Source organism: Cupriavidus sp. IK-TO18, assembly GCF_015549295.1.
Lineage (GTDB): Bacteria > Pseudomonadota > Gammaproteobacteria > Burkholderiales > Burkholderiaceae > Cupriavidus > Cupriavidus oxalaticus_A.
In genome coordinates, this window is sequence record NZ_JADGMP010000009.1 from 1 (window position 1) to 230,686 (window position 230,686).

Sequence of the window (230,686 nt, forward strand, 5' to 3'; positions counted from 1 at the left end):
ATGTGGCCGGGCATGCGGCCCGCCACCGGGTGGATCGCGTACTTCACGGTCACGCCCTTCTCGGTGAGCAGTTCGGTCAGTTCCTTCAGCGCATGCTGCGCGCGCGCCACGGCCAGGCCGTAGCCGGGGACGATGATCACGGTCTCGGCGTTGCCCATCAGGAAGGCGGCATCGTCGGCCGAGCCGGACTTCACGTTGCGCTGCGCCTGCGCGCCGGCGGACGCGCCAGCCGACGCATCGCCGCCGAAGCCGCCCAGGATCACGTTGAAGAACGAGCGGTTCATCGCCTTGCACATGATGTACGAGAGGATGGCACCGGACGATCCCACCAGCGAGCCGGCGATGATCAGCATCGGGTTGTTCAGCGAGAAGCCGATGCCCGCCGCCGCCCAGCCCGAGTACGAGTTCAGCCACTTCGCTGGCGCGCAAGCCGGCGCCATAGGCGACCGCGAGCGCGGTCTGGTGCTTCAGGTTCCCAGCGGCCGCCAGCAGTCGGCCGACTTCGTCGGGACTGACTACCACGGGCAGGGTGCGTGGAATTCGTACCGGTCGCATCTTGGCCATGCGTTGCGCGTCGCCGAGCGTCACTTCAAAGAAGAACTTCAATCCGGTGATCGCGGCATTGAGCGAAACCGGGGAGATGCCGTGATCGACCAGATGGAGTTGATAGCGCCGTAGGTCCTCAGTGCTAGCCGTGTCGGGAGAGCGGCCGAGAAAGACCGCGAACCGGCGCACGGCACGGATGTATTGGGTCTGGGTCTTATCTCCAAGCTTGCGCATCCGCATGTCTTCGATCATGCGCTGGCGTAGCGGGCTGATGGTAGGCGTCGCGACTGACATGGCTGTGCTCCTGTCGAGGCTCGAGGCGAATTGCCTCGGTCCTCAACATAGGAAACAGCGCTGGCGGTTGAGTCACTTCGCGCTTGACCGGAGGGTTACCGTGTGAGCGGTTTAGTCCGTCGGCCAAAAACGGGCGCTGGCATAGCCCGCGGGCAATGACGTTTGCGTCAAGTATCGGTCATCTCGCTCCGGCGCCGGCGCCGACGCGGCACAGGCGTTGCCGTTGCAGACAAGCACAGTACGACCTACTATGGGGGGGGGCAGCCCGTCGCGGATTCGCCTCGGGCAGGGCCAGTTCACGGCAGGTCGTCCCCGCCAGTCGGGTTCTACGCTTGAGTGAAGTTGATCCTCACGGGAGAAAGAAATGAGAGCGATTATTATCGCGGTAATTGCGGCCTTCGGAGCATCACTAGCACTGCCCGGCTACGCGCAAAAGGCAGTGGATCCGTATACGCAAGGGGCCAAGGGGAAAGCGGATCCATTTACGGACGGTGCGAAATCCGCAAAATTCGACCCATATACGGATGGGGCTAAGGAGTCGACCCGCACCGACTTGGCGCCGACCAAGAAGCCCGACCCGTATACCGACGGCGCGAGGGCTGGCAAAGCTGATCCTTATACCGACGGCGCGAAGGCAGGGAAGGCCGATCCGTTTACTGACGGCGCCAATAGCGGCAGCAAGCAATAGCGGAACGCGTCAACTGCGTGGCCTTCCCGGTCCGCCCGGGAAGATCAGGGAAAGCGGTGGCCCCTCGCACACAGCGGGGGGCTATTTTCGCTTCAGGCGTCACCCCATCCGTTCCGGGCCTTCCGTCGCGTCACGCTACTGAATCGCAGCAGCCGCATCTGGATCGCCGCGTCTGAATCACCACTTCCAAGACGGTCTTGCCACCAACCATCGCGATTACCGCTACGATGCCTTCGGTAAGCCCTTGTCTCGCCATCGAGGGGCGACTCGCTGGGGCGATTGGGCTACGCCGCGTACAAGGCAATGATTCCGCGAAATGCTGGTAATCAGTTCCGCATCCGACACGAGAACAGTCATCTCTCACCGCGCATATAGCGCACGCCTATCAACAGGACAACAGCCGACGCGATCCCTGCTCTTGGCAATAGCTCGAGCGCCACCGTCAGCCCTAACCGATCTGCCAGTGCTCCGGTGACGATGGAACCCGGCGCCAGGCCGAGGACGTTGTAGGCCAGGGCGAGCGTCGCCATGGCGGTGCTGTGAATCGCCTTGGGCGTCAGCCTCGCGACCACAGCAGGCGCAAGCTATATGAAGTCGCCGAACTGCTTGGATTCTCCACCGCTGGCGACTTTTCCCGCTGGTTCCACCGGGAGTTCGGCAAGACCCCATCGGATTGGGTGGCTAACTACAGGCAGAGCATGGCCACAGCCAGGCCCCGGGTGGACCGTGGATGATCGTTTGGGAGGTCCCTGACGCAGGTGTGGCTGCTTCATCGGCCCACGGCTTTCTGCCCGGTTCTCGTACCGACTAGCATCGAACGGCAAGCAAGAGCGCCAACCGCCCATTGCATGGGCGACTTGAAGGCAATTGACGGCGTGTCCCAACATGCTAAGAATTTGGCCCATAGGGCGAATCATGGAGGGGCGACAAAACCTACCATAGCTGCATCCAAGTGGATTTGATCAAGCGCCGTCGATGCGCTGGCGTGCCGAACCACCAAGGCCTGCCAACGACTCGCGCACCGCGGCCCAGACTGAGATTGGAGACAGCTATGACAGCAGCAACTACGGCGCAGAACTGGGCTACACAAGCCTCCCCTACAGCACCAGCCATCATCCGGACATCGGTGCGTCAACATTCGATCAAGGTGGAGCTTTGCACGCCGGCCATCGGCGCTGAACTCAGCAACATCAGCCTGGCCGACGCCGCCCAGGATCCTGACCTCATTGCTGAGATTCGGGCGCTGTGGCTGAAGCACAAGGTGCTGTTCTTCCGCGACCAGGACATTACCCCGCTGGAGCAGCAGGCGTTTGCCGCGCAATTCGCCGAACTCGAAGCGCACCCGCTTGCGCCGAGCCATCCGGAGGCCGACAAGCTTCTGATGCTCTATCGGAATCTGGATCCGAACAAACAGAATTTTGTCGAGAAGGCCAGCCGGGAGAATGTCTGGCATTCGGACGTGACCTACAAGAACGCCCCTCCGCGCGGCGCAGTCTTGCGCCGCGAAATGGGACCGGAAAACGGCGGCGATACGATCTGGTCCAACATGGTAATGGCCTATGAACGCCTTCCCGACGCCATCAAGCAGCGAATTGACGGCCTGTACGCCAAGCACAGCGCCGAACATGTCTTCCTGGCTCAGTATCCGAAGGACGAACGCCACGCCGCCGCAGCAAAGAACCCCGGCAGTGAACATCCGGTCGTCCTGATCCACCCGGAGACCCAGGAAAAGGTTCTGTTTGTCAATTCGGCATTCACGACCCATTTCGTGAACTATTTCAACTTCACGGACATTAGCTACGGCCAGGACTTCATGCCCGAGTCGCACCACCTGCTGTGCTACCTGTGCTCGCAGGCCGCGATTCCGGAGTATCAGGTGCGCCTGAAATGGCGCGACAACACCGTGGCAATGTGGGACAACCTGCTGTGCCAACACTATGCCGTGGCGGACTATGGCAATGCGCCACGCAAGATGCTTCGCGCGACGCTGACAGGCACATCCCTTTCCTGATCCGGACAGTCCGCCGGAAAAACCCCTGAGAAGTCCGCCAGCCAACCCATGGCGGCGGCAAACAGCGCCTCATCCGGAACGATGTCGAGGAAGGATGAGGCTCCTCACCGCACGCGTGTTGCATCACGCGGTGTGTTGAAATGCCGTCTTATTCCAAATCACTGGAGACAGTCAGGCTTTACCAACAAATCGATACTGCAGTCATCGATGGCGAATCGCTGCCGTGGGTTCCGTTCACCCCCTATTCGGACGACGTCCTGCTGAAGTACTTCAAGCTTGACCCGATTCGGGGCGAAATCATCGTGCTGATGAAGGCGCCCAAGAGCATGCAGCTTCCCAAGCACCATTCCGGCACCGTCGTCGTCTACACGCTGGAAGGCCAGTGGAAATACAAGGAGCACGACTGGGTTGCGGGTCCTGGCAGCGTGGTATTCGAGACCGCCGCGTCCTGCCACACGCCCGAAGTCGTCAGCACCGACGATGAAGGCGGCTACGTGGTGACGCTGGTCTCCGTGATGGGTGACCTTGTTTTTGTCGATGAGAACGACAACAAGCGCTGCATATGGAATCCCACGGAAGCTCTTCACAGTATCCCCGATGCCAGAGACCTTCCCACCTTCGGTCGTCGCAACCGTTATTCAGCGGTGATTCTTCCGTCCTTAATCACCTTCGCCCAGGTAGCGAGTTCTTGGGTCACAAACTTATCCAGAGTCGGAGGGTCCATGTAGGCAGCAAAGCCGCCCTGCTCCTCAATCTTTTTCTTGTACTCCGGGCTCTCCACGATTTTCTGAATCGATGTGGAGAGTTTCTTGACGATGTCCGGCGGCGTGCCTGCCGGCGCGAATACCGCAAACCAAGACTCCACGATGTAGCTTGGCAGACCAGCTTCAGCAGAAGTCGGGACGTCAGGCATCGAAGGGTGGCGTTTAGCCCCCGTGTAAGCCAGTGCCTTGATTTTTCCGGCCTTAACCTGTCCGATTACTGACGGCGGTGTCGTCACGAACATATCGACCTGGCCGCCGATGAGGTCGCTGACCACAGGACCAGCCCCCTTGTATGGGACATGGGTTACCGGGACCTGCGCTTGATTGCCGAACATGACGCCCGCAATATGCTGGATGGAGCCATTGCCTGATGACGCAAAGAACAAGCCTTGGTTGTCCTTCTTGCCAAACGCAATCAGGTCTCGCAGGTTCTGAGCGGGAATCTTTCCGTTGACGGCGACGACATGCGGGGCGCGCATCACCAGCGCTACAGACGCGAAGTCCTTAGGCTTCCAGCGCGCCTGGGGAAACAGCGTGGGATTGCCCACGTGATAGCCGGAGTACTGCATGAGGAGCGTGTAACCATCCGGCTTGGCTCTCGCGACAGCTTCTGTGCCAATGTTGCCGCTGGCGCCAGGCCGGTTCTCAATCACGATAGGCTGGCCGAGGTCCTTGGCGAGTTGCTCGCCAATTAGCCGCGCGACGATGTCGGTCGACCCAGCAGGTGCGCTCGGGACAATCATCGTGACCGGCTTGCTAGGGTAGGCGTCAGCTGCAAGCACCGGCCCTGCGGCCGCCAGCACGAGCGCTGTCGCGGAGATCTTCACACTCCATTTCATTCTGCGTCTCCTATTGATATATGTAAGTCGGGAAGGTCCGTCCCATCCCGGCTTCGTTCCGGTGGCCTGTCAGCTCTGGAACAGAGCTTCCATCTCTTTACGAACGCGGTAGGCTGGTTGCTCTGCATCGATGACCACGTCCTCCCACGTGAGGGACTGGTCCTTGGGCACATCCCGCCGCAGTTTCATGTGATGGGCCAGACCCAAGGGCAGACTGCCAACATGGAGCGATTCCTTTGCAGGGAACAGCTTGCCGAAGACCGTGTAACCGCCTTCGCCATCGAGCATCTCCCCTGCCTTCAGGTCCCGCTTTGCCGTGGCAACGACGTCCGCGTTAAAGTGCTGACCCACACCGGTTGACTCCCGACGCAGCCCGACGCTCGCCACAGAGATGCCGAGCTCCAGGCCAATGAGATGCCATTTCTTGTACTGGACCATGCACTGGCCGTTGGGGTCGGTGAAAACCTGGTATTCCTTGAAGCAGCGACGAATGTATTCCGTTGGTGCCTCGACGCAGACCCACACACCCTTACGGATGTCGTACCCTACGGAAGTACCGTCGGTGTTCAGCGACGACACCACATCGACCACACCCTTTTGCGACAGCACGCCGCCATCCGACTTGAGCCGCATGACGGTCGGAATCTGCTCGACGGACGCTGGTGCAAAGGTGATACCCTCGGCCTGCACATGAAGGCCGGTGGCATTTGCAATGGCAGTGCTTTCGATAGCTGGCTTGGAGCCATCGAGGAAGGCATTGAACATTTTCGAATTCATGCCGCCGATGCGTGCCTGGTCGGCCGTAACGCCCCAGTGGTCCCAGACCGTATCGGGCGTCGATTCCCGGAACTTGGGCAGCCACTTGTGCCCGCGCCCCGCGGCGATGATGGGGAACCCGCAAGTGCGAGCCCAATCGACGAGTTCGCAAGCCAAGCCTGGTTGGTCACCATAGGCCAAGGAGTAGACCACTCCAGCCTGACGGGAACGGTGGGCTAGCAGCGGACCGCAGAATGCATCGGCTTCGACCGTGACGTTGATGACATGCTTGCCATGCTTGAACGCGGCGAGGCAGTGGTCGACAGCGGCAATCGGGTTACCCGTGCATTCGATTATGATGTCAACACCCGGATGCGCCACAAGCGCTTCCCAGTCATCGCCGACGTGCGTGGCGCCCGAGGCGACCGCGTCATCCAGGGTCGCTGCTTGCGCACGGCCACGTTCCCAGCCCACGCGTTCGAGGCTGGCATGGGCGTTTGCCGGATTCAGGTCGGCAATACCAACCATGTGCACGCCTGGCGTGCGCGGCACCTGCGCCAGGTACATCGAGCCGAATTTCCCTGCACCAATAAGGCCGACGCGCACGGGGTTTCCCTGCTCGGCGCGCGCGAGCAGCTGAGGATAAAAGTTCATGGTCAATCGAGTAAGGTTGGTGACGAACGGTGTCAGCTGCGAGGCTGGGCGAGGAAGTCGAGGTCACAGCCTTCAGGGGCTTGCGTGACTGTGCGCTGATAGAGTTGCTGATAACCGCCGCGCTTCTGAGGCAGCGGCCTGCGCTCCGTAAGACGGCGTGCAATTTCGTCAGGCTCGACCAGCAAGTCGATTCTCTTTTTAGACACCGACAGGCGAATCCGATCGCCGTTGCGGACCGCTTCCAAGGGGCCGCCGGCCGCCGCCTCCGGAGAGACGTGCAGCACGATGGTGCCGTATGCGGTACCGCTCATGCGGGCATCCGAGATGCGAACCATGTCTTTCACGCCGGCCTTGGCGAGCTTCGACGGAATAGGCAGATAGCCGGCTTCTGGCATACCGGCTGCCAGCGGGCCGGCGTTCTTCAGCACTAGGATGTCATCCGCATTGACGTCCAGGTCGGGCGAATCGACACGGTTGGCCAAGTCTTCCAGGCCTTCGAAGACCACCGCGCGGCCTTCGGTTTCGAACAACGAAGGCGTGGCGGCAGCACGCTTGAAGATTGCGCCGTCCGGTGCCAGGCTGCCGTGCAGGGCAATCAGCCCGCCGACCTCGCTAACCGGCTTGTCAAACGCCCGGACGACTTTGCGGTCCACCCAGCCAACCGGTTCGTCCAGGCGCTCGCGCAGCGTCCTGCCATCCACGGTCAGGCAGTCCAGGTTCAGCAGCGGGCGCAGTTCGCGCAGCACCGCGCCCATGCCGCCTGCGGAATGGAAGTCCTCCATGTACCCATCGCCCACCGGCTTGAGGTCGACCAGCACCGGGGTTTCGTCCGAAATCTCGTTCAGGCGTTGCGGGCTGATACGGATGCCGAGGCGGCCGGCAACGGCCGTGAGGTGGATGATGGCATTGGTGGAACCGCCCAGCGCCATCAGGACGCGGAAGGCGTTTTCGACCGACTGCTCGGTCATGATTTGCGAAGGCAGGATTGGCGAACGCGCCAGTCGCACTGCAGCCCGTCCACTCTCTTCAGCGGCCACCAAACGCTGCGAGTCGACTGCAGGAATCGCCGCGGTGCCTGGCAATGACATGCCGAGCGCTTCCGCAATGCACGCCATCGTACTGGCGGTACCCATGACGGCACAGGTGCCGGCAGTGGTGGCCAGACGTGTTTCGACCATCTGGATTTCTTGCTGGTCAATCTCTGCGGCTCGGAACTTGCCCCAGAAGCGACGGCAATCCGTGCATGCGCCGAGCCGCTCGCCCTTGTGGCGACCCGTTGACATCGGGCCAGTCACCAGTTGGATGGCGGGGCGATTGGCAGAAGCAGCGCCCATCAGCTGAGCCGGCACGGTCTTGTCGCAGCCACCAATCAGGACGACGGCGTCCATCGGTTGGGCGCGCACCATTTCCTCGACGTCCATCGACATCAGGTTGCGGTACACCATGCTGGTCGGGTTGAGGAACACTTCGCCCAGGGACACCGTGGGGAACATGCGCGGCAAGCCACCTGCCGCGAGCACACCGCGCGATACCGCTTCTACGAGTTGTGGCATGTAGCGGTGACAGTTGTTGAAATCGCTGGGCGATGCCGCGATGCCGACAACCGGTTTCGAAAGCAACTCTCCCGAGATACCCATCGAATGCGCCATCGAGCGGCGCAGGTAACGCGCGAAATCCCGGTCGCCGTAGTTTGTCAGGCCATTGTCTAGGCCAAGCGGTTCAGCCATGTTCTTTCTCCATCTGGGGTGCTGCGGCGCTGAACTGCACGGCAAGCATGTCTTCAAAGAAACGCGTCATTGCGCCCTTGTCGCTGGTGCCGTGGCCGGCCAACAGACTCATCTGATATGTGGCGGTAGCGGCGGCAAGCACAGGCATCGGGATGCAATGGCGAGCGCCTAACTCGGCCGCGCTGACCAGGTCCTTGTAGGCCGCCTTGAGCGGATAGCCGTCGCTGAAGTGGCGTGCCAGGATGCGGGGCAGGAAGAATTCCGATGCGTAGCTACGCCCCGTGCCGCTGTTGATGACTGACGCAATCTTCTCGGGGTCCAGCCCCATCTTCCGGGACATGGGAAGAATCTCTGCGAGAGCGGCGCAGTTGATATCGAATAACAACTGGTTCACGAGCTTCGTCAGCTGTCCGCTACCTGCGTCACCCATGTACAGGACGTTGTTGCCCATGCGCTCGAGCCACGGCTTCACCGTTTCAAAGGTCTGTTCCGCCCCGCCGCACATGACAGTCAATGTGCCGGCTTCAGCCCGCGATTGCATTCCCGACACCGGCGCATCGAGGAACACGATGCCGGCAGCAGTAAGACGTGCATGAATATCCATCGTCGCACCGTGCTCCATCGTGCTGGTATCGACAACGATGGAACCCGGACGAAGCAGCGTTGCCAATCCACCGTCGCCAAATAGCACATCCAGCACGGCAGCGGTGCCTGGCAGACTCAGGAACACAATTTTGGCGTCGGCCAGGCCGGCCAGATTGTCGGCTGTCGTAGCGCCAGCTTCCTGCAGCTCCCGATACGGGTCCTGCACTTTTGACGTGACGCGCAGGTCCGTGTCGGCATGAATCAGGTTAAGAGCCATTGGCTTGCCCATCTGGCCGAGGCCAACGAAGCCAACAATGGTGCGCTCGGAATTTGCGGCACTCATGCGTCGGCCCTCTCGGAGATTTCAATCAGATTCAGGTCGGGGTCGCGCAGGTAAATCGAACGCAGGCGGTAGTTCGCGCCGGTACGGGCGACCGGCCCTTCGATAATGCGAGCGCCCCGCGCATTCAGTTTCGCGATGACTTCATCGAGCGGAATCGCCGCGATAAAGCAGAGGTCCAGGGCGCCAGGCACGGGAAGATGGGCCTTCGGCTCGAATTCCTTGCCCTTCACATGCAGATTGATTTTCTGCTCGCCGAACTTGAAGGCTTTGCGGCCTTCTGCGAAGGTCTCGAGGGTCATCCCCAACAGACCGACGTAGAAATCGACACATGCTTCCTCGTTGCTGGTCGTCAAGACCAGATGGTCCAAGTGATGAATCACCAGCGTCTCCTTCTTGCGATTTTGCGATGACCTCGAATGTATGCGCACGAATAGGAGAGGAGGAATTCCTAATTTCGCATGGAGCCTTCGCATTTTGCGAAGCCGGTCGCTTGCCAGACTGATAAAGTGCCTACATGCCACAGAACCTCATCAATCCCGCTCGCGTCGATTTCGTCACTCTGCGTTTGTTCTGTGCCGTGGCACAGACCGGCAGCATCACCAAGGGTGCCGAGCGGTGTAACTTGGCGCTATCGGCCGCAAGCAGGCGGATTTCGGACTTCGAAACCGCCTCTAACGCAGTCCTGATGGAGCGGAATGCCCACGGCATTCGGCTGACGCCCGCTGGTCACGTTGCGCTTCAGCACGCGATGCGTCTTTTTCAGGGATTCGAGCTTTTCAGTAATGAGCTCAGCGAGTACTCAAGCGGTTCTCGGGGACACGTTCGGCTTTGGGCGAACATGTCCGCCCTGGTCGAATTTCTTCCATCTGCACTAGAAAGCTTTTTGCACCTTTACCCCGACACCCGTGTCGAGGTCGAAGAGCAACTCAGCGGTGACATCGTCCGTGCAATCGTGGAAGGACTGGCAGACGTAGGCATCTTCGTCGAGGGTCCACCAACGCACGGTCTGAACGTCATCCCCTATCAAACTGACCGGCTCGTTGTACTTTGCTCGAAGACGCACCCGTTGGCGGGGGTGGACGAAATCGACTTCCGAAGCTGTCTTTCCTATGACTTCGTGGGCCTGAATCGAGGCAGTTCGCTGCTTAACACCATCTCTAGCGCGGCACATGACATTGGCTTTCCGTTGCGGCTGCGCATCCAGGTTCGAAGCTTTGACGCCATGTCCGAAATGATTGCTTCTAATCTGGGGATAGGTGTACTTCCGCTCGGCGCATGCTTTCGAAAGCTCGAGCCGTGGGGTCTGAAAGCCGTTCGGCTTGTAGATGACTGGGCAGAGCGGAGGCTGCTTATCGCCACGAGCGCCTCCCGCGCTCTGTCCGGTTCAGCTGCCCTTCTTGTCGAGCATCTGAGTAAGACGCCTGACTGAATTGCTGCCGTCCGATAGGCCACTCTGCAAGATCAACGGCTTACATGCTCGGAATCTGCACGTGTTAGAGCGCATCATCCGTATTAGGGCGCGTTGCACATCAACCCATAACAGGCTAGGCCTCCCAAACAGCACCAGCCTCAACCGAAGGATGGAACGATGACGAAATACCTTATCTCCTTTCCTGGAAGGGCGATGCAAGTCCCCGCCGAGGACTTTGCCGCCGTGGGCGAAGCTGCGCACGAGGTCATACGCGAGGCGAAGGCTGCAGGCGTGTACGTGTTCGGTGGTGGTATCAACGAGGATGTCGCACCACTCATGGTCGCCTCAGACGGCACGGTCACAAACGAAACCTATCCCCAGACGAAGGAGTTCGACGGTGGCTTCTGTGTCCTGCAGCTCCCGTCGCGCGAAGCCGCCATCCTGTGGGCTGCAAAGATCGCCAAAGCCTGCCGCTGCTCGCAGGAACTCCGCGAGTTTGGGTATGACCCCGAGAGCTGACGGGCAGGGCCCGTACCCACTGCGAGCGAAGACACTCTCCCGCATCTACTTTCCTCATCGCCATGAACTTCAGTCAGGCAATAGCCGAGTCCGGTTGCAGAGCTGCCGCCGGAAGCCGCTTTCCGTTGAACCCAAAGGAAGCTTGCGAATCGTCTGATCGTCATCCCCAACTGAAAAGGGAAAACTAAGGCCATCACCGAGACAACGGTGATCGGGCGTCGAAACCCGCTTTCACCAACGGATGGTCGCTCAGGCGACCATCCTCAAACGCACGCGCGCGTCGCTTCACAATGGCGGGCCGGGCGGGGCAGCCAATCAGGCTGGCCGGTGTTCGTTGGTGAGCCGGTATTTCGACCCCCGCTGTCAGGCCCGCCACCCCTCAAGCAATTGCATCAGGCGGGTCTCCTAACCTTCTTCAGGAGAACGCAATGCAAGAGAAAGCCCGTCAACAGCGCGAAGCCATTATCGTCGGCATTCCGGCAGAAACACTTGAATCGCTCGACCGGATCAAGGCCGGCCTGGGTAGCGTCCTGTCGCTGCTGGAAGTGGAAAGCGAGCGCTTGCAGGCATGCCACGGCGTACACTGCCTGCTGGCAATGATCAAAACGCAACTTGATCTGATGGCAGAGGAGTTGTGTCCCGTGGCGTGAGTCGTCATCACCCTCGGCCATCCGCCTCTGGCTGCGCCGCAGACCCGTCTTCGCGCAGCCAGACGATGAACTCGGCACCCTGCCCCACCGTGCTTTCCACCGTAATGCGGCCACCATAGCGCTCTACCAGCGCATAGCTGATGGACAGGCCGAGGCCGGTCCCCATCTGCTTCTTGGTGGTGAAAAACGGATTGAACAGGTTGGGCAGGTCTTCCTCGCGGATGCCGCGGCCCGTGTCGCGCACATGCAGCGTCACGCCGTGCCCTTCCCAGTCGCGCGTGGCCAGCGTAAGGATGCCGCCCTCCGGCATGGCGTGGATGGCATTGGTCACCAGGTTGACGATGACCTGCTGCAGTTCGCTGCGGCTGATGCGCACGCGGCGTGTGGCCTGGCAGGCCAGTTCGACCCGGATGGCCGCGTCCTTCAGCATATGCCGGACCAGGTCCACGCAGCCGGCCGCGACCTCGCCCACATCCAGGCGCTCGGTATTGCCGGCGTAGGCCTCCGGCCGGACAAACTGCAGCAGCCGGTTGGTCAGCAGGTAGATGCGTCGCACCTGCTCGTCGATCAGCCGCAATTCATGCCGGACCGGCTCCGCGGCCGGGCCGAGAATATCGCGGGCCACGTCCAGGTTGCCCTGGATCACCGCAATCGGATTGTTGATCTCATGGGCCACGCCCGCGGTAAGCTGCCCCGCGAGCGCAAGCTTTTCCGAGGTAATCAGCTGCTGCCGGGTCGCGCGCAGCACCGCGTTCGCATCCTCGAGCTCGCGGGTCCGCTCGGCGACCTTGCGGTCTAGCGAGTCCGCCCAGTCCCTGAGCTCGGCATTGCGCTGCTGCACGTCCGACAGCAACCGGTCGAACTGGCCGGCGAGCTGGCCCAGTTCATCCTCGCTGCGCACCGGGCCGACGCGCGCGTTGTCGTTGCCGGCCTCGAGCGCGCGCATGGTGCCGACCATCTGCGTCATCGGCGTGAACACGCGCCTGGCCCACAGCAGCGAGAATAACGCTCCCGCCACGGCCAGCAGCAGGAACAGGCCCACCAGCACGCCCAGCGCGAGGTCCTTGGCCTGGCTGATCGGCCTGGCCAGGTAGCCCACGTAGAGCATGCCGATGCGCTGGCCGCGGCTGTCCACGATAGGCTCATAGGCGCTCATGTACCGGTCGTTGACCACGAAGGCCAGGTCCAGCCATTTTTCGCCACGCGTGAGCACCTTGTCCCGCACCTCGCGGGAGACGCGCGTGCCCAGGGCCCGCTCGCCATGGAACAGCCGCACATTGGTGGCAATGCGCGTGTCGTCCAGGAACAGGGTCGCCGTGCCCTGGCTGCCACGGGGCAGGGATTCCGGCTGGTAGACCAGTGCGTTGATCGCGTCGATAAAGCCGAGGTTGTGGTTCAGCAGCGTACCGCCGTGCAGGATCGCCACCAGCTTGCCCGCCGCATCGAACACCGGCGCCGCCGCGTGCACCACCATGCCACGGGATTCCATGGTCCTGTCGGTCGGCGCCGCATTGGCGGTGGCGCGCAGCGTTACCTGGGCGCGCCTGGCAAGGTCGCCGGAGACGGCAGCCAGCTGCGCGGCGGACCAGGCGTCGGTGGCGGCATCCGGGCGGCCGGCCGCGGCGCTTTCCACCACGCGCCAGCCGGCGTAGTCCATACCCGCCGCACCCGCCGGCGCAGCGGCAAGCAGCCGCCCTTTGGGATCGAGCAGTTGCAGGAAGTCGAGGCCGTGCGTACGCCGCGCGTCGGCCAGGATGGCGGGCATGGCGCTGCCGCGGCCAAGACCGTCCACCAGGGCATAGGATCTGGCCTCCTGCAGGACGCGGTCTTTCATGCCGCCGACCATGTGCTCGAAGTACTCGTGGGCGACCAGCAGGTCGCTGTTGACCTTGTAGGCCAGCAAGGCCTGGAACGTGCGATTGCCCCACAGCGCCATCAGCAGCAGCAGCGCCACCAGCGCCACCAGCAGGGGCGCGACCACGATGGACACCAGCTTGGCGCGCAGCGAGGCGCGATAGCGGCGCAGCAGCATTGAGGGCGCTGAGGGCGTTGAGGGCTTCAAGCGCGCAGGCCCCACTGCAGGCATTTGCGGTCCAGCGTGCGGCGCGAGATGCCGAGCCGGCGCGCGGCTTCCACGCGATTGCCGCCCTCCGCCGCCAGCACCTGCAGGATGTGCCGGCGCTCGACGGCTTCGAGCAGGGTGGCGTCGTCGGCGGCTGCGTCATGCGTCGGCGGCGTATCCGCGTCACGCGGCTCGGCGGCATGGGCCAGCAGTTCGACCGGGTACTCGCCCAGGATCAGCGCCCGCTCCACCAGGTTGCGCAGCTCGCGCGCATTGCCTGGCCAGTCATAGGCCTTGAGCAGGCACACCAGCGACGGCGACAGCGGCACCGGCGGCAGCCCCAGCTGCGCCGACAGCTGCTCGGAGAAATGCTCGGCCAGCGGCACCACGTCTTCCGGCCGCGTGCGCAGCGGCGGGATGGTCACGGCGACCACGTCGAGCCGGTAGAACAGGTCCTGGCGGAAGCGCCCCGCGGCGACTTCGTTGGCCAGGTTGCGGTTGCAGGCGGCAACGATGCGCACGTCCACCGCGATCTCGCGCTCGGTGCCGAGCGGGCGGATGCGCCGGTCCTCGATGACGCGCAGCAGCTTGGCCTGCATCGCCAGCGGCAGTTCCGAGATCTCGTCCAGGAACAGCGTGCCGCCATCGGCATAGAGGAACAGCCCGTGGCGCGCGCCGGCCGCGCCGGTGAAAGCGCCCTTGGCGTGGCCGAACAGCTCGCTTTCGATGATCTCGGGCGCCATCGCGCCGCAGTTCAGCGGCACGAACTGGCCCTGGCGGCCGCTGAGCCGGTGCAGCTCGCGCGCCACCACTTCCTTGCCGGTGCCGGACTCGCCCGTCACCAGCACCGTGGACGGCATCGGTGCGACCCGCGCGACCAGCGCCATCAGCTTCTTCATGGCTTCGGACTCGCCGATGAAGTCCTTGTGGATGGTGTACTTGTCCAGCTCGCGGCGCAGCAGGTAGTTCTCGCGCGCGAGCCGGGCCTGGTTGAAGCAGCGCCGGATGGCGTTGAGCACCTGGTCGACGCGGAACGGCTTGACGATGAAGTCCGCCGCGCCGGAGCGCAGCGCGGCAATGGCCGTGTCCATGTCGGCGAAGGCCGTCATCAGGATGACGTCGGCGGGATTGCCGGCTGCGCGCAATGCCTGGAGCCACTCCATGCCGCTGGCGCCGGGCAGCGCCACGTCCAGCAGGATCAGGTCCACATGGCGCTGCTCCAGCAGCGCGGCGCCCGCTTCGGCGCTGTCGGCCGTAAGCACGCTGCCCACCTTGCCTTCCAGCGCCCGCGACAGGAACGAACGCATGCCGGCCTCGTCGTCCACCACCAGGATCGTGCGGCGCTGCCAGTTATCGGCTTCGGCGGCGTTGCTTTGTCGTTCGCTCATCACTTTGGTTGTTGCGGTGCAGGCGGAGAGTCTAGCGACTGTGCCCGATCCGCCTGTATTGGGGTTAAACCGACCCGACCGTGCGCGGCGGCGGCCGTGGATGGACATTTTGACCCGCACGCCGGGCCCGTGCCCGGACATTTTGTCCAATGGCCCGCCCTTCCGGAAGGCCGCTTGCCGCAACCCATTGATGGCAAACGGTATCGGCCACCGGCACAGCTCTTGCTGAACGACGCGCCTCAGCCCGGCGCACCCGCGCAACAAGAGGCTGCCACTTCCAGGTAGGAGACAACTTCATGTCCTATTCCGCGCAAGCGCAAACACCCGCCAAGCAGGAGCAACACCGTTCCGGGCCATCGCAAGGACCATCGCCATCGCGGCCAGCATCGCGGCCATCGCCCTTCTCCAAGGAAGCGATCATCGCCCGGCCGGGCTTCAACCGCTGGATGGTGCCGCCCGCCGCGCTGGCGGTGCACCTGTGCATCGGCCAGGCCTACGCGTTCTCGGTCTTCAACGAACCGCTGACACGGATCATCGGCGTCACGAGCGCGGCGCCGGGCGACTGGCAGTTGACCACGCTGGGCTGGGTGTTCTCGCTGGCGATCTTCTTCCTTGGCATCTCGGCCGCGTTCGCGGGCAAGTGGCTGGAGAAGGTCGGGCCGCGCCGCACCATGTTCACGGCCGCATGCTGCTTCGGCGGCGGCTTCCTGGTGTCGGCGGCGGGAATCTGGCTGCACCAGATCTGGATGCTGTACCTGGGCTACGGCGTGCTGGGCGGGATCGGGCTCGGGCTTGGCTACGTGTCGCCGGTGTCCACGCTGATCCGCTGGTTCCCCGACCGCCGCGGCATGGCCACCGGGATGGCGATCATGGGCTTCGGCGGCGGCGCGATGATCGGCGCGCCGCTGTCGGTCGCGCTGATGAACCACTTCAAAAGCGCCACCAGCGCGGGCGTGGCCGAGACCTTCCTGGTCATGGGCGTGATCTATTTCATCTCGATGTCGCTTGGCGCGCTGGCGATCCGCATCCCGGCCCCGGGCTGGGCGCCTGCCGGCTTTGTGCCCAAGGCCAAGGCGAGCAAGATGGTCACGCACGCCAACGTGCATATCGACCAGGCGCTGAAGACGCCGCAGTTCTACCTGCTATGGCTGATCCTGTTCCTGAACATCACGGCAGGCATCGGCGTGCTGGGCCAGGCAGCGGTGATGATCCAGGAAACCTTCAAGGGCACCATCACCGCCGCGGCCGCGGCCGGCTTCGTCGGCCTGCTCAGCATCGGCAACATGACGGGACGCTTCCTGTGGAGCTCCGCCAGCGACTACTTCGGCCGCAAGCTGACCTACGCCATCTTCTTCGCCTTCGGGGCCGCGCTCTACCTGGCCGTGCCGGCGATCGGCGCGGCCGGCAACGTGGCGCTGTTCGTGGCCTGCTATTTCCTGATCCTGACCATGTACGGCGGCGGCTTCAGCACCATTCCGGCGTACCTGGCCGACATGTTCGGTACCGCGTACGTGGGCGGCATCCATGGCCGCCTGCTGACCGCATGGGCCGCCGCCGGCATTGCCGGACCGGCGCTGGTGAACTACATCCGCGAGTACAAGCTGGCGCTGGGCGTGCCCAGGTCAGAGGTCTACGTCGACACCCTGCACATCATGGCGGGACTGCTGGTGGTGGGCTTCGCCTGCAACCTGCTGATCCGGCCGGTGCATGCGCGGCACCACCTGCGCGAAGCGGCCAGCGCGGCCTGACTGGGCCTGCCATCAAGAACACAGGAGACAAACCATGGAAAACGGCCGCACTTTCGGCAAGACACTGCTGCTGCTCGCGTTCTGGACCTATGTGCTGATCCCGCTGGGCGCGGGCATCTGGTCGACCCTCGGCAAGGCCATGACGCTGTTCAGCTGAGCAACCGCGCAGGCTGTCCGCTGCAGCACGCTCCGTGCTTGCGGCGGCGCCCGATGCGATTGCCCCTGGCTCCGGGCCCGTCGATGCCGCGGGATCCATCCCGGCCTGTGATCCCGCGCAACGGCGCTATCTGTACTGGTGGCGCCCACGCGCCTGGCCAGCGTCGCCCCGGCCCGAACAACTGAGCTTGAACGGTTCCCCCAGAACTGTATCCCTGGCGGGCAGGCTGTCACCCGTACCCTTGTCCGTAATGTCGCGGTACGGCCCATCTGCCGGCGGCGCCCCCCACGGAGAGCACCTCAATGCACGGACTCACAGCCCTGGACCTTGCCCGAATCCAGTTCGGGTTCACGGTTTCCTTCCACATCTTATTTCCCGCCATCACTATCGGGCTGGCCTGCTTCCTGGCATTCCTGGAAGCGCGCTGGCTGCAGACCCGGGACACCGTCTACCGGACCCTGTACCAGTTCTGGATCAAGATCTTCTCGCTGAACTTCGGCATGGGGGTCGTCTCCGGCCTGGTCATGGCCTATGAGTTCGGCACCAACTGGTCGGGCTTCTCGCAGTTTGCCGGGGGCGTCACCGGCCCGCTGCTGACCTACGAGGTGCTGACCGCCTTCTTCCTGGAGGCGGGCTTCCTTGGCGTGATGCTGTTCGGCTGGAACCGCGTCGGGCCGGGGCTCCATTTCTTCTCGACGGTGATGGTAGCGCTCGGCACCATGATTTCCTCCACCTGGATCCTGGCGTCCAACAGCTGGATGCACACGCCCGCCGGCTACGTCATCGTTGCCGGCAAGGTGGTGCCGACCGACTGGCTGGAGGTGATCTTCAACCCGTCGTTCCCCTACCGCCTCGCCCATATGGTCATCGCCGCGCTGCTGTCCACGGCGCTGTTCGTGGCGGCGTCGTCGGCCTGGCAGCTGCTGCACGGGCGCGCCGTGCCCGCCGCGCGCAAGATGCTGTCGCTGGCGATGTGGATGGTGCTGGTCACCGCGCCGATCCAGGCGATGGTGGGCGACGCCCACGGCCTGAACACGCTGGAGCACCAGCCCGCCAAGATCGCGGCGCTGGAGGGGCACTGGAACACGGCCGCGAAGGATGACAAGAACGGCTTCCCGCTGATCGTGTTCGGCATCCCCGACATGGAGCGCGAGGAAACCCGCTACGCCATCGAGATTCCGCGCCTGGGCAGCCTGATCCTGACGCACACCCTTGACGGGCAGATTCGCGGCCTGAAGGACTTCCCCACGGAAGACCGCCCCAACGCCACCGTGCTGTTCTTTACCTTCCGCACCATGGTGGGCCTTGGCGTGGCGATGATCGGCTTCGGCCTGCTGGGATGGATACTGCGCCGCAACGGCGCGCTGTACCGGTCCAGGGCGTTCCTGCGCCTGGCCGTGGCGATGGGCCCCACCGGCCTGATCGCGCTGCTGGCCGGCTGGATGACCACGGAGATCGGGCGCCAGCCGTGGGCGGTGTACGGGTTGCTGCGTACCCGGGACGCCGTGTCGGCGCATGCGGCCGGCCCGGTGGCGCTGTCGCTGGCGCTGTTCGTGGTGGTCTATTTCGTCTGCTTCGGCGTCGGCATCCGCTACATGCTCAAGCTGGCCAGCGCCGGCCCCGCCCCTGACGCACATCCGCATGAGGCACCGTCCTACGGCCCCGGCAGCGTCGTTCCCGCCGCCATCGCCGCGGCTTCCGAACCCCACGCGATGGCCCGCCACGGCCGCCGCGATTCCTGAACCCTGAACAGGTGATCGACATGGGTATCAACCTTCCCGTTATCTGGGCCGCCCTGATCTTCTTCGGCGTGATGATGTACGTCGTCATGGACGGCTTCGATCTTGGCATCGGCATCCTCTTCCCCTTCGTCGGCGACCGCCATGACCGCGACGTGATGATGAACACCGTGGCGCCGGTCTGGGACGGCAACGAGACCTGGCTGGTGCTGGGCGGCGCGGCGCTGCTGTGCGCCTTCCCGCTGGCCTACTCGGTGCTGCTGACCGCGTTCTACCTGCCGCTGATGTTCATGCTGCTGGGACTGATCTTCCGTGGCGTGGCCTTCGAATTCCGCTTCAAGGCCAGCGACCGCAGCCGCCCGTACTGGGATGCCGCCTTCACGTGGGGCTCGGTGGTGGCCGCGTTCTTCCAGGGCGTGACGCTGGGCGCCTATATCGATGGCATTGCCATGGATGTCACCACCTATGCCGGCGGCGCGCTGGACTGGCTGGCGCCGTTCCCGATCTTCGCGGGCGTGGGCGTGGTGATCACGTACGCCTTCCTGGGCGTTACCTGGCTGATCATGAAGACCGAGGGCCGGCTGCAATGGACCATGCTGCGCGTGACCAACGTGCTGACGGGCGTGATGGTGGCCATGATCGCGGCGGTGAGCGTGTGGACGCCGCTGACGCATCCGGGCATTGCCGAGCGCTGGTTCGCGCTGCCCAACCTGTTCTTCTTCCTGCCGGTGCCGCTGCTGGTGCTGGTCGCGGCCGCCGGCATCTACCGCTCGCTGCACCAGCGGCCGAACGTGGCGCCGTTCCTGTACGCGCTGCTGATGATCTTCATGGGCTATACCGGGCTGGCCATCAGCATCTGGCCCAATATCATCCCGCCGTCGATCTCGATCTTCGATGCGTCGTCGGCCCCGCAAAGCCAGGGCTTTGCGCTGGTCGGCACGCTGTTCATCGTGCCGATCATCCTGGCCTACACGTCCTGGTCCTACTATGTGTTCCGCGGCAAAGTCAAGCGCGGGGAGGGATACCACTGATGGCCAGGCTCATGCGTTCGGGGCTCGCGTCGCGGCTGGGCTGGCTGCTGGCCCTGTGGCTGGCGGGCGTCGGCACGGTCTTCGTGTGCGCCAGCCTGATGCGGCTGCTGATGCGGGCGGTCGGGTTGTCGAGTTGAAGCATGGCCTCGTCCAACCCGCTTCCCCGGGCCACCCTGCCCGGCCACGATGCCCCAGATGCCACCAGGACGCACGGCTGGCTCCGTGCGCTCGCGGCAGCATACCCGGATTACGCGCCATGGCTGCATTCGCTGAAGGTGTTCGGCGCGGCCATGCTGGCGCTCGGCGTGGCGCTGGCGCTCGGCCTGCCGCGGCCGTACTGGGCCATGGCCACGGTGTACCTGGTATCCAGCCCGCTGGCCGGCGCCACCCACGCCAAGGGCACCTACCGCATCCTCGGCACGCTGCTGGGCGCGGTGTCCGCAGTGGTGCTGGTGCCGCTGCTGGTCGACGAGCCCGTGCTGCTGATGGCCGCGATCGCGTGCTGGACCGGCGCCCTGCTCTACCTGTCCCTGCTGGAGCCGGCGCCGCGCAACTACATCTGCCTGCTGGCCGCCTACACGCTGCCGATCGTGGCGCTGCCCACGGTCACGCATCCGGCGGCCGTGTTCGGCATGGGCCTTGCCCGTATCGAGGAGATCGTGATCGGCATCGCCTGCGCCAGCGTGGTCAGCGCGGTGGTCTTTCCCGTGCGCACCACCCCGGCGCTGGCTGCGCGCGCGTCCGCCTGGCTGGACCATGCCTCGCGCTGGATCCGCGACATCATGGCCACCGGCGCCACCGGTGCCAGCGCGGGCCAGCGCCACGACAGCTTCAGCCTGCTGGCCGCCGATATCCTGGCCATGGAGACGCAGCTCGCCCAGCTCAGATATGAGACCGACGGTGCGCCGGCACTGCGGCACGCGCGCGCCCTGCACCAGCGCATGACGGCCCTGCTGCCGCTGGTGCTGGCGCTTGCCGATGCCGCCGGCGCCTTGCGGCGCCACCCGGCGGGCATGCCTGACGCGGTGGCGCAACGGCTGCGCGCCACCCTGGCATGGATCGCCGGCGAGCGGGGCGCGAGCCTCCCGGTGCCTTCCTGGCTACCCTCGGGCACTGCACCGGCACCATCCGCGGACTGGCATGCGCGCCTGGTCGCGGCCACCAGTACCTACCTCGATGAGCTGGCCGACCTGTGGCAAGACTGCCGCCTGCTGCAGGCAAGCCTGCGCCAGCATGGCAGCGACCCGGCGACGCTGCGCTATCGGGTCGAGCCCGCCGGACGGGCGCGCCACCACGATCACGCGCAACTGCTGTTCCGCGCCGCCACCGCCGGCTCGGCCACCTTAATGGCGGGCTTGCTGTGGATGGCCTCGGGCTGGGTCGACGGCGCCGTCCCGGTCGGGCTGGCCGCGCTTGCCAGCTGCTTTATTGCGAGCACCGCGGAGCCGCGCCTGGTGGCCGGCCGCGTGATCGCGTGGAGCATCGCCTGCGCGCTGCTGTCCTGGTACTACCAGTTCGTGGTGCTGGTGCTGGCGCATGACTTCGGCTCGCTGGTGGCGCTGCTGTTCGTTCCGTACCTGTTCATCGGCGCGATGACGACGCAGCCGCGCAATGCGCTGTTCGGGGTGCTGCTGGCGGTCACCGCGGCGTCGTTCCCCGGGCCGCAGCACCTCGGTGCAGCCAGCTTCGCCGGCATCTTCAACAGCAGCCTGGCAAGCCTGGCGGCGCTGGTGTTCGCCGCGTTGTGGGCCGTGCTGATGCAGCCCTTCGGCCAGCAGCTGGTGGCCTACCGGCTGGCCAGGGCCAACTGGAACGAGATCGCGCTGGCCGCGCATCCGCGCGCGGCGGTCAACAGCGCGCGGCTGCGCGGCCGCATGCTGGACCGGCTGCTGCGCCAGTGGCCGCCGCTGACGCGCCGCAACAACGCCAGCACCAGGCCGGCCGGCCTTGCCGCAGCCGACTTCCTGGTGGAAGCCGCCGTGCTGGCGCTGCGGCGCGCCTGTGCCGATGGCCCGGCCGAGCGCCGCCGCGCCGTGGAACACGTGCTGGCAGGGGTGGCGCGGCATTACCGGCAGTGCGCGCGCATCGGCCATGCCGGCACGCCTGCTGTGGCACTGGCCGCGCGGATCGACGCGGCCGCCGCGGCGCTGGCCACGAATTTCCACGCCAGCCCCCGCGCCGCGCTGGCGGCGCTGGCCACCCTGCGGCTGGCGCTGTATACGGACCGCACGGACCGCGCGGACCACGGACGCCATCATGCACGCCACTGAGTTCGACCTGTACGGCGTCTTCGTGCCGGCCACCGTGGTGTGGATGCTGGCGGCGTTCGCCATCACCGCCGGCGTGCGCGCCGTGCTCGGCCGGATCGGCTTCTACCGCATCGTGTGGCACCGGTCCCTGTTCAACTTCTCGCTTTATATCCTCGTGCTGGGCGCGATCGTCGCGCTCGCCTGGCAGGCTCCATCATGAATCGCAAGCTTTCGCTGCTCGGCCCCTACGCGGTGACCCTGGCGGCCGTGGTCGCGGCGGCACTGACCGCCTGGCATCTGTGGCAGTACTACACCGAAGCACCGTGGACGCGCGACGGCCATGTGCGCGCGGACGTGATCCAGGTCGCGCCCGATGTCTCCGGCCTGGTCACGGCCGTGATGGTCGATGGCAATGCCTGGGTGCGGCGCGGCCAGGTGCTGTTCGTGGTGGACGAGGCGCGCTTCAGCCTGGCGTTGCGAGTGGCGCAGGCCGAGGCCGCCTCGGCACGCGCGGCGCTGGCCCTGGCGCGCCGCGATCCCGCCGCGGCGGACAGCGCGCAGGGGCGCGTCGCCACGGCCGATGCCGCGGTGGACGTGGCCAGCCTGAACCTTGCCCGCTGCCGCGTAACCAGCCCCGTGGACGGCTATGTCAGCGACCGCCTGCCGCGCGCTGGGGATTTTGCCAGCCGCGGCCGCCCGGCGCTGTCGGTGGTGGCGAGCGGCACCCAGTTCGTCGAAGGGTATTTCGAGGAAACCAAGCTGCCCGCGATCCGGGTCGGCAGTGCCGCGGAGGTACATATCATGGGCCTGCCCACGCCGCTGCGCGGCCGGGTGCAGAGCATTGCCCCCGGCATCGAAGACCAGGACCGCAGCAGCGGGCCGAACATGCTCCCCAGCGTCAACCCGACCTTCAACTGGGTGCGGCTGGCACAGCGCATCCCGGTGCGCATCGCGCTGGACAAGGTGCCGCCTGGAGTACGCCTGATCGCCGGCCAGACCGCCACGGTGCGCATCCGCGACGCGCACGAATAAGCGCCAACTGTTCTGCTGCGGGCCGGCCCGAAGTGTGCGTCTGCCGGGCCGCGAGCCGTCCTTACCATGGACGGCATGCCCCACCCCATTGCCCCCGGGAGAGCCGCCATGCAAGCCGCGCCTGTGCAGACCCAGCACGCTACCCAAGCCAACCCCGCCACCCTGGCCACCATCGCGCCGGACCAGGCCTGCCGCGACCTGCTTGGCCGGCCCTTGCGCGACTTGCGGCTCTCCGTGATCGACCAGTGCAACTTTCGCTGCACGTATTGCATGCCGAAGGAGCGCTTCGGGCCCGACTATCCGTTCCTGACGGCGCAGCAACGGTTGAGCGATGCCGAGCTGCTGCGCATCGTCCGCGCCTTCGTCGGGCTCGGTGTCGAGAAGGTGCGGCTGACCGGCGGCGAGCCGCTGCTGCGCAAGGGGATCGAAGCGCTGGTGGAAGCGATTGCGTCGTTGCGCACCCCCGGCGGCAAGCCGGTCGAGGTGGCCATGACCACCAACGGCAGCCTGCTGGCGCGCAAGGCCCGCGCGCTGCGCGACGCCGGCCTGGGCCGCGTCACGGTCAGCCTGGACAGCCTGGACGACGGCGTGTTCCGCGCCATGAACGACGTCGGTTTCCCGGTGGCACGGGTGCTGGAAGGCATCGATGCCGCGTGCGCCGCCGGGCTGGCTCCGGTCAAGGTCAACTGCGTGGTCGAGCGCGGCACCAACGACGCGCAGGTGTTGCCCCTGGTCGAGCACTTCCGTGGCAGCGGCGTCACGCTGCGCTTTATCGAATATATGGACGTGGAGGGCCCGCGCGGCTGGTCGCAGTCGCGCGTGATGCCTTCCGCCGAGATCCGCGCCATGGTCGAGCGCACGCATGCGCTGCTGCCGGTCGCGCGGCGGGATGCGGAAACGGCCAGCAACTACATGCTGGCCGATGGCAGCCTGAAACTGGGCTTTATCTCCAGCGTATCGCACCCGTTCTGCGGCGATTGCACCCGCGCACGCGTTTCGGTCGATGGCCGCCTGCACCTGTGCCTGTTCGCCACCAGTTCCGTCGACCTGCGTCCGCACCTGTCGGCCACTCGCCCGGGTGCAGCACTCGCCGATGCCATCAGCCAGGCATGGCAGGCGCGCGGCGACCGCTACTCCGAACTGCGCGGCGAATTGCGCGCGGAACGGCTTGCCAGCGGCAAGCATCAATACCCCACCGTACGCATGTCGCTGGTGGGCGGCTGAGCCGTTCAGTCATTCTGCGGGAACGCCTGCGCGGCAAGCTCCGCCCCGGCCTGCGTCAGGCTGGCGTGGCCGTGGCCCGCCTCGTCGATCGCAAAATCGGCCAGCCCCGCGGACTGCAGCTGCGTCAGCACGCGCCGCAGCACGCTCATCGGCAGTTGCGCCCGCTTGGCGATCTTCGCGAGCGACCAGGGCGCCGTGGCAGCGTCGCGCGGGGCCTGGTTCAGCACCTGCAACGCGGCGAGGATGGCGGGATCGATGTCATGGTCCGGCATGGCCCGGCTTCTCCTGTTCGTGCTGCCGGCTGCGCGCCAGCAGGTGCTGCGCGATCTTGCCCAGCGTCTGCACCGCGGACTCGATGCCGGGCGACCATTCGGCGCTGTAGTTCAGCCGGATGCAGTTGGCGTAGGTGGCCCCTGGCGCGAACATATGGCCCGGCGCGACCGTGATGCGGTGTTCCAGCGCCGCGTGGTACATCTCCATGGCGTCGATGCCTTCCGGCAGCTGCACCCACAGCACGTAGCCGCCCGCGGGCCGCGACGTGGTCGTCCCTTCGGGAAAGAAGCGGCGCACCGCCGCCGCCATGATGCTGGCCTGCTGCGCATAGGCCTTGCGCACGCGCCGCAGGTGGAAGTCGTAGCCGTCGTTCTTCAGGAACTCGGCGATCGCCAGCTGCGGGATCGCCGGCGTGGTCAGCGTATTGAGGAACTTGAGCCGCTCCACCGCTTCGCGGTAGCGGCCCGGCAGCGCCCAGCCGATGCGGTAGGCATTGGTCAGCGTCTTGGAGAACGAGGCGCAATGCAGCACAATGCCGGCCTTGTCGTGGGCCTTGAGCGAGCTGGGATGGGCTTCGCCGTAATAGAGCTCGCCGTAGACGTCGTTCTCGATCACGGGGATGTCCTTCTCGGTCAGCATCGCCACCAGGCTGCGCTTCCTGTCGTCGGGCATGTGGAAGCCGAGCGGGTTCTGGAAGTTCGGCATCACCATGCACGCCTTCACGCCTTTCTCGTCGATCAGCCGGGCCAGTGCCTCCTGGTCGATGCCTTCCACGGGATCGGTCGCGACCTCTATGGCGCGCATGCCCAGGCGCTCGATCGCGTGCAGCATGGCATAGTAGGTCGGTGACTCGACCGCGATGGTGTCGCCCGGCTTTGCCACCGCCTGCAGGCACAGGTTGATGGCTTCGGTGGCGCCGATGGTGACGATCACTTCATTGGGGTCGATGGCCTGGCCGTTCTCCAGGTAGCGGCGCGAGATCTGCCGGATCAGCTCGGGGCTGCCCGGAGGCAAGTCGTCGAGCAGCGTCCACTTGGCATAGCGGCGCGCGATGTTGTTGGCGTACTGGTTGATGCGCTGCCACGGGAACAGCGACGGATCCGGATAAGGCGAGCCCAGCGGCACGGCCTCGTCCGAGCGGATCGAGCGCAGCGTGGAAAGCACCAGCGCGCTGACGTCGACCGCCGAAGGCTTGGCGCTGGGCCGGGACGTACGCAGCTCGATCGCCGGCTCGCCCGGGCGTGCGCGGACGAAGTAGCCGGACTGCGGCCGGCTTTCGATCACGCCGCGGCTCTCCAGCAGCACATAGGCGCGGATCACCGTAGTGATGCTCATGCGGTGGTGCTGGCTGGCCTGCCGCACCGACGGAATGCGCTCGCCCGGCAGCAGCACGCCCTGCTGCACCAGCGCCTCGATATCCGCAGCCAGTTTTTCATATAGTGTCACGCTGCGCTCCCCGCCTGCCGTGTTGCCGATCTTGTTAGCTGAGCCAACGATGGAGATCATAGTACGGCAGCGGCACATGATGGAGCGATCCGGCGCTGTGCGGCCCGACGCGCACAAAGCCGCTGGCGTGGCCGAGCGCGGACACGGACGCCGCGCCCTGCTGCGCGGTGACCTGCACGAGGCTGTCCCGGCCGGCCGGGCTGCCGGGCTCGCCGACACGCCAGAAGGCATCACCGCGCTGCGCCCGCGCACCCGGCAGCGCCGCGCGCACGCGCCCTACCGGCGGGAACAGCACCGCGCGGCCCTGCAGCCGGCGCAGCAGCGGCGTCACCAGCAGCGCGAAGGTGGCATACGCCGCGGCCGGATTGCCGGGCAGGCAAACCACTGGCTTGCCGCGCAGGCGCCCCACCGTGACCGGCTTGCCGGGCTTCATGTCGACGCCGCGGCAAAGCAGTTCCCCGCCGGCCGAGGCCAGCGCCGCGGCCACCAGGTCGCGCTGCCCGACCGAGGCGCCGCCCGCCACCAGCACCAGGTCCGCATCGGCGGCCAGTTCGCGCAGGATGTCGTGCAGCGCCCGCTCGTCGTCCCGCACATGGCGATGGCAGCAGACTACCGCGCCCATGGACTGCACCAGCGATTCGAGCATGGGGCCATTGACGTCATGCACCTGGTAGACGTCGCGCGGCTCGTCGTTGGCGGCGACCTCGTCGCCCGAGGTCACGACCGCCACTTCCACCAGGCGGCAGACCGGCACTTCGGCCAGGCCCTGCGACGCCAGCGCGGCGATATGGCCAGCCTGCAGCAGCGTGCCGGCGGGCAGCAGCAGGTCGCCGCGGCGGGCGTCCTCGCCCTTGCGGCGGATATGCTGGCCCGCACCGGGGGCGCGCGCGCACACCACGCCGCGGTAGCTTTCCTCGGCATCCTCCAGTGCGACGACCGCGTCGGCGCCGGGCGGGATCACGCCGCCGGTGTAGATGCGGATGGCATGGCCCGGCAACAGCGGCTCGGGCCGCGTGCCGGCGTAGACCACCTGCTGCAGCGGCAGGCAGGGCTCGCGGCAGTCTTCGCTGCGCACGGCGTAGCCGTCCATCGCGCTGCGGTCGGCTGCCGGCGTGTCGATCACGGCGCAAAGGTCGCGTGCCAGCACGCGCCCCGTCGCCAGTCCCAGCCATACGGTCTCCGTTTCGCGGACCGGCTCCGCGCTCATGGCGAACACGGCCTGTGCCTCGTCGAAGCTCAGCACGCTGCCCCTCCCACTTCTCCAGTCATGCCCGGCGCGGCGGCGGTGTAATCGACATAGCCGTCGGCGCGGCAGAAGCTGAGCAGGCGCAGGCCGGCCTGCTCGGCTATGCGGATCGCCAGCGAGGTCGGCGCCGAGATCGTCGCCAGCATCTGGATGTTCATGCGCGCGGCCTTGCGCACCAGTTCATAGCTGGCACGGCTGGACAGCAGCACGAAGCCGTCGTCCAGCGCCACGCGCTGCATGGCCAGGTGGCCGATCAGCTTGTCCAGGCCGTTGTGCCGGCCGACATCTTCGAACGCATGCAGGATCTCGCCGCTGGCGTTGCACCACGCCGCCGCATGCACGCCACCGGTGGCGCGCATCAGCCGCTGGTGCGAAGGCAGCGCCGACACGGCGCGCTCGAGCAACCCGCGCGAAGGCACCAGCCGCCGTGCCGGCTCGCGGATGCGCGCAGGCTGCAGGTCCAGCAGTTCCAGGCTCTCGATGCCGCACACGCCGCAGCCGGTGCGGCCCGCCAGCGCACGGCGCTGCGCCCTCATCGCGGCAAAGGCCTGTTCGCTGATCTGCAGCTGGATTTCGGCGCTGTGCCGGTGCACGCGGACTTCGACGTCGTGGATCTGCGCGTTGTGGGCAACGATGCCCTCCGTCAGCGAGAAGCCCACGGCGAACGCTTCCAGGTCCAGCGGCGAGGCCATCATCACGGCGTGCGAGATGCCGTTGTAGACCAGGGCCACCGGCACTTCCTCCGCCACGTTGTCGAGCGCCGGCCGCGCCGCGATGTCCTTGTGGCGGACGATGGGGCGGGATTCATAGCCTGTGTGCTGGATCTGGTCGATCTGTCCGGCCTGTTCGATGCAATGCATGGGGACCTCATGAACCTGTGAAATGCTGCCGGCTTGCTCCCTCTCCCACTGCGCGGGAGAGGGGAGCGTTTGCGTGGGGCGACGGCAAGCGCCGGCCACGCTCACGCCGCCACTGCCGGCTGGCTGCGCGACGGCGTCAGCAGCACCGGCACCGACTTCGAAGTCGGCGTGCCGCAGCCGTCGCCGGTGCTTTCCAGCGGCACCAGCGGATTGGTCTCGGGATAGTAGGCGCCCAGGCAGCCCTGCGGGATGTCGTAGTCGACCAGCACGAAGTCCTCGACCTGCCGCTGCACGCCGTCGTCCCAGACGCTGGTGATATCGACGTGCTGCCCCGCCTCCAGGCCAAGCCTTGCACGGTCGGCCGGATTGATGAAGACCACCCGGCGCAGGCCAAACACGCCGCGATAGCGGTCATCCAGGCCGTAGATCGTGGTGTTGTACTGGTCGTGCGAGCGGGTGGTCATCATCACCATCAGCTTGTCGCCGTACTGGTCCCGCGCGCGGTGGATCGGGGTGTCCTTGTCGATGCCGTGGACCAGGAACTGCGCCTTGCCCGACGGCGTCTGCCAGATCCGGTTGCGTGCCGGCGGCGTCAGGTGGAAGCCGCCCGGCACGGCGACGCGCTCGTTGTAGTCGTCGAAGCCTTCGATCACCTGCTCGATGGCATCGCGGATACGCGCATAGTCCTGCGCGTACCAGAGCCAGTCGATCTTTCCGGTACCCAGCGTGGCGGCGGCCATGCGCGCCACGATCGCCGTCTCCGACAGCAGGTGCGGCGACGCCGGCGCGTTCATGCCGAAGGAGATATGCACCATGCAGACCGAATCCTCCACCGTCACGCCCTGCGGCACGCCGTCCTGCATATCGATTTCGGTGCGGCCCAGCGTCGGCAGGATCAGCGACTCCTTGCCATGCACCAGGTGGCTGCGGTTGAGCTTGGTAGCGATATTCACCGTCAGCGCACACTGGCGCAGCGCCTCGTGCGTGCGCGGCGTGTCCGGCGTGGCGGTCGAGAAATTGCCGCCCAGTCCGACAAAGACCTTGACCTTGCCCTCCAGCATCGCGGCAATGGTCTCGACCACGTCATAGCCGTGCTCGCGCGGCGGCTCGAAGCCGAAGGCGGCGCCCAGGCGGTCCAGGAACGCCGCTTCTGGCTTTTCCTCGATGCCCACGGTGCGGTCGCCCTGCACGTTCGAATGCCCGCGCACCGGCAGCAGCCCGGCTCCCTCACGGCCGATATTGCCGCGCATCATCATCAGGTTGGACAGCAGCTGCACCGTCGGCACCGAATGCTTGTGTTGCGTCAGGCCCATGCCCCAGCAGGCGATCACGCGCTTGCCGCGGGCATAGACCTGCGTCAGCGCATCGATGTCTTCCAGCGAAACGCCCGACTCCGAGACGATGTCGGCCCAGCTTTCCGCACGCAGGTCTTCGACGAAGGCGCCGAAGCCGATGGTGTGCTCGCGCACGAAGTCGACATCGACCAGCCGCTCGCGGCCATGCCGGATCGCCTCGTCGTCGAGCTCGACCAGGCGCTTGGCCATGCCCTTGATGAGCGCGAAGTCGCCGCCCAGCTTTGGCTGCACGAACATCGACGCAATCCTGGTGCTGGAGCCGGTCAGCATCTCCACCGGGTGCTGCGGGCTGGTAAAGCGCTCCACGCCGCGCTCGCGCAGCGGATTGATCGACACGATGGTCGCGCCGCGCCGGGCGCATTCGCGCAGATCGCCCAGCATGCGCGGATGGTTGGTGGCCGCGTTGTGGCCGAACAGCAGGATGGTGTCGGCATGCTCGAAGTCATCGAGCACCACGGTGGCCTTGCCCACGCCCACCGTCAGCGGCAGGCCGCGGCTGGTGGCTTCGTGGCACATGTTCGAGCAGTCGGGGAAGTTGTTGGTGCCGTAGGCGCGCACGAACAGCTGGTACAGGAACGCGGCCTCGTTGCTGGCGCGGCCCGACGTGTAGAACGCGGCCTGGTTCGGGTCCGGCAGCGCATTCAGGTGGCGGCCGATCATGGCAAAGGCCTCGTCCCAGGCGATCGCGCGGTACTTGTCGGTCTGCGCGTCATAGACCATGGGATGCGTGAGGCGCCCGTGCTGCTCCAGCTCGTAATCGGTCTGCGCCATCAGCGACGTCACGGTGTGCTGCGCGAAGAACTCCGGCGTGACGCGCAGGCTGGTGGCTTCCGCGGCCACGGCCTTGACGCCGTTCTCGCAGAACTCGAAGGTCGAGGCGTGCTGGCGGTCCGGCCAGGCGCAGCCGGGACAGTCAAAGCCGTCGGCCTGGTTCTGCTTGAACAGCATCTTGTACTTGCCGCCGGCCACCTTCTCCTTGATCAGGTTGATGGCAACGTACTTCAGCGCACCCCAGCCGGCGGCGGGATGGGTGTAGGGGGCGATGTGGCCTTTCTCGGGGGTCGGGGTGCTCATTGGCGTGGTGTCCTGTAACGACGGGGGCATCCGGGGGGCTGGACCAGGGGTCGCGTCCGGATCGTTGCGGTGACACCAGAGTAGGCCGGCGGGGTGGCGCCGGAGACGTACAAAGCGCGGGATGGCCGGGGAGTACAGTCTTGCCGGGCGGCCGGGCCGCCGCCCATGCGAGGTTGCGTCAGGCCGGCTGGCTGCCGGCCTGGCCGTGCCTATGCAGCACAAGCGACGTGCGCGGCAGGTTGCACCTGGAACAGCGCGCGCCCACGGACCGCAGGTTGCGGTGTGACAGCGGCACGCCCTTGGGAACGCCGGTCGAGCCCGAAGTGAACAGGACCCGCCCCGTCTCTTCGTCATCGATTGCGGCATGGGCGGCGCGCACCGCCGCGCTGCGCTGCGCCGTGACTTCGGCACCTGCCAGTGAGGCCCAGGGCAATTGCCCGGTCACGGCCTTGTCGAATTGCGTACTGGCCCCGATCTTGTTATATGCTGCGCCCTGCACCTCCGTTTCCCGGAGTTACTGGACCGCTTACATAAGAACAAGGCATCGGGCAGACCTGCATGTTCCAAGTCATCCGTCGAATCCGCCAGCGGCTGCGCTACCTGGACCTGACCCTGAACGCCAGCCGCAGCGTGCGCATCCGGGTGGTCGAGCGGCCCGGGCTGTGGATGGACAGCGCCCGGCTCGACGCCATGCTGGCCCAGATGCGCGGCGTGGTGCGGCGGGGCATCGGCAAGGATCTCGACTACGGGGTGCTGTCCGGCGATCCCGAGCGGCTGCGCCGCGCCGTGGTCACGCTGCTCTACGACCGGGACAGCGGCCATCCCATCGCCTTCAACGCGCTGTCGATCATGCCGATCGAGGTCAGGGGACGGCCGGTAGAGGCCATCCACCTCGGGCTGGTGATGGTCGATCCCGGCTATCGCACGCAGGGACTTTCCTGGGTGCTGTACGGCCTGACCTGCATCCTGCTGTTCTTCCGCCGCGGCTTGCGCCCGATCTGGATCAGCAACGTGACCCAGGTGCCGGCGATCATCGGCAAGGTGGCCGAAGTCTTCGTCACGGCGTATCCCAATCCGTTCGCGCAGTCGCGGCGCAGCTTCGAACACCTGAGCGTGGCGCGCGAGATCATGAAATCGCACCGCCATGTCTTCGGCGTCGACGCGGATGCCGGCTTCGACGAGGCCCGCTTTGTCATCACCGACGCGTATCGCGGCGGCTCGGACAACCTCAAGAAGACCTTCGACGCGGCGCCCAAGCACCGCGACGAGCGCGTCAATGCGCTGTGCCAGCGCGAGCTCGACTACCAGCGCGGCGACGACTTCCTGCAGGTTGCGCGGCTGGACCTGGCCAGCGCGCGCAAGTACCTGCTGCGCGAAGTCCCGCGCGACTCGCTGCCGGCGATCTTGTCGCAGGTGGCGTTCCTCGCGCTCGGCCGGATCGTCCTGCCGCTGGTGCATTGGCTGAACCCGCGCGAGCCGATGGGAGACTTGCGCGCAAGGAACCACGCATGACCGCATCGCCTGCCTTTTCTTACGAAGAATTCACCACCCGCAATATCGGCTTCGTGACCGAGGCCGAGCAGCAGCGGCTGCGCGACGCGCGCATCCTGGTCTGCGGCGTCGGCGGCATGGGCGGCGCCTGCCTGCAGGCCCTGGCGCGCATGGGCGTCGGCGGCTTTGCGCTGGCCGACTTCGACGTGTTCGAAGTGTCCAACATGAACCGGCAGGTGTTTGCCAGCCTGGCCACCGTCGGCGTCGGCAAGGTCGAGGCCACCGTCGCGCAGCTGCGCCAGGTCAACCCCGCGCTTCAGATCGAGATGCTGGGCGAGGACTGGCCGGGGCGGCTCGATGACCTGCTGGCGCGCTACCCGATCGTGGTCAACGGCATGGACGACATGGCCGCGGGCATCGCGCTCTACCGCAAGGCGCGCGAGCATGGCGCCACCGTCATCGATGCCTATACCGCGCCGCTGCCCTCGGTCACCGTGGTGCGGCCGCACGACCCGCGGCCGGAGACGCGCCTGGGCTATCCGACCGCCGGCATGGACTGGCAGGCGCTGACGCCGGAGATCCGGCAGGCTTGCCTGGGCAAGGAGCTGGAGTACGTCATGGTCCATTCCAGCTCGGTCCGCCATGTCGATCTTTCGATTGCGAAGGACCTGCTTTCGGGCAAGCGCAAGCGCATGTCGTTCGCGCCGATGGTAATCACCACCGGCAACCTGATGGCCTTCGAGGCAGCCAAGCTGGTGCTGGAGCGGCCGAGGCTGGCGGATGCGCGCGGCTATTTCTTCAACCCGTGGACCATGCGCGTCGAAACTCCGCGCAATGCGCTGGCGGCGTGGCTGGTGCGCGCCGCGGTGCGCCGCTTCATGGCGAGGCTGTTCCGTGATTAACGCGCTTGCCAGCGATGTCACCGTGACCTGGCTGGGCGCACTGGGCTGCGGCCTCTACCTGCATTTCCTGTGGACACGCCGCGAAGCTGGCACCGGCACCGGGTTGTTCCTGTTCGGCGTGCTGACCGCATTGCTGGCGGTCCGGGGCTTTGCCTGGCTGCTCGGCGGACCGCATTTCGGCCCACTTCTCGGCCCACTTCTCAGCCGACTACTCGGCCGGCTGGTGTTCGCCGCGGCCACGCTGCTGCCGATCGCGACCACGCTGTTCGCCGAACAGCTGCTGCGGCGCCATCATCCGCTGTGGCTGAAACTGCTGGCGCTCGGTGTGTCGGTGGTGTTCTTCGTCATCAACCTCGTTGCCGACCTGTCCGCCAACGTGCCGCTGCTGCTGGCCTTCCTGGCCTGCTATGCGATGGTGACGGCGAGCAACGGCTGGTTCCTGCTCTGGCTGCGCGATGCCGACCTGTCCAGCAATGAAGAGCGGCTGGCGCGCGCGGTGGTCGTGGTGGTGGCGCTGGCCGTGCCGCTAATGGCGACGGATTTCCGCGAGGAACTTGGGCATGTGCCGGTCCGGCTGGGCGCGCTCGGGGCGCTGGCCTTTGTCTACGTGCTGCTGAATCTGTCCGATTCGCAGCGCGTCGTGCGCGGGCTGCTCGCGCATATTGCCACCGCGCTGGTCTTTGCCGTGGTCCTGGCCGGTGCCATGGCGCTGGCGTCGCACGGGCCGGGCCAGGGATTCTGGCAGGCCGGCGTGCGCGGCATGCCGGTGGCACTGGCCTGGGTGTTGCTGACCGCCATCTTTGTCCGCATCCGCGCTGTGTCGCTCGCTGGCGACGGCAACGCCTTCCTGCGCTGGCTGCTCCATGCCCGGCTCGATACGCCGGACGGCTTCCTCCATTCGCTGCGGCGCCTGCCGCAGACGGCCGACCATGTGGTGCTGGGCGACGCCGAGCTGGCTGGCTATGCACTGGGCGAGTTGTTCGCGCTGGCCGGCAAGCGGCGCGAGCCGGTGTCGATCGGTGATGCCAGGGGGTGGGCCCGGCAGCCCCAGGCAAGCGGCGTCGGCAACGGCATCGAAGCCGCGGAGCAACTGGTCGACCTGATGGAGCGCCACGAGATGACCCACGCCCTGCTGATCGCACGGCAACCGGCCATGGTGGTGCTGCTGAACCTGCCGCAGGGCGCCAACGCCGCCATCGGCGAGCTGCGCGCCGCCGTGATCCTGCGGCTGGCGCGGCACCTGCGCCGAGAGGAGGCCGCATGACCGTGGAATTGCGCGAAGGCGATTTCGATGCGTTCTTCACCGCGCCGTTCGCCTGCTATGGCGACCAGACCCATTTCGTCTCGCCGATGAAGGGCGACCTCGCGCGCGCGCTGGATGCAGCGAAAAACCCCTTGTTCCGGCAGTTTGCGCGCCGCACCTGGTACACCGCGCACCGCGACGGGCAGATCGTGGGACGCATCCTGGCCCATGTGCACGATGCCTCTAACCGGCGGTACGGGCAGAAGCGCGGATATTTCGGCCTGTTCGACTGCATCGACGACATCGCCGTCGCGCGTGCGCTGCTCGATGCGGCTGCCGGATGGGCCAGCCGGCAAGGCTGCGACGAGCTGGCGGGCAGCTTCAACCTGACCATTACGCAGATGATCGGCATCGTCACCGATGGCTTCGGGCACGCGCCGTACACCTACCAGGAATACACGCCGCCGCACATTGCCCGGCTGCTGGAAGCCTGCGGCTTCGAGCGCTTCTTTCCGATGCGCACCTTCGAGATGGACGTGCGCGGCTACGACCCCGAACAGTTGCTAGGCGACCGGCAGCGTGCGCTGGCCAGCGATCCGGACTGGCGTTTCGCGCCGATCCGCCGCCGCGGCTTTGAAGGGCGCCTGCGCGAAGCGTGCGCCGTGCTGAACGACGGCTTTGCCGGCAACCCGATGTTCGTGCCGCTGACGGAAGCGGAATTCCTCTACCCCTGCGCCGGCATGATGTGGATCATCGACGAGCGCCTGTCGTACACCGCGTATTACCGCGGCGAGCCGGCCGGCGTGCTGCTGTGCGTGCCGGACCTCAACCCGTTCCTGCGTGCCACCGGATTCCGGCTGACATGGTCGACGCTGTGGCACTTGCTGCGGTTCCGCGCCAGCCGCAAGCGCGCGGCGGTGATCTTTTTCTCGGTACGCCAGGCGTTCCACGGCCAGGGCGTCAACGGCGTGCTGCTGCATCGCCTGCTGACGGCGATGCGCGATGCCGGCTATTCGCACCTGGGCATCAGCTGGGTGTCCGATACCAATGGCGCAAGCCTGCGGCAGATGGAAAAGCTGGGCGCCACCGAACTGCACCGCCTGCACCTGTTCCGCCGGGCGCTGGCGCCGGAGAATGGCAACCTACGATGCTGACACCAGACCAGCAACTGGCCCTGGTCGCGCAGGCCGCGCGCGCCCCGAGTGCCCACAATATCCAGCCGGCCCGCTGGCACTTTGCCGGCGACCGCATCCTGCTGCTGGAGGATCCCGCGCGCTGGCTGTCCGTAGGCGACCCGACCGGCCGGGATAACCGGGTCGCGCTGGGCATGGCGTGGGAAGGCATGGCGCTGGCGTTGTCGGCCATCGGCTTTGCGCTTTCGCCGCCGGAGGTCGCGGCACTGCCCTACCCGCCCGCGGCTGCCGGCCCGCGCGTCGCGGCCACAGGCGAGCTCCGGCCGGGCGCCTGCGCCGATCCGCTGGCTGCCGCCTGTGAGCAACGCCGCACCTGGCGCGGCACGTTCGCGCCTGCCGACGCCGCGCAGCTCGCGGCCATGGACCAGTGCATCGCCACTCATGCCCCGGTTGCCATGGCGGCGGAGCCCGCCAGCACGGCGCAGATCGCCAGCTGGCATGAGGCTGCCGCCGCGGCCGCCTTCCACGACCCGGCCTTTGTGCGCGAGCTTTACCACTGGATGCGCCTGTCCCCGCGCGCCGCTGGCTGGACCCGCGACGGACTGTCGGCCGAGTGCATGGCGCTGTCGCGCTGGGAAGCGATGGCAGCGTCGGTGGCCCTGCGTCCGGCCGTAGTGCGCGCGCTGTCGGCGCTGTCGCTGACCGGCCTGCTGGCCGCGGACGCCGCCAAGGTCAACAGCGCCGCCCGGATCGTGCTGATCCACGCCGCGCACGACGTGACAGACTTCGAGGCCGGGCGCCGCTGGTACCGCTTCTGGCTGGGCATGGCCGCCCTCGGCTTTGCCGGCGTGCCGATGTCGGCCCTGTCCGATTCGCCCCGCTACGCGGCATTGCTGACGGACCACCAGGCGCTGCCAGCGGGCCACCGGCTGGTCAACGTGATGCGTTTCGGCCCGGCGCCTGGCGCGGCGATTCCGCGCAGCGCCAGGCTGCCGGCGGCGGAATTGCTGCAGGCGGACGGCCCGCGCTAGAGCAGCTTCAGGAATTCCAGCAGCGCATCCTTGTCGCTTTCCGGCAAGGCGCTGAACTCCCGCTCATGGCCCCGGTTGTCCCGCCCCGTGGTCGCGGCGTCATAGAGCACCGGGCTTGACCACGGCCGGTAGTCCGGAGGATAGGCCCACGCGCCCTGCGCATCGGGCCGCCCGGCAATGCCCACTTTGGCGTAGTCCAGCGCATGCCCACCCACCCAGAACCGGCGCGGCCGCGCCTCCGGATGCATCAGGTGCCACAGCGTGGGCACCGAGCCGTTGTGCAGGTAAGGCGCCGTCGCCCACAGGCCCGACAAGACGGGCGCCACATAGCCGCCGGTGTTGGCCGCATCGATATGCTTGCCCAGCGCGGAGCGCCCGATGGCCTGCAGCAGGCTCGCATCGATCGCCTGCCAGCGCGTGGGATCGGTGCCGAGTTCCGCCTGCGCCACCAGCCGGTTGGGATAGCTGACCAGCCGGGGACGCGCCGCGTCCTGGCTGTAGCTGCCATGGCACTGCGCGCACTGCGCCGCGTAAACGCCGGCGCCGCGTGCCGCGCGGCCCCGGTCGACCGGTCCGGGAAACGGCGGCGGCGTGTAGCCCGCCATAAACCGCATCACGTCCTCCACCTGCGGGATGGCGCGGCTGGCGCGATCCGGCGGCATGCCCATGGTCGGCACGGTAAAGAAGGCCACGATATGCGCGAGACGCCCGGGATCCATGGCCGCATCCGCGGCAACCGGCGCAAAGCGCGCCGCGCCCTTGTTGGCATAGACCCCGTCATAGAGCAGCGACGAGCGCAGGCGCCGGTCGCCCAGTTCCGGGATCGAGGTCGAGCCGCTCGCGCCCGTCCCGGCGGCGAGCAGATGGAACTGGAACTTCAGCGCCGCCACGCCATTGGTGCTGCCGGCCGCGCCATTGCTGAACGGCAGCGGCGCATCGCCGCTGGCCGCGAGTTCGTCGATGCGCCTGACCAGCCGCGGCCAGACGAACTTGCGGATGGTCGCCAGTTCGTCCGCCGAGGTATCGGGATACAGCTTCGGAATGGCGACCAGCAGCTTGTCGGGGTCGGACTTGACCCGCTTGACCGCGAGGTAGACCGCGTTGACGAAGCCATCGAGATTGAGCGAGGTATTCGGCAAACCCAGCCACACCTTGCCGCTGGGCTGGCCGTCCTTGCCGTAGGTCACGCCCGCATGGCACGCCGCGCACCCCAGGTTAGAGACTTCCAGCCGGATCCTGGGCAGGTCGCGGCCGACGGTGCCGCTGACGATGCCGAGCGGCTTGTCGAAGCGCGGCTGCTGCGCAAGCGGCCAGTTCAGGATGCCGTCGGGATAGACAAACCCGAACTCCCGCAGCGCGCGCCGCAATGTCTGCGGCGCAGGCACCGCATCCGGGGCGTTGGCAAGCACCAGCGCGGTCGTGGCCAGCTTCCATGGCAGCGCGTTGGATTCCAGCGTATCGGTGCTCAGGCCGCCGAAGTCGTCGAACACAAAGCGCGCCGCGCCGATCTGCGCCGGCGTGCCACTGCCGGCAAACTCCCGCATGGCCGAGGATTGGCCATCGGCATAGCCGCGCAGGAAATCGCAGCCTGCGAGCGTGGACAGCAGCAGCCCTATGGTGATTGCGCGTGCGAGAGGCATCGAGATCGCCGGTGGATCGAGCTTCGCATTCTAATCGGTGACGCCCAAAAAAAAAGGGCTTCCGAAGAAGCCCGCCCAGCCAACTACAGTGGATCCGTCTATCTGAAGCGCGGCGCGTGGACTAGGCCGCCACCTGCGCGCCGGCTGCGGCAGATTCCTTCGCGAACTGCTGCCTGGAGGTCGCAACGTGCGAGGCCAGCACCGGCCGCAGCACCATGATGGCAAGGAACGCAGCGGTCAGGTCCATTGCCGCCACCGTGTAGAGCACCGTCGACCAGGTGCCGGTGGCTTCCATCAGCAGGTTGCCGATCGGCACGAACAGTGCGCCGATGCCCTTGGCGGTGTACAGCACGCCGTAGATCTTGCCGATGTGCTTGGTGCCGAAGGCATCGCCCGCCAGTGCCGAGAACAGCGAGTAGACTTCGCCCCAGGCCAGGAACACCACGCCGGACAGGATCAGGAAGGCGTACGGGTCGCTGCCGAAGTAACCCAGCGCGATGATGCCCAGCCCTTCCAGCGTGAAGGCGATCACCATCGTCTTCTCGCGGCCGATGTTGTCCGAGATCCAGCCGAACAGCGGACGCGAGATGCCGTTCATGATGCGGTCGAGCATCAGGGCGAGCGGCAATGCGGCCATCACGAAGAAGTGCAGGTCAACCTTGAATTCCTTCACGCCAAGGTCCTTGGCGATGACGCCGAGCTGGGCCACGGCCATCATGCCGCCGGTGACGACCAGCACGAACATCACCAGCATCAGCCAGAACAGCTTGGTGCACAGCGCTTCCTTGAGGGTGTAGTCGCGCGTGGCCTGGGCCAGCTTCTTCGAACCACGCACCTCGCCGGTCTTGGGCGAACGCAGGAACCATGCCGCGACGAAGGCGAGCGATCCTTGCAGCAGGCCGAAGAACAGGAAGGTGTGCTGGAAGCCCTGCGACTCGATCATCGCCGCGATCGGCAGGATGGTCGCCGCCGAGCCCGCGCCATAGCCGCCGGCGGTCAGGCCGACCGCGAGGCCGCGGCGGTCCGGGAACCACTTCAGCGCGTTGTTGATGCAGGTCGCATAGATGGAGCCCACGCCCAGGCCGCCGACCGCGGCGCCGACGTAGAAGCCCATCAGCGTGGTCGCCTGCGAGTTGATGACCCACGCCGTGCCGATAAAGAGCGCGCCGAAGGCCACCATCATGCGCGGCCCGAACTTGTCGATGAAGTAGCCCTCGATCGGCGCCAGCCAGGTCTGCACCAGCACGAACACGGTGAAGGCGATCTGGATGCTGGCGCGTGACCAGCCGTAGGTTTCCTGGATTTCAGGCACGAACAGCGTCCAGGCGTACTGGATGTTCGCGGTTGCGATCATGCAGACCACGCCGACGACCAGCTGGATCCAGCGCGTGGACTCCGGAGCGTGATTGGGGTGCAGGGCCCCTGCGTTTGCGTTACTCATAGCGCACTCCTTGAACCGTGTGTTTCGGGAAATCCGTGGGGATGGACGAAGGTGGGGACGCCATGCGCGTCAACTTGCAGGTGGCTCCTGGCATTTTCTGTCTCCTGTGTCGTTGGCATTTACTGCCTTTTATTGCGACGCCATATCGACGTCTCCCGCACTCACCTGTTTTCAAAACTACGAGATGCGATGGGATACACAGTATGTGATATATCAAGCGAGTTCAAGACGAACCGGCGCAGGGTTTTCACTAGCCCGCTGATTAATGAGGAATATGGCTATAACACCGGATTCAGGTCATTTCCGCATCAGTGCGAAAGGCGTATGAATAAACGCGTCACATTCCTGGAACCCAATAGCCGCGCGCCTTTCAGGGAAGTATTGACGGCCATGGCAAAAGCATGTCAAATGCTGGCCAGCCGAGAAACATTGCGATTTTGTAATGTTTCGGGAAAAATCAGGGTTTTCACCAGCCCGAATCAGAAACGGGCAAAATAAGATTCCTGATTAATATCGATCAGGAATAATCGAGGATAAAAAAAGGCCCGCAGGCGTCCCGGCGGGCGGAGTCATGATGCGTGACATCAGCCGCAGCATGTCACGTATTTATAAGCGATTATCCGGAGTAAATAAACAAGGTCGCGACTAATGGATTACCCGTTGTCCGGGTCGACGCTTTTCCTCCGGAAAGCGCCCACACAAGGGGAGCCGCTCGCATGGAAGACGCGCACGCCGGCGATGCCGCCGTCGTGGTCGTGGTCGACGACCGCCACCTTGGCCTGCTGCAGCGCCTCGACGCGCTGTTCCGGCAGGCCGAAGCTGGCCGCCAGCTCGTCGCCGCCCAGCGGCGGCAGCGGCTTGCGGCGGTCCATGCCGGCGAAGCGGATCTGGTTGTACAGGGCCCACACCAACAGCACCACGCCATTGAACACGCCCACCAGCACGTACACCGACAGCGTGCCCATGGTGGGCATCATCGCGGACCAGAACGGCACGTCGAGGCCGGACGACGCTCCCGCCAGGATGTCGCGGATGCCGCTGGCGAAGAGGTAGAAGAACCCGGTCCACGCCAGCGCGGTCAGCACCGCGTCGAACGCCCAGCGCAGCGGTGCGCGCCGGGTACGGATGATCATGTTGTCGGGATTCATGACGATTTCATCGATTGGATGCCGCGATCGGGACTGTCCCAGCGCGCACGCTTGCGCCGGGTCTTGAGCATGACCTTGGGAAAGGCCAGCAGCGTGGTGAACATGCCGACCAGCCAGTACGCCAGCGGGTACCAGATGATCCAGTACAGCGTGCGCCCCAGGCGCGGCTCGTAGCGGCGGTCGATCGCCACGCTGATCATGAACTGCAATATGCAGACCGCCGCCAGCACCATGCCGGTAAAGCCCGGCGGCATCAGCTTCTGGATGCGGATATGCTCCGGCAGCTCGACGAAGTGCCCCAGCGCCCACAGTACGATCGACATGGCAAAGGCAAAGGCCCAGCCCGCGGACAGGCAGTACTCCGCCATCAGCGGCCACAGCCGGCGGTGGCGCCAGATCCAGATCGAGCGCACGTTCTTCATGAACACTTCGGCGCCGCCCTGGGCCCAGCGCAGCCGCTGCTTGAACAGGCCGCGCACGGTCTCGGGCATCAGGATCCAGCACAGTGCGCGCGGCTCGTAGAAGATCGACCAGTGGTCGCGCTGCAGCTTCCAGCTGATGTCGATGTCCTCGGTGATCATGTCCAGGCTCCAGTAGCCGACGCGGTCCAGCGCGCGGCGGCGGAACGCGGCGACCACGCCGGACACGGTAAAGACCTGCCCATAGACGCGCTGGGTGCGCTTGATCAGCCCGATGATCGACGAGAACTCGCCGACCTGGATGCGGCCCACCAGCGTGGAGCGCGTGCGGATGCGCGGGTTGCCGGTGACCGCGCCCACGCGCGGGTTGGCCACCATCGGCGCGACCAGGTAGGCGGCAGCGTCGGGATCCAGCGCCGCGTCGCCGTCGATGCAGACCAGGTATTCGCCGCGCGCGGCCAGCGCGCCCATGCGCAGCGCCATGGCCTTGCCCTGGTTCTGCGCCAGGTGGACTACGCGCAGCCGTTCATGGCGCTGCGCCAGCGCTTCCAGCACGGCGCCGGTGCCGTCGCGCGAACCGTCATTGATAGCGATCACCTCGAACTCGGGATAGCGCTGTCCCAGCGCGGCCAGCAGCGTCTCTTCGCCGTTCTGCTCTTCGTTGTAGCAGGGCACCAGGATCGAGATGAACGGTGTGCCGGACACCTGCGGCGCCTCGCGCTGCTCGCCCCCCCGCCACTTGCGCTCCCAATGCAGCCAGAAGTACACGCCGCCGGCCATCCACAAGCCGGACATGAACAGCGGATAGAAGAACACGAAGGCCAGCAGCAGGTCGCCGGTGGCAAGCGCGGCCAGCGCGAACGGCAGCGCCAGCGCGAGGCACAGGATAACCAGGGCAAACAGTCTTTCGATCATGGTGCGGGGTACCAGGCGTTAGACAGCGCCGGGCGGATCAAGTCGAGCCGGGGCTGGTTGTTCAGGAAGTCGTCGGGGTAGTAGCCGAAGCTGCGCGCGCCGCGCCGCTGAAGGCGCTGCATCCAGCCGGCCAGCACCTTGCTGTCGACTGCGCCTGCAACCCCACCTTCTGGCTTGCGCCAGTCGCGCGCCTGCAGCTCGAACACCGTGCGCCGCAGCGCGCCGGGGCGCTGCGCCACCGCGTCGACGATGCGGTCGAGCCATTGGTGCTCCTGGCCGCGCGGCACCTGCTCCATGTACGGCATCGCCATCGGCGCGGTCCAGTCGTATGCGGCCAGGAAGTCGTCGAGGTTCTGCGCGAACCAGGCTTCGCTGTCCGGCTGCAGGATGGGCATGGCGAAGATATTGCGCGCGGTCTTGATCGCCGGGCCGCGGATGGCGCGCACACGCTGTGTCAGTTCCTGCGTGAAATCGACCAGCGCACGGCTCTTCATGCGCGTCCAGCGCTGCATCGTTTCCGGGTCGGCGCGCAGCGCGGCAATGTTGTCCGGCAGCCCGGCCTTGCGGTACGCCGCCAGTGCCGGCGCGCTGGCGTCCTCGAAATCGCTGAGTATGGCGTCGTCGTGGAACAGCAGGCCCTGGAAGAAGGCGTGCCGGGCCAGGTCTTCATAGACCTCGGCGATGCGCTGGCGCGCCACCGGGTCGAACGGCGACAGGCGGCGGTATTGCTTCGCGTCGACCCCGGCGCGATTGGTGGCCGGGTCCCAGCGGGTCACGCGCGGCAGCGACGGGTCCATGTCGAAGCTCAGCACCGGCATCCAGGCGTAGACCTTGACTTTGGCGCGGTTGCCGAGTTGCCATGCCACGCGGTTGAACAAGTCCGCGCGCATCGGCAGCCAGCGGTTCGGGAAGTACACCGACCGGACCAGGCCGCTGCCATCTTCGTCGGAGAAGGCCTGCAGGAAAACCGTGTTGATCTTGAGGTCGTAGATGCGCTGCACCAGCCGGTCGAGGTTGCGATCGAGCTGGGCCGGGTCCGGATCATAGACGTAGTCCAGGTCGACGTGCGCGACGCGCATGGCGCTCGGCTCTTCCATCGTCGCCACCGACTGCGCGAAGCCGGGCACGCCGGGATCGCCGGTGACTAGCATGCGCGGGCCGGACATCAGCTTGTCGACGCTGGCCAGGCCGTCTTCCAGCGTCAGCGCCATCTCGTAGCCGTTCTCGCCGATGATGCGCAGCGCGGTGCCTCCTTCGGCGCCGTACGGCCATACCCAGACGCGCACCGGCTTGCCGGTGACGGCATGGACTTTCTTCGTGATGCGCTGCATGTCGGTACGCACGCGCGCCGCGTAGGTTGCGTCGGTCTCGTAGTGGCCGGTGCCGGCATCGAAGGCGCGCACCGCCGCGGCCGGCTCGGTATTGCCTTGCGGGTTGGCGTTGATGCCGTAGTGCAAGGCGTCGGTGTGCGCGCCGATCTCTACCAGCCCGGAGGCGGAAATCTCGCGCAGTTGCTGCCACGTCAGCAGGCGGTCGCGCGCGGTCGGCGTGCCGCCGAAATCGACCGGCTGGCCCGCTGGCGTGTCGAGCCACGCGCCGACCGGCGCCAGCACCGCGGGCCAGCGGTAGGCCTTCAGGATCGGCAGCACGCGCGTATGGAAGCTGCGATAGCCGTCATCGAAGGTCAGCAGCACCGCGCGCGCCGGCAACGGCTTGCCGCCACGGCGCGCGGCCAGCACCTGGTCGACCGAGACCGCCTGGTAGCCGTTCTCGCGCAGCCAGGCCAGCTGGCCGATCAGGTGGTCGGTACGCACGCTCAGGTAGGCCTGGTCGGGATCCCTGTCTTCGACGTCGTGGTAGGCCAGCACCACCAGGTGGTTGTTCGGCCAGGGCTGTTCGGCGGCGGCGAGCGGGCGCTGCGCCGGCGGCGTGAACACCGGGATGTCCTTGGCGCAGCCGGCGAGCAGGCATGCGGCCAGCAGCAGCCAGAGCAGGCGGCGCCAGGCGCGCTGCGGAAATCGTGTCATGGCGGGGGTCCGGGTCAGAATCGATAGGTCAGGTCGAACACGATGCGCAGTTCGCGCTCGCGCTGGCCGTCATAGGGCCGGCTGCTGGCGGTGACGGTGGCGCCCACGTCGAACACGTCGTTGGTGCGGTAGCGCTGGCCGTAGCCGAGCAGCAGGATCGCGCCGGTGCCGAAGCCTTGCTGGCTGTAGGTACCGGCGCCGCCCAGGAACTGCTGCTCCCAGGCGGTCTCGTAGCGGCGGTACAGCGTGTGCGTGAGCCGGGCCGACGGCAACACCGTCAGGTCCGCGCGCGGGCTGTAGTACGGCACGTCGGTGCGGCTGTTGCGCGAGCTCCACAGGTCCACCAGCAGGTCGGCCTTCAGGTGCGGCGCGGCGTAGATCCGCTGCACGCCGGAGATGCCGCCTTCGAGCCGGTCATTGCCGTCGCTGAAGTGCGACGGCGCCACCGTCAGCATCCACTCGCAGGCCTCGCTGGCGCGCCAGCGGCCGTAGACCTGCACGTTATTGGCGTAAATGCCGTTGAGCAGCGCCCGCAGCGGCGTGGCGGTCGAGCGCATCGCGGCCGAGGCGCCGATGCGCCAGCGGTCATCCAGGTCATAGTCCACCGCCACCCGGCCGCCCTGGCGCGCGCCGTAGCCATATCCGTGCGTGGACAGCTCGGCCTCGACGGTCAGGTCGCGCACGCGCCGCTGCACGCCGGCGCGGGCCCAGCGGTAGTCGACACGCCCTTCGTCGAAGCGGCCGGTGGCATAGCCCACGCCGCCAAAGGCGCGCCAGTCATAGTTGATCGGCGGCGTGTACAGCACCGACTCGATGCCGAAATTGCCGTCGCCCACCACCGGGCTGTCGTTGGCCAGGCCGCGATAGCCTTCGATGCGCAGCTCGGCCTTGTTGTGCACGGCCCATTCGCGCGCCAGGCGGCGGGCGGCCAGGTCATCAGGGAAGCGCGCCAGGGTATCGTCGCGCAGCATTTCCGCCTGGCGCCATTCCTGCAGGTCGAGCGCGGCGTGGCCCTGCTGCACTTCCACCGCGAGCGCGCGCGGCGCCAGCGTTTCGGCGGCCTTCAGTTCCTGCTCGGCGGCGCGCGGCCAGCCGCGCGCCAGGTAGACATTGGCCAGGCCCACGCGCAGGCCGGAATGGCCGGGCGCGTTGCGCACCAGGTCTTCCGTGCGCTGCTGGGCCTGCTGGGTGTCGCCGGCCTGCAGGGGCGCGAGCGTGGCGGTCTGCTCGGCGGACAGCCACAGTTCGTTGGGCTGGCGCGCCGGCTGGCCGCGCACCCGGCGCCATTGCGGCTGCTCGGCGCGGGCCTCGCTCACCGCCTCGCCCGCCGGGTCGAAGGCTTCGGCTTCGGCGTTGGCGTAGTACAGGCCGGTCTGGGCCTTCAGGCGCGTTTCGGGGTCGAGTCCGAGCGGATAGGCTTCGCGCACCTGGCGGAACAGTTCGGCGGCCTGCTCGGGGTGGCGCAGGTAGAGGTAGGCCGAGGCCACGTCGCCCAGCGCGTAGACGGGCACGGCGACACCCTCGGCGCGCAGCGCCTCGTAGCTGTCGACCACGTCCTGCATGCGCAAGCGCGCATGCAGCGCGCCGAGGCGGTCGATGCGGGCGCGGCGGTACAGGGCCTCGCTTTGTCCTTCCTTGTTGCCCTGCCCCTGCAGTGCGGGCAGCAGCGCGTCATAGCGCGCCAGCGCGCGGTCGGCGATGGCAAAGCGCTCGGCTTCCATCCGTGTGGGCATGTCGGCCAGCCGCACCAGTTCGGCGGCGGCGTCCAGTTCCAGCGTCTGCCGGGCCGCGGTGTCGAACAGTGTCGGCTGCTCGCCGGCGACGCGCAGCGCGGCATCGGGCAGCCCGGCGCGCTGCAGCGCGCCCACATAGGCGCGCACGGCGTCGGCGCGTTTGGGTGCGCGGGTATAGGCCTGGTCGGCCTCGAACAAGGCCTCGTACGGTTCGCCGGCGCGGGCCTGCGCATAGGCCAGCGCGAGGCGGCTGTCGACATCATCCGGCTGCTTGCGCACCAGGGCCTGGCCAGCGCTGACGGCTTCCGCGGCCTGGCCGCCGTCGGCCAGCACGCCGACCTCGCCCAGCGCGAACACCGGCTCGGCGGGGTAGCGCTGGCGTCCTTCGCGGTAGCGTGCCAGCGCCTCGTCCCAGCGCTTCTGGTCGCGCAGCGCGCCCGCCGCCGCGGCCAGCACCTGCGGCGGCGCGGTGCGCGCGGCGCCCGCCTGCTCCAGTTCGCCGTAGGCGGCCAGCACCTCGTCGGAACGGCCGGCCCAGCCGGCGATGATGATCCGGTCAAACGCCGCGCGCCGGTCCGAGGGAGCGCTGGCCACGCGCTCGCGCAGCATTGCCAGCGCACTGCCGTAGTCGCCGGCGCGGGCGCGCTGGATCAGGGCTTCGTATTCGGCGTCAGCCTGCGCGGGGGCCGGCATGCAGCAAAGTGCCGCCGCCAGCCCGGCCGCGAGCCCGGCCGGCATGCGCCGGCGCAAGGCCTTGCGCCGGGCGGGACCGGTGCCGGCGCACGAAGGTTGCGTCATCAGTGAATCCATGGGATCCGCAGCCTGTCTCATCTATGCCCGAGCGCCGGCTCGCCTGCTGGAAGCGGGCGCGCGCCTGGGGTCCGTTATCGGCAGATGACATGCGGCACGGAGACACGGAACCCGATCGGGCCTGGCCGCAGGAGAGAGGCGGCAGGACAGGCCTACGGGATCCGGCGGGTACCGAGGAACCACGCCGGATGGCCAGCCCGCGATGGGCATGGCGTCGTGCAGACGCTACCTCCGCCGGTGGCGGGGTGCGTTGCCGCAAATCGGGGGAAAGTGTAAGCGCGTGGCGAAAATCAAATCGTGAACATTCGCAAACACATTTACAGCTTGCATCAAATTCCCGGGGCGAATTCTTGCCGCATTCCGCGGCTCGGGACAATACCCGTTCGGGGGAAACATTACTCGGTTCTGGCCAGGCGCCTTGCCTGGCCTGGTGTCGCGAGAGCCGCGGTAAAGCGGGGGGGGTAAAGCGGGAGTTTCCGGGGCGGATTTGGCGGGGTATCAGGTAATGTCCGACATAACTCCTCGCGCACGAATATCTTGATTATTCGCTGGCTGGCAGGTGTCCGGAATTCGATAAATCAGCCCAATGGCGGATTTATGGTGGTAGAAATGCCGCCCTTTGGCGGCATTTCACCGGCCCCAGCGGGCCACCTGGCCGTCGATGCCCATTTCCAGGCCGCTGACGCGCTCAGTGGCTGCGGCCAACCCGCCACTTTGTATCGCACTGTATCTGGCGCGGCGCCGGACATGAAATCTTGCATTCCGGCCGCTGCCCGGAAACAAGCGGGATACGCGCGCGCGCTCCAATGCGGTCATCGACCCGACCGGAGCCCGACGATGACCGCCTGCCTTGCCCTGCCTGCCCCTGCCGCGCGGTGTGCCGCGCCGCGCCCTCGCCGGAGCCGCCAATGATCGACGCACTGCTTGCCTTCCTCGCCGGCGTGCTGACGATCGCCTCGCCGTGCGTGCTGCCGGTGCTGCCGATGCTGCTCGGCGCTTCCCTGGGCCAGTCGGACCGCCTGCGCCCGCTGGCCATCGCGCTGGGCTTCGTCACGGCGTTCTCGGCCTTCGGCATTGCCTTCGGCGCGCTGTCCAGCGCCTTTGCCGACGCCCACGGGGTGGTGCGCAACGCCGCCATCCTGTTCCTGCTGGCGACCGGACTGGCGCGGCTGTGGCCGGCCGGCTTCGCGCGGCTGACGGGGCCGTTCGGCGGTATCGCCGAGCGCCTGGCGGACCGGCTCGGCAGCGTGGGCGGCAGCGGCATGGCCGGCGGCTTTGTGCTGGGCATGTCGCTGGGCGTGGTCTGGACCCCGTGCGCGGGGCCGGTGCTGGCGTCGATCCTGGCGCTGGTGGCCAAGGCCCAGGACCTGCAACGCGCCGCCGCGCTGCTGGGGATGTATGCCGCCGGCGCGGCTATTCCGATGCTGTTGATCGCCTATGGCGGCCAGTTCGCCACCACCCATGTGCGCCGGCTGGCGCGCCATACCCAGCGGCTGCAGCAAGGCTTCGGCGCGCTGGTGGTGGCCACGGCCGTCGCCATGTACTTCCAGTACGACACCCTCGCCGTCGCTTGGCTGACGTCGCTGGCCCCGCTGACCTGAATCCACCAGCGGAATCTGTTCGCTGAACCCTTCCCCCACTGTCTGACACGGAGACTGCACCATGCACCGCATCCTGCGTACCCTGCTTGCCGCCACCACCATCTTCGCCGCCACCCACGGCGCTCCCGCTGCCGCCGCGCCGGCGGATTTCGGCAAGGCGCCGGAATTCACCGGCATCGAGAAATGGCTCAACTCCGAACCGCTGACCCTTGCCGGACTGCGCGGCAAGGTCGTGCTGGTAGATTTCTGGACCTACGACTGCATCAACTGCATCCGCACCCTGCCCCATGTGCGCCAGTGGTACGACAAATACCGCGACAAGGGGCTGGTGGTGGTCGGCGTGCATACGCCCGAGTTCGGCTACGAAAAGTCCACCGCCAATGTCCAGGCGGCGATCAAGCGCTTCGACATCCGCTACCCGGTGGCGCAGGACAACAAGTACGCCACCTGGAACGCCTGGCACAACCAGTACTGGCCGGCGCTGTATCTTGTCGACGCCAGCGGCAACGTCGTCTACAAGCACTTCGGCGAAGGCAACTACGCCCAGACCGACGCTGCCATCCAGAAGGCCCTGGCCGACGCCAGGCCCTGACTCCTCCGGCGCGCTCCTGCGCGCGGCGCAGCCCCCGGCTAGCGCCGCGGCGCGCCGGCTGTCGGGGGCCGCTTCAGCAGCGGATACGGGTTGATCGCACCCCCGGCAGCATAGATGCCGTAGTGCAGGTGCGGCGGCGTGCCGCGGGCGTTGCCGGTGGTGCCGACATAGCCGAGCACCGTGCCCGGTGCAACGATATCGCCGGCGCGTATTGCCGCGTAGTCGTCGAGGTGCGCGTAGTAATGCATCTGCCGGCCCGGTCCCATCACCCAGACCACCTTGCCGCCGAGCGAATTGGTGCCGACGCGCGAGACGATGCCTTCCGTGGCCGACTGCACCGGCCGGCCGCGCGGCGCGAAGATGTCGATGCCTTCATGCTTGCGCCCGCCGGAGCGCGCGCCATGCCATGTGTCGCGCAGCGCGCGCGGGGCGACGCCTTGCACCGGAACCGGCAGCGCGCTCGGCGCCGGGCGGGCCGCCAGCCGCACCGCGTAGATGGCGCGTTCGAGCTGGGGCTGCAGCCATGGCCAGGCGGCCCACAAGATCGCCGCCACCATCGCCGGCGCTGCCAGGCGCCCGATCAGCGGCCGGCGGCGCGGCGCATCGCCATACGGCGCCGATGCTGGCGAAGCGGACGGTTCAGGAGCCGGTCCGCGATGGGGATCGAATTGAGGCATTCCGGTTCGACGGCGGCGCGGCCGACAAATTCCGCACGCCGCCACGTGGCGTGCGCGTCTCTGCGCAGGCGACAGCCGCACACTGGCGAACCATTGCCGGGCGGGCCGGTCATACCTCGACTTATCGACAGCAACGAGGAGAAGGCATGGATTGTCCGGTGTGCCCGCAAACGCAACTGGTGATGTCCGAAAGGCAGGGCATCGAAATCGACTATTGCCCGAAATGCCGCGGCGTATGGCTGGACCGCGGCGAACTCGACAAGATCCTGGAGCGTTCGGTCGCCGCGGCGCCAGCGACGCAGGCCGTGGCGCCCGCTGCGCCGCCCCAGCAAAGCTACGGCGACCGGGACCGCGGCCATGAGTGGGGCCGCGCTCGTCATCATGACGGGGACCGCTATTACGACGAACGCCACCAGAAGCAATATCGGAAGAAGAGCATCTGGCACGAGCTGTTCGACTGAACGCTGGCTGCGCGCGATGCCGCGCAATGAATACGCCGGCGATCCCGCTATCCCCCGCTATCCCCCGCTATCCCCCGCTATCCCCCGCTATCCCTTGCGCCGCCGGCGCGCCACCTCCGCCGCCGCGTCGCGCAGTTCCGGCGGCAGCGCGCGGATCTCCGCCGCAAAGAACGCCCGCTCGGTCGCGCGCAACGCCGGCAACTGCGCTGCCAGCCGCTCCACCGCCGCGCAGGCTTTGGCGGTTGCGCCTTGCTCGTGTGTCAGGTACCAGGCCGACTCAAGCAACAGGTTGGCCAGCTGCAACGGCCCCAGGCTGACATGGCCCGCGTCGTGGTCTTCCAGCGCAAAGGCGGCCACGGCCGACCAGCGCACGAATCCCTTGGCCGGAGCAAACGGCGCGTGGAAGGGCCGCAGCGCATCAATGGCATCGGCTACGGACAGCGGGCGCTGGCGGCGAAAGGCGGCCACGCTCTGCACGCCCTTGCCCTCGCCAGCATCGCCGGGCGCATCCGGCCCGCAGCTGCCGCGCGCGATGCGCAACAGGAAGATCGCGTTCCACGCGGTGCCGCCGCCCACCCCGAAGCGGTCGCAGATCCATTCCGACAACCCCAGCCAGCGCATCGCCTGCCGCTGCACCGCGCCGGCATCGAGCGCGCGGCCGGGGTCGGCCAGCCCATGGCGCCAGAACAGCCACAGGCACAGGCCGATATTGGCCGCGGCATGCTGCACGGCGTCGACCGAATCGGCTTCGTAACCGGCTTGCAGCGCTGCCGCGAAGGCATCGAGGGCACGCTGCGCCGACAGCGCCGGCGCCACGCTGCCGGCTGCGGCCTTGCCCATCGCACCGGCCTTGTACAGCAGCCCTTCCAGGTTCAGCACCTCGAAGCGCAGGCGCGGGTTGTAGCGCACCGCCGGGGATAGCTCCGGATCCGCACGCAGCGCGGCCAGCCCGGCGCCGGCGCCGTCGTGGTCGCCGCGCGTATAGCGGGCCCAGGCGCGCACCACGTGCGCCATCGCCGCGAAGGTGGGCATGGCGGCGCCGGGGCTGCCTGCCCGGGACAGCCGGTCAAAGCGCGCCAGCGCGGCGCGGCTCTGCTCGAGGCTGCCGCAGCGGCGCCAGGCCAGGCTTTCCTTCAGCAGCGACAACGCCTGCTGGAACGGATCGCCGGCGCTGCGCTGTGCCACGCGGAACGCTTCGGCCACGGCGGTGCCGTGCGCGCCGGCATAGCCGTCCTGCGCGCTGCGCATGGCCTGCGTCAGTTCGCTCCAGAAGGCCATATCGCGCATCACGTAGGCCGCGCCGTCCGCCATGCCGGACTCTGGCGCCCCTGCCTCGGCAAAGCCCAGCTGCCGCGCCAGCGCCGCCGGGCCCAGCGTGCGGCCGTGCGCGACGAAGCGCAGTTGCCGGGCCTGCGCCGCCGTCATCCAGAACGGCCCGCGGCTGCGCTGCGCGGGGTTGGCCGTTGCCGGATCGCGTTGCCGGTCCGCGCCCCAGCCCAGCGTCACGCCCCACCGGGCAAAGTCCGCGAAGGCGCGCGATACCAGCATGCGCAGGTTGGCGGCGGCCGGGAAGGCGCTGCGCACGGCCGCCGCTGTCACATCACCGCCGCTGCGCTGCGCATGCCAGGCGCGCGCCAGCAGCCAGACCGACTGGAAGCGGGCGGGCTCGCCATTGACGCGATAGGGGGCGCGGACGTCGATGCAAAGCAAGGCAGCGGACATGGGCTGGAGCAGTAGCAGGCTGGAGGCCGGAGAGGATGCGACGCCGTCATGTTACGCAGGTTACAGCGTGCGCGGTTGGCGTGCGTGGAGCGCTCTCCTATGCTGCGCACCACGGTCCGGGCCCGGATTGCCACCAGAGGATTCCTATCCAACCCAACACGCTACTGCCATGCCTATCCGAATCGCCCGTTTGCTGTCCCCGCTGGCCGTGGGACTCGCCCTGCTCTCTTGCGCCCTGCCCGCCACCGCCGCACCGCAAGCTGCACCGCTCGATGCGGAAGCGCTGTTCCGCCAGGCCGGTACCAGCGGCACCATCGTCGTCCACGACCTGCGCCGCGATCGCGTGCTGACCTACAACGCTGCGCGCGCGGCCAGGCCGTATTCGCCTGCGTCGACCTTCAAGATCATGAATTCGCTGATCGGCCTGGACAGCGGCGCCGTGGCCGACATCGACCACGACAAGCTGCCGTGGGACGGCAAGGTCTGGCTGGTCGGCGGCAAGGCTGTCCTGCCCGAAGCCTGCAATGCCGACGTGCCGCTGCGCGTGGCCTTCCCCAACTCATGCGTGCCCGCCTACCAGGCGCTGGCGCGACGGGTCGGCAGCCCGGCCTACCAGCGCTACCTGACCGCCTCGCATTACGGCAATGCCGACAGCTCGGGACCGGTCGACCGCTTCTGGCTCAATGGCCGGCTGCAGATCTCAGCCAACCAGCAGATCGATTTCCTCAAGGGGCTGGTGCAGCGCACGCTGCCGTTCTCGCCGGCCGCGTTCGATGGCGTGGACCGGCTGACGGTGATCGAACGCACCGCAGGCTATACGCTGCACGCCAAGACCGGCTGGGCCGATTCGGCGCAGCCGGCGGTGGGATGGCTGGTGGGATGGGTGGAGCGCGGCGGAGACAACTACCTGTTCGCGCTCAATCTCGATCTCCTCAAACCCGAGCACGCCAAGGCACGGATGGAGATTGCACGCGCGGCGCTGCGGCAGGCCGGGGCGCTGCCGGATTGAGTTGCAGCCGACGCCTACGGCACCGTCCCGCCGAGCTGCCGCAATAGCTTCTTCACGATGTCATCGTGCAATGCCAGCGCGGCAGCGAGCGTGGGCGCGCCGTAGCTTTCGTTGTCCTGCTCCCCCATGCCAGTCACGCGGGTCACGAACAGCGGCGCTTCCCCTGATGCCTGCGCCAGTCCGCGAAAGCGCGTGGTGACCACGCCGCCGCTGTCCTGCAGCAGCGTGCGGCGGAACACCGGATCGTTCTCAGCCATCCAGCGCTCCCATTCCTCACGTGCCGCCACCTCCACCGGCCGGTTTTTCAGGTCCAGCACGTAGTAGCGGCTCCACTGGCCAGTCTCGGCGCGGGCCTTCATCTCTTGCTCCGGGTTGCTAGTTTCGGTCTGTCTTTACGCTAGCCAGCCAGGCGCCGCCGCGCAAGCGCAGTGTTCCAAAAGCCACTCCAGCCCGCCTGCGCGCTTTCACCCACGGGTTTTCCCGCAGTTGAGTTCTGCCGTCGAGTATTCTTTAATTCAACCTGAATTAATTAATACAAAGCCGACGCGCCCACCAGCGTCGGCCAAAGGACGGAGACAACATGACCGCATCCAAGGCAGGCCGTGGCGTGAATTCCGCCAGCTTGCGCCTGTACAACGAACGCGCGCTGCTGCTGGCGTTGCGCCGCGCCGGCGAGGCGTCGAAGGCCGATCTGGCGCGGATGGCGCAGCTGACCAACACCGCGGTCGGCAGCATCGTGCAGACCCTGGCCGACGAAGGCCTGGTGGAGCAGGCCGGCCGCCGCACCGAGGGCCAGCGCGGGCAACCCGCCAGCCTGATCCGGCTCAAGGCCAAAGGCGCCTTCGGCATTGGCGTGAGGCTCGACCGCGGCAGCATCGAGACCGTGATGGTGGACTTTGCCGGCGAGCTGCTCGCCAGCCATGCGCACCAGCTGGTCCTGCCTCATCCCGAGCAGGCGCTGGAACTGGTGCGGCGCGATATCGACGCGATGCGCGCCCGGCTCAGCCCGGGCGAGCAGAAGCGGCTGCTGGGAATCGGCGTGGCGCAGCCCTATAACCTTGGGGCGTGGCTGCGCGAGCTCGACGTGCAGGGCGAGGACTTCCAGGCAAGCTTCCGCGCCTGGGACGAAGCCGACTTCGCCGCGATGCTCAACGCCGTCACTGGCCTGCCGGTGTTCAGCGAGAACGACGGCACCGCGGCCGCGGTAGCCGAGCTGTTCTACGGGCGCCACCACGCGCAGCATTTCCTCTATGTGTTCCTCGGCCCCGCCATCGGCGGCGGCGTGGTGATCAACGGCGACTGCGTGCGCGGCGTTTCCGGCAATGCCGGCGACATCGCCATGATGCCGGTGCCGCCCAGCACCCTGCCGTCAGCGCCGGCGCCTGCCGGCAAGCGCCGCGACCTGCTGCTGTCGCGCGCCTCGCTCAATGCGCTGACGCGCCACCTGCGCTATCACGGCGTGGCGGTCGACGGCCATGCCGACCTGCAGCGCCAGGCCGAGCTGGGCCACCCGGCGGTGGCGCAATGGATCGACGACTGCGTCGACGCGCTGGCGCCGGCGCTGCAATCGGCGCTGGCGGTGCTGGACGTGCCGCTGGTGATCTTCGACGCCGACATCGACGGCGGGCTGGTGCCGGCGCTGATCGACCGGCTGCAGCAGGCCCTGAACGACAGCGCCCCGGAAGCGCGCACGCCCGCCACCGTGGTGCGCGGCTGCTTCGGCGCCAACGCCGGCGCGGTCGGCGCGGCGTCGCTGCCGATGTTCATGAATTTCTCGCCGCGTGCCGAGCTGCTCAAGGGCGCCTCGGCCATTGTCCCGGAGGCCCGCCATGCCATGGTCTGAAGCATCACGCACCCTGCCCCAGCCCCAGCAGCAGCGCCCCCATGGCGCCGCCGCTGCCGGGCCGCTGCTGGCGCTGCGCAATATCTCCAAGACCTTTCCCGGCGTGAAGGCGCTCAGCAATGTGCAGCTGACCGTCTACGCGGGCGAAGTCCATGCGCTGATGGGCGAGAACGGCGCCGGCAAGTCGACACTGATGAAAATCCTCTCCGGCGCCTACACCGCCGATCCCGGCGCCGAATGCCGCATCGCCGGCGAGCCGGTCGCTTTCGGCGGCCCGGCCGCGGCACGCGAGCATGGCATCGCGGTGATCTACCAGGAGCTGAGCCTGGCGCCGAACCTGAGCGTGGCCGAGAACATCTACCTCGGCCGGCATCTGCACCGCCATGGCATGGTCGACCGCGCCGCGATGGCCAGCGCGTGCGAAGCCACGCTGGCGCGGCTCGGGGCGGACTTCACGCCAGCCACGCCGGTGCATACGCTGTCGATCGCGCAGCGCCAGCTGGTCGAGATTGCGCGCGCGGTGCATTTCGAGACGCGCATCCTGGTGATGGACGAGCCCACCACGCCGCTGTCGACCCGCGAGACCGACCGGCTGTTCGCGCTGATCCGCCAGCTGCGTGCCGAAGGCATGGCGATCATCTACATCAGCCATCGCATGGCCGAGATCGACGAGCTGGCCGACCGCGTCACGGTGCTGCGCGACGGCTGCTTCGTCGGCACGCTGGAGCGCGACAACCTGACCCGCGCCGCGCTGGTCAAGATGATGGTGGGCCGCGACCTGTCCGGCTTCTACACCAAGACCCATGGCGAGACACGCCAGGGCGAGATCATGCTGTCGGTGCGCAATATGTCCGATGGCCGGCGCGTGCTGCCGTGCAGTTTCGACCTGCGCGCCGGCGAAGTGCTGGGGCTGGCCGGCCTGGTCGGCGCCGGCCGTACCGAACTGGCGCGGCTGATCTTCGGCGCCGATGCGCGCAGCGCTGGCGCGGTGTTCGTCGCCGGCACGCCGCTGGCCATTTCGAGCCCGCGCCAGGCGATCGACGCCGGCATCGCCTACCTGACCGAAGACCGCAAGCTGCAGGGGCTGTTCCTGGATCAGAGCGTGCACGAGAACATCAACCTGATCGTGGCGGCCCGCGACGCGCTGCGCGGCGGCCGGCTCAACCGCGCCAGCGCCCGCCAGCGCACCACGCAGGCAATCCGCTCGCTCGGCATCCGCGTGGCGCACCCGCAGGTCAACGTGGGCGCGCTGTCAGGCGGCAACCAGCAGAAGGTGATGCTGTCGCGGCTGCTGGAAACGCGGCCGCGCGTGCTGATCCTGGATGAGCCGACGCGCGGCGTGGATATCGGCGCCAAGGCGGAGATCTACCGGCTGGTAGACGAGCTGGCCCGCTCGGGCGTGGCCGTGCTGCTGATTTCCAGCGAGCTGCCGGAGGTGGTCGGCCTGTGCGACCGCGTGCTGGTGATGCGCGAAGGCGAGCTGGTCGGCGAAGTGGCTGGTTGTGCCGATGCGGCTGGCATGCAGGAACGGATTATTGCGCTGGCGACCGGGGCGGGTGGGGACATTCAACCCACCACACTGCATTGACGGTCCCCGCGGTTTGCTTCCCTCTCCCGCAAGCGGGAGGGGAGCAAACAATCGGTTCATCAGTCGCCAATCGCAAAACATAAATGCACCTAAGCACGTCGGCCCACGCAGGCACGACGTTCCGACAAGGAGACAACATGCGCAACCCCTTCCACCCCGCCGCCCACGCCGCTGCCGCGGCCGCACCTTCCACCGGCCCCGCCCTGCCCGGCGCCGCCGGCCGCGCCACCACGCAGGAACGCCTGCGCGCGCTCGGCATGCTGCCGGTGCTGGTGCTGCTCTGCTTCGGCTTCACGCTGCTGACCGACAACTTTGCCAGCCTGCAGAACCTGTCGATTATCGCGCAGCAGGCGTCGATCAACCTGGTACTGGCGGCGGGCATGACCTTTGTCATCCTGACCGGCGGCATCGACCTGTCGGTGGGCTCGATCCTGTCGGTGTCCGCGGTGGTGGCGATGCTGGTTTCGCTGATGCCGCAGCTGGCGGCGCTGAGCGTGCCGGCGGCGCTGCTGTGCGGGTTGCTGTTCGGCCTGTTCAACGGCGCGCTGATCGCCTTCATGAAACTGCCGCCGTTCATCGTCACGCTGGGCAGCCTGACCGCAGTGCGCGGACTGGCCCGGCTGGTTGGGAATGACAGCACCGTCTACAACCCCGACATCTCCTTTGCCTTCATCGGCAACGGCGACCTGCTGGGCGTGCCCTGGCTGGTGGTGATCGCGGCGGCCGTGGTGGCGGTGTCGTGGCTGGTGCTGCGACGCACGGTGCTGGGCCTGCAGATCTACGCCGTCGGCGGCAATGCCGAAGCGGCGCGGCTGTCGGGCATCAAGGTCTGGGTGGTGCTGCTGTTCGTCTATGCCGTGTCCGGGCTGCTGTCGGGGCTGGGCGGCGTCATGTCGGCGTCGCGGCTGTACGCGGCCAATGGCCTGCAGCTGGGCCAGTCCTACGAGCTCGATGCCATCGCCGCGGTGATCCTGGGCGGCACCAGCTTCGTCGGCGGGGTCGGCTCGATCGCCGGCACGCTGGTGGGCGCGCTGATCATCGCGGTGCTGTCCAACGGACTGATCCTGCTGGGCGTGTCGGACATCTGGCAGTACATCATCAAAGGGCTGGTGATCATCGGCGCGGTGGCGCTGGACCGCTACCGTCAGAAGGGTTCGGCGCGGACCTGAGCAACGCACTGACAGGAGACAGATCGATGATCAAGCCCGTTCCCTTCCTCCGCGCACTGGCAGCGGTCGCAATGGCCGCGCTCTGCGCGCTGCCGGCCGCCGCGCAGACGCCGTCGCAGTCCGCCGCACAAGCCCCGCAGCGCCAGCTCAAGAAGGTCGGCGTAACGCTGGGCTCGCTCGGCAACCCGTACTTCGTCGCGCTGGCGCGCGGCGCCGAGGCCGCGGCCCGGCAGGCCAATCCCGACGTCAAGGTCACCGTGCTGTCGGCGGACTATGACCTGAACAAGCAGTTCACCCATATCGACAGCTTTATCGTCGCCAGGGTCGACCTGATCCTGATCAACGCGGCGGATGCGCGCGCGATCGAGCCTGCGGTGCGCAAGGCGCGCAAGGCCGGCATCGTGGTGGTCGCGGTCGACGTGGCCGCCGCCGGCGCCGATGCCACGGTGCAGACCGACAACACCCAGGCCGGCGAACTGGCCTGCGGCTTCATCGCCGAGCGTCTCAAGGGGCGCGGCAACGTGATCATCCAGAACGGGCCGCCGGTGTCGGCCGTGCTCGATCGCGTCAAGGGCTGCAAGGCCGTGCTGGCGCGGCACCCTGACATCCGCATCCTGTCGGACGACCAGGACGCCAAGGGCTCGCGCGAGGGTGGCCTGAACGTGATGCAGCTGTACCTGACGCGCTTTCCCAAGGTCGACGCTGTCTTCACCATCAACGACCCGCAGGCGGTGGGCGCCGACCTGGCCGCGCGCCAGCTCAACCGCCGCGGCATCCTGATCGCTTCGGTGGACGGCGCGCCCGACATCGAAGCCGCGCTGAAGGCCGATACGCTGGTGCAGGCCTCGGCCAGCCAGGACCCGTGGGCGATCGCCCGCACCGCGGTGCAGCTGGGCGTCGGCATGATGAACGGGCAGCGTCCCGCCACCCCGACCGTGCTGCTGCCGTCGACGCTGGTGACGCGCGCCAACGTCAGCCAGTACAAGGGCTGGGCCACGCCGCGCTGAGCGGCAGGCCCGCCATCTTTCCAATCTCTCTTGCCGAACGCACCGTTTCTACCCCACATGCCTGACAGTCTTTCCGCCGCGATCCACGCCCCCGAATTTGACTTCGTATTGTTCGGCGCCACCGGCGACCTGGCGCGGCGCAAGCTGCTGCCGGCGCTGTTCGATGCGCACGCCGCCGGCGCGCTGCACCCGCGCGGGCGCATCCTGGCGCTGGGCAGCCAGCCGCTGTCGCACGACGCCTACGTGGCCATGCTCAACGACGAGGTGCTGCCGGCGCTGGCCGGCAACGCCGCGGCATGGCAAGGCTTCCTGGAGCGCATCGTGTACCTGCAGGTCGATGCCAACGCCGATGCCGGCTTCGACGCGCTGGCCGAACTGGTCAACGCCCGCGCCGCGCCGGTGGTGGTGTGCTACCTGGCGACCGCGCCGCACCTGTTTGCCACCATCTGCGCGCAGCTGGCGCGCGTGGGGCTGGCCGGCGAGCGCAGCCGGGTGGTGCTGGAAAAGCCGCTCGGCCATGACCTGGCATCGTCCGAGGACATCAATGCCGAAGTGGCGCGGCATTTCGCCGAGGACCGCATCTACCGCATCGACCACTACCTCGGCAAGGAGTCGGTGCAGAACCTGATGGCGATGCGCTTCGGCAACGTGTTGTTCGAGCCGCTGTGGCGGCGCGAATGGGTACGGCAGGTACAGATCACCATTGCCGAGGAGCTGGGCGTGGAGCGCCGCGGCGGCTTCTACGACGGCATCGGCGCGCTGCGCGACATGGTGCAGAACCACTTGCTGCAGCTGCTGTGCATGGTGGCGATGGAGCCGCCCACCAGCCTGTCCGAAGACGCCATCCGCGACGAGAAGCTCAAGATCCTGAAGGCGCTGCGTCCGATCCGCACCGAGGACGTGGCCGAGAAAGTGGTACGCGGCCAGTATTGCCGTGGCGCCGCGGGGGGCAACCCGGTGCCAGGCTACGCCAGCGAGCCGGGCATCGCCCCGGACAGCCGCACCGAAACCTTCGTCGCCATCCGCGCCGAAATCGCCAACTGGCGCTGGGCCGGCGTGCCGTTCTACCTGCGTACCGGCAAGCGCATGCAGTCGCGCGTGGCGGAGATCGTGATCCATTTCCACGACGTGCCGTACCCGCTGTTCCCGCATCCGCTGGGCACCATGGCCGGCAACCGGCTGGTGATCACGCTGCAGCCGGAGGAAAGCATCCGCCTCTATTTCCTGACCAAGCAGCCGGGCGACACGCAGGCGCTGCAGCCCGCTTCGCTCGACCTGCAGCTGAACAGCGCGGCGCCGCGCGTGCGGCGCGTGGGCGCCTATGAGCGGCTGCTGCTCGACGTGATCCGCGGCCGGCTGGGCCTGTTCGTGCGCCGCGACGAGCAGGTGCAGGCCTGGCGCTGGGTCGCGCCGATCCTGCAGGCGTGGGAGAACACCACCGCGCCGCCCAAGCCATATACCGCCGGCACCTGGGGGCCGGCGGCCTCCAGCGCCCTGCTGTCGCGCGACGGCCAGGCCTGGCACGAAGAAATGTAGGAGCCATCGACATGACCACCACCCTCCCCGCCTGGCAAGCGCTGCGCGCGCATGCCGAGACCATGCGCCACACCCATATGCGCGACTGGTTCGACGGCCCGCATGGCGTGGCGCGCGCCGAGCGCTTCACCGCCGAGGCCTGCGGCCTGACGCTCGACTACGCCAAGAACCGGGTCACCGACGAGACGCTGCAACTGCTGCTCGAGCTGGCGGCACAGGCGCGCGTCAGCGAGCGGCGTGATGCCATGTTCGCCGGCGAGCCGGTCAATACCACCGAGCGCCGCGCCGCGCTGCATGTCGCGCTGCGCGCTTACCCCGAGGACGGCTACCGCGCGCTTGGCGTGCCGGTTGGCGCGGACGTCGCCACGGTGCTGGGCCAGATGGAACGATTTGCCGATGCCGTGCGTGGCGGTGCCTGGACCGGCTTTGACGGCCGCGCGATCACCGATGTGGTCAATATCGGCATCGGCGGCTCTGACCTGGGGCCGCGCATGGTATGCCGTGCGCTGGCGGGCGCCGAGAGTGCGAACAGTGCCGACAGCGCCGGGCCACGCATGCATTTCGTCGCCAACGTCGACGGCAGCGACCTGGCGCGCACGCTGGCACCGCTGGACGCCGCCACCACGCTGGTGATCGTCTGCTCCAAGACCTTCACCACGCTGGAAACCATGGCCAACGCAGGCACCGCGCGCGACTGGTTCATGCAGCAGGGTGCGTCGCGCGCGGACCTGGCGCGCCATTTCGTGGCGGTCTCGACCAACCGCGACGCGGTGGCCGCGTTCGGCATCGACCCGGCCAACATGTTCCCGTTCTGGGACTGGGTGGGAGGACGCTTTTCGCTGTGGTCGGCGGTGGGCCTGTCGATCGCCGTGGCAGTGGGCTTCGGGCGCTTCCGCGAACTGCTCGACGGCGCGCGCGCGATGGACCTGCATTTCGCCAGCGCGCCTGCAGCGCGGAACCTGCCGATGCTGCTGGGGCTGCTCGATGTCTGGTATCGCAGCTTCCTCGGCGCCGGCAGCCGCTGCGTGGCCCCCTACTGCGAACCGCTGGAACTGCTGCCCGCCTTCCTGCAGCAGCTGGAGATGGAAAGCAATGGCAAGTCGGTGCGCCTCGACGGCGGCAGCATCCAGGCAGGCTCGGCCCCGGTGGTGTGGGGTACGACCGGCACCAACGGCCAGCACGCCTATTTCCAGATGATGCACCAGGGCTCGCAGCTGGTTCCGGTAGACTTCATCGCCACGCTGGAGCCGGTCAGCGACCTGCCCGGGCACCATGCCAAGCTGCTGGCCAACTGCTTCGCGCAGGGAGAGGCGCTGCTGCGCGGCCGCACCGCGCAAGAAGTGCGGTCCGAAGGCGTCAGCGATGAAGCCCTGGTGCCCCACATGGTGTTCGAAGGCAACCGGCCCAGCAATACGCTGCTGCTGCGGCGGCTGGATCCGTGGCACCTTGGTGCGCTGCTCGCATTGGCCGAGCACCGGACCTTCGTGCAGGGCGCGCTGTGGCAGATCAATTCCTTCGACCAGTGGGGCGTGGAACTGGGCAAGAAGCTGGCCGCACCGATCCAGCGCGAGCTGGAAGGCACGGCGGCCGCGGCCCCGCACGATGCCTCTACCGCCGCGCTGATCCGCCGCGCGCAGGCCGCTCTCGCCCCGCAAGACGCCGCGGCCTGAGCTTTCCGCCGGAGATACCCTTATGTCCACGCCAACCTCCCTGCCCCGCTATGTCGTCTTTGGCGAAGCCCTGACTGACATGGTGCGCCAGCCCGACGGCAGCTGGCTGGGCCTGCCTGGCGGCTCGTGCTGGAACGTGGCGCGCGCCGGCGCGCGGCTGGGCCTTGCCACCGCATTCGCCGGCGCCGTCAGCCAGGACCTGTTCGGCGACGACCTCGCCCGCGCCAGCGCCGCGGCCGGGCTCGATACGCGCTTCCTGCAGCGCGTGCCGCACTCGCCCTTCCTTGCCTTCGTCGCCTCGCGCCATCCGCCGCAGTATTTCTTTGTCGGCGACGACAGCGCCGACCTGCACTTCGATGCCGCCGCGCTGCCCGCCGGCTGGCGCCAGGCGGCAGAAGTCGTGCATTTCGGCTCGATCAGCCTGGTGCGCCAGCCGCTGGCCGCACGGCTGTGCGAAGAGGCCACCCAGGCTGCGCAGGCCGGCAAGCGCATCGCCTTCGATCCCAACTTCCGCGACCTGATGCGCACGCCTGGCTACGCCGCGGTGCTGGCGCATATGCTGCGCCTGGCCAGCTACGTCAAGATCTCCGACGAAGACCTGGCGGGGCTGTTCCCCGGCCTCGACACCTGTGCCGCACTCGCACAGGTGCGCGCCATGGCGCCGGATGCCACCGTGATGCTGACGCGCGGCGCGCAGGGCATGACGCTGTGCAAGGGCGATGTCAGGGTCGAACAGCAGGCCTTGCGCGTTGAAGTCGCCGATACGGTCGGCTGCGGCGATGCTGCCATGGGCGGATGGATGGCCGGCGTGCTGTCGGGCGCCGCGCACGATCTGGCGGCGCAGGCGCGACTTGCTGCGGCAGCCGCGGCGGTAGCAGCGACGCGGGCCGGGGCGTATCCGCCGTCGCGCGAAGAAGTCGAGGGCCTGATGAACGCTACGGCAAGAACGCCGGCGACAACAACAACCGCAACCCGATCGTAAAAAACCGCTCGCCGGTCCCGCCGCCGAACACATTGCCATAGGTGGTATCGACCTGTACCCGGTCCCGCACGACCCAGAAGCGCAGGCCCGCCCGGAACGATGGGGTTGTCGCCAATGGAAGCCACTGCAGGCAGCGATGCCGCGCCTGCAGCCGCAAGACTGCAGTTGCTCAGCGCGCCATGGCGGCCCGGGACGATCCCCTTCCGCGGGAATGACTGGAACAACTGTCCACGGATAGCTCCGTTTATCAGAACGGGGCGCAGTGTAATGTCTGCGTCGGAAGCGGATCAACCCATCTGCGGCATGGATTTCGTGCTGGTCAGGAACCGGCCTTGTAGTTGGTTTCCTTGACGATGCGGGCCCAGCGGGCCGTGTCTTCGGCGATGGTGGTGGCGAACTGCTCCGGCGTGCTGCCGACCGCCTCATAGTCGATCGCCGCCAGCTTCTCCTTCATCTCCGGCAGCGCAACGATGCGCGTCACCTCCTGGTTCAGCCGGTTGACGATCTCCTTCGGCGTCCCCGCCGGCGCCAGCAAGCCGGCCCACGAGTTGAACGCCATGCCGTCGAAGCCAGCCTCCTGCATGGTCGGCACCTGCGGCAGCGCCGGCGATCGCCTGGAGGCAAACACCGCCAGCGGACGCAGCTTGCCCGCCTTGATCATCGCCATCGAGTTGAACGGATCGATGGTCATGTCTACCTCGCCCGACACCACCGCCTGCATCTGCGGGCCGGTGCCCTTGTACGAAGCGCTGACGACATCGGGAATGCCCGCGCTTGCCTTGAAGCTCGCGCCGATCAGCTCGATCATGCTGCTGCCTGCCGACAGGCTCAGCGGCCGGGTCTTGGACTTGGCCAGCGCCACGAACTCCTGCACCGTCCTGGCCGGCACCGACGGATGCACCACCATCACGAAGCCGATATTGCTGATCAGCGAGATCGGCGCAAAGCTCTTCAGCGGCTCGTAGCCTGCCTTGTACAACAGCGGGCTGAGCGTCTGCGCGCCGGCGGTGTTGAGCAGCAGCGTGTAGCCGTCCGGCGCCGCGCGCGCAACGATATCGGTGCCGATGATGCCGTTGGCGCCGGGACGGTTCTCCACCACCACCGACTGCTTCAGCGCCTCGCCCAGCTTCTGCGAGATCAGCCGCGCCACCACATCCGTGGCGCCGCCAGGAGAGAACGGCACCACCATGCGGATCGGCTTGCTGGGATAGGTATCGCTCCAGGCCAGCGTGGGCAGGGTGCCCAGCACGGCGGCACACAGCAGCGCGCGGCGGCGCAGGTTGACGGTCATGGGGCTGTCTCCGGTTTGCGGGCTATGCCAGTTCAGGGCCAGCCCTACTGTTATTCATGATAATAAATCATATTTTATGTTCATGAATTTCACCGTCAACTGAGGGTATGTGCGGACGACGTTGACCACCTCGCGAAACCGCCCAAGCAAAAACCTTGCCAATCATCCCTGCTCCAAGCTGGGTGTCTCTTTCCACTCCCAGTTTGAATCCCTACGCGCTGATCGCGACAACGGTCGCGCAGCGACAACCAACTCCCTGCCTCGCCTTTTGCGACAACGCTTTCCGGCACATGACCGTGCCACGCGAGCGAGCTGGCGAAAGCCCATGACGGGGTTACAGGGCTATGTGCGGTACCGCACATAGCCGATCCATTGGTCATCCTGCGGCCCCTACAAATTAATAGCGAAAGGGCCCGTCGGGCCCTCTTGCAAGGCTGCATGCCAACTCCTGAGGGACAGGCAGCAATGCTGGCGGGAGGCGGCCTGTTGACGCATGGAATACGACAACGCCGCTCGAATTCATGGGGTGCAATTGCCTACGGTGAGGGGAGATATGATCAACAACATCAGTAGTGGCCGAGCCACGCCAATGCTCACGGCTGCCATCCTGGCTGCCGCACTAGGCCTAACGTCGCGCACGCCGCAGGCCCAGGTGACAGACCCACTGGCGGGTCTGCGTTCGCTCAAGACGGTTACGGTTCCCGGTCCGCCTGCCGAAGTCCTGGACGAGTTCGTCAAGGACAAGGCGGCCGCCATCCAGCTCGGAAAGGCGCTGTTCTGGGACATGAAGGTCGGCAGCGACAACAATACCTCTTGCGCAAGCTGCCACTTCCATGCCGGCGTCGATAACCGCATCACGAACCAGCTTTCTCCAGGTTCAGGTGCGCCCGGCACCGATAGAACCTTCCAGCTGGGGCGGCCCAACTACACCTTCAAGCCGGAAGACTTTGGGTTCACCAAGCATGTGGACGTGAACCAGCCGCAGCCGCAACTCTCGAACGTCAACGAGGTTTCCGGCTCGCAGGGGGTGTTCACGGCCAACTTCATCGACTTTGGCACAGGCAGCACGGGCGATGCCTGCGCCAATGTTTCCGATGACATCTTCCACGGCGGCTCGGGATTCAACATCAACGGCATCAACACGCGGCAGGTGACCGGACGCAATACTCCTTCCGTCATCAACGCGGTATTCAATTTCCGCAATTTCTGGGATGGGCGCGCCAACAACATGTTCAACGGCGGCGACCCGTTTGGCATGCGCAATCCATATGACCTTGTGTGGAAAAGTGAAGGTGGCGTCCTCAGGCAAGTCAAGCTGGCAATCCCTGGCGCGTCCCTGGCGTCGCAAGGTAGCGGCCCTCCCCTGAGCTCGGTCGAGATGAGTTGCAATGGACGGTCATTCATGAAACTCGGCAAGAAGCTGCTCGGCCAGCGTCCTTTGTCAGGCCAGGCGATCGCGGCGGATGACAGCGTACTTGGCCCCCTGGTGATATTACGCAACAAGGATCAGGTACCGACCTACTCCGAGATGATCAAGAAGGCATTCCGCTCCCAGTATTGGAATTCGCCGACGCTCTTGAAGATGTCGGCTACGGATGAGGCGAAATTCGCCTCGATGGATTTGTCGCCCCGCCACGTCAAGCGGAGTACCGGGAAGTTCGAGGTAAGCCAGATGGAAGCCAACTTCGCGCTCTTCTTCGGCCTCGCCGTTCAGCTTTACGAGTCCACCTTGATTGCCAACGATACGCCGGTCGACCGCTACCTCGATGGCCAGACCGGGGCCCTGAATGAGCAGCAGTTGCGTGGCGCCAGGATCTTCACCGGCACAGGTCGCTGCAGCCGCTGTCACTCGGGCGCTGAGCTGACCGCCGCCTCATTCTCCAGCGTGACCGCGCAGCGGCTCAGGCGGATGCCGATGGGTGACGGGCTCGAAGCGGTCTATGACAATGGCTTCTACAACATCGGCGTGCAACCGACCGCAGAAGATCTCGGCGTAGGCGGGCTGGACCAGTTCGGCAATCCGTTGTCCGAAACGCGGATGGCGCAGCAGGGCAAAACCCATTTGCTGGGGAACGGCTTCGATGCCACCAAGGAAACCACAGTCGGAACTGAACAGCGGGTGGCGGTTGACGGTGCCTTCAAGACACCAAGCCTGCGCAACCTGGAGTTTACCGGCCCCTATTTCCATAACGGCGGCAAATCTACCCTGATGCAGGTGGTCGACTTCTATAACCGTGGCGGCGATTTCGGGGACGTCAACAGGGCTAACCTGGACCGGGGCATTACGCCGCTCGGCCTGAGCGAGACGGACAAGCAAGACCTGGTGGCTTTCCTGCTAGCCCTGAGTGATGACCGCGTTCGCTATCGCAAGGCGCCGTTCGACCACCCCTCGCTGTGCGTCCCCCAAGGGCATAAGGTCGGCGATTCCGGGGCCCTGCTGCAGGACGGAAGCACCGGGAACGGCGTAGACAACACGGAGTGCATTGGCGCGGTGGGCGCGGGCGGCGCGAGCAGCGGCCTCAAGCCGTTCCTCAACCTCGATCCGTTCCAGCGCTAGTGGATGAGCCAGCGGCGATTCGTGCAGCGCGGGTCCCGCTGACTCCCTGATCCCCCGTGCGGCGGCGTACCGCCGCCGCATGATTGTCGGCACAAACTGTCGTGGCGTGACCGCCATTCCAGTGCACGACAATCCAGCAAGACAATGACCAGCGCTGCGACGAAGCGGTGCTGACATTGTCACTGGAGATATATGTCGGTGCCGATTATCGTCTTTACAAGACGGACTGCAGGAATTGCCTGTCGTATTTACTCACGACTCGCATCGCCCCTCAACAAGGGCCAGCTTCCGTTATTATCGGCCGACAAAATATTTCCCGACGAAGCCTACATACACCACCTCGCGCCCCAATAGCATCACGGCTTCCTGATAATCACATGGATTGATTTTTCATTTACTTTCCGGATAGCATGCCGGGCGCGCCGCGTAGCCGCCTCGATGCTTCGCTGCACGCGCATTGCCCCTCCCGGCGGCATATGCCGACCGGCCCGGAAAATGAAAAAGGTGGAAACATCCACCCGCATAAAAAGGAGACGTGAATGGCACCTTTGCTGTTCAAGGTGGAAGACCGTCCGCCGCGCATTACTACCGTGCTGCTGGCGCTTCAGCATTTGCTCGCCGCCCTCGGCGGCATTATCGCGGTGCCGCTGGTGATCGGCGGAGCATTAAAGCTGCCGACCGCGGAAATCATTGCGCTGGTGAATGCCGCGCTGATCGGCTCGGGCGTGGTAACCATTATTCAATGCAAGGGCGTGGGGCCGGTCGGCATCCGCCTGCCGTGCGTGATGGGCACCAGCTTTTCCTTCGTCGGCGCTGCCATCAGCGTTGGCGCCGAGCACGGCGTGGCCGGCATCCTGGGCTCGGCCCTGGCCGGCTCGCTGCTGATGATCGTCGGCAGCCATTTCATGCCGACCATCCGCAAGCTGTTTCCCCATACCGTCACCAGTGTGGTCGTCACCATGATCGGCCTTTCGCTGATCCCGGTTGCGGTGGACTGGGCCGCCGGTGGCCGCGGCAGCCCGCAGTATGGCGCGGTCGGCAACCTGGCGATTGCGGCCTTCGTGCTGGCGCTGGTGATCGCGATGGTGCAGTGGGGCAAGGGCATGATCTCGGCCTCTGCCATCGTGATCGGCATCCTGGGCGGCTACCTGCTGTGCCTGGCGCTGGGGCTGGTCGATTTCACGCAGATGCGAAATGCGCCGGTGCTGGCGCTGCCGCAGCCGCTGCACTTCGGGTTGACGTTCCCGGTGTCGGGCATCGTTGCAATGGCGATTGCCTACCTGGTGACGACGGTGGAATCCACCGGCACCTTCATGGCGCTCGGCTCGGCCACACAGACGCCGATCACGGGCAACAAGCTGTCGCGCGGCATCCTGTGCGACGGCTTCGGTTCCGCCTTTGCCGCACTGATTTCGAGCCCGCCGCTGTCCACGTTCGCGCAGAACGTCGGCGTGGTGTCGCTGACCGGCGTTGCCAGCCGCCACGTGGTGGCGCTGACCGGCGTGATGCTGCTGCTGGCCGGGCTGTTTCCGGTGCTGGGCGCACTGGTGGTGACGATTCCGCAGCCGGTGCTCGGCGGCGCCGGCCTGATGATGTTCGCGATGATCGTCTCGGGCGGCATCAACATGCTGAGCCGGATCGAGTTCACGCAGCGCAATACGCTGATCGTGGCCGTGTCGATCGGCTGCGGCCTGGCGGTGACCTTCCGCCCGGAGCTGCTGTCCAGGCTGCCGCTGTTTGTGCAGGAAGTATTCGGCTCGGGGATCTCGGTTGGATCGCTGGTGGCGGTGACGCTGAACCTGATGCTGCCGGGCGGCAAGGCTGAACATGCTGAGGAGGCGCAGCACGACGAAGGGGCGCAACCTTCCGGCGAACTGGCCTGAACGCAACCGCTGCGCAGACGCGGTCGGGCCGGATTCGTGTATGGCACGGATCCGGCCACCCGTGTGACCAGGGGCGGCTTACTGCCCGCCAACGGTCGCATCGACCCGATACACCGCACCACTGGCCGCCGAAGTTCCTGTGTCCGACAGCACATACAGCGCCTGCCCGGCATCCACGCCAAAGGAATAGACGCTACCGGGGATGGTGACATTCCAGTCGACCTGCTCGGCTGCACCACCGTCGCGGTACACAAAGCTCAACAGCTTGCCCGTGCACAGGTCCGAATAGAAATAGCGGCCTTGCAGCGCAGCCAGCGCATTGCCCCGGTACACATAGCCGCCGACGATGGCGCAGGCGCCGGCTTCATGGCCGTACTCGAACACCGGCAGCGTCAGTCCGGCCGTATCGCAGGTGGCGGCGCCCACGCACGCGGTGCCCTCCATGCGGTTCCAGCCGTAGTTCAGCCCGGCGCTGGTGGCCGCCGCGACGTCGACTTCCTCGCGCTGGCCCTGGCCGACATCGGCGATATACAGCAGACCGGCATCGAACGAGAACCGCCACGGATTGCGCAGTCCGTATGCCCAGATCTCGCCACGCCTGCCGCTCTGGCCGGCAAACGGGTTGCCGGAGGGAACGCCATAAGGCTGCCCCGATGCGCCGCTGACATCGATGCGCAGCAATTTGCCGAGCAGCACGCCGAGGTTCTGCGCATTGCCTGACGGATCTCCGCCACCACCGCCATCGCCGGTGCCGACATAGAGCATGCCGTCCGTGCCGAACGCCAGCTGGCCGCCGTTGTGGTTCTGGAAGTTGCTGTGCGGGATCGACAGCAATATCGTGCCTGCGGTGTCCGCAACGTCTGGATTGCCCGCCGACACCTGGTAGCGCGCAATGGTGATGGCGCCGTTGTTATCGGTGTAGTAGACGTAGAAGCGGCCGTTGCTGGCATAGCCGGGATCGAATGCCATTGACAGCAGGCCGCGCTCGCCGTCGGTGGTGGTCAGCGCATCGATATTAAGGAAGGGCGTGCCCAGCAGCGTGCCGTTGCGCACGACGCGGATGCGCCCGGCGCGCTCCACGATGAACAAACGCGCGTCGCCCGCGGGCGCGGTGAGATAGATCGGCTCGGCCAGGCCGCCGGCCACTTGCGTCAGCGACAGGCGCACCGGCTGTGGCGAGCCATAGACGACGTTAGCCGTGGCGCCCGCGCCAGCGCCGACGGTCACCGACTGGGCCGGTGGCTGCGGCTGATACTGGCTGGTGCCGGCGAGCACGTCGGCGGCGCTGACGGTGTAGGTGCCGGTGGCAAGATTGGACAAGGTAGTCGACTGGGCGACGGCCTGGCGGTATTGCCCCGGGCCAGTCACCGTAACCAAAGCCGGAGTGCCGGACGGCAGGCCGGTTACCGTCAACGACAGCGTCCCCGGGCCGCCCGGCCCGCTGCCACCGCTACCGCCGGCGTTGCCGGAACTGCCCCCGTCGCCGCCACCGCATGCCACCAGACCCAGGCAGCATGCAAGGAACCATTGGCACAGCGAAGATCGTATTGAGACTGTCATGATGCGCTCCTGCCACCCCGGCGCCAGATACAACGCAAGAACCGCTCCATGGCGGGCAACGTAGCCAGCCCTACCCCTTACCCCCTATCACCCCCTATCACCCCCTGTCGCTCCGCCACACCTGCAGCGGATCCCATGCCGGCGCCGCGTCTTCCGGCTGCGGCAAGGCCTGCGCCTCTGCCATCATCGCTTCGGCCCGCGCCTGCAGCTTGTCCAGGCAGCGCGACAGCACGCGCGCTTCCTCGGCGCTCAGGCATGCTGCCAGCTCGCGATTGAAGGCGCGCGCCTGGGCAAAGGCGCGGCGGTAGACCGCTTCGCCCTCTTCCGTCAGGGTGAACGCGGCTGCGCGCCGGTCCTGCGCACGCGCCTCGCGCCGCACCAGGCCGCGCTCGGCCAGCGCGTGCACGGCCCGGCTGGCAAGCACCTTGTCCAGGCCGGCACTTTGCGCCAGTTCGGTCAGCCGGGTACCCGGCTGCTCGCCCAGGAAGGCGATCATGCGCCATTCGCGCCGCGTCACGCCGGCCGTGGCGCGCAGATGAAGCCCCGCCGCCCCCAGCGCCACGCGGTTCAGGTGATAGACCCGGTAGTTGATGAAATCGCCCAGCCGCCTGGGCCGCTGCAGCCGGCCGCCGCCGTCGTCGTGTGCCATGCCACACCCGCGAATTAGTTGACTTTGTCAATTATATCGACGGGTGTTAGCGTGCCACCCATACCAAACGACAATCCGGACCGAGGAGACACCGTGAGCCCCCGCAATTGCCTTCCCCGCCTTGCCGCCTGCCTGGCGGCCATTGCCGCCGCCTGGGCGCTGCCCGCCGGCGCGCAGTCGGAGCGCCCGCTGCGCATCCTGGTCGGCTACCCCGCCGGCGGCACCGCCGACCTGGCCGCGCGCCTGGTCGGCGACAAGCTGCGCGAGACCCTGAACCAGAACGTGGTGGTGGAGAACAAGCCGGGCGCAGGCGGCCGGCTGGTGATGGACTATGCCCGCACGCAGCCTGCCGACGGCCATACGCTGGTGGTGGCCAATTCGGCCGTGATGACGATCGCGCCGCTGGTCTACCGCAAGCTCAACTACGACATCCAGCGCGACTTTGTCCCGGTGGCGCAGGCCGCCAACTTCCAGCTGGCACTGGCCACCGGCCCGGGTAGCCCGGCGCGCTCGCTCAAGGACTACGTAGCATGGCTCAAGGCGGGCCCGCAGAACAACTCCTACGCCTCGCCGGCGCTGGGCAGCATCCCGCATTTCTTCGGGCTGATGATCGGCAAGCAGGTCGGCGTGGAGATGCTGCACGTGCCGTTCAACGGATCGGCGCCGCTGATGAGCGCGCTGGTGGGCGGGCAGGTGCCGGCCTCGGTCGATACGCTGGCCGACCTGACCGAGATGCACCGCGCCGGCAAGGTGCACGTGCTCGCCACTTCCGGCATGCAGCGCTCGGTGGCGCTGCCTGATGTGCCGACCTTCACCGAACTGGGCTACAAGGGCATCGAGGGCGAAGGCCGCTACGGCGTGCTGGCGCCCGCCGGCACGCCGCGGCCGGTGCTGGACAAGCTCAACGCCGCCATCGTCAAGGCGGTGCAGTCGCCCGACTTGCGCGACAAGTTCCTGAAGCTGGGGCTCGAACCGGCCACCGGCACGGCCGACGCGTTTGCCGGCGTGCTGAAGGCAGACGCCGCCAGGTGGGCGCCGGTGGTGAAGGCCTCCGGCTATACCGGCGACTGACAAGCCGCAGCGAGCCACCATGCCGATCCGCAATACCCTGTTCATCATGTGCGACCAGTTGCGCCGCGACCACCTGGGCTGCTACGGGCACCCCACGCTGCGCACGCGCAATATCGACGCGCTGGCCGCGCGCGGCGTGCGTTTCGACAGCGCCTTCGTCACCTCCGGCGTCTGCGGCCCCAGCCGCATGAGCTTCTACACCGGCCGCTATGTCAGCAGCCACGGCGCCACCTGGAACCGCGTACCGCTGCCGGTGGGCGAAATCACGCTGGGCGAGTACCTGAAGGACAGCGGCCTCGCGCTGGCGCTGGCGGGCAAGACCCACGTCATGCCCGACAACGCCAACCTCAGGCGCCTGCACCTGGACGGCGGTACCGAGCTGGAGACGCTGCTGCGCAGCGGCTATTTCACCGAGGTCGACCGCCACGACGGCCATCATGCCGAGCCGCGCGGCGCCTATGCCGACTGGCTGCGGCGGCAAGGCTACGACAGCGCCGACCCGTGGACCGACTACGTCATCAGCGCCGAGAACGCGCAAGGCGAGATCGTTTCCGGCTGGCACATGCGCAACGCGGGCCTGCCCGCGCGCGTGGCCGAGCCGCATTCCGAGACGGCGTACACCGTCGACCAGGCCATGCAGTACATCGGCGCGCGCGGCGACGAGCCGTGGGTGCTGCACCTGTCGCTGGTCAAGCCGCACTGGCCCTACCTCGCGCCCGCGCCCTATCACGCCGCCTACAAGCTCGACGACTGCCTGCGGCTGCGCCGCCACGCCGCAGAGCTGGAAGACCCGCATCCGGTGCTGTCGGCGTACCGCACGCAGGAGGAATGCGCCAACTTCATGCGCCAGGAAGTGTCGGATACGGTGCGTCCCGCCTACCAGGGCCTGATCCAGCAGATCGACGACCGCCTCGGCCTGCTGTGGGACCAGCTGGAACGCCTTGGCCGCTGGCAGGACACGCTCATTGTCTTTACCGCCGACCATGGCGACTTCCTCGGCGACCACTGGCTGGGCGAGAAGGAGCAGTTCTACGACACCGTGCAGAACGTGCCGCTGATCGTCTACGACCCCTCGCCCGAGGCCGATGCCACCCGCGGCAGCGCGCCGCAGGACATGGTGTCGGCGGTCGACGTGGTGCCGACGGTGCTCGACGCGCTGGGACTGCCTCCGGCCGGCCATCGCATCGAAGGCCGCTCGCTGCTGGACCTGACCCGCTCGCGCGATGCGGGGCCATGGCGTGATTTCGTCGTTTCCGAACTCGACTACGCCTACCGCGGCGCACGGGTCGCGCTCGGCCGCCACCCGGGCGAATGCCGCGCCTGGATGGTGCGCGACGCGCGCTGGAAATACGTCCACTGGCAGGGCTTCCGGCCACAGCTGTTCGACCTGGAAAGCGATCCGGACGAGTACTTCGACCTGGGCGCCGACCCCGGCCATGAAGCCGTGCGCAACGCCATGCGGCTGCGGCTGCTGGACTGGTTCTGCACGCTCAAGCCGCGCGTGACCGTGACCAACGAGGAAGTCGCGGCCAAAACCAACGTGTACAAGCAGGCCGGCGTATTCTTCGGCGTGTGGTGAACGCGGCGGGTACGGAACCTGCAAACCCAGGGGCGTCCGCACTCACCGCACCCGCCATGAAACCTGTCACGCTGATTGGCGCCCCCACCGACGTCGGGGCCGGCACGCGCGGCTGCTCGATGGGCCCCGAGGCGCTGCGCGTCGCCGGCCTGGCGCAGGCGCTGGCACGCAACAACCTGCTGGTCGAGGACGCCGGCAACCTGGGCGGCCCCGCCAATCCGTGGCAGCCGCCGCAGGATGGCATGCGCCACCTCGACGAAGTCGTGGCGTGGAACCGCGCCGTCTATGACGCCTGCCTCGGCACGCTGCAGGCAGGCCGGCTGCCGCTGCTGATGGGCGGCGACCATTGCCTGGCGATCGGCTCGATCAGCGCCGCGGCGCGCCATTGCCGCGACACCGGCAAGACCCTGATGGTGCTGTGGCTCGATGCGCACGCCGACGCCAATATCGGCACCACCACGCCCACCGGCAACATGCACGGCATGCCGGTGGCCTGCCTGTGCGGGCACGGCCCCGCGCCGCTGACCACGCTGGCCGGGCCGGCGCCGGCGGTGGAGCGCAGCGCGATCCGCCAGATCGGCATCCGCAGCGTCGATGCAGAGGAGAAGCATCGCCTGCACGAACTGCAGCTGGCGGTGTACGACATGCGCTACATCGACGAGAACGGCATGCGCTACACCATGCAACAGGCGCTGGCCGGCATCGACGCGCAGACCCACCTGCACGTCAGCTTCGACGTCGATTTTCTCGACTGCGTGATTGCGCCTGGCGTGGGCACCACCGTGCCGGGCGGACCGACCTACCGCGAGACCCAGCTCTGCATGGAAATGATCGCCGATACCGGCCGCCTGGCATCGCTCGACGTGATGGAGCTGAACCCGGCCTGCGACGTGCGCAACCAGACCGGCCAACTGGCCGTGGACCTGGTGGAAAGCCTGTTCGGGAAATCGACGCTGTGGCGTCCGCCGCCCGCCTGAAAAAGTTGCACGGCGTGCCTGTCGATACTGCAATGCCATGCCGCATGCGGCACCCGGACGCCCGCGAGGCGCGCGAACCGGCGCAGCCGCGCGCCGCCGGCGGGTGGCGTACCCCTTGCAACACCGGTAATCAGGCCCACCGTTCGGGCCGGCAACCGGAGCGATCATGAAGAACATCTGGATCCTGGTGGCGGACGAATCCGTCGCCCGCGTCTTTGCCTCGCATGCAGACGCCGCCCCGCTGGCGGTGGTCGAAGAAATTACCGATGCCGCCGCGCACGCCGACCGCGCCGACCTGCGCCGCGATGCCTACGGCCGGCGTGGCCACGCCGCCTCGCAGGGCGATGCCGGTCATCCCGGCGCACACCAGGTCGGCCCGTCCACGGTTACGTCGTCCGCGGGCGAGGACGAACTGCACCAGGAAGCGCAGCTGTTTGCGCATCGGGTCGCGGATTTCCTGGCGGACGCGCGCAACAAGCAGCGCTATGAAGAACTCGTGCTGATCGCGGCGCCGCGCTTCCTGGGGCTGCTGCGCAAGACCCTGCCTGCTGCCGTCGCCGACGTGGTGACGCGCGAAATCGACAAGGACTTTATCCACGTGCCCAACAACGACCTGCAGCAGCGGCTGGCCGACGAGGGCGTGGTGCCCGCGCGCCGTGACGAGCGCGTGAATACAGGAAGGGATCGCTGACGACGGCAGGCTCGAAAGAAAGGCGGCCGCCCATATGCTTGCGGGCGGCCGCGAGAGATGTGCGGGCGTGTCAGCGCGCCGTGCCCGAGCCGCTGGTCGCGCCGCTGGAGCCGCTGGAGGTGCCGGCAGGGCTGGTGGTGCTGGTTGCGCCGGACGTGCCGGTGGAAGTGCTGGAACTCGGCGAGCCATAGCCGCTGCGGCTGCGTTGCTGCTCAGACACCGAGCCGGAACCCGACAACGATCCTGATCCGCTGGTGCTGCCGGTGGCAGTGCATCCAGCCAGGATACCGAGCGAGGCGAGTAATGCAGTGCCAATGCGTAGCGTCGTTTTCATGTGGTCCTCCGTCTTGCAGGTTGCGACCGGGCCTTGCATCGATGCAGGACCGGCCGGCGAGCGCGCAGAAATCGCCGCTCCGCTGCGTCATCACGCAACTGACGTACCAGTAGTCCGCAGCGATGCCGGCAATGCGCTGCCGTTGCCGGACCAACGGCGGGAAAGGACAACACTGCGGGCTTGCTGCAGTAAGAAGTGCGCGGCGCGCGTAAAACTTACCGCGCGCCCCCGGTGGTTTAGTTCAGCGTTTACAGAAAAACGAACCTAGCGCCTGAGCGTCCATTTGTACGCGTAGCGGTCCGGCCGGAACACCAGTTCGGCGCAGAGCAGCGGCGTGCCGTTGATGTCGTACGGCGTGCAACGCAGCCGCAACAGCGGCTCGCCCTCGGCGACGCCCAGCCGCCTGGCCACTTCGGCCGGCGCGGCTACCGCGCTCGCCTCCATCGTCGACTCCTTGAAGCGGTAGCCGAGCCGGCTCTCAAGCACCGACATGGCGTCATTGGTCTCCAGGTCTTCCTGCACCAGCCGCCGCATCAGCGGCTCGCGCCCAAGCAGCGTGAAATACGCCACCGGCGCATCGTCCCAGAAGCGCACGGTCGACACGCTCAACACTTTCTCCGCGGGTTCCAGGTCGAGCACGCTGGTCACGAACGCCGGCGCGCGGACCAGCTTGACCGAGGCGAGCTTGCCATACGCCAGCTGGCCGCGCGCACGGGCGGTCTCGTAGAAACCGGTCAGCGCACCGAGGCTTGGTGTGTCGGCCGGGCGCGTGACGAAGCTGCCCTTGCCGTTGACCTTTTCGATCAGCCCGGCATTGTGCAGGCCAGACAACGCCTGGCGCACGGTGATCCGGCTTACGGCAAATTCCGTCATCAGCTCGGCCTCCGACGGCAGCTTTGCGCCCGGACCCAGCTGGTTGCGGACGATCCGCTCCCGGATCTCGTTCTCGATTTCCTTGAATCTTGGCAGCGCCACGTTGTGTTCCGCCTGGCGGCGGCTCCGATGCGGGGATCAGGGATTATACCTATCATGACAGGTCAGGCCGTAAACTCGTTGACCTGTTATAACAGGTAATGGCAGTATCGCATCGCCAGCGCATGCCAGCGCCCCCGACATTCCCCAACCCACCTTGCATGCCGGCGACTCAGGAGACACGCAATTGCATACCCACGCAACACCAGGCGCCGCGCGCGCGACGGCGGACTTTGACTACATCGTGATCGGCGCGGGTTCGGCGGGCTGCGCCGTGGCCGCAAGGCTGGCCGAAGACCGTGGCGCAACCGTGGCGCTGCTCGAGGCAGGGCCGCATGACCACCACTTCTCGGTCTGGGCGCCCATCGGCTTTGCCCACACCGTTCCCAAGGCCGGGCCGCGCAACTATGCGTACTACACTGAACCACAGGCCGGGCTGAACGGCCGGCGCTCTTACCAGCCGCGAGGGCGCGGGCTGGGCGGCAGCTCTTCGATCAACGGCATGCTCTACGTGCGCGGCCATCGCAATGACTACGATGAATGGGCAGCTCTGGGTTGCAAGGGCTGGGGCTTCGACGACGTGCTGCCCTACTTCCGCCGCAGTGAGCACAACGCCAGGCTGGCCAGTGATCCGCTGCACGGCAGCGACGGTCCGCTGCATGTCAGCGACCTGCGCTCGCCCAATCCGTTCTCGCGGCGCTTTGTCGAAGCGTCGCTGCAGGCCGGCATGGCGCCCAATGCCGATTTCAACGGACTAACGCAGGAAGGTGCCGGCCTGTACCAGGTAACGCAGCGCAACGGCGAGCGCTGGAACACGGCGCGCGCCTACCTGCATCGCGGCGATGCCGCGGACAAGGCCTTCAACGGCGGACGCAGCGGCCTGTCGGTGTTGACCGACGCGCAGGCGCTGCGGATCCTGTTCGAGGGCCGGCGCGCCACCGGCGTGGAGATCGTGCGCGACGGCGAGAAGCAGGTGCTGCGCGCGCGGCGCGAGATCGTGCTCAGCACGGGTGCCTTCAACTCGCCGCAGTTGCTGATGGCTTCGGGCGTCGGCCCGGCGGCACAGCTGCGCGGCCTTGGCATCGACGTGGTCCACGACCTGCCCGGCGTGGGCGAAAACCTGCAGGACCACCTCGACATCATCGTCAACAAGCAACTGCATTCGACCGACCTGTTCGGGCAGACCGCAGGCGGGCTGCTGCGCATGGCGGGCGAGGTCATGCGCTACCGGCGCCACCGCACCGGCATGGTCACGTCCAACTTTGCCGAGGCCGGCGCGTTTTTCCGCAGCCGTCCCGAGCTTTCCATCCCTGATGTGCAACTGGTGTTCGTGGTCGCGCTGGTCGGCAACCGCAACATGGACAAGCGCAGCAAGCTCGGCCACGGCTATTCGTGCCATGCCTGCGTGCTGCGACCGAAGAGCCGCGGCCACGTGCGCCTGCGCAGCGCGGACATGCGCGACGCGCCGCTGATCGACCCACGCTTCCTGTCGGCGCAGGAGGACATGGCCGGCATGGTGGCCGGCGTGCGCGCCATCCGCCGCATCTTCGCCCAGCCGGCGCTGGCGCAATACGGGGGCCGTGAGCTGCTGACCGACGATTTCGGCCCGGACAACAGCAACGAAGAGGCCATCCGCCATTTCATCCGCACGCACGCGGACACCGTCTACCACCCGGTCGGCACCTGCAGGATGGGGATCGACGACATGGCGGTCGTCGATCCCGAGTTGCGCGTGCGCGGCATCGACGGGCTGCGCGTTGCCGATGCCTCGGTGATGCCGACGCTGGTCGGCGGCAATACCAACGCGCCGACGATCATGATCGGCGAAAAGGCTGCGGACCTGATCAAGGCCTCGGCCCGCTGAAAACCCCTCGCCGCCTGGCTGGTCCGGGCGGCGAACTGCATCCGCAACAGCCATCACAAAGGAGACAACGCATGCAAGCCACCGCCCTGACCCTCAGCCCGGAAGCGTTCCGCGCCCAAGACCCAGCCTCCTGGCCGTTCACCGTGCGCCGCTGCACGCCTGCCATTGGCGCCGAAGTCGAAGGCATCGATTTCCGCGAAGCCCTGGATGACGGCACCTACCTCGCGCTGCGCGCCGCGCTGCTGACGCACAAGGTGCTGTTCTTCCGCAAGCAGGCGATCACGCCGGCGCAGCACGTGGCCGTCGCGCGCCGCTTCGGCGAACTCGAAGTGCATCCGATGTTCACCAACCATCCCGAGCATCCCGAGCTGGTGGTGTTCGGCCGCGACGGCGAAAAGCGCGGGCGTGAGAACCTGTACCACTCCGATGTGTCCTGGCGCGAGATTCCCTCGATGGGGTCGATGCTGCGCTGTATTACCTGCCCCGAGGTGGGCGGCGACACCATCTGGATCAACATGGCCGCAGCCTATGAGAAGCTGCCCGAGGACGTGAAGGCGCGCATTGCCAACCTGAAGGCGGTCCATGACGCGATGCCCACCTTTGGCGCCGCGCTGTCCGAGGAAAAGTATGCGGAAATGCGCGCCAAGTACCCGCCGATGGTGCATCCGGTGGTGCGCACCCATCCGGAAACCGGCGAGAAGATCCTCTTCGTCAACGAGGCCTTCACCACGCACTTCGCCAACTTTGTCAAGGAACAGGCCTACCGCATCGGCTCGGACTATCGCCCCGCCGAACTGGACCTGCTGCAATACCTGTACCGCCAGGCGGCGGCGCCCGAATACCAGGTGCGCCTGCGCTGGCAGCCCGACACCATCGCCCTGTGGGACAACCGCTCCACGCAGCACTACGCGGTGCAGGACTACTTCCCCGCCGTGCGCCACATGAACCGCGCCACCATCATCGGCGACCGTCCGGTATGAGCGGCCCCTCCCCATCGATTACCCCATCGATTACCCCATCGATTACCCCATCGACCTGCGAGGCAAACCCGATGAAACTCGTCGACAAGTTCTATATCAACGGCCAGTGGGTGCAACCCGCGCCGGGCGCGACCCAGGCCGATCTCATCGATCCGGCCACCGAGTCGGTGGCGGGCAGGATCGCCATGGGCACGGCTGCCGACGTGGACCACGCGGTAGCTGCCGCGCGCGCCGCCTTGCCGGCGTGGTCGGCATCCACCCGAGAGGACCGCATCGCCCTGCTCGAGCGCATCATGGCCGCGTACCAGGCGCGCCTGGGCGACCTGGCGCAGGCGGTGCGGCAGGAGATCGGCGCGCCAATCACCGTCGCCACCAACCTGCAGGCCGCGATCGGCCTGGCGCAACTGCAGGCCACGGTGCAGGCGCTGCGCGAGTTCGAATTCGAAAGCCAGCGCGGCAAGAGCTACCTGTTGCGCGAGGCCATCGGCGTGGCGGCGCTGATCACGCCATGGAACTGGCCGCTGAACCAGATCGCCGCCAAGGTGGCGCCGGCGCTGGCGGCGGGCTGTACCGTGGTACTCAAGCCATCGGAAATCGCGCCCCTCGACGCGCAGATCTTTGCCGAGATCATGGATGCCGCCGGCACGCCGCCGGGTGTATTCAACATGGTCTTTGGCGAAGGCCGCGTGGTCGGCACGGCGCTGTCGTCGCACCGCGATGTCGACATGGTCTCGATCACCGGCTCGACGCGCGCCGGCGTCGAGGTGGCGATCAGCGCCGCGCCGACGGTCAAGCGCGTGACGCAGGAACTGGGCGGCAAGTCGCCGCTGGTGATCCTGGACGATGCCGATTTGCAGGCCGCCGTGACCGGCGGCGTCGCCCACGTGATGCTGAATTCCGGGCAGACCTGCATCGCGCCGACCCGCATGCTGGTGCCGCGCGCGCAGTATGAACAGGCGGTGCAGATTGCCGCGGCGGTGGCCAACGCGGTCACGGTGGGCGACCCCGCCGATGCGCAGACCAAAATGGGACCGCTCTCCAACCGCGCACAGTACGAGAAGGTGCAGCGGCTGATCGGCGTCGGCATCGAGGAAGGCGCGCGCGTGGCCGCCGGCGGCCCGGGCCGTCCCGAGGGGCTGGCGCAAGGGTTCTATGCCCGCCCGACCGTCTTTGCCGACGTGCGCAATGACATGACCATTGCGCGCGAAGAGATCTTCGGGCCGGTCTTGTGCATACTGCCTTATGACACCGAGGACGACGCCGTGGCCATCGCCAACGATACGGAGTTCGGCCTGGCGGCGTACATCGCGTCGTCCAACCCCGAGCGCACCCGCAAGCTGGCCGCGCGCCTGCGGGCCGGCAGCGTGCGCATCAATGGCGCGTCGATGGACATCTCGGTGCCGTTCGGCGGCTACAAGGCCTCGGGCAACGGTCGCGAGTTCGGTCCGGAAGGCATCGCCGAGTATCTCGAAACCAAGACCGTCACCGGCTGACCGCCGTAATGGCCCGGCCGCAGGCGCCCCGCAATGGGCGCCTCGCAACACGAGCCCGGCCATGAGAGGCCCGGCCCGGCAGCGCTTGAGCTGCCGGCCGGGCTTTTCCGCCTTGTTGCCAAAGGTACCGAACCCGGCGCGCCGGTACAGCAGGGCCTCCCTCACCAGTTCGGACAGCGCCCGCTGTATGGGGGATGCCCGCGCCACCTGTCCCGACCGTTCAAAATTGCCGTGGCAACTTGCAGGCGCAAATGCCGTGCATGCCACACCCCGACCAGCCGCCCTTGTCTGACACCAGCAGTCGGCGGCGTCCGACAGCCGCGCGTCGCCAGGCAGCTACATTTCAAAGACAGCCCCTTTTTTGCCGAAGCGCCGGCTATGTCGACCGTTCCCGACCCTGCTCCGTCCCCGATACCGCATGCCGAGCCGCCTGCTCCTGTGGAAGCAGATCCGGCAGCGCCGGCCGACGCCCCGACGGTGGCGATTGCGCCTGCCACGGTGTCCGCGGCCCTGCAGCGCGCCAGCACGGCGCTGGTCGTGCTGGCAGTGCTGTTCTCGCTCTATGCCGTGCATCTCGCCCGTGATTTCCTGGTGCCGGTGGTGATCGCGATCGTGCTCGCCTACCTGCTCGACCCGCCGGTGCGCGCGCTGCAGCGGCTGGGCATGCCGCGCGTGGCGGCCGGCACGGTGGTGCTGCTGGCGCTGCTGTGCGCGCTGCTCAGCGGCGCCTACCTGCTGCAAGGCCAGGTGGAGTCCATCGTCAACAGCCTGCCCGAGGTGGCCAGCAAGCTGTCGCGCTCGGTCGGCGCCCTGCTGAGCGGCGACGATTCGATGTGGCAAAAGGTCCGGCGCGCCGCCACCGTGCTCAGCGGCGCCGGGCAGCCGCCGCCGGTGCGCGTGCCGCACGTGGTGGTGGACCACTCGGGGGACCAGATCAACACCATGCTGCTGGCCGGCTCGGTGAGCATCTTCACCATGGCCGGCCAGGCGGTGGTGGTGGTGTTCCTGCTCTATTTCCTGCTGCTGGCGGGCGACACCTTCAAGCGCAAGTTCATCAAGATGGTCGGCAATACCATCTCCGAAAAGAAAATCAGCGTGCACATGCTGGACGAGGTCAACCGCTCGATCCAGCGTTACATGGGCATGCTGCTGGTGACCAATGCGGCGCTGGGGGTCTGTACCTGGCTGCTGCTGAAATGGCTTGGCGTCAATAACGCGGGCAGCTGGTCGATCGCGGCGGGCGCGCTGCACCTGGTGCCTTACTTTGGCGCAATGGCGATCGCGTTGTGCCTGGGCATGGTGACGTTCATGCAGTTCGGCACGCTCGGCATGGCCGCGGCAGCCGCGGGCGGCTCATTGTTGATCGCCACGCTGATCGGCTCGCTCGTCACCACCTGGATGACGGGTCGCATGGCCAGGATGAATGCCGTCGCGGTGTTCGTGGCGCTGCTGCTGTTCACGTGGCTGTGGGGCGTGTGGGGCATGCTGCTCGCGATCCCGCTGATCACCATTGCCAAGGTCGTGGCCGATCACATCGAAGGGCTGGAAGTGGTGGCGGAGTTCCTTGGCGAATAGTCTGTTCGCTTTCCCACGCGCCGGCGCAAGACCGGCGCGGACCCGCGCATCCCCAATGCATCTATACTCAATCCACGGATGCTGCACCACAGCATTTTTCCTGCTGCGGAATTCGTGCTGGAGGAACCAACATGCCTTTGTGCGACCTTTGCCTGTCGCAACTGGACCGGCCGGGGCATTTCCCGCCACATGCGCGCCTGCTGAAGTCGGCCACGCTAAGCACCACCAGCGGCCAGAACGCTTTCGTGTACCGCTGCGGCGATTGCGGCGAAAGCCTGCTGCTGGCCTCGTCGGATGGCGAGGCGCCGGACCGCTGGACATGGCTGGACGCCGATGGCTGGCGCTGAAGCCGGAGCCGGCGCAATCGGCAGGTCCGCGCTGGGCTTCGGCCCGCCTTGATCTTGGGCAAATCTGCATTGTTGGGGGGCCGGATAATCTGGCTCAAGCGGGCGCTTTCCGCCCGCCAACCACGCCATGGCCAAGAAATTTCCCCTGCACCCAAGCCATCCCGAGCGCGTCTGCTGGGGTTGCGACAAATACTGCCCGACCGACGCCATGGGATGCGGCAACGGCTCCAGCCGGACGCAGCATCCCATCGAACTGCTCGGCGACGACTGGCTCGACTACGGCGACTGGGGCATCGAGGCTCCGGACGCTCCCGCGCGCGGACCCGCTCCGGCCTGACCGGGCCCGCATCACCGCACCTTCACCCAGCCGTCCTGCTTCTCGCGGGACGCCCGGTGCATGCCGGCTCCTTCCCAGGCATCGCGCGATGACCGGCACGCGCGGCAGGCCCCGCACGGCTTTCACGCTTTCACGCGGCGGCGGCAAGAACCTCGACGCGGGCCGGATTACAATCGCCTTCAGGCTATCCAGCCCTTCCGCCTACCGCCCCCAAAGCCTTCCACCTGAACCATCATGCTCAACCTCCAGGATTCTTCGCTGCTGCGGCAGCAATGCTATATCGACGGCCGCTGGACCGATGGCGAGCGCCGCATCGACGTGACCAACCCCGCCACCGGCGAACGCGTCGGCCAGGTGCCGCAGCTGGGCGCCGAGGAAACCCGCCAGGCCATCGAAGCCGCCAACCGCGCCCTGCCCGCCTGGCGCGCGCGCACGGCCAAGGAACGTTCGGTGCTGCTGCGCAAGTGGTTCGAGCTGATCCTGGCCAACCAGGAAGACCTGGCGCGCATCATGACCGCAGAGCAGGGCAAGCCGATCGCCGAGGCACGCGGCGAAATTGCCTATGCGGCCTCATTCATCGAATGGTTTGCCGAAGAAGGCAAGCGGGTCTATGGCGACACCATTCCCGCGCCGGCCACCAACCAGCGCATCGTCGTCACCAAGGAGCCTGTCGGCGTGTGCGCGGCGATCACGCCGTGGAACTTCCCGGCGGCGATGATCACGCGCAAGGGCGGCCCTGCGCTGGCAGTCGGCTGCACCATGGTGCTCAAGCCCGCGTCGCAGACGCCGTTGACCGCGCTGGCGCTGGTGGCGCTGGCCGAGCGTGCCGGCATTCCGGCCGGCGTGCTGTCGGTGGTGACGGGCTCGGCGAGCGCGATCGGCGGCGAGATGAGCGGCAACCCGCTGGTGCGCAAGCTGACCTTTACCGGCTCGACGCAGGTGGGCCGCGTGCTGATGGCGCAGACCGCGTCGACCATCAAGAAGGTATCGATGGAGCTGGGCGGCAACGCGCCCTTCATCGTGTTCGACGATGCCGACCTCGATGCCGCGGTGGAAGGGGCGATCGTGTCGAAATACCGCAACGCCGGCCAGACCTGCGTTTGCGCCAACCGCATCTATGTGCAGGCGGGCGTGTACGAGGCCTTTGCGAAGAAGCTGGTGGCGGCGGTGGCCGCGCTCAAGGTCGGCAACGGCATGGATGACGGCGTGCGCATCGGGCCGCTGATCGACGACAAGGCCGTGGCCAAGGTCGAGGAGCATATCGCCGACGCCGTCGGCAAGGGTGCGCGCGTGCTGCATGGCGGCCAGCGCCACGCGCTCGGCCATTCGTTTTTCCAGCCGACCGTGCTGGCCGATGTCGCGCCCGGCATGCTGGTGGCGCGCGAGGAAACCTTCGGGCCGCTCGCGCCGCTGTTCCGCTTCGACACCGAGGACGAGGTCGTGGCAATGGCCAACGATACCGAGTTCGGCCTGGCCAGCTACTTCTATGCGCGCGACCTGGGCCGCGTCTGGCGCGTGTCCGAGCGGCTGGAGTACGGCATGGTGGGCGTCAATACCGGGCTGATCTCGAACGAGGTGGCGCCCTTCGGCGGCGTCAAGCAGTCGGGCGTGGGCCGCGAGGGTTCGCACTACGGTATCGAGGATTACCTGGTCATCAAGTACACCTGCATGGCCGGGATCTGACCCGCGCGCCCTAGCGAATCCGCTCGATCTGCTCACAGAAGCGCTGCATCTGCTCGAACTGGTAGCGCGCATGGTCGGCGCCGTACGGCTTGCCCAGCTCATGCAGCGCGCAGTCGGCGGCCCGCGACAGCGCTTCGAGCGCCTGTGCCAGCGCCCGCCCTTCCACGCTGTGATGCCGGCGCAGGCGCCACGACAGCGATTCCTGGCCCTTGCCGAACAGGCTCTGGTCGAGGTGGCCAAGCCGGTCGGCAGTGGCCTGCGCATCGTGGAGCGCCGCCAGGTAGGCGCAAACCGACGACAGCCGCTGGTTCATCTCGCCGCCGCGGCACAGCAAATCGCCGGCGCACTTGCGCAAGCGCTCCGCCGCGCCGCGCTGGCCCGCCGTCGGGCCGTCGGGCACATACGTGCCGATCGGCCGCACCGACAGCGCCAGCCCCGGTGGCAGCACGCTCGTGCACAGGCTGGCCAGCTGGCGCTGCAGCGCGCCATCGAGCTCGCAGCACGCCACCAAGCCGGCCTCGACGTAGAAGTCCAGCGACGCCTGCCGTCCCTGCCCGCTGTACACCACCGTGCGCACCGGCTGGTGTCCCGCCTGCACCAGCACGCGCAGTGCGGCTTCGATGCAGCGCTGCGCGATGGCGTCGCCCGGCAGCGCTCGGAGCAGCGCGTGCGCGTGCGGCATGCCGGTGATTTCAGTGCGGGTCGGCAATGTGCCCGGCTGGCCCGCGTTGCCGGACAGTCTCAGGCTGGTCTCGACGTAGCTCGAGGCGGTACCCGTCATCAATAACTCCATGGTTGGTTGCTATGCCCATGCGGGCGGTGGCGGGGCGCGCAAGTGCCAGGGCTGGCATCAGCGCGTCCCGCCGGCAGGCTGCGAGGCCATCACGATCGCCGCATGCATGCCCTGCAGCGGGTGGCGCGCCTCGGGCGCCGTCAACGATGCCAGCACCTTGCTGTCTTCCAGCCTGAAGCGGCACAGCAGCAGGTTCGATTGCGCCAGGGCCACCATCTGCGCCGGGGCCAGCGCGGCCAGCGCGCGCCCCAGCTCCTGCCGAATGCCAAGCCGGAACAGCGCCTCGGCTTCGTGCTCGCGCAGGAGGCGCTGCGCCAGCATCAGGTAGGACAGGTTCAGCTGCTGGATGTCGCGCAGGATGTCAGCCCCGGCAGCGCCGAGGTCCGTCGCGCCGCGCGTCGTGCCTGCGCTCGTGTCGGCGTGCTCCGGTTTGCGCTTCATTGGATAAACGCCGTGGTGCCAATGGCGGTACCTGCGGAGCCGGCGACGGTGTCCGGGGCGGTGCGCGCCGAGATCTTCGGGCGTTCTGCGATGGCGCGCAGCGCGGGCTTGTCCAGCAACTCGACGCAACGGTTCCGCACGCGGATCAGCCCGATCCCTGCCATCCGCGAGAACTGGCGGCTGACCGTCTCCAGCGTCAGGCCGACATAGCTGCCGATTTCCTCGCGGCTCATGCGCAGGATGAACGCCGACGAGGAAAAGCCGCGCGCCGCGAAGCCGTCGGCCATCCACAGCAGGAACGTTACCAGCCGCTCCTCGGCAGTCATCAGCGCCAGCATGGTCTGCATGGCCCGCGCGCGCTGGGTCATGCAGTCGAGCGCCAGGAACAGCTGGATGGCCAGCGCAGGCGCTGCGGCCATGGCGGCACTGCCCAGGTCGACCGCGATCATGCACAGCTTGGTGTCTTCCAGCGCCGTGGCATACGACGCGTAGCGAGTGCGCACGAGGCTGTCGAGCCCGACCAGTTCACCCGGAAAATGGAAGCCAACCACCTGCGTGCGGCCGTCTTCGGTGGTGACATGCGTCTTGAGCGTGCCGACTCGGATCGCATAGAGCGCGGTGACCGGATCGCCGATCAGGTACAGCGGCTGCCCCTTGCGCAGCCGGACGCCGCGCTGCGGCTGCGGACCGGCCGCGGGATGCGCATGCCGTACCAGGCCGGCCCCCTGGCAGCCCTGCGCGTGGGGGCAGCTGTCGCAGCAAGGCAGCGCATCGGGCGACGCGGACCGGCCGCTGGTCGGTGGCAATTGCATTGTTTCGTGACAAAGATTGACGGCGTTTAAAACATGTGACCGATTCTATGGATCGTGCACCGCGTAACAATCTGTATATTCCGAATCATCGTCGCGAACCTTCGGACCACCCAGGCGCCGCGGCCGCCTGCTTCGGCGCGAGGCGCGTATGCTATGTCATGCGCAGCGCCGCGCGGCGGCGCTCGCTTCCAGACATCGCCGGCAAGCCGGCAGCAGCGAACCCAGATTTCGCCATGAAGAAAGACCCCGCCGGCGCCGACGGCCCGGCCGCACACGCGTCACTCCGCGAGTCGCAAGGCAACGCGCCCGGCGACGTGGCTGCCGACGCCCCCTACCGGACCCTGGTCGAGTCCGTGCAGGACTACGCCATCTTCACGCTCGACGTGACCGGGCATGTGTCGAGCTGGAACAAGGGCGCCGCGCGCATCAAGGGCTATACCCGCGAAGATATCCTGGGCAAGCACTTCTCGACCTTCTACACGCCCGACGCCGTGGCACGGCGCTGGCCGGATGCCGAGCTCAAGGCCGCCGCCGAGTTCGGGCGCTTCGAGGATGAAGGCTGGCGCGTGCGCAAGGATGGCAGCCGCTTCTGGGCCAATGTGGTGATCACGGCCCTCAAGGATCCGGACGGCAAGCTGATCGGCTTCGGCAAGGTCACGCGCGACATGACCGCCCAGCGCCGCACCGCCGAAGCACTGCGCCAGAGCGAGGAAACGCTGCGGCTGCTGGTGGAGGGCGTGAAGGACTACGCGGTCTTCATGCTCGATCCCGCCGGCAATATCGTCAGCTGGAATGCCGGCGCCTCATACATCAAGGGCTATCGCCGCGACGAGATCCTGGGCCGGCATTTCTCGGTGTTCTACCCGCCCGACGACATTGCCGCCGGCAAGCCCGCGCGGCTGCTCGAGAAGGCCCGCCGCGCCGGCCGCGTCGAGGACGAAGGCTGGCGCGTGCGCAAGGACGGTTCGCTGTTCTGGGCCAACGTCACGCTGACCGCCGTCTACGACGAATCGCGCGCGCTGCGGGGCTTCGCCAAGGTCACCCGCGACATGAGCGAGCGCCGCCGCCACGTAGAGCTGGAGCGCTCCAGCCAGCGCATGAGCGAATTCCTGGCCACGCTGTCGCATGAGCTGCGCAATCCGCTGGCGCCGGTGCACAGCGCGCTGGCGGCAATGCGGCTCGCGCCCGGCGACGAGGCACTGGCCGACAGGAGCCTGAGCCTGATCGAACGCCAGGTCACGCACCTGAGCCGGCTGGTCGACGACCTGCTCGACATCGGCCGCATCAACTCCGGGCGCATCGAGCTGCGCACCGGGCCGCTCGAGTTCAACGAAGTGATCGCGCTCGCCACCGAGGCGGCACGGCCGTCGCTCGAGGCCAAGTCGCAGCACGTCGCGGTGCAGGCCCACGCCGCGTCGATCCCGATGCACGCCGACAAGACCCGGCTGGTGCAGGTGATGCAGAACCTGATCCTGAATGCGTCGAAGTTCTCGCCGGCGCAGACGACCATCAGCATCGTCACCGCCGTACAAAAACGTACCCTTCTGGTACAGGTGATCGACCAGGGCCGCGGCATCGCGCCGCAATCGCTGGACGACATCTTCACCATGTTCGTGCAGGAAAGCCGCCCCGGCACCGATGCGCATGGCGGTCTGGGCATCGGCCTGTCGCTGTGCCGCGCGCTGGTGGAACTGCATGGCGGCACCATTGCCGCAGCCAGCGCCGGGCCCGGCATGGGCAGCACCTTCACCTTGCGGCTGCCGCTGCCGGTGGCACAGGAAGCCGCCACGATGCAGCCACCGGGGCGCGCCGCGGCCGGCGGCCGTGCCAACGTCGTGCTGCAGGCACAGCGCATCCTGCTGGTCGACGACAACCGCGATGCCGCCGACAGCCTGGCGATGCTGCTGGAAATGTGCGGCCACGACGTGACCATTGCCTACGACGGCGCCGAGGCGCTGCACGTGGCGCCGCGCTGCCGTCCGCATATCGCGCTGATCGACCTGGCCATGCCGGGCATGGACGGCTTCGAGGTGGTGCGCGCCCTGCGCGGCGTGGCCGGCACCGACCAGACCCGCTACATCGCGCTGACCGGCTTCGGCCAGCCTGCCGACCGGCAGCAGAGCGAGCGCGCGGGGTTCGACGCGCACCTGGTCAAGCCGGTGGAGCTGGAGACGCTGTTCGGCACCATCGCGCGCCTGCAGCGGCCCGAATAAGTTGCCCGCGGCCGCCCGCTGCACGCTGTGCAGGCGGCGGAAGGCCGCCTTCGCCAAAGCCAAACCCGCGCTTGCGCGCGCTGCGACACACTGAGGCCCGTTCCATCGCCAGAAAACACATGGAGGAGACAGCGATGCAGGGTTGGATCAGGCGTGCAGCCAGCGGGCTGCTGTTCGCATTCGCCGCCACGGCGGCAGGCACGGCACTGGCGGACTACCCGGACAAGCCGGTCCGGCTGGTGGTGCCCTTCCCGCCCGGCGGCGCGACCGACCTGCTGGCGCGCGAGATCGGCAATGCCCTGTCGGCGCGGCTGCAGCAGCCGGTGGTGATAGACAACCGGCCCGGCGCCGGCGGCAACCTGGCTGCCATCGCCGTGGCGCGCGCGCCGGCCGACGGCTACACGCTGCTGTTCGGCACCTTCGGCTCGCTGGCGGTCAACAAGAGCCTGTATGCCAAGCCGGGCTACGACCCGCTCAAGGATTTCGCCCCGGTCGCATCCGTGGCCTACCTGCCCAACGTGCTGGTGGTACATCCGTCGGTGCCGGCGCGCAACGTGCAGGAACTGCTGGCGCTGGCGCGCAAGGAGCCGGGCAGGCTGACCTACGGCTCGTTCGGCAACGGCTCGTCGTCGCACCTGGCTGGTGAATTGTTTACCCATCTCGCCGGTGTCAATATCGCGCACATTCCGTACAAGGGCAGCGCCGCCTCCATGACCGACCTGATCGGCGGCCGCATCACGATGATGTTCGACAGCGTATCCACCGCGCTGCCGTATATCCGCGACTACCGCGTGCGCGCGCTGGCGGTGACCACGCAAAAGCCCTCGGAACAGCTGCCGGACGTGCCTACGCTGGCCGCGGCGGGCGTGCCCAACTATGAGCTGACGGCATGGTTCGGCGTGGCCGCACCGGCCGGCACGCCCAAGGCAGTGATCGACCGGCTCAACGGCGAGATCGTTGCCGCGCTGAAGCAGCCGGAGTTGTCGGCGAAGCTCGCGAGCCAGGGCACGGTGCCGTTCCCGGCCACGCCCGCGCAGTTCGGCAGCTATATCCGCGCGCAATACGAAAAGTGGGATGGGCTGATCAAGTCTGCCAACATCCGGCTGGACCAGTAAGCAGCCGGCTCAGCCGGCCGCGCCGCGCAACGCGCCGAAGCGCCACGACAACCGCCGCGCCGCCTGCCGCACCAGCGCGGCGGGCGCGCCTTCGGTGCCGCTGTCGAAGCTGCCGCTCGATCCCATCACCGCGATCACCAGCGCCAGGCTGCCGGTGTGATCGAACACCGGCGCCGCCAGCGTATCGATGCCCGGCACCGGGTGGCTCAGCGCGTTGTCGATCTGCGCCTCGCGCACCTTGGCCAGGCGGGCGGCGTAGTCGGGCGCAGGCTTTCCGTCTTCCCCCAGCACCTGCCCGACGGCAGCGCCGGCCATGCGCAGGTAGTCGGTCTGCAGCAGCCCGGCAAGCACGTTGCCCGGCAGGTGCGCGGCCACGGTACGGCCGATCGCGGTATGGACCAGCGACAGCACCGTGCCGACGCGCAGGCTGACATGCTGGGGCCGCGCCGATTCCTCCAGCCTGACCACGGTCGGACCCATCGGGCCCAGCACGGCCATGGCCACGCTCAGGCCGGTGGTGCCGGCCAGTTCGATCACTTCGGGCTCGGCCTCGCGCGTCGGCGACAGCCGCTGCAGCGCGACCAGTCCGAGCTCAAGCCCCAGCGGGCCGCACAGGTAGTTGCCGGCGGCATCGCGCGCGAGCAGTCCGGTCTTCTGCAGGCTGACCAGGTGCGGGAATGCCTTGGCGGGGGGCATGCCGGCAGCCAGCGCGAGATCGCGCAAGGCCAGCGGACGGCCCGCCGCGACCAGCGCGCCCAGCAGCTGGCCGGTGCTGTCGAGAGACTGGATGCCGCGCTGCGGCTTGCCGCCTTCGGCTTCGGCATCCGGGCCGGCGATGCCGTCCGGGTCGGGTATGCGGGTCGGGGTCATGCCGGGCTTGCCTCCTCCGCGCCTTCCGCACGCAGCAACGCTGCGATATCGGCCGCTGCTGCCATCAGCGCCCGTGCGGCCGTGCCATTCCAGTCGACGTCGATGGCGCCGGTCGAGCCAACCAGCGTCAGCACCAGCCGCAGCGTCCCGGCAGCGTCCAGCACCGGCACGCTGAGGCTGCTGACCGCGGGGCTGGGCGTGTCGATGCTGCGCTCGATGCCGCGTTCGCGGATTCCCTGCAGCACTGCGCCGAAGTCAGCCAACTGCGCCTCCGTGGCGTCCGGCTGCTGCGTGCGCCACAGCGGCTGCCACTGCGCCGGCGGCCGGAACGCGCAGTAGACGCGGCCGGTGGCGGTGGCCGCCAGCGCCATCACCGTGCCCACGTGCAGGTTCACGTGCAGCGGCGCGCTGGCAGGCACGTAGCGCACGATGGTCGGCCCCTGCGGCCCGGCGATGCTGATGGCCACGCTGAAGCCCGACGACCGCGCCAGCGCGTCGACGCGCGGCACCGCGGCGCGGTAGGCCGGATCCTGCTCCAGGCGCAGCATGCCCAGCTGCAGCGATAGCGGGCCGGGCTCGTAGCGGCCGGAGACATGGTCGCGCTTGAGCAGGCCCAGGCGCGTCAGGCTGACCAGGTAGGCGTGCGCCTGCGCCGGCGCCAGCTGCGCGGCCTCGGCCAGCGCGGCCAGCGGCATCGGTACGCGCGCCGCCGCCAGCGCGGCCAGCAGCCGGCCGCCGACTTCCACGCTCTGGATGCCGCGCTGGGCCTTGTCAGCCTTTTCCGGCTTTCCTTCCTTGTCAGCGTTGCCGGCCGCGCCGGTTGCCTTGCCCCTGGCCATCGCCACCTTGTGTGATCGGAAAACCCGGATATTAATCGAACGCCATCCACGCGCCTTCGAATCGGGGTAAACCCGCGATCGCGCGGTACGCGATCCGTTGGTCTCGTGTCGCACCATTATTTGCTATAGACGAACGAATTAGCTATTGATTAATTAAACGGTCTTTCCTAAGATTGCACTACCCCGTCGAAACACGCCGGCACCGCCGCGTGGAAGACCCATAGAAACGGGGGCGAGACAGCCCGTGCCGCCAGCCCCGAACTGCGGTACACCCGCCGCGCGCACGTGCCGTCTTGCCTCCCCCACACACAAAGGAAGACGCCATGTCCAAGGCATTCGCATCCCAGGCCGACCTCGAAGCCAAGCAAGTCACCTTCACCCAGCTGTCCGAGAACGCCTGGGCCTACACCGCCGAGGGCGACCCCAATTCCGGCGTCGTGATCGGCGACGACGGCGTTCTGATCGTCGATACCACCGCCACGCCGGCGATGGCGCAGGACCTGATCGCGCGCATCCGCACCATTACCGACAAGCCCATCAAGTACGTAGTGCTGTCGCACTACCACGCGGTGCGCGTGCTGGGCGCATCTGCCTACTTCGCCGAAGGCGCGCAGCAGGTCATCGCCAGCCGCGGCACCTGGGAAATGATCGTCGAGCGCGGCGAGGCGGACATGAAGTCCGAGATCGAGCGCTTCCCGCGCCTGTTTGCCGGCGTCGAGACCGTGCCCGGCCTGACCTGGCCGACGCTGGTGTTCGAGAAGGAAATCACGCTGTTCCTCGGCAAGCTGGAAGTGCGCATCGCCCACCTGGGCTCGGGCCACACCAAGGGCGACACCGTGGTCTGGCTGCCGCAGCAGAAGGTGCTGTTCTCCGGCGACCTGGTCGAGTACGACGCCGCCTGCTATTGCGGCGACGCCCAGCTCGAAGAATGGCCCGCCACGCTCGACGCGCTGCAGGCGCTCAACCCCGAGAAGCTGGTTCCCGGCCGCGGCCCCGCGCTGACCACGCCGGAAGAGGTCAGGAAGGGCCTCGCCTACACCAAGGACTTCGTCACCACGCTGTTCCAGTCGGGCAAGGAAGCGGTGGCCGAGAAGCTCGACCTGAAGGCCGCGATGGCGCATACGCGCCAGGCCATGGACCCGAAGTTCGGCCATGTCTTCATCTACGAACACTGCCTGCCATTCGACGTCTCGCGCGCCTATGACGAGGCCAGCGGCATCCGCCACCCGCGCATCTGGACCGCGCAGCGCGACAAGGAAATGTGGGCCGCGCTGCAGGACTGAGCGGCCGAAGACCCATAACAAGTCGGGCAACGAAGCAACACAGAGTTGGATGGAGAGACAGGCATGAGCAGCATCGACTACCAGCGGTTGTCATTTGAGTACCAACCCTGCGCGGAACAGCGTGCCGGGCAGGCGGATGGCCCGGTCCATCCTGTCGTGGTGGTGGGTGCCGGTCCGATCGGGCTGGCCACCGCCATCGACCTGGCCCAGCGCGGCGTGCGCGTGGTGCTGGTCGACGACGACTGCACGCTGTCCACCGGTTCGCGCGCCATCTGCTTCGCCAAGCGCACGCTGGACATCTTCGACCGGCTGGGCTGCGGCGAGCGCATGGTGGACAAGGGCGTGAGCTGGAACGTTGGCAAGGTATTCCTGCGCGACCAGCAGGTCTACAGCTTCGACCTGCTGCCGGAAAGCGGGCATCGCCGCCCGGCCTTTATCAACCTGCAGCAGTACTACGTCGAAGGCTTCCTGCTGGAGCGCGCGCAGGCGCTGCCCAATATCGAGATCCGCTGGCACAACAAGGTGGTCGGGCTGGAGCAGCGCGCGGATGGCGCCGTGCTGACCGTCGAGACGCCTGAAGGCAGCTACCCGCTGGCCGCGCGCTACGTGGTGGCGGCCGACGGTTCGCGCAGCCCGATGCGCAAGCTGCTCGGGCTGGACAGCAAGGGCCGCACCTTCCGCGACCGCTTCCTGATCGCCGACGTGAAGATGGAAGCCGACTTCCCCAGCGAGCGCTGGTTCTGGTTCGACCCGCCCTTCCACCCCAACCAGTCGGTGCTGCTGCACCGCCAGCCGGACAATGTCTGGCGCATCGACTTCCAGCTCGGCTGGGACGCCGACCCGGTGCTGGAGAAATCGCCCGAGCGCGTGATCCCGCGCGTGCAGGCACTGCTCGGCAAGGACGTCAAGTTCGAGCTGGAATGGGTCAGCGTGTACACCTTCTCGTGCCTGCGCATGGACAGCTTCCGCCACGGCAATATCCTGTTTGCCGGCGACTCGGCGCACGGCGTTTCGCCGTTCGGGGCGCGCGGTGCCAACAGCGGTGTGCAGGACGCCGAGAACCTGGCGTGGAAGCTGGCCTACGTGCTGCAGGGCCACGCTGCCGACAGCCTGCTCGATACCTACGCCAGCGAGCGCGAATACGCCGCCGACGAGAACCTCCTGAACTCGACCCGCGCCACCGACTTCATCACGCCCAAGAGCCCCGTCAGCCGCGTCTTCCGCGATGCGGTGCTGACGCTGTCGAAGCGGCACGCCTTTGCCCGCGGCCTGGTCAACAGCGGCCGCCTGTCGGTGCCGGCGGTGCTGCACGGCTCGCCGCTGAACACCGGCGATGCCGATGAGGGGTATGCCGGCGGCATGGTGCCCGGCGCGGTCTGCGCCGACGCGCCGGTATCCGGGCCGCAGGGTGCCGGCTGGCTGCTGTCGCACCTGGGACAGGACTTCACCGTGCTGCTGTTCGGCAATCCCGATGCCATCGACGCCGCCACGCTGGCCGACCTGTCCGCGCTCAGCCAGGGCAACGTGCCGCTGCGGCTGGTCTACGCCACGGACGCGGCGCAGCCGGCGATGACCTGTTCCAACGCCACCGTGCTGCGCGACGACCAGGGCCTCGCCGCGGCCCGCTACGGCGCCGCGCCCGGCACCTGCTACCTGGTGCGGCCCGACCAGCATGTGTGCGCGCGCTGGCGGCGCGCCGACCCCGCCGCGATCCGCGCCGCGCTGGCGCGTGCCACCGGTGCCGGCCTGGCCGCGGCCCCTGGCCGGATCGCCGCCTGAGGCACGCCGGACCGCTCGAGAACAGGAGACCACAACATGCCCGCCACCCTCAATACGCAACCCAACCTTGCCCGGCCCGACGATTTCTACGAAGCGCTGATCGAGATGCACCGCGATCTCGACGACGCCCAGAGCCAGGCCGCCAACGCGCAGCTGATCCTGCTGCTGGCCAACCATATCGGCGACCACGACGTGCTGCTGGCCGCGCTGCAGGCCGCGCGCGAAGGCGTGGCCGACATGCCGGGCACTGCGGCGCCGGCCGCCTGACACGCCACGGGCGCGGCCACGCCGCGCCCCGCTCCGCTCTTTCCCCGGCCTGACCCGGGTCCGCCAGCCAGCGCGCAACAGACGCGCCCGGCGGCGCCATTCCCTGGCTGCAACCACCCAGGCGCGACACGCGCAGCCACCACCGCAGCTACCGAAAATACGGAGACAACAGCATGAGCCATCCGGTCTCAGGGGATCTTGCGTCCCTGCATCTGACGCCCGCCAACATCACTGCCCCGCCCACGCTGGCGGCGCGCGAGGAAGACGCGCTCTACCGCAAGGTGTGGCTGCGCATCATCCCGTTCCTGTTCGTCTGTTACGTGGTCTCGTTCCTGGACCGCATCAACATCGGCTTCGCCCAGCTGCAGATGAAGCATGACCTGGGCTTCAGCGACGCCATGTACGGGCTGGGCGCCGCGATCTTCTACGTTGGCTACGTGCTGTGCGAGGTGCCGAGCAATATGCTGCTGGCGCGCTTCGGCGCGCGCCGCACCTTCACGCGCATCATGGTGCTGTGGGGCCTGGCCTCGGTGGGCATGATGGCCGTGTCGACGCCGGCGCAGTTCTACACGCTGCGCTTCCTGCTGGGCGTGTTCGAGGCGGGCTTCTTCCCCGGCATCGTGCTCTACCTGACCTACTGGTTCCCGGCACGGCGCCGCGCCGCGGTGATGGCGATCTTCTTTGCCGGCGTGGCGGTGGCGGGCGTGCTCGGCGGCCTGGTCTCGGGCTGGATCATGCGCGACATGGCCGGCGTGCTCGGCCTGCAAGGCTGGAAGTGGATGTTCGCGATCGAAGGTGCGCCCGCGGTTTTCCTGGGGCTGATTGCCGCGCGCTGCCTGGTGGATGGTCCGGAACAGGCCCGCTGGCTCAGCCCCGATGAGCGCGCATACCTGACGCGCGCCGCGGCGGGCGGGTCGGCCAGCGCGGCCGACGCGGGGAAAGGCGGCCATTCGCTGCAGGCGCTGCGCCAGGTGCTGCGCAACCCGCGCGTGTACCTGTTCGCCCTTATCTATTTTTCGCTGACGTGCGGATCGCTTGCGCTGAGCTTCTGGATGCCGCTGATCATCCGCGACTTCGGCATCACCGATGTGATGTCGGTCAGCCTGTATTCGGTGGTGCCCAATGCCGTCGGTGCGGTCGGGCTGATCCTGATCGCGCGCCATTCCGACCGCACCGGCGAGCGCCACCGCCATTTCCTGCTGTGCACCGCCGGCGGCGCGCTGGCGCTGGCCGCGCTCACGCTGCACCCCTCCAGCCTGGCCATGATGCTGGCGATCCTGTCGGTTGCCGCCGTGCTGATCTTTGCCGCTCTGCCGGTGTTCTGGTCGCTGCCGCCCAGCTACCTGCCGGGCGCGGGGGCCGCGGCCGGCATCGCCGTGATCAGCAGCGTCGGCATCACCAGCGGCATCGTCAGCCCGTGGGTGATCGGGCAAATCAAGACCCGCACCGGCAGCCTCGACCATGCGCTGTTGCTGCTGGCGGCACTGCTGCTCGCCAGCGGGCTCGCGATGTGGCTGGGCGTGCCGCGCCAGCCCGCGCAAGGATCCCGCCAGGCCCGGCAGGATTAACCTGCAGCAAGGGCCTGCAACGGGTTTCGTCAAACCGGAATGTCCGCACCCGCGCGGGTGCGGCGTTCAGTGGGACCGGCCGCAGGGAATGACCTGCGCGATCTCCTCGCGCATCACCTCGACCACATCATCGATCTCCAGCCCTTCGGCCGTCACCAGCACGTCCTGTCCGCGGCCGATCGCGTAGACCACGCCGCGCCAGCGGCCGGGCTCGACGGCCTCGCACAGGCGGATATTGAATTCGGTGTCCTGGTCCTGGCTGTACACGGTCACCAGGTCGCCAATCTGGGGGGCCTGCACCGCTTCTCCGTCGAACGCCCGGGCCACCACGGTCACCGGCGACTGCGTCAGTCCCCTGGCAAATCTTGCACGCATGGTCCGCTCCTCTAATGCGATCCAAGTCCAGCTTACAAGAGGGGCGCCAAATAACCAGAAATTTCCATGAAAAAGTCGGGCTTGCTGCCCTCCACCCAGCGTCCGGGTTGCGTCCGGGTGTGCGGCCGGGTTGCGGCCGGCCTGTCAGACGCCGCCGGATAGACAGCCGCCGTACATCGCCCACAATGAAAGCATAGACAGCCGTAGGAGACAGCAAAATGGGCACCAGCATACACGTCGTGCCGCATCGGGATGGCTGGGATGTCATCCATGAAGGGGCCCGCTACGCAGAATCCCACCACGACACGCAGGAAGAAGCCATCGCCGCCGCGACTGCGCAGGCGCAGCGCGAGCATGTTGAACTGCTGGTCCATGGCCGCGATGGCCAGATCCGCTCGCGCAACAGCTTCGGCCACGATCCGCGCACCATACCGGGCTAATTCCGGCCTAGCCGGATAGCGTTTCCGGCGCGCGATCCTGCGCAGGCGCATCCATGCCACCGCACTGGGACGAAATGCACGCGGCTGCCGCGCTCGCAGCCGCGGCGGTGCCGCTGCCGCAAGTCGACGACCCCGCGCAGAACCCCTTCTCCGGACCCTTTTCCAATGCACTCGCGGTGCAGGCCGAAGCGCTGGCCGCGCACCGGGTGGTGCTGCTTGGCGAAAGCACGCACGGTACCGCGGAGTTTTACCACGCGCGCGCTGCGCTGACGGCGCAGCTGGTGGCGCGCCACGGTTTCCGCATCGTCGCGGTGGAAGCGGACTGGCCCGACGCCGCGGCGGTCGACCGCCATGTCCGCGGCCGGCCCGCGCAGCCGGCGCAAGCGCCGGCCGAAGCGTTCACGCGTTTCCCGGTGTGGATGTGGCGCAATCTCGAAGTCGCGCGCTTTATCCGCTGGCTGCACGCGCACAACGCGCCCCTGCCCCCGGTGCAGCGCGCCGGCTTCTTCGGGCTGGACATCTACAGCCTGCGTGCCTCCATCGCGGCGGTGCTGGCCTACCTGGACAGCGTCGATCCTGAGGCCGCGCGCGCCGCACGCGAGCGCTACGCCTGCCTGGAACCCTGGGGCCGGGACCCGGCGCGCTATGGCCGCGCCGTGCTGCACGGCACCCATGAAGACTGCGAGGAAGCCGTCATCGGGCAATTGCAGGAGCTGCTTGACAAGCGCCTGGCCTATGCCCGTGCCGGCCATGAAGACTACCTGGATGCCGCACGGAATGCGCGGCTGGTTGCATCGGCAGAGTGCTACTACCGCGTGATGTACCACGGCAGCGACGACAGCTGGAACCTGCGCGACACGCACATGTTCGAGACGCTCATGCAACTGCTGCATGCGCACGGACCCGATTCGCGCGCCGTAATATGGGCGCACAACTCACACATCGGCGATGCCTCGCACACCGAAATGGGAACCCTGCACGGCCAGCTCAATATCGGCCAGCTGTGCCGGGAAACCTTCGGCGATGATGCGGCGCTGGTTGGCTTGAGCACCTATGCCGGCACGGTAGCCGCCGCGACGTGGTGGGATGGCCAGATGGAAATCAAGACCGTGCGCCCCGGACGGCCCGACAGCTACGAGCACCTGTTCCACCAGGCCGGCCACGCCCAATGCTGGCTCGACCTGCGCGGCGCGCGCAGCGGGCCGCTCGAAGACGCCCGCACCGCGTTGCTGCCGCCGCGGCAGGAGCGCTTCATCGGGGTCATCTACCGGCCCGAAACCGAATTGCAGAGCCACTATGCGGGCGCGGCACTGCCGCGGCAGTTCGATGCGCTGCTGTGGTTCGACCACACGCGTGCGGTCCCGGCCTTGCCGGCCAGTCCGGCGCCTGGCGCACCGGAGACGTGGCCGTCCGGACTATAGCGGCTGGCGGGCGCGGCCGGTGTCACGCGACCGCCGCTCACCCGCCGGTGCGGTCCGGCGCCACGCTGACATGATTCACGACCTCGCGCACGCCGCCGGACTCGCGGATGCTCGCCTCGATCGCCGCGCGATCCGCCTGCGTGCCGACCGCGCCTTCGATGGTGACGCGACCTTCCGCGACGTTCAGCGCGATCTCGCTGACATCGAGGCCGCTGTCCCACAGGCGCGCGCACAGCGCTGCCTGCAGTTCGACGTCAGCGGCGGTGACAGCGGTGCCGCGCGGATTGGCTGGCGGCGTATTGGAAGGATCCTGCATGCGTGAGCCTCCGGCGTCAGTACATGCGCATGCCATGCCCCGGATGCGCGGCCGTAGACTCGCCCCGCGCCACGCGCAGGTGGTTCACCACGTCGGTGACGCCGTAGATCTCGTCCGCGATGTCCTCGATCCGGTACTTCTGCTGGCGATGCGGCACGCTGCCCTCCAGCGTGACCACGCCCTGCTCCACCCGCACCTCGACGTCTTCCACCTCCAGCCGGGCGCTGCGCGCGAGCTGCTCGCACAGGTCCTCGAGGATGCGCGCATCGCTGCGCCGGTAGTTGCGCGGACCTACTGGGCGCACAGGGCGCGCCTGGCGCGTTCCGCCGCGATACAGGTCCATGCGCTCGTTGTAGCCGGTGAACTGGCGGTAGGGATCGCGCCCGCGCGGCGCTTGCCGGGCGCGTGCATCTGGCGCGCCGCCGCGCTGCCAGTGTTGCGTGCCGCCGAACTCGCCGGGGTCCACCGGCTCGTCATAGTCGTAGACGCCATAGGCGCCCACGTAGTGGCTGCGCATGTCGGTGTCCGGCACGGGGCTTTCGTGCCAGGGTGGTCCGCGCCGGTTGTCTCTACGGTCCATTGTCGTCTCCGCTTGCCGTGCCGGGATTTGTAGCGCCGCTATTTCTGCCGCGGCGGCACCAGGCCGCGGTCGGGCTCGCTGAGCTTGCCGGCGCGCAACTGCTGCACCGCGCACGCCAGCGCACGCGCCACGTTGTCCACCTCGCCGAGCACGCCGTCATCCTCGTCGAGTTCCACATGGCTGGTGGCATATGGCTTGTAGTAGCCGATAAACCGGTCCAGCCGCGCCTGCGGACCGGCGTCGATCAGGCCCATCCAGTCGAGCCAGTCGGACAGCGCGCGGCGCACGCCTTCGATCCCGGCCACGTCGCCGTGGACCACCAGCCCGTAGGTACGGCCGGCCAGGTGCTTGGGATAATCCCACCCCGCCAGTTCGATCGACTTGGCGCGCACCACGTCCTTGCCCTGCGTGCTGGTCGGATCCGGATTGCCGCCATCGGCGCAGACCAGCCGGTCCATCATCAGCTTCAGCGGGCTGCTGGCCTGGTACCAGTAGACCGGGGTGACGATCAGCACGCCATGGCAGCCTGCCCAGCGCGGATAGATGTCGTTCATCCAGTCGTTGACCTGGCCGAGCGCGTGGTTGGGGTAGCAGCTGCAGGGCCAGTGGCACAGCGGCATCGACGTCGAGACGCAGCCCTTGCACGGATGGATGCGCAAGTCGGCATCGGAAGCGAGCAGGCTCAGGTCGAGCACATCGACCTCGATGCCCTGCGCTTCCAGCGTTGCCCGCGCGCGCTGCGCCAGCCGCCAGGACTTGGACATCTCGCCGGGGCAGGTGTAGTCGTTGCGCGCGGCGGCACAGACCAGCAGCACGCGCGAGGGCGTGGCAGGGTCGGCCTGCAGCTGCTGCGCCACGCGGACCGCCTCGCTGGCCGCGCGCCATTCGTCCGACAGCTCATACTCCGGATCGGCATAGCCCGGTCCGGCCTTGTGCTTCAGCGGCGCCTTGCGACCCTCGCGGTAAGCCTCCCAGGCAATGCGCTCGAGCCGCGCCAGGGCTTCATCCTCGTCACGGTAGGCGGGGTCGGTAAAGCGCGCCATGAAGCGCTGCCGGAAAGTTTCGCGCGGCAGCGGCTCGCTCACCTGGCCCTTGCGGACATCGGCGGGATCGCCGGGATAGCGCTGCTTGCGCGGTGCATCCGGCGCCGGCTGGTTCGGCTTGTGCGTCGGGTCTGGCATAGGTGTCTCCGTGCGCCTCTGCAATGTGTGCTGGTGCAGGACATGCAAGATAGACGCCACCATCCGCCACCATCCGCGGCCATGTGCAGCGCGCGCGGCCACGCAGCTTTTACAGGCGGCTGCTGGCGCTGCATGTACTTTTTTCCTCGCTTGCGGCACCGGCGCGGCATTGCGACGACCGCTGGGCGGCGCTTCGCCGGTGCCGCGGCGCTGGCACGGAAAGTGCCGCCGCTGCCATCAATTCCATTCCGGATGCCGTCATGGACGTCATGGAAATCGTGCTCGATATGGTGCGCCGCGCCGTGGGCGAAGGCGACGAGCTGCAGTGGTGGCAAGGCGCGGTGCGCGCCGCGGTGATCTTCATCGCCACGTGGGCCATGCTTCGGCTGGCGGGCCGCCGCGCCTTCGCGCAGAAGAGTTCGTTCGACCTGTGCATCGTGCTGCTGCTGGGCGCCGTGCTGTCACGCGCGGTGGTGGGCGCAACCTCGCTCACGGTGGCATTCGCGGCCGCACTCGTGCTGGTGCTGCTGCACCGGGCAGTGGGCTGGCTCTCGGGCCGCTATCCCGCGTTCGACCGCGCCACAGGCGGGTATGCGCTGGACCTGCTGCACCAGGGCCAGCTGGATCGCAAGCGGATCGGCCGTGCCATGCTTACCGAGGAAGACCTGAAGGCCAACCTGCGCGCTACACTGCAGACCGACAGCTTTGCCGACCTGACGCGCGTCGTGCTGGAGCGCGACGGCAAGGTAACGTTCGTGCGCCGGTCCAAGGAGGATGAGCCGGCGAAGAACCATCCTGCCGCACCGGCAGCGCCGGCCGTCTCGCGCGGCAATGGCGTGCCGGTCCGGTCGCGGAGTCGGCGTCAATGACCCGACGCAACGCAGGCGCAGGCTCGGGCGATAACCGCGGCATCGCCCGTTACCTCAGGCGCCACGGCATCCACGTAGTGACCGCGGAATCCTGTACCGCGGGCCTGATTGCATCGCGCATCGCAGAAGTGCCTGGCTGCGGCGATGTCCTGTATTGCGCCATCGTCGCGTATTCGCCATCGGCGAAGGAGCAGTTGCTGCGCGTGCCGTCGGGAACCATCCGCCGGTACGGACTGACAAGCGAAGAAGTATCGCTCGCGATGGCGCTGGGCGCGATGCAGCTCACCGGCGTCGACCTGGCGCTGGCGAACACCGGCGTGGCCGACGACGGCGGCGACGGTGACACCCCGGCCGGCACGCAATGCTTTGCATGGGTCTTCCGCAGGCCTGGTCACGCCGGCCGTGCCGGCCGCGCCCTTGAGGACGCGCCCGCGGGCGTGGCGGTGTTCACGGAAACCCGCCGCTTTCCCGGCGAACGCAATGCCGTGCGGGAAGCCGCGGCGGATTGGGCGCTGGCCCGGATCTGCCATTACCACGAACTGGCGCGCCGCGGTGAAGGCAACCGCGCCGCGGCGCCCGATGAATTGCCGGACACGCCTGCGGGCGCAACGGCATAACCCAGGGCCCTGGGCCCGACCGACGTAGTCTTGCAATGGAGACCATCATGAAACGCACCCTCGCTACCACGGCACTGGTCGTCGGCACTGCGCTCTGCCTGCCGGCCTTCGCCCAACAGGCTCCGGCCTCGCCTACCGCGCCGAACCCGAGTGCGCCACCGATCGAAGGCGCCGGCGCCTCGCGTAACCAGCCGGCCGCCACCGACATGACCACGGCGCCGACCGACACCACCAAGGACACCGCCAAGAAGTCCAAGTCCAAATCCGGCAAGCAGGCCAACACCGCCCGCAGCAAGAAGCCACGCGAACAGGGCGCGCCGCCGGCACCGACCGCCGATGCGCCGAGCGGCCCGAAGGGCGATTCGCCGGACCCGGCGACCAAGCAGTAAGCGCATGCCGTTGCGCATGCATCGAGCGCATGCATTGGGCGCAATCGTGGCGGGGCTTCAGCGGACAGGCCCTCGCGCGACGGGCGCTGCTCAGCTATCCCCGCGCAGCGCCCGGGTCGCCTGCGCCAGCGCGGCGTCACGCTCGCGCTTGCGCCAGCGGTGGCAGCGCCACAGTTCTTCCAGGTAGGGCAGGCCGGCGAGCAAGACGACCGCGATGAACAGTCCGCCCAGATAGCCCGGCGGCAGCGCTACGGGCTTCCACGCCAGCGCCAGGCGCGCCGGTTCGCTGCCGGCGCCGAACAGCGCCAGGAATTGGCCCCAGTACATCACCACCACGTATGAGGCGGCAGCCATCGGCAGGACTTCGAGCAGGCTGTGCATATGCTGCTCGACTGGCGCGATATGGCGGCGCTTGCTGGCGTACTGCACGTCCCACCACGCCGTGGCTTCGTGGATCACGAGCGCCGCCAGGACGACGGCGATCACCAGCGCATTGACCTCCAGGAACAGCACCATCAGCAGCGGCAGGCCGACCTCGGCCAGCATCAGCATGTGCAGCAAGGACTCGCGCACGCCCGCGTTGCGCTCGATGTGCGTGAGGCGATGGCACAGCCAGTCGCCTGCGCCGGCCAGCAGCCACAGCGGCACCAGGCCGTACATCAGCACCAGGCGCACGGCATGCTCGAAAGCTTGCAGGTCGGCAGAGGCGGCAGTGGGCATGGTGGGAGGAGTGTCCCGACGATGTTCCGATGGTGACCGGTCAGGTGACCGGTTACGCGCGCACCGGCTGCGCCCGGTATTGCTCGCGCAGCACGCGGAACAGCTCGTGGTTGACCTGCACGCCGCGATACTGGCGCCGCACTACCGCCCGCAGGCGCGAGCCCAGCACATGTGCACGCAGTGCGCGCGCATAGCGCCGTTGCACCGCCTGCTCGCCCTTGCTGACCGCGAGCAGGATGGCGCGGTCCGAGCGGTGCTTGCCGCTCCCGCCCCGACAGGCTGCCGCCGGCATGGCCTCCGGCACCTGCCCCAGTTCCAGCAGGCACGCCTGCAGTTCCTGCGCAGCCAATGCGAAGGCATTGGCGCGGCTGGTCAGCAGCGACTTGAGATGCGGGTTGGCGGCGGCGTGTGCGGCGCGCCGGCAATCGTGCTCGCCCTCGCGCGAGATCGCGATCAGCGCGTTGAGCACCAGGATCTTTTTCTTTGCCATCGCACACCTGCCTGGTCCGCGGCCGGACCCGTGAAGTCATCGATCGGGGCCGGCGGAGGCCGGCGGTTGCTGGCGGGCGCCCCGGACATGGCGCATGTCGGTGCGGGACAAGGATAGTGGCTCTGCGCCTGCGCTGCCAGTGCTGTCGCGCGGCGCGCCAAAGGCCTGGCGCGAAGACGCTTGCCAGGCCTTGCGTGTTTCGCGCATGCCGCGCAGGTTCATCACGACCAGCGCCAGCTGCAGCACGATCAGCGCATACGCATCACCGTGCCATCCCCACGCGATCCAAAGCACGTTGCTGGCCAGGAACACCCAGAACCCCGCGCGACGCCGTCCAAGGGAGCGCGAACCCACCAGCCAGGTGGCCAGCACCGTCACCACCATCGCCGGCCATTGCGCGGCCTCCAGCCACCAGTCCATGCATGTTTCCCCGGTTGTCCGTCACGACACCGGGCAAGAAGCGTACCGGGCAAAGCGCCTCCGCGCCGCATGGCCGGCGCGGCCACTTTCTTGCCATTGGTCATGACGTACCCGGTACTTTTTACAAGCGGTAGCGTCAGACGCACATTAGCCTTACGCCGGAAAATCTTTGGCGCGGCGGGGCCCCGCCGCATATCTTCTATCGAGCGGGCGTGCTGGCACGCACTTCGCATGGCTTTGCCATCCCGCCGGCTGGCCGTGTGGCGCCGGGCGGGTCATTGTTGCTCCGCCGGAGCTGAAACCGGGAGGATTTTGTGCGGATCTGCCAGATCGACCTGACCGGAACCCCTGATGCCGACGAACGCGCCTTGCAACGCGTGGCCGCGCTGGGCTTCGACCACGTACTGATCGGCGGCTGGCCGCACCTGTCGGGGACTGACACGCTGGCGGCGTGCGCCCGGCATGGGCTCGCGGCGCTGCTCGACATCTCACTGGACCGCTACAGCGCCGATGGGGAAGGCGCTCCCGATCCCGCCTGGATCGATACCGCGGCCCCCGCCTTCGCCCCCCACGAAACCGACAATCATCTTCCCGGCGCACGCCTGCGCTGGCATGACCCGCAAGTGGCCGATGCCCTGGTGCAATGGTGGGCCGCGCGCCTGCGGCTGGCATGGGCCTCGGGCGCCGCCGGCTTCTGCTGCCGGGCGCCGGCGCGCGTGCCCGGCAGGCATTGGGCAACGCTGGCCGACACCCTGCGCAACCACGCCGCGCCGCCTGAAGCGCGCGGCACGCCGCTGCTGCTGGCGTGGACGCCCGGCCTGACCCCCGCCCAGCTGGACGACCTCGCCCCCGCCGGCTTCGATGGCGCCTTCTGCTCGCTGCCGTGGTGGGACTTCCGCAGCGCCTGGCTGACCGAGGAAATCGCGCGGCTGCGCCGCTTCGGCCGCGTGCTGGCGGCTCCGGCGCTGACCCCTGCGAGCCAGGATGCGCTCAGCGCACGCCGCGCTCTGTGGACCGCCGCCGCCATCGGCGACGGCATCCTGGTGCCGGCCGGCTTCGAAACCGGCGGAACGCTGGCGCGCGACCCGCTCGCTCCGGATGGCGCCAGCCACGACGGGGCACCCTACGACATCACGCATGAACTGCTCGAAGCGACCACCTGGCTCGCCTCGCGCGACCCCGCGCCGGCGCTGGCGGTGCGGCTGCTGAGCGGCCCGGAAGCACCGCTGACAGTGCTGGCAAGGCTGCCAGCGCCGAACGGCCTGTGCGCGGACCCCGCCACGGGCAATGGCTTCGCCGAGCCGGATGACGCCGCGGCGTTGACGGTGGTCCTCAATCCCGACCCGATGAAGCCCGGCACGCTCGGCGCCGACCGCGTGCTGAGCGCGCTGCCGCATGCCAGCGCCCACCTCGAAGCCACACCGGGCGGACCCGGCGGCACGCTCGATGCCAGCAACAGGCTCGATGCGCTGGGGTCGATCACGCTTGCACCCGCCGACATCCGGTTGTTTGAAGCGCCGCCGGTGCCGCTGACCCGGCCCGGCATGCCGCGCGCCGACGCGCGCGCGCCGCACGGGCACGAGACCCTCACCGCAACCGGGCTGGGCAGCGTGGTCGCCGCCATGGAATCGCCGCGCATCGCCATCGAGCATATCGAACCCGCGTGCGACGACGGCCGCTTCGCCGTGCGGCGCGTGGTGGGCGAGCGCGTGGAAGTCAGCGCCGATATCTGGATGGACGGTCACGACAAGCTCGCCGCCGCGGTACTGTGGCGTGCGCCTGGCGAGACCGACTGGCACGAAGCGCCCATGCGGCATGTGGTCAACGACCGCTGGCAAGGCAGCTTCCCGCTGGTGGCGCTGGGCCGGCATGAGTTCACGGTCGAAGCCTGGCGCGATCCCTATGCCAGCTGGCTCGATGAAATCGGCAAGAAGCGCGCGGCCGGCCTCAACGTCAGCCTGGAGACCGAGGAAGGCGCCCGGCTGATTGCCGACGCGCTGCTGCCGCCTGAAGGCAAGAAGGGCAAGAACGGCAACAAACGAAGCAAAGGCAATGGCCGGAAGAATGGCGAGGCCCCTCCCCCGGACAGCGAACTGTCCGCCATCGTCGACGAACTGACCGCCGCCGCGGGCGATGACGAGCGACGCCTGGAACTCCTTCTGTCCGCACGCACCGCTGCCGCCATGCAGGCCCACATGGCCACGCCGGCAGGCAGGCAGTTCGCCTCGCGCCACCCGGTGGCGCTGCCGGTGGAAGCCGACCGCCTCGCCGCCCGCTACGCCAGCTGGTACGAGCTGTTCCCGCGCTCGCAAAGCAATGATGCGCAGCGCCACGGCACCTTCGACGATGTCATCGCGCGGCTGCCCGCAATCCGCGCGATGGGCTTCGATGTGCTCTACTTCACGCCGATCCACCCCATCGGCCGCACCCACCGCAAGGGCCGCAACAACAGCCTGCGCGCCGAGCCCGGCGAACCGGGCAGCCCCTATGCAATCGGCGGCGAGGAAGGCGGGCATGATGCCTTGCATCCCGAGCTGGGCACGTTCGAAGACTTCCGCCGCCTGTGCAACGCCGCCGCGGCGAACGGCCTGGAGATCGCGCTCGATTTCGCGATCCAGTGCTCGCCCGACCACCCGTGGCTGAAAGACCATCCCGAATGGTTCGCGCACCGCCCCGACGGCTCGCTGCGCTACGCCGAGAACCCGCCCAAGAAGTACGAGGACATCGTCAACGTCGACTTCTACGCCGCGCCGCCCGCCGGCGCCGCGCTGTGGCAGGCGCTGCGCGACGTGGTGATGTTCTGGGCCGACCACGGCGTGCGCATCTTCCGCGTCGACAACCCGCACACCAAGCCGCTGCCATTCTGGGAATGGATGATCGCCGACGTGCGCGCGCACCACCCCGACACCATCTTCCTGGCCGAGGCCTTCACGCGGCCGAAGATGATGGCACGGCTGGCCAAGCTGGGCTTCAGCCAGTCGTACACCTACTTCACCTGGCGCAATACCAAGTGGGAGCTGACCGAGTACCTGACCGAGCTGACGCAGAGCCCGCTGCGCGAATTCTTCCGCCCGCACTTCTTCGTCAATACGCCGGACATCAATCCCTATTTCCTGCACCACGGCGGCCGCCCCGCGTTCCTGATCCGCGCGGCGCTGGCCACGTTGCTGTCGGGGCTATGGGGCATGTACAACGGCTTCGAGCTGTGCGAGAGCGCGCCGTTCGTGCTCGACGGCAAGGTGCGCGAGGAATACCTCGACTCCGAGAAATACCAGCTGCGCGCCCGTGACTGGCACCAGCGCGGCAACATCGTCGCCGAGATCTCGCGCCTGAACGAGATCCGCGCCGGCCATCCCGCGCTGCAAAGCCACCTGGGGCTGCGCTTCTACCATGCCGGCAGCGATGCCGTGCTGTGGTTCGCGCGCTTCGTTCCGGGTACCGAGTACCTGTTCGGCGACGACGTGCTGCTGGCAGCGGTCAACCTGGACCCGCGCAACGCGCACGACACCGATATCGAGCTGCCGCTGTGGGAGTGGGGCCTGCCCGACCATGCGCGCGTGGCCGTGCACGAGCTGATGCGCGGCCAGCGCTTCGAGCTGCAGGGCAAGCACCAGCGCATCCGCCTCGACCCCGCGCAACTGCCGTTCGCGGTATGGCACGTGCGCCCGCTGGACCGGCCGGCGCCGCGCCCCGCCGCCGCGCCGGCATCGCATGATCCGCATGGCGCCTGACCGGCATACGTGGAGACACGATGAAACGCCTCACCGAAACCGCCAGCGCCGCGCTGCTCAATGCCGATCCGCTCTGGTACAAGGACGCGGTTATCTACCAGCTGCACATCAAGTCGTTCTTCGATGCCAACGGCGACGGCGTGGGCGATTTCGCCGGATTGCTGGCCAAGCTCGACTACCTGGTCAACCTGGGCGTCGACACCATCTGGCTGCTGCCGTTCTACCCGTCGCCGCGCCGCGACGACGGCTACGACATCGCCGACTACCGCAACGTCCATCCCGACTACGGCACGCTGGCCGAGGCGCGCCGCTTTGTCACCGCGGCCCATGCGCGCGGGCTGCGCGTGATCACGGAGCTGGTCATCAACCACACCTCCGACCAGCACCCGTGGTTCCAGCGCGCGCGCAAGGCCAAGCCCGGCTCGGCCGCGCGCAGGTACTACGTCTGGTCCGACCATGACCAGTCCTACGCCGGCACGCGCATCATCTTCTGCGACACCGAGAAGTCCAACTGGAGCTGGGACCCCGTCGCCGGCGCGTACTTCTGGCACCGTTTCTATTCACACCAGCCGGACCTGAACTTCGACAATCCGCAGGTGCTCAACGAAGTGCTGTCGGTGATGCGCTTCTGGCTCGACATGGGCATCGACGGGCTGCGGCTCGATGCGGTGCCATACCTGGTCGAGCGCGAGGGCACCAGCAACGAGAACCTGCCCGAGACCCACGCCGTCATCCGCAGCATCCGCGCGCATCTCGATGAGCACTTTCGCGGCCGCATGCTGCTGGCGGAGGCCAATATGTGGCCGGAAGACGCGCAGCAGTACTTTGGCCTGACCGGCCCCGAACCGGAAGGCGACGAATGCCACATGTGCTTCCACTTCCCGCTGATGCCGCGCATGTACATGGCCATCGCGCGCGAAGACCGCTTCCCGATCACCGACATCATGCGGCAGACGCCGGAGGTGCCGCCCAATTGCCAGTGGGCGATCTTCCTGCGCAACCACGACGAGCTGACGCTCGAGATGGTGACCAGCAGCGAGCGCGACTACCTGTGGGAGGTCTACGCCACCGACCGGCGCGCGCGCATCAACCTGGGCATCCGCCGCCGGCTGGCGCCGCTGATGGAGCGCGACCGGCGCCGCATCGAGCTGATGAACAGCCTGCTGTTCTCGATGCCGGGCACGCCGGTGATCTATTACGGCGACGAGATCGGCATGGGCGACAACATCCACCTGGGCGACCGCGACGGCGTGCGCACGCCAATGCAGTGGTCGCCCGACCGCAACGGCGGCTTCTCGCATGCCGACCCCGAGCGGCTGGTGCTGCCGCCGCTGCAGGGGCCGCTGTACGGCTACGAGGCCGTCAACGTGGAGGCGCAGGCGCGGGACCCGCACTCGCTGCTCAACTGGATGCGCCGCATGCTGGCGCTGCGGCGCAAGCATCGCGCGTTTGGCCGCGGCACGCTGCGCTTCCTCTTTCCCGGCAACCGCAAGATCCTCGCCTACCTGCGCGAGTACGAGGGCGAGCACATCCTGTGCGTCGCCAACCTGTCGCGCGCGCCGCAGGCGGTGGAGCTCGACCTGTCTACCTTCAACGGGCGCGTGCCGGTCGAGATGATGGGCGCCACGCCCTTCCCGGCAATCGGCACGCTGACGTACCTGCTGACGCTGCCGCCGTATGGCTTCTACTGGTTCGTACTGAGCGACGAGGCGCAGCCGCCGTCATGGCATGTGGAGGCGCCTGAGCAGATGCCGGACCAGATCACCCTTGTGATGCAGAACATCGGCCGCCCCGAACTGACCGACGCGTCGCGCCGCGCCCTGGCCACCGAGGTGCTGCCCCACTACATCAGCCGGCGCCGCTGGTTCGGCGGCAAGCACGAGCGCATCGAGCGCGTCGGCATGGCGTACCTGCTGCCGTTCACGCGCGGCAGCAACGGCGAGGATGTCTACCTCGGCGAAGTCGAGGTGGCACTGCCCGGACGCACCGAGCGCTACCAGCTGCCGGTCGGCATCCTGTGGGACCGCGAGAGCCCCGACGGCATGTCGCAGCTGGCGCACGGGCTGTCGATGGCGCGCGTGCGCCAGGGCAGCCGCGTGGGGCTGGCCACCGACGGCTTCGTGGTCGAGCCGTTCGCGCGCGAAGTGGTGCAGGCGCTGCGCAAAGGCGTGGAGCTGCAGGCCGGGCCGGACCGGATCCGCTTTCGCGCCGAACCGGGCCTGGCGGCGCTGGAACTGGAGCGCGACCCGATCGAGTGGATGTCGGCCGAGCAGTCGAACAGTTCGCTGTCGTACAACAGCACCGCGGTGCTCAAGCTGGTGCGGCGGCTGTCCGGCGGCATCCATCCCGAGGCCGAGATGACGCGCTACCTGACCGCGCAGGGCTATGCGCATGCGGCGCCGCTGCTGGGCGAAGTGGTGCGAACCGGCGCCGACGGCGTGCCGCATACGCTGATGCTGCTGCAGGGCTATATCCTGAACCAGGGCAACGGCTGGGACTGGACCCTGGACTACCTGGGCCGCGCCATCGACGATGCGCTGCCGGCCAAGGAAAGCGAGGACGAGTTCGCCGAGGCCATGAACGGCTACGCCGCGATGGCGGGCACGCTGGGGCGGCGGCTGGCCGAGCTGCATGCGGTGCTTTCGCGCCCGACCGACGACGAGGCTTTCGCGCCGGTGCCCGCAACGGAATCCGACGCGCGCGACTGGGCCGCGCAGGCGCTGCAGGCGCTGGAGCGCGCGCTGGCGACGGTCGACCAGCGCGCCGACAGCGTACAGGGCTCGGTGCCGCAGACGTTCGACGCCGATGTGCAGACCCTGATGGCCGCGCGCGGCGAGCTGCCCGCGCTGGTCGAGCAACTGGCCAGGGCGGCGCCCGGCAGCCTGCAGACGCGCTTCCACGGCGACTTCCACCTGGGCCAGGTGCTGATCGCGCAGAGCGACACCTACCTGGTCGATTTCGAGGGCGAGCCGGGCAGGACGCTGGACTGGCGCCGGCGCAAGACCTCGCCGCTGCGCGACGTGGCCGGCCTGCTGCGCTCGCTCGACTATGCCGCCGCCACGGTCGGCACCGATCGCCAGGAACGCACCCATACCGAGCTGCCGCCGCAGCTGGCCGAACGCCGCGCGCTGCTGCTGGAGCGCTTCCGCAGCACCGCCAACGAGGCCTTCCTGCAATGCTACCGCCAGCATATGGAAGCTTCGCCCGCACCGTGGGTCGACCCGGCTCAGCTGCAGCCGCTGCTGGACCTGTTCCTGCTCGAACGCGCCGCCTACGAGGTCGACTACGAAGCCGCCAACCGGGTGGCGTGGATCGACCTGCCGGTCAGCGGGCTGGCGCGCCTGCTGCGCAAGCTGCTGGGGCAGCCGGGAGCCCAGCCATGACCGCCCCGACAACAACAACCCGCGGCGCTTCGCGCACCGGCATGCTGCCGGGACACGAACTCGATGCGCTGCTGGGCGCGCGCCACCATGACCCGTTCGCGGTGCTGGGCCCCCACCATGACGGCGACGGGCTGCTGGTGCGCGCCTGCCTGCCCGGCGCCGTGGCGGCGCAGCTTGCCGGCGCCGACGGCGCCACGCTCGCCGAGATGGAGCGGCTGCATCCCGGCGGCATTTTTGCCGCGCGCCTGCCCGGCAACGCGCATCGTGCCGCCGCGCCGGACTACCGCATCCGCGTGACCTGGCCGGACGGCACCGAGCAGTGCAGCGCCGACCCCTATGCCTTCGACCTGCTGCTGGGCGAACTGGACCTGCACCTGATCGCCGAGGGCCGCCATTTCGAGCTGGGCGAGTGCCTGGGCGCGCAATGGCAGCGGGTGGACGGCATCGATGGCGTGCGCTTCGCGGTGTGGGCGCCGAACGCGCGGCGCGTGTCCGTGATCGGCGAATTCAACGGCTGGCACCAGGCGCGCCATCCGATGCGGCTGCGCCATCCCAGCGGCATCTGGGAGCTGTTCGTGCCGGCCGCGCTGGGCGCCGGGCCGGGCAGCCGCTACAAGTATGACCTGCTCGACCCGCACGGCACCGAGCTGCCCGACAAGGCCGACCCGCTCGCGCTCGCCACCGAAGCGCCGCCGCAGACCGCCTCGGTCGTGACCGCGCCGGGCAAGGGCGCGCCGCCGTTCGAATGGCATGACGGCGACTGGATGGCGCGCCGCGAGGCCGCCGATCCCTACGCCCTGCCGATGTCGGTCTACGAAGTCCATGCCGGCTCGTGGCTGCTTGCCGCCAACGACAACCGCCATGGCTGGGACATCCTGGCCGACAGGCTGGTGCCGTACGTGCAGGAGCTCGGCTTCACGCATATCGAACTGCTGCCCATCACCGAACACCCTTTCGGCGGCTCGTGGGGCTACCAGCCGCTGTCGCTGTATGCGCCGACCGCGCGGCTGGGACCGCCGCAGGCCTTCGCCGCCTTTGTCGACCGCTGCCACCAGGCCGGCATCGGTGTGATCCTGGACTGGGTGCCGGCGCACTTCCCGACCGACCCGCACGGGCTTGCGCGCTTCGACGGCACCGCGCTCTACGAACACATGGATCCGCGCGAAGGCTTCCACCAGGACTGGAACACGCTGATCTACAACCTCGGCCGCAACGAGGTGCGCGGCTTCCTGCTGGCCGGCGCGCTGCACTGGCTGGAGCACTTCCACGCCGACGGGCTGCGCGTCGACGCGGTGGCTTCCATGCTCTACCGCGACTACAGCCGCGAGCCGGGGCAATGGGTGCCGAACCGCTACGGCGGCCGCGAGAACCTGGAGGCAGTCGCGTTCCTGCGCGAACTCAACAGCGTGGTCCATGAACGCTGCCCCGGTGCGCTGACCATCGCGGAGGAATCGACCGCGTGGCCCGGCGTCACCGCCAGCGTGGCCAGCGGCGGGCTGGGCTTCGACTTCAAGTGGAACATGGGCTGGATGCACGACACGCTGCGCTACCTCGGGCATGAGCCGGTACACCGCGCCTGGCATCACCAGGACATGACCTTCGGGCTGGTCTATGCGTGGTCCGAGGCCTTTGTGCTGCCGCTCTCGCACGACGAGGTCGTGCACGGCAAGGGCTCGATGCTGGGCAAGGTGCCCGGCGACCACTGGCAGCGCTTTGCCGGCCTGCGCGCCTACTACGGCTTCATGTGGACCCATCCCGGCAAGAAGCTGCTATTCATGGGCAGCGAGCTGGCGCAGTGGCAGGAGTGGAACCACGACGCCGAACTCGACTGGGCGCTGCTGGACCACCCCATGCACCGCGGCATGCATACGCTGGTGCGCGACCTGAACCGGCTCTACCGCGAGCTGCCGGCGCTGCACGCGCTCGACCACAGCCCCGAGGGCTTCCAGTGGGTGGTCGGCGACGACAACCACAACAGCGTGTTCGCGTGGCTGCGCCGCGCCGCGCCGGGCAGCCGCGAGGTGGTGCTGGTGGTGGTCAACATGACGCCGGTGCCGCGCCAGGGCTACCGGGTCGGCGTACCCTTTGCCGGCACCTGGCACGAATGCCTGAACACCGACGCCGGGTGCTATGGCGGCAGCAATGTCGGCAACGGCGGCACGGTGACAGCCGTGGACGTGCCCTCGCACGGCCAGCCCGCCTCGCTGGCGCTGACGCTGCCGCCGCTGGCCACGCTCGTGCTGCGGCTCGAGCCGACTGCGGGTGCGCCAGGCGCCACGACATGACCCGACCGTTCGCGAACCGGCTGCTGCCCGGCAAGCCGTACCCGCTGGGCGCCCACTGGGACGGGCTGGGGGTTAACTTCGCGGTGTTCTCGGCGCATGCTTCGCGCATCGACCTGTGCCTGTTCTCCGAGAACGGCCGCAAGGAACTGGCGCGCCTGCCGCTGCCGGAATGCACCGACGAGATCTGGCACGGCTACCTGCCCAACGCCGCGCTCGGCACGCTGTATGGCTACCGCGCGCACGGCCCCTACGATCCCGCGCACGGGCACCGCTTCAATCCGCACAAGCTGCTGCTGGACCCGTACGCGCGCCAGCTGAGCGGGCCGGTGCGCTGGGCCGACGTGCTGTTCGGCTACCGCCTGCAGAGCGCGCGCGGCGACCTGACGCCGGACCGCCGCGACAGCGCCCAGAGCATGCCCAAGGCGGTGGTGATCGACGAAAGCTTCCATTGGGGCGACGACCGCCCGCCCGCCGTGCCGTGGCCCGCCACCGTCATCTATGAAGCCCACCTGCGCGGCCTGTCGATGCTGCGCGACGACCTGTTGCCCAACCTGCGCGGTTCCTTCGCCTCGCTGTGCGACCCGCGCTTTATCGACCACCTGGTGCAGATGGGCATCACCACCGTGGAACTGCTGCCGGTGCAAGCGATCCTGCAGGACCGCTTCCTGCTGGAGCGCGGGCTGCGCAACTACTGGGGCTACAACACCATGGCGTACTTCGCGCCGGAACCGGCCTACCTGGGCACCGGGCAGCTGCAGGAATGCAAGGTGGCAATGCGGCGCCTGCATGCAGCCGGCATCGAAGTGATCCTGGACGTGGTCTACAACCACACGTGCGAAGGCAACGAGCTGGGACCCACGGTATCGTGGCGCGGCCTGGACAACGCCAGCTACTACCGCCTGATGCCGGGCGACGGGCGCCACTACATCAACGACACCGGCTGCGGCAACACGCTCAACCTGTCGCACCCGCGCGTGCTGCAGATGGTGATGGACTCGCTGCGCTACTGGGTGGAGTGCTACCACGTGGACGGCTTCCGTTTCGACCTGGGCAGCACGCTCGGGCGCGAAGGCAACGGCTTCGACCAGGGCTCGGGCTTCTTCGATGCGCTGATGCAGGACCCGGTGCTGAGCCGAGTCAAGCTGATCTCGGAACCGTGGGACCTGGGCCCCGGCGGCTACCAGCTCGGCAACCACCCGCCCGGCTTTGCCGAGTGGAACGACAAGTTCCGCGACGCGGTGCGCCGCTTCTGGCGCGGCGACGCCGGCAAGCGCGGCGAACTGGCCGCGCGGCTGGCAGGCTCGGCCGACCTGTTCGACTGGCGCCACCGGCGCCCGTGGGCCAGCGTCAACTTCATCACCGCGCACGACGGCTTTACGCTGGCCGACCTGGTCAGCTACAGCGCCAAGCACAACGAGGCCAACGGCGAAGACAACCGCGACGGCACCGATGACAACGCCAGCGGCAACTGGAGCCCGGACGGCAGCGTCGAAGGCCCGACCGACGACCCCGAAATCCTGGAGCGCCGCAGCCGCGTGGCGCAGGCCCTGATGGCCACGCTGCTGCTCGCGCAAGGCACGCCGATGCTGACCGCCGGCGACGAATGGGGCCGCACCCAGCACGGCAACAACAACGCCTACTGCCAGGACAACGAGATCTCGTGGCTGGACTGGAAGCAGGCCCAGACGCCTGGTGCGCAGCCGCTGCAGCACATGGTGCGACGCCTGCTCGCGCTGCGCCGGCGGCTGCACGCGTTCACCGGCGACCGCTTCGCCCACGGACGCCAGGAACCGGCGCCCGGCATCGCCGACATTGCCTGGTTCGATATCGACGGCAATCCGCCCACCCCCGAGGAATGGGCCGACCCGGAAATCCGCACGCTGGCGCTGCGCCGCGCCGCCTCGCCGCCGCAGCCCGAGCGCCCGCAACTGGGCTCGCTGCCGGAAGAGGAGGGAGACGAGGACAATGCGCGCACCGTGCAGGTGACGCTGATGCTGCTCAACGCCGGTGAGGCCGACGCGTCGTTTTCGCTGCCCGCGCCCAGGCTGGCCTGGACCCTGCTCTTCGACAGCAGCCGGCCGGAAGCCACCGAGTCCGAGCTTGCCGGCGATCCGGTGGACGAAAGCCAGGTGGTGCCGGGGCATTCGCTGGTGCTGCTGGCTGCCCCGGCCCGCAGCCGCGAGAGCCCGCACCAGGAAAGCCCGCCGCTGGGCGCGCCGCAGGAAACACAGGAATGACCCGACGCATGCACCGCAGCGCAACACCGCCGCCAACGCTACTACAGAAGCTGGCGCTGCGCGCCGACCTGCAGCCGCACTGGACGGATGCCTGGAGCCAGCCCCGGATCGTGTCCGACGACGCGCTGCGGCGCGTGCTGGACGGCCTTGGCCTGCCCTGCGCCACCCCCGGCCAGTGCGAGGCCTCGCGCGCCTGGCTCGCGGCCGATGACGCCGCCCACACGCTGCCGCCGCTGGTCACGGCCGAGCGCGGCCAGCCGGTGGCGGTGCCGTGGCCGCACACGCTGCCGCAGCGCGCATACCGGCTGACGCTGGAAGATGGCGCCATCGTGAGCGGCACCGCCGTGCGCGCGCACGCAGACGGCAATCCGGCCGGCACCATGCTGCTGCCGCCGATCGACGTCTGCGGCTACCACCGGCTCGAACTGGGCGATGCGCAAACGGTGCTGGCAGTGGCACCGGCGCGCTGCTACAGCGTGGCGGACGCACTACGGCACGCCAATCGTGCAGCCACGGGCGCCGGCGCACGCCCCTGGGGGCTGGCGGTGCAGCTCTACAGCCTGCGCCGCGGCGCCGACTGCGGCATGGGCGACCTGACCGCGCTGGCCCGGTGCTGCGCCAGCGCCGCCGCCCTGCACGCCGACGCGGTCGCGATCAATCCGCTGCACGCCGGCTTTGCCGCGCTGCCGCAGCGGTACAGCCCGTATGCGCCCTCCAGCCGGCTGTTCCTGAACCCGCTCTACGCCGATCCCGCCGCGGTGTTCGGCCAGCAAGCGCTGGACGCGGCCATCGCGGCGCTCGGCATCGGCGAGCGGCTGGCGGCACTGGAAGCGCTCACGGAAATCGACTGGATCGTGCTGGCGCCGCTGCGCTATGCCGTGCTGCACTGGCTCTGGCAGCGGCGCGAGACTCTGCTGCCACGCGCGGCGCTGGACGACTGCGCCGCCTTCCGCGCCCGCGGCGGCACGGCACTGCATGCGCATGCCTGCTATGAAGCGATCCAGGCGCAGCGGCTGGCCACGGCCAGCAATGGCATGAACCACGCATCGGCGCCGGACTGGCGCTGCTGGCCGGTCACGCTGCGCTCGCCCGCCGACGCCGCGGTGGCGGCCTTTGCCCGCGACCACGCCGACGACGTGGGCTACCACGCCTTCCTGCAATGGCTCGCCGCCGATGGCATGGCGCGTGCGCAGCGCGCCGCGCGCGACGCCGGCATGGCGGTTGGCGTGGTCTGCGACCTGGCGGTCGGCGCCGACCCGGGCGGCAGCCAGGCCTGGACCCGCCAGCAGGAAATACTGGCCGGCTTCCATGCCGGCGCGCCGCCGGACCTGTACAACCCGCTCGGCCAGGACTGGGGCGTGGCGGTGTTCACGCCGCGCGGCCTGCGCCAGAACGGCTACGCCGCCTTCCTGGAAATGCTGCGCGCCAACCTTTCCCATTGCGGCGGGCTGCGCATCGACCACGTGCTGGGCCTGGCGCGGATGTGGCTGGTGCCCGCGGGCGCATCCGCCAGTGACGGCGCCTACCTGCGCTACCCGCTCGAAGACCTGCTGCGGCTGGTGGCGCTGGAATCCTGGCGGCACCGCGCCATCATCATCGGCGAGAACCTCGGCACGGTCCCGCCCGAACTGAACGCGGCGCTGGCCGCGCGCGGCGTGCTCGGCATCGACGTGCTGTGGTTCCAGCGCGAGGAAGTGAAGGCGGCAGAGGCCGCGGCCGATCCGGCCACCGAAGCAGACCCCGCGCCGTTCCAGCCGCCCGCGCAGTGGCCGCCCGAAGCCATCGCCACCACGTCCACGCACGACCTGCCCACCGTCGCCGGCTGGTGGGCCGGACGCGACCTCGACTGGCGCGACCGGCTGAAGCTGCTCGCGCCCGGCGAATCCCTGGCGCAGGCCCAGGCAGGCCGCGCCCGCGAGCGCAGCGCGCTGTGGCGGGCGCTGAGCGACGCCGGGTTGTGCCACGGCCCGGAACCCGGTCCGGCGCACGCGCCGCTGGATGCCGTGCTGGCCTGGCTGGGTACCGCGCGCACGGCGCTGCGCGTGGTGCCGCTGGAAGATCTGCTGGGCGAGGCCGAGCAGCCCAACCTGCCCGGCACCACCAGCGTCCATCCCAACTGGCAGCGCCGGCTCGACCCCGACGTACGCGCGCTGGCCCACATGCCGGCGCTGCGCGCCCGGGCGCAATCGATCCGGCAAGCGGTTCGCAGTGGCCGCCACGGCACCCTGCATCCGCCGCCGCGCGGCTAGCCACAATGGAGGTGGCGCCGACCCCACCCGCGCCGCGATCCGGGCGCGCACCGTTCCCCCCATCCGCTAAGCTTGACCCACCAGCATGCGCAGGAGGTTCCGCCATGAAGGAAGTGATCCGGCCCGAGCACGCCGACGACACCCGTACCGCCCTGTCCGGCGCCAGCCTGCGCCGCGCGTTCCTGGACCACGTGTTCCATACCCAGGGCAAGCTGCCCGGCCACGCCAGCCAGAACGACCTCTACCAGGCCGCGGCGCATACCGTGCGCGACCGCCTGGTGCAGCGCTGGATCAGCACCGCCGAAGCCTACCTGGGCCAGCCTTCGCGCACTGTGGCCTACCTGTCGGCCGAGTTCCTGATGGGCCCGCACCTGGGCAACAACCTGATCAACCTCGGCATCTTCGACGAAGTGCACGAGGCCATGGCGGCGGCCGGGCTCGACCTCGACCGCATCCTGGAGCAGGAAGTCGAGCCGGGCCTGGGCAACGGCGGCCTGGGCCGTCTGGCGGCGTGCTTCATGGATTCGCTGGCGACGCTGGAGATCCCGGCGCTGGGCTACGGCATCCGTTACGAATACGGCATTTTCCAGCAAACCATCATGGACGGCATGCAGGTGGAGAAGACCGATACCTGGCTGCGCAACGGCAACCCGTGGGAGATCCAGCGCTCCGAATGGGCGGTGCAGGTGCGCCTGGGCGGCCACACCGAGCACTACACCGACGACCGCGGCCACTACCGCGTGCGCTGGGTGCCGGCCAAGACCGTGGCCGGCGTGCCCTTCGATTCGCCGATCCTGGGCTACCGCGTCAATACCGTGAACACGCTGCGGCTGTGGCGCGCCGATGCCACCGAGGCCTTCGACTTCCATACCTTCAACCGCGGCGACTACCTCGGCGCGGTGAGCAAGAAGGTGACGTCGGAGAACCTGACCAAGGTGCTCTACCCCAACGACGAAACCGCGCAGGGCAAGGAGTTGCGGCTGGAACAGCAGTACTTCTTTGTCGCCTGCTCGCTGCAGGACATGCTGCGGCTGCTGGCCGTCGACGGCATCCCGGTGACGCGCTTCCACGAGAAGTTCGCGGTGCAGCTGAACGACACGCACCCGGCGGTAGGCATCGCGGAACTGATGCGGCTGCTGGTCGACGAGAACGACCTGCCCTGGAACCAGGCCTGGGACATCACCCAGCGTGCCTTCGCCTACACCAACCACACGCTGCTGCCCGAGGCGCTGGAGCGCTGGCCGCTGCCGCTGTTCCAACGCGTGCTGCCGCGCCACCTGGAAATCATCCTGGAGATCAACGCGCGCTTCCTGGACGAGGTGCGCATCCGCTTCTACGGCGACGAATCGCGGCTGTCGCGGCTGTCGCTGATCGACGAGCACGGCGAGCGCAATGTGCGCATGGCCAACCTGGCGTGCGTCGGCAGCCATGCCATCAACGGCGTGGCCGAGCTGCACTCGCGGCTGATGCGCGAGGACGTGCTCAAGGATTTCTACGCGATGTGGCCGGAGAAATTCACCAGCATCACCAACGGCGTCACGCCGCGGCGCTGGCTTGCGCTGTCCAACCCGAGGCTGACGCGGCTGGTCACGGATGCGATCGGCGATGGCTGGATCTCCCACCTCGAACGCATCCGCGTGCTCGAGCCCTATGCCGACGACGCCGGCTTCCGCCGGCAATGGCAGGCGATGCGCCGCGCCAACAAGGAAGACCTGGCGCAGCTGATCCGCGACACCACCGGCGTGGTGGTGGACCCATCGTCGATGTTCGATGTGATGGTCAAGCGCATCCACGAATACAAGCGCCAGCACCTGGCGGTGCTGCACGTGATCGCGCTGTACCACCGCATCAAGTCCGACGCGCACGCCGAGATCCAGCCGCGCACCTTCCTGTTCGGCGGCAAGGCCGCGCCGGGCTACGAATACGCCAAGCTGATGATCCGCTTCATCACCTCGGTCGCCGACGTGATCAACCGCGACCCGCAGGTGCGCGACCGGCTCAAGGTGGTGTTCCTGCCCAACTTCAACGTCACCTTCGGCCAGCGCATCTACCCGGCTGCGGACCTGTCCGAGCAGATCTCGCTGGCGGGCAAGGAAGCCTCCGGCACCGGCAACATGAAGTTCGCGATGAACGGCGCGCTCAACATCGGCACCATGGATGGCGCCAATATCGAACTGCGCGAGGCCGTCGGCAACGACAACTTTTTCCCGTTCGGCCTGACCGCGCCCGACGTCTATGCGCTGCGCGCGAGCGGCTACGACCCGGCCGCCTACTATCACGGCGACCCGCAACTGCGCGCGGTGATCGACCTGGTGCAGCAGGGATTCTTCTCGCGCGGCGATCCGGCGCTGTTCCGCCCGCTGTTCGATCCGCAGGCGGGGCACGATCCCTACCTGCTGCTGGCGGACTTCGCTTCCTATGTCGAATGCCAGCAGATCGTCTCCGACGCCTACGCCGACCCGGATCGCTGGCAACGCATGTCGGTACTGTCGTGCGCGCGTTCGGGCCGTTTTTCGTCGGACCGTGCCATCCGCGAATACTGCGAGCGCATCTGGAACGTCGAGCCGGTACCGGTGCGGCTGCTGCACCGTGCCAGCGGCGCGCCGTGGCAGGTTGATCCGGGTGCCCAGGGGCCGCGCGCGGCATAGCCATGCAGGCGCAAGACGCGCGCGCAGTGTGCGGTATCGCATGCGCGGGGCGCCGCATGCCGGGCAGTACTTTCTACAATCGCCCTTGTAACAAAGCTTTCGGCCCGGCCGCCCGCCTGCCCGCGCGCCGCACCGCAAAAGCGCCGTTCTGCTGGCATGGAGTTCGCATTGCGCTAGGGCCGCCGCAAGGCAACTTCCAGTCCGCACACCCAGAAGCCAATCGATGGCAGGAGCCGAATTTGAACGCGAACCCGTTTCCACTGGCCCCGGGTGCCAGGTCCGCCCTGCCCAGCCTGGCCCCGCTCGACTGCTTTGCCGCGCCTTCTTCACGGGCCTTCTCCTCCAACGACGAACATGCGCAGGACTACCTGTTCGGACCGGCCTGGCTGCCCGACGGACGCGTGCGCTTCCGCCTGTGGGCGCCCGACGCGGCCGAGCAAGGCCATCCCGTGCGGCTGGAGATCGCGGGCCTGGGACCGGTCCATATGGCGGCGGGGCCCAACGGCTGGTTCGAGGCGATCGTGCCGTGCTGCGAGGGCGCGCGTTACTGGTTCCGGCTCGACGACGGCACTACGGTGCCCGACCCGGCCTCGCGCTGGCAGGCAGACGACGTGCACGGCCCGAGCATCGTGCCGGCGCGCGACGCCGGTGCCTCGTACGCCTGGACCTGCCCCGACTGGCGCGGCCGGCCGTGGCATGAAGCCATCATCTACGAAATGCACGTTGGCCTGTGCGGCGGCTTTGCGGGCGCCGCGCAGCAATTGCCGCGGCTGGCCGCGCTGGGCTTCACCGCCATCGAGCTGATGCCGGTGGCCGAGTTTCCCGGCGGACGCAACTGGGGCTATGACGGCGTGCTGCCGTTCGCGCCGGAGTCCGGCTATGGCACGCCGGACGAGCTGCGCGCGCTGGTCGACCGGGCGCACGCGCTCGGCCTGATGGTGCTGCTGGACGTGGTCTACAACCACTTCGGGCCTGAGGGCAACTACCTGCACCGCTATGCCAGCGCCTTCTTCCGCGCCGACCGGCGGACCCCGTGGGGCCCCGCCATCGATTTCCGGCGCCCGCAGGTACGGCGCTTCTTCACCGAGAATGCGCGCTACTGGCTGGAACAGTTCCGCTTTGACGGACTGCGGCTCGATGCGGTCCACGCCATCGAGGACGAAGGCTGGCTCGCGGCGCTGCCTGGCGAAGTGCGCAGCATGCTGACCGATGGCGCCGGCGGCGACCGCCACCTGCACCTGGTGCTGGAGAACGACGACAACGACGCCGCGCTGCTGGCGCAGGGCTTCGACGCGCAATGGAACGATGACGCCCACCATGCGCTGCATGTGCTGCTGACCAGCGAGGACGACGGCTACTATCGCGACTACGCCATGCCCGCCGGCACTGTCGCTGCGGTCGATGCACGCGAGCATGGCCAACCCGCGCTGCGCCACCTCGCACGCGTGCTGGCCGAAGGCTTCGCCTACCAGGGCGAGCCGTCGCAGCACCGTTCCGGCGGCGACACCGCCGCCGTCGCCAGCGCCGCCGTGTGCCGCGGCCAGCCCAGCGCGCATTTGCCGCCTACCGCTTTCGTCAGCTTTCTGCAGAACCACGACCAGGCCGGCAACCGCGCCTTCGGCGAACGGCTGACCAGCCTGGCCGACCCGCGTGCGCTGCGCGCCGCGGTGGCGCTGCAGCTGCTTTGCCCGCAGGTGCCGTTGGTGTTCATGGGCGAAGAGACCGGCGCGCGGCAGCCATTCTTCTACTTCACCAGCCATCCGCCGGAGTTGGCCAGGGCCGTGCGCGAGGGCCGCCGCCGCGAATTCGCCGCCAGCGCGGCCTTCGGCGACGAGGCGCGTGCCGCCGCCATCCCCGACCCCAACGACCCGGCCACATTTGAAGCGTCGCGGCCGTCACTGGCGGACGACGCCGACTGGGCCCCCTACTACCGCGAACTGCTGTCGATCCGGCGGCGCGAACTGCTGCACCGGCTGCCGGGCTGCCAGTCTGCCGGCGTCGATATCCTCGGCCCCGCGGCGCTGTGCGCGCGCTGGCGGCTGGTGGACGGCATGGAGCTGAGCCTGTGGCTGAACCTGGGCGACGAAGCGGTGCCCGCCACCCACTCCTGCCGCGACCAGCGCACGGCGCTGCACGAGAGCGCACCGGGCGCCGCCGCGGAACTGTCCGCCGGCATGCTGCCGCCGCTGGCCTGCGTCGCCACCCTGTGCGAGCCCGCCGCGGCGCGCCCAAGGTAATGCCTGACGCGGCAGCCACCGCGCCGGCACCCGCGCGCGGCCTGCCGCGCGCCACCGCCCGGCTGCAGCTGCATCCTGGCTTCACCTTCGCCGATGCCGCCGGCGTGGTCGACTACTACGCCGCGCTTGGGGTCAGCCACCTGTACCTGTCGCCGGTCTGCGAGGCCAGGCCCGGCTCCACGCACGGCTACGACGTCACCGACTTCACCCGCGTGCGCGCGGAACTGGGCGGCGAGGCGGGCCTGAAGGCGCTGGCGGCGCGCGCGCGCAGTGCCGGCCTCGGCCTTATCGCCGATATCGTGCCCAACCACATGGCGGCGGACTGCACCCACAACGGCTGGTGGCGCGACGTGCTGGCGCACGGACGCGCCAGCCCACATGCCGGCTGCTTCGATATCGACTGGACGCCGTGCGACCCGGCGCTGCATGGCAAGGTCCTGCTGCCGATCCTGGGGCAGTCGTACTGGGACACGGTCGTCGCCGGCGAACTGCGGTGGGTGCCGGCCAGCGGCGAACGGCCGGCACACGTACGCTACTTCGACCATGTGCTGCCGCTGGCGCCGGACAGCCTTGACGCGGAAGGCACCGCCAACGCCAACTGGTACGACACCACCCAGCCCGCCGGACGCACCCGGCTGCACGCGCTGCTGGAACGCCAGCACTACCGGCTGGCCTGGTGGCGCACCGCGGCCGCCTCGCTGAACTGGCGCCGCTTTTTCGAGATCAGCGACCTGGTGGGCGTGCGCGAGGAAGACCCGCAGGTCTTTGACGCGGTCCATGCACTGGTCTTCCGCCTGCTGCGCGAAGGCTGGATCGACGGCGTGCGCGTGGATCACGTCGACGGACTGGCCGATCCCGCCGGCTACTGCCGCCGGCTGCGCGCGGAGCTCGACCGGCACGCCGCGGCGCGGCCGCCATTGCTGGAGCTGCAGCGCCCGTGGCTCGTGGTCGAGAAGATCCTTGGCAGCGGCGAGCGGCTGCCGCCGGACTGGCAGGTGGATGGCACCACGGGCTACGACTTCATGGACGACGTGGCCGCGGTGCTGCACGACGAGGCAGGCGAAGCCGCGCTGACCGCGCTGTGGGCGATGACCAGCGGCGACGCGCGCCCGTACGCCGCCCACGTGCGCGAGGCCCGTTGCCTGGTGCTGCGGCGGCACCTCGTCACCGAATGCGCGGGCGTGACCGCGCGCCTGCACGCCAGCGCACAGCGCGAGCCGGGCACGCGCGACCTCACGCTGGCGGCCCTGCGGCATGCGCTGATGGCGCTGATGGCGGCCGTGCAGGTCTACCGCAGCTACTACGACGCGCAGCCGTCGGCGCGCGACGCCGCCGCCGCGCATGCCGATGACGCCATGGTCGATCAGGCCCTGCAGTCCGCGCGCGGCAGCCTGGCGCCGGACGAGGTGGTGGCGCTGGCATTCATCGCCGGCTGCCTGCGCACGCAGGCGGCACCGGACAGCGACACCGGCGTGCTGCGCCGCCGCCTGCAGCAGCTGATGCCGGCGCTGGCGGCCAAGGCGGGCGAGGACACCGCGTTCTACCGTTATGGCCGGCTGCTGTCGCGCAACGAGGTGGGCAGCGACCCGGCGCAACTGGCCATGCCGCCGGCGCAGTTCCACGCCCGCATGGCGGCGCGCCGGCTGGCCGGCCCGCATGCGATGCTGGCCACAGCGACGCATGACCACAAGCGCGGCGAGGACGCGCGCATGCGGCTGGCCGTGCTCAGCGAACTGCCGGGCACTTTCGCCGACGCGGTTGCCGCGTGGGAGCGCGACTGCGCGTCACTGGTGGCCACGCTGCCGCGCGCGCCCGACGCGGCCGACCGGCTGATGCTGTACCAGGCGCTGGTCGGGGCATGGCCGATGGATCCGATAGACCATTCCAGCGACGGGGCGCCGGTACCCGAAGCGTTGCTCGCACGGATTTCCGCTTGGCAGGTCAAGGCCATCCGCGAAGCCAAGCGCCACGGCAACTGGACCTGCCCCGATGCCGAATACGAAGCGGCATGCGAGGCCTTCCTGCGCGGGATCGCGGCGGCGTGGCCGCAGGGCGTGCTGGCGCAGATCGGCCGCTTCGCCGGGCGCATTGCCACCGCCGGCGCCGTGAACAGCCTGGCGCAGGTGCTGGTGCAGCTGACCGCCCCCGGCATTCCCGACCGCTACCAGGGCACCGAAGGCTGGGACCTGAGCCTGGTCGATCCGGACAACCGCCGCGCGCCGGACTACGTCCGGCTGCAGGCACGGCTGGCGTGCGGCGCGGGCTGGGCGCACTGGCTGGCACACTGGCACGACGGCAGGCTCAAGCAGCAGCTGGTGCGCCATGTGCTCGCGGCACGCGCCGCCGACCCCGCGCTGTTTGCCGACGGCCAGTACAGCATGCTGGCCGCGCAGGGCGCGCTGGCGCAGCAGGTGCTGGCGTTTGCGCGCAGCATCGACTCGCGCCAGGCCATCACCGTGGTCACGCGGCTGTCGGCGGCGCGGGTCGACCCGGCCGTGCCGCGCATTCCGCCGGCGTGCTGGGGCGACACCACGCTGAACCTTGGCGCGCCGCAGCCCGGCCGCTGGATCGACGCACTGACGGGTCACCGGCTCGATGCGCCCGCCGGGCGCCTGCGCCTGCGCGACGTGCTGGGCGGGCTGCCGGTAGCACTGCTGCTGCGCGAGCCCTGACGCGCGCGTCACAAGCGCGGCAATTGCGGAATCGGGGCTCGCGAAGCGAGCGGGGTCAGCGGCGGGCGCGGGGCGCCCGCCGCCCCATAGGGTCCTGGCAGTTCCTTCGGTCCATGCGGACCCTGCAGCCCGTGCGGCTCATGCGGGACCGCCTGGCCATGATGGAAGGGCTCGGCCCCGGCGGGCGGATCGCGCTGGGCCTGGCTGGGCGAGGCGCTGCGGTCCTGCGGCAGGTAGGGCCGGATCACGACGGCGACGTAGTCGTCTTCCTTCGGCGTCACCACGATATAGGCAAGGCCGGACATGACCAGCCCCACTTCGCCCAGTTCGGTGGCAATGCGCGCCACGATAAAGCGCTGCAGCAGCATCGGGTTGACGCTGTCGTCGATCGCAAGTGCCGCAGTGCAGATGGTCAGGAAGCAGCGCTCGACTTCGCGGCAGACCACCACCACTTCATCCAGCGCATAGCCGGAATGGCTGGCACGCACCAGCACCGAGACGCCGGAACTGGGCGCGGCGCGGTGCCAGCCAGGCTTGATCTTGAAACTGGGGAGCGTCAACCCCGAGCCCGTATCCTGCGCGACTGTATTGAAGCGCTGGGCGAAGTCCAGCGGAGTGATCGCGAGCAGCTGGCGTTCGACCGGCGCCGAGGAGACCGACACCGAAGAGGCCAGGACGACGGTGGACAGGATGCTGGCGAAATTCATTTCTACCCTCGCAACAGGATGTGCCGCTCCCCCCGGCCGGCTGCGCTGATGGGCCCGTCGGCATGCGGCAAACGAGGACTGCCGCGGCGTGGGGCCGGCGTGGCGGGTTGTGCTCGGCGGCACATGCCGTACGCCAGTTCTGGCCAGCATTGCTTTCACTATAGACAGGTCCGCACGCAAGCACACGGCACCACGCAAGCGGCGCGCCACCTGTCGCGGTGCCTCCGCCGCGGGCGGCCCCGACGGCACCACCCCGACGGCACCATTTACGCCCGCCAGTGGGACGCATGCACTTTCTGCAGCTACTGTAAAAAGTACGGCGCGCGCCGTCGGCGAAATGCCGCCGCATGGTCTGCCACGCTGCGGCGCAACGTGCACAACCAGCCCTTACGGCCGGCGGGAACGGAGCTTGCAGGTCTTTGGGGGCAGGTGCGGGCAACGTTGCGCAGCCCGCCGCTCATGCAGTACGGTGCGCCGTACAGGAGGATCGCCATGAAATTACGTACTCGCTCCCGCATTCGCCGCCTGGCGCTGCCGCTGGCGGTACTGATTATGGCAGTTGCGCCGGCGGCGCCAGCCGCACCCGCCGATGCGCCAGCGGCTCCATCCTCGACGGGCCGCACCGCCGCGCCGCGCGACACCGAAATCGCCAGCGACCGTGCCATTACCTCGGAAGTCCGTGCGCGCCTGGCGAACGCCCGCACGCTGGACCCGGCGAAGATCCGCGTGTCCACCATGGACGGCGTCGTCAAGCTTGAAGGCTCGGTGCGGGACGACAAGCAGCGCGTCATGGCCATGGAACTGGCGCGCTCGGTGCGCGGCGTGACCGCGGTATCCGACGAACTGCGTGCCGGTACGGACTGACGACGCAGATACGTGAAATTGCCCCTGGAGACACCATGAGCACCCATCGCCAACCCGACCATGACACCACCCGGCGCCGCAGCGAGCCGCGGCCGGACCCGCACAAGGGCGGGCCCGACACCGAGCATGAGCGCGGCAAGCCGGGACGCGACCGCCGCCACGACGTCGAGCGCGAGCACGACATTCCCGACGAGAACGGCGTGCCGCCTTCGGTCAGGCGCCGCAGCGGCAATCCGGAGGAAAGCGAACCCCCGGTGGAGAACACCTGACGGCTGCCGGGAAGCCACACCGGACCGCACAGGAGAGACTAAAGGAGAAAGCATGAGCAAGACCGTACGTACCGGCGCCCGCCACAGGGACCGTGTCGGCAGCACCAGCGGCACGCGGCGCGACGGCGCGCAAGCTTCCGCCGGCGGCGGCCGCCCGCGCGACAAGACCGCGACGGGCGCCGCGCGGGCGCAGGCCGGCAATATCCCGAGCACGCTGGACCCTGATCTCGAGCAAGAGCCCAGCGACATCGAGAGCGAGATCGAGCAGCGCGACGAAGACGCGCACATGCCGCCGGAAGACGAAATCCCGGAAGAAGAGATTGCCGACGAAGTGGTGCGCGCGGCCGAAGGCCTGCCGGCCGAGGTGCCGGTCGACAAGGCCGACCGTACCGACGACCGCGAAGAGCACCCGCCGAACCCGCCCCGGGTCAACAAGGACTGAAGCGCAGGGCAGGAAGAAGGGCGGCCTTGCCGCCCTTGCCATTCTCCCGAGCTCTCCCCCGCCCCTACTCGGAAGCCAGCAACCCGTAGCGCTGCACGCGGATGTGGTTGATCACGTCCTGCACGCCGAACACGCGCTCCGCAATGTCCTCGATATCGTACTTGGTGCGGCGGTCGTTGACCTTGCCTTCCAGCGTCACCACGCCCTCCTGCACGCGGACTTCGACATCGCTGACATCGAGTTCGTCATCGCGCGCCAGCCGGTTGCAGACATCGTCGTGGATGCGGTCGTCGTCGCGCCGGTAGTTGCGTGGGCCGGCGGGACGGCGCTGCGTGGGGGCGTCCCACTCGTCGCCAAGGTCGCCAATGTCGCCATAGCCGCGCGCTTCGCGCTCATAGCGCTCGTCCTGCCAGCGCCGGTAGCCATAGCGCTCTGGCTCGCCATAGCCGCCATAGCCGCCATAGCCGCCATCGCGCTCATTGCGCTGGTAGCGGCCTCGGCCCGCGCCCGCCGGACGACGCCGCGACCATTCGTCCTCGTAGCGGGCGTCGTCGCCGCCACGGCTGGCATAAGTACGCTCGGCCGGCCAGCGCCATTCCTCGACGTACAGTCCATACCACTCTTCGTCGCCTGGCGTTACGTCCTGGGTCTGGTCGCGGGGAAGACGCTCCGCGGCATTGCCATAGCGGCCGCGGCTGAGTTCTCGCTGGCGCCGGTTGCGCGACTCGGCCGGAATGCCGCTGTAGCCCTGTTCGTTGCCGCCATATTGCTTGTCGGGGCGCCTGCGCAGGTAGTTGTCGTCGCTCTGTCTCATCGTCGTGCTCCTATGTTTGCCGGATGTTTGGCCTCTGTTTCCTATGCTTCGGCACGGATCTCCGGGCCCGCGGCGGCCGAAGGTGCTTCTGCCAACGGTACTTCGAAGCAGGCCAGCAACGGCAGGTGGTCCGAGGCAACGCGCGCCAGCGGCGAGCGGTGGCTGGCCACCGAGACCAGGTGCGCGCGCGGCGAGACCCAGATCCGGTCCAGCGCGAATATCGGCATGCGCGAAGGAAACGTCGCGGTGTGCGGGGTATGTTCGAAATACGCGTGCAGCCAGCGCAGCGGGCGCCCCCACAAGAACCACTCGTTGACGTCGCCCAGCAGGATGGTGGGCAACGGCGGCGCCGCGGCCACGTAGTTCAGCAATTGCTGCACCTGGTGGCGCCGTTCGCCGGGGCGCAGGCCCAGGTGCGTGGCAATGACGCGCAGCGCGCTGGCGTGCCCCGATGCGGTACAGGCAAGCGTGACGTCGATCGCGCCGCGCGCCTCGCAGCCCTTCACCGTGAGGTCGATCTGGTTGACCGCCTGCGGCGCAAAGCGCGTCAGCAGCGCATTGCCGAAATCCGCATTGCCGCGCACGCGGGTAAAGCCCGACACCACGTGCATGCCGGTGTGCCCGGCCAGGTATTCGAGCGTGTGGTCGTTGCTGCTGCCCGACTCGACTTCCTGCAGCGCGACGATATCGGCGCCCAGTTCTTCCAGCACCGCGGCGATCCGGTCGGGCCGGTAACGGCGGTCGGTACCGACGGCGCGATGGATGTTGTAGCTGACCACCGTCATGCGCGCGAGCCCGGCGGACCGAATGGGTCCGCAGTTCAGCGCCTGGCTGGCATCCGGCACGCTGAACTGGTCGTTGGCCGCTTGCGCGCTGTGGAGTCCGTGCGCTTGCGCAGGAATTACAAGAGGCGGTAAGTCCGGTTGCATTCGCATTTTGCCGCGCGCCTTCCCCGCTGGAAAGGCTGGAAAGGCCGCTGCCGGCGCGGCATGATGCCGCGCACCTGGCAAGCGGCCGTTGCGAAAATCGCAGTCAGGCGATCAACATCAGGCACCGTCCAGGAACTGGCTGCGCGGGCCAAGGCGGCGGCCCAGTTCCGGGCTGACCCAGCGCGTCCCTTCCATGTACGGATCAGCCGTGCGCTGCACAGGCGCGGTGGTCATGCCAGGTTGCGCCGGCACGGTAGAAGGCTGGGCCTCGGGCGCGGGCGCGAGGTCCTGGCGCGTGGGAGCGTTGGCGCCCTGCGTGTATGGATCGAACTTGTCGGTGCTGCGTGCGCCCTGCGAATAAGGATCATAGGTGCCGCGCGGCGTGCCAGGCGTCATCTGCGCCATGGCGGGAATCGCAGCGGCGGCGAGCGCGATGGCGGCGAGGAGCCGGCTGGGTCGGATATGCTTCATGGTTACCTCCGTTCAGGGCGCGATGTGCGCGCCAGCAACCATGAGAAAGCGAAAGGCGTGCCTGTGCCGTGTGGCCCTGGCTACGCCGCTCGCCTGCGGCAAGGAGCTCAGGCCATGCTGACCTTGCCTGGCGCGCCGGCCTGCTCCGTCTCCGCCTTGCCGCGCGCCAGCACCGGCACCAGCGCCGCGCCGGTATGGCTGGCCTGGATCCGCGCCAGCGACTCCGGATCGGCCGCGCCGACGATGGTGCCGCCGCCCGCGCCGCCTTCCGGTCCCAGGTCGATGATCCAGTCGGCCTCGGCGATCACGTCGAGGTCATGCTCGATCACCACCACGCTGTGGCCGCCGTCGGTGAGGCGATGCAGCACGCGGATCAGGCGCGCCACGTCGGCCATGTGCAGGCCGACGGTAGGCTCGTCCAGCACGTACAGCGTGTGCGGCGCCTTCTGGCCGCGGCGGGTGATGTCGTCGCGCACCTTGCTCAGTTCGGTGACCAGCTTGATGCGCTGCGCCTCGCCGCCGGACAGCGTCGGCGATGGCTGGCCCAGTGTCAGGTAGCCCAGCCCCACGTCCTTCATCAGCTGCAGCGGGTGCGCAATATTGGACATCGATGCAAAAAATTCCACTGCCTCATCGATCTCCATGGTCAGCACGTCGCCGATGTTCTTGCCGCGCCAGGTGACGGCGAGCGTCTCGGGATTGAAGCGCTGTCCGTGGCAGACGTCGCATGGCACTTTCACGTCCGGCAGGAAGCTCATGCCGATGGTGCGCACGCCCTGCCCTTCGCACGCGGGACAGCGGCCATCGCCGGTGTTGAAAGAGAAGCGCGACGCGGTATAGCCGCGCGCACGCGCCTCGAGCGTATCGGCGAACAGCCGTCGGATCGTGTCCCATACGCCGATGTACGTCGCCGGGCAGGAACGCGGGGTCTTGCCGATCGGGGTCTGGTCGACTTCGAGCACGCGGTCGATCGATTCCCAGCCGGTGATGGCCTCGCAGCCATACCAGTCGTGTTCGACCTTGAGCGGCTTCCTTGCCGTCGACTTGCTCGTCCTGGCCTCTTCCCTGGCCGCATTGCGCGCGCGGCGCGTGGCCGGCGACGACAGCACCGAGCGGCCCACCGCATCGAGCAGGTTCGTCATCAGCACGTCGCGCGCCAGCGTCGACTTGCCCGAGCCTGACACGCCGGTGATCGCCACCAGCCGCGACAGCGGGATGCGCGCGTTCACGTTGCGCAGGTTGTGCAGCGAAGCGCCGTGCACTGTCAGCCATTCGGCCGGGTCGGCCGGCTTGCCGGCCGCGCCCGGCTGCACCGGGCGGCGCGCCTGCAGCGGGTGGATGATCGGCTGTGCCAGGAACTGGCCGGTGGTGGAAGCCGGCGCCGCGGCAAGCTCCGCCACGCCGCCCTGCGCCACCAGCGTGCCGCCGCGCTTGCCCGCGCCGGGGCCGATGTCGATGATGTGGTCGGCGCGGCGGATGGTGTCTTCGTCATGCTCGACCACCACCAGCGTATTGCCCTTGTCGCCCAGCTTGCGCAGCGCATCGAGCAGGATCTGGTTGTCGCGCGGGTGCAGGCCGATGGTGGGCTCGTCCAGCACGTAGCACACGCCCTGCAGGTTGCTGCCGAGCTGCGCCGCGAGCCGGATGCGCTGCGCCTCGCCGCCGGACAGGCTGGGCGCGGCGCGGTCCAGGCTCAGGTAGCCCAGGCCCACTTCCTCCAGGAACTGCAGGCGGCTGCCGATCTCGCTGACCACGTCGCGCGCGATCTCGGCGTCGCGGCCGGCCAGGCGCAGGCCGTCGACCCAGCGGCGCGTATCGGACACGGTCCATTGCGCCACGTCGACGATGGCCTGCGTGTCGAACGTGACCGCGCGCGCCACCGGGTTCAGGCGCGTGCCATGGCAGTCGGGGCACGGCGCTTCGCCTACGCCTTCCGGTTCCAGCTCCTCCGATGGCAGGCTCTGCTCGCGGCCGCGGTTGTCGTCGGCCAGCACGGTATCGTCGAACGCCGCGCGCTGCTCGCGCGTCAGCGCCAGGCCGGTGCCCACGCAGCTGCCGCACCAGCCGTGCTTGCTGTTGTACGAGAACATGCGCGGGTCGAGTTCCGGATAGCTGGTGCCGCACTCGGGGCAGGCGCGCTTGGTCGAGAACACCTTGACCTCGCCCACGTGCGCGGTGCCGCCGTTGGTCATGGCGTGGCCCAGCCCGTCGAGCGGCGCCAGCAGGTGCATCACGCCCTTGCCCGCTTCCAGGGCCTGCGCCAGCAGTGCGCGCAGTTGCGGCTCGTGCTCCGGCGTGATGACCAGGTCGCCGACCGGCAGCTCGATGGTGTGCTCGCGGAAACGGTCCAGGCGCGGCCACGGATCGACCGGCAGGAACTCGCCATCGACGCGCAGGTGCGTATTGCCGCGCGCCTTGGCCCATTTCGCCAGGTCGGTATAGACGCCCTTGCGGTTGACCACCAGCGGCGCGAGGAAACCAACGTGCTCGCCGCGATGGTCGCGCAGCAACTGCGCGGCGATCGATTCCGGGCTCTGCGACGTCACCGGCGCGCCGTCATGCACGCAGTGCTGGATGCCCAGCTTTACGTACAGCAGGCGCAGGAAGTGCCAGACTTCCGACGTGGTCGCCACCGTGCTCTTGCGGCCGCCGCGCGACAGGCGCTGCTCGATCGCGACGGTGGGCGGGATGCCATAGACCGCATCGACCTCCGGCCGGCCCGCCGGCTGCACGATCGAGCGCGCATAGGCGTTGAGCGATTCCAGGTAGCGGCGCTGGCCTTCGTGGAACAGGATGTCGAACGCCAGCGTCGACTTGCCCGACCCGGACACGCCGGTGACGACGTTGAACTTGCCGTGCGGGATATCGACGTTGAGCGACTTCAGGTTGTGCTCGTGCGCGTTGACGATGCGCACCACGTCCTCGCCCTCGATCTCGCGGCGCGCGCGGCGGGCCTGCAAGACCGCCTGCAGCGGCACGCCTTCGGACTCGGTGCCGGCGGCACGTTCCGCGGCCAGCATGCCGGCTTCGCCGAGCGCGGCGTCATAGTGGATCAGCGCCTGGCCGGTATGCGACTCGGCGCAGCCTTTCACGTCTTCCGGCGTGCCGGTGCAGACTACCCGGCCGCCGGCATCGCCACCTTCGGGACCCAGGTCGACCAGCCAGTCGGCGGCGCGGATCACGTCGAGGTTGTGCTCGATCACGATCAGCGAATGGCCGCTGTCGAGCAGCTTGCCGAAGGCCAGCATCAGCTTGGCGATATCGTCGAAGTGCAAACCCGTGGTCGGCTCGTCGAACATGAACAGGCGGCGCGGCAGCGTGTTGCCGCGCGTGCGCGACGGCGTGGCCTGCGCGGCTTCGGCAAGGAAGCCGGCCAGCTTCAGGCGCTGCGCCTCGCCGCCCGACAGCGTCGGCACGGGCTGGCCCAGCTTCATGTATTCGAGCCCGACATCGACAATGGGCTGCAGCACGCGCAGCACCGCGGCATCGCCGGCAAAGTAGGACGCAGCTTCGCTGACGGTCAGCTCCAGCACGTCGGCGATGCTGAGCGCGCGCGGCGGCTGCCCGGCGATGGCGCGCTCGATCTTCACCTCCAGCACTTCGGGGCGATAGCGGGTGCCGTCGCAGTCCGGGCAGCGCAGGTAGACGTCGCTGAGGAACTGCATCTCGACGTGCTCGAAGCCCGAGCCGCCGCAGGTCGGGCAGCGCCCGTCGCCGGAGTTGAAGCTGAAGGTGCCCGCGGTATAGCTGCGCTGCAGCGCCATCGGCGCCCTGGCGAAGATCTTGCGGATCTCGTCGAACGCGCCGACATAGCTGGCCGGGTTGGAGCGCGCGGTCTTGCCGATCGGCGACTGGTCGACGAAGACCACGTCATCGACCAGGTCCGCGCCGCTCAGCTTGCGGTACGCCCCCGGCGCTTCCGTCGCCTTGCCGAAATGCCGAGCCATCGCCGGATGCAGCACGTCCTGCAGCAGCGTGGACTTGCCCGAGCCGGACACGCCGGTCACGCACACCAGCCGCTGCAGCGGGATCTCGACGGTGACGTCCTGCAGGTTGTGCTCGGTCGCGCCTTCCAGCACGATGCGCGGCAGCGCGTGGTCGACGGGGCGGCGTTGCCAGTGCGAGGCATCGGCCACGCGGCGGCGCCCGCCGAGATAGGCACCGGTCAGCGTGTCGGCATTGCGGATATCGGACGGCGTGCCGTCGAAAATGATATTGCCGCCGCGCTCGCCCGGGCCGGGGCCCATGTCGATCAGGCGGTCCGCGGCGAGCATCACCGACGGATCGTGCTCCACCACCACCAGCGTGTTGCCCGCGTCGCGCAGCCGGTGCATGGCCTCGACGATGCGGTTCAGGTCGCGCGGGTGCAGGCCGATGCTGGGCTCGTCCAGCACGAACAACGTGTTGACCAGCGAGGTGCCGAGTGCGGTGGTCAGGTTGATGCGCTGCACTTCGCCGCCGGACAGCGTGCGGCTCTGGCGGTCCAGCGTCAGGTAGCCAAGGCCGACGTCGCACAGGTACTTCAGCCGCGTGCGCACCTCGGCCAGCAGCAGCTTGAGCGCGTCGTCCAGCATCGCGCTGGGCAGCGTCAGCGCGTCGAAGAAGCGGCGGATGCGCTCGATCGGCAGCAGCATCAGGTCGTGCACGGTCAGGCCAGGCAGCGCTTCGAGCTGCGTTCGGTCCCAGTCCACGCCGCGCGGCAAGAAGCGGCGTCCGGCCGCCAGCACGGCGTCGGCATTGTCCTTCGAGCCCAGGCGCCACAGCAGCGACTCGGTTTTCAGGCGCGCGCCGCCGCAGGTTTCGCACGGGGTGTAGCTGCGGTACTTGGAGAGCAGCACCCGGATGTGCATCTTGTACGCCTTCGACTCCAGGTAGCTGAAGAACCGCATCACGCCGTACCACTGCTTGTTCCACTGGCCGTTCCAGTCGGGCGAGCCATGGACAACCCAGTGGCGCTCGGCCTCGGTCATGTCGGCCCAGGGCGTGTCGCGCGGGATGCCGGCCTTGCCGGCGTAGCGCATCAGGTCGTCCTGGCATTCTTTCCAGGCAGGGGTCTGCATCGGCTTGATCGCGCCTTCGCGCAGCGACTTGCGCGCATCGGGGATGACCAGCCCTAGGTCGACCCCGATCACGCGGCCGAAGCCCCGGCAGGTTTCGCAGGCACCGTAGGCGGAGTTGAACGAGAACAGCGCGGGTTGCGGGTCGGCATAGCGCAGGTCGCTGTCCGGGCTATGCAGGCCGGTGGAGAAGCGCCACACGGGGCCGTCGCGGCCATCGGTCCCATCGGCCAGCACATAGATGTTGACGCGTCCGCCGCCGCGCTTGAGCGAGGCTTCGATCGCCTCCACCACGCGCACTTTTTCGGCATTGCCGATGCGGAAGCGGTCAGCCACCACGTCGAGCAGCTTGCGCGCACCGGTGGGAGACTGCACCACACGCTGCGCCTGCACGCGCGTGTAGCCGCTGACGGAGAGCCACTGCTGGACCTCTTCGTCGGTGGTCGATTCCGGCAGCTCCACCGGGAACGTCACCACCAGCCGCGCATCGTGGTGCGGCTGCCCTTGCGCCGTGCGCGCCAGCAGCTCGGCGTAGATCGTCTCCGGCGTGTCATGGCGCACCGGCTGCGCGGTCTGCTTGTCGAACAGCTCCGCCGCGCGCGCGTACAGCAGCTTCAGGTGGTCGTTCAGCTCCGTCATCGTGCCGACCGTCGAGCGCGAGCTGCGCACCGGGTTGGTCTGGTCGATGGCGATCGCCGGCGGCACGCCGTCGACGCGCTCCACCTGCGGGCGGTCCATCCGGTCCAGGAACTGGCGCGCGTAGGCGCTGAAGGTCTCGACGTAGCGGCGCTGGCCCTCGGCATAGAGCGTGTCGAACACCAGGCTGGACTTGCCCGATCCCGACGGTCCGGTGACCACGGTCATCTCGCCGGGGCGCAGGTCGAGATCGACATCCTTGAGGTTGTGCTGGCGGGCGCCGCGAATGCGAATCAGCTGCTTGCTCGACACGATTTTTTCTTTCGGATCAATGCGTTAAAGGAGGGACAGGCGTGAACGAGGGGTGCCCAGGGGCCAGGCAGGCCTGGAGCAAAACCACCATAGCACAGGGCCTGGGCAGGTCCCGAGAAGGTGTAGTCCATACACTGTACATCCATACAGTGTAACAGTTTGGAAAAGGATTCGTATCGATTGCGTCGCTCGCTTTCGTCGCTCGCTTTCAGAGGATTGACGGTGCGGCGCTATGGCGGCGGCGGTTTCATGAAGCCGCCCCCTCTGCTCAAATTCGTCGATTTGCCATTTATCGATTATCGATATACGATATGATCCAATCCTTCAGATGTTCCGACACCGCTGCACTGTTCGACGGCCATTACGTCGCCCGCTTTGCGAGCATCGAGTTCGTCGCCCAGCGCAAGCTGGAGATGCTTGATGACGCCGCCACGTTGGGTGCGCTGCGCTTTCCGCCGGGCAACCGCATGGAAAAACTAGGCGGTGATCGCAAGGGACGCCACAGCCTCCGCATCAACGGCCAGTGGAGAGTCTGCTTCATCTGGACCCATGACGGCCCCGCGGCTGTCGAGATCATCGACTACCACTGAGGACAGCAACATGGCACGCTTTGAAAACCGCATGCGCCCGATCCATCCGGGCGAAATCCTGCGCGAGGAATACCTGGTGCCGCTGGGCATGAGCGCCAATGCCCTGGCGCTGGCGTTGCGCGTGACGCCGGCCCGCATCAACGAGATCGTGCGCGAGCAGCGCGGCGTCACGCCAGACACCGCGTTGCGCCTGGCGCGCTATTTCGGTGGCGATGCGCGTTCGTGGATGAATATGCAGGTGACCTACGACCTGAAGGTCGCGCAGCGGGATCTGGGCGAGCGCATCGCGGCGGAAGTGGTGCCGCGCGAGGGCGCCGGCCAGGAAATTCCGGAAAACTAGGAAAGCAGAATGCCGGGGGCGGCGCAGCCTGCCACCCCCGGCACGCCATTACCGCGACAACGTCTCGGCCAGCGCCCGGAACGCGCGGAACGTGATCGGGTTGTTGGCAGCGTTCCCCGCGACCGGGTGCGACGCATAGCGGACGATCGTCAGCTCGGCCTTGGGGTCGATGTAGATGCGCTGCCCATGGATACCTGCAGCCTGGAACATGCCGTGGCTGTCGTGGGACACCCACCACATGTCGCGATAGCTCCAGCCCGGCAGCACGGGGCCGCTGCCCGAGCGCGCAAACTGCCCGCGGTCGCCGCCGCGGCGGATATCGGCCACGACCGATGCCGGGATGATCTGCTTGCCGTTGAAGCGCCCGTTGCCGCGGATGGTCTCGCCGAAGCGCGCGAGGTCGCGCAGCGTGGTGTTCAGGCCGCCGCCGCCCGATTCCGTGCCGATGCTGTCGACCGTGAAGTAGGCATCCTGCTCGGCGCCCATCGGCTGCCAGATCCGTTCCGACAGCAGCCTGGCCAGCGACTGGCCAGAAGCGCGGCGCACGATCCACGCGAGCACCTCGGCATTTACCGTCTTGTAGGCAAAGACATCATCGTGTCCGCCTTCCTTCTGCAGCGTCTTCAGGAAGTCGTAGAAGGTTGCCGGCCCGTTGTAGGCGGCAGGCCGGGCGAGCATGCCGCCGGCGCGCGCATAGTCCCAGACCTCGGCCTTGGGATTGGCATAGTCCTCCGAATAGCGGACGCCGACGGTCATGTCCATGACCTGGCGCACCGTGGCATCGCCGTAGGCGGTGCCGGCCATCTCCGGCAGGTAGCGCGTCACGGGCGCCGCCGGATCGAGCTTGCCGTCGGCCGCCAGCATTGCCGCCAGCGTGCCAACGAACGACTTCGTCACCGACATGGCGATATGGGGCGTATGGCCGTCCAGTACGCCAAAGTAGCGCTCATAGACGACCTTGCCCTTGTGCATGACCAGGATGCCGTCGGTATAGGTCAGCGCCAGCATCTCTTCGAAGGTCCGGCGGGTGCCGTCCGCATCGCTGAAGGGCACCGAGCCGATATCGCGCTCCGCGCGCGGCAGCGGGCTGGGCGGGCCGTTGCCGCGCCAGACCGACGCGGTCGGCACCAGTTCGCGGATATGCGAGAACAGCCAGCGATTGCGCGGGAATTTCTCGGCGCCCGGCACGTGGGTGATCTGCTTCTCGGGCGGCGGCGGAAAGCCTTGCATCCAGCCGAGCCGGATCGGGTCGCTTTCCAGCGCGGCGACCAGCGCCGGCGCCGCGGGCGCAGTGGGTGCGATGGCGCGGCCCGCGTCCTGGCTCCAGGCCGGCAAGGTGGCGGCGCACAGGGCGCCGCATGCAATGGCGCGCCATTGGCGGCGCGTCCGGGTGTGGTTGGCTGGCATGTCGTCTCCTCGTTGTTATGTGGTCGTGCCGTTTTGCGCTCAGCGCCCTGCTACCCTGCCGGCGGCTCGATACCGAGCTGATGCGCCTCGAGCGCCGCGGTCAGCTTGCCGATGCACCGGTCCAGCGTCTGGACTTCGGCTTCGGACAGGACCGACAGGAACATCTTTTCCAGGACATCGCCGCGCTGGTAGGTCTGCGCGACCAGTGCCGCGCCGGCCTGGGTCAGGAACAGGTTCAGTTGCCGGGCATCGGCCGCGCCTACCTCGCGGCGCAGCAAGCCCCGCTTCGCCAGCGCGGTGACGAGCTTGGACGTCACCGTCTTCTCAAGCAGCACCAGTTCGATCAGGCGCGTCAGCGTCAGGCCGGGCTCCAGTCCGGCAAAACGCAATACGCGCAATTCCCTCAGGCCGATGCCGAATTCCCGCTCATAGAAGCCGGAGGCAGACTCCCTGGTCATTTCGCAAAGACGGTTCAGCCGGAATGTCAGGTATTCCAGGATCGAACCGGTGGTGTTGGCGGCGGAGTCGGGCATCAGGACAAAAAACTTGCGGACGGCCGACAGATTCTAATGGCAATAGTTGCCATTAGCAACCAATCAGGCGCAACATCTCCTGCGCGCTGCCCGCTTGCGGATCAACCCTGGATCATGTGAGGAACAAGCCCGCGCACCTGGTCATGACGGGCCCGTGGGTGGCCGGGCAGTTACCCGGCAGGCCACCCAGCCAGCCGCCGTCAGTCGAGCAGGTGCCCCATGCGCGTGCGCTTGGTCGCCAGGTATTTCTCGTTCTCGGCGTTGGACGGCACGATGTGCCGCAGTTGCTCGTTGACCTTGATCCCGGCCTTTTCCAGCGCGGCGGCCTTGAGCGGGTTATTGCTCATCAGCCGCACCGACGTGACGCCCCATTGGTGCAGCAGGTCGGCCGCAAAGGCGTAGTTGCGCGCGTCGATGGCCTGGCCCAGCGCCAGGTTGGCGTCCACGGTATCGAGCCCGCCATCCTGCAGGCGGTAGGCGCGGATCTTCTCCGCCAGGCCGATGCCGCGGCCTTCGTGGCCGCGCAGGTACAGCAGGATGCCGCGGCCTTCGGCAGCGATCTTTTCCATCGCCAGCTCGAGCTGCGGGCCGCAATCGCAGCGGCAGGAACCGAAGACATCCCCGGTCAGGCATTCGGAATGCATGCGGATCAGCACGTCCTCGCCTGCCACTTCGCCCACGCTCAGGGCCAGATGCTCAATGCCCGAGTGGGCGCCCTTGAAGGCGTGTGCCGTGAAGTCGCCAAATCGCGTCGGCAGGCGTGCCGAATCGATCAGCTCAATTTCTGTGTCGTTCATACCGGAATTCTTTTCAATGGGCGCGGGGCGGCCCGGCACCGGCGACATTATGAGCGGAATTGCGCGTTCGCGCTTGATTCGGCAATGGAACGCACCGTTGCGGGTCGCCGGCATATTCCTCCCGCAAGGCGCCGGCTGGTTTACTGACACCACCACCGACGTGATGTACAAGGCATGATACTCTGGCTGCGCCGGCCGGCGGCTCAGGGTTCGACGGAGGGCTCGCGCTTCAGCGTGCGCAGCACAAAGGTCGAGCGGCTGTGGCGCAGTCCGGGCAGCTTGTACAACTTGTGCCGCAGGAACTCCTCATAGCCCTGTGTGCCGGCCACCGCGACCTTGATCAGGTAGTCGTAGTCGCCGGTGAGCAGATAGGCCTCCATCACTTCCGGCAACTCGGCCAGCGCCTGGCCGAAGCGGTACAGCATGTCGTCGTCGTGACGCTCGAGCGTGACCTCGATCAGGACCGTATCCGGCAAGCCCAGCGCCTTCTGGTTCAGCAGCGCGGCGTAGCCTTCGATGACGCCACTTTCCTCGAGTGCGCGCACCCGGTTCCAGCAGGGTGTGGCGGACAGGCCGACCTGCTCGGCCAGCTTGGCATTGGACAGGCGGCCGTCGCGGCGGAGTTCGCGCAGGATGCGGCGGTCGGTGTCATCGAGCTTGGGAGGTTGCACCATGGCCCCTGAAATCTTTGGAAGAAACTTCTGCAAATTTTGCCATAAGAAGATGCTTCTTTTTCAATTCCACTAATCTTGGAGAAAATTAAGAAGCTCATTTTGCATCCCGGCTGGTACATTGACTACATCAGAAGACCTGCCGGAAACACCACATGCCAGCCACCGTCCTTCCCACCCTGCGCCTTTCCCTCCAACTCGACGGCACCGACCCGTTCGGTGCGATGGAGTGGGTGTTTGCCAGCGCCCGCCGCACCGGCCTGGCGCCTGAGCAGTTGCGCTTCGACTCGACCCGCTTCGAATCCGTTAGTCAGCCAGTGCTCCACGCGACCTTGACCGCCGCCGATGCCAGCCTGCTGTGGCTGTTCCTGCGCCGTCTGGAAAGTGGCATCGACATGGCCGTGCTGGGCGCTGACGTCGACGATCCGGACAGCGAGGCGCAAGGCGAGCCGGCTCCCGCTCCGCGCGCCGTTGCCCCGCAGGCCCGCAGTGACGCAGGATTGGCGCTTCCGGCCTAGCCACCCACGCTATGCCGGCAGCAGCTCGATCCCATCGAGCTGCGCCGCGCACGTATCCCGCACGATCGCGACAAAGTCCGCCACATAAGGCCGGCGCGCCAGCGGCGCCGGCACCGTGGCATAGAGCTCGCTCCACAGCCCTTTGGCACCGATCCGCTTGGCCAGCACGTAGTCGTGGTCGACGTAGTTCTTCACGCCCCAGTTGGGCAATGCCGCCACGCCGCGCCGGCTCGCCACCAGTTGCAGCACGGCCACCGTCAGCTCCGCGGTGCGGCGCTGCAGCCGGATACCGGCGGGTTCCAGCACCTCGCGGATCAGGTCGATGCGCTGCTCCGGCACCGGATAGGTGATCAGCGTCTCGCCCGCCAGGTCGGCGGCTTCGATGCGGCGCTTGTTGCGCAGCCGGTGCTCGTTGGCGATGACCGCAAGGATCTCGAAGCGGAACAGCGGCGCCACGTCGAGCCCGCGCCGCACCGCAGGCTGCGAGCCGATCACCATGTCGGCGCGGCCCTCGCTGAGCAGCGAGATCGGGTCGGCATGGAAGCCCGCCACCAGGTCCACCTCCACCTCGGGCCAGCGGCGGCGGAATTCATCCATCACCGGCATCAGCCAGTCGAAGCAGGTATGGCACTCCAGCACCACGCGCAATTCGCCGCGAGTGTCGCCCTTGAGCCGTTCGATATCGCGGTCGGCCGCGCTGACCGCGGCCAGCACCTCGCGCGCCAGAGCCAGCAGGCGTTCGCCCGCCGGCGTGAAGCGCAGCCCCTGGCGGGTCCGGTCGAACAGCGGCAGGCCGTAGTGCGCCTCGATCGCCTTGATCTGGTGTGACAGCGCCGACTGGCTGACATGCACGCGCTCGGCCGCGGTGGCGAGCTTGCCGGATTCGGCAATGGCAACCAGCGAGCGGAAATGGCGGACCTCGATCATGCGCAGTCCGGCGCGCGGGCCCGCCCCGTTGTCGTAGGAGATGTCGTATGAAGTATATTCATATGTTGTTTAAAACTTGTCGCTTGATTCATTTTATGGGGAAACCGACACTGTGCGCCAGTCATCATCTTCTGGAGCAAGTTCCCCATGGCACGCACCCATATCCTCGGCTTTCCCCGCATCGGCGAATGCCGCGAACTGAAATTCGCGCAGGAGGCCTTCTGGCGCGGTGAAAGCAGCGAAGCCGCGCTGCATGAAGTGGCCGCGCAACTGCGCCGCCGCCACTGGCAGCTGCAGGCCGAGCGCGGCCTGGACACCGTCGCCACCGGCGACTTCGCCTGGTACGACCAGATGCTCAGCCTGACCGCGCTGCTGGGCGCCTTGCCGCGCCGCTTCGGCTTCGACCCGGCGCAGCTGACGCTGACGCAGTATTTCGAGCTGGCGCGCGGCAACCGCGAACAGCCGGCAATGGAAATGACCAAGTGGTTCGACACCAACTACCACTACCTGGTCCCCGAGCTGGACGCCGACACCACCTTCGACGGCGGCCCGGCGTGGTTCTTCGAGGAAGCCGACGAAGCGCTGGCGCAGGGCCTGCGCGCGCGCCCGGTGCTGGTGGGCCCGGTCACCTACCTGTGGCTGTCCAAGAGCCACGTGGCCGGCTTCGACCGCCTCTCGCTGCTGCCGAAGCTGGTGCAGGCCTACCGCCGCATCCTCGGCCAGCTGAAGGCGCGCGGCATCGAGTGGGTGCAGATCGACGAGCCCGCGCTGTGCCTGGACCTGGAACCCGCTTGGATCGACGCCTTCGACAGCGCCTACGACGGCCTGCGCGACGCGGGCCCGAAGCTGCTGCTGGCGACGTACTTCGACACCGCCGCCGACCACGCCGCGCGCGCCGCCGCGCTGCCGGTCGACGGCTTCCATATCGACCTGGTGCGCGCACCGGGCCAGTTGGCCGCATGGCAGGCCGCGCTGCCGGCGCATGCCGTGCTGTCCGCCGGCGTCATCGACGGCCGCAATATCTGGCGCACCGACCTGCGCCGCGCGCTCGACACGCTGCGCCCCGTGCAGGCGGCGCTCGGCGACCGCCTGTGGCTGGCGCCGTCGTGCTCGCTGCTGCATGTGCCGGTGTCGCTGGCGCATGAAGTGCGCCTCGATGCCGAGCTGAAGTCATGGCTGGCCTTCGCCACCGAGAAGCTCGGCGAACTGCAGCTGCTGGCACGCGCGCTCAACGAAGGCGATGCCGCGGTCGCCGCGCAGCTGGCCGCGTCCGACGCCGTGCAGGCCTCGCGCCGGCAATCGCGCCGCGTGGTCAACCCGCGCGTGCAGCAACGCCTGGCCGGCGTGACTGCCGACATGGCCCACCGCGCCAGCCCGTTCGCACAGCGCATCGAGCGCCAGCGCGAGGCGCTGCAGCTGCCGTTGCTGCCCACCACCACGATCGGTTCGTTCCCGCAGACCGCGGCCATCCGCCAGACCCGTGCGGCCTTCAAGCGCGGCGACATCGGCGCGCTTGAATACCTGGAGCGCATCCGCACCGAAATCGCGCTGGCCGTGCGCAAGCAGGAAGAGCTGGGCCTGGACGTGCTGGTCCACGGCGAGGCCGAGCGCAACGACATGGTCGAGTATTTCGGCGAACAGCTGTGCGGCTATGGCTTTACCGAGAACGGCTGGGTGCAGAGCTATGGCTCGCGCTGCGTCAAGCCGCCGGTGATCTACGGCGACGTGTACCGTCCGGAGCCGATGACGGTAGACACCACCCGCTACGCGCAGTCGCTGACCGAGCGGCCGATGAAGGGCATGCTGACCGGTCCGATCACCATGCTGCAATGGTCGTTCGTGCGCGACGACCAGCCGCGCGCCACCACCGCACGCCAGCTCGCGCTGGCCATCCGCGACGAGGTGTGCGACCTCGAACAGGCCGGCATCCGCGTGATCCAGATCGACGAACCGGCGCTGCGCGAAGGCCTGCCGCTGCGCCGCGGCGACTGGGACGCGTACCTGGACTGGGCGGTCACGGCTTTCCGCCTGTCGGCCAGCGGCGTCAGGGACCAGACCCAGATCCACACGCATATGTGCTACGCCGAGTTCAACGACATCCTGCCGTCGATCGCAGCGCTGGATGCCGACGTGATCACCATCGAGACCTCGCGCTCGGCGATGGAACTGCTGGAAGGCTTTGGTGACTTCGACTACCCGAACGAGATCGGGCCCGGCGTCTACGACATCCACTCGCCGCGCGTGCCGTCGGTGCAGGCGATGGAGCGGCTGCTCGACCGTGCCTGCGAGGTGGTGCCGCCGCAGCGACTGTGGGTCAATCCTGACTGCGGCCTGAAGACGCGCGGCTGGGAAGAAACCGAGGCAGCGCTGTCCAACATGGTCAGTGCGGCGCGCGCGCTGCGCGAGCGCTGGTCCGTCCGCGGCGCGATGGCGTGGAAGCGTGTCGGCAAGCCGGCCGGCCATGTCGCCGCGGCGCCTGCGGGCGGCAGCGCTTGCACCGCGTGTGCGACGCACGCGCACTGAGCAACTCGCGCAACCCGCGCAACCAAAACCTAAAGGCCGCATGCCCACCAGGCATGCGGCCTTTGTTCCTTGCCAAAGCAGCGCTGCGTCAGTTCACCCGCGTCACCGCGGGCGGCATCCAGCTGCCGTCGAGCAGCGCCTGCTCCGGCCAGTACGCGCGCAACATCATGTTCAGTGCATCGGGCGGGGCCGGCAGCCAGTTGGCGGCCCGGGCTCCCGCCGGGCGTTCGTGCTGGATATAGATGTCGAGCGAGCCGTCGCGGTTGTAGCGCAGCCGGTCGCGGCTGCCGATGGCGTAGCGCTGGATCGGGTTGGGGATAAACGCCTGCCGGTCGTTGTAAAGCGTCAGCGACCAGAACGCCCGCGCCGGCGGCAGCTGGTCCTTGTCGAAATGCAGCACGTAGCGCGCGCCGCCCTGCAGCGGCGTGCCGTTGGCATCGGTGCGTGTCGACGCGTAGATCGCATCCTCCGGCAGGTTGGCGCCCAGCCCCACCCACGCGGTCACCGCGCGGCGGGCGTAGTTGGTGCCATAGTTGCCGAGGTCGCGGTGCATGACCCAGCCGTTGCCCGCATCGGCATTTCCCTTGCGCGCGCCCTGCGCGATCGCCGCCAGCGCCGCGGTCGCGCCCTCCTGCACCGCGCGCGCGGTCGACGGTTCCATCACCGTGGTCTTGAACGGCACGCCGGGGCTGATGCCCATGCGGCGCAGTTTCTCCACCATGGCGCTGTCGGCCGCTGCCGGCGGATTGGCCGGCAGCAGCGCGGCGAAGCGCGTGAAGAAGGCCTGCGCGTCCATCGCCGCGACCTGCTCCACCGGCGAACTCTGCGTGTCGACCGCGGCGGCGCGCGGCGCGGGCCGGTCAGGCACGCGGCGGCCGCCGCCCCACGCGGACAGCGGCGTCAGCCGGTACTGGTCCTGCAGCCGGTGCACGGCCGGGAGGTCCTTCTTGCCGTTGACCTGGGTACGGCCGATCAGCCAGACCATCGACGTCGGCGAGCGGATTTCCTGCACGCCCTTGGGCAGCGTGCCGCGCCAGTCGGGTCCGGTGATGGCGAAATTGCCGCGGCGGGTACCGGTGGTGCGCTTGCCCGGCGATGCAAACACATTAGTCCACGCATCCATCAGCGGCATCAGGTAATAGCGGCCTTGCGTGTCGGGCACGGACAGGATCACCGGCTCGCGCGACAGGTCCAGCCACGCCGACGAATACAGCGTATCGGCATTGGGACTGACCACGTCGGTGAAGCTGGCGTCCGGGAACGAGCGCTTGTGGCTGAAGGAGTTGACCGGCGTGCGCAGCGTCATCAGCTCGCGCGTCACGTCCATCAGCACCAGCGGATAGGCATAGGTGAAGACCTCGGCCGACAGGGCCTTCATGGCCTGGTCGGACGGCGGCTGTTCCGCGATGGCGGCCTGGACTGTGGCTGAATCCGGCGCGCTGGCGCAGCCGGACAGCATGACGGCGAGCGTGACCGCGCTCGCCATAAGACGAAGTGAAGGCTTCATGACCCCGTTCCCAATTTTCTTGCGACCTGTCCTGGGATTGCGGCTATGACTGCCGGCATGTCGTCCCGGAGGCGCATGTGTTTGCGCATATTGTGCCTGCCCTTGCGCCGTGTCAATTCCTCGCAGGCAGGGAGCGAGGGCGATCACACTTAAGGTGGTGGCTGGCGGCGGAACATGGATGATAAAGCACCTCTACAGCGCGAGGGAATCACCCGATCGGAAACCGGAATCCCCCTCGATACCAAACCCTCAACACCGACTGCTCAATACCGCATCTGTACATCGTCGACCTTGCCCGTGCGCGCGTTGTACAGGCAGGCATAGTGAAAACCGATCGCCGACGAGCTGTCGTCGGGCTCGAACACGCCTTCACCGTTGACCGACGTCTGCGCGTTGGCGCGCTGGTAGTACTGCTCGCGATCGGCCATCAGCATGACGCTGCCCGGCTGCGGATAGCGGCGCTTGAGCGCCTCGGCGACGGCCGGCTCGCAGGCGACAGAAGCCGCCCTGGACACGGTCTGGGCATCGACCGTGATGCGCGTGGTGGCGGGCGGGACCGGGCGCGGCGCGGTTTGCGGCGGCGTCTCGCAGGCCGCCAGCAGGCACGCCAGCGGCAGGCACAGGATTGAAGCTCGGATCACGCGGACCTCCTCCCAGCGGAAGCGCGCACCTGGCGCCCCTCCAAAAAGTGAAGCGGAGCTATCAGATTACTGCCTTCGGGCGGAAAAGCCAAAGCCGGGCCGCCCTACCCCCCCTGCCGCCTCCGGATTTGCCCCGGATTGCGAATCTTTCAACGCGGCTACACTAACGGCTCCCGGCGTCGGCGCGCAGCACGCGGCGCCGCATGACACCACCATGCCGACACAATGACAACCACAGAGACAAGCGGCGCACGCCCTGCCACCACCGCCATTCCCACGCCATTGCTGCGCAATGCCGCCAGCCTGCTGGTCGTGCGCGACGCGCCCGCCGGCATGGAAGTCCTGCTGGTCCGCCGCGTCGAGCGCGCCAACGACCGCAGCAGCGGCGCCTACGTGTTCCCCGGCGGCACGCTCGACGCGGTGCAAGACAGGGCGCTGCATGCGCATGCCCACGGGCTCGACGATATCGCCGCGAGCGAGCGCCTGGGGCTGCCGGCTGGCGGCCTGGACTTCTATGTTGCCGCGCTACGCGAATGCTTCGAAGAAGCCGGCCTGCTGTTCGCCTGCGGCAGCGACGGACGCCTGCTGCCTCCCGCTGCCCTCGACGCCGCACAACAGGCGCTGTTGCGCGCCGCCGTGCAGCGCGGCGGCCCGGGCCTGGCGCATGCATGCGAGCAGCTCGGGCTGCGGCTGGCAGCCGACCGGCTGGCCTACCACAGCTACTGGCTCACGCCGCCGGGGCTGCCCAAGCGCTTCGATACGCGCTTCTTCGTCGCCATCGCGCCGGAAGGCCAGGAGGTAATCGCCGATGGCAACGAGATCGTCGAACACCGCTGGATCCGCCCTGCCGAAGCCGCCGATCCCGCCAGCGGCCTGCCGATGATGCACGTCACGCGCCGCACGCTGGCGGCGATCGCGCAATTCGAGAACGCCGAGGCCTGCTTCGCGTATGCGGCGCAGTTGCGCGGCATCGCCTGCATCATGCCGCGCTTGGCCACCGGCGCCGCGGGCGTGCGGCCGGTGATGCCCAACGAGGCGTGCTACGCCGAGATCGGCCGCATCGATCCCGAAGGCCGGCAGCATGGCCGTTACGAGCTGTCGCCCGGCTTGCCGGTGCAGCTATCCGAGCGCGTCTGGCGCGTGACCGCGAACAACGGCAGCGTGATGACCGGCCCCGGCACCAACACCTACCTGGTCGGCGGCGGCGCGCGCAACGAATGGGCCGTCATCGATCCCGGCCCCGATGACGACGAACACGTGCGCGCCATCCTGGCCGCGGCGCCTGGCCCGGTCCGCTGGATCTTCGCCACGCACACGCACCTCGACCATTCGCCGGCGGCCGCCGCGCTGCAGGCTGCGACCGGCGCAACGGTGCTGGGCCGTGCCGCGCCCGCCGGCCAGTGGCAGGACGCGGGCTTCGCGCCGCAGCGCGAACTCGCGCACGGCGAGCGCATCGCCATCGGCGACGGCTGCACGCTGCGCGTCTGCCATACGCCGGGCCACGCATCGAACCACCTGTGCTACCTGCTCGAAGAGGAAAAGACGCTGTTCACCGGCGACCACGTGATGCAGGGCTCGACGGTCGTGATCGGACCGCCTGACGGAGACATGCGCGCCTACCTCGATTCGCTGGCCGCCTTGCAGGAAGAAGACCTGGAATGGCTCGCCCCCGGGCACGGCTTCCTGATCGCACGGCCGCAGGACGCGATCCGCCTGCTGGTGCGCCACCGGCTGCAGCGTGAAGCCAAGGTCGCGGCCGCGCTGCGCGGACTGGGCCCCGCGCCAATCGAAGCGCTGGTGCTGCGCGTCTATGACGACGTGCCGCCGCGCATGCACCCGGTCGCGCAGCGCTCGCTGCTGGCGCATTTGCTCAAGCTGCGGGATGAAGGCAAGGCGCGCGAAGCGGACGGGAACTGGTCGGAGGTGGCGGCGTAAAGATCGGAGCGAGGTGCCAGCATGGGCAACCGCAAAAGTTTTTATCTCGGACCCCTTGCGCAATCCCGAAATTCCGCTACAATTCGGCCTCTCGTGTGCGGCTGTAGCTCAGTTGGATAGAGTACTTGGCTACGAACCAAGGGGTCGTGGGTTCGAATCCTGCCAGCCGCGCCACCTATGCAGAAGGGAAAAGGGCTTCCGGAAACGGAAGCCCTTTTTTCATGGCGGCGAGGTTGCGCCCGACCCTGTGCGCAAGCGCTCGCCGGCACTCTGAAACTACCAGCGGTACCTCGCACCGACCGTACCGCCCGGATTGCGCCCCGCCCTCACCTTGAACCACAGCTTCACGCCGGTTGCCGTGTTGCCGTGCGCGCCGATATTGAACGAGAACAGCCCGCGCAGCAGGTCGGCATCGATCTTCGTGCCATTGATGTTGATGCTTTGCTTGCGGCTGTCCTGCCACCAGTCGGCTTCAACGAACGGATAGATGCCGGCCAGGCGTGTCGGCTGCGCGCCATAGAGCCGTACGCCGATGCCGGTGGCACTGGAATCGCCGGGCATGCCCTGCGCCTGCACGCCGCTGACCGGCGACATGCCGGGCTGGTAGGCCAGCTGCAGCCGCGGCTGGATCGTCAGGCCGCCGGCGCGCGGCACCACGGCATCGACCGCCAGCGCCATGGTGCGCACGTGGCTGTCGACAAAGCCGCCAGCGCTGGTGACATCGTCCATGTGCAGCGTCAAGCGGCGCGGGCGCTCGACCACGGCGACGAGATCGCGATCCACGGCGGCCAGCCCCGGCGCGTCGTCGTCCGGCCCCACTCCCATCGCAGGCGGCAATGATGGCGAAGGCTCCGGTGCCCGAGTCGCGTACTCGATGGCGATTGGTTCGGGGACACTACTGAAGAATGCGGGCGCGCCGGCCGGCATGTCGGCGCCGGCCACCAGCGTGTCGGGTGCCTGGGCGACCGGCGCTGGCGCAGCCTGCGCCTGCAGCGGCTGGTCCCAGCCGGAGACGCCCTGGCTGTCGGCTACCCTTTCCGGAACCGCATCATCCGCGTGGGCCAGCGCACACATCAGCACGGCCAGGATGCTGCAGCATTGCAGGTGGTGCAGGATCGGACCCGGATGCGTGGCACACGGGTGCCAACCGGGGCAAATCCCCGCCTCCCTCTCTCTCGATGATGACAAGACCATAGTCATGGCAACCACCTTCGGACGTTATATCAGCCTGCCCGATGAGCTTGAGCATAGGTCAATCCGCCTGCTTGCGTTAGCGGGGAATGTTGGCGTCCGCGCGGTGGCAATGACCGCGTTCCGGACGACGACCGCGGCCGGACAGGCAACGCCGCACCTGGACACGGATAGCGCGGATCAAATCGCCGCGGTCTTTCGATCGCCTGGCGGATCGCGTCCATGTCGCGTTCTGCAAGTGGGTGCGCGGCCAGCTGATCGCACTCCTGCGCCGACACGAATCACCAGTTTTTCGGACAGGGGATGGCGTTGATCGACAGCTTGGTCGCGCAAGGACGCGTGTCGGGCCATTACTCGATGACACCCGAGGAACTGACCAATCGCTACATGCGCACGCTGGAGCCGCTGGAGCGGCTGCTCAGCGGGTCAGTGCCGGCCTGGTGCTGATCGACGTCGATCGCTTCAAGCAGATCAACGACCCCATGGCCACGCGGCCGGCGACGAAGTATTGCGCGAGGTGGCGACGCTGATGCGTGCGCTGGTGCCGCCGGACAGCGTGCTGGCCTGCGTCGGCGGCAAGTCGCTGCACGTGACGGCCAGTTTCGGCGTCGCGATCGGGCACGGCGGGGCACGTCACTGGCAGCAGCTGTTCGCCGCGGCCGATGCGGCGATGTACCGGGCCAAGGCGGAGGGGCGCAATTGCGTGCGCGAAGCGCAGAGCGAGGAAGGGGTACCGGCGGCCTGAGCTTGCCGGCGGGAATTCGATCGGCGGGACCTGCGATCGAGACGCGGGTCGAGATCCGTAAGGGACCCGTAAACGACGAAAGGCTCGCTTGCGCGAGCCTTTCCGAATATTGGTGCCCAGAAGAGGACTCGAACCTCCACAGTGTTGCCACCGCTAGGACCTGAACCTAGTGCGTCTACCAATTCCGCCATCTGGGCTTCGTTTCGCTGCATTGCTGCTGCGATGCGAAGAACGAAATTATGCCGCGCGTACCTGACGCTGTCAACAGCTTCAAGCAAAAATCTTCGCAGGCATGCTGCCGGCATGAGCCCGGCCTAAACCTATTGTGGGCCACCCCTCCGCATGAAATCCACCTGCGCCGGCCGCCCGGGCAATTGCAGGGCCGCCGTCGCCGGCGGCGTGCAGGCGATGGTCTTGCCGGCACGCAGCACGCGCAGCCGCGTGGCGCGCAGCCGGATCGCCTCGACCGGGTCGCGCGCCTGCAGCAGCACCAGGTCGGCCCGGCAGCCCGGCGCGATGCCGTAGCCGTCCAGGCCAAGGATTTGCGCCGGCGTCGCGGTCACCGCGGCAAAGCAGGCCCGCATCGCCTCCTGCCCGGTCATCTGCGCCACATGCAGGCCCATGTGCGCGACTTCGAGCATGTCGCCCGAGCCCAGGCCGTACCACGGGTCCATCACGCAGTCGTGGCCGAAGGCAACCGGCACGCCCGCCGCCAGCAATTCGGGCACGCGCGTCATGCCGCGGCGCCTGGGGTAGCTGTCGTGCCGGCCCTGCAGCGTGATGTTGATCAGCGGGTTGGCGATCGCCGCGACGCCGGCCTCGCGCATCAGCGGGATCAGCTTGGACACGTAGTAGTTGTCCATCGAGTGCATCGAGGTCAGGTGCGAGCCGGCCACGCGGCCATGCAGGCCGAGGCGCACCGTCTCGCTCGCCAGCGTCTCGATATGGCGCGACAGCGGGTCGTCGCTTTCATCGCAATGCATGTCGACGCGCAGCCCGCGCTCGGCCGCAAGCTCGCACAGCAGCCGCACCGACTCCGCGCCCTGCGTCATGGTGCGCTCGAAATGCGGGATGCCGCCGACCACGTCGACGCCCATGTCGAGCGCGCGCGTCAGGTTCTGCATCGCGCCGGGGGCGCGCAGCACGCCGTCCTGCGGAAACGCCACCAGTTGCAGGTCGAGGTAGGGACGCACGCGCTCGCGCACGTGCAGCAGCGCTTCCACCGCGAGCAGCCGCGGATCGCAAACGTCGACATGCGAGCGGATCGCCAGCAGCCCGCGCGCCACGGCCCAGTCGCAGTAGGCCAGCGCGCGTTCGACCAGCGCCTCCTGCGTCAGCATCGGCTTGAGTTCGCCCCACAGCGAAATCCCTTCTAGCAGCGTGCCGGACTGGTTCACGCGCGGCAGCCCGTACGACAGCGTCGAGTCCATATGGAAATGCGCGTCGACGAATGGCGGCGTCACCAATTGGCCGGCGGCATCGATTTCCTCGGCAGCGCGCGCGGCCAGCGCGGGCTCCACCGCGGCGATGCGGCCATCGGCAATGCCGATATCGATGCCGGTGCGCCCGTCGGGCAGGTTGCAGTGCCGCAGGATCAGGTCGAGCATGGCGTCTCTTGACGGGAAAGGTTAGGACGGAAAGCACGGGAAAGCACGGCCGCATGATCGCATGGCCCCGCGGGGCGCAGGTAGCGCGTGCGAACGGTACGGACGATGCGCTCACCCCTGCCCGTCAGCCAGCACCTGCATGGTCATGGCCTCGGGCGCGAGGCCGCAACCGCGCAGCAGCAGCGCCACCAGATGCTCGGTCGCCTGCGCATAGTCCTGCCGCCCCAGCCGGCTCACGCCGAGCACTGCGCAGACCTGCGACTCGAAATCGGCATAGGTCTGCGTTGCGGCCCAGATGGTGAAGAACAGGTGCTGCGGGTCCACCGGCGCCATCTGGCCGCTGTCGATCCATTGCTGCACCACCGCGGCCTTGCGCGCCACCAGTTCGCGCAGCGCATGGCGCAGGATCTCGCCGATCTCCGGCGCGCCGTGCAGCAGCTCGTTGGCAAACACGCGCGAGGCATCGGGATGGCTGGCGGACAACCGCATCTTGGCGCGAATGTACTGCTCCAGCGCCACCTGCGGCGGAAGGTCGGCGCGGATGATGTCGGTCTCCGACAGCCACAGCTGCAGCGTGTGGGCCAGCACCGCGCGGTACAGCGCCTGCTTGGTGCGGAAGTAGTAGTGCAGGTTCGACTTGGGCACGCCGGCGCGCGCCGCGATCTCGGCCATGGTGGCGCCGGCAAACCCCGCGCGCGCGAACACGTGCTCGGCCGCGCGCATGATCATGGCCTGGTTCTCCTGCCGGATGCGGCCGGCGGGACTTTCGTGCGCAAGCTGCGCGCCGCGCATCGACAGCGGCCGGCGCGATGGAGCGCTGGCGCGCGGGTCCATCAGCGTGTGCCGTAGAGGCGGTCGCCGGCATCGCCCAGGCCGGGCACGATATAGCCGTGCTCGTTGAGCGTGTCGTCGATCGCGGCGGTGACGATGCCGACCTCGGGGTGCGCGGCACGCAGCGCGCGCAGACCCGGACGCGAGGCGATCAGGCACACGTATTTCATGGTGGTGACGCCCGCTTCCTTCAGCCGGTTCAGCGCGGCTATGGCCGAGTTGCCGGTGGCCAGCATCGGATCGACCACGATGACCATGCGCTCGTGTATATCTTCCGGCATCTTGAAGTAGTACTCGATCGGCTCAAGCGTCTCGGGGTCGCGGTATAGCCCGATATGGCCGACGCGCGCCGCCGGCAGCAGCTCCAGCATGCCGTCGATGAAGCCATTGCCGGCACGCAGGATCGACACCAGGCACAGCTTCTTGCCCGACAGTATGCGCGACTGCGTCGGCGCGATCGGGGTGCGGATGGCGATGGTCTCCATCGCCAGGTCGCGTGTCGCCTCGTAGGTCAGCAACTGGCTGATCTCGCGCACCAGGCGCCGGAAATTGTCGGTGGTGGTTTCCTCGCTGCGCACCAGCGTGACCTTGTGCTGCACGAGCGGGTGGTCGACGACCAGCACGCCGGGCACGCCGGCAGCGTCGTCGTCGCGGGTGGCTGCAGTGGGAACAGCGGTGGGAACAGCGGCTGGTACAGCGGACATGTCGTTCATGGGGACGCTCCTGATGCCATGTTTGATGCCACGTTATCCAACGCAAACCTTGCCGATTGCGCAAGCAATGGTGGCGGGCGCGCGGGGCGCCCGCCATGCTCAGAACACGGTGCCGTCGCTGATGATGCTGAACGGCGGTGCACCGCCCGGGCGCCGCTTGGCGGCAATGCGCCGGCCCGCGGCCCAGGTGCCGCCCTCCAGCACGCGCGCCAGCGGGAAGCCGGCTTCCGCCAGCCCCAGCGCCTGGCGCACGCCATCGGCCACCAGGTCCAGGCCAGTCACGGTCAGCGCGCGCCATTCGACGATCACGGGCTCGTCCACCGCATGCGGCTCGGCGGCAAAGGACGCATCGCGCGGCACCATCAGTTCGAAGTCGAACAGCAGGCCGCCATTGCGGTATTCGGGCAGCCCGGTCAGCGCATCCAGCCCGGTGACCGTCAGGCCCGCGTCCTCCAGCGGCTCCAGCAGCGAATAGGTCAGCCACTGCGTGAGCTTGTGGAACGGCACCAGCCCGCCGGGCGCGGCCGGATGGCGCCAGCAATCGCCCAGCGACACACCCTCGATCACGATCCGCCCCGGCCACACCGGCCCCAGCCCCACCAGCAGCGTACGCAGCAGGAAGCTGGCATCGAGCCGGTCGTTGACCGCATGCGCCTTCAGGTAGTCGAACAGGTTGCCCAGCCGCGCCGGCCGCCCGAACAGCGCCGGCGTCGCTTCCATCACCTCGCCCAGCCGGCGCAGCAGCCCGGCGCGGCCTTCGAGCCCCACCAGCGGGTTGTGCTGCGCCACCTGGAAGGCGTGGGCGATGCTGTCGGCATCGATGCGCTGCAGCCGCTCGGCATCCGCGCGCAGCGGATCGCCGGGCGCCGCGGAGAAGCCGCCGCGTGCGAACAGGTCGAAGCTGGCCACGCCCAGTCCCTCTGAACGTGTCAGCACCAGGTCGCTGGCCGGATCGCGGTAACGCCAGTCGGGGCCAGCGCCGGCGTCGAGCAGTACGCTCGGGATCACCAGGTCGATACCGATGCGCGCGCGCTCTTCGCGGTGCTCGGGCCCGCTCAGGCCGGCGCGCTCGCACAGCACCTGCCAGCGGTCCGCGCGCTGGTCGACGCCGCCGCTCTCGAAGTGGCGCCAGCGGCTGTGGTAAGGCACCTGCAGGTCCGGATAGCGCTGCCGGATCGTGCTGGCCACGTAATCGGCGATCGCGTGGACACGGTCGGGATGCCAGGTGAACAGCTCGGACGCGCCGCCGGCCACGTGCTCGGTGACCGCCGCGCAATGCGTGCGCACCGCCTCCGCGCACAGCAGCCCGGAAGCGGGGTGCCCTTCCGGCACCGGGCTGAGCCAGCCCGCGCCCGGACGCATTTCCTCGCCTGCTCCCCGACGTTCCATGCCGTCACGATCCTCTTCGGGATACATTGTCATTCGTTCAACCCCCTGCCCTTTGCCAGGGCCAGTTCATCGGCATCCGGCGGCGTGTAGTGCGTAAAGTAGCCCGCCGCCACCTTGGCGTCGATCTCGACACGGGCATCGGCCGGGATCAGGGCTTCGGGGATCGCCACCTGCTCGACCACCTCGATGCCCTGCGCCACCAGCGCGCCATGCTTCATGTTGCTCATCGACGCCCAGCGGTCGATGCGGCGGATGCCCAGCCAGTGGAACACATCCGGCATCAGCTCCTGGAAACGCATGTCCTGCACGCCTGCCACGCATTCGGTGCGGGCAAAGTAAGTCTCGGCCCGGTCGCCGCCCGCCTGCCGCTTGCGAGCGTTATAGACCAGAAACTTGGTCACCTCGCCCAGCGCGCGGCCTTCCTTGCGGTTGTAAACCACCAGCCCGACACCGCCCTGCTGCGCCATCTCGATGCACACCTCGATGCCATGCGCCAGGTAGGGCCGGCAGGTACAGATGTCTGACCCGAACACGTCGGATCCGTTGCATTCATCGTGCACGCGGCAGGCCACTCTTGTTTCTGGCTTGCCGAGTTGACTGACGTCGCCGAAAAAGTACAGCGTCATGCCGCCGATAGGCGGCAGGAACACTTTCAGGTCGGGCCGCGTGACCAGCTCCGGGAACATGCCGCCGGTCTGCTCGAACAGGCCGCGCCGCAACGCGCTTTCCTTGATGCCGAAGCGCGCCGCCAGCCCCGGCAGGTACCAGACCGGATCGACCGCCGCCTTGGTCACGCGCACGTCGCCATTGGCATAGAGGATGCTGCCGTCGGGGGTCAGCCGGCCGGCAGCAATCGCCGAGATCAGCTCGGGCATGTTGATATGGGCGCGCGTGATGGCAATGGTCGGGCGGATGTCCACTCCCGCCGCGATGCGGTCGGCGAAGACGGAGGAAACAAGGTGGCCCCAGGGATCGAGCGAGACGATCTTTTCCGGATCGGCCCATTGCGGGTGCGGGCCGATCGACTCCGCGGGGGCGGTGTCGGTCAGGTCTGGCCGATGGTCGCGCTGCAGCGACCCCGAGGCCACCGCCAGCGCGCGGTATATGGCATAGGCGCCGGCGTGGGTGCCGATCACGTTGCGCTGCGCGGGATTCGCCAGGCTGGCGATCACCGGTCCGCGTTCGGCCGCGGTGGGCGCACCCCAGTGGATCGGCTCGGCCGGCTTGTCGCGGCGCGCGTGCGAAGTGAGGACGATATGGTCGGACATGGCACCCTCGGTTCCCGATGGAATCCTGACCAAATGGTCAGGTTTACGATTCCATACTAGGCAACGTTCATGCCATCGCCCAATGCCGGTTTACGCGAGTTTTGCCGCGCTCTGTATGGCGCCGTACGCAAGCGCAGCGCAGGCATGCACGCAGGGAGTGCCGGCAGCATGACACCGCCGGTGCACGCGCACCAGCAGGAGGCAGCCTGCCGCACGCGCAGGGGTTGCAAGCCTTACACGGTAGGACGGCTCGCCGAGCCGCGCGAGTCAGACAGCCATGCCCTCGCCGCGCGCAGCGCTGCCAGGGGGCTTGCGCTTTCCACGTAGCGATGGAACAGCGCGCCCGCAACGTTGCTCAGCGCCCACGCAGCCGCCATACCCAGCGCGTTCAGCACCGGCTGCCCCGGCGCAAGGTTCGACACCAGCACATTGACCAGCAGGCACACCGGGAAGTGCACCAGGAAAACCGAATAGGAAATGCGGCCAAAGAAACCCACCACATGGCCGCGCGGCCAGCGCTCCATCCAGCCGCCGCGGCGGGCCACCGCCAGCAGCAGCGCGGTGGCCAGCGCTATGGCGATACGCAGGCGGAAATCGACGATCAGCGCCGCCAGCGCCACCGCGCAGAGCACCAGCAGCGGCATCGCCGATCGGCCCGGGTTCGAGGCCCACCATGCCAGCGTGCCCATGCCATAGGCGCCGAAGAAGTACACCGCCCAGATATCCCAGGCGGCATCGCGGTTGAACCAGAACAGCGACGCGACCGCCAGCAGCGCCACCACGCCGATGCCGGCCGCGGCGCCCGCCTGCGCCTGGCGCGGCGCAAAGGCGCGCGCGGCCCACAGCGCCACCAGCAGCAGGCCGAACAGCTGGAGGTCGATCGCGACGTACCAGACTCCGGCCGAGAGGGCCTCGACATCCAGCACGTTATGCAGCAGCGTAAGGTGCGCCAGGAACTGCGTCAGGTGCGCTGTCGCCGGGATCGATTCATGGATCATCCACTGCCGCGCCAGCGCGGCGCCGGCAATGCTCAGCAGCAGCGCCGCGGCGAAGGGCACCACCAGCTTCAGGTAACGGCGCCACAGCATCGCCAGCGGGTGTTCGCGGATTTCCAGCCGGCCGTGCGGCGCCAGGCTGCGCGCCGCGAGGAAGCCGCTGATCACCAGGAACACCTGGACCGCGATGCGGGCATAGTCATACAGCCAGTCCACCAGCCCCGGCGCGAGACGGTATGCGGTGTCGGACATCGGGCCGTAGAAAGCGAGATGGTGCAGCACGATCAGCTGAGAGCTGACCGCCTTGAGCGCGTCGATGCAGGGCAGGCGTGACGGACGGGGGCTCATTGTTCTTTGGAATCTGACAAAGCGCACGAAAGGCGGGATTCTACCTGTTTGCCCTGATTGACATGTGGCGTCATGTCCACAAATTGCGGATTGGTTACACACTGGCAGCGATTGTTTCCGATTGCTTGCCGCGCCATTCATGTCTCACCAGAGAAGCATTTGCTTATGACGACTTTATCCTTCGCCGAGCAAAGACCCGGGTATACCCTAGCGTTTTTGCCGCGCCTGCGGTTAGCTCTCCGGTTTGCTCGAATGTCCGTCCCTGCCCTGTCTTCCCTGCTCGCCCGCTTGTCTAATGCGCGTCGCCCCCTGGCGGCGCTCGCCTTCGGCGTCATGGTCACCGCGCTGGCACCGGCTGCGGCCCATGCCCAGCCGCAAACCCCCGTGCTCGACAAGATCCGCGATTCCGGCACCATCGTGCTGGGCTATCGCGAATCGGCACTGCCCTTTTCCTTTGCCGACGACAAGGGCCAGCCGGCCGGCTATGCGGTCGACCTGTGCCTGCGCGCTGCCGAAGCCGCGCGCCAGAAGCTGGGCCTGAAAGACCTGAAGGTGCGCTGGATGCCGCTGACGCCGCAAAACCGCATCCCCGCGGTGGTCAACGGCCTGGTCGACCTCGATTGCGCCCCCAACACCAACTCGCTCGAACGTCAGAAGCAGGTGGCCTTCAGCGTCTCGCACTATGTCTCGACCGTGCGCATGCTGGTCCGCGCCGACTCTGGCATCCGCACGTTCGGCGACCTGCGCGGCAAGACCGTGGTCACCAGCGCGGGCTCGACCGGCGACCGCCACGTGCGCCGGCTGAAGGGCCAGTATGGCTACCACGACGTCTACGCCAAGGACCATGGCGAGTCGTTCCTGCTGCTGGAATCCGGCCGCGCCCAGGCCTTCGTGATGGATGACGTGCTGCTGGCCGGCCTGCGCGCGCGCGCCAAGGATCCGTCGCAGTACGTGATCGTGGGCCCGTCCCTGTCGATCGAGCAAAATGCGCTGATGTTGTCCAAGGCCGACCCGGAATGGAAGCGCCTGGTCGACCAGACCCTGGGCGTGGCCTTCACCGGCCAGGACGTGATCGCGCTGCAGAAACGCTGGTTCCAGCAGCCCATCGGCAGCCGCGGCATCAACCTGGCGCTGGCGCCGTCGGGCGAGGTGCGCGCCGCGTGGAAGCACCCGTCGGACGCCGTCACCGAGTAACTCCGGTTCACACCGGGAGAGCCGGAACCGGAACCGGTCCGGGGCCGCAATTCAGGATTTCCATGAGAGTGCCGCGCCGGGCAAGCCCCAAGTTGACAGCGACGAACGATGTTGGCGACACTGGCCCGAGCCGTCCCCGTGTGGGACAGGCCACATACACGACCGCCCGACGGCGGCATTTCTCAGGAGAAATCATGAACAAGTTTGTCGCGACCGCGATCGCGCTCTGCCTCGGCGCTGCCTCGCTGGCTGTCCACGCGCAGGGTACCGGCAAGAAGCAGTTCGATCCGTATTCCCAGGGTGCCAAGTCGGGCGAGAAGTTCGACCCGTACTCCCAGGGTGCCAAGTCCGGCGACAAGTTCGACCCGTACAGCCAGGGCGCGAACAAGAGCACGCGCAGCGACCTGAACCCCGCCGCACCGGCCACCGAGCAGAAGCCGGCCAAGAAGTCGTCCAAGAAGTCGTCCAAGAAGAAGGCCGCTCCGGCGCAGGCTGCCAGCTGAACCGCAACGGCTCCGACGAAAAAACCCGCCGAGGCGGGTTTTTTTGCGCCCTGCGCAGGCCAAAGCCTGCTCAAAGCCGTTCCGAAGCCCGTTCAAGGCATCTGCGTGTCGCGCTCCAGCGCGGTGACGTCGATGCGCTGCACCTTGCCATCCTGCCTCACCTCGGTGCGCAGCACGAAGGCATCGGACGGGCAGTACCAGTCGGTCACATGCATCACCGAAGGCTCGACCTGCACCACTTCCTCGCCCACCAGCACAGGCCCCAGCGACGTGCGCTTCTCATAGGTGATCGGCAGGCACTCCTTGCGCCCCATGACGGTCTCGATCATCTGGCGGCGGCCAACCTGGCGCGAGCCGATGTGGATCGACGCATGCAGCGCGCGCATGGTGCTGACCACTTCGCCGGAGCCGAGCGGGTAGACCTTGAGCGATACGCTGGACTGGAACGTCTCGCCGTCGAGCGTGCTGCCTTCGCGCAACTCCAGGCCGGCGTAGTTGAAGACGCCCTTGCCCCGGAACGAGGCTTCGCCGTACATGCGCGCATAGCGGGCCCGGGCGTTGATGATGGCATGCTGGCTTTCGATGCTGGTCTCGTCATTCGGCGTGCGCCGGTCGATCACGACCTCATGCACCTGCTCCATGATCACCGGCGGCCCCATCAGCGCCGACATCGCGGACTTGGAGCTGACCGTCAGCTGCGCGCGGCATCCGGATGCGCTGCGGCCGACGTCGCGCAGCGTCATGCGGATCGACATCGGCAGGGCGCCGTCGCCCTCCATCTGCACATGCGAGCCGGAACGGAACCAGGGCGCGTTGCAGAGCACCGCCGCTGCCGACGCGGCCATCTGCGTGGCGGCCACCTGCGCCGCGGCGCTGACCGCGGTCGCGGCGGCAGCGCCGGCGGGCGCGGCCGGCTGTGCCGCCGCCGGCATGGCCAGACACAGGCCTGCCAGCGCGGCAAGATTTGCAAGCCGGTATTGCTGCGCCTTTGTCTTCACATGAATCCCTGTCTAGAATGTCTTGGCGCCCCCGATAGCGCCCGGCCTGCCAGACGACCGCCTGGTCACTCAGATTATTCGTGTTTTTCGTGCAAGTGGCTATCTCGCTGATAACTTATCGGCGGCCCGCACCACCGTCCGCGATCGCCGGGCTGTTTCCGTGCACCGGCCCCCCGCGCGCGGGCCCAGAGGAGGTTCCATGCTTCAGTACTACGCGAAACTATGGTGGGTGGTCGCCCTGCGCGGCCTGTTTGCGCTGGTATTCGGCGTCTGCGCGTTCTTCGCGCCGATCGCCACGCTGGCCGCGCTGGTGATCGTGTTCGGCGCGTTTGCCGCGGCCGACGGGCTGATGGCGCTGGTCATGGCCATCTCCGGCAAGGACCGCGAGACCAGCGACCGCTGGATCCTTGCGCTGCAGGGCCTGCTCGGTCTCGGCGTGGGCGCGCTGACGTGGTTCAGCCCGGCCATCACCGCGCTGTCGCTGCTGGTCTATATCGCGGTATGGTCGCTGGCCACCGGCGTGCTGCAGATCGTCGCGGCGATCCGGCTGCGCAAGGAGATTCCCAACGAATGGTGGCTGATCCTGACCGGGCTGGTCAGCATCGCCTTTGCCTTCCTGGTGCTGTGGCAGCCGCTGGCGGGGGCGCTGGCGGTGCTGTGGATGATCGGCGCCTGGGCCATCGTGTGCGGCGTCCTGCTGCTCGGCGTCGCGTTCCGCCTGCGCCGCGCGCGTCCTGCCGCGGCAGGCATCCAGGCGGCCTGAACGCCATCCGGCGGGCCCACCGGCCCGCCCGCCGCTGGCTTTGCGACTGACGGGTCACCCCGACACCGTGCTACCATTGCCCGCCGCGCGTGCCCACGCGGCGGCTTTGGCCTCCCATGCGCCTGGCAGCCGCATCGGCGCGGCCATCCCGCATGACTTGCGGCTGGTTCTGAAAAAGCCGCCAGCGCCTGTCCACCAACGGACCGCGCAATGCGTTGTGATGGCTTGCCGTCGTCGTGCACCCACGCAAGACCATCCCAATCCGTCGTTTTTCCAGGAGCTCCATGCGTAGTTCATCGACCTCGCGGTATGCCGGGCTGTCAGTAGGTGCCACCACCACCAGTGCCGTCGTGCTGGTCAGCCTCGCCATCCTGCTGGTCTGGTTCGGCACGCTCGATATGCGCCACCTGCTGCGCTCGGACGAGGGCCGCTACGCCGAAATCGCGCGCGAGATGTTTGTCACCGGCGACTGGGTGACGATCCGCTACCACGAGCTCAAGTACTTCGAGAAGCCGCCCTTCCACCTGTGGGTGACCACGCTGGCCTATACGCTGTTCGGCGTCGGCGACTGGCAGGCGCGCCTGTGCGTGGCGTTGTCCGGCCTGCTTGGCCTGGGCGCAACCATGCTGGCCGCGGCGCGGTGGTATGGGCAGCGCGTGGCGCTGCTGGCCGGGCTGGCGCTGGTGGCGGCGCCGATGTGGAATGTCGCCGGGCATTTCAATTCGCTGGACATGACCCTGGCGGGAGCGATGGCGTGCGTGCTGGCCTGCATGCTGATTGCGCAGCACCCGCACGCCACGCCCGCCGCGCGCCGCAACTGGATGCTGGCTTGCTGGGCCGCCATGGGCGTGGCGGTGCTGGTCAAGGGGCTGGTCGGGCTGGCGCTGCCCGGCCTGGTGCTGGTGGTCTATACCGTCGCCACGCGCGATTTTGGCCTGTGGCGCAGGCTCCATGTGCTGGCCGGCATGGCGGTGCTGCTCGCGGTCACCGTGCCGTGGTTCTGGCTGGTGTCGGTGCGCAACCCTGAATTCCCGCATTTCTTCTTTATCCACGAGCACTGGCAGCGCTACACCTCGAACGTTCACCAGCGCGAAGGCAAGATCTGGTTCTTCGTGCCGCTGCTGCTGGCCGGATTCCTGCCCTGGCTGGGGCTGGCGCCACAGATGTGGCAGGCGGTGCGCGAGCGCGCCGGCGTCGCGCGCGGCACTACGCCGCGGCCGTTCCAGCCCGCGCTGCTGGCGGCGCTGTGGGCCGCGGCGATCTTCGTGTTCTTCAGCCTGTCCGGCTCCAAGCTGCCGGGCTATATCGTGCCGATCTTCCCGGCGCTGGCGCTGCTGGCGGGCGTGGCGCTGGACACGGTCACGGAACGCGCGTGGCGCTGGCAGGTCAATGCCGTGATTGCGCTGGCGGTCATCGGGCTGCTGGCGTGCCCCTTCGTCGCCATGCTGGACAAGCCAAGCACGCCCAATGCCGTGTACCGCGAATTCACCCTGTGGATCGCCATTGCCTTTGCCATCATGCTGGCCGGGGCCATCGCTGCGCGGCGGCTGCTGCGCACGCGCGGCGTATTTCCCAGCATTGTGGTGTACGCGCTGGCGATGTTCGCCTGCTGCACGGTGGCGCTGCGTGGCCACGAGGCGATGGGGCGGCCCGGCTCCGGCGCGGACCTGGCGCCGGCGATCAATGCAGTGCTGACGCCGCAGATGCCGCTGTACAGCGTCGGCATGCTGGACCATACGCTGCCGTTTTACCTGCGCCGCACTGCCATCATGGTCGCGCATCAGGACGAACTGGAATTCGGCATCGGCCAGGAGCCGCAGAAGTGGATCCCCACCATCGACGGCTTTATCTCGCGCTGGCAGGACGGCCAGCGCGCCGTGGCGATCATGATGCCCGAGACCTACAAGATGCTGGCGGCGCGCGGCGTGCCGATGCACCGGATCGGCGGCGATCGCCGGCGCGTGGCGGTCGCCAACTTCGCCCTGCCGGGCGAAGGCCCGCACGCGCCATCCCAAGGACAGTAACTTTGCACCACCCGGCGCCATGACGCTCTCGACTTTCCTGTTTATCGTTACCGGCGTGCTGCTCAACGCAGCCGCCCAACTGCTGCTCAAGGCCGGCGTCAACACCATCGGCGCGATCACGCTGGATCGCGGCACGCTGCTCGTCACGGCACTGCGCGTGCTGACCCAATGGCCGGTGCTGGCCGGCCTGACGCTGTACGTGGTCAGCGTCGGCGTGTGGATCGTGGGGCTGTCGCGCGTGGACGTGTCGGTCGCCTACCCGATGCTATCGCTCGGCTACGTGGTCAACGCGCTCGCCGCCTGGTGGCTGTTCGGCGAGATGATCGGTCCCTTGCGCGTGGCCGGCATCCTGCTGATACTGGCTGGCGTCTTCCTGATCGCCCGTTCGTGACCGGGCTGTCCTGGCTTGCCTGGCCTGGCTTGCCTGGCCGGACTTGCCTGCCTGACTTGCCGACCGGAACCGATTCTTCGCGGATTTTTTCGTTTTTTAGCCCATGACTGCTCCCGCTTCCGAGTTCCTGCCCTTTGTCCGGCCTGAAATCGATGCCGCCGCCATTGCCGATGTCGGCAGGGTGCTGGCGTCCGGCTGGATCACCTCCGGGCCGAAGATGCAGGCCTTCGAGGCCGCGCTGTCTGACCTGTTCGGCGGACGCCCGGTGCGCACCTTCGCCAACGGCTCGGCGACGATGGAAATCGCGCTGCGCATTGCGGATATCGGCCCTGGCGATGAAGTCATCACTACCCCGATCACCTGGGTCGCCACCGCCAACGTGGTGATCGCGGTCGGCGCGCGCCCGGTGTTCGTCGACATCGACCCGCGCACGCGCAACCTGGACCTGGACGCGGTCGAGGCGGCCATCACGCCGCGCACGCGCGCGATCATGCCGGTGTACCTGTCGGGCCTGCCGGTCGACATGGACCGCCTCTACGCCATCGCATCGAAGCATGGCCTGCGCGTGATCGAAGACGCCGCCCAGGCGATCGACTCGCGCTGGCGGGGCCAGCGCATCGGCGCGTTCGGCGACCTGGTCAGCTTCAGCTTCCAGGCCAACAAGAACATCACCACCATCGAGGGCGGCTGCCTGGTGATGAACACGCCGGAAGAAGCGGTGCGCGCCGAGCGCCTGCGGCTGCAGGGCGTGATCCGCACCGGCATGGACGGCATGGACGTGGAAGAACCCGGCGGCAAGTTCAACCTGACCGACGTCAATGCCGCCGTCGGCCTGGCCCAGCTCGAAAAGCTCGACACCATTACCGCACGCCGCGCCGAACTGGCCGAGGCCTACTTCCGCTGCGCCGCCGACCATGGCCTCGCCGGCCTGGGCATCGAGCTGCCGCAGCCGCTCGATGCCCAGGCCGCCACCACCAACTGGCACATGTTCCAGGTGGTGCTGCCGACCGAACGCCTGCAGGGCGGTCCGGCGCAGGCGCGCCGGCAGGTCATGGAAGCCCTGCGCGAGCGTGGCATCGGCACCGGCGTGCACTACCCGCCCATCCATCTTTTTACCTACTACCGCTCGCTCGGCTGGCGCGAGGGCATGCTGCCGCATGCCGAACGCATCGGGCGCGGCATCGTCACGCTGCCGCTGTTCCCCGCGATGCAAGCCGCCGACGTCGAGCGGGTCTGCGCAACCCTCAGCGAAACATGCAAACGTCTCTCCACATGAGCCCGGTCGAAGTCTCGGTAGTCATTCCGGTCTACAACGAAGAAGACGGGCTGCAAGCCCTGTTCGACCGCCTCTATCCGGCGCTGGATGGCCTCGGCGACTCTTACGAGATCATCTTCATCAACGACGGCAGCACCGACCGCTCTGCGGCGCTGCTGGCCACGCAGTTCCACAAGCGCCCGGACGTGACCCGGGTGGTGCTGTTCAACGGCAACTTCGGCCAGCATATGGCGATCCTGGCGGGCTTCGAGCATACCCGCGGCAGGATCGTGATCACCCTCGACGCCGACCTGCAGAACCCGCCGGAAGAAATCCCGCGCCTGGTCGAAGCGATGCGCGCCGGCCATGACTACGTCGGCACCATCCGCCGCCAGCGCAACGACACCGCATTCCGCCGCTACGCGTCGCGCGCGATGAACCGGCTGCGCGAGCGCATCACCAAGATCCGCATGACGGACCAGGGCTGCATGCTGCGCGCCTATGACCGCAACGTGATCGACACCATCAACGCGTGCCGCGAGGTCAACACCTTCATCCCCGCGCTGGCCTACACCTTCGCGTCGAATCCCATCGAGATCGAGGTCGGCCACGAGCAGCGCCATGCGGGTGAATCGAAATATTCGCTGTACCAGCTGATCCGCCTGAATTTCGACCTGGTGACCGGCTTCTCGATCGTGCCGCTGCAGTGGTTCTCGGCGATCGGCACGATCCTGTCGCTGTTCTCCGGCGTGCTGTTCGTGATGCTGCTGGTGCGCCGCTTTGTACTCGGCTCGGAAGTGCAGGGGGTGTTCACGCTGTTCGCCATGAACTTCTTCCTGATCGGCATCCTGCTGTTCGGCGTGGGCCTGCTGGGCGAGTACGTCGGCCGCATCTACCAGGAAGTGCGCGGCCGCCCGCGCTACCGCATCCAGGCGGTGCTGGAAAAGGCCGACCCGGCGCACGCCGCACTGGGCCGCAAGGGCCGGGAGCCATGATGCGCGCTGTCGTCTTCGGCTACCACAATGTCGGCGACCGCTGCCTGCGCGTGCTGCATGCGCGCGGCGTGGAAGTGGCGCTGGTCATCACGCACCGCGACCGTCCCGACGAGAACATCTGGTTCCGCCGTGTCGCGGACACCGCCGCGGAGCTGGGCCTTCCCTTTATCTACGGCGAGGATCCTGCCGATCCCGCGATCGCGCAGGCAGTGCGCGACGCGCGCCCGGACGTGATCTTTTCCTTCTACTACCGCGCGATGATTCCGGCGGCAGTGCTGGCGCTGGCTCCTGGCGGCGCCTTCAACATGCACGGCTCGCTGCTGCCGAAGTACCGCGGCCGCGTGCCGGTGAACTGGGCGGTGCTGCACGGCGAGACCGAAACCGGCGCAACGCTGCATGCAATGGAAGCGAGGCCGGATGCGGGCTATATCGTCGACCAGACCGCCGTGCCGATCCTGCCGGACGACACCGCCGGCGAAGTCTTCGAAAAGGTCACGGTGGCCGCCGAACAGACCCTGTGGCGCGCGTTGCCGGCGATGATCGCCGGGCAGACGCCGCAGCGGCCCAACCGGCTTGCGGAAGGCAGCTATTTCTCCGGGCGCAGGCCGGAAGACGGCCGCATCGACTGGAGCCAGCCGGCTGCGAGCGTCTACAACCTCATCCGCGCGGTCGCGCCGCCCTACCCCGGCGCATTCACCGAGGTGGCCGGACAGCGCTTTATCGTGGCGCGGGCGCGCCGCCTCCAGGCCGGCAGCGCACCCGCCGGCTTGCCGCCCGGCCTGCACGTGCAGGACGGCAGGCTGCTTGGCCTGTGCGGCGATGGCGGTGCGGTGCTCGTGACCGAATTGCTGGCGCATGACGGGGCGCTGGTCACGCCCGATACCTTTTCCCAGATTCTCAGAAAACAAACCAACGAGGAAAACCGATGAAAAAGGTCCTGATTCTCGGCGTCAACGGCTTCATCGGCCATCACCTGACGCGCCGCATCCTGGAAACCACGCCGTGGGAGGTCTACGGCATGGACATGAACACGGACCGCCTGGGCGACCTCGTCGATCACCCGCGCATGCACTTCTTCGAAGGTGACATCACCATCAACAAAGAGTGGATCGAGTACAACATCCGCAAGTGCGACGTGGTGCTGCCGCTGGTCGCCATCGCCACGCCGGCCACCTACGTGCGCCAGCCGCTGCGCGTGTTCGAGCTGGATTTCGAGGCCAACCTGCCGATCGTGCGCGCCGCGGTCAAGTACGGCAAGCACCTGGTGTTCCCGTCGACCTCGGAGGTCTACGGCATGTGCAGCGACGAGGAGTTCGACCCGGAAGCCTCGCCGCTGGTCTACGGCCCGATCAACAAGCCGCGCTGGATCTATGCCTGCTCCAAGCAACTGATGGACCGCGTGATCCACGCCTACGGCATGGAGCAAGGGCTGAACTACACGCTGTTCCGCCCCTTTAACTGGATCGGCGCGGGCCTGGACTCGATCTTCGAGTCGAAGGAAGGCTCGTCGCGCGTGGTGACGCAGTTCCTCGGCCATATCGTGCGCGGCGAGCCGATCAGGCTGGTCGACGGCGGCGCGCAGAAGCGCGCGTTCGCCGATATCTCGGACGGCATCGGCGCGCTGATGCGCATCATCGAGAACCCGAGCGGCATCGCCAGCGGCAAGATCTTCAATATCGGCAATCCGGCCAACATCCATTCGGTGCGCGAGCTGGCCGAGATGATGCTGAAGATGGCCGCGGACTACCCCGAATACGCCGAGGAGGCGCGCAAGACGCAGATCGTCGAAACCTCGTCGGGCGACTTCTACGGCAAGGGCTACCAGGACGTGCAGCACCGCGTGCCGAAGATCGACAACACCGTCGAAGAGCTGGGCTGGAAGCCCGAGGTCACGATGGAGCAGTCGCTGCGCCGCATCTTCGAGGCGTATCGCTGCAAGGTGGTCGAGGCCCGCACGCTGGTCGACTCGGCCAACTGAGCGCGCACCGCAGATGGCACGCATTGCCCTGAAGGTCGACGTCGACACGCTGCGCGGCACGCGCGAAGGCGTGCCGAAGCTGCTGTCGATGCTGGACGCCGCGCAGGCACAGGCCACCTTCCTGTTCAGCCTCGGGCCTGACCATACCGGCTGGGCGCTGCGGCGCGTCTTCCGGCCGGGCTTCCTGAAGAAGGTGTCGCGCACCTCGGTGGTATCCAACTATGGCTTGCGCACGCTGATGTACGGCGTGCTGCTGCCGGGCCCGGATATCGGGCGCAAGGGCGCGGCGGAAATGCGCGCGGCCCGCGCCGCCGGCCACGAGTGCGGCATCCACACCTGGGACCACGTCTACTGGCAGGACAACGTGCGCGAGCGCGATGCGGCCTGGACCCGGCGCCAGATGCAGCAGGCGTTTGCGCGCTACACCGAGGTCTTCGGCGAACCGCCGGCGACGCATGGCGCAGCGGGCTGGCAGATGAACGAGGATGCGTTCCGCCAGATCGACGACTGGGGCATGGCCTATGCGTCGGACGGGCGCGGCACGGCGCCCTATATCCCCACCATCGACGGCGTGCCGTGCCGGCACGTGCAGATGCCGACCACGCTGCCGACGCTGGACGAGCTGATCGGCACCGGCGGGCTGACCGAAGACAATGTCCATACTGCGCTGCTGAAGCTGACCGAAGGCGCGGGGGACCATGTCTTTACGCTGCATACCGAACTGGAAGGCGGCAAGCTGGCGCCGGTGTTCGAGCGGCTGCTGGCGGGATGGCGCGCGCAGGGGCACGAGCTGGTGTCGATGGCGGCGTGGTATCGCGGGCTGGAGCGCAGCGGGCTGCCACAGTTGCCGGTGACGTGGGGGGAGATTCCCGGGCGGAGCGGGGAATTGATTGTGCAGCCCGAAGTGTTATCGCGCTGAGCCGCAGCCAACGCCGTCTGAACCAGGCTCCCCTCTCCCGCAAGCGACGCAAGCGGGAGGGGAGCAAACCCGTGGCAATACTCAGTCCCTGCGGCTGGCTGCCCCCACGCGCAGCCCATTAAACACCACCAGCAGGCTCGCCCCCATATCGGCGAACACCGCCATCCACATCGTCCCCATCCCCATCACAGTCAGCGCCAGGAACACCGCCTTGATGCCCAGCGCCAGCGTGATGTTCTGCACCAGGATGCGCGAGGTGCGGCGCGACAGCCGGACGAACTCCGGAATCTTGCGCAGGTCGTCGTCCATCAGCGCCACGTCGGCGGTTTCGATGGCGGCGTCGGTGCCGGCCGCGCCCATGGCGAAGCCGATATCGGCGCGCGCCAGCGCCGGCGCATCGTTGATGCCATCGCCGACCATGCCGATGCGGCCGCCGCGCGCATGCGCGGCGTCGGCCAGCGCGGCGATGCCGTCGGCCTTGTCCTGCGGCAACTGGTTGCCGCGCGCCTCGTCGATGCCGACCTCGGCCGCGATGGCCTGCGCGGTATGCGGGTTGTCGCCCGACAGCATCAGCGTCTTCACGCCCAGCGCATGCAGTCCGGCGATCGCCTGCCGGCTGGTCTGGCGTACCGTGTCGGCCACCGCAAAGAGCGCCAGCGCGGTCGCGGCGCCGTTGCCTTCGACGCGCACCAGCAGCACCACGGTCTTGCCTTCGCGCTCGATCGCTTCCAGGCGTGCCTCCAGCGCCGGCGAGCAGGCGCCCAGGTCATGCACCAGCCGGTGATTGCCAAGCCGGTATTCCACGCCCTGCACCGTGCCACGCGTGCCGCTCCCCGCGAGCGCCTCGAAATCGTCCACCGGCAGCGTCGCAATGCCTTCGCCCGCCGCGGCGGCGGCCACCGCGCGCGACACCGGGTGGTCCGAGCGAGCGGCCAGGCTGGCGGCAATGGCGCGCACCTGCGGCGGCGCGTCGGCCAGCAGCGCATGGTCGGTTTGCACCGGCTTGCCGTGCGTGATCGTGCCGGTCTTGTCCAGCGCCACCCAGGCCAGGTGCCGGCCCTGCTCCAGGTAGACCCCGCCCTTGACCAGGATGCCCCGGCGCGCGGCCGCGGCCAGGCCGCTGACGATGGTCACCGGCGTGGAAATCACCAGCGCGCACGGGCAGGCGATCACCAGCAGCACCAGCGCCTTGTAGATCCAGTCGGCCCAGCCACCGCCAGCCAGCAGCGGCGGCACCACCGCCACCGCCACGGCAATGGCGAACACGGTGGGGGTGTAGATGCGCGCGAACTGGTCGACGAAGCGTTGCGTCGGCGCGCGGCTGCCCTGCGCGGCTTCCACCGCGTGGATGATGCGCGCCAGCGTGGAGTCGCCGGCGGGCGCGGTCACGGTGTATTCCAGCTCGCCCGACTGGTTGATCGAGCCGGCGAAAAGCGGATCGCCTTCGGCCTTGTCGACCGGCACGCTTTCACCGGTGATCGGTGCCTGGTCCAGCGCCGACTGGCCGCGCACGACCTTGCCGTCCAGCGCCACGCGCTCGCCGGGGCGCAGCCGCACCAGCGCGCCGACGGCGACGCTGGCCGCGGACACGGCTTCCCAGCTGCCGTCGTCGCGGCGCACCGTCGCCTGCTCCGGCGCCATCGCCATCAGCCCGCGGATGGCATTGCGGGCGCGGTCGAGCGACGCTGCCTCGATGCGCTCGGCCAGCGCGAACAGCACCATCACCATCGCCGCTTCGGGCCATTGCCGCAGCAGCAGCGCGCCGGTGACGGCGATGCTCATCAACGCATTGATATTCAGGTTGCCGTTGCGCAGCGCGATCCAGCCCTTGCGGTAGGTGGTGAGGCCACCCAGCGCCACCGCCGCCAGCGCCAGCGCGGCCGGCAGCCACGGCAGGCCGAGCGCCAGCCATTCGGTCGCTTCCGCGCCGACCGCGGCCACGCCGGCCAGCACCAGCGGCCACCACGGCTTGCGTGCGGTGGTCTCGGGCAGGACCTGCTGCGCGGCTTCGGCATCCAGCGGCACCGCCTGCATGCCGAGGCTGCGGATGGCCGCGACCACCGGCTCCGGCGACGGCAGCGTATGGTGGAGCGTCAGCACCCGCTGGATCAGGTTGAACTCCAGCGCCGCCACGCCCGCCATATTGCCCAGCTTGTTGCGGATCAGCGTTTCCTCGGTGGGGCAGTCCATCGCGTCGATGCGATAGGCGGCGGTGCGGGTTCCGGCCGGCACCTCGACGGGCGCGGCCGGCGTCAGCGCAATCGTTGACGAGCAGCCACCGCCACAGCAAGAGGGCGCCGCGGCGTCCGGGGCGGCCTGCGAATGTGCATGCCCGTGATTGTGGCCATGAGCATGGCCAGGACCGTGATCATGGACGTGATCGTGGGCATGTTCATGGCGGCGTCCGGAGTGATCGTGCCCCGGGCCGGCATGATCCCGGGGCAGTGCGTCTTCAGGTGACGTGCGAGCCATCTCTTGTTGTTCGCGTGGTTTGACCTGATGACATTGAAGACCCTGTAGCGGCTACAGAGTCAAGCAGGCTTCAAGCGGACCCTTAGTGCTCGCAATTGACCATCCACGACATGCCGAAGCGATCCACCAGCATGCCGAAGCCTTCGGCCCAGAACGTCTTCTGGTACGGCACCACCACCTGCCCGCCTTCGGCCAGTCCGTTGAAAATGCGCTCACCCTCTTCCTTGCCGACCGCGCCGACCGACAGGCTGAAGCCGCTGAAGGCCGGCCGCTCGCCCGGGCGGCCATCGGACGCCATCAGCTGGGTCTCGCCGAACTGGATATTGGCGTGCATCACCTTGTCCTTCCAGTCTTCCGGGATCTGCATGCCCTGGTCCGGCGGCGCCTCCTTGTAGCGCATCGCGAATGTCACCTGCGCGCCCAGCACCTTGCCGTAGAACGCCACGGCTTCGTCGAAGCGGCCGCCAAAATCCAGATAGGGTTGCACCTGCATGTCACTCTCCTTGTGGGTTGTGATCCTGGTTGCGTGTGGATGCGCCGGCCGGAGTTGCCTTGCCGGCACGCGCGCCATTATGCGCGCGTGCCGGGCACATGCAAGCGCAGCGGTCCGCTGCCGATCGCTTCAGGCCACCGTGGCGGGAGCCTGCGTCGCCGCGGCCGAGGTTTCGGCCGGGAATTGCAGCGAGAACACCGTTTCGCCGTCGGCGCTGCGCACGGTCACGCTGCCGCCGTGCAGCCGCATGATGGTGTCGACGATTGCCAGCCCGAGGCCGGTCGAAGTGGCCGAATTGCGGCGCGACGGGTCCGCGCGGTAGAAGCGGCCGAAGATATGCGGCAGGGTGTCCGGCGGGATCGCCGGTCCCGCGTTGCTGACGCGGATGCAGGTGTTGGCCGCCCCACCCGGCGCGGGAACGCGCGTGGCATCCAGCCGCACCGTGGTTCCCTCGGGCGCGTGGCGCAGCGCGTTGTCGAGCAGGTTGGTGACCGCGCGCCGCAGCAGCGCCTGGTCGGCCTGCACCAGCGCGTGTCCGCCAACCGCCAGCGTGACGTCGCGGTCGGCCGCGACCGCCTCGAAATACTCGGCCATCTTGTCGAGCTCTTCACGCGCATCCAGCGTGCGCACGCCCAGCGCCACCTGCGCATGGTCGGCGCGCGCGAGGAACAGCATGTTCTCGATCATGCGCGCCAGCCGTTCGTATTCTTCCAGGTTCGATTCGAGCAGCGCCTCGTATTCCGCCGCGCCGCGGCTTTGCGCCAGCGTTACCTGGGTCTGGCCGATCAGGTTGCTGATCGGGGTGCGGAAATCGTGCGCCAGGTCGGCCGAGAACTCGGACAGCCGCGAGAAGCTGTCCTGCAGCCGCGCCAGCATGTCGTTGAGCGCGGCCGCCAGTTCGCGCAGCTCGGCGGGCGCACTGCCCACATCGAGCCGCGTGGCAAGCCGGCTGGTGGTCACCGCGGCCGCGTCGGTTGCCATGCGCCGCAGCGGCTGCAGACCGCGCCGCGCCAGCACGAAACCGAGCCCGGCCGCCGCGGCCGCGCCGCACAGCGTCGCCCACAGCAACCGGTAGCGGTATTCGCGGATCAGCGCCACGCGGTAGCCGGCATCGCGCAGCACCACGATCTCGACGGCCTTGTCGGAATCCCCGAGCTGGCCGAGCGCGGCAATGCCGCGCGAAGGCACGCCGTTGCGCGGATACCAGGTCTGCAGCATGTCTTTCTCCGGCTGCATGCCGGCCGGCAGCACGCGCAGCGGCGGCACGGACTCGTTGCGCGGATTGAGCGTGACCAGCGGCTCGCCCTGGCGCGAGCGCACCACCAGGATCAGCCCCTCATGGCCCATGGCGATATCGGCGAACCGGTGCGTATCGGCGCGGATCTCAGCCTCGCTGCGCACTTCGCGCAGCAGGTGGCGCACCAGCAGCACTTCGCCGACCAGTTCGCTCTCGTCGCGGCCCTGCAGCTGCGCCGACAGCGCGCTGGACAGGTAGGCTGCCACGCTGACCAGGATCGCGGCCGTGGCCAGCCCGTACGCCAGCGCCAGCCGCGTGGTCAGGGACGACGGCAGCCGCATCATGCCGCGCCGGGCCCGAAGCCATCGCTGTCTTCGCCGTCATCCAGCACATAGCCCATGCCGCGCCGGGTATGGATCAGCTTGCGCGCAAACGGGTCGTCGACCTTGGCGCGCAGGCGCCGGATCGATACGTCGACCACATTGGTGTTGCTGTCGAAGTTGACGTCCCACACCTGCGACGCGATCAGCGAGCGCGACAGCACCTCGCCGCGGCGGCGCGCCAGCAGGTACAGCAGCGCAAACTCCTTGGAGGTCAGGTCGATCTTCTGGCCGGCGCGCACCACGCGACGGCGGATGGCATCGATCTGCAGGTCGGCCACTTCGATGAATTCGCTCTCGCGCAGCGGCCCGCGGCGCAGGATGGTGCGGATGCGCAGCACCAGCTCCGCGAAGGCGAACGGCTTGACCATGTAGTCGTCGGCGCCAAGCTCCAGGCCCTTGAGGCGGTCCGACAGCTCGTCACGCGCGGTCAGGAACAGCACGGGCGTGTCGCGCTCGCGGCGCAGCTCGCGCAGCACCTGCCAGCCGTCAAGGTTGGGCAGCATCACGTCCAGCACGATCAGGTCGTAGGGGTGCTCGCGCGCGTGGGCCAGGCCGTCGACACCGTCGCGCGCCAGGTCCACCACGAAGCCGGATTCGGTGAGGCCCTTGAGCAGGTAGTCGCCCGCCTTGGGTTCGTCCTCGACAATCAGGATACGCATGTGTCAGTCACTTTCCGGCGGCACCAGTGCCGCCATGGCGTAACGCTAGCCGAGGATGGCGGGAAATGGGCAAAGATTTCAGAAATGTCATGGCAAAGACGGCTTTCTGCGGGGAAATGCCAGTAAAATGCGCGGTGACCGCCGGCCCGGCCGATGGTTCCCCCCGCGCTCCGCGCGATTTCGATTACCTGTCCGCTTAGCCTTCGCCCGCCTTGATGAAACGCCTGCCGCGCCTGTCGAACTCCCTGCTGCTGTCGCTTGCACTGCTCGCGCCGGTATCCGGTGCCCTGGCGGCCGTGACGACCGTATGCAGCGCAGTGCAGGCCGCGGGGCTGTCGCTGCCGGAACGGCACGCAGCGGCCAAGATGGAAGCCGAAGCCGCACTGGGTGGCGGCAGCGAAGGCAGCTGCCGCGGCGCCGCCGTGCAGGTCATGGTGGAACCCGGCGGACAAGGCGTGCCGCTGCAACTGCAGGACGGGTCGCCGCAGCCGTCGGACGACGACACCGCAACGCTGCCGGGCCAACCTGCCGCCGCCGCGGGCGAACTGCCGGAACTGCCGCCCGAGGTGATGGCCCACTGGGCGCATGCGGCCCCGATGGCGACACCGGCGGTATTCAACGACCTGCTGCCCGACCTGCTGCCTTTTGCCTCGCGCTGCTGAAGCGCAACGCCGCGCCTGGCGGCGTTCCTGACTGCTACCCGCTTATTGCCGCAAGCCGCTGGCGCTGCGCGTGCGGCTTATTCGACGCGGAAGAACTCGATCGATTGCCCCGCATTGACCGCGCGCTGCAGCCAGTCGGGGTATTCGCCCTCGCCGTCCCAGCTTTGCCCCAGGGCATTGCGGTAGAGCGGACGCGGTGCGCCATTGGATTTGGCGCTGGCAACATCGGCGCCGGCCTCGGGCGCGGCCTTGCGTGAGGGTTCCACAGCGCGCGCCGGGACCTTGTCGAAGCATCCCGCGGCGACCAGGTCGTCAAGCGTCAGCGCATGACGGTCCATTTGCTCGTGGATCCACGCCACCGCAGCGAGTTTGGCTGAATCAGACTCGGACATGACTATCGTGAGAGGCCCGCTGCATTTCCGCGGGCAATGAGGACCGGCGATGGAACCGCAGGCCGGTCGGATAGCCATGATTCTACAGCCTTTGCCGGTGCTGCCGGCGTTTGCGCGCGACGGCGCGGCGCATTTCCTTGCATTTCCCTGCATTTGCCGTGCGCTTGCCGCGCAGGGCAAATGCTGCATGACGGCAATGTCATGTCGGCGTCATGCTGGCGTGGATGGCCAGTGCCTAGACTTCTCTCTACCGCCACCCGTACCGGGCTGGCACTCTTACGGAGAAGCATCCATGCAAGCACTCAGGCAAGTCTTTGTCGCCACCGCACTGGTTGCGGCCGCGGTCGGCACCGCGCAGGCAGCACCGCGCAGCGTCGATCCGTTCAGCGACGGCGCGCGCAGCGTCACCGGCACGCGCAGCTCGTTCACCGACGGCGCGCATACGGCCACCGGTACCCGCAGCAGCTTTACCGATGGCGCACACACCGCCACCGGCACCCGCAGCACCTTCACCGACGGCGCACACAACCCGAACGGTCCGCGCGACAGCTTCAGCGACGGCGCCTGACCTCGGCCGCCCGCCGCGCGGCCACCATTGTGCCCACCACGGCGCGCACGCGGGACCGCATCAGCGCACCGCGCCGTAGATCCGGCGCGCATCCGCGGCGTCGGCGATCGGCCGGCCCAGCGTGAGTCCGCCCTGCACGGCCTGCGCCACCAGCGCGGCGTTGCCGGGCGCGCGGCTGCCGTCGCGCAGCAGCAGGTTGTTCTCGAAGCCCACCCGCACATGGCCGCCGAACGCGGCGGCCGCGGTCACGCAGGCATTCTCTTCGCGGCCAAAGGCGCAGATCGCCCACGGCAGCGCATCGTCGCTTTCCGCGGCCACCTGCAGGAACGGCAGCAGGTCGTGCGGCGACGAGACCTGCCCCGCCGAATAGCGCCCCAGCACATACAGCAGCGACCACGCACCCGCCGGCACCAGTCCGCGCGCGCGCAGCGCATGCCAGCGGCGCACGTCGGCCGCGTCGTACAGGATGACCTGCGTCATCACGCGTTCGCGCGCCAGCCACGCGAAGAACGCGGCCAGCTCGCTTTCCGGGATCTCCGGCACGGCCACCTCGCGCAAACCCACCGACACGGCTTCGGGCCGCAGCTCGCGCACCATCGCCATCTGCGCGGGGGCCTTGTACACGCCGGCGGCTTCGCTGGTCACCTGCACCAGCAGCGAATCGCCGACGGCCTGCTTCACGGCGGCCAGCGCGTCGCGGTAGGCCTGCGCGTCGAGCGAATGGCGGCCCTGCGCATCGCGCACGTGCATATGCATCATGGCGGCGCCGGCATCGAGGCAGGCGCGCGCTTCCTGTGCCAGCGCCGCGGCGGTCAGCGGCACCGCGGGGTGGTCGGCAGCCTGCTTGTAGGCGCCGTTGGGCGCGACCGTGACGATCAGCGGGGAATCGGCAAGCGCCGCGCGGGCCGCGGCGGCTTGTGTCGAGGCAGACGGATTGGCTTGGGTCATGGCTGGATCTCGGGCAATTCAGGAGCGATCAGGTCGAGGCCGGCGCGCAGCAGGCGGTCGTAGCGCGCGCGCTCGGCGGCAATGGCTGCGGGGCTCCAGACATAGAAGCCCTCGCCGCGCTTCATGCCGTGGCGGCCGTCGGCGGCGCGCTCGGCCAGGCAGCGCGCGGGATGGTCGTCGTTGCAGAAGCTCGGGTACATGGTGGCGCCGGCGGCGGCGTGCACGTCGATGCCGGCATGGTCGCGCTGCAGCACCGGGCCAGCCGCCAGAAAGCGGAAGCCGAAGCCGAAGCGCACCGCCGCATCCACGTCCTCGGGCGAGGCAATGCCGCGGTCGATCAGGTTGAAGGCCTCGCGCGACAGCGCGTGCTGCAGCCGGTTCGCAAGGAAGCCGGGCAGGTCCTTGCGCACTTTCACCGGCACCATCGCGCAGCGGCGCATGAACGCGATCAGCGCGTCGGCGCGGCCTTCGTCGCTGTCTTCGCCCATCACCACTTCGACCAGCGGCACCAGGTGCGCCGGCATGAAGAAATGCAGGCCCAGCATGCGCTCGCGCGACTCCAGCCCGGCGCCGATCGCGCTGATCGGGAAGCTGGAGCTGTTGCTGGCGAGCACCGTGTCCGCCCGCGCGCGGCGGACCAGGTCGGCAAACAATTGCTGCTTGAGTTCCAGGCGCTCGGGGATGCATTCGATCACCAGCTCGACGGTGGCCCATTCCACCTGGTCCAGCGTGGCGGCCACGGACAGGCATGCGGCGCCGTCGGCGCGGCCGATGGCGGCCAGGTTGTCGCGCACCCGCCCGGGCAGCGCGGCGCCGCGCGTGGCGTCAGGCTCGATCACGGTGGTGCGGCACAAGGCGCGGGTCAGCACCACGGCGACGTCGGCGCCCATGGTGCCGCCGCCCACCACCACCGCATGGGCGGCGCCGGGACGGCCCAGTGGGCTGGCAGTGACCGCTTCGGTCGGGTTCGGCATAGGTTCTCCGGGGAAGTCCTGCGGGATTGGTGCCGCCCCGGGGGCCGCAGTGGCGCGCCGGGCAACGGAATCCCGGCAGTGTAGAGAACTCGCTTTGATTGATGAAGTCGATTCTCTGGATAAAATGATCCACAAATCAGATCAATCGCACGATCCGACCGCTCGTGCCGCTCATGTCTTCCGCGGCGCACACCGCGCCCGCCACTGCCTGACCATGAAAATCAACCTGTCGATGCGGGACATCGAGACCACGCTGGTGCTCGGCCGCACGCTCAATTACCGCCAGGCCGCCACCCAGCTGCACCTGTCCCAGTCCGCCCTGTCCACGCAGATCCTGCGTATCGAGGAATCGCTCGGCGTGCGCCTGTTCGATCGCACCACCCGCACCGTGCGCCTGACCGCCGCGGGCCAGGTCTTTATGCAGCAGGCCGCGCTGCTGCAGGCCGCCTTCCGCGGCGCCATCGACGCCGTTACCGGCATTGCCAGCGCCGAGCGCGGCCAGGTGGCCGTGGCGGCGCTGCCGTCGCTGGCGGCGCGCATGCTGCCGCGCGTGCTGATGGCCTACCACCGGGCGCGCCCGGAAGTGGCGCTGAAGGTGATCGACACGCTGTCGGGCCCGGCCTTCGACCTGGTGCGCGCGGGCGAGGTGGACTTTGCGCTGACGGCGGCCGATCCGCAGCAGGCCGACCTGCATTACGAGCCGCTGCTGTCCGACCGCTTCGTGCTGCTGATCCCCTCGGCGCACCCGCTGGCGCGCAGCAGCGGCCCGTTGCGCTGGGCCGATACCGCCACCGCGCCGCACGTATCGATGACGCATCCCAGCAGCGTGCGCCAGTACGCCGAATGGGCCTTCCTGCAGAACAAGATCCGCTTCCAGCCGGTGTTCGAGGCCGAGCACCTGGCCACCATCGCGGCCATGGTCGAATGCGGCTTCGGCGTGGCGGCGCTGCCAGAGATTGCGGCCGGCACGGTGCGCCAGGCCGGCATCGTCGAGCGGTTACTGACCGCGCCAGTGACCGAGCGCTCGATCGGGCTGGTGACCTCGCGCAACCGCTCGCTGTCCCCCGCCGCCGCCGAACTTGCCGCGGCGGTGCGCGCGCAGCTGGCGCATCCCGCCGCTGCCGGCGCCGGCGCCATGGAGGCCAGCGCATGAGCATCATCGTCGATATCCTGATCCTGGCCGGCGCGCTGCCGGCCATCGTCGCGGTGGTGCAGTGGTCGCGGTGGTCTGCGCCGGCCTTATGGCCAGCGCGCTCGGGCCGACGCGCCTGAACCCGCCGAACTGGCGCCACCTGCGCATGATGTGGGAGCTCGCGATGCCGCGCACCATTACCCGCACGGCATCGAGCCGGGCTCGCGACCGGCCGCTGGCGCGCGCTGGCCGATCGCTTCGGGCTGCCGATCCGCCGCCGCCGTCAGGACAGGCCCGGCACGGAGCCGGGCCCGCAGGCTTCAGGAAGGGTCTTTGGTACGCGTGCGCGAGACGGCCATCATGATGCCGACGCCGAGCACGATCAGGCAGGCGATGCCGATATAAACGGTCGCGAGGCCGGCCGTTGACATCGCCCAGGCGATGCCGCCGACCAGGACCAGCAAGCCAATGATGTATAGCGCGAATGACATGAATCGGCTCCTTGCGGTGGTGACGCTGCTTCCAATGTAGGCAGCGTCACGCGCGCAAGGGATAGGACGATGGCGGACGGCGGCGTAGGCGGGTTCTGACTTCGCTGTGATGCCGCTGCCACAGGGCGGTGGCCGCAATGCGGCCCGCCGGGGCTGTCCGCAGGGTTCAGGCAGCGCCCCGGGCCTGCGCCGCGGCGAGATAGGCATCGCGCGACGGCAGCAGGTGGCGGCGGCACAGTTCCACCAGCGCCTCGCGGTTGCCCTGCTGCAGCGCCTCGATCATGGCCCAGTGCTCCTGCCGAGCGCGCTCGCGATAGGCCGCGGCCGCCAGCGTGCCGAACCGGATCGGGTGGGTGCGGCGCGCATAGTCGCCGATGGCCTGCTGCAGCACGGCATTGCCGGTCAGCGCGAACAGCTCGCGGTGAAAGGCCTGGTTGATGCGGAACACCGCGCGCGCATCGCCAGCGGCCACGGCGGCGTCATGCTGCTTCTGCACCGCGGCCAGCGGCGCCAGCCGCGCCGGCGGCACCGGCAGGTCGATCTGCGCGGCGGCATGGCATTCCAGCACTTCGCGCAGTGCGTACAGTTCCAGCACCTCGCGCGCGGAGAACGCGCGCACCACCGCGCCGACATTGCGCTTGCGCTCGACCACGCCGATCGCCTCCAGCCCCGCCAGCACCTGCCGCACCACATGCCGCTTGAGGGCGAAGCGCGCCATCAGGTCGTCCTCGGTCAGCCGCTCGCGCGGATGCAGGCGGCCGAAGACGATGTCCTCCTCCAGCGTATCGACGGCCTGCTGCATGGCGCCGGCTTCGGACTGTGGGGTGATGTCCGGCATGGCTCAGCGCTGGTGCGGCACGGTATCGACGGTCTGCGTCGCGCGCAGGAAGTCGAAGTCGACGCCCTGGTCGGCCTGCGTCACGGTCTCGAGGAACAGCTTGCGGTAGCCGCGCTCGGCGCGCGGGCGCTCCACCGGCTGCGCCGCGGCGCGGCGGGCCAGTTCGGCGTCGTCGACCAGCAGCGTCAGGTCGCGCTCGCGCACCGAAAGGCGGATGCGGTCGCCGCTGCGCACCAGCGCCAGCGGACCGCCGATGGCCGCTTCGGGCGTCACGTGCAGCACGATGGTGCCTGCCGCGGTGCCGCTCATGCGGCCGTCCGAGATGCGCACCATGTCCTTGACCCCGGCGCGCGCCAGCTTGCGCGGGATCGGCATGTAGCCCGCTTCGGGCATGCCGGGCGCGCCGGTGGGCCCGATGCGCTTGAGCACCAGGATATCGTCGGCCTTGACGTCGAGCGCTTCGTCGTCGATGCGCAGCGCCATGTCCTCGGCGTTCTCGAATACCACGGCGCGGCCCTCGTGCTCCATCAGCACCGGATCGGCCGCGGACTGCTTGATGATGGCGCCGCCCGGCGCCAGGTTGCCGCGCAGCACGGCCAGGCCGCCGGCCGGGTAGATCGGGTCGGCCGCTCTGCGGATCACGTCCTGCTCGAACGGCGGCGGCGCGGCGTCAAGCTCTTCGCCAAGCGTGCGGCCGGACACGGTCAGCGTGTCCAGGTGCAGCAGCGGGCGCAGCTCGCGCAGCAGCGTGGCCATGCCGCCGGCCTTGTGGAAGTCCTCCATGTAGTGCTGGCCGGAGGGCTTGAGGTCGACCAGCACCGGCGTCTCGCGGCTCATGCGGTCCAGGCCCGCCAGGTCGATATCGATGCCGAGGCGGCCGGCAATGGCGGTCAGGTGCACGATGCCGTTGGTCGAGCCGCCGATCGCCAGCAGCACGCGCAGTGCGTTCTCGAAAGCCTTGCCGGTCAGGATGCGGTCCGGCGTCAGGCGCGCCTTGGCCATCGCCACCGCCGTGGTGCCGGTGCGCTCGGCCACGCGGATGCGGTCGGCCGTCACCGCGGGCGCCGAGGCACCGCCGGCCACCATCATGCCAAGCGCCTCGGTCACGCACGCCATGGTGCTGGCCGTGCCCATCACCGAACAGGTGCCGACGCTGGCCACCAGCTGGTTGTTGACGTCGGCGATCTCGGCGGCATCGATCTCTTCGGCACGATAGCGGCCCCAGTAGCGGCGGCAGTCAGTGCAGGCGCCCACGCGCTCGCCACGATGCGCGCCGGTGAGCATCGAACCGGTTACCAGCTGGATCGCCGGCACCCCGGCCGAGGCCGCGCCCATCAACTGCGCCGGCACGGTCTTGTCGCAGCCGCCGATCAGCACTACCGCGTCCATGGGCTGCGCGCGGATCATTTCCTCGGTGTCCATCGACATCAGGTTGCGCAGGTACATGCTGGTCGGCGCGGAAAAGCTCTCGTGCACCGAGATGGTCGGGAAATCCACCGGCAGGCCGCCGGCCAGCATCACGCCGCGCCGGACCGCGTCGATCAGCTGCGGCGCGTTGCCGTGGCAGGGGTTGTAGCTGCTGCAGGTGTTGACGATGCCGATCACCGGCCGCGACAGCGCGTCGTCGGTATAGCCGGCACCCTTGATAAAGGCCTTGCGCAGGAACAGCGAGAAGCCGGTGTCGCCGTAGTTGGTCAGGCCCTTGGCCAGGCCTTGCGGTCGGGTGGCGTCGGGCTTGCTGGGGTCGTTGGCGGACATGAGGGCTATCTCCAATGAAATTATTGATAATCGATGGCCGGAAGCTTAGCGGCCAATGCTGGCGTAGCGCAAGCCCGGCATTGCACCGCATTAATTGATTCAATCCAGAGATCAGTCGATAGAAAAATACGGATTCATCAATCAAGCGGCCCGGCCTACACTTGGCCCCGATAACGAGCCGGGCGTCATCCGCCGGCGGCCACCCGCCGCCCGCCGATCCATTCCCATTCCAACGATTTCCCGGCACAGGAGACCCACATGCCTGGCATTTCGCCCACTGCCGCCCGCGCCACCACAGCGGCGCGGCGCACCCCTCGCCGCTCCATCCTGGTCGCTTCTCTCGCATTTGCCGGCATGCTGCTCGCCCCGGCTTGGGGCATGGCCGCGGACGCCTATCCCGCCAAGCCGATCCGGCTGGTCGTGCCCTACCCGCCCGGCGGCGCCACCGACGTGATCGGCCGCACGCTGGCCCAGCGCCTGTCCACCACGCTCGGCCAGCAGGTGGTGGTCGACAACCGCGCCGGCGCCGCGGGCAATATCGGCGCCGAGCTGGTGGCCAAGTCGCCCGCCGACGGCTATACCCTGCTGCTGGGCGCGCTCACCAGCCACGCCATCAACGCCGCGCTGTACAAGAGCCGCGTGCCTTACGACCTGGAGAAGAGCTTCGCGCCGGTGTCGATCGTCGGCACCGTGCCGCTGGTGTTCGTGGTCAATCCGTCGGTTAGCGCCAGCAGCCTGCCGCAACTGGTCTCGCTGGCAAAATCCAGGCCCGGCGCCATCACCTTCGCCTCGGCCGGCAACGGTTCTCCGCAGCACCTGGCCGGCGAGATGTTCAAGCGCATGGCCGGCGTGGAGATGCTGCACGTGCCATACAAGGGCAGCGGCCCGGCCATGACCGACCTGATCGGCGGTCAGGTGCTGAGCATGGTCGAGACCGTTCCCGCGGCCCAGGCCTACGTCAAGACCGGCAAGATCCGCGCCCTGGCGGTGGCCTCGTCCGAGCGCGTCAGTGCGCTGCCCGACGTGCCGACCGCCACCGAAGCCGGACTGAAAGACTTCGAAGTCAGCTCGATGTTCGGCATCGTCGCTCCGGCGGGCACGCCGGCGCCGGTGATCGACCGGCTCAGCGGCGACCTGAAGAAGATCCTGGCAGAGCCGGAAGTCCAGGCCACGCTGCTCAAGCAAGGGGCGATTGCCACGTGGACGACGCCGGCGCAGGCGAGTGCGCGGATCAAGGCCGAGGTCGGCAAGTGGAATACGGTGATCCGGGAGGCGGGGGTGAAGCCGGAGTAGTCATTGGATGCAGTCCGAATACCCAGGACATGGGTTTTTCCGGGTTAGCAGTGACATGGGTATGAATGCCTCCCTCGTCACTCTGTTATGCCCCGCATTCCGCCCTGCTGTATCTGTGCCCCGCCTGCTCCCGCCCGTATACTCTGGGGGGCCGGGCGCGGCCCTAGCCCGCGCCTCACCGATTCCACAAACAGATCAAGCAACGGAGCAGCAGCATGCGTGTCGCATTTCTCGGCCTGGGCGTCATGGGTTTCCACATGGCCGGCCACCTCGCCGCCAAAGGGCACGAGGTCACGGTCTACAACCGCACCGCCGCCAGGGCGCAGGCCTGGGTCGGGAAGTTCGGCGGCAAGGCGGCAGCGACGCCGGCACTGGCGGTGCGCGACGCACAGGTGGTGTGCTCCTGCGTCGGCAATGACGACGACCTGCGCGCGGTGCTGACCGGCCCCGATGGCGCCTTCTTCGGCGCGCCGAGCGGCTGCATTTTCGTCGACCACACCACGGCCAGCGCCAATGTCGCGCGCGAGCTCTATGCCGCGGCCGGCGAGCGCGGCCTGCACTTTGTCGACGGCCCGGTCTCGGGCGGCGAAGTCGGCGCGGAAAAAGGCATCCTGACCATCATGTGCGGCGGCGATGCCGACGTCTACGCGCGCGCCGAGCCGGTCATCGCCGCCTATGCCCGCGCGGTGACCCGCATCGGCGAGGCCGGCGCCGGGCAACTGGCCAAGATGGTCAACCAGATCAGCATTGCCGGCCTGATCCAGGGCCTGTCAGAGGCCATCGCCTTCGGCGAGCGCGCCGGGCTGGACATGCCGCTGGTGCTGGATGTCATCAGCAAGGGCGCCGCCGGCTCCTGGCAGCTGGAAAACCGCGGCCCCACCATGATCGACAACAAGTTCGATTTCGGCTTCGCGGTGGACTGGATGCGCAAGGACCTGGGCCTGTGCCTGGACGAGTCGCGCCGCAACGGCGCCGCGCTGCCGGTGACGGCGCTGGTCGACCAGTTCTATGCCGACCTGCAGCAGATGGGATGCGGCCGCGCCGACACCTCGTCGCTGATCAAGCGCCTGCGCCAGCACGCGAAGGACGCCTGAGGTAGCGCCAGCACTACCTGCCGTCGTCCGATTCCTACAGCGATTTCGGCGCGTGCCTGAAAGGCCGCCGGCCGGACCGTGCCTAAGCTGGACGCATGGGCCGGTCCACCCGGGCCAGTCCGGCAATGATGCAGGAGACCCATCATGTGGAAACTCGCAGGCGCACTCCTGATAGGCGCAAGCATGGCGCTGGCTGGTTGTACCGCAGCGGGCGCAGTGGCCGGCGGCGTGGCCGGCCATGAACTGACCGACGGCAGCACGGCCGGTACCATCGGCGGTGCCGTGGTTGGCGGCGTGATCGGGCACGAACTGGGCAAATAACTGGGCAAGTCACTGGCCAAGTAATAGTCGCCAGTTTCGCGCGGATCGCTGATCGGACACGCGCAGGAACGGAAAGGCAGGAAGGCCGCATTGCGCGGCCTTCTTTGCTTTGGCCATTGGCCGGCGGCCGTGCTCAGCGCAGATGCCGGGGCGCCGCCTTGCCGGCAAGGCGCAAGCGCCGCCACAGCAGCACCGGCAGCCGCACCGCGCAACCCGCCAGCAGCCGCAGGTGCATCCCGGTCAGCAGCAGGTTGTCACGCAGGTAGCGGAAGTGCGAGACACCGCCTTCGCCCCGTGCAAAGTAGCGCACCGGTGCCGCCACATTGATAGGGCGCACACCGCGCCAGCACAGGCGGACCGCCGCTTCGGGATCGAAATCGAAGCGCCGCATCCAGCGCGTCTCGCGCATCACCGCGCGCAGCGGTGCGATCGGGTAGACGCGGAAGCCATAGAGGGAATCGCCGATCCCGGCCCAGAGGGTCTCGACATCGGCCCAGAAATTGGACATGCGCCGCCAGTAGACCCGTTCGCGGGGCGCGCTGGCGTCGAAAACCGGCCGGCCCAGCACCATCGCGTCCGGCTCGCGCTGCGACAGGGCCATGAACTCCGCAATCAGGTGGGCCGGATGCTGGCCGTCCGAATCCATGACCAGCACATGGGTGAAGCCCTCGGCCGCCGCGGCTTCGATGCCGTGCAGCACAGCAGCGCCCTTGCCCTGGTTGGTGGGCAGCGTCAGCACGCGCAGCGCCGGGTCGGTGGCGGCTTCGGCCCGCAGCCAGCGTTCGCTGCCATCGGTACTGCCGTCGACCACGACCCATACCGGCGCCCACGCCGCGCGCGCCGCCTGCAGCGTGCCGTGCAGGCGGGTGCCGGGGTTGTAGCTGGGGATCAGCACCAGGTGGGAACGGTGCGCTGCGTCGGCGCCCGGCGCGGGCGCAGGGAGTGGCGTGGCATGCTGGGGCATGTCGCGCTCCGGTTCCCGGGTGGCGGGGTTAGCTGGCGCGCTGCGCCGCGACGTAGCCGGCAAGGCTGCCGAGCGACGCGAAAATGGTCTTGTTGTCGGGGTTGTCCGAACGCAGTTCGACCCCGTACTTGCGCGACACCAGCAGGGCAATCTCCAGGATGTCGATGGAGTCCAGCCCGAAGCCTTCGCCGTACAGCGGCGTGTCGGCGGTGACCTCTTCCAGTCGCAGGTCTGCGATGTCGAGTTCGTCGATGATCAGGCGGGCGAGTTCGGTTTCAAGTTCGGTCATGTTGAAGCAGAGGGGGCCGCCGCGGCACGCAGCCGGTCCGGATCGTCCCGGCGCGCCGTGGGGGCCAGCCGATGCTACCAAAGGCCCCGATGGCGGGCTAGCCGAGAGAAGTTTGGTAACAACATCAACAGGGCTTTGGGGAATCCTGGCACCGCGTAGGGGGTCTTTTAAGGTATAAAGCGTTCGCTTCGCAGTCTGGCGCACACTCGCGGACTTTGGATTTCGCCGGTTTTCGGCCTCAGCCTGAAGCGCCGCTTGCTACACATGATAACGACACAAATGATGTCCTCGAGCCAATCGTCTTCCCTCCCCGCCCGTGCCCGGCCCGTCCAGGACGCACGGGTCGAATCCGCGAGTACGCCGCACGCCTCGGCCATCGGCGGCGGCCGTGGATGGCTCGTCGGGGTCGCCGGGTTCGTGATCTATGAATGCGCGCTGCATTATGCCGCGCATCGGCCGGGAGCAGAAGTCGTCGCATTGCTCCTGGGGATCCTCCCGTTCCTGGCGCTCGGTTTCCTGGCCGTGCTGCGCACCGCCGGACGCAAGCCGGCACTGTTCGCACTGGTCGCGGCATGCGTGGCGCTCTGGCTCTGGCGAGTGCCGCTGTCGCACCATTTTGGCTGGACATACCTGTTGCAGCACGCCGGCGTCAACGTGGCGCTTGGCGTGATGTTCGGCCTGACCTTGCGCGACGGCCACACCCCGCTGTGCGCACAGATCGCCACGGCCCTCCATGGCGAGCTGACGCCGGCGCACGCCCGCTATGCGCGGCGCGTGACGCAGGCCTGGACCCTGTTCTTCGCGGCCGTGGCCGGCGCCTCCACGCTGCTGTTCGTGCTGGCTCCAGTGGCGGCGTGGTCGAACTTCGCCAACCTCGCCACCCCTTTGCTGATCGCCGCGATGTTCGCTGCCGAAGCGGCATGCCGCCGCATCGCCTTCCCTGGCATGCGCCACGGAGGCCTGCTCGATGCGGTGCACGGTTACCGCGCCGTGATGGCTGCCCGGGCAGCCCGGGCCGCGCGCGCAGTGACGCCGGCCGCCACCGCCATGCCGCGCTGACGCGCGCCGCATCGCATCCGCCATGACTGCGATCCCGCTCGTCGCGCACGCCTCCCCTGCCGCCACCCTCGCGTGGGTGCAGGGCCGGCCGGTCACCGTAGGCAGGTTCCTGGCCGACGTGGCGCAGCTTGCCGCCGCGCTGCCGGCCGGCGGCCATGTCTTCAACGCCTGTACCGACCGCTATCGCTTCACCGTCGGGCTGTGCGCGGCGCTGCTGCGGGGCAAGGCTACACTTCTGCCGTCGTCGCAAACCCCCGAGACGGTGCGCCAGCTGTGCGCATTCGCACCCGATGCCTTCTGCCTGCAGGACCAGCCGGCCGCGCCGATGGCAATGCCGGTGTTCGACTACCACCAGGGCGTCGCTGCGGCCCCGGATGCGGCCGAATTCACCGACGTGCCGTCGCTTCCTGCCGACCGCGTGCTGGCCTACGTCTTCACCTCCGGTTCGACCGGCACCCCGGTGCCACACCGCAAGACCTGGGGCGCGATGGCCCGGGGAGCGCGCGCCGCCGCGCAACGGCTGGGCCTGTGCGACGGGCGCGCATGGACGCTGGTCGGCACGGTGCCGCCGCAGCATATGTTCGGCCTGGAGGCCACCGTCATGCTGGCACTGCAGGGCGGCGCCGCTCTGGCGTCGGCACCGGCGTTCTACCCGGCCGACGTCCGCGACGCACTGGCCGGAGTGCCCGCGCCGCGCGCGCTGGTCAGCTCGCCGGTACACCTGCGCACGCTGGTGCACGCGGACATGGCCATGCCCGCCGCCGACCTGCTGTTGTGCGCCACTGCCCCGCTCGGCCGCGATCTGGCTGCCGCTGCGGAAGCGCTGTTCCACGGCCCGTTGCGTGAAATCTACGGCAGCACCGAGACCGGCCAGCTTGCCACCCGCCGCACCGCGCAGGAAGACATCTGGACGCTGGTGCCCGGCGTCCGGCTGCAGCCGCGTACGGCGGACGGCGCAGCAGACACCATGACCTGGGCCGAGGGCGGGCATATCGAGCAACCGGTGGCGCTCGGCGATGCCATCGAACCGCTGGATGCGGGGCACTTCCTGCTGCACGGCCGCAAGGGCGACCTGCTCAATATCGCCGGCAAGCGCACCTCGCTGGCCTACCTTGACCACCAGCTCAATGCCATCGACGGCGTGCAGGACGGCGCCTTCTTCATGCCCGGCGACAGCCACGAAGGCGATGCACAGGGACACGTGGTGCGGCTGGTGGCAGTCGTCGTGGCGCCGGGCGTGACCCCGGCGGCGATCCTGCAGGCGCTGCGCGAGCGCATCGACCCCGCCTTCCTGCCGCGCCCGCTGCTGTTCGCCGAAGGCCTGCCGCGCAATGCCGCCGGCAAGCTGCCGCGCGACACGCTGGCGGCGCTGGTGGCGCAGTTGTCCCGCGCGCGGGATGTCGCAGCGGCCCTGCCCGCCTTTGTCATCGACGCCGGCCACCCCGCCATGGCCGGCCATTTCCCCGGCAATCCGATCGTGCCCGGCGTAGTGCTGCTCGACCACGCCTTGCTCGCGCTCGGGTCCGCACTTGAGCGGCCGCTGGTGCCCACGCAGGCCGGGACGATCAAGTTCCTCAGCCCCGTGCGCCCCGGAGAACGGGTCGAAATCGAACACGACGCCGAGCCGGCCACGGACGGCAGCGAACGCTTGCGCATCACGCTGCGCAGCGCGGGACGCGAAGTGGCCAGCGGCACGCTGCAACTGCGCGCCGCTACTTCGGAGGGCGGGCCATGCTGACCTGGCTGTGGAAGCGGCAAGCGCCGGTGGAGGCCGCCGACTGGTCCCGGCACAAAGAGCGCAGCAACATCCCGCTGCTGCGCGTCATGACGTGGATCTCGCTGGCGCTGGGACGTCCGGCCGGGCGCGTGGTGCTGCGCCTGATCGCGGCCTATTTCACGCTGTTCTCGCCGGCGGCGCGCCATGCCTCGCGCGCCTACCTGGACCGCGCGCTGGGCCGAGAGGCCAACTGGATCGACGGCTACCGGCATGTGCTGACCTTTGCCTCGACCATCCACGACCGCATCTACCTGCTCAACGGCCGCTTCGACCTGTTCGACATCCGCCTCCACGGCGAAGACCTGCTCGAAGCCGCCATGGCGCGCGGCCGCGGCGCGATCCTGCTGGGCGCGCACCTGGGCAGCTTCGAGGTCGTGCGCGCGCTCGGCCGCCAGCATCCGGACATGGAAGTGGCCATCACCATGTACGAGGAAAACGCGCACAAGCTCAACGACGTGCTGCAGTCGATCAACCCCGCCATGCGCCAGGACGTGATCGCACTGGGCCGCTTCGATACCATGCTGCGCGTGCGCGACTACCTCGACCGCGGCTACATGATCGGCATGCTGGCCGACCGCACCCTGTCGCAGCGTGCCACCGATCCGGTGCAGCAATGCGATTTCCTCGGCGCGCCCACCGGGTTCCCGACCGGGCCGTTGCGCATGGCCGCCATGCTGCGCCGGCCGGTGTTCTTCATCACCGGGCTGTATCGCGGCGGCAACCGCTACGATGTCCATTTCGTGCCGCTGGCGGACTTCTCGCAGACCGCGCGCGGCCAGCGCGAAGCCGCGGTGCAGTCGGCACTGGACGGTTATGTGCGGCTGCTGGAGAAATTCAGCCGCAAGGCGCCGTACAACTGGTTCAACTTCTATGACTTCTGGCACGCCGGCCCGCCGCTCTCCGAGCAGCCGCCACCGGGCAACGAGCCATGAGCCATGACCTCCCGAGCGTTGTGAAAGCCTTCGACACTGATCCGATCTGTTCCGCCAGGCGCGTTGTCCGCCGGTTGCTGCCGCTGCTGCTGGCAGGCGTTGCGTTCGGCATCGCGGTGCCAGGCAGCGCAGCCGCACCGCCCGCGCCTGCCGCAGCACAGGCCGCGCCCGCCTTCGGCGTCGACCAGCTGATGTCCACGCTGGCGCAGCGCAAGTCAGGCCGGGTCCGCTTCACCGAGACCAAGTACCTGGCGATGCTGGCCAAGCCGGTGCAGTCTTCCGGCGAACTGCTTTTCACCGCGCCCGACCACCTGGAGAAGCGCACCGTATCGCCCAAGGCAGAAAACATGGTGCTCGACGGCGACATGCTGACGGTGGAGCGCGACGGCAAGCGCTTTACCATGCCGCTGCAGAACTACCCCGAGCTGGCGGCCTTTATCGAAAGCATCCGCGGCACGCTCGCCGGCAACCGCCACACGCTGGAACGCTACTACAAGCTCGGCCTGGAAGGCCGCGCCAGCCGCTGGACGCTGACGCTGACGCCGGCGGACTCGCGCATGGCGGCAGTCGTCAGCCAGGTGCGCATCGACGGCAGCAAGGACGCACTGGACCGTGTCGAGATCCGCCAGGCCGACGGCGACCGCTCCGTCATGACGATCCGGCCCGCCGGCCGCCCATGAGCGCAGCCTCCGGCATGCCCCCCTCGTCCCCCACGCCACCCACGCGCCCCTCGGCCCCGCGGCGCTTCACGCTGCCCGGCGCGCGCCTGGCGCTGGCGCTGTGGCTGGTCGCGCTGCTGGCGTGCGCGGCGGTGGTCAGCCGCACCAGCTTCACCGCCGACCTGTCCGCCTTCCTGCCGCGGCTGCCGAGCGCCGAGCAGCAGTTGCTGGTCAGCCAGTTGCGCGACGGGCTGGTCTCGCGGCTGATCCTGGTCGGCATCGAAGGCGGCGACGCCGATGGCCGCGCGGCGGTCTCGCGCGCGATGGCGGCGCAGTTGCGGCGCGATCCGCGCTTCACCGCGATCCAGAACGGCGAGCCGTTGAACCAGGACGCCGACCGCAAATACGTCTACGAACACCGCTACCTGCTCAGCCCGACAGTCACGCCGGAGCGTTTCAGCGAGCACGGCCTGGCGCATGCCGTGAACGATTCGTTCGAGCTGCTGGCCTCGTCGGCCGGCCTCTTCACCAAGGCACTGCTGCCCCGCGACCCCACCGGCGAGGTCGCCGCGCTGCTGACTCAGCTCGACGCCGGCCAGCGCCCCCAGCTGCATGCCGGCGCCTGGACCTCGCGCGACGGCAAGCGCGCGGTGCTGCTGGCGCAGAGCGCGGCCTCGGGTTCGGATACGGACGCGCAGGCGCAGGCCATCGACGCAATCCGCGATGCCTTTGCCAAGGCCGCGGCAAACGGCCCCTATCAGCTCGCGATGACCGGCCCCGGAGTCTTCTCCGTCAAGTCGCGCGACACCATCCGGCACGACGTCGAGCGCCTGTCGACCATCGGCGTGGCCATCATCGTCACGCTGCTGCTGGCGGTCTACCGTTCGGTGCCGCTGCTGGTGCTGGGGCTGGTGCCGGTACTGAGCGGCGCGCTGGCCGGCATCGCGGCGGTGAGCCTGGGTTTTGGCGGCACCGTGCACGGGCTGACGCTGGGCTTCGGCACCACGCTGATCGGCGAGGCGGTCGACTATTCGATCTACCTGTTCGTGCAGTCGGCGCAATACACGCGCAACGGCCAGCGCGACAACCGTGCCTGGCTGGGCGGGTTCTGGCCCACGGTGCGGCTGGGCGTGCTGACCTCGGTGTGCGGTTTTGCCTCGCTGCTGCTGTCGGGCTTTCCGGGACTGGCGCAGCTTGGGCTGTATTCGATCGCAGGGCTCGCGACGGCGGCGCTGGTGACGCGCTTCGTGCTGCCGCAGCTGGTGCCCGCCACGCTGCACCTGCGCGACGTGACGCCGCTGGGACGCCGCCTGGCATGGCTGGCCGAGCGTGCCCACCGGCTGCGCTGGCTGGTGCTCGTACTGGTGGTCGCGGCAAGCACCGTGCTGGCGATGCATCGCGGCACGCTGTGGGGCCGCGAGCTGGCCGGGCTGAGCCCGGTGCCCGCGAGCGAACAGGCCCTCGACGCCTCGCTGCGCGCCGACCTGGGCGCGCCCGACGTGCGCTTCCTGGTGGTGCTGTCCGGGCCCGACCAGGAAAGCGTGCTGCAGGGCGCGGAGCGCGTGGCCCACGAACTCGACCCGCTGGTGGCGCAGAACTTCATCGGCGGCTATGAAAGCCCCGCGCGCTACCTGCCCAGCGACGCGACCCAGCGCGCGCGCCAGGCCAGCCTGCCGCCGCCCGCCGAGCTGGCGCAGCGGCTGCGCGCGGCCGTCGCCGGCCAGCCGGTGCGCGCCGACCTGTTCGCACCGTTCCTGGCCGAAGCCGAGCAAGCGCGCGCGGGCCCGCTGCTGCGGCGCGAAGACCTGCGCGGCACGTCGATGGCGCTGGCGGTCGATGCGCTGCTGACGCATCGCGACGGGCGCTGGAGCGCGACGCTGCCGCTGCGCGCCCCGGCCACGGCAAATGCCGCCAAGGGTAGCGGCGGCGGCGACGGCGTCGACAGTGCCGCGGTGCGCGCCGCCGTTGCCCGCGCCGACGTGCCCGATACGCTGTTCGTCGACCTCAAGGGCGAGTCCGACCGCCTCTACGCCGGCTACCTGCGCGAGGCGCTGCTGCTGTCGCTGGCGGGCCTGCTGGCGATCGTGGCGCTGCTGGCGATCGCGCTGCGCTCGCCGCGCCGCGTGGCGGCCACGGTACTGCCGCTGGCGGCCGCCGCGGTGGTCGTGCTGGGCGGGCTGGCCGCACTGGGCCAGCCGCTGACGCTGCTGCACCTGGTGGGCCTGTTGCTGCTGGTGGCAGTCGGCTCGAACTACGCGCTATTCTTCAATGGCGCTTCAGCGGGCCAGCCTGGCGCGGCCCATTCGCCGCACACGCTGGTCTCCCTGCTGCTCGCAAACCTGACGACGGTGTCCGCCTTCGGCCTGCTGGCGCTGTCGAGCCTGCCATTGCTGCGGGCGTTCGGCCTGACAGTCGGCCCCGGCGCCATCCTGGCGCTGTGGTTCTCGGCGATCCTGGCGCGGCCCGCCACCTCCGGCAATGCCGGAAATGCCGGGACCGGTCAGGCCGGGAGTACGACATGAACCGCTTTTCCGCATCCGGCGGCGCCTGGCACGACACGCCGCCAAGCCGCCCGTGGCGCCCCAGCCCGCTGCTGTACGGCGCAGCCGCGGTCCACGTGGCCGGCATCGGCGCCATGCTCACGCATCCCGGCAGCATCGTCCCCGCATTGGCAGGCATTGCCGCCTCCCACGCGGCGATGTGCGCCGGCGGCTTGTGGCCGCGCAGCACGTGGCTGGGGCCAAACCTGCTGCGGCTGCCGCCGTCGGCACAGGATTGCGTAGCGCTGACCTTCGACGATGGTCCCAATCCGGCGCTGACGCCGCGCGTGCTCGACCTGCTCGACCAGCACGGCGCGCGCGCCACCTTCTTCTGCGTCGGCGAGCGCGCCGCGGCGCATCCGGCGCTGGTGCGCGAGATCGTGCGCCGCGGCCATGCGGTGGAAAACCACAGCATGCATCACCGCCTGCATTTCTCCGTTTTCGGACCGGGCCGGATGCTGCGCGACATCGGCGCGGCGCAGCAGGTGCTGGGCGACCTCACCGGGCAGGCGCCGCGCTTCTTCCGCGCGCCGGCCGGGCTGCGCAACCCGTTCCTGGAACCGGTGCTGTGCCGCCTCGGGCTCCAGCTGGCGGCGTGGACGCGACGCGGCTTCGATACCCGCTCCGGCGACATCGCGGCGCGCGTGGAACAACGCCTGACCGGCAAACTCGCGGGCCGCGACATCCTGCTGCTGCATGACGGCAATCCCGGCTTCGATCCGGCCGGCAATCCGCACTGCACGACGGTGCTGCCGCCCCTGCTTGCCGCCATCGACCGGGCGGGCCTGCGCTGCGTGACGCTGTGCGCAGCGATGGAATCAGGGCATGCCGACAGCGGTACCGGACAGTCGCCGACAAACTGACCGGCCCCGGCTTGTTACAATTAGACCACCCCCAAGATTCCGCAAAGCCTTGTCTCCGCTACTGTTTTCCCACTTCACGGCCACCAGCTGCATCGGTACCGGCGCAGACGCGACTTTGTCGGCACTGCGCGCGCGGCGTGGCGGCCTGGCTCCGTGCCAGTTTGGCGACGTGCGCCTGGACACCTATGTCGGTGAAGTACCCGGACTGGATGCGGTGACGCTGCCTGCGCACCTGTCGCACTTCGACTGCCGCAACAACCGCCTGGCATGGCTTGGGCTGGAAGCAGACCATTTCGCCGAACGCGTACGCGAGGCCGCGGCGCGCTATGGCGCGGACCGCATCGGTGTCTTTCTCGGCACCAGCACCGCCGGCGTGCTGCAGACGGAACTGGGCTATCGGCAGCGCGATCCAGATACCGGTGCGCTGCCGGCGGGCTTCCACTACGGCGGCACGCACAACCCCTATTCCCTGCCGGGCTTCGTGCGGGAGTATCTCGGCGTTGGCGGCCCGGCAGCGGCGGTTTCGTCGGCATGCTCGTCCGGCGCCAAGGTCTTCAGCTCGGCCCGGCGCATGATCGAAGCAGGATTGATCGACGCGGCCGTCGTCGGCGGCGTCGATTCGCTGTGCCACACCACGCTGTATGGCTTCAATTCGCTGGAGCTGCTGTCGGCGCTGCCGTGCCGCCCGTACGACGTCGCGCGCAACGGCATCTCGATTGGCGAGGGCGCGGCCTTCGGGCTGCTCGAGCGCGCCCCGGATGCGCCGGATGCCGATGCCATCCTGCTGGCCGGCATCGGCGAGTCGAGCGACGCCCACCATATGTCGACCCCGCACCCGGAAGGACTCGGTGCCCGCCTGGCGATGGAACAGGCGCTGGCCAGCGCCGGCATCGCTGCCGCACAGGTCGGCTACGTCAACCTGCATGGCACCGCCACGCGCAGCAACGACGCCGCCGAGGCGCTGGCCATGGCCGCGGTGCTGCCCGGTACGCCATGCAGTTCGACCAAGGGCGCGACCGGCCATGCGCTTGGCGCCGCCGGGGCACTGGAGGCCGTGATCTGCGCCCTGGCATTGCGCCATGGCCTGCTGCCGGCCGGCATCAACACCACGCAGCCGGATCCGGCGCTGGGCGTGAACTACCAGCTTATGAGCCGCGACGCGCCGCTGCGCTATGCCATGAGCAATGCATTCGGCTTCGGCGGTTCCAACTGCAGCCTGCTGTTCGCGCGCGCGGACGCGGCGTTTCACTGAGCCAGCGCCATGCCGCAACCCGCTTTGCAACCCGCTTTGCAACCCGTTTTTATCGAAAGCATCGGCCTGCTCGGCCCGGGCATGAGTGGCTGGAACGCAGCGCGCGAAGTGCTGGCGGGCCGCGCGTCCTACACGCACGCGCCGACCGAACTGCCGCCGCCCGCAGGGCTGCCGCCCGCGGAGCGCCGGCGCACCGGCCCGACCGTGCGCCTGGCGCTGGGCGTGGGCCAGCAGGCCGTCGCCGCCAGCGGCCTCGATGCCGCGCAGCTGCCGACGATCTTTACCTCGTCGAGCGCCGACGGCCACAATTTCCACGCGATCTGCGAAGCGCTGGCCGAGCCGGATCCGCTGATGTCGCCGACGCGCTTCCACAACTCCGTCCACAACGCCACCGCCGGCTACTGGGCGATCGCGGCCGGGGCGATGCGCACCTCCAACGTGCTGTGCGCGATGGACGGCAGCTTCGGCGCCGGCCTGCTCGAATGCGCGCTGCAGGTGGCGGGAGATGCCGAGCCCTGCCTGCTGATTGCCTACGACACCGGCTACCCCGAGCCGCTGCACAGCCATCGGCTCATCCCCGACCCGTTCGGTGTGGCGCTGCTGATGACGCCGCAGCCCACGCCGCAGACGCTGGCGCAGATCGAGGTCTCGCTGACGCAGGCCGGCGCCGATACGATGCCGGATGCCGCGCTGGAAGCGCTGCGCAAGTCGGCACCGGCCGCGCGCGCGCTGCCGCTGCTGGCCGCCATCGCACGCGGCGACACCGGCACGGTGGTGCTCGATTACCTCGACAGGCTGCAGATCCGGGCCAATGTGGCCAGCCTCGGCACCGTGACCAGGGCCTGACGCCGTGAAGCTGCCCGCCTTCGTGCGCGACCGCGACTGGATTGCGGCGCGCATTCCGCACCAGGGCACGATGTGCCTGCTCGACGGTGTGCTGGACTGGGATGAAAACGTGGTGCGTTGCGTGTCCGGCACGCATGCGCGGGCGGACAACCCGCTGCGGGCGCAGGGACGGCTCGCGGCGGTCTGCGGCATCGAATACGCGGCACAGGCGATGGCCGTGCACGGCGCGCTGCTGGCGGCGCAGGAAGACAGCCCTTCGCGCCCGCGCTCCGGCTACCTGGCGTCGGTGCGCAAGCTCGAACTGCTGGTGGAGAGGCTGGACGATATCGACGCGCCGCTGCTGGTCGAAGCGCGGCGCGTCAGCGGCGAAGGCGCCAGCGTGCTGTACGCCTTCACCGTCAGCGCGGACGGGCGGAGCTTGCTGTCAGGCCGGGCAGCGGTGATTCTCGATGCCGCCCGGCATGGCTCGCACGCCGGCTGAAGTGCCGGCAGACGACCCTTAGCGAGCGGGCAGGATCTTGCCCGAGACCGTGCCGAAGCCGACGCGGTAGCCCTCGCCCTGGCAGTAGCCGGTCATGATCACGCTGTCGCCGTCCTGCAGGAAGCCGCGCTGGCTGCCGTCGGCCAGCGTCACCGGCTCGGCGCCATTGCGGGTCAGCTCCAGCATGCTGCCGTAGGAGTCCGGCGTGGTACCCGAGATCGTGCCCGAGCCCATCAGGTCGCCCACTCGCACATTGCAGCCCGACACCGTGTGGTGCGCCAGCTGCTGTGCCATGGTCCAGTACATCGCCTTGAAGTTGGTGCGGCAGATCGTGCTCGGCGCGGGCGCTCCTTCCGGCTGCAGCGAGACTTCCAGCGCAATGTCATAGGCGTTCTTGTCCTGCTGCTGCAGGTACGCCAGCGGCTGCGGCGATTGCTCGGGATTGTCGCGGCGGAACGGTTCCAGCGCGTCCATCGTCACCACCCACGGCGAGATCGAAGTGCCGAAGCCCTTGCTGTTGAACGGCCCCAGCGGCACGTATTCCCACTGCTGGATATCGCGCGCGCTCCAGTCATTGAGCAGCACCATGCCGAACATATGCGCCGGCGCGTCGGCCGTGCTGACGGGCTCGCCCAGCGCCGACTCCTTGCCGACGATAAAGCCCATCTCCAGTTCGAAATCCAGCTTGCGGCAGGCGCTGAACACCGGGCGCGCTTCGTTCGGCAGCTTGATCTGGCCGTTCGGGCGATGCAGCGGCGTGCCGCTCACCACCACCGAACTGGCGCGGCCGTTATAGCCGATGGGGATTTCCAGCCAGTTGGGCAGCAGCGCGTTGTCCGGGTCGCGGAACATGCGGCCGACGTTGGTGGCGTGTTCCTTCGACGAATAGAAGTCGGTGTAGCCGGGGATGTCGACCGGCAGGTGCAGCGCCGCGGCGGACATCGGCACCAGCGCCTTGTCGCGCAGCGCTGCGTTGTCGCGCAGCGCTGCGTCTTCGCCGGACAGCAGCGCGGTCAGGCGCTTGCGGGTTTCGGTCCAGGCGGGCTTGCCGAGGGCGATGAAGCGGTTCAGGGTCGTTCCGGCGAAAGTGCCCTTTGCTGCGGCGGGCAGAAGGCCGGCATCATCGAGCGCGGCCAGGTCGACGATCTGGTCGCCGATGGCGACGCCGACGCGCGGCGACTGGCCTTTGACGGAGAACACGCCGTAGGGCAGGTTCTGCAGCGGGAAGTGGGTCTGGCCGTCGTTGGCGCTGTCGATCCAGCTGGTTTGGGGGGCGGTCATTGGTTCACTCCAGGATTTGTCGGGTTCAGCGGACGTTCGGGTTGAAATGCTTCTTCAGGCCTTGCCAGCAGGTGTAGTACTCCTGCTGCAGCGAGGCCGACTGCGCCGCGTACGGCGTCGGGCGGATCACGCCCGGCGTCTCGAACATGAACGCCATGGTGTTCTCGATGTGGTGCGGCGTCGAGGTATCGGCGGCGCTGGCCTTCTCGAAGGTCTCGGCATCGGGGCCGTGGCCGCTCATGCAGTTGTGCAGGCTGGCGCCGCCCGGTGCGAAGCCCTCGGCCTTGGCGTCGTAGACGCCGGTGATCAGGCCCATGAATTCGCTGGCGATATTGCGGTGGAACCAGGGCGGGCGGAACGAATCCTGCATCGCCAGCCAGCGCGGCCCGAAGATGACAAAGTCGATGGTGTCCACGCCCGGGGTGTCCGACGGCGATTGCAGCACCAAAAAGATCGACGGGTCCGGGTGGTCGAAGCTGATCGAACCGATGGTGTTGAAGCGGCGCAGGTCATACTTGTACGGCGCGTAGTTGCCGTGCCAGGCCACCACGTCCAGCGGCGAATGGCCGATCGCGGCGCGCCACAGGTTGCCCTGGAACTTCGCCACCAGCTCGAAATCGCCCTCGCGGTCTTCATAGCTGGCCACCGGCGACAGGAAGTCGCGCGGGTTGGCCAGGCCGTTGGAGCCGATCACGCCCAGGTCGGGCAGCTTGAACAGTGCGCCGTAGTTCTCGCAGATATAGCCGCGCGCCTCGCCATCCGGCAGCTCCACGCGGAAACGCACGCCGCGCGGGATCACGACGACCTCCTGCGGTTCCACTTCCAGGCGGCCCAGCTCGGTCACCATCAGCAGGCGCCCTTGCTGCGGCACGATCAGCATCTCGCCGTCGGCGTTGTAGAAGAAGCGGTCCTGCATCGACTGGTTGGCCAGGTACAGGTGGATGCCGCAGCCGCTCATCGCTTCCGGGCCGCCGTTGCCGGCCATGGTGACGATGCCGTCGACGAAGTCGGTCGGCACCGACGGCATCGCGGGCGGGCTCCAGCGCATCTGGTTGGGCGACGGCGGCACCTGGTCGAAACGGCTCAGGAAACGCGACTGCTCGACCAGCGTGAACGGCTGGTGCATCGACGCCGGGCGGATGCGGTACAGCCACGAGCGGCGGTTGTGCGCGCGCGGCGCGGTGAAGGCGCTGCCGGACAGCTGCTCGGCATAGAGGCCATAGGGCGCGCGCTGCGGCGAATTCTGGCCCACGGGCAGCGCACCGGGCAGCGCCTCGGTGGCGAATTCGTTGGCGAAGCCGGACATGTAGCCGTGCTCGGCGAGCTGGGTGTGCGTGAGGTTCATGGTGTCGTCAGCGTTGCGGTGTCGGTCGGGGTTCAGGGACTTCTAGTGCATCCGGCCGTTGGCTGGCAGGCAGAGGGCGCGCAACAGTGCGGCCTGCACGGCTTCGGCATCAAAGGTTCGCCAGCGGGCGCAGACGTGCTGGTCGGGACGGATCAGGTAGCAGGTGCCCGGGCGGCCGTCGTAGCGGCGCGCAGCCAGGCCTTCGGCGTCGCTCACATGGCGCGGGCCATCGGGCGGTGCAGCCGGCTGGCCCGGCGGCACCACGAACAGCAGGCGCATCGGCACCGCGGCCATTGCCAGCCGGCGGCGCGCATCGTCCGGGATCTCGCTGCCGTCGCCAAAGACCAGCAGCGTGAAGGCGTTGCCCAGTTCGCCCAGTTCGCCCAGTTCGCCCAGTTCGCCGAGCAGCCAGCCCGGCTGCGCCTCGCCGTGGCGCCGCAGCGGCGCATCCGCGCACGGCGCACCGGGCACCATCGCGCCCGCGAACACATCGCGATCCGGCGTGTTGAGCGGCGAATCCGCCAGCACCGTGGGCAGCGACAGCCGGCCGCTATTGACCAGCTGGCGCGCAAACGCGTGGCGGCGCGCGAGGCGCAGCACGGCATCGCGGAAGGTGCGGCTCACGGCGCTCTTGGGCGTGATGAAATCGGTGGAACGCGTCGAGTGGCGGATGTTCTCGTCGGCGGCGGCCTCGCGCTCGCTGGCATAACTGTCGAGCAAGGCGTCGCCAGCGCGGCCGGCCAGCACCAGTGCCAGTTTCCACGCCAGGTTCTCGGCATCCTGAACGCCGCTGTTGGCGCCGCGCGCGCCGAACGGCGAGACGCGGTGCGCGGCATCGCCGGCGAACAGCACGCGGCCGTGGCGGAAGGCATCCATGCGCTGGCAGCAGAAGGTATAGACGCTGACCCATTCCAGCGTGAAGGCCACGCCATCGCCCAGCATGGCGCGGATGCGCGGGATCACGCGCCCGGGCTGCTTCTCGGTTTCGGGGTCGGCGTCCCAGCCCAGCTGGAAATCGAGCCGCCAGACATCGTCGGGCTGCCGGTGCAGCAGCGCGGAGCGGCCCGGGTTGAACGGCGGGTCGAACCAGAACCAGCGCTCGGCCGGGAACGGCGCCGCCATCTTCACATCGGCGATCAGGAAACGGTCGTGGAACACGCGGCCCTTGCTTTCCAGGCCAAGGCCCTGGCGCACCGCGCTGTGGGCGCCATCGGCGGCCACCACATAGCGCGCTTGCAGCACGTAGTCCCCATCAGGCGTCGAGACCGTCAGCGCGACGTTGTCCTGGGCTGGCGCAACGCCGGTGACGCGATGCCGCCAGCGGAGTTCAATGCCGGGCAGTTCGGCGGCGCGTTCGACCAGGAAGCTTTCCAGGTAGTACTGCTGCAGGTTGACGAAGGCTGGCCGGCGATGGCCGGCCTCTGGCAGCAGGTCGAAGCGGTACACCTGCTCGTCGCCGAAGAACACCTTGCCGACATGCCAGCTGACGCCCTTGGCCGCGACCCGTTCGCCGCAGCCGAGGCGGTCCAGGATATCCAGCGTGCGCTTGGCAAAGCAGATGGCGCGCGAGCCGGCGGCGAGCGTGTCGTCGTCATCCAGCACGACCACGGGAACGCCGCGCTGCGCCAGGTCGATCGCCGCGGTGAGTCCGACCGGCCCGGCGCCCACCACCGCCACGGGACGGATCGCATGCGCAGCCGCCGGCTGCGAGCGTTGCTCGGCGCCAGGCTGGTACGCGAAGGTGCGTTGCGGATTGGTGGTGGTATCCACGGCGTCTCCATGCGGCGCTGCGCTGGCGCCCCGGGGACCCTTTGGCGGGCCCTGCCGGTCTGGGTGAGTTCGGTACGGAATTACGTAATCCGTAATTGATTTACCATATCGTAATCTCGCAAGACAGGCGTGTCAAACCCGTCTCGGCGAATGCGCAAGGTGGCGCACCCACTGGAGTTGTAGGCCGGAACCGGAAAAATGGAAAAGTGTGGCCTTCAACGCGCGTCAGGCTTGGACGCGGCAGTTAATGAAGTCGGGTAGAAAAATGCAGGCAATTACCGCGCGCAGGACCGCGGCGGCGTGATAGAGGCGCCGGGCGGCGCTAGCAGCGCCCGGTCGATGACAACCGGCGCGGAGCGAGGGCCGCGCCGCGCCGGTTGCGGGATGGTGGTCTGGAACGCCATCCGCCTGCGCCGGCCCGTGCAGACGTGGCCGGCCAGGCAGCGGCCGGTTCAGACCGGCTTGTGGCCTTCGCCCGTGCCGGAGCCGAAGCCGCCGCCCTGCGCCGGTGCCGCGGCGGGTGCCTGCGCACCGCCGGCGGCCGGCTGGCCGGCCATCGAGGCTGCCGTCACGCCGCCATTGCGGCTGGCGATAAAGGCGTTGACATCTGCTGCGAGATGCTGCGGGGCCAGCACCACTTCCAGGCCCAGCGCCTCGCAGGCAGCGAGGAATGTCGACATGCGGGGATCGGCTTGCCCCGATTCTGCCCGCAGGTAGGCTTCCCGCGAGATGCCCGCTTTTCGGGCGACGTCCTCTTGCTTGAGCTTGCGCGCGCGGCGCAGCGCCCGCAGTTGCCGGAACGGTTCGCTAGCGCCTCTTGGCACGGCTGTACTGTTCATGTCGGTCTCCAGTCACCAGTGAAAAAAAGTGCGCGGACGTGCATTCGAGTATAGAGCACGCAAAGCGTTCCGTATGTAACCGCCGAAACACTTTGTGCAGATTTCTTCCAAGTCCGCAATTCGCCTCTTGCCCCGGCCGGCAAACGGAAGGCAAAAGGCCGCATCCTGCACAACATCGTCGCAACGCAGGGAGACTAACGACCCTTGGCGGTTTGCGTTGACGTCACACGCTCTGTGTACGACGTTATGGCCTTCGCTGCACAACTTCGCAAGTCGGGGCAACTACCATGCATCCGGTTTCGTTGACAAACCGACCGGTCGTGCTATTCTCCACTGCATGCAAAAGGGACAACTCACCCGCCACGCCATCATCCAGCAGGCGCTCGATACCGCAACCAAGGTCGGCTTCGAGCAGCTCTCGCTGGCCACGCTTGCCGCGGACACCAATATGTCCAAGAGCGGCCTGTATGCGCACTTCAAGTCCAAGGAGGCGTTGCAGCAGGCGGTGCTGGACCTCGCCATCGAACGCTTCGGCGAAATCGTGGTGCGGCCGGCAATGCGCCACCCGCGCGGCATGCCGCGGCTGCAGGCCATGTTCGAGGGCTACCTGGAGTGGCTGGGCGGGACGGTGACGCAGGGCCGCTGCCTGTTCATGGCGCTGGGGCAGGAATACCGCGACCGGCCGGGCACGATCCGGGACCTGGTGGTGCAATCGCTGAAAGACTGGCACAGCACCGTGGCACGCATGGCGGCCGATGCGGTCGACGAAGGCCAGTTCGGCACGAGCGTGGAGCCGCGGCAATTTGCCTTCGAACTGTCCGGCATCGGCATGGCGTTCCAGCAGTCGTTCAAGCTGCTCGGCCGCGCCGACGCCGAAGCCATGGCGCGGCGTGCGTTTGGCGCCCTGGTGGCACGCGCCACCGAGGGCGCGACGCAGGTCTGAACGGAAACACCACGAAACAACATTGGCGCCGGCACTATCCAGCCGGCGGGCAACAACCTTCCGGCCGCTTTTTTATACCAAAAAAAGCACGACTGGTCGGTCCTAAAAATGCGCGCGGAAAGCCGCCGGCTGGCACCGGCTCCGATGATGCCGCGCCAATCCAGCAACCGATTGGAGGTGCAGGTCGTGACGCAAGCAGTCTCTTCCCCTTCCCCGGCGACTTCCGCCGCCGCTGCCCCCAATGCCAGGCCAGCGGGTAACGTACCCGCCGCTCTACCCGGCTGGCAGCGGCTGCGCTGGCAGGCGGGCAGCCTGGTATCGCCATCCGCGACCGCGCGTGCGCTCGAGCGCCTCTGGTTCTCGCCGCCGCGCGCCGCCCTGACGTCGGCGGCCCGCCGCTTCCTGGACAGCGCCCGCAGCGACTGGGCCCTGGTGACCGGTCACGGGCCCAGCCGCAGGGTGCGCGTCTACCGCTGGGGCGACTCCGGTCCGGTGGTATTGCTCGCCCACGGCTGGGGCGGCCATGCCGGGCAATGGCATGCGGTGGCCGACAGCCTGGTCGCAGCCGGAATGCGCGTGGTGGCCTTCGATGCGCTGTCGCATGGCGCTTCCGATGCGGGCACGCGCGGCGCGGCGCAGACCTCGGTGCTGGAAATGTCGCGTTCGTTGCTTGCCGCCGCCTGGCATGCCGGGCCGGTTCACGCCGTGGTGGCGCATTCGCTCGGCGGCGCGGCCACGGCGCTGGCGCTGCGCGAGGGCCTGCCGGCACGCGCGGCGGTGCTGGTCGGTTCGCCCGCCGATATGCACGCCGCGTGCGCGGCGCTGGCCTGGCAGCTCGGCATAGCGCCAGCGGTCCTGGCACGCATGCAGCGGCAGAGCGAGCGCTGGCTCGGCATGCCGTGGTCGGCGTTCAACGTACCGGAGATCGGGCGTTCGCGACCGGTGCCGCCGACGCTGGTGATCCACGACCGCGGCGACAAGGAGGTGCGCTGGGAAGACGGGGCCGCAATCGCCGGCGCCTGGCCCGGCGCCGAGCTGGTCACCACCGACGGGCTCGGCCATCGCCGCATCCTGCAGGACTCCGCCGTGATCGACCGGATCGCCGCCTTTGTCCGGCCCAGGGCCGCGGGCACAGTGACAGCCCCGGCGGCCGCCCTCGCAGTGAACTGAATCCGGAGGACATCATGTTCCTGGTAAGCAACGATATGACCGCCACCCTGCCCGCACGCAGTTCGCTGCGGCTGGTGGCCGATCCGGGCGAGCACGTCGCGGTGCGCTGCACCGAGGGCGAGCTATGGCTGATCCGTGACGGCGATCCGAAAGACACTTCCCTCGCCGCCAGCGAATCGTTCACGGTGCCGGAGGCTGGCACCGTAGATCTCTACGCCATCACCCGGGCCAGCGTGCGTGTCACGCGCTGCAGGACGGGAGCGGCCGGAGCGCGCGGCTGGCGGCACTGGCTTGCTCGTTTCCTGCCGATGCAACGTACCGCCTATTCGGGTACACACCGCTGAGCCCTGGACCATTCGTTGCCGGCAGGCACGCGCTTGCGCGCTGGCGGATGGTAGGGATTTCAGGCGGTTAATTGCATTATTACCGACGGGTGACGTAGCGCCGCCCGCATCCAGGCCCGGCTCAGATCCGCAGCGTTGCCAGCACCGCGCGCGCGACCGGCTGCAGCCAGCCGCGCCGCCACGTGAGCGTGAAAGCGACCGCCATCGCACCGGCCATCATCGCCAGCGCCCACAGCAGCACGCCAAAGCCTGCGCCGTTGGCCGGCAGCGCGGCCGCGGCGCCCAGGGCCACCAGCGCCCAGGCCGCGCCGCGCAGGCGCCGGCGCGACCGATCCGGCAAATCGCCGCCCTGCCCCGACAGCTCGTTCCAGTGCCGCTCGGTGGCGCAGGCAAACAGCACGAAGGCGCCATACGCGCACAGCGCCAGTGCGATCAGCAACAGGTGGTCAAGCGCGTTCGGCATGCTCTGCCTCCTTCAGGTCTGATGCAGCCGCCGACCGGGCCGCTTCCACTTGCCCGACGCGGCGTGCCGTCGTCAGGGCGAGCGCGCCGGTCAGCAGCAGCGCGATATCGACACCCGCCACGGCAAACTGCCCGCGGGCCAGCGCCAGCGGCAGCCAGTCGCCGGTGGTCAGGCCGTTGCACACCGGCGCCGCCAGCGCCAGCACGGCGATCGCCAGGCATTGCTGCCGCCACGGCACCAGCGTGCGGCTGCCTGGCCGCATCGCCACGCGCGCGTGGATGGCCGTGGCCAGCCAGACCAGGAAGAACAGCCCCGCCTCGATGAACTCGCGCGACGGCAGCGTCATCGGCAGCAGGCGATTGGCCACCATCATCGCCAGCATCGCGATCACCAGCCCGGTCGTCATGGCCGCGGTGACCGCGGCGGCCAGGCGCACGCCGCGCTCGCCATGGCGCGCATGGCGCTTGTCGAGCCAGTACAGCTGCCCCGTGCCAATCAGCACGCAACCGGCCAGACCGCCGAGGAAATACAGCCAGCGCAGCGGCCAGTGGTCGAAGGCGATAAAGTGCATGCCGGTCAGGAAGCGCTGCGTAGTCGCCGCGGGCTGCAGCGGCACGTGGTGCAGCAGCGCCCCGCTGGCGCCGTCGAAGTAGGCCGCGTCGTCCGCCAGGCTGACGCGGTCGCCCACCGAGCGGCTGACCTTGACCACCGCGTTGGCGTCGCCCGGGTTCCAGACGCGGATCGCCGCCGGCGCCGCCCCGCCCCAGCGTGCTCGCGCGGCCTCGACCATCGGCCCGAGCGGCGCCATCGGCGCGGCCACGCCCGCAGCCGGTCGCGAATAGCCCGATACGGCCTGTTCGTAGAAGGCATTGGGCTGCTGGTACAGCGCGTCGATGCCGGCCGGGATCAGGATCATGTAGACGATGCAGATGCCGGAGAAGGAAATCACCGCATGGAACGGCAGCGCCAGCACGCCGGTCAGGTTGTGCAGGTCGAGCAGGCTGCGCTGCAATTGCTTGCGCGGCCGGAAGGTGAAGAAATCGCGGAAGATGCGCACATGCACGATCACGCCGGACACGATCGCCGCCAGCATCGCCATCGCCGCCAGCCCCACCAGCCAATAGCCGATGTTCCACACGCGCAGGTGCAGGTTGTAGTGCAGCGGATAGAAGAAGGACGATGCCCCCAGCGTGCCGACATCCGGCAGCAGCGCGCCGGTGCGCGGGTCGGCCAGGCGGATCTGCCCGCCGGCCGCGGCATAGCGCACGCGCGCGATCATCACCGGCGTGCGCGCCTCGGGCAGCGTCACGGCCCATTCGCGCAGCGGCTTGCCCGCAGCCAGCGCGTCCACGGCGCGCGGCACCACGGTGTCGATATCGATGGCGGGCGGCGCGGCCTCGATACGCGTGGCCGGCATCATCCACCGGTCGATTTCCCGGTCGAATACCGCGACCGACCCCATGAAAAAGGCCACCATCAGCACGCCGCCGAGCAGCACGCCGATCCAGGTATGCGCCCAGGTCATCGCCTGGCGCAGCCCGCCTTCGTGGGCGGCGGTCTTGTTCGCCGCGGCGCGGCCATTGTTCTTGCGTAGGGTCTTGCTCACGCGAGCCGCTCCCCGAGCCATTGCGCCACGCCCGCGCCAATGCCCGCGCCCGCCAGCAGCACCAGCCACGTGCGCAACAGCCGCCGCGTCACCAGCGCCCACAGCGACATCATCGGGAACAGCAGGAGGGCGAACATCGAAAACCAGAGCACCGCTTCGCTGCGCGCCAAACCGAGGCGCCAGCCAAGCACGGCGCCACCGGCGGTGACGCCCCAGGTAAATGCGTAGCTGCCGGCCAGCGCGGCCAGCGCGGCCAGCGCGCGGGCGGTCATCGCCAGCGCCGGGCCCATGGCGCCGCACGACGGCAGGGATGAGGGACTATTGGTCATTGGAATATCCTGCAACACGCGGCCGGCGTAGGGGTGCGGGCCTGCCGCAACGCCACGCCGGCATTGCGCTTACATCTTCATGCGCACGGTGAACATCGCCGCGCGCGGCTGGCCCCAGATGTTGCCTTCGCGCGGGTTGTTGATCCGCGCGTAGTAGCTGCGGTCGAACAGGTTGGTCAGGTTCAGATCGGCCGAGACATGCTTGTTGAAGTCATAGCCGATTGCCGCATCGAAGGTCGCATAGCCGCCACGGCGCAGCGTGACCGCGCCGATCGGTGCCGGGAACAGCGCGGTGTTCTGCACGTGGCTGACCGCGGTCATGCCGCCGCCGATGCGCCAGCGCTTGAAGTCGCCAGGCAGGCGGTACTGCGTCCACAGCTTGAACAGGTGCTTGGGCGCGATCGCCGAGAACGCCGTGTTGAGCTGGCCGGTGCGGTCCTGCAGGTCGGTCGTGACGTTGAAGGTATAGCCGGCGTAGACGGTCCAGTTCGGCGTGATGCGGCCGCTGGCCTCCAGCTCGAAGCCCTGGCTCTTGGTCTCGCCCTGCGAAACGTAGAACGGGTTGCTCGGGTTGGTGGTGTTGACGTAGTCGACCGTGGCGCGGCCGGTCTCGCGCACCTGGAACAGCGCCACCGAGGTGTTCAGCGCGCCTTCGAAGAACTCGCCCTTCAGGCCCACTTCATACTGCTTGCCCTTGATCGGATCGACCAGGTTGCCGCTGGCGGTGAAATACTCGTCCTGCGGCTGGAAGATCTCGGCGTAGCTCGCGTAGGCCGACCAGTGCTCGGTAAAGTCGTAGATCAGCCCGGCGAACGGGGTGAACTTGGCGTTGATGTTGTCTTGCTTGGTCACGCTGGCGGTCGGCGTGTACTGGCGCGCATTGATATCCCACCAGCTCAGGCGCCCGCCCAGCACCAGCGTCACCGGATCCAGCAGCGAGAAGCGGGCGTCGCCGTAGACGCCATATTGCCGGGTGCTGGTCGTGGTGCCCGAGCCATTGGGCGTGAAGACCGGCTTGGCGAAGTCGCTGCGCGGGCTGAAGATGTTCACGACCTGCGAGAACGGTGTCGACGAGTACCGCGGGTCGCGCCGCTCCGAATCCGAGAAATTGAAGCCGATCAGCGCCTTGTGCCGGCGCCCGAACAGCGAGAACGGACCGTTGGCATAGACGTCGAAGCTGGTCTGCTCCTGCGTATAGGTCTGCTTGGCCGCGAACAGCGTGGTGGTGTTCACGCCCGGGATGACCGGCGCGTACGCATACGCCTGCTCGCGATGCATCTGGTTGTTGAGGTAGCGCAGCGCGCCCTTGACCTGCCAGCCGCTGTCGAACTTATGCTCCAGCTCGGCAAAGGCCGAGGTGGTATAGAAGTGGTCGCTGTTCCAGTCGGCACCGAGGTAGGTCGAGCGCGGCACGTCGAGCAGGCTCGCCTGGCGCGTGACCGGGTTGTAGTAGGCCGGCAGCGTCCAAGGCTGGCGGCCTTCCGAGTCCTGGTAGTTCGCGCCCACCGTCACCATGGTGCTGGGCGTGATGTCGTATTCGACCACGCCATAGAGCGCGCCGGTGCGCATATTGGCCTTGTCGATGAACGAGTCCTTGTCCTGGAACGCGCCGGTCAGGCGCGCGCGCAGCGTGCCGTCGGCGTTCAGCGCACCGCCGGCGTCGATCTCGGCGCGGTAGTTGTTCCACGACCCCACCGACAGCGCCCCCTGCACCTGCGTCTCGCGCGTGGGCTTCTTGCGCACCAGGTTGATCGCGCCGCCGGTCTTGCCGGCGCCGGACAGCAGGCCGGACGGTCCCTTCAGCACTTCGACGCGGTCGATCATCGACAGGTCGGGCTGCACGGTGTTGCGCCAGTCATACTTGGTCGGCACGCCGTCCAGCAGGAAGGTGTCGATCTCCAGGCCGCGCGAATAGTAGATGGTGCGTTCCTGGTCGCGCTTCTCCACGAACACGCCGGTGGCCTGCGCCAGCGCATCTTCCAGCGTCACCAGGTTCTGTTCCCGGATGCGCTCGCTGTTGACCACGGTCACCGACTGCGGGACTTCGCGCGCGGTCAGCGGCACCTTGCTGCCGGCCGTGGTCGGCGGGTTGATCGGGTTTTCGCGCGCGCCGTTGACTGTCACCGCGGGCAGTGCGGGCTCTACCGGGCGTGCGGCGCTGCCCGTGGCGGCAGCGGCGGTGGCAGGCGTGGTCCCCGTGGTGGCTTCCTGCCCCAAAGCCGATGCGCTGAAGACCAGGCCGACCGCGGCCGGGATCCAGCGCATGGCGGTGCGGCACGACATTGCGGCCCCGTTCCGTGCTGCCCGCGCGCGTGCGTTCGCGCGTCTGTTGCTGTGTTTCATGCCCTTCTTACTCCCCTGCTCTGTTGTGTTAAAGAAACTGGCCATGCGCACCGGCCGGCGGACGAATGGCCCGCCGCCGCTGCGCGCTCTTGTTCTTGTATTCAGTGCGCGCCGGCATGCGCCACCCGCGCGGGGCGGCTTCGCGGCGGCTCCGGCGCCATCACGCGTGCTTCGCCCTCGCCAGTGCCGAGCACCGCCGCGACAATCTCCTGCGCGCGCACGGCCAGCACCGACAGCAACGTGTCCGACAGCCCGTGCGTGGCTTCGCAGCAGCCCTGCAGGAACACGCCGGCCTGGCAGCCCGGCGCCATCTGCAGCCGGTAGTCGCGGTCGGCCTGGAAGCCCCTGGCGTCGTCCAGGTAAGACGCCAGCGGCGCCAGCAGCGACTGGTGCAGCTCGCGCCGGTAGCCCGTGGCGAGGATCACCGCGTCATAGCGCTGCAGCTGGTGCGCGCCGTCGTCGCGGCGCGCGATGTCGAGCCGCACGCCGTCGGCGTCGGCCTCGGCGTGGCGCGCCTCGCAGCCGGCCAGCAGGCGGTGGCGCACCTTGCCGGTGACCTTCTGCTGGTACAGCACTTCATAGATGGCTTCAATCAGGTCGGTATCGACCACCGCGTAGTTGGTGTTGCCGAATTCGCTCAGCAGCTGCTCGCGCTCGTTGGGCGCGCGCGAGAACAGGTAGTCGATATAGCGCGGGTTGAAGATCTCGTTGACGAACGGGCTGTCATCGGCCGGCTTGAGCGCCGGCGCCCGGCTGACCAGGTCGACCTCGATACTGCCTTCGCGGCCGTGCAGGTCGAGGAAGATCTCGGCGGCGCTCTGCCCCGAGCCGATCACCGCGACCCGCCGCACCGGTCCCGACTGCCCGAGCCGCTCCAGCGACTCCAGGTAGTTCGACGAATGGAACACACGCGCATGCCCGCGCAGCGGCACGAAGGTATCGGGAATGCTGGGCGCGCCGCCCACGCTGACCACCACGTTGCGCGCGCGGCGCACCGTCAGCGCGCCGTCCGCCGCGCGAGAGGTCACGCGCAGGCATGCCAGTGCGCCATTGCCGCTATTCGCGCCGGCGCTCTCGGGCTCGACCGACACCACTTCCTCGCCATAGTGGCAGCTGTCGGCAAAGTCGGCCGCCACCCACGACAGGTAGTCGTTGAACTCGTAGCGGCTCGGGTAGAAGGTGCGCGTGTTGATGAAATCCAGCAGCCGCTCGCGCTCGTGCAGGTAGTTGATGAAGGTGTAGCGGCTGGCCGGGTTGCGCATCGTGACCAGGTCCTTCAGGAACGAGATCTGCATGCGGCTGTTGTCGAGCAGCATGTTGCCGTGCCAGACAAAGCCGGGCTTCTTCTCGATAAAGCCGAAGCGGAACGGCGCCTGCTGCGGCAGCATCTCGCGCAGCGCAACGGCCAGCGCCAGGTTGGACGGGCCGAAGCCGATGCCGAGCAGGTCGAGCACGGGCGGTGTGCCGGTATCCACGCGGGCACCGTTCGCGGCGAAGGTCGAAGCTGGGTAGAGCATTGGGGTCTCCTTGCGCGGCGGGTTCAGGCAGCCAGTGCTGCAAGTGCTGCGCAGGCTTGCGCCGGCGCCTCTTCCTGCGGCACCCACAGGCGCTCGCCGAAGAAGCGTTCGCGCAGCAGCATCACCAGCATGGCGCGCTTGTGCGGGAAGTCGAAGGCCTTGACCTTGGCAAAGCCGGAGCGGTCCAGGTTGCGGATCTGCTGCACATGGTCGATGCGCGGCTCGCCGACGATGCGCTGCGTGCGCGGATCGTCGAGGAAGATGTAGTGCATCAGCGACGGCAGCCAGGCGCTGATGTACGCCTTGCCGCGGATCTCGCCGTCGCCGATCAGCACGTGCCAGCCGCGGTCGAAGTCGTCGGCGTCGTAGTACGGGCCGATGCGGTTTTCCCTGGCCCAGTACACCTCGAAGTAGGCGAAGGGCTTGCCGTCCAGGCAGCCGATCAGCGGGATGGTGTGCGGGTCGTCGAGCTGCGCCTGCAGGTAGCCGCGATGCCTGGCGAGGTCGCCCTCCTCCTGCCAGAACACCGCCACGCGCGGGTCGTTCATCCAGCCATGGAAGCACTGCAGGTCGGCATCGAGGTCGGCTACCCGCATCGAGAACACCTGGTTTAGCCAGGGAATATGGCGCGCATAGACCTGGCCGCCCGGCTTGGGCGCGCGCAGCGGATGGCGCTTGCCCGCGCTCATGGCGTACTGCAGCGGGAAATCGCGGCCCGAGGTGCCGGTGTGCCACAGCGCCGGCAGCTGCCACAACTGCTCGACGCGCGAAACCAGCTGGCCGTTGGCATCGCGTACGGCGCTGCCTTCGCGCAGCATCGCGGCGGCCAGGGCGTCGGGTACGTCCAGCGCGATCGCTTCGGCGGCAGGCGTGCGCGCCAGCGCTGCTTCGCAGGCGGCGAAGGTGGCGGCGCGTGCCAGGGGGTGGTCCGGCGCGGTGCCGGCAAGCGCGATGCGGGGCTGCGCGCCCGGCGTGAACTGCCACGCCTGCAGCGGCGCGCCGTGCAGGCTGAGCTGTAGCGTCGCACCGTCCCAGCGGCTTTGCAGGATGGCGGAGGCTGCTGTGGAATCGGACGACCACGGCTGGCCGGCGACGGCGTGGGTCATCGAAGACGCGTTGCTTTGCATTTGAGCTGACTCCCTCTGAATGTTGGCGCGCGTCATGCGGCGGCCTGTTGTTGGTTGTTGCCGGCGTCGATGCCGGCGCTGGCGCTGTCGGCGCGGATCACGCCGCTGTCGCAGCGGATCACGCGGTCGGCCACGTGGAAATAGCGGTCGTCGTGGCTGACCGCGACGATGGTCTTGCCGCTGCGCTTGAGTTCCGGCAGCAGCGATTCATAGAAGTAGGCGCGGAATACCGGGTCCTGGTCGGCGGCCCATTCGTCCAGCAGCAGCACCGGCCGTGCCTCGACGTAGGCCGCCAGCAGCGCCAGCCGCTTGCGCTGGCCCTGCGACAGCTGCGTGGTCGACAGCAGGTCGTCGCGGATCGCGACCTTGTGGTCCATGTGCAGCCGCTTCAGGAAGGCATTGGCCACCGCGGCATCGAACTTGCCGTCCGGACCCACCAGCCGCGCGAACAGGTGCGCGTTGGAGAACACCGTGGCGAAATGGCTGCGATACCAGGGCAGTTGCGCCGCACCCACTGCCGCGCCGGCCAGCCAGACACTGCCGTCCGTGGGCTGGTACAGGCCCGCCAGCAGCTTCATCAGCGTCGATTTGCCGCTGCCGTTGCCGCCGACGATGAACACGGTCTCGCCGGCGGCCAGCGTCAGCGACACCGGGCCCAGCCGGAAGCCGCGCTCGTCGCCTTGCCCGGGGTAGTCGTAGCGCACGTCCTGCAGCGCCAGCAGCGGCATGCCCGGAGCCGGCACCGTCGCGTTGTGGCTGGCATGCAGCAGCGCGAAGTCTTCCGTGTACGGCGCCAGCCGCAGCGTGTCGATCTTGCGCAGCGCGACGTTGCCGGTCATCAGGATCGGCAGCGTGCCGACGAGGTCATTCAGCGGCATGCGCAGGAACATCAGCACCAGCACGAAGGCGGTGATGCGCTCGCGGGCAATGCCCAGCGCATCGCCCGCGATAAAGATCGCGCAGGCCAGACCCAGGATCAGCGCCGCGGTGAACGACAGGCTCAGCACCCAGTAGCGGTCGGCGCGCACTTCATGCGCGCGCGCAAACTCGGCGGCGGGCTCGAAGTCGCGCTGGTAGAAGCCCTGCTTGCGCCAGGCATTCAGCGCAAGTTCATAGCGGCCGTCGATGGCGCCCTGGTAGCCGGCGTAGAGGCGGTCGTCGGTGTCGCGCACGGCCTTCATCAGGCCGCGCATGCGCAGCACCCAGCGCTGCGCCAGCAGCACGCCGCCGCCCAGCACCGCGGCGCCGAGCACGAACAGTTGCCACGACAGCCACCCCAGGTACAGCAGCCCGCCCGCCACCAGCACGCCGTTGTAGAACACGAACGGCACGCGATTGAAGGCCATGCCGATCGAGGCGATGTCCTTGGTCAGCGTGGCATAGACGGTGGGGCCGCCGATCGCTTCCAGGCGCTCGACATCGGTATCGAGCACGCGCTTGAGCATGCGCATGCGCATGTCGTAGACCACGCGGTGGCCCAGCGCGGTCAGCAGCGCCTGCGAGCCGAAGCCGCAGCCGAACAGCACCGCCAGCAGGCCGAGCAGGATGCCGATGCGGCCGGCCTCCATGACTTCCAGCCCTGCCGGCGCGGCAATCATGCGGTTGATCCCGGCGATCAGCGCGATGCCGGCGAGCGCGCTGCAGGTACCCGCGGCCAGCGCCAGCAACAGCAGGCCGCCGAAGCGGCGGCGCAATGACAGGAACAGGTTCACAGGGTCTCCAGCAGGTCGTTCATGAAGGCCAGGTCGGCATCGGCATCGCGCCGGCCGGCCTGGTCGATCGCCGCGGCCATGTCGCGCAGCGCCGGCGCGGCGAACAGCGCCGGCAGCGCCAGCTCGCACGCCATCTGCTCGCGGATGCGGGTCTGCAGCCGCACCAGCAGCAGCGAGTGGCCGCCCAGCAGGAAGAAGTCGTCATCGGCGCCGGCTTCGGTCACGCCCAGCACCGCGCACCACAGCCCGGCCAGCGCGTGCTCGGTCGGCGTCGACAGCGCGGCCGCGGCGCGCGGCGCTGCCGGCTCCGGCAGCGCCTGGCGGTCGACCTTGCCGTTGGCGTTGAGCGGCAGCGCGTCGAGGCGCGTCAGGCTGGACGGCACCATGTAGCCGGGCAGTTGCTCGCGCAGGCGGGCCAGGATGGCGTCGTCGGTCGCGTGCGCCCCCGCCACGTAGTAGGCGCACAGCCGCGCCATGCCATCGGGGCCGGGGCGGGCCACGCACACGGCGTGCCGCACGCCCGGGCAGGCGACCAGCACCGCCTCGACCTCGCCTGGCTCGATGCGGAAGCCGCGCACCTTGACCTGGTGGTCGCGGCGGCCGAGGAACTCGACGATGCCGTCGGCACGCTTGCGCGCCAGGTCGCCGGTGCGGTAGAGGCGGTCGCCCGCCATGGCGCCGGGCGAGCCTTGATGGAACGGGTTGGGCACGAACGCCGCGGCGGTGCGCGACGGATCGGCGGCATAGCCGCGCGCCAGCCCGGCGCCACCGATGTAGAGCTCGCCGGCCACGCCTGCGGGCACCGGCTCCAGGCGCGCGTCCAGCACGTAAAGCTGGTTGTTGGCGATCGGATGCCCGACCGGCGCCACCGCCCACGCGGGCATGCCTGCGCCCTCGCCCGCCAGCGCATGCGCGGCGGACCAGACCGTGGTCTCGGTCGGGCCGTAGACGTTGCAGACCTCGGCGCCGCGCGCCAGCAGCGCAGTCGCCAGCTCGCGCCCCAGCGCCTCGCCGCCGCACAGCACGCGCAGGCCCTGCCACGCGGGCGTGGCCTGCGTGACCAGCATCTGCCAGGTGGCGGGCGTGGCCTGCATCACGGTGATGCCATAGGCGGACATCAGCGCCGCCAGCCGCGCCGGATCGCGCGCGTCGTCGCGCGTGGCGATTGCCACGCGGGCGCCGCTGGCCAGCGGCAGGAACAGTTCCAGCCCCGCGATATCGAAGCCCAGCGTGGTCACCGCCAGCAGGCGGTCGTTGCCGTCCATCGGCACCACCGGCGTCATCGCGCGCAGGAAGTTGGCAAAGGCCGCGCGCGAGATCTGCACGCCCTTGGGCGTGCCGGTCGAACCGGAGGTGTAGAGCGTGTAGGCGAGCTGCGCCGGATGGCAATCCAGCGCCGGGGCGATTGCAGGCGCCGCATGCCACGGCGGCGTGTCGCCGTCGACCAGCACCACGCCGGCACTGTCGCCCAGCGCGGCACGCGTGCCTGCCGCCGCCAGGATCAGGCGCGGGCTGGCGTGGCGCAGGATGTGGGCGTTCCGCGCGGGCGGATGATGCGCGTCGATCGGCAGGTAGGCGGCGCCCGCCCTGAGGATGCCGAGCAGCACCGCCACCAGCGCCGGCGTGCGCGGCAGGCAGACGCCGACCAGGGTATCTGTGCGCACCTGCTGCCCGGCAAGCCAGTGCGCGATGCGGTTGGCGCCGGCTTCCAGCTCCGCATAGGTCAGGCTGGCACTGCCGTCGGTGATGGCGATGGCATCCGGCGTGGCCGCGGCGGCGCGGGCGATGCGGGCCACCACGTCGTCGGCGGCGTCGAGGGCCAGGCCAGTGTCGTTGGCGCTAGCCAGCGTCCGGGCGCGCTCGCCTGCGTCCATCAGCGGCAGCGCGCCGAGCGGCACGTCGGGAGCCGCCAGCATCGCGCCGAGCAGCTGCTCGTAGTGCCGGGCCATGCGTTGCGCCGTCGCTTCGGCGAACAGCGCGGCATCGAATTCGAGCGTGGCCAGCACGCGCGTCGCGCTGGCCTGCAGGTCGAGCGTAACGTCGAACTTGGCGCTGTCGTCGGGCACCGGCAGTGCGCTCGCCTGCAGGCCGGGCAGCGCAAGCGACGCGGCTTCGCCCATCTGCAGGTTGAACAGCGCCTGGAATACCGGCGTGCGGCTGGGGTCGCGCGCCGGTGCGAGCTTGTCGACCAGCAGTTCGAATGGCAGGTCGGCATGGTCGAGCGCGGCGCGGGCGTCGTCGCGCACCTGCTGGCACAGCGCGCGGCCGGTCAGGCCGGGCGCCAGCCGCGCGCGATAGACCTGGGTGTTGATAAAGCAGCCGACCAGTTCGTCGAGTTCTTCGTGGGTGCGCGCGGCATTGGGCACGCCGACCGCGAAATCGGACTGGCCGCTGTAGCGCGCCAGCAGCGCTTGCCAGGCCGCCAGCAGCACGGCGAACGGCGTGGTACGGCCGCCGCCGGCGGTGCCGCTGCAGTAGTCCCGCAGCGCCGCCGCCACGCCATCCGACAGCGTCCAGCGGATGCGCCCGCCCTTGCCGGCCGGGCGCGCCGGACGCGGCGCGTCGAGCGGCAGTTCCAGCGCGGGAATGGCCGTGCCCAGCCGCTGCGCGCAGCGAGCCAGCGCGGCGTCGAGCGCGGGGCCGGCCAGGCGCTCGCGCTGCCAGGCGGCATAGTCCGCGTATTGCACCGGCAACGGTGTCCAGCCCGGGTCGGTGCCATCCAGCGCGGCGCCATAAGCGCATGCCAGGTCGCGCGCCAGGATCGGATTGGACCAGCCGTCGGAAACGATGTGGTGCATGGCCATGACCAGCACATGGGCGCCGTCATCCAGCCGGGCCACGGTGACCCGGAAAGGCGCGGCGGCGTGCAGGTCGAACACGCGCGCGGCTTCACTGCGCAGCAGCGCGTCGACCTCGCCTGCCGGCAGGTCGAGCCACTGCACGGGTGGCGCCATATTCGCCATATCGCTGACCAGCTGGCACGGCTCGCCGTCGCCGGACGAGAATCGGGTACGCAGCACGGCGTGACGCGACGTCACCAGCGCCAGCGCCCGCTCCAGCGCCGGCGCCGATAGAGGCCCGTGCAGGCGCCACGCGCGCACCAGGTTGTAAGCGGTGCTGTCCGGCGCGTAGCGCTGCAGGAACCACAGCCGCTGCTGGGCGAAGGAGAGCGGCGCCGGGCCGTGCGCGGCGCGCGCTCGAATCGTCAAATCGGGCTGCGTCATCGGGTCTTCTCCGGAGCAGCGATGCAGGCGCCGGTGGCCTGGCTGCCTCGACCCGCGCTGGCCCGCCGTGGACCCGGCATGGCCGCAAGCGCTTCGCCACCGCCGCGCTGCCACGGCTGACGGTCAGGAAAGCGCCCGGGTACGGGGTTGTCTCTACAAATGCAATTGCGAATATACCTGATAATCATTCTTATCTTCAACTTTAAAGATGGCGTTGGATGCACAAATACAACGCCGTTCAGGGCTGCCTCTTGTCTGCTCTACTACCGCTACCGCTGTTGCTTGAACTGTTTCCGGGGCCGTTGCGCCAATACGCCGAAGCCGTGGCGGCCGGCCCGCCCGCGCCTGCGGACATCGCCATTGCCGCGCTCGGCTCCTCGCCCGCCGGCCCCCTCGCGCGTGCGCTGCAGCTCAGCGCCGCGCACCACGGCAGCATCGACTCGCGCGTGACCGGCTCGGTCTGGACGCGGCATGGCTTCTCGTCGCTGCTGCCCGGCGTGGTGGCCGCCGCCGCGCTGGCGCATCACGTGCTGCCGCTGCGCGACGCCGCGATCCGGGCCGACCGGCGCGGCCGCGCCGTGACGCTGTTGTTGCCGCATGGCGGCGAGGCGCTGCACCGGGCGCCGCCGCACCAGCGCTACGGCCCGCTGCTGGACGACCTGCTGGCGCCGCTGGTGCAGGCGCTCGCCGCGGCCAGCGGCGCGTCGCCGCGGCTGCTGTGGGCCAATGCCGGTGCCGTCGTCGCCGAGGTGTTCCGCCACGCGCCCGCCCTGCTGCAGCCGGGCCTGCCGGCCACCGAGGCGACGCTGGCGCAAGATGCCGCGTGGCTGATGGACACCCGCACGCGCCCCGACGGCCGCGACAACCCGCTGCATGCGCCGATGCGCGCGCACCGCGTCACCCGCGACGGCACCACCACCACGCTGTGGCTGCGCCGGCTGTGCTGCCTGCGCCACCGGCTGCACGGCTTCCCGCTGTGCGGGGACTGCCCGCGCCGCCTGCTGCCGAGCTGAAACCATCTCCGCCTATGCAGCCAGCGCACTCGCCCCGCCCTCGCTGGCGCTGGCTACGCGTGCCGGCAGTTCGGCCAGCGTGGCATCGGCCAGTGCGGGCAGCGCGAGCAGCAGCGCCAGGCAATGCCGCGCGAACTCCCGCGCCGCGGCGTCGTCAAGCGCGGCCGTGTCGTATTCCACGCGCAATGTCAGCGTTTCGCGGGGGATCACGATGGCGGTCACCGGATAGCTCATCTGGCCGCGGTTGCCCACGTCGCTGAAGCGCAGCGCGCCGCGCTCGGTTTGGCGCAGCGTGCTGTCGACCGGGTAGTTCTCGTAGATCAGCATGGTGTCGAACGGCGCCTGCGCCGTGTCGTCGCTGCCGGCCGCCCAGGACTGCAGCCACGCCGGCGGCGCGTGCTCGGTTTCGCGCAGGGCCACGTTGTCCGCCTGCAGCGCCGGTAGCCAGTCGGCCACTCGCAGCGTGTCGGGCAGGTCCTGCACCAGCGGCAGCGTGCTGGCCAGCAGGCCCATGATGTCTTCGATGCCGGGCAGCTCCGCCGAGCGCCCCGAACCGACCACCGCCATGCCGACGGTGCGGGCACCGGTGGCCTGGCGCAGTGCCAGCAGCCAGGCGGCCTGCACCAGCGTGTTGACAGTGACATGCTGGCGGCTGGCAAAGGCGGCCAGCGTGCGCAGCGCGCCGGCTTGCACCACATGCTCGACGGCGCCCATATGCTGGCCGCGCTGGCCGCGCTGCGCCGGCGCGATCTCGCGCGTGATCCGTACCGGCTGACGCTGCAGCGGCGCGAGCCGCGTTTGCCAATGCTCGTCCGCGCCGGGCTGCGCCTGCTGCCACGCCACGTAGCGGCGCAGCGACGATGCCGCCTGGGCGGGCAGTTCCCCGTCGTAGCCACGCAGCACTTCACCCAGCAGCCGCGACATGCTCCAGCCATCGAGCAGCAAGTGGTGCCAGGTCCAGAGGAAGCGCCAGGCATCGTCGGCGATGCGCACCAGCGTCAGCCGCATCAGCGGTGCGCGGCACAGGTCGAACGGTTGGCGGAATTCAGCCTCGCACAGCGCCTGCCATTCCATATCGTCGGCGGCGGACTGCGCCGGGCTGCTGCGGCCGCGCCAGTCATGGCGGGTGACAGGCAGTTGCGCCTGCGCCGGCACCACCAGCAGGGGCTCGGCCTCGCCGGGCGTTGGCAGCCAGGCCACGCGCGCGCGCAGCACCGGATGGCGCCGCAGCGCGGCCCGCCATGCCGCGATCATGCGCTCGGCGTCGAGCCCGTCCATGGTCGCCTGCACCTGCACCATGTACGCCGGCGAGCCCGGATGGCGCGTGCCATGGCGCACCATGCCGCGCTGCATCGGCGTCGGCCGGCAGATGTCCTCGATCTCGTCTGCGGACAGCGCCAGCGCGTCCAGCTGCGCCTGCGACAGGCCGCTGGCCGGCATGTCCGACGGCGTCAGCCGCACGGCGGATTGCGCCACGCAATGCGATGCCACGTCGCGAAGGGCCTGGGCGATGCGCGCCAGCAGCGCCTCGATGGTGGCCTCGCGGAACTGGCCGCCGCGATACGTGCAGCGGAATTGCAGGCAGCCATGCTGGACCCGGCCGTCGAAGGCCAGCGGTGCCGGCAACGGGATCGCGGCGGACACGCCGCTGCCGGTGTCCTCCGCCGCCACCTGCCAGCCGCCCGCCCCGGCGCGCAGGCTGCCGTCGAACTGGCCCAGGTAGTTGAACAGCACCTGCGGCGCCGCCACGGCGGTCCCGAGCACGCCATAGCCCAGTCCTCGCCGCGGCACCGCGCGCAGGGCTTCCTTGACGCCGGCGATGGTGTCGCCAAGGTTATCGACGCTGGCCAGGCGCAGCGGCCAGATGCTGGTGAACCACCCCACCGTGCGGCTGAGGTCTAGCGCCGTGCCGGCTGCCTCGGCTTCGCGCCCGTGCCCTTCGACATGGATGCGGATCTCGTCGCAGCCGGTGAAAGCGCACAACGCGCGCGCAAAAGCTGTCAGCAGCAGGTCGTTGACGCCGGTGCGGTAGGCAGCGTGGGCGCGCCGCAGCAATGCGTCGGTAGTGGCCGCGTCGAGGGCGAAACTGGCCGTGCAGGCGCCATCCGGGCGAGGCTCCGAAGCGTCGAACACATCGCCCGGCAGATCCAGGCCGCCTTCAGCCACTGCCTGCCAGTAGGCGCCTTCGCCGGCAAACACGGCGCGCGCCGGGCCAGCCAGCGTGCGGCTCCATGCGGCATAGCTGGCGCCCACCGGTGCCAGCGCCGGCGCCTGCCCGGCCAGCCGCGCGGCATATGCCGCCTGCAGGTCTTCCAGCACGATGCGCCACGACACGCCATCCACCACCAGGTGATGGCAGACCAGGAACAGGCGCTCGCTGCCATCCGCGACGCGTAGCTGAAGTGCGCGCAGCAGCGGGCCCTGCTCGATATCCAGCTTTCCCTGCTCGGCGTCGCACGCAGCGGTGATGGCCGCTGCATCGGGCGCTTCGGCCGTCGTCAACACGAACGCGTCGGCGGCCTTCACAACGGCCTGCTGGTGCCAGCCGTCATCGGCATGGCTGAAGCGGAAGCGCAGCGCTGCGTGGTGGCCAACCACGTCCGCCAGCGCGGCTGTCAACGCCGCCGTGTCGATGGCCGAACCGGACCGCAACAGTACCGACTGGTTGAAGCGGTTGCGCGCGGCCGCGGCCAGCGGTTGGCCAAGGAAAGCCCGCTGCACCGGCGTCAGCGGCGCCGCGCCATGTTCCGCCGCGTCATTGGCGGCATCCTCCGCCGCCACGTCCACGCGCTGTGCCACCTGCGCCAGCGCGGCCACGGTCTGGTGCTCGAACACCTGCCGCGGCGTCAGCCGCCAGCCCTGCAGGCGGGCACGCGCGACGATCTGCAGGCTGAGGATCGAGTCGCCGCCGAGCGCGAAGAAGTTGTCGTGCAAGCCCACCTGCGCGATGCCGAGCACGTCGGCCCACACCGCCGCCAGCATCCGCTCCGGCGCCGACACCGGCGCGGCGTAGGCGGCCTCGGCCTGCCACTGCGGCTCGGGCAGCGCGCGCCGGTCGAGCTTGCCGTTGGGCGTGACCGGCAGGCTGTCGAGGCGCAGCACCGCGGCCGGCACCATGTAGTCGGGCAAGGCCGCGGCGAGCGCGCTGCGCAGCGCTTCGGCGTGCACGGTGGCCGGCGCGGCCACGTAGCCAACCAGCCGCGTGCCGGCCGGCGTCTCGTGCGGCAGCACCACCGCCTGGCGCACGCCGGGCTGGGCCAGCAGGTGCGCCTCGATCTCGCCCAGTTCGATGCGGAAGCCGCGGATCTTGACCTGGTGGTCCTGCCGGCCGAGATATTCGATGCAGCCATCCGGGCGCCAGCGCACCAGGTCGCCGGTACGATACAGGCGCGCGCCGGGCGCGCCGAAGGGATCCGGAATGAAGCGGTCGGCGGTCATGCCGGCGCGGCCGAGGTAGCCGCGCGCCAGCCCTTCGCCGCCGAGGTACAGCTCGCCCGGCACGCCGACGGGCACCGGCTCGAGCCGGCTGTCCAGCACGTGCGCGCTGCGCGTGCCGACCGGCCTGCCGATCGGCGCATAGGCGCCGCTCACCTGCGCGGCGGCTTCGTCCGCTGCGGCCTTCCACACCAGCGGCGTCACCACGGTTTCGGTCGGGCCATAGCCGTTGATGATGTGCTGCGGCCGCAGCGCCTGCGTCAGCCGTTCCACGCCCGCGCGCGGCATGGCCTCGCCGCCGAAGGAGTAGAGCCACAGTGGCGGCGGGTCGCCTTGCGCCTCGGCCCACGCGGCCAGCTGGTGCAGGTAGCGCGGCGGAAAGCCCGCGTGCGTGACGGCGTGGCGGCGCAGCGCGGCGTAGGTCTGCTCGACGCTCCACAGCGTGTCGTCGCGCAGCACGATGCTGGCGCCGCTGGCGAGCGGCACCATCCAGCGCTCATGCGCGCCGTCAAAGCTGAACGAGAGGAAATGGAGTTCGCGGCTGGCCGCGGTGATGTCGTAGCACGCGGCGGTGGTGACCACGTGCATCGCCAGCGGCCCGTGTGCCACGGCCACGCCCTTGGGCCGGCCGGTCGAGCCGGAGGTGTAGATCACGTAGGCCAGCTGCCCGGCATGGATCGTCACGGCTGGGTCGTGGTCGGGCCACGAGGCATCGTCGCCGTCGTCCAAGAGCAGCACTGGCAGGTCCGGCGCGACCGGGAAGGCATCGCGCAGCGCGCGCTCGGTCAGCAGCAGCCGCGGCGCAGCGTCTTGCTGCATGTCGAGCAGGCGCCGTGCCGGATAGGCGGGATCGAACGGCACGAAGCAGGCGCCGGCCTTGAGCACCGCCATCAGCGCCACCAGCATGCGCGGTGAACGGTTCAGCGCCACGCCGACGCGGCATTCGGCACCGATGCCTTGCGCGATCAGCCGGTGCGCAAGCCGGTTGGCCTGGCGTTCAAACTCGCCATAAGTCAGGACGTCGTCGCCATACAGCACTGCTGGCGCAGCGGGCGCGCGGCGCGCGTGCGCGGCCACCTGCGCATGCACGGCCACGAACGGCGTTGCCGGGCAGTCGGGCTGGCTCCAGCGTGCCAGCGCGGCGCGCTCGGCGTCGGCGAGCAGCACCGCGGTGCCGGGCGTGGTCGCAGGATCGGCCGCGAAGGCCTGCAGCAGGCGCACATAATGCCCCGCCATGCGCGCGACCGTGGCGGCATCGAACAGGTCGGCGGCGTAGGCGATGCGGCCGCACAGGCTGCCATCGGCCAGCTCGGCCGTGGCCAGGCTCAGCTCGAAGCGCGCGGTGGTGACCGGCAGTTCCAGCGGCGTCACGCGCAGCCCCGCCAGTTGCGGCAGAGCCGCCGCGCTGGCGGTGCGATGGTCGAAGGTGACGTTGAACAATGCGGGCTGGCCGAGACTGCGGTCGGGCTGCAGCGCCTCGACCAGCAGGTCGAACGGCAGCGACTGGTGCTCCTGGTCCGCGGCGGCCTGCGCGGCGAGCCGCGCCAGCAGGTCGGCGAACGGCTGCTCCGGGTCGACCTCCGCCCGCATCACCTGCATGTTGACGAAGCAGCCGATCAGCGCCCCGGTCTCGCTGCGCTGGCGGTTCGCCACCGGCACGCCGATGCGCAGGTCGGACTGGCCGGTATAGCGGCCCAGCAGCACCGCGTAGGCGGCCAGCAGGGCCATGTTCAGCGTTGCATGGCGCGAGGCGGCAAGCGCGCGCAACGTTGCGGCCACGGCGGCGGGGATGGTGAACACGTGCTCGGCGCCCTCGCCGCTGCGCGCGGCGCGGCGCGGGCGGTCGGCGGGCAGGTCGAGCGCCGCGCCCGCGCTGTCGCCCAGGCGTTCGCGCCAGTAGCCGAGCAGGCGCTCGGCCTCGCCGGCCTCCATCCAGTTGCGCTGCCAGGCGGCATAGTCGGCGTACTGGACCGGCAATGGCGGCAGGCCGGCTTGCGTGCCGGCTTGAGTGCCGGCATAGCAGGCGGCCAGTTCGGCGACGAGGCGGACGATCGACGCGCCGTCGGCGACGATATGGTGCAGCACCACCACCAGCACGTGCGACTGCGCGCTCTCGCGGATCAGCGCGACACGCCACAGCGGTCCGGCGGCGAGATCGAACGGCTCATGGACTACGCGCGCGACGGTGGCGTCGAGGCCGTCCGGATCGGCGTCGATGGCGTCTATGGCATCAAAGGCCGGTGGCAGGTCTTCATGCACCTGCTGGCAGGCGACACCGGCAGCATCGATCGGATACGTGGTGCGCAGCACTTCATGGCGCGCGCCGACCTGCGCGAACGCGCGGCGCAGCGCCGCGGCGTCGAGCGGGCCTTCGAGCCGGTACACCCCCGGCATGTGATAGGCGGTGCTGGCGGGCTCAAGCTGCTGCAGGAACCACAGGCGCTGCTGCGCGTACGACAGCGGCAGCGCGCCAGTGCGCGGCGCGGGCACGATGGGCAGCGTGGAAAACGCCACGCCTTTGCCGTGCAGCGCGGCCAGGAAGGCGGCGCGCTGCGCCGGCTCCAGCCGGGCGAAGCGCTCGGCGACTTGCGCGGCGACTTGCGCGTGCGCGGTACTCAATGCGTCTGACATGGGGGCGGGACCTGTCAATGGATTTCAGGGAGCGATTACGCCGGCACCACGGCCTGCGCATGCGGTGCAGCAGCGGCCAGTGCCATGTGCGCCAGCTTGTCGAGGTCATCGTCCGCAGCTTCCTGCCTGACGGCAGCGGCCAGCGCATGCGCGGTCGGATGGTCGAACAACAGGCCGGGGGCAATCTCCACCTGCAGCCGGCGGCGCAGCCGCGCGACCAGCTTGATCACCAGCAGCGAATGGCCGCCGAGGGCAAAGAAATCGGCATGCGGGTCGACCTGGCCCTGTTCCAGCAACCCGGCCATCAACGCGCACACCAGGGCTTCCACCGCGTCCGATGCCGGCGCTGCGACCGGAGCTGGCGCACTGTCGGCGGGAACCAGTCCGCGCAGCGCGACGCGGTCGGTCTTGCCATTGGGCAGGCGCGGCAGCGCGGGCAGCGGGACGAAGCGCGCCGGCACCATCGCGTCAGGCAGCATCGCGGCCAGCGTGTGGCGCAGCGCGGCGGCGTCGATGCCGCTGCCGGCTGCCGGCACGAGCAAGGCACACAGCACAGCCTCGCCGCCGGGTCCCGCCACTGCGCACACCGCTGCCTGCGCGACCGCCGGCTGCGCCAGCAGCGCGGCTTCGACCTCCGCGGGCTCGACGCGGATGCCGCGGATCTTGACCTGCTGGTCGGCGCGGCCCAGCAGTTGCAGCCCGGCGGGCGTGGCGCGCGCGAGATCGCCGGTGCGGTACAGCCGTTCGCCGGCAACGAAGGGATCGTCGACGAACGCCGCCGCATCGAGGTCCGCCCGGCCCAAGTAGCCGTGTGCGAGTTGCGGGCCGCCGACGTAAAGCTGCCCGGCTACACCGGCCGGCACCGGCCGCAGCGCATCGTCGAGCAGGCGCACGCGGGTCGCACCCAGCGCGCGGCTAAGCGGTGCGTTGCCGGCTGCCCAAGCCGGCATGTCTGCGCCCAGCGCATGGACCATCACGCCGATGGTGGTTTCGGTCGGGCCGTAGTGGTTGAAGATGCGGCAGCCGGGCGCGTGGCGGCGCAGCGTGCCGACCAGGCTGGCCGGCAGCGGCTCGCCGCCAAGGATGACGGTGGCCGGCACCGCGGGCGCTTCCGTTTCCAGCAGCGCCGCCAGGTGCGACGGCACGATCTTGATGGCATCGACCGCGCGGCCGCGCAGGTAGCGGGCAAAGGCCGCGGGGTGGGCCATGTCGTCATCGCCGGCCACCACCAGGCAGCGCCCCTGCCACAGCGCGGCGAACAGCGTGGTGTTGCCGAGGTCCGCGGCTACCGACGACGTCAGGCCGAAGCGCTGGCACGACGACAGCGACAGCGCATCGCAAGCCGCCGCGGTGTAGTGGCTGATCTGCGCGTGGCCAATCACCACGCCCTTGGGTTCGCCGGTGGAGCCGGAAGTGAACAGCACGTAGGCGGCGGCACCAGGATCGACAGTGACCGCAGCCTCTGCTGCTGACGCCGCCGTGGCCAGCAACGCATCGGCACTGACCACGGTCTCGTCGTCCGCCGACGCCTGCTGCGCGATCGTCAGCACCGGCGCTGCCTGCGCCAGCACGCTGCGGCGCCGCGCCTGCGGCCAGGCCGGATCGAGCGGTACATAGGCGCCGCCGGCGGCCCATACCGCCAGCAGGCTGGCCACCAGCGCGCCACTGCGCGGCAATGCCAGCGCCACGCGCGTGCCGGGGCCGACGCCGAGCGCGCGCAGCCGTTGCGCGGCGGCGTGCACCGTGCGCTGCAGGCCGGCATAGTCGAGTGCGAGATCGGCGGCATCCAGCGCGGGCGCCGCCGGCGTGTTGCGTGCATGCTCTGCGATGCGGTGCAGCAGCGAGTCGCCCCCCGCTGCCGGCATGTCGCCGGTCCAGCATTGCGGCACGCGCAAGGTATCGTCGGACGGCCACCACAGCGACGGCAGCGGCGCATCCAGTGCGGCGGGCAGCGCGCCGATCAGCGCGGCGAGATGGGACAGCAGCCATGGCGCCACGCGCGGATGCAGCGCGCCGGCTTGCGCATGCAGCGCCAGCGCGGCCATGCCCTGACCGTCGTCCAGTGCCTCGCACACCAAATCGAAGCCCGGCCACGCCGGACTGGCCAGCGCGATCCCGTCGGCGGGCAATGGCGATACCGCAAACCCGATGCGCGGGCCGGCATCACCGGGCAGCCACGCTTCCTGCCACGCGGCGTGGCCATCCAGCGTCGACAGCCACGCCTGCCAGTGGCTGCGCAGGCTGGCTTCGTCATCCCATTGCACGCCAAGCGGCAGCGCCTTGACGAACACGCCGGCGGCGCCGGCCATCACGCCGTAATCGCGGCGGCAGTCGTGCAGCCATGTGGCGCTGAATGCCGGCTGCGCGCACAGGCGCGCCAGCATGCTCCACCATGCGGCGTGCAGCACGCGCTCGGGCGTGCTGCCGAGCTGGCGCGCGGTCGCGTCCAGCGCCTGGCGGTGCGCGGCGTGCAGCGTGTGGCGCCAGCTTTCGGCGGGCGTGGCTGAGGCAGCGAGCGCGTCGGGCAAGCGCAGCGGCGCGGGCAGCCCGGCCGCCTGAGCTTGCCAGTAGCGGCGGCCGGCGTCGCCGGTACCGTCCTCGCCCAGGCACGCGCCCGCCTGCCAGTCGGCATACTGGGCGTATTGCAGCGGCGGCTCGGCGTCGTCCGCGGCGGTGGTTTCCAGGGCGGCGCGCAGGGCTTCGGCGAGGCGCAGCACGCTGCTTCGGTCTGCCGCCAGCGGGCTGGCCAGCAGCCACAGCGTGGCACCGCCGCTGGCCAGCGGGCACAGGCAGGCGCGCAGCACGTCGCCCCGCGCCGGATCGAGCGCCGGCAGCGCCAGCGCGTCGCCGTCCGCGACGATGATGGTGGCCGCGCCGTTGGCGCCCTGCGGCACGCATGCCACCGGCTGGCTGCCATCGTCGATATAAGCCATGCACAGCACGTCATGGCGTTTGCGCAGCACGGCCAGCGCGGCGTCCACCGCGGCTGGCTCTGGCTGGCAAGCCAGCGCGATGCGCGCCACGTGCGCGTGCGGCGCGGGCGCATTGCGCCATTGCCGCCAGGCGGCCTGTTGTTCGGGAGTCGGACTCCAGGCGTCGTGCATCTCAGGCATCCACGTTCTCCTGCGGGCGCGCGGCGACAAGCTGGGCGTCCGGCTGCTTGCGGTCGAACATGTCGCCCATCGCCACCACGATCTTGCGCGGGCCTTCATAGGGATCGCGCGCATGCGCGGCCAGCATGTTGTCAAGCATCACCACATCGCCGCGCTGCCAGTCGAAGCGCACGGCGCAGGCTTCATACAGCTCGCCGATCAGCGCCATGGCCTCGTCGGGAATCGGCGTGCCGTCGCCGAACATCACGTGGCGCGGCATGCGCTCCAGGCCGACCATCTCGAGCAGGTCTTCGCGCACGTCGGCCTCCAGGCACGAGACGTGGTGCAGTTGCACCTGGTTGAAGAAGCTGCGCTCGCCGGTGACCGGGTGGCTGACGATGGCCGGGCATACGGTGCGCGTCTGCAACACGTCGCCGTCCAGCCAGCGGCAGTCGATGCCGGCGGCGCGGCAGCGCGCCTCGACCTCGGCGCGGTCCCCGGTCTTGTAGAAGTCGCGCCAGTCCACGTCCAGCCGCGGCGTGAAGGTGCGCACGTACATCAGCTGCTTGCTGGCGAACTCCTCGGCCAGCGCGGGCGGCAGGCGGCGCAGCAGTTCGCGGCAGTCGACGATCGGCGTGGCGCCGCCCACGGCAGAGGGCAGCTCGCAGAAGAACCACTGCTTGCGCGGCCAGCGCTCGAGGTGCGCGCTTTCGTTGTGGTACAGGATCATCTGGCGCTCGGGGTAAGGCGTGGAGCGGTAGGTGTTGCGCCCGCCCTCCTTCTTGGGCAGGTCGCCGTAGCTGCCATACAGGCCCGGGTGCATGGCTTCGGCGAAGGCTTCGAAGGCCTGCGGGTTGGGCAGGTCGAAGCCGCGGAAGACAATGCCGGCGTGCCGGTGCAGCGTCTCGCCGACCAGCTCGCGCGAGCGCGCGGCCCACGCCACCGGGTCCAGGCCCGGCACTACCGGCTCGATCACGATGGGGAAGACTTCGCCTGCGCGCAGCGGGCGCAGCCGCACCTGGCTGGCGGGGTCGGCAACGGCCGCCTCTGGCACAGCGGCCGCAGCCGGGCGCGGCCGGGCCAGCGACTTGAGCTGGTCGAGCTTGGCCGCCATGCGTTGGCTGGTTTCCATGGTTCGGGACTCCTCGGGTTTCGGTTGGGACAGGCGCGCGGCGCCCGGGGCGTGTGCGCTGACGCGGTCGGCGGGCTGGTCCGGCGCGCGCAGCAGCGCTGCCAGCGTGGCCAGCCATTCGGCGGCAAAGCGCGCCACGGTGGCGGATTCGAACAGCGCGCTGGCAAAGACCCAGTCGCCGCGCAGCGGCGCCGCTTCCTGTTCGCTCTCGGGCTCCAGGAACAGCGCCATGTCGAACTTCGACGTGCGCTCGATGGGCGGCAGCATGCCGGCCTCCACGCCAGGCATGCCCAACTGTCCGGCCGGCGTGTTCTGCAGCACAAACAGCGCCTGCACCAGCGGGTTGCGGCTGCGGTCGCGCTGCACGCCCGCCGCCTCGACGATGCGGTCGAACGGCAAGCCCTCATGCTCGAACGCGGCCAGCACGTCGCGCCGGCATGCCGCCAGCACGTCGCGGAAGCTGGCGCCGGCGATGCGGCGCGAGCGCAGCGGCAGCACGTTGACGAAGAAGCCGATCAGCGGCTCGAGCGCGGCGTCGTGCCGGCCGGCGACGTCGGTGCCGAGCAACAGGTCGTCCATGCCGGTCGCGCGGTGCAGCCAGCACTGGAAGCTCGCCAGCAGCACGATGAAAGGCGTGACCTGCTCGGCGCGCGCCAGCGCATGCACCTGCGCCATGCGCCCGCCGTCGATCCGCAGCGCGACGGCGTCGCCTTCCATGCGCGCCACTGGCGGGCGGGCGTGGTCGGCCGGCAATGCCAGCGCCGCCGGTGCGCCGGCAAGCGCGCCGCGCCAGTAAGCGGTGAGCCGCTCCAGCGCGGCGCCGCGCAGCCAGTCGCGTTGCCACGCGGCATAGTCGGCGTATTGCAGCGCCAGCGGCGGCAGCGGCGCGAGCTGTTCCGGCGCCAGCGCGTGCCGGTAGCCGCGGGTGATCTCGTTGACCAGCAGGCCGACCGACCAGCCGTCCGACACCAGATGGTGCATGGCGACCAGCAGCACGTGTTCCCGCGGCGCGCAGCGCAGCAGCGTGGTGCGCCACAGCGGCGCGTGGCCGAGGTCGAACGGGCGCGCTGCGTGCTCCCGCATGGCCTCGCGCAGTGCCGCTTCGCGCGCTTCGGGCGCAAGCGCCTGCAGGTCGATCAGGGGCAGGCCGATGTCGGCGGCGGCATCGATGCGTGCGTAGGGCTCGCCATCGTCGTCGGGATAGGCGGTCCGCAGGATCTCGTGGCGCGCCGCCACCGCTGCCAGCGCCTGGCGCAGCGCGGCCAGGTCCAGCGGCCCGCGCAGGCGCAGCGCCCCGGCCATGTTGTAGGCCGCTGCGGCGTTGCCCTGCAGGCGTTCGACCAGCCACAGCCGCTGCTGCGCCAGCGACACCGGCATGCGCGCGGAGCGCGGTACTGGAACCAGCGCGGGCATCACCACCGCTGGCGTGGCGCCATCCAGCCGTGCGGCGAAGTCGCGCAGCACCGGCGCCTCGAAGACATCGCGCAGCGTGGCCTGCGCATGGCCGGCGGCGCGCAGCCGCGCCACCACGCGCGTGGCGATCAGCGAATGGCCGCCCAGGCGGAAGAAATCGCTGTCGCGGCCGACGCGCGCGCCCGGCAGCAGCGCTTCCCAGATGCCGGCGACGGTTTGCTCGGCGGGCGTGGCAGGCGGTGCGCCCTCCTGCGCCACGACCTGCGGCGCGGGCAGCGCCTTGCGGTCGATCTTGCCGTTCGCATTGAGCGGCCACGACGGCATGCACACCCATGCGGACGGCACCATGTACGCGGGCAACCGCGCGGCGACGCTGGCAGACAACTCGGCTTCCAGGACGCCATGCGCGGACTGCGCGCGGCCGGCTTGGGGCTGCCAGTACGCGGTCAGCCATTCGGTGCCGGCGGCACGGTGCACCGTCACCAGCGCGTGGCGCACCGCCGGATGCGCGGCGAGCACGGCTTCGATCTCCCCCAGCTCGATGCGGTAGCCGCGCAGCTTGACCTGGAAGTCCTTGCGGCCGATGTATTCGAGCACGCCGTCTTCGCGCCAGCGGCCGAGGTCGCCGGTCAGGTAGCGGCGGCTGCCCGGCGCGCCGGTCGGATCGGGCACAAAGGCCGCCGCGGTGCGGCGCGGGTCGGCCAGATAGCCGCGGCCGACGCCGGCACCGGCCACCGCGATCTCGCCCACCATGCCGGGCGCGGCAAGATTGCCGTCGGCATCGAGCACCTGCAGCACGGCATTGGCGGTGGGGCGGCCGATCGGCACGGTATCGGTGGCTTGTGCCGCCTGCGCCAGCGCGCCGGCGCGCAGGGGGTGGAACGCCACGTCATCCGAGCATTCCGCCGGCCCGTAGGCGTTCATCATCGGCACGCCCGGATAGCGGCGCAGCCAGGCATGCGCGGTGGCAGGCGGCAGCGCCTCGCCGGTAGGCAACACCCAGCGCAGCGCGGGCAGCGGCGCCGCGCGGCCCTCGGCGTCCTGGCAGTCGAGCATGGCCTGCAGTAGCGACGGCACCGGCTCGAACAGCGTCACGCCACGCTGCGCCAGCAGTGCGGTGAGTGCGGCCGGATCGCGCACCACGTCGTCGCCGATGATCTCCACGCCTGCGCCGAACACCGGCGCGGCCAGCGCCTGCCAGACCGAGATGTCGAAGCAAGGCGGCGCGGTCTGGGCGATCACGTCGCCCTCGCCCAGCCCCAGCGGCACGGCCTTGGCCAGCATGTTGTTGAGCATGCCGGTGCGCGTGACCATCGCGCCCTTGGGCACGCCGGTCGAGCCGGAGGTGAACAGCACGTACGCGAGCTGCGCGGGATGCGCGGGCAGGTCGGGCGCAGGCGCCGCCCCGGCTTCCAATGCGGGCAGCGTCGTGGCGCCGGCAATGCCGGCGGCGGCCAGCGCGGCCACGCCGGATGCATCCGTCAGGACCTGTGCTGCCTTGGCCTGCGCCAGCACCTGCTGCCAGCGTGCCGCGGGATGGCTGACATCGAGCGGCACCCACGCCGCGCCGGCGCGCAGGATGCCGGCCAGCGCGACCAGCCAGTCCAGCCCGCGCGGCAGCAGCACCGCGATGAGATCGTCCGGGCGCACGCCGGCGGCGCGCAGGCCGCTGGCGACGCGGCCGGCGCGCTCCCACCAGTCGCCATAGGTCAGCGTCCCGGCGCCGCAGCGGGCCAGCACACGCCGCGGATGCGCAGCCACCTGGCGCGCGACCCGCCGCACGTAGTCGTCCTGCAAGGCGGCAAGCGTCACGCTGGTGTCGTCGCTCGCGCTCCATGCCTGCAGCCTGGCGCGCGTGGCGCCATCGAGCATGTCGGCGGCGCCCACGTGCGCGATGCCGGCGGCCAGCGACGCCAGCACGGCGGCGTAGGCGTCCATCCATTGCGCCAGCCGGTGCGCCTGCACACGCGAGGCATCGCAGGTGAAGCGGATGGTGAAGCGGCTGTCGGGCATGACCTCCAGCGTCAGGCCGTAGTGGG

At 68.6% G+C, this 230,686-nt stretch carries 189 protein-coding genes, 2 tRNA genes and 3 pseudogenes (1 of these 194 cut by a window edge); 105 read left to right on the forward strand and 89 right to left on the reverse strand.

The features are described from left to right. Both IPF36_RS08615 and IPF36_RS08620 read right to left on the reverse strand, forming a co-directional pair. Positions 1-410: pseudogene (locus IPF36_RS08615) on the reverse strand (NAD(P)(+) transhydrogenase (Re/Si-specific) subunit beta); the annotation flags it as partial. A 1-nt stretch (position 411) separates the two neighbouring features. Then, positions 412-840 (reverse strand): annotated as a pseudogene (locus IPF36_RS08620) (tyrosine-type recombinase/integrase); the annotation flags it as partial. A gap of 364 nt (positions 841-1,204) precedes the next feature. On the opposite strand from IPF36_RS08620, the gene IPF36_RS08625 reads away from it, so the two are divergent. After that, positions 1,205-1,528, forward strand: a complete 324-nt coding sequence (locus IPF36_RS08625) for a hypothetical protein (protein WP_195427781.1) — start codon at positions 1,205-1,207, stop codon at positions 1,526-1,528. Between the two features lie 353 nt (positions 1,529-1,881). Here IPF36_RS08625 and IPF36_RS08630 read toward each other — a convergent pair whose 3' ends face one another. Then, complete coding sequence (locus tag IPF36_RS08630; RefSeq protein ID WP_255519716.1) at positions 1,882-2,058, reverse strand: hypothetical protein; 177 nt, start codon at positions 2,056-2,058, stop codon at positions 1,882-1,884. A gap of 521 nt (positions 2,059-2,579) precedes the next feature. Between IPF36_RS08630 and IPF36_RS08640 the strand changes: the two genes are divergently transcribed. Both IPF36_RS08640 and IPF36_RS08645 read left to right on the forward strand, forming a co-directional pair. Further along, positions 2,580-3,539, forward strand: coding sequence for a TauD/TfdA family dioxygenase (locus IPF36_RS08640; protein ID WP_195427782.1), 960 nt, complete (start codon positions 2,580-2,582; stop codon positions 3,537-3,539). A gap of 140 nt (positions 3,540-3,679) precedes the next feature. Beyond that, positions 3,680-4,267: a 2,4'-dihydroxyacetophenone dioxygenase family protein gene (locus IPF36_RS08645; protein ID WP_255519717.1), complete on the forward strand. Its 588-nt coding sequence runs from the start codon at positions 3,680-3,682 to the stop codon at positions 4,265-4,267. Here the strand turns inward: IPF36_RS08645 and IPF36_RS08650 are convergent. The 5 genes from IPF36_RS08650 to IPF36_RS08670 all read right to left on the reverse strand — a co-directional run bounded on the left by IPF36_RS08650 (position 4,174) and on the right by IPF36_RS08670 (position 9,587). Beyond that, on the reverse strand, positions 4,174-5,142 hold the full coding sequence (locus IPF36_RS08650; RefSeq protein ID WP_195427783.1) for a tripartite tricarboxylate transporter substrate binding protein: 969 nt from the start codon (positions 5,140-5,142) through the stop codon (positions 4,174-4,176). The two genes, IPF36_RS08645 and IPF36_RS08650, sit on opposite strands and share 94 nt — an antisense overlap. A 69-nt stretch (positions 5,143-5,211) precedes the next feature. Beyond that, complete coding sequence (locus IPF36_RS08655; RefSeq protein WP_195427784.1) at positions 5,212-6,552, reverse strand: NAD(P)H-dependent oxidoreductase; 1,341 nt, start codon at positions 6,550-6,552, stop codon at positions 5,212-5,214. A 32-nt stretch (positions 6,553-6,584) separates the two neighbouring features. After that, positions 6,585-8,279, reverse strand: a complete 1,695-nt coding sequence (locus IPF36_RS08660) for an IlvD/Edd family dehydratase (protein WP_195427785.1) — start codon at positions 8,277-8,279, stop codon at positions 6,585-6,587. Further along, positions 8,272-9,207: an NAD(P)-dependent oxidoreductase gene (locus tag IPF36_RS08665; RefSeq protein ID WP_135702780.1), complete on the reverse strand. Its 936-nt coding sequence runs from the start codon at positions 9,205-9,207 to the stop codon at positions 8,272-8,274. Before IPF36_RS08665 ends, IPF36_RS08660 begins: the two co-directional genes overlap by 8 nt. Next, on the reverse strand, positions 9,204-9,587 hold the full coding sequence (locus IPF36_RS08670) for a VOC family protein (protein WP_135702781.1): 384 nt from the start codon (positions 9,585-9,587) through the stop codon (positions 9,204-9,206). The genes IPF36_RS08665 and IPF36_RS08670 overlap by 4 nt, the downstream gene beginning before the upstream one ends. A gap of 134 nt (positions 9,588-9,721) precedes the next feature. Here IPF36_RS08670 and IPF36_RS08675 point away from each other — a divergent pair, with 134 nt between their 5' ends. From IPF36_RS08675 to IPF36_RS08685, 3 genes are all read left to right on the forward strand, one after another. Then, positions 9,722-10,636, forward strand: coding sequence for a LysR substrate-binding domain-containing protein (locus IPF36_RS08675; protein WP_195427786.1), 915 nt, complete (start codon positions 9,722-9,724; stop codon positions 10,634-10,636). A 159-nt stretch (positions 10,637-10,795) separates the two neighbouring features. Continuing rightward, a complete protein-coding gene (locus tag IPF36_RS08680; protein ID WP_167884539.1) occupies positions 10,796-11,137 on the forward strand; it encodes a YciI family protein in 342 nt (113 codons plus the stop codon). A 428-nt stretch (positions 11,138-11,565) separates the two neighbouring features. Further along, complete coding sequence (locus IPF36_RS08685) at positions 11,566-11,787, forward strand: DUF1484 family protein (protein WP_135702783.1); 222 nt, start codon at positions 11,566-11,568, stop codon at positions 11,785-11,787. Positions 11,788-11,794: 7 nt separating this feature from the next. Here the strand turns inward: IPF36_RS08685 and IPF36_RS08690 are convergent, their stop codons facing one another. Together IPF36_RS08690 and IPF36_RS08695 are read right to left on the reverse strand one after the other, a co-directional pair. Beyond that, positions 11,795-13,819, reverse strand: a complete 2,025-nt coding sequence (locus IPF36_RS08690) for a cache domain-containing protein (RefSeq protein WP_255519719.1) — start codon at positions 13,817-13,819, stop codon at positions 11,795-11,797. A 26-nt stretch (positions 13,820-13,845) separates the two neighbouring features. Next, the gene (locus tag IPF36_RS08695) at positions 13,846-15,237 is read right to left on the reverse strand and encodes a sigma-54 dependent transcriptional regulator (RefSeq protein WP_135702785.1); all 1,392 of its coding nucleotides are present in this window, start codon (positions 15,235-15,237) and stop codon (positions 13,846-13,848) included. A 296-nt stretch (positions 15,238-15,533) separates the two neighbouring features. Here IPF36_RS08695 and IPF36_RS08700 point away from each other — a divergent pair, with 296 nt between their 5' ends. The 9 genes from IPF36_RS08700 to moaA all read left to right on the forward strand — a co-directional run bounded on the left by IPF36_RS08700 (position 15,534) and on the right by moaA (position 24,417). Continuing rightward, positions 15,534-16,985 (forward strand): OFA family MFS transporter, encoded by a 1,452-nt coding sequence (locus IPF36_RS08700; protein ID WP_135702786.1) that lies wholly within the window; start codon positions 15,534-15,536, stop codon positions 16,983-16,985. Positions 16,986-17,019: 34 nt separating this feature from the next. Beyond that, a complete protein-coding gene (locus IPF36_RS34375; RefSeq protein WP_198065771.1) occupies positions 17,020-17,142 on the forward strand; it encodes an oxalate:formate antiporter in 123 nt (40 codons plus the stop codon). A gap of 302 nt (positions 17,143-17,444) precedes the next feature. Next, positions 17,445-18,884 (forward strand): cytochrome ubiquinol oxidase subunit I, encoded by a 1,440-nt coding sequence (locus IPF36_RS08705; RefSeq protein ID WP_195427788.1) that lies wholly within the window; start codon positions 17,445-17,447, stop codon positions 18,882-18,884. A 20-nt stretch (positions 18,885-18,904) separates the two neighbouring features. After that, positions 18,905-19,912 (forward strand): cytochrome d ubiquinol oxidase subunit II, encoded by a 1,008-nt coding sequence (cydB, locus tag IPF36_RS08710; protein ID WP_195427789.1) that lies wholly within the window; start codon positions 18,905-18,907, stop codon positions 19,910-19,912. Beyond that, positions 19,912-20,049: a DUF2474 family protein gene (locus IPF36_RS08715; protein WP_195427790.1), complete on the forward strand. Its 138-nt coding sequence runs from the start codon at positions 19,912-19,914 to the stop codon at positions 20,047-20,049. The genes cydB and IPF36_RS08715 overlap by 1 nt, the downstream gene beginning before the upstream one ends. Before the next feature lie 3 nt (positions 20,050-20,052). Beyond that, positions 20,053-22,182 carry an FUSC family protein gene (locus tag IPF36_RS08720; RefSeq protein ID WP_195427791.1) on the forward strand — a complete coding sequence of 710 codons (2,130 nt, stop codon included), beginning with the start codon at positions 20,053-20,055 and terminating at the stop codon, positions 22,180-22,182. Then, a complete protein-coding gene (locus tag IPF36_RS08725) occupies positions 22,169-22,381 on the forward strand; it encodes a DUF1656 domain-containing protein (protein ID WP_135702791.1) in 213 nt (70 codons plus the stop codon). The genes IPF36_RS08720 and IPF36_RS08725 overlap by 14 nt, the downstream gene beginning before the upstream one ends. Next, on the forward strand, positions 22,378-23,193 hold the full coding sequence (locus IPF36_RS08730; RefSeq protein WP_135702792.1) for an HlyD family secretion protein: 816 nt from the start codon (positions 22,378-22,380) through the stop codon (positions 23,191-23,193). The genes IPF36_RS08725 and IPF36_RS08730 overlap by 4 nt, the downstream gene beginning before the upstream one ends. A gap of 108 nt (positions 23,194-23,301) precedes the next feature. After that, complete coding sequence (gene moaA / locus IPF36_RS08735; RefSeq protein ID WP_195427792.1) at positions 23,302-24,417, forward strand: GTP 3',8-cyclase MoaA; 1,116 nt, start codon at positions 23,302-23,304, stop codon at positions 24,415-24,417. Positions 24,418-24,422: 5 nt separating this feature from the next. On the opposite strand, the gene IPF36_RS08740 is transcribed toward moaA, so the two are convergent. The 6 genes from IPF36_RS08740 to IPF36_RS08765 form a co-directional block, all read right to left on the reverse strand. Further along, positions 24,423-24,689: an Rrf2 family transcriptional regulator gene (locus tag IPF36_RS08740; RefSeq protein ID WP_133094567.1), complete on the reverse strand. Its 267-nt coding sequence runs from the start codon at positions 24,687-24,689 to the stop codon at positions 24,423-24,425. Continuing rightward, the gene (locus IPF36_RS08745; RefSeq protein ID WP_133094566.1) at positions 24,676-26,136 is read right to left on the reverse strand and encodes a PLP-dependent aminotransferase family protein; all 1,461 of its coding nucleotides are present in this window, start codon (positions 26,134-26,136) and stop codon (positions 24,676-24,678) included. Before IPF36_RS08745 ends, IPF36_RS08740 begins: the two co-directional genes overlap by 14 nt. Before the next feature lie 34 nt (positions 26,137-26,170). Beyond that, entirely contained in the window at positions 26,171-27,379 is a 1,209-nt protein-coding gene (locus IPF36_RS08750) for a molybdopterin molybdotransferase MoeA (RefSeq protein WP_195427793.1), read from the reverse strand. Beyond that, positions 27,373-28,242, reverse strand: coding sequence for a formate dehydrogenase accessory sulfurtransferase FdhD (gene fdhD, locus IPF36_RS08755; RefSeq protein WP_195427794.1), 870 nt, complete (start codon positions 28,240-28,242; stop codon positions 27,373-27,375). The genes IPF36_RS08750 and fdhD overlap by 7 nt, the downstream gene beginning before the upstream one ends. A gap of 101 nt (positions 28,243-28,343) precedes the next feature. Then, a complete protein-coding gene (locus IPF36_RS08760) occupies positions 28,344-30,671 on the reverse strand; it encodes an FdhF/YdeP family oxidoreductase (RefSeq protein WP_195427795.1) in 2,328 nt (775 codons plus the stop codon). Between the two features lie 178 nt (positions 30,672-30,849). Beyond that, complete coding sequence (locus IPF36_RS08765) at positions 30,850-31,170, reverse strand: AMP-binding protein (RefSeq protein WP_135702797.1); 321 nt, start codon at positions 31,168-31,170, stop codon at positions 30,850-30,852. A 59-nt stretch (positions 31,171-31,229) separates the two neighbouring features. Here IPF36_RS08765 and IPF36_RS08770 point away from each other — a divergent pair, with 59 nt between their 5' ends. From IPF36_RS08770 to IPF36_RS08790, 5 genes are read left to right on the forward strand one after another with little or no spacing between them, the layout of a single operon-like run. Continuing rightward, entirely contained in the window at positions 31,230-32,183 is a 954-nt protein-coding gene (locus tag IPF36_RS08770) for a hypothetical protein (protein ID WP_195427796.1), read from the forward strand. Continuing rightward, complete coding sequence (locus tag IPF36_RS08775) at positions 32,180-33,064, forward strand: ThiF family adenylyltransferase (protein WP_195427797.1); 885 nt, start codon at positions 32,180-32,182, stop codon at positions 33,062-33,064. The genes IPF36_RS08770 and IPF36_RS08775 overlap by 4 nt, the downstream gene beginning before the upstream one ends. Then, a complete protein-coding gene (locus tag IPF36_RS08780; protein WP_195427798.1) occupies positions 33,057-34,328 on the forward strand; it encodes a hypothetical protein in 1,272 nt (423 codons plus the stop codon). The genes IPF36_RS08775 and IPF36_RS08780 overlap by 8 nt, the downstream gene beginning before the upstream one ends. After that, positions 34,325-35,461: a GNAT family N-acetyltransferase gene (locus tag IPF36_RS08785; RefSeq protein ID WP_135702801.1), complete on the forward strand. Its 1,137-nt coding sequence runs from the start codon at positions 34,325-34,327 to the stop codon at positions 35,459-35,461. The genes IPF36_RS08780 and IPF36_RS08785 overlap by 4 nt, the downstream gene beginning before the upstream one ends. Then, positions 35,455-36,471: a hypothetical protein gene (locus IPF36_RS08790; RefSeq protein WP_135702802.1), complete on the forward strand. Its 1,017-nt coding sequence runs from the start codon at positions 35,455-35,457 to the stop codon at positions 36,469-36,471. The genes IPF36_RS08785 and IPF36_RS08790 overlap by 7 nt, the downstream gene beginning before the upstream one ends. On the opposite strand, the gene IPF36_RS08795 is transcribed toward IPF36_RS08790, so the two are convergent. From IPF36_RS08795 to pgaA, 6 genes are all read right to left on the reverse strand, one after another. Beyond that, positions 36,468-38,111, reverse strand: a complete 1,644-nt coding sequence (locus IPF36_RS08795) for a c-type cytochrome (RefSeq protein WP_195427799.1) — start codon at positions 38,109-38,111, stop codon at positions 36,468-36,470. The two genes, IPF36_RS08790 and IPF36_RS08795, sit on opposite strands and share 4 nt — an antisense overlap. A 121-nt stretch (positions 38,112-38,232) precedes the next feature. Further along, positions 38,233-39,552, reverse strand: a complete 1,320-nt coding sequence (gene oxlT, locus IPF36_RS08800; protein ID WP_133094557.1) for an oxalate/formate MFS antiporter — start codon at positions 39,550-39,552, stop codon at positions 38,233-38,235. Between the two features lie 653 nt (positions 39,553-40,205). After that, complete coding sequence (pgaD, locus tag IPF36_RS08805) at positions 40,206-40,700, reverse strand: poly-beta-1,6-N-acetyl-D-glucosamine biosynthesis protein PgaD (protein WP_135702804.1); 495 nt, start codon at positions 40,698-40,700, stop codon at positions 40,206-40,208. Beyond that, entirely contained in the window at positions 40,697-42,034 is a 1,338-nt protein-coding gene (gene pgaC, locus IPF36_RS08810; RefSeq protein WP_195427800.1) for a poly-beta-1,6-N-acetyl-D-glucosamine synthase, read from the reverse strand. Before pgaC ends, pgaD begins: the two co-directional genes overlap by 4 nt. After that, positions 42,031-44,061: a poly-beta-1,6-N-acetyl-D-glucosamine N-deacetylase PgaB gene (gene pgaB, locus IPF36_RS08815; protein WP_195427801.1), complete on the reverse strand. Its 2,031-nt coding sequence runs from the start codon at positions 44,059-44,061 to the stop codon at positions 42,031-42,033. The genes pgaC and pgaB overlap by 4 nt, the downstream gene beginning before the upstream one ends. 14 nt (positions 44,062-44,075) lie before the next feature. Continuing rightward, positions 44,076-46,592 (reverse strand): poly-beta-1,6 N-acetyl-D-glucosamine export porin PgaA, encoded by a 2,517-nt coding sequence (gene pgaA, locus IPF36_RS08820; RefSeq protein WP_255519720.1) that lies wholly within the window; start codon positions 46,590-46,592, stop codon positions 44,076-44,078. Positions 46,593-47,512: 920 nt separating this feature from the next. Between pgaA and IPF36_RS08825 the strand changes: the two genes are divergently transcribed. Together IPF36_RS08825 and IPF36_RS08830 are read left to right on the forward strand one after the other, a co-directional pair. Next, a complete protein-coding gene (locus IPF36_RS08825; protein ID WP_135702807.1) occupies positions 47,513-48,205 on the forward strand; it encodes a cytochrome c biogenesis CcdA family protein in 693 nt (230 codons plus the stop codon). 61 nt (positions 48,206-48,266) lie between these two features. Continuing rightward, positions 48,267-48,797, forward strand: coding sequence for a thioredoxin family protein (locus tag IPF36_RS08830; RefSeq protein ID WP_133094552.1), 531 nt, complete (start codon positions 48,267-48,269; stop codon positions 48,795-48,797). A 38-nt stretch (positions 48,798-48,835) separates the two neighbouring features. On the opposite strand, the gene IPF36_RS08835 is transcribed toward IPF36_RS08830, so the two are convergent. Continuing rightward, positions 48,836-49,354, reverse strand: a complete 519-nt coding sequence (locus IPF36_RS08835) for a M23 family metallopeptidase (RefSeq protein WP_133094739.1) — start codon at positions 49,352-49,354, stop codon at positions 48,836-48,838. A 266-nt stretch (positions 49,355-49,620) separates the two neighbouring features. On the opposite strand from IPF36_RS08835, the gene IPF36_RS08840 reads away from it, so the two are divergent. Continuing rightward, positions 49,621-49,935 (forward strand): zf-TFIIB domain-containing protein, encoded by a 315-nt coding sequence (locus IPF36_RS08840; RefSeq protein ID WP_133094551.1) that lies wholly within the window; start codon positions 49,621-49,623, stop codon positions 49,933-49,935. Positions 49,936-50,022: 87 nt separating this feature from the next. Here IPF36_RS08840 and IPF36_RS08845 read toward each other — a convergent pair whose 3' ends face one another. Continuing rightward, positions 50,023-51,657: a hypothetical protein gene (locus IPF36_RS08845; RefSeq protein ID WP_195427802.1), complete on the reverse strand. Its 1,635-nt coding sequence runs from the start codon at positions 51,655-51,657 to the stop codon at positions 50,023-50,025. A gap of 169 nt (positions 51,658-51,826) precedes the next feature. Here IPF36_RS08845 and IPF36_RS08850 point away from each other — a divergent pair, with 169 nt between their 5' ends. Next, positions 51,827-52,666: a class D beta-lactamase gene (locus IPF36_RS08850; RefSeq protein WP_195427803.1), complete on the forward strand. Its 840-nt coding sequence runs from the start codon at positions 51,827-51,829 to the stop codon at positions 52,664-52,666. Between the two features lie 14 nt (positions 52,667-52,680). Here the strand turns inward: IPF36_RS08850 and IPF36_RS08855 are convergent, their stop codons facing one another. Next, positions 52,681-53,025 carry a hypothetical protein gene (locus tag IPF36_RS08855; RefSeq protein WP_133094548.1) on the reverse strand — a complete coding sequence of 115 codons (345 nt, stop codon included), beginning with the start codon at positions 53,023-53,025 and terminating at the stop codon, positions 52,681-52,683. 221 nt (positions 53,026-53,246) lie between these two features. On the opposite strand from IPF36_RS08855, the gene IPF36_RS08860 reads away from it, so the two are divergent. From IPF36_RS08860 to IPF36_RS08890, 7 genes are all read left to right on the forward strand, one after another. Next, the gene (locus IPF36_RS08860) at positions 53,247-54,509 is read left to right on the forward strand and encodes an ROK family protein (protein WP_135702811.1); all 1,263 of its coding nucleotides are present in this window, start codon (positions 53,247-53,249) and stop codon (positions 54,507-54,509) included. Further along, on the forward strand, positions 54,496-56,097 hold the full coding sequence (locus tag IPF36_RS08865; protein ID WP_240745808.1) for a sugar ABC transporter ATP-binding protein: 1,602 nt from the start codon (positions 54,496-54,498) through the stop codon (positions 56,095-56,097). The genes IPF36_RS08860 and IPF36_RS08865 overlap by 14 nt, the downstream gene beginning before the upstream one ends. Positions 56,098-56,234: 137 nt before the next feature. Then, the gene (locus IPF36_RS08870) at positions 56,235-57,266 is read left to right on the forward strand and encodes a ribose ABC transporter permease (RefSeq protein WP_133094546.1); all 1,032 of its coding nucleotides are present in this window, start codon (positions 56,235-56,237) and stop codon (positions 57,264-57,266) included. 71 nt (positions 57,267-57,337) lie between these two features. After that, on the forward strand, positions 57,338-58,273 hold the full coding sequence (locus IPF36_RS08875; RefSeq protein ID WP_195427874.1) for an ABC transporter substrate-binding protein: 936 nt from the start codon (positions 57,338-57,340) through the stop codon (positions 58,271-58,273). 57 nt (positions 58,274-58,330) lie between these two features. Further along, positions 58,331-59,809 (forward strand): glucose-6-phosphate dehydrogenase, encoded by a 1,479-nt coding sequence (gene zwf, locus IPF36_RS08880; RefSeq protein ID WP_195427804.1) that lies wholly within the window; start codon positions 58,331-58,333, stop codon positions 59,807-59,809. 11 nt (positions 59,810-59,820) lie between these two features. Continuing rightward, positions 59,821-61,479: a glucose-6-phosphate isomerase gene (gene pgi / locus IPF36_RS08885; RefSeq protein WP_195427805.1), complete on the forward strand. Its 1,659-nt coding sequence runs from the start codon at positions 59,821-59,823 to the stop codon at positions 61,477-61,479. Between the two features lie 22 nt (positions 61,480-61,501). Further along, positions 61,502-62,461 (forward strand): carbohydrate kinase, encoded by a 960-nt coding sequence (locus tag IPF36_RS08890; protein WP_135702816.1) that lies wholly within the window; start codon positions 61,502-61,504, stop codon positions 62,459-62,461. 319 nt (positions 62,462-62,780) lie between these two features. Here IPF36_RS08890 and IPF36_RS08895 read toward each other — a convergent pair whose 3' ends face one another. Continuing rightward, positions 62,781-63,752 (reverse strand): tripartite tricarboxylate transporter substrate binding protein, encoded by a 972-nt coding sequence (locus IPF36_RS08895; RefSeq protein WP_135702818.1) that lies wholly within the window; start codon positions 63,750-63,752, stop codon positions 62,781-62,783. Between the two features lie 493 nt (positions 63,753-64,245). Here IPF36_RS08895 and IPF36_RS08900 point away from each other — a divergent pair, with 493 nt between their 5' ends. Together IPF36_RS08900 and IPF36_RS08905 are read left to right on the forward strand one after the other, a co-directional pair. Further along, entirely contained in the window at positions 64,246-66,309 is a 2,064-nt protein-coding gene (locus IPF36_RS08900; protein WP_240745809.1) for a cytochrome-c peroxidase, read from the forward strand. A gap of 539 nt (positions 66,310-66,848) precedes the next feature. Then, positions 66,849-68,192, forward strand: a complete 1,344-nt coding sequence (locus IPF36_RS08905) for a nucleobase:cation symporter-2 family protein (RefSeq protein ID WP_195427806.1) — start codon at positions 66,849-66,851, stop codon at positions 68,190-68,192. 78 nt (positions 68,193-68,270) lie between these two features. On the opposite strand, the gene IPF36_RS08910 is transcribed toward IPF36_RS08905, so the two are convergent. Continuing rightward, positions 68,271-69,752, reverse strand: coding sequence for a sorbosone dehydrogenase family protein (locus IPF36_RS08910; RefSeq protein ID WP_135702819.1), 1,482 nt, complete (start codon positions 69,750-69,752; stop codon positions 68,271-68,273). 97 nt (positions 69,753-69,849) lie between these two features. Beyond that, entirely contained in the window at positions 69,850-70,401 is a 552-nt protein-coding gene (locus IPF36_RS08915) for a MarR family winged helix-turn-helix transcriptional regulator (RefSeq protein WP_195427807.1), read from the reverse strand. A 93-nt stretch (positions 70,402-70,494) separates the two neighbouring features. On the opposite strand from IPF36_RS08915, the gene IPF36_RS08920 reads away from it, so the two are divergent. From IPF36_RS08920 to IPF36_RS08935, 4 genes are all read left to right on the forward strand, one after another. Continuing rightward, positions 70,495-71,472 (forward strand): Bug family tripartite tricarboxylate transporter substrate binding protein, encoded by a 978-nt coding sequence (locus IPF36_RS08920; RefSeq protein ID WP_195427808.1) that lies wholly within the window; start codon positions 70,495-70,497, stop codon positions 71,470-71,472. A 19-nt stretch (positions 71,473-71,491) separates the two neighbouring features. Further along, positions 71,492-73,051 carry a sulfatase-like hydrolase/transferase gene (locus tag IPF36_RS08925; protein ID WP_195427809.1) on the forward strand — a complete coding sequence of 520 codons (1,560 nt, stop codon included), beginning with the start codon at positions 71,492-71,494 and terminating at the stop codon, positions 73,049-73,051. Between the two features lie 56 nt (positions 73,052-73,107). Beyond that, positions 73,108-74,028: an arginase gene (rocF, locus tag IPF36_RS08930; RefSeq protein ID WP_195427810.1), complete on the forward strand. Its 921-nt coding sequence runs from the start codon at positions 73,108-73,110 to the stop codon at positions 74,026-74,028. A 166-nt stretch (positions 74,029-74,194) separates the two neighbouring features. Further along, positions 74,195-74,719 (forward strand): host attachment protein, encoded by a 525-nt coding sequence (locus tag IPF36_RS08935; RefSeq protein WP_133094533.1) that lies wholly within the window; start codon positions 74,195-74,197, stop codon positions 74,717-74,719. Between the two features lie 598 nt (positions 74,720-75,317). Here the strand turns inward: IPF36_RS08935 and IPF36_RS08940 are convergent. Next, complete coding sequence (locus IPF36_RS08940; protein ID WP_133094532.1) at positions 75,318-76,028, reverse strand: GntR family transcriptional regulator; 711 nt, start codon at positions 76,026-76,028, stop codon at positions 75,318-75,320. Positions 76,029-76,212: 184 nt separating this feature from the next. Between IPF36_RS08940 and IPF36_RS08945 the strand changes: the two genes are divergently transcribed. From IPF36_RS08945 to gabD, 7 genes are all read left to right on the forward strand, one after another. Next, a complete protein-coding gene (locus tag IPF36_RS08945; RefSeq protein ID WP_195427811.1) occupies positions 76,213-77,889 on the forward strand; it encodes a GMC family oxidoreductase in 1,677 nt (558 codons plus the stop codon). 71 nt (positions 77,890-77,960) lie between these two features. Further along, positions 77,961-78,869: a TauD/TfdA family dioxygenase gene (locus IPF36_RS08950; protein ID WP_195427812.1), complete on the forward strand. Its 909-nt coding sequence runs from the start codon at positions 77,961-77,963 to the stop codon at positions 78,867-78,869. 71 nt (positions 78,870-78,940) lie between these two features. Continuing rightward, positions 78,941-80,362: an aldehyde dehydrogenase family protein gene (locus IPF36_RS08955; RefSeq protein WP_195427813.1), complete on the forward strand. Its 1,422-nt coding sequence runs from the start codon at positions 78,941-78,943 to the stop codon at positions 80,360-80,362. Positions 80,363-80,740: 378 nt separating this feature from the next. Continuing rightward, a complete protein-coding gene (locus IPF36_RS08960; RefSeq protein ID WP_195427814.1) occupies positions 80,741-81,937 on the forward strand; it encodes an AI-2E family transporter in 1,197 nt (398 codons plus the stop codon). A gap of 131 nt (positions 81,938-82,068) precedes the next feature. After that, a complete protein-coding gene (locus tag IPF36_RS08965) occupies positions 82,069-82,284 on the forward strand; it encodes a hypothetical protein (protein WP_135702827.1) in 216 nt (71 codons plus the stop codon). 127 nt (positions 82,285-82,411) lie between these two features. Continuing rightward, positions 82,412-82,621, forward strand: coding sequence for a DUF3079 domain-containing protein (locus IPF36_RS08970; protein WP_133094526.1), 210 nt, complete (start codon positions 82,412-82,414; stop codon positions 82,619-82,621). Between the two features lie 234 nt (positions 82,622-82,855). Then, positions 82,856-84,304, forward strand: coding sequence for an NADP-dependent succinate-semialdehyde dehydrogenase (gabD, locus tag IPF36_RS08975; RefSeq protein ID WP_195427815.1), 1,449 nt, complete (start codon positions 82,856-82,858; stop codon positions 84,302-84,304). Positions 84,305-84,314: 10 nt separating this feature from the next. On the opposite strand, the gene IPF36_RS08980 is transcribed toward gabD, so the two are convergent. The 3 genes from IPF36_RS08980 to IPF36_RS08990 all read right to left on the reverse strand — a co-directional run bounded on the left by IPF36_RS08980 (position 84,315) and on the right by IPF36_RS08990 (position 86,350). Further along, positions 84,315-85,085, reverse strand: coding sequence for a hypothetical protein (locus IPF36_RS08980; protein WP_195427816.1), 771 nt, complete (start codon positions 85,083-85,085; stop codon positions 84,315-84,317). Positions 85,086-85,154: 69 nt separating this feature from the next. Further along, the gene (gene flhD / locus IPF36_RS08985) at positions 85,155-85,538 is read right to left on the reverse strand and encodes a flagellar transcriptional regulator FlhD (RefSeq protein WP_195427817.1); all 384 of its coding nucleotides are present in this window, start codon (positions 85,536-85,538) and stop codon (positions 85,155-85,157) included. Further along, positions 85,535-86,350, reverse strand: a complete 816-nt coding sequence (locus IPF36_RS08990; RefSeq protein WP_133094523.1) for a helix-turn-helix domain-containing protein — start codon at positions 86,348-86,350, stop codon at positions 85,535-85,537. The genes flhD and IPF36_RS08990 overlap by 4 nt, the downstream gene beginning before the upstream one ends. A gap of 233 nt (positions 86,351-86,583) precedes the next feature. Between IPF36_RS08990 and IPF36_RS08995 the strand changes: the two genes are divergently transcribed. Both IPF36_RS08995 and IPF36_RS09000 read left to right on the forward strand, forming a co-directional pair. Continuing rightward, complete coding sequence (locus IPF36_RS08995) at positions 86,584-88,563, forward strand: PAS domain-containing sensor histidine kinase (RefSeq protein WP_195427818.1); 1,980 nt, start codon at positions 86,584-86,586, stop codon at positions 88,561-88,563. Between the two features lie 134 nt (positions 88,564-88,697). Then, the gene (locus IPF36_RS09000; protein WP_195427819.1) at positions 88,698-89,678 is read left to right on the forward strand and encodes a tripartite tricarboxylate transporter substrate binding protein; all 981 of its coding nucleotides are present in this window, start codon (positions 88,698-88,700) and stop codon (positions 89,676-89,678) included. Positions 89,679-89,687: 9 nt separating this feature from the next. Here IPF36_RS09000 and IPF36_RS09005 read toward each other — a convergent pair whose 3' ends face one another. After that, entirely contained in the window at positions 89,688-90,548 is an 861-nt protein-coding gene (locus tag IPF36_RS09005) for an IclR family transcriptional regulator (RefSeq protein WP_133094520.1), read from the reverse strand. After that, complete coding sequence (locus tag IPF36_RS09010; RefSeq protein ID WP_195427820.1) at positions 90,545-91,387, reverse strand: IclR family transcriptional regulator; 843 nt, start codon at positions 91,385-91,387, stop codon at positions 90,545-90,547. Before IPF36_RS09010 ends, IPF36_RS09005 begins: the two co-directional genes overlap by 4 nt. A 323-nt stretch (positions 91,388-91,710) precedes the next feature. Between IPF36_RS09010 and IPF36_RS09015 the strand changes: the two genes are divergently transcribed. The 4 genes from IPF36_RS09015 to IPF36_RS09030 all read left to right on the forward strand — a co-directional run bounded on the left by IPF36_RS09015 (position 91,711) and on the right by IPF36_RS09030 (position 96,284). Further along, positions 91,711-92,670, forward strand: coding sequence for an MBL fold metallo-hydrolase (locus tag IPF36_RS09015; RefSeq protein ID WP_133094518.1), 960 nt, complete (start codon positions 91,711-91,713; stop codon positions 92,668-92,670). Between the two features lie 63 nt (positions 92,671-92,733). Next, complete coding sequence (locus IPF36_RS09020) at positions 92,734-94,449, forward strand: FAD-dependent oxidoreductase (protein WP_195427821.1); 1,716 nt, start codon at positions 92,734-92,736, stop codon at positions 94,447-94,449. Positions 94,450-94,485: 36 nt separating this feature from the next. After that, positions 94,486-94,716 (forward strand): DUF2783 domain-containing protein, encoded by a 231-nt coding sequence (locus tag IPF36_RS09025; protein WP_133094516.1) that lies wholly within the window; start codon positions 94,486-94,488, stop codon positions 94,714-94,716. 173 nt (positions 94,717-94,889) lie between these two features. After that, positions 94,890-96,284 (forward strand): MFS transporter, encoded by a 1,395-nt coding sequence (locus IPF36_RS09030; RefSeq protein WP_135702833.1) that lies wholly within the window; start codon positions 94,890-94,892, stop codon positions 96,282-96,284. A gap of 66 nt (positions 96,285-96,350) precedes the next feature. Here the strand turns inward: IPF36_RS09030 and IPF36_RS09035 are convergent, their stop codons facing one another. Continuing rightward, positions 96,351-96,659: a hypothetical protein gene (locus IPF36_RS09035; protein WP_133094514.1), complete on the reverse strand. Its 309-nt coding sequence runs from the start codon at positions 96,657-96,659 to the stop codon at positions 96,351-96,353. Positions 96,660-96,877: 218 nt separating this feature from the next. On the opposite strand from IPF36_RS09035, the gene IPF36_RS09040 reads away from it, so the two are divergent. Both IPF36_RS09040 and IPF36_RS09045 read left to right on the forward strand, forming a co-directional pair. Continuing rightward, positions 96,878-97,099 carry a DUF2188 domain-containing protein gene (locus IPF36_RS09040; protein ID WP_133094513.1) on the forward strand — a complete coding sequence of 74 codons (222 nt, stop codon included), beginning with the start codon at positions 96,878-96,880 and terminating at the stop codon, positions 97,097-97,099. A 53-nt stretch (positions 97,100-97,152) separates the two neighbouring features. Next, positions 97,153-98,520: an erythromycin esterase family protein gene (locus IPF36_RS09045; protein WP_195427822.1), complete on the forward strand. Its 1,368-nt coding sequence runs from the start codon at positions 97,153-97,155 to the stop codon at positions 98,518-98,520. 37 nt (positions 98,521-98,557) lie between these two features. Here the strand turns inward: IPF36_RS09045 and IPF36_RS09050 are convergent, their stop codons facing one another. The 3 genes from IPF36_RS09050 to IPF36_RS09060 are packed head-to-tail and all read right to left on the reverse strand — an operon-like array spanning position 98,558 to position 100,597. After that, on the reverse strand, positions 98,558-98,836 hold the full coding sequence (locus tag IPF36_RS09050; RefSeq protein WP_135702835.1) for a BON domain-containing protein: 279 nt from the start codon (positions 98,834-98,836) through the stop codon (positions 98,558-98,560). Positions 98,837-98,852: 16 nt separating this feature from the next. Beyond that, on the reverse strand, positions 98,853-99,416 hold the full coding sequence (locus IPF36_RS09055) for a BON domain-containing protein (protein ID WP_195427823.1): 564 nt from the start codon (positions 99,414-99,416) through the stop codon (positions 98,853-98,855). 38 nt (positions 99,417-99,454) lie between these two features. Beyond that, entirely contained in the window at positions 99,455-100,597 is a 1,143-nt protein-coding gene (locus tag IPF36_RS09060; RefSeq protein ID WP_135702837.1) for a flavodoxin family protein, read from the reverse strand. A gap of 260 nt (positions 100,598-100,857) precedes the next feature. Between IPF36_RS09060 and IPF36_RS09065 the strand changes: the two genes are divergently transcribed. Genes IPF36_RS09065 through IPF36_RS09075 form a run of 3 tightly spaced genes read left to right on the forward strand, consistent with a single transcriptional unit; the run spans position 100,858 to position 102,472 of the window. Then, entirely contained in the window at positions 100,858-101,466 is a 609-nt protein-coding gene (locus IPF36_RS09065) for a DUF421 domain-containing protein (RefSeq protein ID WP_135702838.1), read from the forward strand. Beyond that, entirely contained in the window at positions 101,463-102,083 is a 621-nt protein-coding gene (locus IPF36_RS09070) for a CinA family protein (protein WP_133094507.1), read from the forward strand. The genes IPF36_RS09065 and IPF36_RS09070 overlap by 4 nt, the downstream gene beginning before the upstream one ends. A 47-nt stretch (positions 102,084-102,130) precedes the next feature. After that, positions 102,131-102,472 (forward strand): hypothetical protein, encoded by a 342-nt coding sequence (locus IPF36_RS09075; protein WP_133094506.1) that lies wholly within the window; start codon positions 102,131-102,133, stop codon positions 102,470-102,472. 90 nt (positions 102,473-102,562) lie between these two features. On the opposite strand, the gene IPF36_RS09080 is transcribed toward IPF36_RS09075, so the two are convergent. The 3 genes from IPF36_RS09080 to IPF36_RS09090 are packed head-to-tail and all read right to left on the reverse strand — an operon-like array spanning position 102,563 to position 104,102. After that, positions 102,563-103,192 carry a diguanylate cyclase gene (locus IPF36_RS09080; RefSeq protein ID WP_135702839.1) on the reverse strand — a complete coding sequence of 210 codons (630 nt, stop codon included), beginning with the start codon at positions 103,190-103,192 and terminating at the stop codon, positions 102,563-102,565. 52 nt (positions 103,193-103,244) lie between these two features. After that, positions 103,245-103,682, reverse strand: coding sequence for a PA2169 family four-helix-bundle protein (locus tag IPF36_RS09085; protein WP_133094504.1), 438 nt, complete (start codon positions 103,680-103,682; stop codon positions 103,245-103,247). 36 nt (positions 103,683-103,718) lie between these two features. Further along, positions 103,719-104,102: a hypothetical protein gene (locus tag IPF36_RS09090; protein WP_133094503.1), complete on the reverse strand. Its 384-nt coding sequence runs from the start codon at positions 104,100-104,102 to the stop codon at positions 103,719-103,721. A gap of 314 nt (positions 104,103-104,416) precedes the next feature. Between IPF36_RS09090 and IPF36_RS09095 the strand changes: the two genes are divergently transcribed. The 8 genes from IPF36_RS09095 (at position 104,417) to treY (ending at position 125,544) form a co-directional block, all read left to right on the forward strand. Continuing rightward, a complete protein-coding gene (locus IPF36_RS09095; protein ID WP_195427824.1) occupies positions 104,417-107,833 on the forward strand; it encodes a maltotransferase domain-containing protein in 3,417 nt (1,138 codons plus the stop codon). 20 nt (positions 107,834-107,853) lie between these two features. Then, positions 107,854-111,216 (forward strand): maltose alpha-D-glucosyltransferase, encoded by a 3,363-nt coding sequence (treS, locus tag IPF36_RS09100; protein ID WP_135702841.1) that lies wholly within the window; start codon positions 107,854-107,856, stop codon positions 111,214-111,216. Beyond that, complete coding sequence (gene glgB, locus IPF36_RS09105) at positions 111,213-113,501, forward strand: 1,4-alpha-glucan branching protein GlgB (protein WP_195427825.1); 2,289 nt, start codon at positions 111,213-111,215, stop codon at positions 113,499-113,501. Before treS ends, glgB begins: the two co-directional genes overlap by 4 nt. Further along, on the forward strand, positions 113,498-115,738 hold the full coding sequence (glgX, locus tag IPF36_RS09110; protein ID WP_195427826.1) for a glycogen debranching protein GlgX: 2,241 nt from the start codon (positions 113,498-113,500) through the stop codon (positions 115,736-115,738). Before glgB ends, glgX begins: the two co-directional genes overlap by 4 nt. Beyond that, positions 115,735-117,987 carry a 4-alpha-glucanotransferase gene (gene malQ / locus IPF36_RS09115; protein WP_195427827.1) on the forward strand — a complete coding sequence of 751 codons (2,253 nt, stop codon included), beginning with the start codon at positions 115,735-115,737 and terminating at the stop codon, positions 117,985-117,987. Before glgX ends, malQ begins: the two co-directional genes overlap by 4 nt. Positions 117,988-118,091: 104 nt before the next feature. Beyond that, positions 118,092-120,635 (forward strand): glycogen/starch/alpha-glucan phosphorylase, encoded by a 2,544-nt coding sequence (locus IPF36_RS09120; RefSeq protein ID WP_135702844.1) that lies wholly within the window; start codon positions 118,092-118,094, stop codon positions 120,633-120,635. 239 nt (positions 120,636-120,874) lie between these two features. Beyond that, positions 120,875-122,872 carry a malto-oligosyltrehalose trehalohydrolase gene (gene treZ, locus IPF36_RS09125; protein WP_195427828.1) on the forward strand — a complete coding sequence of 666 codons (1,998 nt, stop codon included), beginning with the start codon at positions 120,875-120,877 and terminating at the stop codon, positions 122,870-122,872. Continuing rightward, the gene (gene treY, locus IPF36_RS09130) at positions 122,872-125,544 is read left to right on the forward strand and encodes a malto-oligosyltrehalose synthase (protein WP_195427829.1); all 2,673 of its coding nucleotides are present in this window, start codon (positions 122,872-122,874) and stop codon (positions 125,542-125,544) included. The genes treZ and treY overlap by 1 nt, the downstream gene beginning before the upstream one ends. A gap of 197 nt (positions 125,545-125,741) precedes the next feature. Here treY and IPF36_RS09135 read toward each other — a convergent pair. After that, positions 125,742-126,251: pseudogene (locus tag IPF36_RS09135) on the reverse strand (malto-oligosyltrehalose synthase); the annotation flags it as partial. 492 nt (positions 126,252-126,743) lie between these two features. Between IPF36_RS09135 and IPF36_RS09140 the strand changes: the two are divergent. The 3 genes from IPF36_RS09140 to IPF36_RS09150 are packed head-to-tail and all read left to right on the forward strand — an operon-like array spanning position 126,744 to position 127,826. After that, positions 126,744-127,115, forward strand: a complete 372-nt coding sequence (locus IPF36_RS09140) for a BON domain-containing protein (RefSeq protein ID WP_133094494.1) — start codon at positions 126,744-126,746, stop codon at positions 127,113-127,115. Between the two features lie 35 nt (positions 127,116-127,150). Further along, positions 127,151-127,384, forward strand: coding sequence for a hypothetical protein (locus tag IPF36_RS09145; protein WP_133094493.1), 234 nt, complete (start codon positions 127,151-127,153; stop codon positions 127,382-127,384). Between the two features lie 52 nt (positions 127,385-127,436). Continuing rightward, a complete protein-coding gene (locus tag IPF36_RS09150) occupies positions 127,437-127,826 on the forward strand; it encodes a hypothetical protein (RefSeq protein ID WP_133094492.1) in 390 nt (129 codons plus the stop codon). 64 nt (positions 127,827-127,890) lie between these two features. Here IPF36_RS09150 and IPF36_RS09155 read toward each other — a convergent pair whose 3' ends face one another. The 4 genes from IPF36_RS09155 to uvrA form a co-directional block, all read right to left on the reverse strand. Next, positions 127,891-128,640: a BON domain-containing protein gene (locus IPF36_RS09155; protein ID WP_195427830.1), complete on the reverse strand. Its 750-nt coding sequence runs from the start codon at positions 128,638-128,640 to the stop codon at positions 127,891-127,893. A 41-nt stretch (positions 128,641-128,681) separates the two neighbouring features. Continuing rightward, complete coding sequence (locus IPF36_RS09160; protein ID WP_255519721.1) at positions 128,682-129,569, reverse strand: endonuclease/exonuclease/phosphatase family protein; 888 nt, start codon at positions 129,567-129,569, stop codon at positions 128,682-128,684. Positions 129,570-129,686: 117 nt separating this feature from the next. Next, positions 129,687-130,040: an endonuclease gene (locus tag IPF36_RS09165; RefSeq protein WP_133094489.1), complete on the reverse strand. Its 354-nt coding sequence runs from the start codon at positions 130,038-130,040 to the stop codon at positions 129,687-129,689. A 107-nt stretch (positions 130,041-130,147) separates the two neighbouring features. After that, a complete protein-coding gene (gene uvrA / locus IPF36_RS09170; protein ID WP_195427832.1) occupies positions 130,148-136,045 on the reverse strand; it encodes an excinuclease ABC subunit UvrA in 5,898 nt (1,965 codons plus the stop codon). Between the two features lie 311 nt (positions 136,046-136,356). Here uvrA and IPF36_RS09175 point away from each other — a divergent pair, with 311 nt between their 5' ends. Both IPF36_RS09175 and IPF36_RS09180 read left to right on the forward strand, forming a co-directional pair. After that, the gene (locus tag IPF36_RS09175) at positions 136,357-136,635 is read left to right on the forward strand and encodes a type II toxin-antitoxin system RelE/ParE family toxin (protein ID WP_195427833.1); all 279 of its coding nucleotides are present in this window, start codon (positions 136,357-136,359) and stop codon (positions 136,633-136,635) included. 10 nt (positions 136,636-136,645) lie between these two features. Further along, the gene (locus tag IPF36_RS09180) at positions 136,646-136,975 is read left to right on the forward strand and encodes a HigA family addiction module antitoxin (protein ID WP_133094486.1); all 330 of its coding nucleotides are present in this window, start codon (positions 136,646-136,648) and stop codon (positions 136,973-136,975) included. 48 nt (positions 136,976-137,023) lie between these two features. Here the strand turns inward: IPF36_RS09180 and IPF36_RS09185 are convergent, their stop codons facing one another. The 4 genes from IPF36_RS09185 to IPF36_RS09200 form a co-directional block, all read right to left on the reverse strand. Then, entirely contained in the window at positions 137,024-138,382 is a 1,359-nt protein-coding gene (locus tag IPF36_RS09185) for a serine hydrolase (protein WP_135702851.1), read from the reverse strand. Positions 138,383-138,432: 50 nt separating this feature from the next. Further along, positions 138,433-138,915: a MarR family winged helix-turn-helix transcriptional regulator gene (locus IPF36_RS09190; protein ID WP_133094484.1), complete on the reverse strand. Its 483-nt coding sequence runs from the start codon at positions 138,913-138,915 to the stop codon at positions 138,433-138,435. A gap of 200 nt (positions 138,916-139,115) precedes the next feature. After that, positions 139,116-139,712 (reverse strand): GTP cyclohydrolase II, encoded by a 597-nt coding sequence (gene ribA, locus IPF36_RS09195; RefSeq protein WP_133094483.1) that lies wholly within the window; start codon positions 139,710-139,712, stop codon positions 139,116-139,118. Positions 139,713-139,915: 203 nt separating this feature from the next. Then, positions 139,916-140,386, reverse strand: coding sequence for an Lrp/AsnC family transcriptional regulator (locus tag IPF36_RS09200; protein WP_133094482.1), 471 nt, complete (start codon positions 140,384-140,386; stop codon positions 139,916-139,918). A 152-nt stretch (positions 140,387-140,538) separates the two neighbouring features. On the opposite strand from IPF36_RS09200, the gene IPF36_RS09205 reads away from it, so the two are divergent. Beyond that, a complete protein-coding gene (locus IPF36_RS09205; protein ID WP_133094481.1) occupies positions 140,539-140,901 on the forward strand; it encodes an AsnC family transcriptional regulator in 363 nt (120 codons plus the stop codon). 9 nt (positions 140,902-140,910) lie between these two features. Here IPF36_RS09205 and IPF36_RS09210 read toward each other — a convergent pair whose 3' ends face one another. Beyond that, complete coding sequence (locus IPF36_RS09210; RefSeq protein ID WP_133094480.1) at positions 140,911-141,828, reverse strand: LysR family transcriptional regulator; 918 nt, start codon at positions 141,826-141,828, stop codon at positions 140,911-140,913. Between the two features lie 147 nt (positions 141,829-141,975). On the opposite strand from IPF36_RS09210, the gene metE reads away from it, so the two are divergent. After that, on the forward strand, positions 141,976-144,351 hold the full coding sequence (metE, locus tag IPF36_RS09215) for a 5-methyltetrahydropteroyltriglutamate--homocysteine S-methyltransferase (RefSeq protein ID WP_195427834.1): 2,376 nt from the start codon (positions 141,976-141,978) through the stop codon (positions 144,349-144,351). An 88-nt stretch (positions 144,352-144,439) separates the two neighbouring features. On the opposite strand, the gene IPF36_RS09220 is transcribed toward metE, so the two are convergent. Both IPF36_RS09220 and IPF36_RS09225 read right to left on the reverse strand, forming a co-directional pair. Then, a complete protein-coding gene (locus IPF36_RS09220) occupies positions 144,440-145,858 on the reverse strand; it encodes a DUF1254 domain-containing protein (protein WP_135702854.1) in 1,419 nt (472 codons plus the stop codon). 263 nt (positions 145,859-146,121) lie between these two features. Next, entirely contained in the window at positions 146,122-146,499 is a 378-nt protein-coding gene (locus IPF36_RS09225; RefSeq protein ID WP_133094477.1) for a short-chain fatty acid transporter, read from the reverse strand. A 225-nt stretch (positions 146,500-146,724) separates the two neighbouring features. Here IPF36_RS09225 and IPF36_RS09230 point away from each other — a divergent pair, with 225 nt between their 5' ends. After that, a complete protein-coding gene (locus tag IPF36_RS09230) occupies positions 146,725-148,434 on the forward strand; it encodes an MBL fold metallo-hydrolase (RefSeq protein WP_133094476.1) in 1,710 nt (569 codons plus the stop codon). 97 nt (positions 148,435-148,531) lie between these two features. Beyond that, a tRNA-Arg gene (locus IPF36_RS09235) sits at positions 148,532-148,608 on the forward strand. Between the two features lie 102 nt (positions 148,609-148,710). Here the strand turns inward: IPF36_RS09235 and IPF36_RS09240 are convergent. Then, positions 148,711-149,634 (reverse strand): hydrolase, encoded by a 924-nt coding sequence (locus IPF36_RS09240; protein WP_195427835.1) that lies wholly within the window; start codon positions 149,632-149,634, stop codon positions 148,711-148,713. Between the two features lie 300 nt (positions 149,635-149,934). Between IPF36_RS09240 and IPF36_RS34555 the strand changes: the two genes are divergently transcribed. Further along, positions 149,935-150,072: a hypothetical protein gene (locus tag IPF36_RS34555; RefSeq protein WP_240745813.1), complete on the forward strand. Its 138-nt coding sequence runs from the start codon at positions 149,935-149,937 to the stop codon at positions 150,070-150,072. Positions 150,073-150,154: 82 nt separating this feature from the next. Next, a complete protein-coding gene (locus IPF36_RS34560) occupies positions 150,155-150,370 on the forward strand; it encodes a diguanylate cyclase (RefSeq protein ID WP_255519722.1) in 216 nt (71 codons plus the stop codon). Between the two features lie 110 nt (positions 150,371-150,480). Here IPF36_RS34560 and IPF36_RS09250 read toward each other — a convergent pair. The 7 genes from IPF36_RS09250 to IPF36_RS09280 form a co-directional block, all read right to left on the reverse strand. Beyond that, positions 150,481-150,567, reverse strand: a tRNA-Leu gene (locus IPF36_RS09250). Positions 150,568-150,690: 123 nt separating this feature from the next. After that, the gene (locus IPF36_RS09255) at positions 150,691-151,977 is read right to left on the reverse strand and encodes an amidohydrolase family protein (protein WP_195427836.1); all 1,287 of its coding nucleotides are present in this window, start codon (positions 151,975-151,977) and stop codon (positions 150,691-150,693) included. 111 nt (positions 151,978-152,088) lie between these two features. Then, a complete protein-coding gene (locus IPF36_RS09260) occupies positions 152,089-152,811 on the reverse strand; it encodes a TetR/AcrR family transcriptional regulator (RefSeq protein WP_240745814.1) in 723 nt (240 codons plus the stop codon). Next, positions 152,811-153,521: a uracil phosphoribosyltransferase gene (gene upp, locus IPF36_RS09265; RefSeq protein WP_135702858.1), complete on the reverse strand. Its 711-nt coding sequence runs from the start codon at positions 153,519-153,521 to the stop codon at positions 152,811-152,813. Before upp ends, IPF36_RS09260 begins: the two co-directional genes overlap by 1 nt. 99 nt (positions 153,522-153,620) lie before the next feature. After that, a complete protein-coding gene (locus tag IPF36_RS09270; RefSeq protein WP_195427837.1) occupies positions 153,621-154,943 on the reverse strand; it encodes a URC4/urg3 family protein in 1,323 nt (440 codons plus the stop codon). Then, the gene (locus IPF36_RS09275) at positions 154,940-156,178 is read right to left on the reverse strand and encodes a GTP cyclohydrolase II (RefSeq protein WP_135702860.1); all 1,239 of its coding nucleotides are present in this window, start codon (positions 156,176-156,178) and stop codon (positions 154,940-154,942) included. The genes IPF36_RS09270 and IPF36_RS09275 overlap by 4 nt, the downstream gene beginning before the upstream one ends. Before the next feature lie 233 nt (positions 156,179-156,411). After that, entirely contained in the window at positions 156,412-157,521 is a 1,110-nt protein-coding gene (locus IPF36_RS09280; RefSeq protein ID WP_195427838.1) for an acyltransferase, read from the reverse strand. Positions 157,522-157,773: 252 nt separating this feature from the next. Here IPF36_RS09280 and IPF36_RS09285 point away from each other — a divergent pair, with 252 nt between their 5' ends. Then, a complete protein-coding gene (locus IPF36_RS09285) occupies positions 157,774-158,715 on the forward strand; it encodes an amino acid ABC transporter substrate-binding protein (protein ID WP_195427839.1) in 942 nt (313 codons plus the stop codon). A 194-nt stretch (positions 158,716-158,909) separates the two neighbouring features. Next, positions 158,910-159,218 (forward strand): amino acid ABC transporter permease, encoded by a 309-nt coding sequence (locus IPF36_RS09290; protein ID WP_133094468.1) that lies wholly within the window; start codon positions 158,910-158,912, stop codon positions 159,216-159,218. A gap of 92 nt (positions 159,219-159,310) precedes the next feature. On the opposite strand, the gene IPF36_RS09295 is transcribed toward IPF36_RS09290, so the two are convergent. Then, the gene (locus IPF36_RS09295) at positions 159,311-160,216 is read right to left on the reverse strand and encodes a hypothetical protein (RefSeq protein ID WP_135702863.1); all 906 of its coding nucleotides are present in this window, start codon (positions 160,214-160,216) and stop codon (positions 159,311-159,313) included. A 199-nt stretch (positions 160,217-160,415) separates the two neighbouring features. Here IPF36_RS09295 and IPF36_RS09300 point away from each other — a divergent pair, with 199 nt between their 5' ends. The 8 genes from IPF36_RS09300 (at position 160,416) to IPF36_RS09335 (ending at position 168,541) form a co-directional block, all read left to right on the forward strand. Beyond that, positions 160,416-160,979, forward strand: coding sequence for an HdeD family acid-resistance protein (locus IPF36_RS09300; protein ID WP_135702864.1), 564 nt, complete (start codon positions 160,416-160,418; stop codon positions 160,977-160,979). A gap of 284 nt (positions 160,980-161,263) precedes the next feature. After that, positions 161,264-163,003 carry a glycosyltransferase family 39 protein gene (locus tag IPF36_RS09305; RefSeq protein WP_135702865.1) on the forward strand — a complete coding sequence of 580 codons (1,740 nt, stop codon included), beginning with the start codon at positions 161,264-161,266 and terminating at the stop codon, positions 163,001-163,003. A 19-nt stretch (positions 163,004-163,022) separates the two neighbouring features. Continuing rightward, positions 163,023-163,394, forward strand: coding sequence for an EamA family transporter (locus IPF36_RS09310; protein WP_133094463.1), 372 nt, complete (start codon positions 163,023-163,025; stop codon positions 163,392-163,394). 103 nt (positions 163,395-163,497) lie between these two features. After that, positions 163,498-164,670 carry a DegT/DnrJ/EryC1/StrS aminotransferase family protein gene (locus tag IPF36_RS09315; protein WP_133094462.1) on the forward strand — a complete coding sequence of 391 codons (1,173 nt, stop codon included), beginning with the start codon at positions 163,498-163,500 and terminating at the stop codon, positions 164,668-164,670. Beyond that, entirely contained in the window at positions 164,649-165,644 is a 996-nt protein-coding gene (locus IPF36_RS09320; RefSeq protein ID WP_133094461.1) for a glycosyltransferase, read from the forward strand. Before IPF36_RS09315 ends, IPF36_RS09320 begins: the two co-directional genes overlap by 22 nt. Next, the gene (locus IPF36_RS09325) at positions 165,644-166,573 is read left to right on the forward strand and encodes a formyltransferase (protein WP_195427875.1); all 930 of its coding nucleotides are present in this window, start codon (positions 165,644-165,646) and stop codon (positions 166,571-166,573) included. The genes IPF36_RS09320 and IPF36_RS09325 overlap by 1 nt, the downstream gene beginning before the upstream one ends. Further along, positions 166,570-167,622 carry a bifunctional UDP-4-keto-pentose/UDP-xylose synthase gene (locus tag IPF36_RS09330; protein ID WP_133094460.1) on the forward strand — a complete coding sequence of 351 codons (1,053 nt, stop codon included), beginning with the start codon at positions 166,570-166,572 and terminating at the stop codon, positions 167,620-167,622. The genes IPF36_RS09325 and IPF36_RS09330 overlap by 4 nt, the downstream gene beginning before the upstream one ends. 13 nt (positions 167,623-167,635) lie before the next feature. Further along, entirely contained in the window at positions 167,636-168,541 is a 906-nt protein-coding gene (locus IPF36_RS09335) for a polysaccharide deacetylase family protein (protein WP_195427840.1), read from the forward strand. A gap of 81 nt (positions 168,542-168,622) precedes the next feature. Here IPF36_RS09335 and IPF36_RS09340 read toward each other — a convergent pair whose 3' ends face one another. Next, entirely contained in the window at positions 168,623-170,773 is a 2,151-nt protein-coding gene (locus IPF36_RS09340) for a heavy metal translocating P-type ATPase (RefSeq protein ID WP_368671132.1), read from the reverse strand. 96 nt (positions 170,774-170,869) lie between these two features. On the opposite strand from IPF36_RS09340, the gene IPF36_RS34565 reads away from it, so the two are divergent. Further along, complete coding sequence (locus tag IPF36_RS34565) at positions 170,870-171,001, forward strand: hypothetical protein (protein ID WP_255519733.1); 132 nt, start codon at positions 170,870-170,872, stop codon at positions 170,999-171,001. 94 nt (positions 171,002-171,095) lie between these two features. On the opposite strand, the gene IPF36_RS09345 is transcribed toward IPF36_RS34565, so the two are convergent. The 3 genes from IPF36_RS09345 to IPF36_RS09355 form a co-directional block, all read right to left on the reverse strand. After that, positions 171,096-171,506, reverse strand: coding sequence for a VOC family protein (locus tag IPF36_RS09345; protein WP_135702869.1), 411 nt, complete (start codon positions 171,504-171,506; stop codon positions 171,096-171,098). 129 nt (positions 171,507-171,635) lie between these two features. After that, positions 171,636-173,087, reverse strand: a complete 1,452-nt coding sequence (locus IPF36_RS09350; RefSeq protein WP_135702870.1) for a heavy metal sensor histidine kinase — start codon at positions 173,085-173,087, stop codon at positions 171,636-171,638. Beyond that, positions 173,084-173,785, reverse strand: coding sequence for a heavy metal response regulator transcription factor (locus IPF36_RS09355; RefSeq protein ID WP_133094455.1), 702 nt, complete (start codon positions 173,783-173,785; stop codon positions 173,084-173,086). The genes IPF36_RS09350 and IPF36_RS09355 overlap by 4 nt, the downstream gene beginning before the upstream one ends. A 215-nt stretch (positions 173,786-174,000) precedes the next feature. Between IPF36_RS09355 and IPF36_RS09360 the strand changes: the two genes are divergently transcribed. Then, the gene (locus tag IPF36_RS09360; RefSeq protein WP_133094454.1) at positions 174,001-174,447 is read left to right on the forward strand and encodes a hypothetical protein; all 447 of its coding nucleotides are present in this window, start codon (positions 174,001-174,003) and stop codon (positions 174,445-174,447) included. 77 nt (positions 174,448-174,524) lie between these two features. Here IPF36_RS09360 and IPF36_RS09365 read toward each other — a convergent pair whose 3' ends face one another. Continuing rightward, the gene (locus tag IPF36_RS09365; RefSeq protein ID WP_135702871.1) at positions 174,525-174,839 is read right to left on the reverse strand and encodes an H-NS family nucleoid-associated regulatory protein; all 315 of its coding nucleotides are present in this window, start codon (positions 174,837-174,839) and stop codon (positions 174,525-174,527) included. 292 nt (positions 174,840-175,131) lie between these two features. On the opposite strand from IPF36_RS09365, the gene IPF36_RS09370 reads away from it, so the two are divergent. After that, entirely contained in the window at positions 175,132-175,407 is a 276-nt protein-coding gene (locus IPF36_RS09370; protein ID WP_133094452.1) for a hydroxyquinol 1,2-dioxygenase, read from the forward strand. Between the two features lie 60 nt (positions 175,408-175,467). On the opposite strand, the gene IPF36_RS09375 is transcribed toward IPF36_RS09370, so the two are convergent. Together IPF36_RS09375 and IPF36_RS09380 are read right to left on the reverse strand one after the other, a co-directional pair. Further along, positions 175,468-176,355 carry a 3-keto-5-aminohexanoate cleavage protein gene (locus IPF36_RS09375; protein ID WP_135702872.1) on the reverse strand — a complete coding sequence of 296 codons (888 nt, stop codon included), beginning with the start codon at positions 176,353-176,355 and terminating at the stop codon, positions 175,468-175,470. Continuing rightward, the gene (locus IPF36_RS09380; protein ID WP_195427842.1) at positions 176,352-177,329 is read right to left on the reverse strand and encodes a 3-hydroxyacyl-CoA dehydrogenase family protein; all 978 of its coding nucleotides are present in this window, start codon (positions 177,327-177,329) and stop codon (positions 176,352-176,354) included. Before IPF36_RS09380 ends, IPF36_RS09375 begins: the two co-directional genes overlap by 4 nt. Positions 177,330-177,543: 214 nt before the next feature. On the opposite strand from IPF36_RS09380, the gene IPF36_RS09385 reads away from it, so the two are divergent. Together IPF36_RS09385 and IPF36_RS34570 are read left to right on the forward strand one after the other, a co-directional pair. Beyond that, on the forward strand, positions 177,544-178,482 hold the full coding sequence (locus tag IPF36_RS09385) for a LysR family transcriptional regulator (protein WP_133094449.1): 939 nt from the start codon (positions 177,544-177,546) through the stop codon (positions 178,480-178,482). Next, on the forward strand, positions 178,479-178,601 hold the full coding sequence (locus IPF36_RS34570) for a hypothetical protein (protein ID WP_255519723.1): 123 nt from the start codon (positions 178,479-178,481) through the stop codon (positions 178,599-178,601). Before IPF36_RS09385 ends, IPF36_RS34570 begins: the two co-directional genes overlap by 4 nt. A gap of 180 nt (positions 178,602-178,781) precedes the next feature. On the opposite strand, the gene IPF36_RS09390 is transcribed toward IPF36_RS34570, so the two are convergent. The 3 genes from IPF36_RS09390 to IPF36_RS09400 form a co-directional block, all read right to left on the reverse strand. Continuing rightward, positions 178,782-178,952 (reverse strand): hypothetical protein, encoded by a 171-nt coding sequence (locus IPF36_RS09390; protein WP_165971468.1) that lies wholly within the window; start codon positions 178,950-178,952, stop codon positions 178,782-178,784. Positions 178,953-179,118: 166 nt separating this feature from the next. Continuing rightward, positions 179,119-179,790 carry a GntR family transcriptional regulator gene (locus IPF36_RS09395; RefSeq protein WP_195427843.1) on the reverse strand — a complete coding sequence of 224 codons (672 nt, stop codon included), beginning with the start codon at positions 179,788-179,790 and terminating at the stop codon, positions 179,119-179,121. Between the two features lie 3 nt (positions 179,791-179,793). Next, positions 179,794-181,548: an IlvD/Edd family dehydratase gene (locus tag IPF36_RS09400; RefSeq protein ID WP_195427844.1), complete on the reverse strand. Its 1,755-nt coding sequence runs from the start codon at positions 181,546-181,548 to the stop codon at positions 179,794-179,796. A gap of 258 nt (positions 181,549-181,806) precedes the next feature. Between IPF36_RS09400 and IPF36_RS09405 the strand changes: the two genes are divergently transcribed. The 3 genes from IPF36_RS09405 to IPF36_RS09415 all read left to right on the forward strand — a co-directional run bounded on the left by IPF36_RS09405 (position 181,807) and on the right by IPF36_RS09415 (position 184,256). Next, positions 181,807-182,841, forward strand: coding sequence for a tripartite tricarboxylate transporter substrate binding protein (locus tag IPF36_RS09405; protein WP_133094446.1), 1,035 nt, complete (start codon positions 181,807-181,809; stop codon positions 182,839-182,841). A gap of 194 nt (positions 182,842-183,035) precedes the next feature. Then, the gene (locus tag IPF36_RS09410; protein ID WP_368671137.1) at positions 183,036-183,935 is read left to right on the forward strand and encodes an NAD(P)-dependent oxidoreductase; all 900 of its coding nucleotides are present in this window, start codon (positions 183,036-183,038) and stop codon (positions 183,933-183,935) included. 144 nt (positions 183,936-184,079) lie between these two features. Further along, positions 184,080-184,256 (forward strand): glycine zipper 2TM domain-containing protein, encoded by a 177-nt coding sequence (locus IPF36_RS09415; protein WP_029046952.1) that lies wholly within the window; start codon positions 184,080-184,082, stop codon positions 184,254-184,256. Between the two features lie 133 nt (positions 184,257-184,389). Here the strand turns inward: IPF36_RS09415 and IPF36_RS09420 are convergent, their stop codons facing one another. Beyond that, positions 184,390-185,220, reverse strand: a complete 831-nt coding sequence (locus IPF36_RS09420; RefSeq protein ID WP_135702877.1) for a glycosyltransferase family 2 protein — start codon at positions 185,218-185,220, stop codon at positions 184,390-184,392. 28 nt (positions 185,221-185,248) lie between these two features. Next, positions 185,249-185,509 (reverse strand): phosphopantetheine-binding protein, encoded by a 261-nt coding sequence (locus IPF36_RS09425; protein WP_133094443.1) that lies wholly within the window; start codon positions 185,507-185,509, stop codon positions 185,249-185,251. Between the two features lie 477 nt (positions 185,510-185,986). Between IPF36_RS09425 and IPF36_RS09430 the strand changes: the two genes are divergently transcribed. The 9 genes from IPF36_RS09430 (at position 185,987) to IPF36_RS09470 (ending at position 195,918) form a co-directional block, all read left to right on the forward strand. Beyond that, entirely contained in the window at positions 185,987-186,568 is a 582-nt protein-coding gene (locus IPF36_RS09430) for an acyl carrier protein (RefSeq protein WP_255519724.1), read from the forward strand. A 22-nt stretch (positions 186,569-186,590) separates the two neighbouring features. After that, entirely contained in the window at positions 186,591-188,306 is a 1,716-nt protein-coding gene (locus IPF36_RS09435) for an AMP-binding protein (RefSeq protein ID WP_195427846.1), read from the forward strand. Further along, complete coding sequence (locus tag IPF36_RS09440; protein WP_133094441.1) at positions 188,300-189,277, forward strand: acyl-CoA synthetase; 978 nt, start codon at positions 188,300-188,302, stop codon at positions 189,275-189,277. Before IPF36_RS09435 ends, IPF36_RS09440 begins: the two co-directional genes overlap by 7 nt. A 44-nt stretch (positions 189,278-189,321) precedes the next feature. After that, the gene (locus tag IPF36_RS09445) at positions 189,322-189,957 is read left to right on the forward strand and encodes an outer membrane lipoprotein carrier protein LolA (RefSeq protein WP_195427876.1); all 636 of its coding nucleotides are present in this window, start codon (positions 189,322-189,324) and stop codon (positions 189,955-189,957) included. 14 nt (positions 189,958-189,971) lie between these two features. Continuing rightward, the gene (locus IPF36_RS09450; protein ID WP_195427847.1) at positions 189,972-192,458 is read left to right on the forward strand and encodes an MMPL family transporter; all 2,487 of its coding nucleotides are present in this window, start codon (positions 189,972-189,974) and stop codon (positions 192,456-192,458) included. Beyond that, the gene (locus IPF36_RS09455; RefSeq protein ID WP_195427848.1) at positions 192,455-193,339 is read left to right on the forward strand and encodes a polysaccharide deacetylase family protein; all 885 of its coding nucleotides are present in this window, start codon (positions 192,455-192,457) and stop codon (positions 193,337-193,339) included. The genes IPF36_RS09450 and IPF36_RS09455 overlap by 4 nt, the downstream gene beginning before the upstream one ends. A 49-nt stretch (positions 193,340-193,388) precedes the next feature. Further along, complete coding sequence (locus IPF36_RS09460) at positions 193,389-194,591, forward strand: beta-ketoacyl-[acyl-carrier-protein] synthase family protein (protein WP_195427849.1); 1,203 nt, start codon at positions 193,389-193,391, stop codon at positions 194,589-194,591. A gap of 81 nt (positions 194,592-194,672) precedes the next feature. Then, positions 194,673-195,437 (forward strand): beta-ketoacyl synthase chain length factor, encoded by a 765-nt coding sequence (locus tag IPF36_RS09465; protein ID WP_255519731.1) that lies wholly within the window; start codon positions 194,673-194,675, stop codon positions 195,435-195,437. A 10-nt stretch (positions 195,438-195,447) separates the two neighbouring features. Further along, entirely contained in the window at positions 195,448-195,918 is a 471-nt protein-coding gene (locus IPF36_RS09470) for a hydroxymyristoyl-ACP dehydratase (protein WP_133094732.1), read from the forward strand. Positions 195,919-195,936: 18 nt separating this feature from the next. Here IPF36_RS09470 and fahA read toward each other — a convergent pair whose 3' ends face one another. The 4 genes from fahA to IPF36_RS09490 form a co-directional block, all read right to left on the reverse strand. Then, on the reverse strand, positions 195,937-197,199 hold the full coding sequence (fahA, locus tag IPF36_RS09475; RefSeq protein WP_135702883.1) for a fumarylacetoacetase: 1,263 nt from the start codon (positions 197,197-197,199) through the stop codon (positions 195,937-195,939). Positions 197,200-197,224: 25 nt separating this feature from the next. Then, positions 197,225-198,544, reverse strand: a complete 1,320-nt coding sequence (gene hmgA / locus IPF36_RS09480; RefSeq protein WP_195427851.1) for a homogentisate 1,2-dioxygenase — start codon at positions 198,542-198,544, stop codon at positions 197,225-197,227. A gap of 42 nt (positions 198,545-198,586) precedes the next feature. Then, positions 198,587-200,314, reverse strand: a complete 1,728-nt coding sequence (locus IPF36_RS09485) for an FAD-dependent oxidoreductase (protein ID WP_195427852.1) — start codon at positions 200,312-200,314, stop codon at positions 198,587-198,589. A 452-nt stretch (positions 200,315-200,766) separates the two neighbouring features. Beyond that, positions 200,767-201,153 carry a helix-turn-helix domain-containing protein gene (locus tag IPF36_RS09490; protein ID WP_133094433.1) on the reverse strand — a complete coding sequence of 129 codons (387 nt, stop codon included), beginning with the start codon at positions 201,151-201,153 and terminating at the stop codon, positions 200,767-200,769. Positions 201,154-201,490: 337 nt separating this feature from the next. Between IPF36_RS09490 and IPF36_RS09495 the strand changes: the two genes are divergently transcribed. The 3 genes from IPF36_RS09495 to IPF36_RS09505 all read left to right on the forward strand — a co-directional run bounded on the left by IPF36_RS09495 (position 201,491) and on the right by IPF36_RS09505 (position 203,610). Continuing rightward, positions 201,491-202,096, forward strand: a complete 606-nt coding sequence (locus IPF36_RS09495) for a TetR/AcrR family transcriptional regulator (RefSeq protein ID WP_135702885.1) — start codon at positions 201,491-201,493, stop codon at positions 202,094-202,096. A gap of 186 nt (positions 202,097-202,282) precedes the next feature. After that, positions 202,283-203,266: an alpha/beta fold hydrolase gene (locus tag IPF36_RS09500; protein WP_135702886.1), complete on the forward strand. Its 984-nt coding sequence runs from the start codon at positions 202,283-202,285 to the stop codon at positions 203,264-203,266. Positions 203,267-203,280: 14 nt separating this feature from the next. Then, entirely contained in the window at positions 203,281-203,610 is a 330-nt protein-coding gene (locus IPF36_RS09505; RefSeq protein WP_133094430.1) for a DUF2917 domain-containing protein, read from the forward strand. A gap of 121 nt (positions 203,611-203,731) precedes the next feature. Here IPF36_RS09505 and IPF36_RS09510 read toward each other — a convergent pair whose 3' ends face one another. The 8 genes from IPF36_RS09510 to IPF36_RS09545 all read right to left on the reverse strand — a co-directional run bounded on the left by IPF36_RS09510 (position 203,732) and on the right by IPF36_RS09545 (position 215,931). Next, entirely contained in the window at positions 203,732-204,073 is a 342-nt protein-coding gene (locus tag IPF36_RS09510) for a DUF3325 family protein (RefSeq protein ID WP_195427853.1), read from the reverse strand. After that, positions 204,057-205,679 (reverse strand): PepSY-associated TM helix domain-containing protein, encoded by a 1,623-nt coding sequence (locus tag IPF36_RS09515; protein WP_368671134.1) that lies wholly within the window; start codon positions 205,677-205,679, stop codon positions 204,057-204,059. The genes IPF36_RS09510 and IPF36_RS09515 overlap by 17 nt, the downstream gene beginning before the upstream one ends. After that, the gene (locus tag IPF36_RS09520) at positions 205,676-206,008 is read right to left on the reverse strand and encodes an iron uptake protein (protein WP_195427855.1); all 333 of its coding nucleotides are present in this window, start codon (positions 206,006-206,008) and stop codon (positions 205,676-205,678) included. Before IPF36_RS09520 ends, IPF36_RS09515 begins: the two co-directional genes overlap by 4 nt. 69 nt (positions 206,009-206,077) lie before the next feature. Beyond that, complete coding sequence (locus IPF36_RS09525) at positions 206,078-208,291, reverse strand: TonB-dependent siderophore receptor (protein ID WP_195427856.1); 2,214 nt, start codon at positions 208,289-208,291, stop codon at positions 206,078-206,080. A 161-nt stretch (positions 208,292-208,452) separates the two neighbouring features. Next, positions 208,453-209,868 carry a lysine N(6)-hydroxylase/L-ornithine N(5)-oxygenase family protein gene (locus tag IPF36_RS09530; RefSeq protein ID WP_135702891.1) on the reverse strand — a complete coding sequence of 472 codons (1,416 nt, stop codon included), beginning with the start codon at positions 209,866-209,868 and terminating at the stop codon, positions 208,453-208,455. A 23-nt stretch (positions 209,869-209,891) separates the two neighbouring features. Then, positions 209,892-210,974, reverse strand: a complete 1,083-nt coding sequence (locus IPF36_RS09535; protein WP_240745818.1) for a GNAT family N-acetyltransferase — start codon at positions 210,972-210,974, stop codon at positions 209,892-209,894. Between the two features lie 53 nt (positions 210,975-211,027). After that, the gene (locus IPF36_RS09540; protein WP_195427857.1) at positions 211,028-212,707 is read right to left on the reverse strand and encodes a cyclic peptide export ABC transporter; all 1,680 of its coding nucleotides are present in this window, start codon (positions 212,705-212,707) and stop codon (positions 211,028-211,030) included. After that, on the reverse strand, positions 212,704-215,931 hold the full coding sequence (locus tag IPF36_RS09545; RefSeq protein WP_195427858.1) for a non-ribosomal peptide synthetase: 3,228 nt from the start codon (positions 215,929-215,931) through the stop codon (positions 212,704-212,706). The genes IPF36_RS09540 and IPF36_RS09545 overlap by 4 nt, the downstream gene beginning before the upstream one ends. Positions 215,932-216,209: 278 nt before the next feature. Here IPF36_RS09545 and fhuF point away from each other — a divergent pair, with 278 nt between their 5' ends. Next, a complete protein-coding gene (fhuF, locus tag IPF36_RS09550; RefSeq protein WP_195427859.1) occupies positions 216,210-216,944 on the forward strand; it encodes a siderophore-iron reductase FhuF in 735 nt (244 codons plus the stop codon). 12 nt (positions 216,945-216,956) lie between these two features. Here the strand turns inward: fhuF and IPF36_RS09555 are convergent, their stop codons facing one another. The 3 genes in view from IPF36_RS09555 to IPF36_RS09565 are tightly spaced (at most 35 nt apart) and all read right to left on the reverse strand, a layout consistent with a single transcriptional unit that may run on beyond the window. Continuing rightward, positions 216,957-223,010: a non-ribosomal peptide synthetase gene (locus IPF36_RS09555; RefSeq protein WP_195427860.1), complete on the reverse strand. Its 6,054-nt coding sequence runs from the start codon at positions 223,008-223,010 to the stop codon at positions 216,957-216,959. 35 nt (positions 223,011-223,045) lie between these two features. Beyond that, positions 223,046-226,123, reverse strand: coding sequence for an amino acid adenylation domain-containing protein (locus tag IPF36_RS09560; protein WP_195427861.1), 3,078 nt, complete (start codon positions 226,121-226,123; stop codon positions 223,046-223,048). Beyond that, positions 226,116-230,686 carry the 3' portion of a non-ribosomal peptide synthetase gene (locus IPF36_RS09565; protein ID WP_195427862.1) on the reverse strand. Its footprint extends 4,687 nt past the window's final position, so the window shows 4,571 of its 9,258 coding nt (coding positions 4,688-9,258); its start codon lies off the right edge, out of view; its stop codon occupies positions 226,116-226,118. The genes IPF36_RS09560 and IPF36_RS09565 overlap by 8 nt, the downstream gene beginning before the upstream one ends.

Bases quoted from the DNA above. Each gene is read 5' to 3' on its own strand.
- IPF36_RS09025 (WP_133094516.1), top strand. From the start codon at position 94,486: ATGCCCGCCACCCTCAATACGCAACCCAACCTTGCCCGGCCCGACGAT.
- IPF36_RS09435 (WP_195427846.1), top strand. From the start codon at position 186,591: ATGACTGCGATCCCGCTCGTCGCGCACGCCTCCCCTGCCGCCACCCTC.
- IPF36_RS09045 (WP_195427822.1), top strand. From the start codon at position 97,153: ATGCCACCGCACTGGGACGAAATGCACGCGGCTGCCGCGCTCGCAGCC.
- IPF36_RS08720 (WP_195427791.1), top strand. From the start codon at position 20,053: ATGGCCTCGTCCAACCCGCTTCCCCGGGCCACCCTGCCCGGCCACGAT.
- IPF36_RS08725 (WP_135702791.1), top strand. From the start codon at position 22,169: ATGCACGCCACTGAGTTCGACCTGTACGGCGTCTTCGTGCCGGCCACC.
- IPF36_RS34565 (WP_255519733.1), top strand. From the start codon at position 170,870: ATGCCCGTGATTGTGGCCATGAGCATGGCCAGGACCGTGATCATGGAC.
- IPF36_RS09400 (WP_195427844.1), bottom strand. From the start codon at position 181,548: ATGTCCGCCAACGACCCCAGCAAGCCCGACGCCACCCGACCGCAAGGC.
- IPF36_RS08645 (WP_255519717.1), top strand. From the start codon at position 3,680: ATGCCGTCTTATTCCAAATCACTGGAGACAGTCAGGCTTTACCAACAA.
- IPF36_RS08830 (WP_133094552.1), top strand. From the start codon at position 48,267: ATGCACCGCATCCTGCGTACCCTGCTTGCCGCCACCACCATCTTCGCC.
- IPF36_RS08790 (WP_135702802.1), top strand. From the start codon at position 35,455: ATGCTGACACCAGACCAGCAACTGGCCCTGGTCGCGCAGGCCGCGCGC.
- IPF36_RS08905 (WP_195427806.1), top strand. From the start codon at position 66,849: ATGGCACCTTTGCTGTTCAAGGTGGAAGACCGTCCGCCGCGCATTACT.
- IPF36_RS09035 (WP_133094514.1), bottom strand. From the start codon at position 96,659: ATGCGTGCAAGATTTGCCAGGGGACTGACGCAGTCGCCGGTGACCGTG.
- IPF36_RS09120 (WP_135702844.1), top strand. From the start codon at position 118,092: ATGAAGGAAGTGATCCGGCCCGAGCACGCCGACGACACCCGTACCGCC.
- IPF36_RS09555 (WP_195427860.1), bottom strand. From the start codon at position 223,010: ATGTCAGACGCATTGAGTACCGCGCACGCGCAAGTCGCCGCGCAAGTC.
- IPF36_RS09310 (WP_133094463.1), top strand. From the start codon at position 163,023: ATGACGCTCTCGACTTTCCTGTTTATCGTTACCGGCGTGCTGCTCAAC.
- IPF36_RS09560 (WP_195427861.1), bottom strand. From the start codon at position 226,123: ATGCCTGAGATGCACGACGCCTGGAGTCCGACTCCCGAACAACAGGCC.
- IPF36_RS08685 (WP_135702783.1), top strand. From the start codon at position 11,566: ATGCAAGAGAAAGCCCGTCAACAGCGCGAAGCCATTATCGTCGGCATT.
- IPF36_RS09395 (WP_195427843.1), bottom strand. From the start codon at position 179,790: ATGCCGGACATCACCCCACAGTCCGAAGCCGGCGCCATGCAGCAGGCC.
- IPF36_RS08705 (WP_195427788.1), top strand. From the start codon at position 17,445: ATGCACGGACTCACAGCCCTGGACCTTGCCCGAATCCAGTTCGGGTTC.
- IPF36_RS08695 (WP_135702785.1), bottom strand. From the start codon at position 15,237: ATGAGCGAACGACAAAGCAACGCCGCCGAAGCCGATAACTGGCAGCGC.
- IPF36_RS09165 (WP_133094489.1), bottom strand. From the start codon at position 130,040: ATGAAGCATATCCGACCCAGCCGGCTCCTCGCCGCCATCGCGCTCGCC.
- IPF36_RS09390 (WP_165971468.1), bottom strand. From the start codon at position 178,952: ATGTCATTCGCGCTATACATCATTGGCTTGCTGGTCCTGGTCGGCGGC.
- IPF36_RS09085 (WP_133094504.1), bottom strand. From the start codon at position 103,682: ATGGCAAAGAAAAAGATCCTGGTGCTCAACGCGCTGATCGCGATCTCG.
- IPF36_RS08915 (WP_195427807.1), bottom strand. From the start codon at position 70,401: ATGGCACACGACGACGGCGGCGGCCGGCTGCAGCGGCCCAGGCGGCTG.
- IPF36_RS09385 (WP_133094449.1), top strand. From the start codon at position 177,544: ATGAAAATCAACCTGTCGATGCGGGACATCGAGACCACGCTGGTGCTC.
- IPF36_RS08950 (WP_195427812.1), top strand. From the start codon at position 77,961: ATGCAAGCCACCGCCCTGACCCTCAGCCCGGAAGCGTTCCGCGCCCAA.
- IPF36_RS09065 (WP_135702838.1), top strand. From the start codon at position 100,858: ATGGACGTCATGGAAATCGTGCTCGATATGGTGCGCCGCGCCGTGGGC.
- IPF36_RS08935 (WP_133094533.1), top strand. From the start codon at position 74,195: ATGAAGAACATCTGGATCCTGGTGGCGGACGAATCCGTCGCCCGCGTC.
- IPF36_RS09380 (WP_195427842.1), bottom strand. From the start codon at position 177,329: ATGCCGAACCCGACCGAAGCGGTCACTGCCAGCCCACTGGGCCGTCCC.
- IPF36_RS09455 (WP_195427848.1), top strand. From the start codon at position 192,455: ATGAACCGCTTTTCCGCATCCGGCGGCGCCTGGCACGACACGCCGCCA.
- IPF36_RS09175 (WP_195427833.1), top strand. From the start codon at position 136,357: ATGATCCAATCCTTCAGATGTTCCGACACCGCTGCACTGTTCGACGGC.
- fdhD (WP_195427794.1), bottom strand. From the start codon at position 28,242: ATGCATTGCATCGAACAGGCCGGACAGATCGACCAGATCCAGCACACA.
- cydB (WP_195427789.1), top strand. From the start codon at position 18,905: ATGGGTATCAACCTTCCCGTTATCTGGGCCGCCCTGATCTTCTTCGGC.
- IPF36_RS08715 (WP_195427790.1), top strand. From the start codon at position 19,912: ATGGCCAGGCTCATGCGTTCGGGGCTCGCGTCGCGGCTGGGCTGGCTG.
- IPF36_RS09290 (WP_133094468.1), top strand. From the start codon at position 158,910: ATGAACAAGTTTGTCGCGACCGCGATCGCGCTCTGCCTCGGCGCTGCC.
- IPF36_RS09205 (WP_133094481.1), top strand. From the start codon at position 140,539: ATGCCAGCCACCGTCCTTCCCACCCTGCGCCTTTCCCTCCAACTCGAC.
- upp (WP_135702858.1), bottom strand. From the start codon at position 153,521: ATGAACGACATGTCCGCTGTACCAGCCGCTGTTCCCACCGCTGTTCCC.
- IPF36_RS09305 (WP_135702865.1), top strand. From the start codon at position 161,264: ATGCGTAGTTCATCGACCTCGCGGTATGCCGGGCTGTCAGTAGGTGCC.
- IPF36_RS09230 (WP_133094476.1), top strand. From the start codon at position 146,725: ATGACAACCACAGAGACAAGCGGCGCACGCCCTGCCACCACCGCCATT.
- IPF36_RS09180 (WP_133094486.1), top strand. From the start codon at position 136,646: ATGGCACGCTTTGAAAACCGCATGCGCCCGATCCATCCGGGCGAAATC.
- IPF36_RS09450 (WP_195427847.1), top strand. From the start codon at position 189,972: ATGCCCCCCTCGTCCCCCACGCCACCCACGCGCCCCTCGGCCCCGCGG.
- IPF36_RS09240 (WP_195427835.1), bottom strand. From the start codon at position 149,634: ATGACTATGGTCTTGTCATCATCGAGAGAGAGGGAGGCGGGGATTTGC.
- IPF36_RS09530 (WP_135702891.1), bottom strand. From the start codon at position 209,868: ATGCTCTACCCAGCTTCGACCTTCGCCGCGAACGGTGCCCGCGTGGAT.
- IPF36_RS09000 (WP_195427819.1), top strand. From the start codon at position 88,698: ATGCAGGGTTGGATCAGGCGTGCAGCCAGCGGGCTGCTGTTCGCATTC.
- IPF36_RS08895 (WP_135702818.1), bottom strand. From the start codon at position 63,752: ATGACCGTCAACCTGCGCCGCCGCGCGCTGCTGTGTGCCGCCGTGCTG.
- IPF36_RS08990 (WP_133094523.1), bottom strand. From the start codon at position 86,350: ATGCAATTGCCACCGACCAGCGGCCGGTCCGCGTCGCCCGATGCGCTG.
- zwf (WP_195427804.1), top strand. From the start codon at position 58,331: ATGCCTGACAGTCTTTCCGCCGCGATCCACGCCCCCGAATTTGACTTC.
- IPF36_RS08855 (WP_133094548.1), bottom strand. From the start codon at position 53,025: ATGAAGGCCCGCGCCGAGACTGGCCAGTGGAGCCGCTACTACGTGCTG.
- IPF36_RS09370 (WP_133094452.1), top strand. From the start codon at position 175,132: ATGCAAGCACTCAGGCAAGTCTTTGTCGCCACCGCACTGGTTGCGGCC.
- treY (WP_195427829.1), top strand. From the start codon at position 122,872: ATGCCTGACGCGGCAGCCACCGCGCCGGCACCCGCGCGCGGCCTGCCG.
- IPF36_RS08965 (WP_135702827.1), top strand. From the start codon at position 82,069: ATGCCTTTGTGCGACCTTTGCCTGTCGCAACTGGACCGGCCGGGGCAT.
- IPF36_RS09070 (WP_133094507.1), top strand. From the start codon at position 101,463: ATGACCCGACGCAACGCAGGCGCAGGCTCGGGCGATAACCGCGGCATC.
- IPF36_RS08980 (WP_195427816.1), bottom strand. From the start codon at position 85,085: ATGACGGGTACCGCCTCGAGCTACGTCGAGACCAGCCTGAGACTGTCC.
- IPF36_RS09020 (WP_195427821.1), top strand. From the start codon at position 92,734: ATGAGCAGCATCGACTACCAGCGGTTGTCATTTGAGTACCAACCCTGC.
- IPF36_RS08650 (WP_195427783.1), bottom strand. From the start codon at position 5,142: ATGAAATGGAGTGTGAAGATCTCCGCGACAGCGCTCGTGCTGGCGGCC.
- IPF36_RS08640 (WP_195427782.1), top strand. From the start codon at position 2,580: ATGACAGCAGCAACTACGGCGCAGAACTGGGCTACACAAGCCTCCCCT.
- IPF36_RS08890 (WP_135702816.1), top strand. From the start codon at position 61,502: ATGTCCACGCCAACCTCCCTGCCCCGCTATGTCGTCTTTGGCGAAGCC.
- IPF36_RS08925 (WP_195427809.1), top strand. From the start codon at position 71,492: ATGCCGATCCGCAATACCCTGTTCATCATGTGCGACCAGTTGCGCCGC.
- IPF36_RS09355 (WP_133094455.1), bottom strand. From the start codon at position 173,785: ATGCGTATCCTGATTGTCGAGGACGAACCCAAGGCGGGCGACTACCTG.
- IPF36_RS08675 (WP_195427786.1), top strand. From the start codon at position 9,722: ATGCCACAGAACCTCATCAATCCCGCTCGCGTCGATTTCGTCACTCTG.
- IPF36_RS09275 (WP_135702860.1), bottom strand. From the start codon at position 156,178: ATGTCCGACCATATCGTCCTCACTTCGCACGCGCGCCGCGACAAGCCG.
- IPF36_RS09360 (WP_133094454.1), top strand. From the start codon at position 174,001: ATGAAACGCCTGCCGCGCCTGTCGAACTCCCTGCTGCTGTCGCTTGCA.
- IPF36_RS09140 (WP_133094494.1), top strand. From the start codon at position 126,744: ATGAAATTACGTACTCGCTCCCGCATTCGCCGCCTGGCGCTGCCGCTG.
- pgaC (WP_195427800.1), bottom strand. From the start codon at position 42,034: ATGATCGAAAGACTGTTTGCCCTGGTTATCCTGTGCCTCGCGCTGGCG.
- IPF36_RS09005 (WP_133094520.1), bottom strand. From the start codon at position 90,548: ATGACCCCGACCCGCATACCCGACCCGGACGGCATCGCCGGCCCGGAT.
- IPF36_RS09440 (WP_133094441.1), top strand. From the start codon at position 188,300: ATGCTGACCTGGCTGTGGAAGCGGCAAGCGCCGGTGGAGGCCGCCGAC.
- IPF36_RS09190 (WP_133094484.1), bottom strand. From the start codon at position 138,915: ATGCCCGACTCCGCCGCCAACACCACCGGTTCGATCCTGGAATACCTG.
- IPF36_RS09060 (WP_135702837.1), bottom strand. From the start codon at position 100,597: ATGCCAGACCCGACGCACAAGCCGAACCAGCCGGCGCCGGATGCACCG.
- IPF36_RS08845 (WP_195427802.1), bottom strand. From the start codon at position 51,657: ATGTCCGCTGCCTTGCTTTGCATCGACGTCCGCGCCCCCTATCGCGTC.
- IPF36_RS08760 (WP_195427795.1), bottom strand. From the start codon at position 30,671: ATGAGCACCCCGACCCCCGAGAAAGGCCACATCGCCCCCTACACCCAT.
- IPF36_RS09015 (WP_133094518.1), top strand. From the start codon at position 91,711: ATGTCCAAGGCATTCGCATCCCAGGCCGACCTCGAAGCCAAGCAAGTC.
- IPF36_RS09365 (WP_135702871.1), bottom strand. From the start codon at position 174,839: ATGTCCGAGTCTGATTCAGCCAAACTCGCTGCGGTGGCGTGGATCCAC.
- fahA (WP_135702883.1), bottom strand. From the start codon at position 197,199: ATGACCGCCCCCCAAACCAGCTGGATCGACAGCGCCAACGACGGCCAG.
- IPF36_RS08970 (WP_133094526.1), top strand. From the start codon at position 82,412: ATGGCCAAGAAATTTCCCCTGCACCCAAGCCATCCCGAGCGCGTCTGC.
- flhD (WP_195427817.1), bottom strand. From the start codon at position 85,538: ATGAAGCGCAAACCGGAGCACGCCGACACGAGCGCAGGCACGACGCGC.
- IPF36_RS09050 (WP_135702835.1), bottom strand. From the start codon at position 98,836: ATGCAGGATCCTTCCAATACGCCGCCAGCCAATCCGCGCGGCACCGCT.
- IPF36_RS08700 (WP_135702786.1), top strand. From the start codon at position 15,534: ATGTCCTATTCCGCGCAAGCGCAAACACCCGCCAAGCAGGAGCAACAC.
- IPF36_RS08625 (WP_195427781.1), top strand. From the start codon at position 1,205: ATGAGAGCGATTATTATCGCGGTAATTGCGGCCTTCGGAGCATCACTA.
- gabD (WP_195427815.1), top strand. From the start codon at position 82,856: ATGCTCAACCTCCAGGATTCTTCGCTGCTGCGGCAGCAATGCTATATC.
- IPF36_RS09375 (WP_135702872.1), bottom strand. From the start codon at position 176,355: ATGACCCAAGCCAATCCGTCTGCCTCGACACAAGCCGCCGCGGCCCGC.
- IPF36_RS09495 (WP_135702885.1), top strand. From the start codon at position 201,491: ATGCAAAAGGGACAACTCACCCGCCACGCCATCATCCAGCAGGCGCTC.
- IPF36_RS09405 (WP_133094446.1), top strand. From the start codon at position 181,807: ATGCCTGGCATTTCGCCCACTGCCGCCCGCGCCACCACAGCGGCGCGG.
- moaA (WP_195427792.1), top strand. From the start codon at position 23,302: ATGCAAGCCGCGCCTGTGCAGACCCAGCACGCTACCCAAGCCAACCCC.
- IPF36_RS34375 (WP_198065771.1), top strand. From the start codon at position 17,020: ATGGAAAACGGCCGCACTTTCGGCAAGACACTGCTGCTGCTCGCGTTC.
- IPF36_RS09535 (WP_240745818.1), bottom strand. From the start codon at position 210,974: ATGACCCACGCCGTCGCCGGCCAGCCGTGGTCGTCCGATTCCACAGCA.
- glgX (WP_195427826.1), top strand. From the start codon at position 113,498: ATGACCCGACCGTTCGCGAACCGGCTGCTGCCCGGCAAGCCGTACCCG.
- IPF36_RS08660 (WP_195427785.1), bottom strand. From the start codon at position 8,279: ATGGCTGAACCGCTTGGCCTAGACAATGGCCTGACAAACTACGGCGAC.
- IPF36_RS09010 (WP_195427820.1), bottom strand. From the start codon at position 91,387: ATGGCCAGGGGCAAGGCAACCGGCGCGGCCGGCAACGCTGACAAGGAA.
- IPF36_RS08665 (WP_135702780.1), bottom strand. From the start codon at position 9,207: ATGAGTGCCGCAAATTCCGAGCGCACCATTGTTGGCTTCGTTGGCCTC.
- IPF36_RS09320 (WP_133094461.1), top strand. From the start codon at position 164,649: ATGCAAACGTCTCTCCACATGAGCCCGGTCGAAGTCTCGGTAGTCATT.
- IPF36_RS09280 (WP_195427838.1), bottom strand. From the start codon at position 157,521: ATGAGCCCCCGTCCGTCACGCCTGCCCTGCATCGACGCGCTCAAGGCG.
- IPF36_RS09350 (WP_135702870.1), bottom strand. From the start codon at position 173,087: ATGATGCGGCTGCCGTCGTCCCTGACCACGCGGCTGGCGCTGGCGTAC.
- IPF36_RS09330 (WP_133094460.1), top strand. From the start codon at position 166,570: ATGAAAAAGGTCCTGATTCTCGGCGTCAACGGCTTCATCGGCCATCAC.
- IPF36_RS09155 (WP_195427830.1), bottom strand. From the start codon at position 128,640: ATGAGACAGAGCGACGACAACTACCTGCGCAGGCGCCCCGACAAGCAA.
- metE (WP_195427834.1), top strand. From the start codon at position 141,976: ATGGCACGCACCCATATCCTCGGCTTTCCCCGCATCGGCGAATGCCGC.
- IPF36_RS09150 (WP_133094492.1), top strand. From the start codon at position 127,437: ATGAGCAAGACCGTACGTACCGGCGCCCGCCACAGGGACCGTGTCGGC.
- IPF36_RS34570 (WP_255519723.1), top strand. From the start codon at position 178,479: ATGAGCATCATCGTCGATATCCTGATCCTGGCCGGCGCGCTGCCGGCC.
- IPF36_RS09030 (WP_135702833.1), top strand. From the start codon at position 94,890: ATGAGCCATCCGGTCTCAGGGGATCTTGCGTCCCTGCATCTGACGCCC.
- IPF36_RS09200 (WP_133094482.1), bottom strand. From the start codon at position 140,386: ATGGTGCAACCTCCCAAGCTCGATGACACCGACCGCCGCATCCTGCGC.
- pgaB (WP_195427801.1), bottom strand. From the start codon at position 44,061: ATGACACGATTTCCGCAGCGCGCCTGGCGCCGCCTGCTCTGGCTGCTG.
- IPF36_RS08900 (WP_240745809.1), top strand. From the start codon at position 64,246: ATGGAATACGACAACGCCGCTCGAATTCATGGGGTGCAATTGCCTACG.
- IPF36_RS08865 (WP_240745808.1), top strand. From the start codon at position 54,496: ATGCCATGGTCTGAAGCATCACGCACCCTGCCCCAGCCCCAGCAGCAG.
- IPF36_RS09160 (WP_255519721.1), bottom strand. From the start codon at position 129,569: ATGCAACCGGACTTACCGCCTCTTGTAATTCCTGCGCAAGCGCACGGA.
- IPF36_RS09425 (WP_133094443.1), bottom strand. From the start codon at position 185,509: ATGACCGAACTTGAAACCGAACTCGCCCGCCTGATCATCGACGAACTC.
- IPF36_RS08835 (WP_133094739.1), bottom strand. From the start codon at position 49,354: ATGGTGGCGGCGATCTTGTGGGCCGCCTGGCCATGGCTGCAGCCCCAG.
- IPF36_RS09490 (WP_133094433.1), bottom strand. From the start codon at position 201,153: ATGAACAGTACAGCCGTGCCAAGAGGCGCTAGCGAACCGTTCCGGCAA.
- IPF36_RS09270 (WP_195427837.1), bottom strand. From the start codon at position 154,943: ATGACAATGTATCCCGAAGAGGATCGTGACGGCATGGAACGTCGGGGA.
- IPF36_RS09185 (WP_135702851.1), bottom strand. From the start codon at position 138,382: ATGCCAGCCAACCACACCCGGACGCGCCGCCAATGGCGCGCCATTGCA.
- IPF36_RS08730 (WP_135702792.1), top strand. From the start codon at position 22,378: ATGAATCGCAAGCTTTCGCTGCTCGGCCCCTACGCGGTGACCCTGGCG.
- IPF36_RS08740 (WP_133094567.1), bottom strand. From the start codon at position 24,689: ATGCCGGACCATGACATCGATCCCGCCATCCTCGCCGCGTTGCAGGTG.
- pgaD (WP_135702804.1), bottom strand. From the start codon at position 40,700: ATGAATCCCGACAACATGATCATCCGTACCCGGCGCGCACCGCTGCGC.
- hmgA (WP_195427851.1), bottom strand. From the start codon at position 198,544: ATGAACCTCACGCACACCCAGCTCGCCGAGCACGGCTACATGTCCGGC.
- IPF36_RS08995 (WP_195427818.1), top strand. From the start codon at position 86,584: ATGAAGAAAGACCCCGCCGGCGCCGACGGCCCGGCCGCACACGCGTCA.
- IPF36_RS09080 (WP_135702839.1), bottom strand. From the start codon at position 103,192: ATGCCCACTGCCGCCTCTGCCGACCTGCAAGCTTTCGAGCATGCCGTG.
- IPF36_RS09285 (WP_195427839.1), top strand. From the start codon at position 157,774: ATGTCCGTCCCTGCCCTGTCTTCCCTGCTCGCCCGCTTGTCTAATGCG.
- IPF36_RS08690 (WP_255519719.1), bottom strand. From the start codon at position 13,819: ATGCTGCTGCGCCGCTATCGCGCCTCGCTGCGCGCCAAGCTGGTGTCC.
- IPF36_RS09300 (WP_135702864.1), top strand. From the start codon at position 160,416: ATGCTTCAGTACTACGCGAAACTATGGTGGGTGGTCGCCCTGCGCGGC.
- IPF36_RS09420 (WP_135702877.1), bottom strand. From the start codon at position 185,220: ATGCCCCAGCATGCCACGCCACTCCCTGCGCCCGCGCCGGGCGCCGAC.
- IPF36_RS09465 (WP_255519731.1), top strand. From the start codon at position 194,673: ATGAGTGGCTGGAACGCAGCGCGCGAAGTGCTGGCGGGCCGCGCGTCC.
- IPF36_RS08955 (WP_195427813.1), top strand. From the start codon at position 78,941: ATGAAACTCGTCGACAAGTTCTATATCAACGGCCAGTGGGTGCAACCC.
- pgi (WP_195427805.1), top strand. From the start codon at position 59,821: ATGACCACCACCCTCCCCGCCTGGCAAGCGCTGCGCGCGCATGCCGAG.
- IPF36_RS08795 (WP_195427799.1), bottom strand. From the start codon at position 38,111: ATGCCTCTCGCACGCGCAATCACCATAGGGCTGCTGCTGTCCACGCTC.
- IPF36_RS08770 (WP_195427796.1), top strand. From the start codon at position 31,230: ATGTTCCAAGTCATCCGTCGAATCCGCCAGCGGCTGCGCTACCTGGAC.
- IPF36_RS08910 (WP_135702819.1), bottom strand. From the start codon at position 69,752: ATGACAGTCTCAATACGATCTTCGCTGTGCCAATGGTTCCTTGCATGC.
- IPF36_RS09510 (WP_195427853.1), bottom strand. From the start codon at position 204,073: ATGCCGAACGCGCTTGACCACCTGTTGCTGATCGCACTGGCGCTGTGC.
- IPF36_RS09220 (WP_135702854.1), bottom strand. From the start codon at position 145,858: ATGAAGCCTTCACTTCGTCTTATGGCGAGCGCGGTCACGCTCGCCGTC.
- IPF36_RS08825 (WP_135702807.1), top strand. From the start codon at position 47,513: ATGATCGACGCACTGCTTGCCTTCCTCGCCGGCGTGCTGACGATCGCC.
- IPF36_RS08680 (WP_167884539.1), top strand. From the start codon at position 10,796: ATGACGAAATACCTTATCTCCTTTCCTGGAAGGGCGATGCAAGTCCCC.
- IPF36_RS09075 (WP_133094506.1), top strand. From the start codon at position 102,131: ATGAAACGCACCCTCGCTACCACGGCACTGGTCGTCGGCACTGCGCTC.
- IPF36_RS09145 (WP_133094493.1), top strand. From the start codon at position 127,151: ATGAGCACCCATCGCCAACCCGACCATGACACCACCCGGCGCCGCAGC.
- IPF36_RS08785 (WP_135702801.1), top strand. From the start codon at position 34,325: ATGACCGTGGAATTGCGCGAAGGCGATTTCGATGCGTTCTTCACCGCG.
- treS (WP_135702841.1), top strand. From the start codon at position 107,854: ATGAAACGCCTCACCGAAACCGCCAGCGCCGCGCTGCTCAATGCCGAT.
- IPF36_RS08775 (WP_195427797.1), top strand. From the start codon at position 32,180: ATGACCGCATCGCCTGCCTTTTCTTACGAAGAATTCACCACCCGCAAT.
- IPF36_RS09415 (WP_029046952.1), top strand. From the start codon at position 184,080: ATGTGGAAACTCGCAGGCGCACTCCTGATAGGCGCAAGCATGGCGCTG.
- IPF36_RS09520 (WP_195427855.1), bottom strand. From the start codon at position 206,008: ATGACCAATAGTCCCTCATCCCTGCCGTCGTGCGGCGCCATGGGCCCG.
- IPF36_RS09255 (WP_195427836.1), bottom strand. From the start codon at position 151,977: ATGCTCGACCTGATCCTGCGGCACTGCAACCTGCCCGACGGGCGCACC.
- IPF36_RS09040 (WP_133094513.1), top strand. From the start codon at position 96,878: ATGGGCACCAGCATACACGTCGTGCCGCATCGGGATGGCTGGGATGTC.
- malQ (WP_195427827.1), top strand. From the start codon at position 115,735: ATGACCCGACGCATGCACCGCAGCGCAACACCGCCGCCAACGCTACTA.
- IPF36_RS09315 (WP_133094462.1), top strand. From the start codon at position 163,498: ATGACTGCTCCCGCTTCCGAGTTCCTGCCCTTTGTCCGGCCTGAAATC.
- rocF (WP_195427810.1), top strand. From the start codon at position 73,108: ATGAAACCTGTCACGCTGATTGGCGCCCCCACCGACGTCGGGGCCGGC.
- IPF36_RS09345 (WP_135702869.1), bottom strand. From the start codon at position 171,506: ATGCAGGTGCAACCCTATCTGGATTTTGGCGGCCGCTTCGACGAAGCC.
- IPF36_RS08870 (WP_133094546.1), top strand. From the start codon at position 56,235: ATGCGCAACCCCTTCCACCCCGCCGCCCACGCCGCTGCCGCGGCCGCA.
- IPF36_RS09210 (WP_133094480.1), bottom strand. From the start codon at position 141,828: ATGATCGAGGTCCGCCATTTCCGCTCGCTGGTTGCCATTGCCGAATCC.
- IPF36_RS09090 (WP_133094503.1), bottom strand. From the start codon at position 104,102: ATGGACTGGTGGCTGGAGGCCGCGCAATGGCCGGCGATGGTGGTGACG.
- IPF36_RS34560 (WP_255519722.1), top strand. From the start codon at position 150,155: ATGCGTGCGCTGGTGCCGCCGGACAGCGTGCTGGCCTGCGTCGGCGGC.
- IPF36_RS09260 (WP_240745814.1), bottom strand. From the start codon at position 152,811: ATGGACCCGCGCGCCAGCGCTCCATCGCGCCGGCCGCTGTCGATGCGC.
- IPF36_RS08850 (WP_195427803.1), top strand. From the start codon at position 51,827: ATGCCTATCCGAATCGCCCGTTTGCTGTCCCCGCTGGCCGTGGGACTC.
- IPF36_RS08875 (WP_195427874.1), top strand. From the start codon at position 57,338: ATGGCCGCGCTCTGCGCGCTGCCGGCCGCCGCGCAGACGCCGTCGCAG.
- IPF36_RS08960 (WP_195427814.1), top strand. From the start codon at position 80,741: ATGTCGACCGTTCCCGACCCTGCTCCGTCCCCGATACCGCATGCCGAG.
- IPF36_RS09055 (WP_195427823.1), bottom strand. From the start codon at position 99,416: ATGGACCGTAGAGACAACCGGCGCGGACCACCCTGGCACGAAAGCCCC.
- IPF36_RS09325 (WP_195427875.1), top strand. From the start codon at position 165,644: ATGCGCGCTGTCGTCTTCGGCTACCACAATGTCGGCGACCGCTGCCTG.
- IPF36_RS09335 (WP_195427840.1), top strand. From the start codon at position 167,636: ATGGCACGCATTGCCCTGAAGGTCGACGTCGACACGCTGCGCGGCACG.
- pgaA (WP_255519720.1), bottom strand. From the start codon at position 46,592: ATGACGCAACCTTCGTGCGCCGGCACCGGTCCCGCCCGGCGCAAGGCC.
- IPF36_RS09505 (WP_133094430.1), top strand. From the start codon at position 203,281: ATGTTCCTGGTAAGCAACGATATGACCGCCACCCTGCCCGCACGCAGT.
- IPF36_RS09525 (WP_195427856.1), bottom strand. From the start codon at position 208,291: ATGTCGTGCCGCACCGCCATGCGCTGGATCCCGGCCGCGGTCGGCCTG.
- glgB (WP_195427825.1), top strand. From the start codon at position 111,213: ATGACCGCCCCGACAACAACAACCCGCGGCGCTTCGCGCACCGGCATG.
- ribA (WP_133094483.1), bottom strand. From the start codon at position 139,712: ATGAACGACACAGAAATTGAGCTGATCGATTCGGCACGCCTGCCGACG.
- IPF36_RS08655 (WP_195427784.1), bottom strand. From the start codon at position 6,552: ATGAACTTTTATCCTCAGCTGCTCGCGCGCGCCGAGCAGGGAAACCCC.
- oxlT (WP_133094557.1), bottom strand. From the start codon at position 39,552: ATGAGTAACGCAAACGCAGGGGCCCTGCACCCCAATCACGCTCCGGAG.
- IPF36_RS08860 (WP_135702811.1), top strand. From the start codon at position 53,247: ATGACCGCATCCAAGGCAGGCCGTGGCGTGAATTCCGCCAGCTTGCGC.
- IPF36_RS09545 (WP_195427858.1), bottom strand. From the start codon at position 215,931: ATGACGCAGCCCGATTTGACGATTCGAGCGCGCGCCGCGCACGGCCCG.
- IPF36_RS08630 (WP_255519716.1), bottom strand. From the start codon at position 2,058: ATGGCGACGCTCGCCCTGGCCTACAACGTCCTCGGCCTGGCGCCGGGT.
- IPF36_RS08840 (WP_133094551.1), top strand. From the start codon at position 49,621: ATGGATTGTCCGGTGTGCCCGCAAACGCAACTGGTGATGTCCGAAAGG.